Origin of the sequence: Rhodococcus sp. C-2 (assembly GCF_027854095.1) — a bacterium.
GTDB classification, from domain to species: Bacteria; Actinomycetota; Actinomycetes; order Mycobacteriales; family Mycobacteriaceae; genus Rhodococcus_F; species Rhodococcus_F qingshengii.
The window spans coordinates 230,687-461,372 of record NZ_JAQGFI010000003.1; the positions used below are offsets into that span (position 1 = coordinate 230,687).

The 230,686-nt window shown below is 62.0% G+C and carries 201 protein-coding genes (2 of these 201 cut by a window edge); 97 read left to right on the plus strand and 104 right to left on the minus strand.

What is annotated here, in order from left to right; all coding sequences use genetic code 11:
- The 4 genes in view from PCS43_RS07650 to PCS43_RS07665 are tightly spaced (at most 24 nt apart) and all read left to right on the plus strand, a layout consistent with a single transcriptional unit that may run on beyond the window.
- A protein-coding gene (locus tag PCS43_RS07650; protein ID WP_242430651.1) for a FecCD family ABC transporter permease crosses the window boundary here: on the plus strand, nucleotides 1–292 show its 3' portion. Its footprint begins 755 nt before the window's first position; only the last 292 of its 1,047 coding nucleotides appear in the window; the start codon falls outside the window, past its left edge; the stop codon is at nucleotides 290–292.
- Nucleotides 289–1,344, plus strand: coding sequence for a FecCD family ABC transporter permease (locus PCS43_RS07655; RefSeq protein ID WP_080726583.1), 1,056 nt, complete (start codon nucleotides 289–291; stop codon nucleotides 1,342–1,344). The genes PCS43_RS07650 and PCS43_RS07655 overlap by 4 nt, the downstream gene beginning before the upstream one ends.
- 24 nt (nucleotides 1,345–1,368) lie before the next feature.
- Entirely contained in the window at nucleotides 1,369–2,193 is an 825-nt protein-coding gene (locus PCS43_RS07660; protein WP_007735712.1) for an ABC transporter ATP-binding protein, read from the plus strand.
- A gap of 21 nt (nucleotides 2,194–2,214) precedes the next feature.
- Nucleotides 2,215–3,057 (plus strand): siderophore-interacting protein, encoded by an 843-nt coding sequence (locus PCS43_RS07665; protein ID WP_042448187.1) that lies wholly within the window; start codon nucleotides 2,215–2,217, stop codon nucleotides 3,055–3,057.
- A gap of 5 nt (nucleotides 3,058–3,062) precedes the next feature.
- On the opposite strand, the gene PCS43_RS07670 is transcribed toward PCS43_RS07665, so the two are convergent.
- From PCS43_RS07670 to PCS43_RS07680, 3 genes are all read right to left on the minus strand, one after another.
- On the minus strand, nucleotides 3,063–4,193 hold the full coding sequence (locus PCS43_RS07670; protein WP_245361509.1) for a winged helix DNA-binding domain-containing protein: 1,131 nt from the start codon (nucleotides 4,191–4,193) through the stop codon (nucleotides 3,063–3,065).
- 62 nt (nucleotides 4,194–4,255) lie between these two features.
- A complete protein-coding gene (locus tag PCS43_RS07675) occupies nucleotides 4,256–4,897 on the minus strand; it encodes a histidine phosphatase family protein (RefSeq protein ID WP_209910445.1) in 642 nt (213 codons plus the stop codon).
- Nucleotides 4,898–4,911: 14 nt separating this feature from the next.
- Nucleotides 4,912–6,318, minus strand: a complete 1,407-nt coding sequence (locus PCS43_RS07680; protein WP_042448192.1) for an FAD-binding oxidoreductase — start codon at nucleotides 6,316–6,318, stop codon at nucleotides 4,912–4,914.
- 140 nt (nucleotides 6,319–6,458) lie between these two features.
- Here PCS43_RS07680 and PCS43_RS07685 point away from each other — a divergent pair, with 140 nt between their 5' ends.
- Nucleotides 6,459–7,358: a LysR family transcriptional regulator gene (locus PCS43_RS07685; RefSeq protein WP_058226801.1), complete on the plus strand. Its 900-nt coding sequence runs from the start codon at nucleotides 6,459–6,461 to the stop codon at nucleotides 7,356–7,358.
- A gap of 22 nt (nucleotides 7,359–7,380) precedes the next feature.
- Here the strand turns inward: PCS43_RS07685 and PCS43_RS07690 are convergent, their stop codons facing one another.
- On the minus strand, nucleotides 7,381–8,460 hold the full coding sequence (locus PCS43_RS07690; RefSeq protein ID WP_270923012.1) for a helix-turn-helix domain-containing protein: 1,080 nt from the start codon (nucleotides 8,458–8,460) through the stop codon (nucleotides 7,381–7,383).
- Between the two features lie 9 nt (nucleotides 8,461–8,469).
- Nucleotides 8,470–9,441 carry an alpha/beta hydrolase gene (locus tag PCS43_RS07695; RefSeq protein ID WP_030537407.1) on the minus strand — a complete coding sequence of 324 codons (972 nt, stop codon included), beginning with the start codon at nucleotides 9,439–9,441 and terminating at the stop codon, nucleotides 8,470–8,472.
- 93 nt (nucleotides 9,442–9,534) lie between these two features.
- On the opposite strand from PCS43_RS07695, the gene PCS43_RS07700 reads away from it, so the two are divergent.
- The 3 genes from PCS43_RS07700 (at nucleotide 9,535) to PCS43_RS07710 (ending at nucleotide 11,995) form a co-directional block, all read left to right on the plus strand.
- Nucleotides 9,535–10,128: a hypothetical protein gene (locus PCS43_RS07700; RefSeq protein WP_054188299.1), complete on the plus strand. Its 594-nt coding sequence runs from the start codon at nucleotides 9,535–9,537 to the stop codon at nucleotides 10,126–10,128.
- A 161-nt stretch (nucleotides 10,129–10,289) separates the two neighbouring features.
- Nucleotides 10,290–10,718: a YciI family protein gene (locus PCS43_RS07705; RefSeq protein WP_007735729.1), complete on the plus strand. Its 429-nt coding sequence runs from the start codon at nucleotides 10,290–10,292 to the stop codon at nucleotides 10,716–10,718.
- Nucleotides 10,719–10,720: 2 nt separating this feature from the next.
- Nucleotides 10,721–11,995 carry an RNA polymerase sigma factor gene (locus tag PCS43_RS07710; RefSeq protein WP_058226803.1) on the plus strand — a complete coding sequence of 425 codons (1,275 nt, stop codon included), beginning with the start codon at nucleotides 10,721–10,723 and terminating at the stop codon, nucleotides 11,993–11,995.
- A gap of 30 nt (nucleotides 11,996–12,025) precedes the next feature.
- Here the strand turns inward: PCS43_RS07710 and PCS43_RS07715 are convergent, their stop codons facing one another.
- The gene (locus tag PCS43_RS07715) at nucleotides 12,026–12,439 is read right to left on the minus strand and encodes a hypothetical protein (RefSeq protein WP_003942828.1); all 414 of its coding nucleotides are present in this window, start codon (nucleotides 12,437–12,439) and stop codon (nucleotides 12,026–12,028) included.
- 154 nt (nucleotides 12,440–12,593) lie between these two features.
- Between PCS43_RS07715 and PCS43_RS07720 the strand changes: the two genes are divergently transcribed.
- The 4 genes from PCS43_RS07720 (at nucleotide 12,594) to PCS43_RS07735 (ending at nucleotide 15,931) form a co-directional block, all read left to right on the plus strand.
- The gene (locus PCS43_RS07720) at nucleotides 12,594–12,764 is read left to right on the plus strand and encodes a hypothetical protein (protein WP_007735738.1); all 171 of its coding nucleotides are present in this window, start codon (nucleotides 12,594–12,596) and stop codon (nucleotides 12,762–12,764) included.
- A gap of 58 nt (nucleotides 12,765–12,822) precedes the next feature.
- Nucleotides 12,823–13,515, plus strand: coding sequence for a TetR/AcrR family transcriptional regulator (locus tag PCS43_RS07725; RefSeq protein WP_209910440.1), 693 nt, complete (start codon nucleotides 12,823–12,825; stop codon nucleotides 13,513–13,515).
- A 145-nt stretch (nucleotides 13,516–13,660) separates the two neighbouring features.
- Nucleotides 13,661–15,094: a lipase family protein gene (locus PCS43_RS07730; RefSeq protein ID WP_209910437.1), complete on the plus strand. Its 1,434-nt coding sequence runs from the start codon at nucleotides 13,661–13,663 to the stop codon at nucleotides 15,092–15,094.
- A 138-nt stretch (nucleotides 15,095–15,232) separates the two neighbouring features.
- Complete coding sequence (locus tag PCS43_RS07735; RefSeq protein ID WP_030537402.1) at nucleotides 15,233–15,931, plus strand: type 1 glutamine amidotransferase domain-containing protein; 699 nt, start codon at nucleotides 15,233–15,235, stop codon at nucleotides 15,929–15,931.
- Between the two features lie 81 nt (nucleotides 15,932–16,012).
- Here the strand turns inward: PCS43_RS07735 and PCS43_RS07740 are convergent, their stop codons facing one another.
- From PCS43_RS07740 to PCS43_RS07750, 3 genes are read right to left on the minus strand one after another with little or no spacing between them, the layout of a single operon-like run.
- Nucleotides 16,013–17,329: an HNH endonuclease signature motif containing protein gene (locus PCS43_RS07740; protein ID WP_209910435.1), complete on the minus strand. Its 1,317-nt coding sequence runs from the start codon at nucleotides 17,327–17,329 to the stop codon at nucleotides 16,013–16,015.
- Between the two features lie 59 nt (nucleotides 17,330–17,388).
- Nucleotides 17,389–18,243: an alpha/beta fold hydrolase gene (locus PCS43_RS07745; protein WP_209910432.1), complete on the minus strand. Its 855-nt coding sequence runs from the start codon at nucleotides 18,241–18,243 to the stop codon at nucleotides 17,389–17,391.
- Entirely contained in the window at nucleotides 18,240–18,824 is a 585-nt protein-coding gene (locus tag PCS43_RS07750; protein WP_230359246.1) for a TetR/AcrR family transcriptional regulator, read from the minus strand. The genes PCS43_RS07745 and PCS43_RS07750 overlap by 4 nt, the downstream gene beginning before the upstream one ends.
- A gap of 116 nt (nucleotides 18,825–18,940) precedes the next feature.
- On the opposite strand from PCS43_RS07750, the gene PCS43_RS07755 reads away from it, so the two are divergent.
- Entirely contained in the window at nucleotides 18,941–20,374 is a 1,434-nt protein-coding gene (locus tag PCS43_RS07755; RefSeq protein WP_209910429.1) for an amidase, read from the plus strand.
- Here PCS43_RS07755 and PCS43_RS07760 read toward each other — a convergent pair.
- The 4 genes from PCS43_RS07760 to PCS43_RS07775 are packed head-to-tail and all read right to left on the minus strand — an operon-like array spanning nucleotide 20,371 to nucleotide 22,343.
- Nucleotides 20,371–21,006: a DUF5701 family protein gene (locus PCS43_RS07760; protein WP_007730217.1), complete on the minus strand. Its 636-nt coding sequence runs from the start codon at nucleotides 21,004–21,006 to the stop codon at nucleotides 20,371–20,373. The genes PCS43_RS07755 and PCS43_RS07760 overlap by 4 nt on opposite strands.
- Nucleotides 21,007–21,016: 10 nt before the next feature.
- Nucleotides 21,017–21,661, minus strand: coding sequence for a TetR/AcrR family transcriptional regulator (locus PCS43_RS07765; RefSeq protein WP_007730219.1), 645 nt, complete (start codon nucleotides 21,659–21,661; stop codon nucleotides 21,017–21,019).
- Nucleotides 21,649–21,912: a hypothetical protein gene (locus PCS43_RS07770; protein ID WP_007730221.1), complete on the minus strand. Its 264-nt coding sequence runs from the start codon at nucleotides 21,910–21,912 to the stop codon at nucleotides 21,649–21,651. The genes PCS43_RS07765 and PCS43_RS07770 overlap by 13 nt, the downstream gene beginning before the upstream one ends.
- A complete protein-coding gene (locus PCS43_RS07775) occupies nucleotides 21,909–22,343 on the minus strand; it encodes a hypothetical protein (protein ID WP_007730223.1) in 435 nt (144 codons plus the stop codon). Before PCS43_RS07775 ends, PCS43_RS07770 begins: the two co-directional genes overlap by 4 nt.
- A 140-nt stretch (nucleotides 22,344–22,483) precedes the next feature.
- On the opposite strand from PCS43_RS07775, the gene PCS43_RS07780 reads away from it, so the two are divergent.
- Nucleotides 22,484–23,812 carry a diacylglycerol/lipid kinase family protein gene (locus tag PCS43_RS07780; protein ID WP_136471008.1) on the plus strand — a complete coding sequence of 443 codons (1,329 nt, stop codon included), beginning with the start codon at nucleotides 22,484–22,486 and terminating at the stop codon, nucleotides 23,810–23,812.
- On the opposite strand, the gene PCS43_RS07785 is transcribed toward PCS43_RS07780, so the two are convergent.
- From PCS43_RS07785 to PCS43_RS07795, 3 genes are all read right to left on the minus strand, one after another.
- Complete coding sequence (locus PCS43_RS07785) at nucleotides 23,793–25,178, minus strand: FAD-binding oxidoreductase (RefSeq protein ID WP_209910424.1); 1,386 nt, start codon at nucleotides 25,176–25,178, stop codon at nucleotides 23,793–23,795. The two genes, PCS43_RS07780 and PCS43_RS07785, sit on opposite strands and share 20 nt — an antisense overlap.
- A gap of 118 nt (nucleotides 25,179–25,296) precedes the next feature.
- Nucleotides 25,297–28,692, minus strand: a complete 3,396-nt coding sequence (locus PCS43_RS07790; RefSeq protein WP_209910421.1) for a BTAD domain-containing putative transcriptional regulator — start codon at nucleotides 28,690–28,692, stop codon at nucleotides 25,297–25,299.
- Between the two features lie 76 nt (nucleotides 28,693–28,768).
- Entirely contained in the window at nucleotides 28,769–30,214 is a 1,446-nt protein-coding gene (locus tag PCS43_RS07795; RefSeq protein ID WP_209910419.1) for an MFS transporter, read from the minus strand.
- 173 nt (nucleotides 30,215–30,387) lie between these two features.
- Between PCS43_RS07795 and PCS43_RS07800 the strand changes: the two genes are divergently transcribed.
- The 4 genes from PCS43_RS07800 (at nucleotide 30,388) to PCS43_RS07815 (ending at nucleotide 35,090) form a co-directional block, all read left to right on the plus strand.
- The gene (locus PCS43_RS07800; protein WP_058038412.1) at nucleotides 30,388–31,047 is read left to right on the plus strand and encodes a response regulator; all 660 of its coding nucleotides are present in this window, start codon (nucleotides 30,388–30,390) and stop codon (nucleotides 31,045–31,047) included.
- Nucleotides 31,044–32,738 (plus strand): two-component system, sensor protein, encoded by a 1,695-nt coding sequence (locus PCS43_RS07805; RefSeq protein ID WP_209910416.1) that lies wholly within the window; start codon nucleotides 31,044–31,046, stop codon nucleotides 32,736–32,738. Before PCS43_RS07800 ends, PCS43_RS07805 begins: the two co-directional genes overlap by 4 nt.
- Before the next feature lie 74 nt (nucleotides 32,739–32,812).
- Nucleotides 32,813–33,490 carry a GAP family protein gene (locus tag PCS43_RS07810; protein WP_209910412.1) on the plus strand — a complete coding sequence of 226 codons (678 nt, stop codon included), beginning with the start codon at nucleotides 32,813–32,815 and terminating at the stop codon, nucleotides 33,488–33,490.
- A 25-nt stretch (nucleotides 33,491–33,515) separates the two neighbouring features.
- Nucleotides 33,516–35,090 (plus strand): carboxylesterase/lipase family protein, encoded by a 1,575-nt coding sequence (locus PCS43_RS07815; protein ID WP_047272324.1) that lies wholly within the window; start codon nucleotides 33,516–33,518, stop codon nucleotides 35,088–35,090.
- A 4-nt stretch (nucleotides 35,091–35,094) separates the two neighbouring features.
- Here the strand turns inward: PCS43_RS07815 and PCS43_RS07820 are convergent, their stop codons facing one another.
- The gene (locus PCS43_RS07820; protein WP_209910408.1) at nucleotides 35,095–37,053 is read right to left on the minus strand and encodes an AfsR/SARP family transcriptional regulator; all 1,959 of its coding nucleotides are present in this window, start codon (nucleotides 37,051–37,053) and stop codon (nucleotides 35,095–35,097) included.
- Nucleotides 37,054–37,151: 98 nt separating this feature from the next.
- On the opposite strand from PCS43_RS07820, the gene PCS43_RS07825 reads away from it, so the two are divergent.
- Together PCS43_RS07825 and PCS43_RS07830 are read left to right on the plus strand one after the other, a co-directional pair.
- Nucleotides 37,152–38,030: an alpha/beta fold hydrolase gene (locus PCS43_RS07825; RefSeq protein ID WP_161120507.1), complete on the plus strand. Its 879-nt coding sequence runs from the start codon at nucleotides 37,152–37,154 to the stop codon at nucleotides 38,028–38,030.
- A gap of 71 nt (nucleotides 38,031–38,101) precedes the next feature.
- Nucleotides 38,102–38,587: a hypothetical protein gene (locus tag PCS43_RS07830; RefSeq protein WP_042922885.1), complete on the plus strand. Its 486-nt coding sequence runs from the start codon at nucleotides 38,102–38,104 to the stop codon at nucleotides 38,585–38,587.
- A 32-nt stretch (nucleotides 38,588–38,619) separates the two neighbouring features.
- On the opposite strand, the gene PCS43_RS07835 is transcribed toward PCS43_RS07830, so the two are convergent.
- The gene (locus tag PCS43_RS07835) at nucleotides 38,620–39,597 is read right to left on the minus strand and encodes an ABC transporter substrate-binding protein (protein ID WP_209910405.1); all 978 of its coding nucleotides are present in this window, start codon (nucleotides 39,595–39,597) and stop codon (nucleotides 38,620–38,622) included.
- A gap of 244 nt (nucleotides 39,598–39,841) precedes the next feature.
- On the opposite strand from PCS43_RS07835, the gene PCS43_RS07840 reads away from it, so the two are divergent.
- Genes PCS43_RS07840 through PCS43_RS07850 form a run of 3 tightly spaced genes read left to right on the plus strand, consistent with a single transcriptional unit; the run spans nucleotide 39,842 to nucleotide 43,740 of the window.
- Nucleotides 39,842–41,395 (plus strand): MBL fold metallo-hydrolase, encoded by a 1,554-nt coding sequence (locus PCS43_RS07840; protein WP_003942885.1) that lies wholly within the window; start codon nucleotides 39,842–39,844, stop codon nucleotides 41,393–41,395.
- A gap of 14 nt (nucleotides 41,396–41,409) precedes the next feature.
- Complete coding sequence (locus tag PCS43_RS07845) at nucleotides 41,410–42,075, plus strand: YoaK family protein (RefSeq protein ID WP_003943143.1); 666 nt, start codon at nucleotides 41,410–41,412, stop codon at nucleotides 42,073–42,075.
- A 39-nt stretch (nucleotides 42,076–42,114) separates the two neighbouring features.
- Nucleotides 42,115–43,740 carry a cation:proton antiporter gene (locus PCS43_RS07850; protein WP_003943093.1) on the plus strand — a complete coding sequence of 542 codons (1,626 nt, stop codon included), beginning with the start codon at nucleotides 42,115–42,117 and terminating at the stop codon, nucleotides 43,738–43,740.
- Here the strand turns inward: PCS43_RS07850 and PCS43_RS07855 are convergent, their stop codons facing one another.
- On the minus strand, nucleotides 43,741–44,178 hold the full coding sequence (locus PCS43_RS07855) for a DUF2867 domain-containing protein (protein ID WP_007730272.1): 438 nt from the start codon (nucleotides 44,176–44,178) through the stop codon (nucleotides 43,741–43,743). It lies immediately after the preceding gene.
- 53 nt (nucleotides 44,179–44,231) lie between these two features.
- Between PCS43_RS07855 and PCS43_RS07860 the strand changes: the two genes are divergently transcribed.
- The gene (locus PCS43_RS07860) at nucleotides 44,232–44,804 is read left to right on the plus strand and encodes a TetR/AcrR family transcriptional regulator (protein WP_039973149.1); all 573 of its coding nucleotides are present in this window, start codon (nucleotides 44,232–44,234) and stop codon (nucleotides 44,802–44,804) included.
- A gap of 179 nt (nucleotides 44,805–44,983) precedes the next feature.
- A complete protein-coding gene (locus tag PCS43_RS07865) occupies nucleotides 44,984–45,112 on the plus strand; it encodes a hypothetical protein (RefSeq protein WP_003943237.1) in 129 nt (42 codons plus the stop codon).
- A 61-nt stretch (nucleotides 45,113–45,173) separates the two neighbouring features.
- Here the strand turns inward: PCS43_RS07865 and PCS43_RS07870 are convergent, their stop codons facing one another.
- Entirely contained in the window at nucleotides 45,174–46,058 is an 885-nt protein-coding gene (locus PCS43_RS07870; protein WP_030536195.1) for an SDR family oxidoreductase, read from the minus strand.
- A 56-nt stretch (nucleotides 46,059–46,114) separates the two neighbouring features.
- Here PCS43_RS07870 and PCS43_RS07875 point away from each other — a divergent pair, with 56 nt between their 5' ends.
- Nucleotides 46,115–46,441, plus strand: coding sequence for a winged helix-turn-helix transcriptional regulator (locus PCS43_RS07875; RefSeq protein WP_019745900.1), 327 nt, complete (start codon nucleotides 46,115–46,117; stop codon nucleotides 46,439–46,441).
- An 8-nt stretch (nucleotides 46,442–46,449) separates the two neighbouring features.
- On the opposite strand, the gene PCS43_RS07880 is transcribed toward PCS43_RS07875, so the two are convergent.
- From PCS43_RS07880 to PCS43_RS07915, 8 genes are all read right to left on the minus strand, one after another.
- Nucleotides 46,450–47,511, minus strand: coding sequence for an alpha/beta hydrolase (locus PCS43_RS07880; protein ID WP_209910402.1), 1,062 nt, complete (start codon nucleotides 47,509–47,511; stop codon nucleotides 46,450–46,452).
- Nucleotides 47,512–47,594: 83 nt separating this feature from the next.
- Nucleotides 47,595–49,064: a cellulase family glycosylhydrolase gene (locus PCS43_RS07885; RefSeq protein ID WP_209910399.1), complete on the minus strand. Its 1,470-nt coding sequence runs from the start codon at nucleotides 49,062–49,064 to the stop codon at nucleotides 47,595–47,597.
- 82 nt (nucleotides 49,065–49,146) lie between these two features.
- The gene (locus PCS43_RS07890) at nucleotides 49,147–51,270 is read right to left on the minus strand and encodes a phosphocholine-specific phospholipase C (RefSeq protein ID WP_209910395.1); all 2,124 of its coding nucleotides are present in this window, start codon (nucleotides 51,268–51,270) and stop codon (nucleotides 49,147–49,149) included.
- A gap of 104 nt (nucleotides 51,271–51,374) precedes the next feature.
- Nucleotides 51,375–53,120, minus strand: a complete 1,746-nt coding sequence (locus PCS43_RS07895; protein ID WP_245361508.1) for an Ig-like domain-containing protein — start codon at nucleotides 53,118–53,120, stop codon at nucleotides 51,375–51,377.
- A gap of 29 nt (nucleotides 53,121–53,149) precedes the next feature.
- Nucleotides 53,150–54,292: an Ig-like domain-containing protein gene (locus tag PCS43_RS07900; protein WP_124567159.1), complete on the minus strand. Its 1,143-nt coding sequence runs from the start codon at nucleotides 54,290–54,292 to the stop codon at nucleotides 53,150–53,152.
- A gap of 238 nt (nucleotides 54,293–54,530) precedes the next feature.
- A complete protein-coding gene (locus PCS43_RS07905; RefSeq protein WP_209910377.1) occupies nucleotides 54,531–55,664 on the minus strand; it encodes a nitrilase-related carbon-nitrogen hydrolase in 1,134 nt (377 codons plus the stop codon).
- Nucleotides 55,654–57,090, minus strand: coding sequence for an amidase (locus PCS43_RS07910; protein WP_209910374.1), 1,437 nt, complete (start codon nucleotides 57,088–57,090; stop codon nucleotides 55,654–55,656). Before PCS43_RS07910 ends, PCS43_RS07905 begins: the two co-directional genes overlap by 11 nt.
- Nucleotides 57,087–58,820, minus strand: coding sequence for an amidohydrolase (locus tag PCS43_RS07915; RefSeq protein ID WP_209910370.1), 1,734 nt, complete (start codon nucleotides 58,818–58,820; stop codon nucleotides 57,087–57,089). The genes PCS43_RS07910 and PCS43_RS07915 overlap by 4 nt, the downstream gene beginning before the upstream one ends.
- A gap of 176 nt (nucleotides 58,821–58,996) precedes the next feature.
- Between PCS43_RS07915 and PCS43_RS07920 the strand changes: the two genes are divergently transcribed.
- The gene (locus tag PCS43_RS07920) at nucleotides 58,997–59,734 is read left to right on the plus strand and encodes a helix-turn-helix transcriptional regulator (RefSeq protein ID WP_209910367.1); all 738 of its coding nucleotides are present in this window, start codon (nucleotides 58,997–58,999) and stop codon (nucleotides 59,732–59,734) included.
- 15 nt (nucleotides 59,735–59,749) lie between these two features.
- Here PCS43_RS07920 and PCS43_RS07925 read toward each other — a convergent pair whose 3' ends face one another.
- Nucleotides 59,750–61,687 carry an O-acetyl-ADP-ribose deacetylase gene (locus PCS43_RS07925; RefSeq protein WP_209910364.1) on the minus strand — a complete coding sequence of 646 codons (1,938 nt, stop codon included), beginning with the start codon at nucleotides 61,685–61,687 and terminating at the stop codon, nucleotides 59,750–59,752.
- A 78-nt stretch (nucleotides 61,688–61,765) separates the two neighbouring features.
- On the opposite strand from PCS43_RS07925, the gene PCS43_RS07930 reads away from it, so the two are divergent.
- The 3 genes from PCS43_RS07930 (at nucleotide 61,766) to PCS43_RS07940 (ending at nucleotide 64,108) form a co-directional block, all read left to right on the plus strand.
- On the plus strand, nucleotides 61,766–62,446 hold the full coding sequence (locus PCS43_RS07930; protein WP_003943269.1) for an NUDIX hydrolase: 681 nt from the start codon (nucleotides 61,766–61,768) through the stop codon (nucleotides 62,444–62,446).
- 61 nt (nucleotides 62,447–62,507) lie between these two features.
- Complete coding sequence (locus PCS43_RS07935; RefSeq protein WP_047272311.1) at nucleotides 62,508–63,632, plus strand: NAD(P)H-dependent amine dehydrogenase family protein; 1,125 nt, start codon at nucleotides 62,508–62,510, stop codon at nucleotides 63,630–63,632.
- The gene (locus PCS43_RS07940) at nucleotides 63,629–64,108 is read left to right on the plus strand and encodes a carboxymuconolactone decarboxylase family protein (protein ID WP_042451631.1); all 480 of its coding nucleotides are present in this window, start codon (nucleotides 63,629–63,631) and stop codon (nucleotides 64,106–64,108) included. Before PCS43_RS07935 ends, PCS43_RS07940 begins: the two co-directional genes overlap by 4 nt.
- A 372-nt stretch (nucleotides 64,109–64,480) precedes the next feature.
- On the opposite strand, the gene PCS43_RS33430 is transcribed toward PCS43_RS07940, so the two are convergent.
- The gene (locus tag PCS43_RS33430; RefSeq protein ID WP_052417015.1) at nucleotides 64,481–65,056 is read right to left on the minus strand and encodes a DUF4190 domain-containing protein; all 576 of its coding nucleotides are present in this window, start codon (nucleotides 65,054–65,056) and stop codon (nucleotides 64,481–64,483) included.
- 446 nt (nucleotides 65,057–65,502) lie between these two features.
- On the opposite strand from PCS43_RS33430, the gene PCS43_RS07950 reads away from it, so the two are divergent.
- A complete protein-coding gene (locus PCS43_RS07950; RefSeq protein WP_144245892.1) occupies nucleotides 65,503–67,191 on the plus strand; it encodes a hypothetical protein in 1,689 nt (562 codons plus the stop codon).
- A 45-nt stretch (nucleotides 67,192–67,236) separates the two neighbouring features.
- Here PCS43_RS07950 and PCS43_RS07955 read toward each other — a convergent pair whose 3' ends face one another.
- Genes PCS43_RS07955 through PCS43_RS07980 form a run of 6 tightly spaced genes read right to left on the minus strand, consistent with a single transcriptional unit; the run spans nucleotide 67,237 to nucleotide 75,014 of the window.
- Nucleotides 67,237–68,025: an SDR family NAD(P)-dependent oxidoreductase gene (locus PCS43_RS07955; protein WP_030536188.1), complete on the minus strand. Its 789-nt coding sequence runs from the start codon at nucleotides 68,023–68,025 to the stop codon at nucleotides 67,237–67,239.
- A complete protein-coding gene (locus PCS43_RS07960) occupies nucleotides 68,015–69,760 on the minus strand; it encodes an N-acyl-D-amino-acid deacylase family protein (protein ID WP_054826743.1) in 1,746 nt (581 codons plus the stop codon). The genes PCS43_RS07955 and PCS43_RS07960 overlap by 11 nt, the downstream gene beginning before the upstream one ends.
- A complete protein-coding gene (locus tag PCS43_RS07965) occupies nucleotides 69,757–71,418 on the minus strand; it encodes a class I adenylate-forming enzyme family protein (RefSeq protein ID WP_209910361.1) in 1,662 nt (553 codons plus the stop codon). Before PCS43_RS07965 ends, PCS43_RS07960 begins: the two co-directional genes overlap by 4 nt.
- Before the next feature lie 19 nt (nucleotides 71,419–71,437).
- Complete coding sequence (locus PCS43_RS07970; protein WP_209910357.1) at nucleotides 71,438–72,478, minus strand: NAD(P)-dependent alcohol dehydrogenase; 1,041 nt, start codon at nucleotides 72,476–72,478, stop codon at nucleotides 71,438–71,440.
- Nucleotides 72,475–73,629: a serine hydrolase domain-containing protein gene (locus PCS43_RS07975; protein WP_125052310.1), complete on the minus strand. Its 1,155-nt coding sequence runs from the start codon at nucleotides 73,627–73,629 to the stop codon at nucleotides 72,475–72,477. The genes PCS43_RS07970 and PCS43_RS07975 overlap by 4 nt, the downstream gene beginning before the upstream one ends.
- Nucleotides 73,626–75,014 carry a flavin-containing monooxygenase gene (locus PCS43_RS07980; protein WP_209910353.1) on the minus strand — a complete coding sequence of 463 codons (1,389 nt, stop codon included), beginning with the start codon at nucleotides 75,012–75,014 and terminating at the stop codon, nucleotides 73,626–73,628. Before PCS43_RS07980 ends, PCS43_RS07975 begins: the two co-directional genes overlap by 4 nt.
- Before the next feature lie 167 nt (nucleotides 75,015–75,181).
- Here PCS43_RS07980 and PCS43_RS07985 point away from each other — a divergent pair, with 167 nt between their 5' ends.
- Nucleotides 75,182–75,838: a TetR/AcrR family transcriptional regulator gene (locus tag PCS43_RS07985; protein WP_058038401.1), complete on the plus strand. Its 657-nt coding sequence runs from the start codon at nucleotides 75,182–75,184 to the stop codon at nucleotides 75,836–75,838.
- 3 nt (nucleotides 75,839–75,841) lie between these two features.
- Here PCS43_RS07985 and PCS43_RS07990 read toward each other — a convergent pair whose 3' ends face one another.
- The 3 genes from PCS43_RS07990 to PCS43_RS08000 form a co-directional block, all read right to left on the minus strand.
- Nucleotides 75,842–76,414: a TetR/AcrR family transcriptional regulator gene (locus PCS43_RS07990; protein WP_063315487.1), complete on the minus strand. Its 573-nt coding sequence runs from the start codon at nucleotides 76,412–76,414 to the stop codon at nucleotides 75,842–75,844.
- Nucleotides 76,415–76,450: 36 nt separating this feature from the next.
- Nucleotides 76,451–77,566 carry an agmatine deiminase family protein gene (locus tag PCS43_RS07995; protein ID WP_042451624.1) on the minus strand — a complete coding sequence of 372 codons (1,116 nt, stop codon included), beginning with the start codon at nucleotides 77,564–77,566 and terminating at the stop codon, nucleotides 76,451–76,453.
- Between the two features lie 157 nt (nucleotides 77,567–77,723).
- Nucleotides 77,724–79,307, minus strand: a complete 1,584-nt coding sequence (locus tag PCS43_RS08000; RefSeq protein ID WP_042451622.1) for a helix-turn-helix transcriptional regulator — start codon at nucleotides 79,305–79,307, stop codon at nucleotides 77,724–77,726.
- A 172-nt stretch (nucleotides 79,308–79,479) separates the two neighbouring features.
- On the opposite strand from PCS43_RS08000, the gene PCS43_RS08005 reads away from it, so the two are divergent.
- Together PCS43_RS08005 and PCS43_RS08010 are read left to right on the plus strand one after the other, a co-directional pair.
- Nucleotides 79,480–80,310 carry a siderophore-interacting protein gene (locus PCS43_RS08005; RefSeq protein WP_030536180.1) on the plus strand — a complete coding sequence of 277 codons (831 nt, stop codon included), beginning with the start codon at nucleotides 79,480–79,482 and terminating at the stop codon, nucleotides 80,308–80,310.
- Nucleotides 80,311–80,364: 54 nt separating this feature from the next.
- Nucleotides 80,365–81,450 (plus strand): ABC transporter substrate-binding protein, encoded by a 1,086-nt coding sequence (locus tag PCS43_RS08010; protein ID WP_030536179.1) that lies wholly within the window; start codon nucleotides 80,365–80,367, stop codon nucleotides 81,448–81,450.
- A gap of 96 nt (nucleotides 81,451–81,546) precedes the next feature.
- On the opposite strand, the gene PCS43_RS08015 is transcribed toward PCS43_RS08010, so the two are convergent.
- Entirely contained in the window at nucleotides 81,547–81,927 is a 381-nt protein-coding gene (locus PCS43_RS08015) for a hypothetical protein (protein ID WP_003943006.1), read from the minus strand.
- Nucleotides 81,928–82,581: 654 nt separating this feature from the next.
- Here PCS43_RS08015 and PCS43_RS08020 point away from each other — a divergent pair.
- Entirely contained in the window at nucleotides 82,582–83,739 is a 1,158-nt protein-coding gene (locus PCS43_RS08020) for an acetyl-CoA C-acetyltransferase (protein ID WP_030536178.1), read from the plus strand.
- Between the two features lie 102 nt (nucleotides 83,740–83,841).
- The gene (locus PCS43_RS08025; RefSeq protein WP_037126297.1) at nucleotides 83,842–84,429 is read left to right on the plus strand and encodes a sugar O-acetyltransferase; all 588 of its coding nucleotides are present in this window, start codon (nucleotides 83,842–83,844) and stop codon (nucleotides 84,427–84,429) included.
- Nucleotides 84,430–84,440: 11 nt separating this feature from the next.
- Here the strand turns inward: PCS43_RS08025 and PCS43_RS08030 are convergent, their stop codons facing one another.
- The 10 genes from PCS43_RS08030 to PCS43_RS08075 all read right to left on the minus strand — a co-directional run bounded on the left by PCS43_RS08030 (nucleotide 84,441) and on the right by PCS43_RS08075 (nucleotide 100,022).
- On the minus strand, nucleotides 84,441–85,988 hold the full coding sequence (locus PCS43_RS08030) for an ATP-binding cassette domain-containing protein (protein ID WP_050655002.1): 1,548 nt from the start codon (nucleotides 85,986–85,988) through the stop codon (nucleotides 84,441–84,443).
- Nucleotides 85,988–87,619 (minus strand): ATP-binding cassette domain-containing protein, encoded by a 1,632-nt coding sequence (locus tag PCS43_RS08035; RefSeq protein ID WP_064075063.1) that lies wholly within the window; start codon nucleotides 87,617–87,619, stop codon nucleotides 85,988–85,990. The genes PCS43_RS08030 and PCS43_RS08035 overlap by 1 nt, the downstream gene beginning before the upstream one ends.
- Before the next feature lie 129 nt (nucleotides 87,620–87,748).
- On the minus strand, nucleotides 87,749–88,642 hold the full coding sequence (locus PCS43_RS08040; RefSeq protein WP_209910350.1) for a hypothetical protein: 894 nt from the start codon (nucleotides 88,640–88,642) through the stop codon (nucleotides 87,749–87,751).
- Nucleotides 88,643–88,688: 46 nt separating this feature from the next.
- A complete protein-coding gene (locus tag PCS43_RS08045) occupies nucleotides 88,689–90,461 on the minus strand; it encodes a sulfite reductase subunit alpha (protein ID WP_209910347.1) in 1,773 nt (590 codons plus the stop codon).
- 31 nt (nucleotides 90,462–90,492) lie between these two features.
- Nucleotides 90,493–95,961 (minus strand): glutamate synthase-related protein, encoded by a 5,469-nt coding sequence (locus tag PCS43_RS08050; RefSeq protein ID WP_209910343.1) that lies wholly within the window; start codon nucleotides 95,959–95,961, stop codon nucleotides 90,493–90,495.
- Between the two features lie 182 nt (nucleotides 95,962–96,143).
- A complete protein-coding gene (locus PCS43_RS08055; RefSeq protein ID WP_209910340.1) occupies nucleotides 96,144–97,187 on the minus strand; it encodes a ParB/Srx family N-terminal domain-containing protein in 1,044 nt (347 codons plus the stop codon).
- Nucleotides 97,188–97,387: 200 nt separating this feature from the next.
- On the minus strand, nucleotides 97,388–98,248 hold the full coding sequence (locus tag PCS43_RS08060) for a 3-hydroxyacyl-CoA dehydrogenase (RefSeq protein ID WP_007730327.1): 861 nt from the start codon (nucleotides 98,246–98,248) through the stop codon (nucleotides 97,388–97,390).
- A 15-nt stretch (nucleotides 98,249–98,263) separates the two neighbouring features.
- Entirely contained in the window at nucleotides 98,264–98,878 is a 615-nt protein-coding gene (locus PCS43_RS08065) for a TetR/AcrR family transcriptional regulator (protein ID WP_007730330.1), read from the minus strand.
- Between the two features lie 84 nt (nucleotides 98,879–98,962).
- Entirely contained in the window at nucleotides 98,963–99,559 is a 597-nt protein-coding gene (locus PCS43_RS08070; RefSeq protein WP_007730333.1) for a hypothetical protein, read from the minus strand.
- 4 nt (nucleotides 99,560–99,563) lie between these two features.
- A complete protein-coding gene (locus PCS43_RS08075) occupies nucleotides 99,564–100,022 on the minus strand; it encodes a hypothetical protein (protein ID WP_003942982.1) in 459 nt (152 codons plus the stop codon).
- Nucleotides 100,023–100,123: 101 nt separating this feature from the next.
- Between PCS43_RS08075 and pip the strand changes: the two genes are divergently transcribed.
- On the plus strand, nucleotides 100,124–101,083 hold the full coding sequence (pip, locus tag PCS43_RS08080; RefSeq protein ID WP_007730337.1) for a prolyl aminopeptidase: 960 nt from the start codon (nucleotides 100,124–100,126) through the stop codon (nucleotides 101,081–101,083).
- Here the strand turns inward: pip and PCS43_RS08085 are convergent.
- The gene (locus PCS43_RS08085; RefSeq protein WP_050655008.1) at nucleotides 101,071–101,673 is read right to left on the minus strand and encodes a TetR/AcrR family transcriptional regulator; all 603 of its coding nucleotides are present in this window, start codon (nucleotides 101,671–101,673) and stop codon (nucleotides 101,071–101,073) included. The genes pip and PCS43_RS08085 overlap by 13 nt on opposite strands.
- Before the next feature lie 106 nt (nucleotides 101,674–101,779).
- Between PCS43_RS08085 and PCS43_RS08090 the strand changes: the two genes are divergently transcribed.
- Complete coding sequence (locus PCS43_RS08090) at nucleotides 101,780–102,859, plus strand: alpha/beta fold hydrolase (protein ID WP_209910337.1); 1,080 nt, start codon at nucleotides 101,780–101,782, stop codon at nucleotides 102,857–102,859.
- Here the strand turns inward: PCS43_RS08090 and PCS43_RS08095 are convergent.
- On the minus strand, nucleotides 102,830–103,951 hold the full coding sequence (locus PCS43_RS08095; RefSeq protein ID WP_209910334.1) for an endonuclease/exonuclease/phosphatase family protein: 1,122 nt from the start codon (nucleotides 103,949–103,951) through the stop codon (nucleotides 102,830–102,832). The two genes, PCS43_RS08090 and PCS43_RS08095, sit on opposite strands and share 30 nt — an antisense overlap.
- 132 nt (nucleotides 103,952–104,083) lie before the next feature.
- Between PCS43_RS08095 and PCS43_RS08100 the strand changes: the two genes are divergently transcribed.
- Nucleotides 104,084–105,376, plus strand: a complete 1,293-nt coding sequence (locus PCS43_RS08100; RefSeq protein WP_209910316.1) for an MFS transporter — start codon at nucleotides 104,084–104,086, stop codon at nucleotides 105,374–105,376.
- On the opposite strand, the gene PCS43_RS08105 is transcribed toward PCS43_RS08100, so the two are convergent.
- Nucleotides 105,351–106,364 carry an ABC transporter substrate-binding protein gene (locus PCS43_RS08105; RefSeq protein ID WP_245361507.1) on the minus strand — a complete coding sequence of 338 codons (1,014 nt, stop codon included), beginning with the start codon at nucleotides 106,362–106,364 and terminating at the stop codon, nucleotides 105,351–105,353. The genes PCS43_RS08100 and PCS43_RS08105 overlap by 26 nt on opposite strands.
- 88 nt (nucleotides 106,365–106,452) lie before the next feature.
- Between PCS43_RS08105 and PCS43_RS08110 the strand changes: the two genes are divergently transcribed.
- Both PCS43_RS08110 and PCS43_RS08115 read left to right on the plus strand, forming a co-directional pair.
- Entirely contained in the window at nucleotides 106,453–107,280 is an 828-nt protein-coding gene (locus tag PCS43_RS08110; protein ID WP_030536164.1) for a transglutaminase domain-containing protein, read from the plus strand.
- 12 nt (nucleotides 107,281–107,292) lie between these two features.
- Nucleotides 107,293–108,087 (plus strand): 2-phosphosulfolactate phosphatase, encoded by a 795-nt coding sequence (locus PCS43_RS08115; protein ID WP_209910309.1) that lies wholly within the window; start codon nucleotides 107,293–107,295, stop codon nucleotides 108,085–108,087.
- On the opposite strand, the gene PCS43_RS08120 is transcribed toward PCS43_RS08115, so the two are convergent.
- The 4 genes from PCS43_RS08120 to PCS43_RS08135 form a co-directional block, all read right to left on the minus strand.
- Complete coding sequence (locus tag PCS43_RS08120; RefSeq protein ID WP_054780764.1) at nucleotides 108,042–108,833, minus strand: ABC transporter permease; 792 nt, start codon at nucleotides 108,831–108,833, stop codon at nucleotides 108,042–108,044. The two genes, PCS43_RS08115 and PCS43_RS08120, sit on opposite strands and share 46 nt — an antisense overlap.
- Entirely contained in the window at nucleotides 108,830–109,771 is a 942-nt protein-coding gene (locus PCS43_RS08125) for an ATP-binding cassette domain-containing protein (protein ID WP_064443578.1), read from the minus strand. Before PCS43_RS08125 ends, PCS43_RS08120 begins: the two co-directional genes overlap by 4 nt.
- Nucleotides 109,772–109,785: 14 nt before the next feature.
- Entirely contained in the window at nucleotides 109,786–110,661 is an 876-nt protein-coding gene (locus PCS43_RS08130) for a DUF4097 family beta strand repeat-containing protein (RefSeq protein WP_209910306.1), read from the minus strand.
- Between the two features lie 65 nt (nucleotides 110,662–110,726).
- The gene (locus PCS43_RS08135; RefSeq protein ID WP_007730367.1) at nucleotides 110,727–111,242 is read right to left on the minus strand and encodes a toxin-antitoxin system HicB family antitoxin; all 516 of its coding nucleotides are present in this window, start codon (nucleotides 111,240–111,242) and stop codon (nucleotides 110,727–110,729) included.
- Nucleotides 111,243–111,373: 131 nt separating this feature from the next.
- Here PCS43_RS08135 and PCS43_RS08140 point away from each other — a divergent pair, with 131 nt between their 5' ends.
- Complete coding sequence (locus tag PCS43_RS08140) at nucleotides 111,374–111,970, plus strand: CHAP domain-containing protein (protein ID WP_030536161.1); 597 nt, start codon at nucleotides 111,374–111,376, stop codon at nucleotides 111,968–111,970.
- On the opposite strand, the gene PCS43_RS08145 is transcribed toward PCS43_RS08140, so the two are convergent.
- Nucleotides 111,961–112,731 carry an acyl-[acyl-carrier-protein] thioesterase gene (locus tag PCS43_RS08145; protein WP_075834740.1) on the minus strand — a complete coding sequence of 257 codons (771 nt, stop codon included), beginning with the start codon at nucleotides 112,729–112,731 and terminating at the stop codon, nucleotides 111,961–111,963. The two genes, PCS43_RS08140 and PCS43_RS08145, sit on opposite strands and share 10 nt — an antisense overlap.
- A 124-nt stretch (nucleotides 112,732–112,855) precedes the next feature.
- Between PCS43_RS08145 and PCS43_RS08150 the strand changes: the two genes are divergently transcribed.
- Both PCS43_RS08150 and PCS43_RS08155 read left to right on the plus strand, forming a co-directional pair.
- Nucleotides 112,856–113,200 (plus strand): ArsR/SmtB family transcription factor, encoded by a 345-nt coding sequence (locus PCS43_RS08150; protein ID WP_063315505.1) that lies wholly within the window; start codon nucleotides 112,856–112,858, stop codon nucleotides 113,198–113,200.
- Nucleotides 113,200–113,871 (plus strand): cation transporter, encoded by a 672-nt coding sequence (locus PCS43_RS08155; protein ID WP_245361505.1) that lies wholly within the window; start codon nucleotides 113,200–113,202, stop codon nucleotides 113,869–113,871. The genes PCS43_RS08150 and PCS43_RS08155 overlap by 1 nt, the downstream gene beginning before the upstream one ends.
- A gap of 54 nt (nucleotides 113,872–113,925) precedes the next feature.
- Here PCS43_RS08155 and PCS43_RS08160 read toward each other — a convergent pair whose 3' ends face one another.
- Nucleotides 113,926–114,399 (minus strand): SRPBCC family protein, encoded by a 474-nt coding sequence (locus tag PCS43_RS08160; RefSeq protein WP_058226920.1) that lies wholly within the window; start codon nucleotides 114,397–114,399, stop codon nucleotides 113,926–113,928.
- Between the two features lie 145 nt (nucleotides 114,400–114,544).
- Here PCS43_RS08160 and PCS43_RS08165 point away from each other — a divergent pair, with 145 nt between their 5' ends.
- Complete coding sequence (locus PCS43_RS08165; RefSeq protein ID WP_003943077.1) at nucleotides 114,545–114,961, plus strand: DUF7144 family membrane protein; 417 nt, start codon at nucleotides 114,545–114,547, stop codon at nucleotides 114,959–114,961.
- Between the two features lie 95 nt (nucleotides 114,962–115,056).
- On the opposite strand, the gene PCS43_RS08170 is transcribed toward PCS43_RS08165, so the two are convergent.
- Nucleotides 115,057–115,269, minus strand: coding sequence for a hypothetical protein (locus PCS43_RS08170; protein ID WP_003943015.1), 213 nt, complete (start codon nucleotides 115,267–115,269; stop codon nucleotides 115,057–115,059).
- A 258-nt stretch (nucleotides 115,270–115,527) separates the two neighbouring features.
- Between PCS43_RS08170 and PCS43_RS08175 the strand changes: the two genes are divergently transcribed.
- The 3 genes from PCS43_RS08175 to PCS43_RS08185 are packed head-to-tail and all read left to right on the plus strand — an operon-like array spanning nucleotide 115,528 to nucleotide 118,613.
- Nucleotides 115,528–116,187, plus strand: a complete 660-nt coding sequence (locus tag PCS43_RS08175) for a GAP family protein (protein WP_007730384.1) — start codon at nucleotides 115,528–115,530, stop codon at nucleotides 116,185–116,187.
- A gap of 15 nt (nucleotides 116,188–116,202) precedes the next feature.
- Complete coding sequence (locus PCS43_RS08180; RefSeq protein WP_058226844.1) at nucleotides 116,203–116,916, plus strand: GAP family protein; 714 nt, start codon at nucleotides 116,203–116,205, stop codon at nucleotides 116,914–116,916.
- Nucleotides 116,913–118,613 carry a SulP family inorganic anion transporter gene (locus PCS43_RS08185; protein ID WP_209910300.1) on the plus strand — a complete coding sequence of 567 codons (1,701 nt, stop codon included), beginning with the start codon at nucleotides 116,913–116,915 and terminating at the stop codon, nucleotides 118,611–118,613. Before PCS43_RS08180 ends, PCS43_RS08185 begins: the two co-directional genes overlap by 4 nt.
- On the opposite strand, the gene PCS43_RS08190 is transcribed toward PCS43_RS08185, so the two are convergent.
- The 5 genes from PCS43_RS08190 to PCS43_RS08210 form a co-directional block, all read right to left on the minus strand.
- Complete coding sequence (locus PCS43_RS08190; protein ID WP_003942972.1) at nucleotides 118,605–119,426, minus strand: hypothetical protein; 822 nt, start codon at nucleotides 119,424–119,426, stop codon at nucleotides 118,605–118,607. The genes PCS43_RS08185 and PCS43_RS08190 overlap by 9 nt on opposite strands.
- A 14-nt stretch (nucleotides 119,427–119,440) precedes the next feature.
- Nucleotides 119,441–122,140, minus strand: a complete 2,700-nt coding sequence (locus PCS43_RS08195) for a helix-turn-helix transcriptional regulator (protein WP_058226846.1) — start codon at nucleotides 122,138–122,140, stop codon at nucleotides 119,441–119,443.
- A 175-nt stretch (nucleotides 122,141–122,315) separates the two neighbouring features.
- Entirely contained in the window at nucleotides 122,316–123,278 is a 963-nt protein-coding gene (locus tag PCS43_RS08200) for an asparaginase (RefSeq protein WP_030536153.1), read from the minus strand.
- Between the two features lie 15 nt (nucleotides 123,279–123,293).
- Nucleotides 123,294–124,739: an amino acid permease gene (locus PCS43_RS08205; RefSeq protein WP_270923013.1), complete on the minus strand. Its 1,446-nt coding sequence runs from the start codon at nucleotides 124,737–124,739 to the stop codon at nucleotides 123,294–123,296.
- Nucleotides 124,739–126,178 (minus strand): aspartate ammonia-lyase, encoded by a 1,440-nt coding sequence (locus PCS43_RS08210; protein ID WP_058038379.1) that lies wholly within the window; start codon nucleotides 126,176–126,178, stop codon nucleotides 124,739–124,741. The genes PCS43_RS08205 and PCS43_RS08210 overlap by 1 nt, the downstream gene beginning before the upstream one ends.
- A gap of 216 nt (nucleotides 126,179–126,394) precedes the next feature.
- Between PCS43_RS08210 and PCS43_RS08215 the strand changes: the two genes are divergently transcribed.
- Both PCS43_RS08215 and PCS43_RS08220 read left to right on the plus strand, forming a co-directional pair.
- Nucleotides 126,395–127,105 carry a FadR/GntR family transcriptional regulator gene (locus PCS43_RS08215; protein ID WP_050655023.1) on the plus strand — a complete coding sequence of 237 codons (711 nt, stop codon included), beginning with the start codon at nucleotides 126,395–126,397 and terminating at the stop codon, nucleotides 127,103–127,105.
- A gap of 50 nt (nucleotides 127,106–127,155) precedes the next feature.
- Nucleotides 127,156–127,863 carry an ankyrin repeat domain-containing protein gene (locus PCS43_RS08220; protein ID WP_270923014.1) on the plus strand — a complete coding sequence of 236 codons (708 nt, stop codon included), beginning with the start codon at nucleotides 127,156–127,158 and terminating at the stop codon, nucleotides 127,861–127,863.
- On the opposite strand, the gene PCS43_RS08225 is transcribed toward PCS43_RS08220, so the two are convergent.
- Entirely contained in the window at nucleotides 127,848–128,864 is a 1,017-nt protein-coding gene (locus PCS43_RS08225; protein ID WP_270923015.1) for a helix-turn-helix domain-containing protein, read from the minus strand. The genes PCS43_RS08220 and PCS43_RS08225 overlap by 16 nt on opposite strands.
- Nucleotides 128,865–128,963: 99 nt before the next feature.
- Here PCS43_RS08225 and PCS43_RS08230 point away from each other — a divergent pair, with 99 nt between their 5' ends.
- Nucleotides 128,964–129,770: an alpha/beta fold hydrolase gene (locus PCS43_RS08230; protein ID WP_209910293.1), complete on the plus strand. Its 807-nt coding sequence runs from the start codon at nucleotides 128,964–128,966 to the stop codon at nucleotides 129,768–129,770.
- 30 nt (nucleotides 129,771–129,800) lie between these two features.
- Here PCS43_RS08230 and PCS43_RS08235 read toward each other — a convergent pair whose 3' ends face one another.
- The 4 genes from PCS43_RS08235 to PCS43_RS08250 all read right to left on the minus strand — a co-directional run bounded on the left by PCS43_RS08235 (nucleotide 129,801) and on the right by PCS43_RS08250 (nucleotide 134,443).
- Entirely contained in the window at nucleotides 129,801–130,991 is a 1,191-nt protein-coding gene (locus PCS43_RS08235; RefSeq protein WP_030536146.1) for a lipid-transfer protein, read from the minus strand.
- Nucleotides 130,988–131,464 (minus strand): Zn-ribbon domain-containing OB-fold protein, encoded by a 477-nt coding sequence (locus tag PCS43_RS08240; protein ID WP_019745839.1) that lies wholly within the window; start codon nucleotides 131,462–131,464, stop codon nucleotides 130,988–130,990. The genes PCS43_RS08235 and PCS43_RS08240 overlap by 4 nt, the downstream gene beginning before the upstream one ends.
- Before the next feature lie 210 nt (nucleotides 131,465–131,674).
- Nucleotides 131,675–133,402, minus strand: coding sequence for an FAD-dependent oxidoreductase (locus PCS43_RS08245; protein ID WP_209910290.1), 1,728 nt, complete (start codon nucleotides 133,400–133,402; stop codon nucleotides 131,675–131,677).
- A gap of 33 nt (nucleotides 133,403–133,435) precedes the next feature.
- Nucleotides 133,436–134,443, minus strand: a complete 1,008-nt coding sequence (locus tag PCS43_RS08250; RefSeq protein ID WP_003943163.1) for an AurF N-oxygenase family protein — start codon at nucleotides 134,441–134,443, stop codon at nucleotides 133,436–133,438.
- 277 nt (nucleotides 134,444–134,720) lie between these two features.
- Between PCS43_RS08250 and PCS43_RS08255 the strand changes: the two genes are divergently transcribed.
- Nucleotides 134,721–135,563, plus strand: a complete 843-nt coding sequence (locus PCS43_RS08255; protein WP_074447109.1) for an SDR family oxidoreductase — start codon at nucleotides 134,721–134,723, stop codon at nucleotides 135,561–135,563.
- 111 nt (nucleotides 135,564–135,674) lie between these two features.
- Here PCS43_RS08255 and PCS43_RS08260 read toward each other — a convergent pair whose 3' ends face one another.
- The gene (locus PCS43_RS08260) at nucleotides 135,675–136,913 is read right to left on the minus strand and encodes an HNH endonuclease signature motif containing protein (RefSeq protein WP_209910285.1); all 1,239 of its coding nucleotides are present in this window, start codon (nucleotides 136,911–136,913) and stop codon (nucleotides 135,675–135,677) included.
- A 1,103-nt stretch (nucleotides 136,914–138,016) separates the two neighbouring features.
- Here PCS43_RS08260 and PCS43_RS08265 point away from each other — a divergent pair.
- Complete coding sequence (locus PCS43_RS08265; RefSeq protein ID WP_064443584.1) at nucleotides 138,017–138,640, plus strand: hypothetical protein; 624 nt, start codon at nucleotides 138,017–138,019, stop codon at nucleotides 138,638–138,640.
- Between the two features lie 670 nt (nucleotides 138,641–139,310).
- Here the strand turns inward: PCS43_RS08265 and lanKC are convergent.
- Nucleotides 139,311–141,893 (minus strand): class III lanthionine synthetase LanKC, encoded by a 2,583-nt coding sequence (gene lanKC, locus PCS43_RS08270; RefSeq protein ID WP_209910282.1) that lies wholly within the window; start codon nucleotides 141,891–141,893, stop codon nucleotides 139,311–139,313.
- Between the two features lie 368 nt (nucleotides 141,894–142,261).
- Here lanKC and PCS43_RS08275 point away from each other — a divergent pair, with 368 nt between their 5' ends.
- The 3 genes from PCS43_RS08275 to PCS43_RS08285 are packed head-to-tail and all read left to right on the plus strand — an operon-like array spanning nucleotide 142,262 to nucleotide 144,885.
- A complete protein-coding gene (locus tag PCS43_RS08275; protein ID WP_030536138.1) occupies nucleotides 142,262–143,455 on the plus strand; it encodes a thiolase family protein in 1,194 nt (397 codons plus the stop codon).
- A 28-nt stretch (nucleotides 143,456–143,483) separates the two neighbouring features.
- The gene (locus tag PCS43_RS08280) at nucleotides 143,484–144,245 is read left to right on the plus strand and encodes a 3-hydroxyacyl-CoA dehydrogenase (RefSeq protein ID WP_003942978.1); all 762 of its coding nucleotides are present in this window, start codon (nucleotides 143,484–143,486) and stop codon (nucleotides 144,243–144,245) included.
- Nucleotides 144,246–144,258: 13 nt separating this feature from the next.
- Nucleotides 144,259–144,885 carry a TetR/AcrR family transcriptional regulator gene (locus PCS43_RS08285; RefSeq protein ID WP_051720833.1) on the plus strand — a complete coding sequence of 209 codons (627 nt, stop codon included), beginning with the start codon at nucleotides 144,259–144,261 and terminating at the stop codon, nucleotides 144,883–144,885.
- Between the two features lie 86 nt (nucleotides 144,886–144,971).
- Here the strand turns inward: PCS43_RS08285 and PCS43_RS08290 are convergent, their stop codons facing one another.
- Nucleotides 144,972–146,594, minus strand: a complete 1,623-nt coding sequence (locus PCS43_RS08290; protein WP_003943212.1) for a long-chain fatty acid--CoA ligase — start codon at nucleotides 146,592–146,594, stop codon at nucleotides 144,972–144,974.
- Nucleotides 146,595–146,695: 101 nt separating this feature from the next.
- Nucleotides 146,696–148,381, minus strand: a complete 1,686-nt coding sequence (locus PCS43_RS08295) for a dihydroxyacetone kinase family protein (RefSeq protein ID WP_209910279.1) — start codon at nucleotides 148,379–148,381, stop codon at nucleotides 146,696–146,698.
- A gap of 54 nt (nucleotides 148,382–148,435) precedes the next feature.
- On the opposite strand from PCS43_RS08295, the gene PCS43_RS08300 reads away from it, so the two are divergent.
- A complete protein-coding gene (locus tag PCS43_RS08300; RefSeq protein WP_047269365.1) occupies nucleotides 148,436–149,299 on the plus strand; it encodes a patatin-like phospholipase family protein in 864 nt (287 codons plus the stop codon).
- On the plus strand, nucleotides 149,296–150,150 hold the full coding sequence (locus PCS43_RS08305) for an LLM class flavin-dependent oxidoreductase (RefSeq protein WP_058226851.1): 855 nt from the start codon (nucleotides 149,296–149,298) through the stop codon (nucleotides 150,148–150,150). The genes PCS43_RS08300 and PCS43_RS08305 overlap by 4 nt, the downstream gene beginning before the upstream one ends.
- Nucleotide 150,151: 1 nt before the next feature.
- Here PCS43_RS08305 and PCS43_RS08310 read toward each other — a convergent pair whose 3' ends face one another.
- On the minus strand, nucleotides 150,152–151,162 hold the full coding sequence (locus PCS43_RS08310; protein WP_003942934.1) for a threonine aldolase family protein: 1,011 nt from the start codon (nucleotides 151,160–151,162) through the stop codon (nucleotides 150,152–150,154).
- Between the two features lie 335 nt (nucleotides 151,163–151,497).
- On the opposite strand from PCS43_RS08310, the gene PCS43_RS08315 reads away from it, so the two are divergent.
- Nucleotides 151,498–152,028 carry an HNH endonuclease gene (locus PCS43_RS08315; protein ID WP_141695755.1) on the plus strand — a complete coding sequence of 177 codons (531 nt, stop codon included), beginning with the start codon at nucleotides 151,498–151,500 and terminating at the stop codon, nucleotides 152,026–152,028.
- Nucleotides 152,029–152,047: 19 nt separating this feature from the next.
- Nucleotides 152,048–152,305 carry a WhiB family transcriptional regulator gene (locus tag PCS43_RS08320; protein ID WP_003943196.1) on the plus strand — a complete coding sequence of 86 codons (258 nt, stop codon included), beginning with the start codon at nucleotides 152,048–152,050 and terminating at the stop codon, nucleotides 152,303–152,305.
- Between the two features lie 4 nt (nucleotides 152,306–152,309).
- On the opposite strand, the gene PCS43_RS08325 is transcribed toward PCS43_RS08320, so the two are convergent.
- From PCS43_RS08325 to PCS43_RS08355, 7 genes are all read right to left on the minus strand, one after another.
- The gene (locus PCS43_RS08325; RefSeq protein WP_030536132.1) at nucleotides 152,310–153,731 is read right to left on the minus strand and encodes a DUF2252 domain-containing protein; all 1,422 of its coding nucleotides are present in this window, start codon (nucleotides 153,729–153,731) and stop codon (nucleotides 152,310–152,312) included.
- A gap of 80 nt (nucleotides 153,732–153,811) precedes the next feature.
- Nucleotides 153,812–154,135, minus strand: a complete 324-nt coding sequence (locus PCS43_RS08330; RefSeq protein WP_003942947.1) for a DUF6292 family protein — start codon at nucleotides 154,133–154,135, stop codon at nucleotides 153,812–153,814.
- 69 nt (nucleotides 154,136–154,204) lie between these two features.
- On the minus strand, nucleotides 154,205–155,485 hold the full coding sequence (locus PCS43_RS08335; RefSeq protein WP_030536131.1) for an NAD(P)/FAD-dependent oxidoreductase: 1,281 nt from the start codon (nucleotides 155,483–155,485) through the stop codon (nucleotides 154,205–154,207).
- A gap of 45 nt (nucleotides 155,486–155,530) precedes the next feature.
- A complete protein-coding gene (locus tag PCS43_RS08340) occupies nucleotides 155,531–156,082 on the minus strand; it encodes an acyl-CoA thioesterase (RefSeq protein ID WP_042451572.1) in 552 nt (183 codons plus the stop codon).
- 56 nt (nucleotides 156,083–156,138) lie between these two features.
- The gene (locus tag PCS43_RS08345; RefSeq protein WP_058226852.1) at nucleotides 156,139–156,942 is read right to left on the minus strand and encodes a class I SAM-dependent methyltransferase; all 804 of its coding nucleotides are present in this window, start codon (nucleotides 156,940–156,942) and stop codon (nucleotides 156,139–156,141) included.
- A complete protein-coding gene (locus PCS43_RS08350; RefSeq protein WP_030536128.1) occupies nucleotides 156,939–157,595 on the minus strand; it encodes a FadR/GntR family transcriptional regulator in 657 nt (218 codons plus the stop codon). The genes PCS43_RS08345 and PCS43_RS08350 overlap by 4 nt, the downstream gene beginning before the upstream one ends.
- A 78-nt stretch (nucleotides 157,596–157,673) precedes the next feature.
- The gene (locus PCS43_RS08355) at nucleotides 157,674–158,576 is read right to left on the minus strand and encodes an Lrp/AsnC family transcriptional regulator (RefSeq protein ID WP_007730473.1); all 903 of its coding nucleotides are present in this window, start codon (nucleotides 158,574–158,576) and stop codon (nucleotides 157,674–157,676) included.
- A gap of 224 nt (nucleotides 158,577–158,800) precedes the next feature.
- Between PCS43_RS08355 and PCS43_RS08360 the strand changes: the two genes are divergently transcribed.
- On the plus strand, nucleotides 158,801–160,516 hold the full coding sequence (locus PCS43_RS08360) for an amidohydrolase (protein ID WP_030536127.1): 1,716 nt from the start codon (nucleotides 158,801–158,803) through the stop codon (nucleotides 160,514–160,516).
- Nucleotides 160,516–161,850: an MFS transporter gene (locus tag PCS43_RS08365; protein ID WP_003942898.1), complete on the plus strand. Its 1,335-nt coding sequence runs from the start codon at nucleotides 160,516–160,518 to the stop codon at nucleotides 161,848–161,850. Before PCS43_RS08360 ends, PCS43_RS08365 begins: the two co-directional genes overlap by 1 nt.
- 137 nt (nucleotides 161,851–161,987) lie before the next feature.
- Here PCS43_RS08365 and PCS43_RS08370 read toward each other — a convergent pair whose 3' ends face one another.
- From PCS43_RS08370 to PCS43_RS08380, 3 genes are all read right to left on the minus strand, one after another.
- Entirely contained in the window at nucleotides 161,988–162,353 is a 366-nt protein-coding gene (locus tag PCS43_RS08370) for a hypothetical protein (RefSeq protein ID WP_007730475.1), read from the minus strand.
- A 336-nt stretch (nucleotides 162,354–162,689) separates the two neighbouring features.
- On the minus strand, nucleotides 162,690–163,556 hold the full coding sequence (locus PCS43_RS08375) for an alpha/beta hydrolase family protein (RefSeq protein WP_245361503.1): 867 nt from the start codon (nucleotides 163,554–163,556) through the stop codon (nucleotides 162,690–162,692).
- 90 nt (nucleotides 163,557–163,646) lie between these two features.
- Nucleotides 163,647–164,693, minus strand: a complete 1,047-nt coding sequence (locus tag PCS43_RS08380) for a LacI family DNA-binding transcriptional regulator (protein WP_209910275.1) — start codon at nucleotides 164,691–164,693, stop codon at nucleotides 163,647–163,649.
- Between the two features lie 248 nt (nucleotides 164,694–164,941).
- Here PCS43_RS08380 and PCS43_RS08385 point away from each other — a divergent pair, with 248 nt between their 5' ends.
- The 5 genes from PCS43_RS08385 (at nucleotide 164,942) to PCS43_RS08405 (ending at nucleotide 170,165) form a co-directional block, all read left to right on the plus strand.
- Complete coding sequence (locus tag PCS43_RS08385; protein WP_209910272.1) at nucleotides 164,942–166,396, plus strand: APC family permease; 1,455 nt, start codon at nucleotides 164,942–164,944, stop codon at nucleotides 166,394–166,396.
- Nucleotides 166,393–167,997 carry a N,N-dimethylformamidase beta subunit family domain-containing protein gene (locus PCS43_RS08390; RefSeq protein ID WP_042921484.1) on the plus strand — a complete coding sequence of 535 codons (1,605 nt, stop codon included), beginning with the start codon at nucleotides 166,393–166,395 and terminating at the stop codon, nucleotides 167,995–167,997. The genes PCS43_RS08385 and PCS43_RS08390 overlap by 4 nt, the downstream gene beginning before the upstream one ends.
- Before the next feature lies 1 nt (nucleotide 167,998).
- Nucleotides 167,999–168,361: a cupin domain-containing protein gene (locus tag PCS43_RS08395; protein WP_209910268.1), complete on the plus strand. Its 363-nt coding sequence runs from the start codon at nucleotides 167,999–168,001 to the stop codon at nucleotides 168,359–168,361.
- Entirely contained in the window at nucleotides 168,358–169,803 is a 1,446-nt protein-coding gene (locus PCS43_RS08400; RefSeq protein WP_064075032.1) for an aminobutyraldehyde dehydrogenase, read from the plus strand. The genes PCS43_RS08395 and PCS43_RS08400 overlap by 4 nt, the downstream gene beginning before the upstream one ends.
- A 227-nt stretch (nucleotides 169,804–170,030) precedes the next feature.
- On the plus strand, nucleotides 170,031–170,165 hold the full coding sequence (locus tag PCS43_RS08405) for a hypothetical protein (RefSeq protein ID WP_003942853.1): 135 nt from the start codon (nucleotides 170,031–170,033) through the stop codon (nucleotides 170,163–170,165).
- Between the two features lie 14 nt (nucleotides 170,166–170,179).
- Here the strand turns inward: PCS43_RS08405 and PCS43_RS08410 are convergent, their stop codons facing one another.
- Entirely contained in the window at nucleotides 170,180–170,833 is a 654-nt protein-coding gene (locus PCS43_RS08410; protein ID WP_125052232.1) for a nucleoside/nucleotide kinase family protein, read from the minus strand.
- 124 nt (nucleotides 170,834–170,957) lie between these two features.
- On the opposite strand from PCS43_RS08410, the gene PCS43_RS08415 reads away from it, so the two are divergent.
- The 5 genes from PCS43_RS08415 (at nucleotide 170,958) to PCS43_RS08435 (ending at nucleotide 177,018) form a co-directional block, all read left to right on the plus strand.
- Nucleotides 170,958–171,551: a TetR/AcrR family transcriptional regulator gene (locus PCS43_RS08415; protein WP_007730510.1), complete on the plus strand. Its 594-nt coding sequence runs from the start codon at nucleotides 170,958–170,960 to the stop codon at nucleotides 171,549–171,551.
- A gap of 45 nt (nucleotides 171,552–171,596) precedes the next feature.
- Nucleotides 171,597–172,475: a crotonase/enoyl-CoA hydratase family protein gene (locus PCS43_RS08420; protein WP_223304467.1), complete on the plus strand. Its 879-nt coding sequence runs from the start codon at nucleotides 171,597–171,599 to the stop codon at nucleotides 172,473–172,475.
- Between the two features lie 14 nt (nucleotides 172,476–172,489).
- Nucleotides 172,490–174,133, plus strand: a complete 1,644-nt coding sequence (locus PCS43_RS08425; protein ID WP_050656917.1) for an AMP-binding protein — start codon at nucleotides 172,490–172,492, stop codon at nucleotides 174,131–174,133.
- Nucleotides 174,134–174,215: 82 nt separating this feature from the next.
- On the plus strand, nucleotides 174,216–175,769 hold the full coding sequence (locus PCS43_RS08430; RefSeq protein WP_054187006.1) for an acetyl-CoA hydrolase/transferase family protein: 1,554 nt from the start codon (nucleotides 174,216–174,218) through the stop codon (nucleotides 175,767–175,769).
- 37 nt (nucleotides 175,770–175,806) lie between these two features.
- Nucleotides 175,807–177,018 (plus strand): PucR family transcriptional regulator, encoded by a 1,212-nt coding sequence (locus PCS43_RS08435; RefSeq protein WP_007730515.1) that lies wholly within the window; start codon nucleotides 175,807–175,809, stop codon nucleotides 177,016–177,018.
- Here the strand turns inward: PCS43_RS08435 and PCS43_RS08440 are convergent, their stop codons facing one another.
- Complete coding sequence (locus tag PCS43_RS08440; RefSeq protein WP_003942902.1) at nucleotides 177,019–177,846, minus strand: SDR family oxidoreductase; 828 nt, start codon at nucleotides 177,844–177,846, stop codon at nucleotides 177,019–177,021.
- Nucleotides 177,847–178,010: 164 nt separating this feature from the next.
- Here PCS43_RS08440 and PCS43_RS08445 point away from each other — a divergent pair, with 164 nt between their 5' ends.
- Nucleotides 178,011–179,243, plus strand: coding sequence for a PucR family transcriptional regulator (locus tag PCS43_RS08445; RefSeq protein WP_073513464.1), 1,233 nt, complete (start codon nucleotides 178,011–178,013; stop codon nucleotides 179,241–179,243).
- A 4-nt stretch (nucleotides 179,244–179,247) separates the two neighbouring features.
- On the opposite strand, the gene PCS43_RS08450 is transcribed toward PCS43_RS08445, so the two are convergent.
- Entirely contained in the window at nucleotides 179,248–179,595 is a 348-nt protein-coding gene (locus tag PCS43_RS08450) for a hypothetical protein (RefSeq protein ID WP_003943172.1), read from the minus strand.
- Between the two features lie 225 nt (nucleotides 179,596–179,820).
- Here PCS43_RS08450 and PCS43_RS08455 point away from each other — a divergent pair, with 225 nt between their 5' ends.
- Complete coding sequence (locus tag PCS43_RS08455) at nucleotides 179,821–180,906, plus strand: TerC family protein (RefSeq protein WP_003942925.1); 1,086 nt, start codon at nucleotides 179,821–179,823, stop codon at nucleotides 180,904–180,906.
- 61 nt (nucleotides 180,907–180,967) lie between these two features.
- Here PCS43_RS08455 and PCS43_RS08460 read toward each other — a convergent pair whose 3' ends face one another.
- The gene (locus tag PCS43_RS08460) at nucleotides 180,968–182,014 is read right to left on the minus strand and encodes an NADP-dependent oxidoreductase (protein ID WP_042451682.1); all 1,047 of its coding nucleotides are present in this window, start codon (nucleotides 182,012–182,014) and stop codon (nucleotides 180,968–180,970) included.
- 368 nt (nucleotides 182,015–182,382) lie between these two features.
- Here PCS43_RS08460 and PCS43_RS08465 point away from each other — a divergent pair, with 368 nt between their 5' ends.
- Nucleotides 182,383–183,648 (plus strand): cytochrome P450, encoded by a 1,266-nt coding sequence (locus PCS43_RS08465; protein WP_073513465.1) that lies wholly within the window; start codon nucleotides 182,383–182,385, stop codon nucleotides 183,646–183,648.
- A gap of 138 nt (nucleotides 183,649–183,786) precedes the next feature.
- The gene (locus PCS43_RS08470; protein WP_050656919.1) at nucleotides 183,787–184,368 is read left to right on the plus strand and encodes a PadR family transcriptional regulator; all 582 of its coding nucleotides are present in this window, start codon (nucleotides 183,787–183,789) and stop codon (nucleotides 184,366–184,368) included.
- 108 nt (nucleotides 184,369–184,476) lie between these two features.
- Here PCS43_RS08470 and PCS43_RS08475 read toward each other — a convergent pair whose 3' ends face one another.
- Nucleotides 184,477–185,199, minus strand: a complete 723-nt coding sequence (locus PCS43_RS08475; RefSeq protein ID WP_007730520.1) for an IclR family transcriptional regulator — start codon at nucleotides 185,197–185,199, stop codon at nucleotides 184,477–184,479.
- A 280-nt stretch (nucleotides 185,200–185,479) separates the two neighbouring features.
- On the opposite strand from PCS43_RS08475, the gene PCS43_RS08480 reads away from it, so the two are divergent.
- A complete protein-coding gene (locus tag PCS43_RS08480) occupies nucleotides 185,480–186,406 on the plus strand; it encodes an alpha/beta hydrolase (protein ID WP_209910265.1) in 927 nt (308 codons plus the stop codon).
- 5 nt (nucleotides 186,407–186,411) lie between these two features.
- On the opposite strand, the gene PCS43_RS08485 is transcribed toward PCS43_RS08480, so the two are convergent.
- Together PCS43_RS08485 and PCS43_RS08490 are read right to left on the minus strand one after the other, a co-directional pair.
- Nucleotides 186,412–187,062, minus strand: coding sequence for a Dabb family protein (locus tag PCS43_RS08485; RefSeq protein ID WP_209910262.1), 651 nt, complete (start codon nucleotides 187,060–187,062; stop codon nucleotides 186,412–186,414).
- The gene (locus tag PCS43_RS08490; RefSeq protein ID WP_007730530.1) at nucleotides 187,055–187,402 is read right to left on the minus strand and encodes a hypothetical protein; all 348 of its coding nucleotides are present in this window, start codon (nucleotides 187,400–187,402) and stop codon (nucleotides 187,055–187,057) included. Before PCS43_RS08490 ends, PCS43_RS08485 begins: the two co-directional genes overlap by 8 nt.
- A gap of 241 nt (nucleotides 187,403–187,643) precedes the next feature.
- On the opposite strand from PCS43_RS08490, the gene PCS43_RS08495 reads away from it, so the two are divergent.
- Both PCS43_RS08495 and PCS43_RS08500 read left to right on the plus strand, forming a co-directional pair.
- Nucleotides 187,644–188,531 carry an SDR family NAD(P)-dependent oxidoreductase gene (locus PCS43_RS08495; protein ID WP_042921616.1) on the plus strand — a complete coding sequence of 296 codons (888 nt, stop codon included), beginning with the start codon at nucleotides 187,644–187,646 and terminating at the stop codon, nucleotides 188,529–188,531.
- A 47-nt stretch (nucleotides 188,532–188,578) separates the two neighbouring features.
- Nucleotides 188,579–189,442, plus strand: a complete 864-nt coding sequence (locus PCS43_RS08500; protein ID WP_007730535.1) for an SDR family NAD(P)-dependent oxidoreductase — start codon at nucleotides 188,579–188,581, stop codon at nucleotides 189,440–189,442.
- Between the two features lie 27 nt (nucleotides 189,443–189,469).
- Here the strand turns inward: PCS43_RS08500 and PCS43_RS08505 are convergent, their stop codons facing one another.
- From PCS43_RS08505 to PCS43_RS08515, 3 genes are all read right to left on the minus strand, one after another.
- Nucleotides 189,470–190,966, minus strand: coding sequence for an MFS transporter (locus PCS43_RS08505; RefSeq protein WP_202426560.1), 1,497 nt, complete (start codon nucleotides 190,964–190,966; stop codon nucleotides 189,470–189,472).
- 154 nt (nucleotides 190,967–191,120) lie between these two features.
- Complete coding sequence (locus tag PCS43_RS08510) at nucleotides 191,121–192,584, minus strand: benzaldehyde dehydrogenase (RefSeq protein WP_209910259.1); 1,464 nt, start codon at nucleotides 192,582–192,584, stop codon at nucleotides 191,121–191,123.
- Between the two features lie 93 nt (nucleotides 192,585–192,677).
- The gene (locus PCS43_RS08515) at nucleotides 192,678–193,568 is read right to left on the minus strand and encodes a LysR family transcriptional regulator (RefSeq protein ID WP_003943104.1); all 891 of its coding nucleotides are present in this window, start codon (nucleotides 193,566–193,568) and stop codon (nucleotides 192,678–192,680) included.
- Nucleotides 193,569–193,692: 124 nt separating this feature from the next.
- On the opposite strand from PCS43_RS08515, the gene PCS43_RS08520 reads away from it, so the two are divergent.
- The 4 genes from PCS43_RS08520 (at nucleotide 193,693) to PCS43_RS08535 (ending at nucleotide 198,343) form a co-directional block, all read left to right on the plus strand.
- Nucleotides 193,693–195,060 (plus strand): NAD(P)/FAD-dependent oxidoreductase, encoded by a 1,368-nt coding sequence (locus tag PCS43_RS08520; protein ID WP_003942969.1) that lies wholly within the window; start codon nucleotides 193,693–193,695, stop codon nucleotides 195,058–195,060.
- Between the two features lie 49 nt (nucleotides 195,061–195,109).
- On the plus strand, nucleotides 195,110–195,862 hold the full coding sequence (locus PCS43_RS08525; protein WP_003943227.1) for an IclR family transcriptional regulator: 753 nt from the start codon (nucleotides 195,110–195,112) through the stop codon (nucleotides 195,860–195,862).
- A 98-nt stretch (nucleotides 195,863–195,960) separates the two neighbouring features.
- On the plus strand, nucleotides 195,961–197,151 hold the full coding sequence (locus tag PCS43_RS08530) for a 4-hydroxybenzoate 3-monooxygenase (RefSeq protein ID WP_007730544.1): 1,191 nt from the start codon (nucleotides 195,961–195,963) through the stop codon (nucleotides 197,149–197,151).
- 322 nt (nucleotides 197,152–197,473) lie between these two features.
- Entirely contained in the window at nucleotides 197,474–198,343 is an 870-nt protein-coding gene (locus PCS43_RS08535) for a TIGR03619 family F420-dependent LLM class oxidoreductase (protein WP_209910256.1), read from the plus strand.
- A 44-nt stretch (nucleotides 198,344–198,387) separates the two neighbouring features.
- On the opposite strand, the gene PCS43_RS08540 is transcribed toward PCS43_RS08535, so the two are convergent.
- Entirely contained in the window at nucleotides 198,388–199,710 is a 1,323-nt protein-coding gene (locus PCS43_RS08540) for a ClC family H(+)/Cl(-) exchange transporter (protein ID WP_042451676.1), read from the minus strand.
- A gap of 114 nt (nucleotides 199,711–199,824) precedes the next feature.
- The gene (locus PCS43_RS08545) at nucleotides 199,825–200,445 is read right to left on the minus strand and encodes a LysE/ArgO family amino acid transporter (RefSeq protein WP_042451547.1); all 621 of its coding nucleotides are present in this window, start codon (nucleotides 200,443–200,445) and stop codon (nucleotides 199,825–199,827) included.
- A gap of 75 nt (nucleotides 200,446–200,520) precedes the next feature.
- Between PCS43_RS08545 and PCS43_RS08550 the strand changes: the two genes are divergently transcribed.
- From PCS43_RS08550 to PCS43_RS08570, 5 genes are all read left to right on the plus strand, one after another.
- The gene (locus tag PCS43_RS08550; RefSeq protein ID WP_030536105.1) at nucleotides 200,521–201,414 is read left to right on the plus strand and encodes a LysR family transcriptional regulator ArgP; all 894 of its coding nucleotides are present in this window, start codon (nucleotides 200,521–200,523) and stop codon (nucleotides 201,412–201,414) included.
- A 132-nt stretch (nucleotides 201,415–201,546) separates the two neighbouring features.
- Entirely contained in the window at nucleotides 201,547–203,019 is a 1,473-nt protein-coding gene (locus PCS43_RS08555) for a class I adenylate-forming enzyme family protein (protein ID WP_054826947.1), read from the plus strand.
- Nucleotides 203,020–203,104: 85 nt separating this feature from the next.
- Nucleotides 203,105–204,952, plus strand: coding sequence for a DUF3556 domain-containing protein (locus PCS43_RS08560; RefSeq protein ID WP_042451545.1), 1,848 nt, complete (start codon nucleotides 203,105–203,107; stop codon nucleotides 204,950–204,952).
- Nucleotides 204,949–206,382, plus strand: coding sequence for a phytoene desaturase family protein (locus PCS43_RS08565; protein WP_209910250.1), 1,434 nt, complete (start codon nucleotides 204,949–204,951; stop codon nucleotides 206,380–206,382). Before PCS43_RS08560 ends, PCS43_RS08565 begins: the two co-directional genes overlap by 4 nt.
- Before the next feature lie 35 nt (nucleotides 206,383–206,417).
- On the plus strand, nucleotides 206,418–207,707 hold the full coding sequence (locus tag PCS43_RS08570) for a PucR family transcriptional regulator (protein ID WP_030536101.1): 1,290 nt from the start codon (nucleotides 206,418–206,420) through the stop codon (nucleotides 207,705–207,707).
- A gap of 107 nt (nucleotides 207,708–207,814) precedes the next feature.
- Here PCS43_RS08570 and PCS43_RS08575 read toward each other — a convergent pair whose 3' ends face one another.
- Nucleotides 207,815–209,125 carry an HNH endonuclease signature motif containing protein gene (locus tag PCS43_RS08575; RefSeq protein ID WP_209910247.1) on the minus strand — a complete coding sequence of 437 codons (1,311 nt, stop codon included), beginning with the start codon at nucleotides 209,123–209,125 and terminating at the stop codon, nucleotides 207,815–207,817.
- A 116-nt stretch (nucleotides 209,126–209,241) separates the two neighbouring features.
- Here PCS43_RS08575 and PCS43_RS08580 point away from each other — a divergent pair, with 116 nt between their 5' ends.
- The 7 genes from PCS43_RS08580 (at nucleotide 209,242) to PCS43_RS08610 (ending at nucleotide 220,733) form a co-directional block, all read left to right on the plus strand.
- Nucleotides 209,242–210,549: an SWIM zinc finger family protein gene (locus tag PCS43_RS08580; RefSeq protein WP_064075021.1), complete on the plus strand. Its 1,308-nt coding sequence runs from the start codon at nucleotides 209,242–209,244 to the stop codon at nucleotides 210,547–210,549.
- Nucleotides 210,546–212,030: a DUF5691 domain-containing protein gene (locus tag PCS43_RS08585; RefSeq protein ID WP_064687866.1), complete on the plus strand. Its 1,485-nt coding sequence runs from the start codon at nucleotides 210,546–210,548 to the stop codon at nucleotides 212,028–212,030. The genes PCS43_RS08580 and PCS43_RS08585 overlap by 4 nt, the downstream gene beginning before the upstream one ends.
- Nucleotides 212,027–213,160, plus strand: coding sequence for an ATP-binding protein (locus PCS43_RS08590; protein WP_054826908.1), 1,134 nt, complete (start codon nucleotides 212,027–212,029; stop codon nucleotides 213,158–213,160). Before PCS43_RS08585 ends, PCS43_RS08590 begins: the two co-directional genes overlap by 4 nt.
- Complete coding sequence (locus PCS43_RS08595) at nucleotides 213,157–215,343, plus strand: DUF5682 family protein (RefSeq protein WP_083197594.1); 2,187 nt, start codon at nucleotides 213,157–213,159, stop codon at nucleotides 215,341–215,343. Before PCS43_RS08590 ends, PCS43_RS08595 begins: the two co-directional genes overlap by 4 nt.
- The gene (locus tag PCS43_RS08600; protein ID WP_047269390.1) at nucleotides 215,340–216,503 is read left to right on the plus strand and encodes a VWA domain-containing protein; all 1,164 of its coding nucleotides are present in this window, start codon (nucleotides 215,340–215,342) and stop codon (nucleotides 216,501–216,503) included. The genes PCS43_RS08595 and PCS43_RS08600 overlap by 4 nt, the downstream gene beginning before the upstream one ends.
- A gap of 42 nt (nucleotides 216,504–216,545) precedes the next feature.
- On the plus strand, nucleotides 216,546–218,168 hold the full coding sequence (locus tag PCS43_RS08605; protein ID WP_042446444.1) for an MFS transporter: 1,623 nt from the start codon (nucleotides 216,546–216,548) through the stop codon (nucleotides 218,166–218,168).
- Nucleotides 218,169–218,405: 237 nt separating this feature from the next.
- A complete protein-coding gene (locus tag PCS43_RS08610) occupies nucleotides 218,406–220,733 on the plus strand; it encodes a putative bifunctional diguanylate cyclase/phosphodiesterase (protein ID WP_204855284.1) in 2,328 nt (775 codons plus the stop codon).
- Between the two features lies 1 nt (nucleotide 220,734).
- Here PCS43_RS08610 and PCS43_RS08615 read toward each other — a convergent pair whose 3' ends face one another.
- A complete protein-coding gene (locus PCS43_RS08615; RefSeq protein WP_076948643.1) occupies nucleotides 220,735–221,859 on the minus strand; it encodes a GGDEF domain-containing protein in 1,125 nt (374 codons plus the stop codon).
- A 121-nt stretch (nucleotides 221,860–221,980) separates the two neighbouring features.
- Nucleotides 221,981–223,420 (minus strand): amino acid permease, encoded by a 1,440-nt coding sequence (locus PCS43_RS08620; RefSeq protein WP_054826907.1) that lies wholly within the window; start codon nucleotides 223,418–223,420, stop codon nucleotides 221,981–221,983.
- A 163-nt stretch (nucleotides 223,421–223,583) separates the two neighbouring features.
- Between PCS43_RS08620 and PCS43_RS08625 the strand changes: the two genes are divergently transcribed.
- Nucleotides 223,584–225,116, plus strand: coding sequence for a PucR family transcriptional regulator (locus PCS43_RS08625; RefSeq protein ID WP_270923016.1), 1,533 nt, complete (start codon nucleotides 223,584–223,586; stop codon nucleotides 225,114–225,116).
- Here the strand turns inward: PCS43_RS08625 and PCS43_RS08630 are convergent.
- The 3 genes from PCS43_RS08630 to PCS43_RS08640 form a co-directional block, all read right to left on the minus strand.
- Nucleotides 225,092–226,528 (minus strand): aldehyde dehydrogenase family protein, encoded by a 1,437-nt coding sequence (locus PCS43_RS08630; protein ID WP_003943062.1) that lies wholly within the window; start codon nucleotides 226,526–226,528, stop codon nucleotides 225,092–225,094. The two genes, PCS43_RS08625 and PCS43_RS08630, sit on opposite strands and share 25 nt — an antisense overlap.
- The gene (gabT, locus tag PCS43_RS08635; RefSeq protein WP_030536079.1) at nucleotides 226,525–227,898 is read right to left on the minus strand and encodes a 4-aminobutyrate--2-oxoglutarate transaminase; all 1,374 of its coding nucleotides are present in this window, start codon (nucleotides 227,896–227,898) and stop codon (nucleotides 226,525–226,527) included. Before gabT ends, PCS43_RS08630 begins: the two co-directional genes overlap by 4 nt.
- Before the next feature lie 118 nt (nucleotides 227,899–228,016).
- Nucleotides 228,017–228,823: an alpha/beta fold hydrolase gene (locus PCS43_RS08640; protein ID WP_003942939.1), complete on the minus strand. Its 807-nt coding sequence runs from the start codon at nucleotides 228,821–228,823 to the stop codon at nucleotides 228,017–228,019.
- Between the two features lie 75 nt (nucleotides 228,824–228,898).
- Here PCS43_RS08640 and PCS43_RS08645 point away from each other — a divergent pair, with 75 nt between their 5' ends.
- The gene (locus tag PCS43_RS08645; RefSeq protein WP_058226870.1) at nucleotides 228,899–229,660 is read left to right on the plus strand and encodes a DUF2127 domain-containing protein; all 762 of its coding nucleotides are present in this window, start codon (nucleotides 228,899–228,901) and stop codon (nucleotides 229,658–229,660) included.
- Here PCS43_RS08645 and PCS43_RS08650 read toward each other — a convergent pair.
- A protein-coding gene (locus tag PCS43_RS08650; protein WP_030536077.1) for a cation:proton antiporter crosses the window boundary here: on the minus strand, nucleotides 229,644–230,686 show its 3' portion. Its footprint extends 97 nt past the window's final position; only the last 1,043 of its 1,140 coding nucleotides appear in the window; its start codon lies off the right edge, out of view; its stop codon occupies nucleotides 229,644–229,646. The two genes, PCS43_RS08645 and PCS43_RS08650, sit on opposite strands and share 17 nt — an antisense overlap.

Consider the following 230,686-nt stretch of genomic DNA (forward strand, 5'->3'; position numbering starts at 1 on the left):
CGGATCCGCTGTCGCAGTCATCCTGCTGGCAGGGGCCGCAACTGCGGCGGCTGGACCGCTCGGATTCGTGGGCCTGGCTGCGCCGCACATCGTGCGCGGCGTCGTCGGGCCGGATCTGCGATTTCTTCTGCCGTGCGTGCTCGTTGTCGCCCCGGCATTTCTGCTCTTGGCCGACGTTCTCGGTCGCGTTGCCACAGCGCCGGGAGATCTGCAGACGGGGATCGCCGTGGCGGTGCTCGGTGGCCCCTTGTTTGTTGCGCTTGTTCGCTCGCGGCGGGTGGCGTCGCTGTGAATGCGATTGCAGCGCAGCCGGTTCCACCGCTGTTCCGCGGTTGGGTGGTTCGAATCGGGTCGTACTCGTGGCGGATAGTTCCGCGAGTGCTGTTCGTAGCCGTGGCAATCAGTGCGGCATTGGCGGCGCTCTCGTTTGCCACGCTGATGTATGGAACCCTGGATCTGTCCTTGGGTGAAGTATGGCGTGCCCTGCACGGCGAAGGCGCCCCAGCGGCGGTTCGGTCCGTCCAGAATCGCAGGCTGCCGCGGCTGATCACGGCGATCGGCGTGGGCGGAAGCCTCGGTGTGGCCGGCGCGGTTTTCCAGACGCTTTCGCGCAATGTTCTCGGCTCGCCGGACATCATCGGTTTCACCACCGGCGCTGCGACTGCAGCCGTGGTTCAGATCGTCTTCTTCGGAGGCGGGGTACTGCAGACCGCGGGCGCCGCTGTTCTCGGCGGCATGCTGACGGCGCTTCTGGTGTACGCGCTGGCACGCAAAGACGGCGTCAGCGGCGGTCTTCGACTTGTCTTGGTCGGTATCGGCGTGGGCGCGATGCTGAGCGCCGTGATGTCGTTCCTGGTGGTGCGTGCGGATATCGACGACGCCACCGTTGTGCAGCAGTGGACGGCCGGCTCGCTGACCGGGCGCGGTTGGCCACACGCGGTCAGTGTTGCGATCGCCGTCGGTGTTCTCGTTCCTGCTCTCGTCGTGGTGTCCCGGCGCGTCACCATGATGGAGATGGGCGACGACGCTGCGTCCTCGCTCGGGATCTCCGTGGAGCGATACCGATTTGCCGGCATTCTGCTTGCGGTCGCGCTCACCGGCGCGGCGACCGCGGCCACCGGCCCCATCGCATTTGTGGCGCTCGCCGCTCCCCAGATCGCACGACGGTTGGCACGGCGCAGCGGTGTTCTTGTCGCGACTTCCTTCCTGCTCGGCGCAGTTCTGCTGGCGGGCGCCGACTTGATCGCGCAAGCGGTCGAGGTCGGTCTCCGCACTCCGGTCGGTCTCGTCACCAGTCTGCTCGGTGGTGCCTATCTGATCTGGCTGCTCGCTCGTCAGGCCTGAAAAAACTCGCTACGAAAGAGATTCATGACTACTGCCACCCCAACATCGCGGCTGCGTGCCGAGAAGATCGAACTACGGTACGCCGATCGAACCATCGTGGACGAGTTGAGTCTCGAGATCCCCGATGGAGGGTTCACCGTCGTCGTCGGACCGAACGGGTGTGGCAAGTCGACATTGTTGCGTGCGCTCGGCAGAATGCTCGCACCTCGATCGGGTCGTGTTGTGCTCGACGGTAACGATATTCGGTCCTATCGAACCAAAGAAGTCGCCCGGCGAATCGCCCTGTTGCCACAGTCCCCGCTCTCTCCTGGAGCGATCAGTGTCGCAGACCTCGTATCCCGCGGCCGATATCCGTATCAGAGCATGCTGCGCCAGTGGTCACCCGAAGACGAGCATGTTGTCTCCGAGGCCCTGAATGAAGTCGGAATGCGATATGCAGCAGACCAATTGGTGGACGAGCTGAGTGGGGGACAACGTCAGCGGGTATGGATCGCCATGACGCTTGCGCAGCGCACCCCGGTGTTGTTGCTCGACGAACCGACCACCTTTCTCGACATCGCACACCAGATCGAGGTTCTCGACCTCTGTTCCCAACTCCACCAGTCCGGTCGAACATTGGTCGCGGTCCTGCACGACCTGAACCTCGCGGCCAGATATGCCACGCACGTAGTTGCCATGCGGTCCGGAAAAATTGTCATGCAGGGCAGTGCCTCGGACGTCTTCACCCCTGAGTTACTGCGCGAAGTCTTCGACCTCGAGGCGCTGGTTCTCGAAGACCCGGAAACCGGACGGCCACTTGTTGTTCCGCGTGATCGAAGACCTGTCAGTCAGCTACCCGTCCACAACTGAACCACCGATCAGGAGATATCAATGACTACCGCATCTCGACCTGAAGAAACTGAAACGTCTGCGTCGGCAAAGGCGCCACGCGGAGAAGACCACGACCGCGGTCTCAACGACGTGGTTGCCGTCGTCGAACGCGTCGAACGGCCGACCGAGAGCATCTTGCGCATCGCCGTCCAGTTGACTTCGTCGGCGGACGACCCGAATTGGTTGCGGCCCAACGTCGCATTTCGCATCCAGCTCGGTCCACAGTACGGCGACGTCTCTCGCGTCTACACGGTGCGCACCTGCAACGCGCCGAGCAGTTCGATGACCTTCGACGTAGTGCTGCACGGCCACACCAGCCCGATGATGAGGTGGGCCGCCGACCTGCGTGTGGGTGACACGTTCTCACTCACCGGTCCTCGCCCGCACTTCCTCGTTCCCGAGATCGCCGGGCGCCGCGTCGCACTGTTCGCCGACGACACCGCGATACCTGCCCTCTATTCGATTCTGCTTCAGTGGCCCGAGGGACTGACCGGCGTCGGCTGGGTCGCCACCGGTGACGCCGAGGCTTTCGCGGAACTACCCGTGATCCCCGGCCTCGAGCTGCACCATGTCGAAGATGGCCTCGCCGAGTACGCCGTCGAACTCGAAAACCCAGGAGACTACGCGGTGTGGGGTGCCGGGGAACGGGACGAGATGCGAGCCATTCGAGCGCATTTCCGCAAGACAGTCGGCCTGGCGAAGGACGATGTAGTTGTCTTCGGGTACTGGAAGCGAGGGGTCAGCACTACCGAGATAGATCAGAACCGACTTCGGAACTACACGAGCATCCTCGAAAACGGCGGCACGCTCGCAGACATCGACGATCTGGCAATCGGTATCTGACGCTATCACCGGGAACTAGTGCCGGCGGGAGGTTCGGGAACGTCGTGCCTCATCGCCTGTGAGACGTACCCCGTGCCGATTCTGACGCCGCCCAGCCACTCGGTGAGGCGCGCCGCCTCGGCATCGAGAGAACGTCGCGCAGACGCTGACACGGTCTCGAGCAATCGGACGTGCACCACACCGGTTTCGTCTTGGATCCAGCACCCCACGACGCGACCGTCGACCCAAGCGGTGGCGCCGGCATTACCGCGGGTGTCGAAGAGTTGGTTGCGGTGCGGGCCGAGGTAGAAGTCACGGTTCTTCCACCCCATGACCGTCGGGTCGAGCACCGGTAGGAGTGCCACCCAAGGACCTGGATCAGGCACCGTGGCGACGTCATCGGGTAGCAACCAGCCGGTGTCGCCTCCGTCGAGTGAGACTGCAACGGCGTCGAGTTCGGCGAGGGCGGCCCGGACGACCGTCTTCGTCGAGCCCAGCCACCAGACGATGTCGTCTTCCGTGCCCGGTCCGAAGGTGTAGAGCCAACGGCGGACCATTTCTCGATAGCCGTCTGCAGATTCGAGATCGAAGGGGGCGTCGTCGAGCCAGTGTCGAGTGAGAGTCCACAGTGGGCGTGAGACGGGGAAGCGGGCGGTGTTGGTGCCGCGCATGATGTCTGCGGTCGCCCCGAGATGCGTGAGAACCCTGGGTGCCGACCAGATTTCACCTGCCGAACCCTCGACCTTGACGTCGATCATCGGCACGGCCTGACGAATCTCTACCGCTGAAAGCCCTTCAGGCCTATCGGTGAGCAACTTCAGCACTTCCGTCCGTGCGCGATCGAGCCAGTCGTTGCCGTCGACGGCGAGTCCGGCCTTGACGACATCCTTGGCCATTCGTGCCCGCTCGGTGTTCGCGACGCGGGCGGACGCACTCGACCACGCGGCCGGCAGCAAGTCGCGGGGAAAGGTGAAGAGTGTGCGGCGCATTGCCAATTGCTTCACGAGACTGCGTTGGTCGTACAGGGCGCGGTCGACGTCGGCGGCGTCCACGGACCGAACCCTCGCCCAGCAAGACAGATAGACCGTCGCTGACTCGGTGGCGTGCAGTACCGTCATCGCCCGCGTGGCAGCTTCCGGCGAATCGACGTGAAACATTGGCTCCAGCGCATGACGTACTCCTATGCGAGCACGGCGTTCGTCGTCGGAGACATGGCGCATCAGGCCATCGTGCCACAGTCCAGGTGCGTCGTATCAGCTAGTTGCACGAGGGTTCGGTTGCGCCAGTAGTCGTCGTGTCGGAGATGTGTGATTGCACCCGGGGTGGTCGCGAAGGTCGCAAATCCTGCGGCTTCGACGGGAATCTGTAGCCAGGCGGAGACGACGAATGTGTGTGCAAAGCCGTGGGTTACGACGATGTGATCGTGATCGAGATCGTCCATCAGTTCGTGAACGCATTCGTGAACCCTTGATGCGATGTCGCGGCGGGTCTCGGCACCGGCAACGAGGCCACGGTGATCGAGGCGGTTGTTGTCAGGGGCCGGGACCTGCCGCTGGGCCAGCCACGAGTTCGGGCGTCCTTCGGCTTCGCCGAAGCTGATTTCGCGCAATCGTGAATCCGTTGTCGCCGGAGCATCGAGTGTCCGGGCGATGATCGTGGATGTCTCGGTGCAACGATTGAGGTCGGACGAGGTGATGCGGACCGGGCGCGAAGTTCCTGTGCGTCGTCGTTTCAGTGCTTCGGCGATCAAACCTGCATCGCGCCGACCAGCGGGGGTGAGAACCGAATTGTGCCAACCGCCGACTACGTCCTGCGCTGTGTGTTCGGCATGAGGATGAGTGACGACGTAAAGATCCTGCATGAGACCCCTTTTGCTTACCCGACTTTTTCCGGCAACAGTATTCCAGGATTGAGGATTCCACGGGGATCCCAGGACGATTTGATCAACTGCATTGCGGCGATGTCGGTTTCAGTGCGCCCCAGCGATATCCACGGCGACTTCGCGCGGCCTATCCCGTGCTCGGCGCTGATGCTTCCATGGTGGACGGCGACGAGTCGGAACACCGTATCGGTCAGTTCGTGTGCGACCCTCGGCTCGGCATCCAGAAGGTTCACATGAATGTTTCCGTCGGCGAAGTGCCCGAACAGGATTGGCCGCACGAGGGGGAATCGTTGTGCCAGGCTTTCTCGGAGGTTGTCGATGAACATTCCCATCACGGACAAGGGGACGGAGATGTCGAGCTTGACTACCGGCGTCGTCGACGACGCGCTGATGCTTTCGGTATGGCTTTCCCGCAGAGTCCACAGTTTTCGAGCCGGCCCAGGCTCGACCGTCGCGTCCTCGATGAGGTCGGCAGAGTCGGAGAGTACTTCGAGGAGCGACTCTTCCGTTTCGCGCGGTGATGACACCTCGATGAGTGTGTACATCGGTGAAGGGGTGCCGAACGGGCGACGGGCATCGGTGTGTGCGCAGACGAGGGAGATGCCGTCGTCGGTCATGATCTCGGCGGCTTCGACGGTCAATCCGCTCTGACGCACGCGATTACACAAATGAAGCGCTTGATCGACTTCGCGTACACCCGCGAGCACGACCTGGGTGTCGGTCGCCGGGGTGACCAGCTTCATCAGGACCTTGGTGATGACTGCGAGCGTTCCCTCGCTGCCGGCGAGAAGTCCTGGAATATCGTATCCGACATTGTCTTTGACGAGTGGAGTCCATCTACTCAGCACCGAACCGTCCGCGAGCACGGCTTCGATACCGAGTATCTGTGCGCGTGTATTTCCGTATCGGACCATGCGCGTCCCACCGGCGTTGGTTGCGACGATGCCGCCGAGTGTTGCGGATTCCTTTGATGCCAAATCGATTCCGAAGCGGAGACCGTGTGCCGATGCGGCCAGGTCTGCGCGAGCAACGGTCACGCCGGCGCCGGCTGCGATTGTCCGACCGATGGGGTCGACGGCTTCGATCGTCTCCAGACGTCTGGTACTCAGCACCACGGACCCAGTCGAGGCGATTCCACCACCGACCAGTCCGGTGTTGCCGCCTTGCGGTGTGACGGGAACCCCCGCGTCGAAGCATGCTCGAAGAACCGCAGACACTTCGGAAGTGTTGCCGGGGCGGATGACCGCGATCGCGTCGCCGATCCAACGTCCCGTCCAGTCACGTGTGTAGCCCTCGATCAGTTCGGGATCGGTAAGGACATGCGTGTGGCCGACGATCTCAGCTAGGGCGTCGAGAAGCCTCGCGTCTGTTGCAGGTTCAGTGAGTGTTCGGGGGTTCATGTGCAACCTTGTGATCGTTCGGGTGACAATTTTCGGGAGACAGACGGTGGATCAACGTGAACTCGATCCTCCGACCTCAGGTGATGCCGTGTCCAAGACCAAGTAGTGACACCACCATCTGTTTTTCTTATAATCGCCGTATGAACCTGCAGCGTGCCCGTTATCTGATCGCTCTGTCGGATCATGGGAGCTTCACTCGAGCCGCTGCGAACGTCCACGTCGCGCAATCGGCCCTCAGTCAGCAGATCAAGGTTCTCGAGCGCGAACTCGGAGTTCCGCTGGTGGATCGTCGGGGTCCGCAGTTCACCTTCACGGAAGCCGGCAAGGTGGCGGTACGAGAGGCGCGCTTTTTGATCGGGTGTGCGGACCGGGCGGTCGAACGAATTCGGTTGGCCGCGCGCGGTGTGGACGGAGAACTGCGCATCGCGTACACCCGTTCGTGGGCGGGCGGCGCAGTCGCGGATCTGGTCAGCACCTATCGAAGGCTCTACCCGGGCGTCGAAGTTGTCGTTCATCGTGGCACTTCGGCGCAGACTGTCGACCTCGTCCGAACCGGAGCCGTCGACATCGCGGTTGTTCGCCCGCCGCTCGATGAAGACGATCGAGAACTTCCCCTGATCGTCCTCGATACCGAACCTATCCTGGTCGCTGTTCCCGTGGATCATCCGTTCGGTGGTCGAGCGACGCTCGAACTCGGAGATCTGGTGGATGTCCCCGTTGTGTTCTGGCCGGAGGCCAACGCCCCGGGGATGTATTTGCGTACGCTCGAACAACTTTGGCCAAACGGGGCGCCCAGCATCGTTCGATTCGAGGCCGACGACGAGCAGGTGCTGCATGCCGTCTCGGACGGGGTGGGTATTGCGCCGATCCCCCAGGGCAGAGCGCGGATGCTCCGCATCCCGGGTGTCCATCTATGTGAGATCGCCGGTGAGCAACCAACTCTCGACGTGGCAGTGACCTACCGGCCGGATAATCCGAATCCGGCGCTTGCGCCGTTTGTTGCGCTCGCTGAACGCGAAAGATCGTCAACCACTGTGTAGTACCTGTGATGCGCGGTGGGTCCTATCCGCCATCGAGGACCAGCATCATGGCCGTTGCGCGTGCTCGGTTCTCGATGGAATCGACGTGGAATCCGACGTGCTGGGACAGTTTCGCCAATCGGTGCGCGACGCTGCTGTGGTGAAGATGCATGGAATCTGCTGCGGCCCTCAAGGTTCCGGACTGCAGGTATGACCTCAAGATTTCGAGTAGTTCTAACCCCTGTTTGGTATCGCCGATCTCTTCGGCACGAACCAGATCCGGTATTCGCGAGTGATCGATGTGTGGTCCCGGCGCCAAGAGGTTGAGGGCGCCGAGATCGTCGGCGTTCACGATCGGTGTTGTTGCCGACGCCTGTGTACGAGCGAATCGTGCAGTGCTCAGTATTGTGCTCACTTCGGAAGCGGGAGCAGTCAAAGATATTCCGGCGCGAATGAATGACGACAGCGCGGCCTCGGACAGCTCGGGTGTCGCCGCGAACGAACCCGTCACGAGATTCAGATACTCGCCGTCAGCGTCTATCCCAGTGGCTTTGCCAGGTTTGTAATCTGGCGAAATGACAAGGTGTGCAGCACCTTCGGCCGTGTCTGAGACTGCCTTGGTTGCCATTACACGGACTGGGGTTTGGGGTTCGATACCGAGACCGGCGCAGGAGGTGAGCACCGCGAGTTCATCCATCGGGAACAACAGATTTCGAGTGTGCTCGGCTTCGGTAGGCAGGCGTCGCGGTTGCAGAATTATCGCTGCGGTCAGGGCCATCCGGTCGACGAGCATTTCGTCGAGTGGCAAGCTGGCCCCGGGTCGTTCGATCCATACCGTTCCGAGAACCTCGTCGTCTACGGCAATGTTTCTGGTCATGCTCGGTGGGAGCTGAGGATCGGGTGACCATCGGCCGCGCGGATCGCAACGGCGCAAATTCTTCTTGCTTCTGCCGCGCTCGACGATCTCGATACCCACGACGCAGTCCGCCAACTGCGCGCTCGCACGAAGCAAAGACGCGGTGTCGGAGCCGTGCCGCACGAGGGCGTCGAAGTAATCGATGACACGTACCAGGCCTGCCGAGTCTGCATCGAGCTCGGCAAGCCGGTACATCAGTCCTTGCATCTCGCAACGCTACGAGACCGGCGAGAGCGAACGCAACCCTCTCCTGAGCGCAGTGAGGGCTTCGGCGGCACCTCTTTCGCTGACCGCGGCGGTCGCGACCAGTGCCGACCCGTGAAAGGTTCCGGGGAAGGAATGCAATTCGACGCTGACTCCCGCTTGCAGCAGCCGAAGGGCGTATTCGATTCCTTCGTCGCGGAGCGGGTCGAGTTCCATGGTGGACAGGTAGGTCGGCGGCAGACCGGTGAGGTCGGTAGCCCGGGACGGCGCAGCGTAAATGGACACGTCAGGATCTTCGGGACCGGAATACGACCCGCCGAGATAGTACTTCCACGACAGGATGGCGTTAGGGCGGTGCCACAAGGGGGTGTCGACGAAGTTCGTCATCGAGACCGTCGCCAGGCGGTCGTCGAGTTCAGGGATTTCGAGGAATTGGAAGGCCACGGGCACAACGCCCTCGTCACGGGCTTTGAGGACAGTGCCTGCGGCCAGTCCACCGCCTGCGCTCTGCCCTCCCACTGCGATGCGGCGTGGATCGACCCCCAGCTCCTCGGCATGGGCGTGGATGTAGAGGAGTGCGGCGTAGCAGTCGTCGACGGGGCCGGGGAAGGGGGTTTCGGGGGCGAGGCGGTACTCCACGTTCGCAACGGCGAATCCGAGTTCCCGCGCCACCTCGACGCAAAATGGATCGCTGGATTCTGCGGTGCCGATTGCGAATCCGCCGCCATGGATCCAGAGCAGAACGGGGACAGGGCCGGCAGTGTTGTCCGGGGTGAAGAAACGAATCGTGACCTCCGGATCGCCGTCCAGGCCGGGTGCCGACAGTTCACGAAGCGTGACTCCGTCGAATGACAGGTCGGCCAACATGGTGCCGACCAGAGCGTCGTAGGTGGCCCGTGCGTTGGGGAGGTCAGCGAAGTCCACCTTCGGGAGCATGGTGAGTGCCGCGGCGAGTTCGGGGTCGAGAGTCGGGAATGTTGTCATGCACCCATCATCGAGCCTGATTGTGGCCTACGTCACCAGCGGATTGTAGGAAATCGGAGAGTCTCCCTCCGACACCCGTCGGATCTCCCTAGGATGACGCCGGTGGACAGGGTACATCTCGGGGTGGGTTCGAGCGATTCGAAAAGTGGGGCACGGATTGGTGGACGACCTCCGCAGGTTTTCGCTGGTCAGGCGATTCTGCGGTCGCACGAGTACCTTCTGACGCTCGAGGCACACACGGCGCCGTGGCTCGGCGTGCGAGAGCTTTCGATCTTCATCCGTCGAGGTTTCTCCATCGGCGACGACGACCTCGAATACCCGGACATCGGGGTTAGGGCAGTCCTGCACTTGCCGTCGTCACGAAGTGCGGAATCGGCGGGCAGCCATGCGGGCCTTGGCAGCGCGGCGTTGATCAGGATTCCCTCGGACGACGAGGTGATGCCGTTGGTGTTGATAGCTCCGCAACCGGTGCTCATTCAGAACGAACCGTCCTACGCCGATGCCGTCGAGGCAGATGGACACAGCTTCCTGTTCCAGATCAACGAAGAGGGGTGGCCGGTGGTTGCTGAGTCCCACCCCGATTTCGTAGAGGAGTACCTATTCGGTTACGGGTCGGTGTATTTCTACGGGAGCTCTGACGCGACCGGGCTCGTTCGCGAAGTTGTGCCGGGATTTCTCGACTTCTGACCGGCCCGACGGCCCGTCCGCCGATACCGTGGGCAGCGTATCGCGACCGGCGGTTATGTCCTCGGAAAAATTGTTTCGGAAGTTTGTCGATCGGTGAGTGCGCCGTTCGACGTGTAAGCAGAGGGACCGAACAGAGCGGTCCACGAACGAAGGAGATTCTCATGAAGTACATGCTGATCATGCGTTCCACCGATGAGGCTATCGAAGCATCCAAGGACATGGACTTCGACGAGATCATCGCGGCGATGGGGCAGTACAACGAGTCCCTGATCAAGGCAGGTGTCTTGCTGGCCGGTGAGGGACTGGCGATGGAGGAGGGATTCATCGTCGATTTCGAGTCCGATCCTCCGCTGGTCTCCGACGGCCCGTACGGGGAGACGAAGGAGTTGTTCTCGGGATTCTGGATCATTCAGACGTCGACCAAAGACGAAGCCTTGGAATGGGCGAAGCGCTGCCCGCTCGGGCCGGGAAGCAAGCTCGAGGTACGCCGCGTGAGCGAGATGTCGGACTTCGATCAGGACAACGAGTACATCCAGAAAGAGGCAGGCTGGCGTGAAGAGCTCGGTACCGATCGTCCGGTCGCAGGCTGACCATGACCGACGAGGCGGTGCGAGAAGAAACGAGAAAGGCTGTCGACGCGGTCTGGCGTATCGAATCCGCGAAGATTGTCGCCACGTTGACTCGCACCGTCGGAGATCTTGATCTCGCCGAGGATCTGGCCGCGCAGGCTCTGCTCGAAGCCGTCGAGCAGTGGCCCGCGACGGGGGTTCCGAGAAACCCCGCTGCCTGGCTGACATCTGTGGCGACACGACGAGCGATCGACGGGTGGCGACGACGTGAGAGGTTGGACGAGCGCTACGCCCACTTTGCGCGTGAACTCGAGAACGACGCTTCACATTTCGACGACGTCAGCTGGGATCCGGACCGCATCGACGACGATGTCCTTCGCCTGATGTTCATCGCCTGCCATCCCGTGTTGAATCGAAAAGCGCAGGTGGCGTTGACGCTTCGAGTGGTGGGCGGTTTGACCACGGAAGAGATTGCGAAAGCGTTCCTCACGCCGACGGCGACGGTGCAGCAGCGGATAGTCCGCGCGAAGAAGGCGCTGACCGCCTCGAAAGCGGTTTTCGAAGTTCCAGGGCGAGAAGAGTTTTCGAGCAGATTGAGCGCCGTCCTCGGAGTGCTGTACCTGGTGTTCAACGAAGGCTATGCAGCCAGTTCCGGGGACGAGTGGATGCGGGCGGAGCTCAGTGCTGAGGCTCTGCGGCTCGCGCGAATACTCGCCGAATTGGTCCCCAGGGAGTCCGAGGTACACGGCCTTGTCGCTTTGATGGAGCTGACAGCCTCGAGATTCGGCGCTCGGACAACCTCGACCGGTGAGCCCATCCTGCTGGCTGACCAGGATCGGGCGAGGTGGGATCGCCTACAGATCTCGCGTGGGCTTGCCGCGCTGGAACGAGCTGACGCCGTCGGGCGTGGACGAGGCCCGTACGGCCTGCAGGCGGCGATTGCCGAATGTCATGCGCGAGCAGCAACTTTCGAAGACACCGATTGGAAGAAGATAGTGATCCTCTACGAGGCTCTGGCGCAACTGGCGCCATCGCCCGTGGTCGACCTCAATCATGCGGCGGCGGTATCCATGGCATACGGTCCTGGCCCTGCGCTCGAATTCGTCGACAAGCTTGTCGCTTCAGGTGAACTGGCCGACTACCACCTGCTTCCCAGCGTTCGGGGGGAGTTGCTCAGTCAGCTCGGCCGATCCGAGGAGGCTAGAACCGAACTCCTCGAAGCGGCTCGGCTGGCCGGGAACGAGCGTGAGCGCGCTGTGCTGGTCGCGAAAGCCGATGCGCTGCTGCCGGATCGGTAGTCACGCGATTGTTAGTCACGCGATTGTTAGTCAGGGCTGAGTCGGATCATCATTCGGCACCATGGGCGGCATCCCGACTCCGTAGGGATCGAGCATGTCCGATACACGTCGACCCCACCGTTCATGCGCGGACTGACGGGTCATTCCCGCTGCGCGGCCGATGGTTGACCATGTTGCGCCGAATCTACGCAGGCTCATGACGCTTGCCGTCGAATCGATACCTGCGGCGAGCTGAATCCGGAAACAGGCCAACTGCCACGCCATCTGACGCTGCGCCGGGATGTCGGTGTCCTGTTCTGCCTCCCACTCAGGGCTGCCAGGTAAAGGATCTGTTCCGACAATCTTGTCTGCCTGAGTGCCGGCCTCGGTGATCGCGGCGTTGACCGTGGTGATCGCGGCGGTCTCGATCTTCGCAGTCAGGGCGCGTTCGATCAGGTCTTCCATGAGAAGTTCTCCTTTCGTCAGGACTAGCCTGACAGGCGCTGTTGAATTCTGTCAAGAATCCCCTGACAGACTTTGAGTTTAATTAATGCACGATTTATTTGTGTACTATCTAAATAGTCTCCGGTTCTGTTGACCGTCGTCGAAGGGGTTGCTGGTGAAAATCGTGGTTTTGTCGTTCCTGGTGGCATTGACTTTGATGACGGTCGGGATCATCGCCGCGCGCAACCGCAGCACTCGACCTGCCGTGACCGGGGCAGTTACTGCGGCGTCAACGGTTCTCGCTGCCGCCTGGACACTTTTTGCCGTGGCCTTCGTATTGGCCTGATCGTGCTGCAGTGCCGATGCGCCGGTAGTGGTGGTGAAGGAACTTCGCAGCAGGTCAGATGCGTTTTGTGTGCGGCGCGAGGCCGCATAGTCTGGCAGACGTGGCAATCGCTGAAACAGACAGAAACTACGGCGGAAGGTCGGTCGCGGCTCGCAAGGCCGAACGCCGTTCCCTCTTTTTGAATGCTGCTCTCAGCGTGTTTGCAGACCAGGGGTATGCCGGAAGTTCGGTGGCGGATATCTGCGCGTCCGCGAGTCTGGCCAGAAGGCAGTTCTACGACGAGTTCGGTAGTCGCGAGGATCTACTCCTCGCGCTGTATGACCAGATTCAACTCGACGCCAGAATTGCAATGGTCGACGCACTCGATGCAGAGCCTTCGGTCAATCTCCGTGACAAGGCAGCGACGGCCATGGCCGCCTTCGTCGAGTCGGTCGGAAGTGACCCACGACGCGCACACGTTGCCTTCATCGACGTCGTAGGTGTCAGTCCCCGGGTGGAAAAGCATCGTGTGGACCAACGTTCGGTCTGGGCAACATTTTTCGAGTCGATCATCAAAGGGATCGTGGGCGACGATTACGAACCGCCGGGTGGTTACCGGTGGGCGTCCACCGCCTTCATCGGCGCGCTTACCGCGCTGGTGCACCAGTGGAGCACTGCGGAGCCTCGTCCTCCCGTGTCGGTACTGGTCGATCTGATGACGGTGCTCTTGAATGCGTTGATCGACGACGCGCCCCTTCTTGCCGGCGAATAGGTCACGAACACCAGGGGATTGTAATCCAGCCCACAACGCTCTACTCTCGTCCTCAATATGTTAGACATTCACATCTAACTTGTGTGCTCGTGATGAGAACTGCGGCAACACAAGGCAATCTGTGCGTTTCCGGGGAGGAATTGGTATGGGACGACGCTGGACAACTGACCGACAACGCGGGGGCCTCGCAATTGCCGTGATTGCAGTAATCGGGCAGATCGGACTTTCGGCACCTGCCTCAGCGGCACCGGATGAAGGTGTTCCCGCCCAAATTCAGGTCCAGCCTGCCCTGCCGCCTGCGGTCGCACCGCCTTTGCCTGAACTGGACCAGGCCTTCTATGAACCGCCTGTCGAGGTCGTCGAATCCAGGGAACCGGGTGAGATCATCGCCGCTCGTGCGGTGAATCTCGGTACTCTCAACCTGATTCCGACCAACGTGGATGCGTGGCAGATCTCGTATCGATCCAATAATGCTGCGGGCGAGGCGATTCCTGCTGTCACCTCAGTGATCAAGCCGCGTGGCGACACTCGCGATGGAGGCCCGCGCCCGCTGCTGTCCTTTCAGATGGCAGAGGATTCACTCGGAAACTACTGCGCACCTTCGTATGTCATGCAGCAAGGCGCGTTGCCGTGGCTGGTGACGGGCGCTGCGACCGGTGGGGCTCAATTCCTCGAAGTGCAGGCGGCACTGGCGCAGGGTTGGGCATTGTCGGTGCCCGATCATCAGGGACCCAATTCTTCCTTCGCCTCCGGCCCCGTCGCGGCCCGGATCACGCTCGACGGTATCCGTGCTGCTGAGAACTTCGAACCCATGGAGCTACAAGGGCGGTCAACTCGCGTAGGGCTGCTCGGCTACTCGGGTGGATCGATTCCTACCGGTCACGCAGCTGAAATACGGCAGGCGTACGCGCCGGAACTGAATATCGTCGGAGTCGCCGAAGGTGGTGTTGCCGCGGATCTCGGCGCTTTGCTCGACAATGCCAACAACGCTCTAGGGGCCGGGATCGTCGCTGCCGGTGTAATCGGAGTGAGCCGAGAAGATCCTGAACTTGCAGGCTTCATCGATCAGCACATAAACCCTGCCGGCCGAGCGCTTTTCGCTGCCAAGGACAACCTGTGCATGCTCTGGACGTCGGCTGCAGTGCCCTTCCTCAATATCAAGGGCTTCCTCGATGTCCCGGGAGATCCCGTCCAACACCCCACGGTGAGAGCTGCGCTCTCCCGAGCTGCCATGGGTAAGTCTGTTCCTGACGTGCCGATGTACATTTATCAGTCGAATCCCGACTGGTTGGTGCCTGTTGGCCCGGTGAACAAACTTGTCGATACCTATTGCCAAGATCCTTCTGCGAGTGTCGTTTACACCAGAGACCACTTCAGTGAGCACGTCAGCATGGAAGTCGTCGCATTGCCGAGTGCTCTACTGTGGCTTCGTGATCGGTTCGCTGGTGTGCCTGCTCAGCAGGGATGCAGCACCTTCGACGCTGGATCCATGGCGCTTGATCAGAGGACCTGGCCAGTCTGGGTGGATGCGGTTGGTGAACTCGTCGCAGGACTGTTCGGCAAGCCGATCGGGACCTGACGGGTGACGTGATTCTGCGGTGGTGAGGAATTCTCACAAGGGCAGCGTGTTGCACTGACTGGACGTTATTTCATTGATCGGGCCTTGAAGATGGTGTCTTGTCACCAATGGGTTCCTTTACCGACGAAAGGTTGCGCGATGACAAAGCTGTTGTTTGCGGTCACTTCTGCAGATCACTGGACGCTGAAGGACGGAACACCCCACCCGACCGGGTACTGGGCGGAAGAACTGGTCGAGGCGCATCGCGTTTTCGTCGACGCCGGCTACGAGATCGTGATCGCGACGCCTGGCGGTAAAGCTCCCGTTGTGGACGAGGGAAGCCTGGCGCCCGAGGTGAACGGCGGGCAAGAAGGCGCCGACCGTATGCGCAAGTACATCGCCGATCTGCAGCCGGTGCTCGATTCGCCGGAGATTCTGGAGAACGCCGATGCTGCCGATTACGACGTGGTCTTTGTACCGGGTGGGCACGGACCGATGGAGGATCTTGCGGTGTCGGCATCCTTCGGTGAGCTTCTCGTGAACTTCTTGGACGCGGACAAGGTGGTCTCGGCGGTGTGTCACGCGCCGGCGGCACTCCTGCCGGCCCAGAGACCCGATGGAAGCTGGCTGTTCGACGGCTATCAGCTGACCGCGTTCACCAACGAGGAGGAGACGCAGGCTGGTCTGGCGGACAAGGCTCCGTGGCTGCTCGAAACTCGCCTACGCGAATTGGGCGGCAAATTCTCGAAGGCTGAGGCGTGGTCGCCTTATGTCGTGGTGGACCGCAAGCTCTACACCGGTCAGAATCCGGCGTCGTCACGGCCTCTCGCCGAGCGGATTGTCGCCGACTTGGGCTGAGCATGTCTTTTGGCGCCGCATCGAGGTCTCCTCGATGCGGCGCTGGTCCGTGTTCTGTTGTCGCCGAGGAGGTTTGACCTCTCAGGTTTTGAAGGTGGTGTTCGCCGGCCTGGGTTGCTGTCCGGGGTCGATCGAGGGTGGCGGGATGAACCACGGTTTGTTGTCGACACCGATCCGAATCGCCCACTTCCCGACGAACCCTGATTTCCGGTGCATCAACCGGTGGTGCGAACGGCACAGCAGGACCAGGTTGTTCATCACCGTCGGGCCGCCGTTGGCCCAGTGCCGGATATGGTGCGCATCCGTCCAGGCCGGTACACATGTGCAGCCGGGGAAGGCGCAGCCCTTGTCTCGGGCGATCAACGCCACTCGCTGTTCGGCGGTGACCAACCTCTTTCCTGGTTTCGCATCCAAGGGCGCGCCGTGACTGTCGAGCAGGACGGTGGACAGGAAGCAGTCACACCCGAGGAGCCTGGTCTGCGATACGGACAGCGGTCCGAGCCAGGGCATGTGCCCGACATCAAGATCCGACAAGTCCAGATCGGGTGAGCCTTCGTCGTCCACATCAGAAGGCGACGCGGCGCAATCCCGATGCTCCGCCAAATCACGAGCATTGATGTGCACGTTCACATGCGGACGCTGACCACCATCGGTGCCAGTCTTGGCGCAGTCCAGATACCGGCGGATCAGTTCCGTGAACCCGTCCGCGGTCCGTTTCGCCGCCGACCGAGAATCCGGGGTTCCGTCCGGTGCCGGGGTCGGCATCGTCAAATTCGACAACGCCGACAACAACATTTCACCGGTGAGGGCATCGAAATCACCACGCACCACCACCCGACCGTTCAACGTCGACGCGATCCGCAACTCATTGAGATCGACATCCTCGGCGGGCGGGATCTCATCGGATTCGAACAACCGCTCCAAGGTCGCGATCACGTTCCGCACCTTCGTCGTCGTCGCCTCCACACCCGACGCAGCAGCCAACAACAGGTCGATGCACTTCGGGAGTGCTTCCTCCGGCATGCCTTTCGGTGGTGATTCACAGAACGCCACGATCAACACCGCGTGCTCGAACGAGCAATCCCCGCCATCGAAGCCTGCCGCCACCGCCGGAAACGGCCGCAAAGCTGCACCCAGGGCGGCGATCTTCTTCCCGTCCCGAACCTGCAGCATCGTGTTCGCCGCCAACCAGGACCCCACACCGCGGCTCGCGATCACCTGATCATCCGGGCGCAACGACAACTCGTCCACCACCGCCACTCGAACGGCTTCGAGGCGCAGAATCTCCGCACTCGCCTCGACAGCAGCAGCACGCAACTCAGCAGCAGACAACTGCCACAACCGTCCGCGTAACCCCACCGCAGAACCCGACACCACGTCCGACAACAAGACACTCATTGAATCCCCCGATCCCCTCCCCAAAGGGTACTCGAACATGCGTTCGAGTCAAGAGGGAATTAGGCGAGGGCGCGAAGGAGTGGAGTGGGGTCGGCGACGACGAACAGATGGCCGCCTCCGTTGATCTCTTCGAAGCGAGAGTCGGGAATCAACGAGTGTGCCCAGCGGGCTACTTCGATGGGTACGTTTCCGTCGTCGGTTCCGTGTAGGAAAACCGTTGGTACCGAGATCGATTGGAAGAGTCCAGGCACCTCGAGGCGATACCGAGCCAAGTCGACAACCCCTGCGGATCCACCCTGTGCGATCCCTTCGGATGAATCCAACTGGAGGGCGGGGCGATGTACCTCGTCGGTCATGACTGCCTGATCGGCGGCCGGCCAGATCGAGACTGAGTCGCTGCGTAGCTTGGAGAACACTCCGGTTCCTGCGAGCATTGCGCCGGCCACACGGGGAGCCCAGGTGGCGGCAAAGTACAACGCAGATACCAGTTTTATTCTGCGTCGCAAAGTATCTCGCGGTGCCCCGGGGATCATGGCGCACGCCAGCACCAGTTTCGAGACTCGTTCGGGAACGGCTGCAGCGACTGCGAGCGCGTAACCGCCGCCTCCGGAGAAACCCATCAGTGTGGCCGAGCCCAACTCGAGGTGATCGACCAGGGTGACGAAGTCGTCGTCCCAGGAATGAAATCCCTTGTCCGTGTACGGATCCGTGCGTCCGAAGCCGGGTCGATCGGGGACTATCAGCCGTATGCCTGCCGTCGAAGACGCGTTGTGGAGTGAGAGCCCTTCGTATCGGCTGCCAGGTGATCCGTGGGCCACGACTACCGGGTTGCCAGTCGGATCGCCGTACTCGCAGAATGCGATACGACGCCCCGACGCGTCGCGAATTTCGGTTGTGGTCACGCTGCTCGTCATGATGTGGTTCCTTGCTGCGCGATCGACGCCACACCGTCCAGGATGAGGGCGACTCCGAACTCGAACCTTCGGGTGGGATCGTGATGAAGTGCGAACACCGATGCCTCGCGTCGATCGGCAGGTGCGCTGTCGAAAGCGCCGCGTCCCAATTGAATTGCGACGTGTCCGGTGACGAAATCATGCAGCGCGCCGTATGCGTACGTGGCCTGCTCGTCCTCGAGGCCGGCCAAGGAAAGGGCGCTCACGACTCGGTGGGCGGTATCGTCGGCCCCGGGTGCTTCCAGTGATGCCTGCCGATGGGCTTCCAGGACCAGGGGATGGCGCATCAGGAGGTCGTGGAGGCCGTAGGCGAACGTGCGGGCAACCCCGCGCCAGTCGGTCGGCCAGTCGATCGACGAGACGGCTTCGCCTACGAGAGTCGAGATCAGATCTCGCCTCAAGGCGTCGATGCCGCCGGTTGTGCGGTGGACGGACATCGGCGATATGCCGAGTCGTTCGGCGAGCACTCGAAATGACACCGCATCCAGGCCGTCCGTATCGGCGATCTCTGCCGCGGCATCAAGAATCTGTCTGTGACTCAATGCTTTTGGTCGACCAGCCCTTGCAGAGCTGGTGGATTCGGATACCATGCTGACAACAATAGCGATACGCGTATCGAAATTACAAGTGTCCATCGACCTCCAAGGAGCGCTGCCCGATGACCGATCTCCATCAACTGTCTGCCGTCGAACTTGCCGGTGTGATCGCCGCCAAGCAGGTCTCGATTCCCGAAGTCACCAGGTACTTCGTCGACCGTGCGACCACTGCCGATGACGTCGGCGCCTTCACGACGATCGCCGGGGAGCACGCTGTCGCCCTCGCCGAACAAGCGCAGCGCAGGTTGAACGAGCGGGACGCCGGGCCCCTTCCGCGTCTGTTCGGCGTTCCGACGGCAATCAAAGACCTCGACGCAACGCGCGGCATTCGCACGACCTTCGGCTCGGCGCTCTTTCGCGACTTCGTGCCGGACGCTGACGACGAGATCGTCGAGGCGATCCGAGAAGGTGGGTTGATCGACATCGGTAAGACGACGGTGCCCGAGTTCGGGGCAGCCTGTTACACCGAGCCGGAAGTCGCTCCGCCTGCTCGCAGCCCGTTCGATCGCACGCGGAGTGCCGCCGGCAGCAGTGGCGGCGCTGCTGCCGCCGTCGGCGCTGGTCTGGTGCCGTTTGCACAGGGAAGTGACACCGCCGGTTCGTTGCGTTCGCCGGCAAGTACGTGCGGAGTCGTTGGCCTCAAGCCGAGCCGCGGTTTGATCACGATGGGCGTGGCGGGGCATGACAACTTCGGATTTGCGAGCAAGGGGCCGATCGCCCGGACAGTTCGCGATACCGCTGCGCTGCTGGACGTTCTGGCGACGCGACCCGGCGCCGGAACTATCCACCCGCCTCGGCCGAAGTCGTTCGAAGAGTTCGTCGTACAGGCTGGGGGAGTTCGGGCTCGCCCCTTGACCGTCGCTCTTGCTCACGGATCGGTCTCCGGCGGAGCCGTGGATGCGCAGCTCTCGGCTGCTGTATCGAAGGTTGGGTCTGTGCTGGAGGGTTTGGGCCACAACGTGTTCGAGCGACCGCAGGCTCGCGATGACATTTTCATCGATGCTTTCGTCAAGATGTTCTCGTCTTTGGCGGGAACCAAGCCGATCCCGGAGGAGTACGAACACCTTCTGCGTCCGATAGTGCAACACTTGCGAGTTCAAGCAAACGAGGTGCCTTCGGGTGAGCTGGCCGCGGCAATCGGAATTGTTCAGGCCTGGGCGCGACGATGGAGTCTCGACTACGCCGACGCCGACCTTGTTGTCACTCCGACTGTGACGAAGCCGCCGCTTGCGATCGGGGAGTTGCGCAACGACGAAGACCCCGCGACCGAACTGATCGACATGGTCGCTTTCACCGGAAACACCGTCGTCGCCAATGCAACCGGTTTCCCGTCGATCAGTCTGCCACTCGGTTGGACGGAAGACGGCGTTCCACTCGGCATCATGATCTCGGCGAAATGGGGTTGCGACGCGGAATTACTTTCTGCCGCTGCAATGCTCGAGGCCGAGATGCCGTGGAAGGATCGGTACCGATTCGACCGCGCAACCGTGCTCTAGTTCGGGAGCGGTACCCGGTCGCTCGCCGATGCGAACCCCAACCACGTGTGGCGGTTACCCCACCAGCACCACCCGACTTTCGGGGCGTTGCGGTTGTCTTTGCCGTCGCGACCGGTTCCGTTGCTGATCCACACGGCGGGAGTTCTGGTGTCGAAGGATCCGTCAGGTTTGCGCAGTCGGGAGCCGATGGTCATGAAACACTTTCCGCGTTCGAGAATGTCGGGGCGCTGCAACAGCCAGTGGATGCCTTCGGTAAGCGTCAGCGGCGTACGGTCTGCGTCGACGATTGCGGGCAATGCTTCGTCCGGGCTCCAGTTGGCCAGGTGATCCCCGCGGTCGACTCCACTGAGCAGATGTAATGGGCTTTCGGGCAGCGTTGCCTGCTCGGTGGGGGCGAACAGATCGACGTCCGCCATGTCGACAACTATGAATCCGCGCTTGTTCTCGAGCTCGAGCAGCGGAGTCAGAACTGAAGCCGGAGCCAGTTTTTCGTGCACGGTGAGTAGTCCGACATCACCGTGCCCGGTTGCGGCCTCCCTGACATCGCCGGCAGAAAGTCCGGCCATCTCGTGAACACCGAGTTCGATCAATCGCTCGGCCTGCTGATCGATGGGCGGGAGGTCGAAATGCATACCTGCGATCCTACCGATCGTGAGCAGAGCGATCGGAGGGTTCGGCCGCGAGGGAAGTCGGCCACGCAACGCCCAACGCGCGCATGATGAACGGGACGGTGGTCGCTACGACGGCGTCAACTCGGTCGCCGGCCATGAGCATCGGGCGTCGGCTTTCCACGCAGGCGAGGATGAGTTGCGCGGATGCGGCAGCATCGGAATCGACAAAGACACCGGCGTCGACACCTTCCTGAACGAGCTGTTCGACCAGAACCGACAGCGGGACAATATGTTCGAGGAAAATTTCGCGATCATGCGCTGACAACAATTCGACCAACGCGATTCCTGTGAATCGTTGCAGTGAGAACTCGACGAGTGTCAGTTTGACGAGGATTTCGAGTCGGTCCACAGGATTCTCGCGGTCCGCGAGTTCACGCTCGGCCAGGAGTAGGAATCTATCCATCTCGCGTGTGGACCAGGCGAGCAGTAACGCGGATTTGTCGGGGAAGTAGTTGTACACCGCTGTCCGCGAGACGCCGGCCGCCTGGGCCACGGTCTGCAGCTTCACGTTTTGCCAACCCTGCTCGTGAAGTTCGCGAATGAATGCGTCCAACATGGCTTCTCGGGTGGCGATTTTGTGCTCAGCGGTTGTCGCACCACCGGTCAACTTCGGCATGGTCGATCCTCCTGGGTCTGATTCACGGTCACGGGGAGGTCGAACAGGTCCGCAACAAGGCGCGGATCACCTTGCCACATCGAGACGGGTGCGAGCATCATCTGCTGCGCGATCGAGCGTACGGATCGGCAGACCTCTTGCTCTTCGGCGAGTGTGAGCGTCGTGCGTTTGCGCAATCGCTCCATCTCCGCGGTAGTGAGATCAGTGATCCATTCCTCAGCTGCAAGCGAGAGGGGTGAATCCGGTGTCACGACCGATCCAACTCGGCACTGGAGAACCGCGAAGTCATCACGGACAGCGTGATGACGGCGACGACCGAGACGGCGTGTGCCGCCGCCAGCCAGAGCGACTCGGGTGCGTGTTTGTGAAGGGTGGGCGCCATCAGCATGGCCATGAGGAGGGCGAGACTCGACAACATCGCGGGACCGTTGGGGCGGCCGACAAGCAGGCTGACCAGAAGAACGAGCGCGACGACGCTGCACGCCACATCTACAGGCGGGTACGTGGCCGGAACGATTCCGCTGACAGTGTCGGTGAAGTTCAGCCCGATCGACACCAACTGCGCGAGACCTGTCGCGCCGGCCAACCAGGCCGTCCAACGCAGTCCGTGGAGTCCGGCTTTCCGAAGGCCGGTCAGGGTTCCTTCGGCGGATTCCCACGCTTCGGACGTCGGTGTTGTCACGGTTACTCCTTTTTATGACGAGGTGTCGTCATAAAGTAGCAGTGCGCGATCGCGAGATTCTTGCCGGTAGGTGACTGGCCTGCTTCGAAGGGATAGCGTCGAAGTACCGGCCGAAATGACAATCGCGGGGAGGTGGCTCGATGACGACCTCTGCCCACACGGATCGGCCCTCGTCGAAACAGAGTTGGTTGGCGCGCGCAGCCTTCGCGGCCCTGGTTCTTGCAGTCGCGGTGCTCCTGATCTTCGCCGGACTGAAAGCCTTGACCATGCTGATCCTGGGGATCGGTGGGGTGGTCGTGTGCGTCGTGGCCGTGTACTGGTTTCTGACCACCCGCGGATTCCTCCGCTGGATCTCGTTGGCGGTGGTGGTACTGACCCCGATCGTGGTGCTCACGTTCCTGGTCCGAGAACGACTCCTGTGGGTGGTATTGCTCGCGATCGGGTTGTTCGTGGTAGCCGGTATCTGCGCTCGCACCGCCTTGGCGGGGGAGGAGAAGGAATTGCCGGTTGTCGAGCGACCGGCACCGCCGCCCGTCAAGCCGTTCTTCGTGATGAACCCGAACTCCGGTGGTGGCAAGGTCGAGAAGTTCGACTTGAAACGCAAGGCCGAGGAACTGGGGGCCACGGTCGCACTGCTCGAGGGGCCCGAGAAGATCGACGTGACGGCCTTGGCCAGGCAGGCGGTCGCGGACGGCGCCGACCTACTCGGTGTGGCCGGTGGCGACGGAACACAGGCACTGGTTGCTGCTGTCGCGGCCGAACACGACCTGCCCTTCCTCGTCGTCAGCGCGGGAACGCGCAACCACTTCGCCGCGGATCTGGGGCTCGATCTCGAGGATCCATCTCGGTGCCTCGACGCGCTCGTCGACGGCGTCGAGGTCACGGTGGATCTGGGAAATGTCGGCGGTCGAACTTTCGTCAACAACGCATCGTTCGGGGCGTACGCCGAGGTAGTCCAGAGTCCGGAGTACCGCGACGCCAAGACCAGCACCTTCTTGCAGATGCTCCCGGATCTCCTCGCCGGACGTGCCGGAGCGGTGTTGACCGCGCGCTCCCCGAGCGTGTCCGCGGTGGGTCCGCAGGCTGTGCTGGTCAGCAACGGCCCGTACGAGATGAACGACCTGGCGGGGCTCGGTCATCGGCCGCGATTGGACCGGGGCACTCTCGGAATCGTCGCGATCTCCGTCAGCAGTGCCCGTCAGGCCATCGGGTTGCTCCATCGGGCGCATCAACACGGTCTGGCTCAGGGCACCGGATTCGAGGTGATCGTCGACGCCGACACCGACGAGATTCCGGTCGGCGTCGACGGCGAGGCGCTGGTGATGCCAACTCCGGTCAGATGCACGGTCAGTCCGCAGGCGCTGAGGGTCAGAGTCCCCCGAGATCGACCGGGTATCCGTCGCCCCCGGCACGCCTGGGATCTGGTCCGGTTGCGAGAGTTGGCGAAGTTCAGGAGATCCGGCGCATGACCTGACCGACGGCCAGGACTCCCTGCGGATCATGCGTGTCCGCCAAAGCGCTCAGCCAGTGAGCGGTGTCCTCGTCGTAGGTGCGGGCGATCTTCTCCGGGTCGACGCTCGGCGCGAAGTTGGGCAGTGCATGCCCGTTCGTCCATGGCGCCATCGTTCGTCCGAGAGTCTCGGCGTGCGGGACTACCGCGTCGACCATCGGTGGGGCAAGAACTCCGACGGTGAACAGCGAGAAGGCAGCGTCCCGATGGCAGAAGGCGCTGCGGTGCTCAGGTTCCCGTGCGAGGGCGCCCCCGAGGAGACGTAATTCGACGACGGTTTGGGGTGAACCGGATCCGGGGCCGGCAGCGGCCAGCAATGCGTCGACGGCCTCGTGTGACAGCTCGTTGGTCAATGCCGTGGATTCGTGCGTCGGCATCGGGTCGACGGGATCGGCGTGCACTGCCCCGAGGGCGGCATAAGGCAGCACACCGACTGCGTCGATCAAGGGCGTTGCGATTGAACGGATTCGGTCGATCAGTGACTTGGCATCGGATTCCTCGGCAAGACTTGCGAATCTGACCGCGACGGTGAGCCTGCCGGCCAGCGGTGGCGGAACCTGTGGAAGGGGTGGAAGTTGCAGAAAGGCAAGAGAGGTCGAGCTGTGCTCAGGCAGGTCGGCGCACCAGTCCAGCCAGGCGTGCGCGACCGCGCTTGCATCTGCGCCGTCGAAATAGAGTGCACCGCCGTAGAAGTGGGTGACCGGTAGTAGGTCGATCTCGATGGCTGTGACAATGCCCAGTGTGGCCTTGCCGCCGCGCAGTCCCCAGAACAATTCGGCATGTTCGTCGGGGGTGACATGAATGAGTTCGCCACTGCCGGTGACGATGTCGAACGAACGAACGTGATCCGACGAGAGCCCGTACGTGCGCACCATCGGGCCGATGCCGGCGCCGGTGAGGAAGCCGGCGACTCCGACAGTGGGTGAAGAACCTGCCAGTGGCGCCAAGCCGTGGGGTGCGGCAGCGTCGATGACGTCCTGCCAGATCAAGCCCGCGCCGATTCGGGCAGTGCGGTTTTCGGGGTCGACGACGCACTCCGTGAGCCTGCCGGTGTGGACGAGGAGAACGTCACTGCCGAGAGGGACCGCGCCGTGGCCGGTGCGCTGAACACCGACGCGCAGACCCAACTTCGCCGCGAATCGCACCGTTGCGGCAATGTCTTGCGCGCTCTCGACTGCCACCACAGCGCCAGGCGCGACGGGAACCGCTGCATTCCACGGAATCGCCAACTCGTATCCCGTTTCGCCAGGCAGGGAAACGGAGCCGGTCACCTCTGCGCGCAGTGATTCGACCGCGGCGTCGAGCGTGGGGGTCTGAAGGTTCATGGTCTTCCTTTCCTCATCCGTCTTTCGGTCAAGGGAAGGATGTCCGAACAGGCTTGGGTGGTTCTTGACGTATGTATCCCGAGCGGATCCAAGTTTTATCCAAGCGCATTCTCGCAGTTCAGGGCCATGTCGATCGCGCTCGTTCAGCTACGCCCCGCATGCCGAGTGTCTCCGATTCGGCCGCCACTTCCGTCAGCTCCCGTTCACGTTCGGCGGACGGCTCTCGGAGCTGCGCCCGAAGCAGTCGACAGCGCAGCAGTGTTGGTGCTCCGCCGGAGCCAGTTGCGATCTTCTCGGCCTGATCCAGGAGAGTCGATGCCTGCTCGACGTGACCGAGAAGCGCGTGCAGACGCGCGGAGGCTTCGGCGACCGAGCCCAGTTCACCGACATGGCCCACCGTTGCGATGCAGCCGGTGTGTGGCGAGAGTAGGTCGATGAACGTGTCGGCGTATTCGACCAGTTCCAGATCTGCCACGACGCGTGCAAGTAGTGTCTGGTGTCCCAATGTCGTCCACGTCTGTGGCCCGCGATTGATCAGCCACTTCTTGATGCCTTCGGAAGTGGCCTCGCGCTCGCCTCGGGCGGCGTCGATGGCGATGGTCCACGAATCAGGTTCCACGACACCGGGATCAGATTCTGCCAACGCACCTCGCTCCCATTCCAGAGTGTTGAACGCCAGATCTGCGCTGCCAGCCGTGTACAACTCCGTTTGCAGATGGATCTGCCTGGCCGTCTCGTACTGCCGTCGGGCTTGCGCGAAGTCTCCGTACCATTCGGCGAGAGTTGCTTCCATCCAGCGTAATTGGACCCGAACCACCGGGAGTCTCAGTAGCTCGCAGCCGATGATCCCCTGCCTGACGTGTTTGACGGCGGCATCGACATTGGCCAGATTCATCTCCGTCATGCTCGCGACGGCGTGTGCGACGACGCTGTCGACACGCGATTGTTGGTGCGGCAGTTCGAAAAGCTCGCGCAGTAGGCGCATGGACTCCGCGCTGTGCACCGCGACTCCGGAGAAAAGCAGAATCCGTCCGAGCAGCGCGTCCGCGATCACATCCGGATCGTCGAGTTCGCGGGCGATGTCGAGAGCACGGGCGCTCCATCGATTCGGGATCTCGGCTTCGGGGTGGTAGCAACTTCCCACCGCCAGCGCAGCAAGAACCCGTGCGTGAGCTGACCTGTCGTTCTCGACCAAGGGCTCGACCGCCGCGAGCCGTTCGAGCAGTGGTCCCGGATCGGTACCGTAGGAAACCCACGGCCACGCACCGGCGGCCCGAAGTAATGCGCCTGCCAGTCGTCCGACGGCGGAGGTTCGCCCCTCCCGAACAGCCTCGAGGAGACCGGCATTGACGACGTCGAGAACTGTCTGCCCTCGACCTGCGCGGGCGAGGGCCTCGACTCTGGCCACCAGCAGGTCGTCCCGATCGTCAGCGGATTGCTGGGACACGGGAAGTAAGTCGAACGCGCGGACAGCTGCCTCCCACCACTCGGCCGCGGTCTCCGAACTCCACCGATCGGTCGCATCCTGAGCTGCAGCCGTGCATGCCTCCAGAACGACGAGTGGATCGACCAGGGGAAGTGCTGACATCAGATGTTGCGCGCGGCGGCTCAGCCGGTCCGGATCGGAGGAATTTTCGAGCACTTCGGCAACTCGGGCATGTATCCGCTGGCGACGAAGCGTGGGTATCGCTTCGAGGACTTCGTCTCGGAGAAGGCCGTGAGCAAAGACGTAACCGCCGTTTGCCGAGTCCGCGACGATGATTCGTTCATCAGCAGCCGCGTCGAGATGGTCGGCGAGAGTGTCGACATCGAGACGGGTGGCTGCGGCCAGTGTGTACACCTCGATGGCGTCGCCGATAACTGCGGCAACCCGAAGAGCGTGCAACACTGCCGGTTCCACTGCGGCAAGCCGTCGACCGAGGACAGATCGAACGGCGACGGGGATGCCGTCGCCCAGTCGCTCGTTCCGGGGAAGCCTGGCGTACTCCGAGACGAACAGCGGGTTGCCGCCGGTTCGTTCCGCCAGGGTTCGCGCCTCCGCGTCGTCGAGCGTGTCCCCGGAGACGCACCTTGCGAGTGTTGCAACCTCGCCCTGCGCGAGCGCCGGCACAATCATGGTTCGGTTTCCTTCGCCGTGGAGTACGGCTTCCTCGAACTTGCGCACTGCCGGCCCGACTTCCGAGTCTCGGAGCGTCGACACGAACCAGACTCTGGCACTGGTCATTGCGCCGACCAGGTAGGTCAGGCAACGAAGGGACGTGGGATCGGCCCATTGAATGTCGTCGATGACGACGGTCAACAGTGCATCTTTCGCCGCAGCTTCGATGGTGGTGCGAACCCGTTCGTAGACGGCAAATCTCGCTTCGTCCGGATCGATGTCCGTCGGCGGCGTCAGTACGAAATCGGCGTCGGCTCCGAGTTCCCGAACCAGTCGGCGGATCGGCCACCACGGCGGCGTTCCGTCGTCCTCCGGGCAACGTGCCCAGACGGTGGCTCCTCGAATGGACGTTGTTCTCGACGAACACTCCTCGGCGAATCGTGTCTTGCCGATGCCGGCGGGGCCGGTCAAGATCAACCAGCGAGGTGAGCCACGGCGAACGTCGTCGAGCATCTTGTCGGCGACAATCGTCTGAGCGTCGCGCCCGACGAACAAGCGTGAGGAATCCGTCTCGGGCATCGCTGCTACGGCTGGGGGAGAAGCCGGGACCGACACTTGTTCGGCCCCCGTCCATCCCGGAGTGCGCGGCCAGGCGGCCAGGCCGGGTTCGTGGCGCAGGATCGCGCCTTGCAATGCTGTCAGCTCCCCGCCGGGCTCCAGTCCCAGCTCGGCGTCGAGCCGAGACGCGTGTAATCGAAACTGTTCCAAGGCTTCCGGTGACCTGCCCGCCCGATGCAGGGCAACCATTCGCAGCCAGCAGGTCCGGTCGCGGAACGGGTACTCGCCACAGAGTTGAGCAGCTTCGACCAGCGCGGGTGCCAGGCGCCCCAGAGCCAGAAGCGCCGTTATCCGGGTCTCCCGGCACTCGGTCCGCACTTCCTCGAAGGCTGCGGCTTCCACCTCCACCCAGCGCGCGTCGTTCAGGTCGTCCAGAAGCTGCCCCCGGACCGAGGCGAGGGCACGGTCAGCGGTCGTCAAAGCCTCCTGCCACCGTTCGTTCTCAGCGTGTTGTCGCGCCGTTTCGGCGTCGTCGAGAAACACCGACAGATCGACGTCTGCCGGAGCTACCTCGAGGACATAGCCCGGCGATTGACGCACTATCGGTGACGCCGTACCGGTTTCGACGCGTAGCGCTCGGCGCAGGTTGGAGATATACGCCTGGATGCTTGCCATCGCACTCGCCGGTGCGTCGTCGTGCCAGAGAGCATCGATCAGCCGGTCGGTGGAGACGACGCGACCACGGTTGAGCAGTAGAACGGCAAGGACCGTTCGTTGTTTTCGAGGGCCCAGATCGATCACGTCGCTCGTCGCCGGACCCCGTGCGACCTCCAACGGCCCGAGCAGTCGATAGATCATCCGTTTCCCCTCGTACCTGCGGACGCAGGACGGTTCGATTCTAAGGAGCGAAATTCATACATGCAGGACAAAACGGTCAACTAGTTCTCGTCAACATCTGCTCGGATTCCTCGGAAAGAGTCTGGTTGACGCCGGTAGTGCGCAGCGTCGCCGCACAGACCAACGCACCGAGAGCTGCGATGAAGGCTGCGACAAACAGTGCCAACCGAAGTCCACCGACAAAGTCGTCCGGTGATCCGCCGGGCAGCATCGACTGCGCCGGAAGGAAGGCGCCGAGCACGGCAACCCCGACTGCGATGCCGGTCTGCCGGAACGCGTCGTTGATCCCTGCGGCCAATCCGGAATGGTTCGAAGTGCTTTCGCCCAGAACCAACCCACTCATGACGGGGTTGAACACCCCGGCCCCCACGCACGCGACAACAAATCCGGGAAGTATCGCGTACGGCGAACTGGTCACGTCGACGACGGTCATCATGACCAGCCCCACCGAGACGAGTAGAAGCGAGCACGTCAACGAGACCGAGACGGGGATGCGCCCGTCCAATTTCGCGGTGGTTCCCGCGACGACGAACATCGCTATCGTCGCCGGTAGATACACCAGGCCGGCGTCCACGGGAGACAGATGCAGCACGTTCTGCAGGTAGATGGTCGTGTAGACGAACACCGCGAACAGGGAGGCGGAGATCGAGAACGCTGCGATCTGCGCTCCGGCGAAGGCCCGATTGGCGAGCAGATGCGGGGGCAGCATGGGCTCGGTGGTACGAAGCTCGTGCAGGGAGAAACCGATCATGGCGGCCGCGGCGATCACCGCGGCGATCATCGGCTGCGGCTCGAACCACCCATCCTCGTTACCGCGTAACAAACCGAACACCAGAGCTGCCAGGCCGGTGGACACCAGAATCTGCCCGGGCACGTCCGCGCCGCGAGGTCGAGGATCGCGTGACTCGGGAACCCACCGCACCGTCATCGCCAGTGTGATCAACCCGATCGGAACGTTGATCAAAAAGATTGCGCGCCAATCCAACAACTCGGTGAGCAACCCGCCCACCAGTGGGCCGACGGCAAACGCGCCCCCGATCGTGGCGCCGTAGGCAGCCAGAGCAGTCGCGCGCTGGGGACCCTTCTCGAACACGTCCGCCAGCAAGGCAAGTGAGCAGGCGAAGAGTACGGCACCGCCGATACCCTGAGCGGCCCGCGCGAGGTCGAGCACCCAGATGTTCGGCGCCAGAGCGCAGAACAGAGATGCCGTGGTGAACCACAGGATGCCGATGATGAAAACATGGCGTCGACCCCGTCGGTCTGCCCACGATCCGGCGCTGAGAACCACCGTCGCCAATGCCAGCGTGTACGCGTCGATCACCCATTGCAGGGCGCTGACTCCGGTATCGAGATCGGATGCGATCGACGGCAGGGCGGTGTTGACGACGGCGATGTCGAGCATGAGCATTGCGGTGCTCACGCATACTGCCAGCAAAGTGGCTCGTCGTACTGCGGTGTTCTTCGGGGTGATCGGTGCGGTCATGGCCCGTCCTGATGGTCGAAGGGGTGTGTACTCGGAACACCCTGCGCTCCGACGCTTGGGACATATCGGGCGAAATGCTTGGAACCCGCCTGGTTGATAACTGCCGTGTTACTCGGAATCCGTCACCACCTGCTCGGTCGAATACGCACTCTCCCAACGGTTAATCTCTGGTCATGGAGACCAGCCAGTGGGTGCGACGGGTGTTGGTGGTGGAAGACCAACCACTGATGCGTGCGCTCGTCGGTGACACGCTCACACACGCCGGGTTCGTGGTCCATACGGCCGGATCGGCGGTCGAAGCGCTCACGGAGTTCGACGGATTCGATCCTGACCTCTTGGTCACGGACATCGACCTTGGCGTGCGGCCGAACGGCGTCGATCTCGCAAACATCGTCACCGTGAAGGCTCCGCATTGCGCGATCGTGTTCCTGACGAACTACCCCAACGCATCGACAGCGCCAGGTTCTGCGGGTGTGCCGCCGAAATCGCTGTTCGTGGACAAGGCGGCTGTCCAGTCGGCGGATCAGTTGATCGGCGTAGTGGAGGCCGCGTTGACGGAAACCGAGCCACCGGCGCTCGGGAGTGATCCGGACTCCGCCTTGTCGAGCCTCACCAGATCACAGCTCGATCTTCTGCGTTACATCTCGCTCGGGTGGTCGAACAGCGCAATCGCAGCGCATCGTGGGTCCTCGATCCGAGGTGTGGAGAAGCTCATCGCGCGCACTCTCGAGAGCCTGGGATTGACGCACGACTCGTCCACCAATCCGCGAGTGCTTGCCGCGAGTATCTTCATCCGCCATTTCGGTGTGCCCGAAGTGACCGACTCGGTGTGAACCCGCGCGAGTGGTGGCTTCGACTCGGTGATCGGAACATCGTCACCAAGTGGTCCTGGATTCTGACGCTGCCGTTCGCGGTGACCGTGATGGCCAACTACTACCTGTGTACCGGGGTGCGCGAAGTAGGCGTGATGGCAGTCGGCGCCTTCGCGACCCACTGCGTCGTCGGGGTGATGCTGCTGATGGCGAGGGCTGTTCTTGCAGCACACCGATCGCAGCTCGCAGCCCTGGCCCTGTTCGCAATGATCGGCGCGATCCGCCCGTTCGTCCTCGACGCGATCACCCGCTCGCTCGAACTCCCCGTCGACCCCAGACCGATGCTCGTCCGGGTGGGACTCAACGTCGTGTGCAGCGTTGTCTTCTTGTCGTTGACCGCCGTACTGGTAAGCGCTCTCCGTGACCGCCTCGCGCTGCAACGGAGTTTGAAGGTTGCCGGGGCCGCCGTCCAACTCCAACAGACCCGGGATCGATTCCGCCTCGACCAAACCCGTGCGCAGTGTCGGCGAGAGCTCGAGCGCAGTATCGAGACGGTCATGCACGCGGTTGCTGAAACGGAACTCGAGGGAGTACGAGGAGCAGCGCTCTTGAAGCGAATCTCCGACGACGTGGTTCGCCCGATGAGTCATCGACTGTTCCGGGAGATTCCCCCGATCGAATCACCGACGCCGACTGTGCGGCTGACGGCGAGAGATCGACTGATCGGCGTCGTACGCAGCGTTGAACCGGCGCCACTGTACGTACCGGTGTTCGCGTACACGGCACTGGTGACCGTCTACCTGCTCACGACTTACGGCGTGACGTTCACGGCGGTCCAGCTCGGCGTCGGTTTCTGGCTCTTCGTCGGTGGCAATGCGTGCGCTCGCCGAGTTGTCAGCAGCGGAGACGGCCCTCTGAGACGGATCGCGACTCTTTCTGCGGTGTACTGCTCGAGTGCGCTGATCAGCAGTACCGCGACGTGGCTGCTCCTGACGGTGTTCGGCCGTACCCCGACTTTCTATCTCTCGTCGATGGCCGTCTACCCGTTGGTTGCGCTGTCCGTCTGTCTGATCAGGGCTGCGGATACGCAGCGTCAGGACGAGGAGCGTCAACTCCGCAGCGCCCTGCGCCGGCAAGCGCTCGATGCAGCTCGTATCCATGCCGAGCTCATGCACACCCGACGCGGACTGGCCAGGTTGTTGCACTCGTCGGTGCAGGGCGAACTCGTAGCGGCCGCATGGTCTTCGGGCGCCGTTGCCGGTCGCCCAGTCGATGTTGCGGCAACCATTGCCCACATTCTCGACGGCTTGGAAAGCGACCTGTCTGCGTCATCCGATCAGCCGGCTGACTCCGATGCCCGAAAGCGTATCGATGATCTTGTCACGGTGTGGCGCTACGCAATTCCGGTCGTCAGTCACGTCGACGACGAAGTCTGGGCGGTGATCGGTTCCGGCTCCGCTCGGCTCGACAGCGTGGTGGAGATCCTGTCGGAGGGACTGACCAACGCCGTGAAACACGGTGCAGGAGGGCCCGTCTTCCTCGAGGTGACACTCGCCGATGCTCGGGCGGTAGTAGTGCGGATCAGTTCGCCGGGTCGGATGCCGGTGGCACGGGACTCAGGGATCGGGCTTGAATCGCTCGCCGGTACGGTAACGTCCCTCGAACTTGTCGAAGAGGAAGACCGGGTGGTCCTCACAGCCGTGCTTCTGTGACACCGTGAGTGGCGATGTCGTGGAGGCCGAACGTTTCGCCAATGGCCGGATTGGCCGCTTGTACGGTCGCAGAAATGGAATCGATTACTGCGCAGCTCATCCCACTCGCCACCGGCGTCGTCATCAGCCCGATTCCTCTGGTTGCGATCATCGCGATCCTGCTGTCCACTCGGGCGAAGGCAAATGCATTCGCGTACACCGCGAGCATCGTGCTGGCCGCGGCAGCGATCACAGCAGCGACGGCACTCTCGACCACCGGAGTGGAATCGAAGTCCAGCGGCAGCGCGCATACCGTCCAGACGGTGTTCGCCGTCGTGTTCACTGTCGGTTTTCTGGCGCTCGCGTACTCGAGTTGGCGTGGCCGTCCGAAAGACGATGCCGAGCCGGCGATGCCGTCGTGGCTGGCGCAGATCGACTCGATGCAACCGGGCAAAGCTGCGGTCCTGGGACTGTTGTTGACCGTACCCAACGCGAAGAACCTGCCGCTCGAACTCAAGGCAGGTTCGATCATCGGTGGCGGGCACCTCGGCTGGGTATCAGTGATCGCGTATTCCGTCCTGTTCGCGGTAGGGGCGTCCATCGCTTTGATCGTGCTGTCAGCATTGGCTGCCGTGCCCCCGGCGAAGGTGACCGATGCACTGAGCGCCACCAAAAGCACTCTGATCCGCCACAATGCAGCAATCATGACCGTTTTGTTCCTGATGCTGGCAGCATTGGAACTCTCGCACGTTGTCGAAGCCCTGTCGAAGTAGCAACTTGTTTTCGAGGAGAAATCGAATGACGATCACACCCAGCGAAGCGCCGGTAGTCGAGACAACGTACGGGCCGGTTCGAGGATCGACGGAAGGCTCGGTGTCGAGTTGGAAGGGGATTCGTTACGCGGCACCTCCGGTCGGTCCGCTGCGATTTCGCGCGCCGGTTCCGCCGAAGCCCTGGACCGAGGTCCAGGACGCAACAGAATTCGGGCCGTGTGAGCCGCAAAGTCGACTCGCGATGATCCCGCTCGGTGAGAACGTTCCGATGGACGAAGACTGCCTGTTCCTCAACGTGTGGGCACCGGGCGCCGTCGGTTCTGATGCGCCGGGTAAACCGGTGATGGTCTGGATTCACGGCGGAGCGTATTTCCGCGGAGCGTCCAGCCAACCACTTTTCGACGCAACCACATTGGCTGAGAACGGCGACGTTGTCGTCGTCTCGATCAACTACCGCATCGGTGTGTTCGGCTTCGTCGATTTCTCGTCCTTCAATTCGAGTGAACATACCTTCGAGCCCAATGTCGCTCTCCGCGACATGATTGCAGCGCTGCAATGGGTTCAAGGCAACATCGCGGCTTTCGGTGGCGATCCCGACAAAGTGACGTTGTTCGGCGAGTCGGCAGGTGGCGGCGCGGTGACGACGCTGATGACCGTCCCGTCCGCTCGCGGCCTGTTTCATCGCGCTATTGCCGAAAGTTCGCCCGCCACTTCGGTGTACGGTAGTGAACGTGGTGAGATCGTCGCGAAGCTGTTCCTCGAGATCTTCAGCGGCGGAGGCGATCTGGGTCTGTTGCGGTCCACGTCTGCCGAAGACTTGATCGGGCCGTCAGACGAACTGTTTGCTCGCGTCCCCCAGGAGACGCCTGGCACTTTGGCGTTCGCGCCGATCGTCGACGGTGATCTGCTCCCTGACTACCCGGTGCGCGCGTTCCGTCACGGCAATGCACACCCGATTCCGCTGATCATCGGAACCAACAAGGACGAATCTTCGCTCTTCCGGATGATGAAGTCGCCGTTGATGCCGATCGATCCCGTCGTGATCACGTCGATGTTCGCGGAGATCGCCGACGAGCATCCAGGACTCGAGCTACCGGATCATTCTCAAATCGAAGGCGCGTATTCGGGACTGTCCAAGCTGGGCGCCGGTCTCGGTTTGACCCGTGATTTCGGATTCCGGCTGCCTACGTTGTGGATCGCCGAGGCTCACAGCAAGGTTGCGCCGACGTGGTTGTATCGCTTCGACTACGCGCCGCCGATGCTCAAGGCGCTGAAGATCGGTGCGACCCACGGCACCGAACTTGCCTACGTCTTCGGCAACATCAACCACGGGGCACGAGACATCACCTACAAGTTGGGTGGCTTGAGCGCGGCGCGTCATGTCTCTGAGCGCATGCAGGCGAGGTGGTTGGACTTTGCCAGAGCTGCAGGCGATTACGACGCCGGGGACGATCGCGAACTGGGTGCGGACCCGGGGTGGCCCACTTACGACACCGACACACGCTCGACACTGTTGATCGACAAACGCGATGCCGTCGTCGCTGATCTCGACCGCGAGATCCGGGAGGCGTGGGGTGAGACGGTGATTGCATTCACCTGACGGTTCAGCCCTGCTCCAATTCGGCCAGGTAGTGCGAGACGGGTCCCACGGTGAGCATTCCGCTTCCGGCGCCGGCTATTTCGGCGGCGGCAGGTAGGAGCGCCGCTCGCGCACGCTCCTTGACTCGACGGTCGCCGACTGCAGTCGCCGCTGCGGCAGTCAAGCACCACAGTGCCTCGGAGAGTAGGTCTTCGGGCGGGTCCGGCAATGCCTCGACGGCCTTCGCTGCTTCGTTCGTCTGCCCCTGTGCGATGAGCAGGTGTGGCCGGGCCCAGGGTTCGTAGGGGCCCCACTGCGTGGTCGGGTCGAAAATCGCCGGCAGTCCCCGCCATACGCGGAGGGCGAGAATTGCGAGAGGGAGTATGCCGTCCGCGAGACCCGGCATGCCGGCATCGGAAAGATTGACCGCCGCAGCTTCGTACAGCTTCTCGCAGTGCGCGGCCGCCGCGCCGGCAGCGGCAGTACGCATAGCGCGAAACCAGGTGGTGAACACCGCTGCCAACGGGCGTTCGTGACGTCCGGCCAATCGATCAACCGTCTCGGAATGTAGCTCGGCTGCATCGAATTGCCCAAGGGCGCTGAGGGCTTGCATGCGGATCAGATGGCCGAGGATCTCGAAGGTAGCCAGGCCGTGTCGAATGGCGAGGTCGACCAGTTCACGGCCGATGTCGTCGCGCTCGGAGGCCAGACCGTTAGTCCAGAACGTCTGCATGAACAATCCGTTCAGAGCGAAGGCCAGGAGCCCTGGATCGTCGAGAGCGCGACCGATCTGTACTGCGGCACGGGCACATTCGAGACCGTGATGACCGGGCAGTCCGCGCGATTCGAGTGCGATTGTCGCTAACAGTCTCGCCCGAGCGGGTTCGTTGCCGGCCGGAAGTCGATCGAGAGTGCGCTGAGCGGCCTCGACGATCTGCGTAGCCTGCCGAGGATCGTCGGATCGCGTCCAGATCCCGGGCACGTCGTAATTGCCGATGATCCGCGCGGTGAGTTCGACGTCGTCCAATTGTTCAGCGGCGCCGATGATTGTCAGTCGTTGGTTTCGGGCAGTCTCGAGTCCGCTTCCGCCCGCAACTGCCAAACTTCGGAGGAGGCCGACGGTTGACTCCAATCTCGATTTCGATCCTGCCGCTACGGTCCGGTCGTACGCTGCCGAAACCTGACTGAAGATCTGTTCTGCCCCTGCAGGATCCAGGCGGGTTTCCCGGCGGAGAATGTCGGACTCGAGGTCGTTCAGTCGTGGACCAGGGTCGATGCCCAACTCTTCGGCGAGTAACTTCCGTGCGCGACGTAGGACTGCCAGAGCATCGCCTTGACGATCGGACCGGTACAGCGCCAGAGCGAGTAGTCGCCAACCCTCCTCGCGCCAAGGGTGTTCCGTCACGTGGGCATCCAGATCGGGAATCGCTTCGGCAGCTCGCCCGAGATCGAGCTGCGCGGATGCCAAGCGTTCGACGGCAGTCAGACGCAGTTCCTCCAAGCGTGATCGCTCCGTTCGGGCCCAAGGCTCGTCGGCGAACTCCGCGTAGGCCGGCCCTCTCCACAGTTGCAGCGCGGTTCGGAGCAGTTCGAGTGATTGCGCCGGCGTCGAATCTGCGGCTTCTCGCACCAGTCTTTCGAATTCCCAAGCGTCGACCGCGTCGGGTGCTGCATGAAAGGCGTAACCGGGCCCTTCGGTGACAATGACTTTCGGCTTCTTTCGCGGCGCGCGATCCGGTTCGAGCGCACGCCTCAAAGCGGAAACGAACGTACGTATTGCGCTGGTAGCGCCGGACGGAGGATCGACCCAGAGGTCGTCGACAATCACGTCCACGGGAACAACACGTCCGCGGGCGACGACGAGACGAGCGAGGACCGCTCGGTGTCGTGGACCCTTCAGATCGATCTGGTGTGAAGACTCGTTCCACGCGACCACGGGTCCGAGCACTCCGAAAGCCGGGGCTTCAAATGTGTGGTCTCGCATTTCCCCACGCTATCGCGCTCATCGAATGCTCATCGACTGCGGCGAAGCTGATTGCCATCACCCCGACCTGCCATCACCCCAACTAACGAGAGCGATCGATGACTATCACCATTCCAGGCTTCGACTACCAGCAGATTTCCACAGCAGGCGGAGTGCGGCTCAACGTCGCGGTCGGCGGAAGCGGAACACCACTCGTCCTTCTGCACGGCTTCCCTCAGACTCACCTCATGTGGCGTCACGTAGCCACTGCCTTGGCGTCGGATCACACCGTCATCTGCCCGGATCTCCGCGGATACGGAGCCAGCGACAAACCGGTCGAGGAAAACCCGGACACCTACTCCAAACGAACAATGGCTGCCGACATCGTCGAGGTGGCGAGGAAATTGGGACACGAGAAGTTCGCCCTCGTCGGCCACGATCGTGGCGCACTGGTTGCCGTCAGAGCGGGGCTGGATCATCCGGATGTGATCACGCAACTCGGCTCGCTGGACGTGCTCCCCACCCTGGATATGTGGGACATCCTGCATGGATCGAATGCTGCTGTGGCGTTCCATCTCTATCTCATGGCTCAGCCACCTGGTCTTCCCGAGCAGATGATCAGCGCCAGCGCCGATGCGTTCTTCGAGTACTTTCTCGACGTGTGGACGCAGAACCGCGAAGCGATTCCGGTAGACGTGCGGGCGGAATACCTGCGCGCCTCACGGGAGGCGGTGCCGTCGATCGTTGCCGATTACCGGGCGTCGGCAGGCATCGACATCGAACACGATCAGTCCGATCGGGAGGCGGGCAACCAACTGCACATGCCGGTCACGGTCATTCAGCAGGACTGGGGCTCGATGCTCGGCTACGACGCCGAGGCCCTGTGGAAAGCGTGGGCGCCCGATCTCGAGCACCGCACGCTGTCCGCAGGTCACTTCATGGCAGAAGAGGCGCCTGCCGAAGTGGTCGAGGCGATCCGGACCCTACTCGAGAGGTAGTTTTGACGCTTCTCGGCTGTCGAGGTACTGGCGAGCGCATCACGTGCGTCGCGAATGGACGAGGGGGATCGATGGGTTTCTCGCTGCACTTCATGCGGGTGACGAAGGACGTGCAACTCGATGTTGATCGGGCGGCGGTCGCCGCTTTCCTCGATCAGCACGGGCTGCGCGTGGTCGAGAGCCCGTACGGAGGCGAGATCGTCGACCGTGACGACAGGGCATTGACGATCGACGGGGCCTTCTCCGACCTTCATCTCGACTCGCTCGAGCAGAGCGATCCACTCAGTGGTGGAATCTTCCACGCGACGCTGTCGCCTGCCGAGTGCGCGTTCGTCTACGACCTCTGCGCGGCGGCTGGGTTCCTGATCGTCAACCCTCAGGGTGACCCGACGTTTCTCGTTCCCCAGCGCAATCACGAGCCCGACGACGTTTCCGAGTTGGAGGACGTCGTCTGGGTCGACAGCGCCGAGGAACTGGCGCGGGCGCTCACCGGTGGTTTCCAAGCGTTCCGCGAGTTTCGGGACCGCGTGACAGGACGAGCCGCCGGTGCCGAATGATCGGGGCCCATCGGGTTGACGAAGGTCGGGTTCTACCGCTTGACCCCGGCCGCCAAGTCGTCGACGAGAACCTTGGCGGTCAAGGCGTATCCCGCGGCCTTGTAGTAGTCGAAGGGAATCACTCGACCAGCCTGCGCGGCGGGCAGACGCTGCCACGTCGGCGAGGTGTACACGCTGCCGGAGGCGCTGCGATCCAAGGCGAAGATGACGTCGGCTTCTTCGAGACGGTTGAACTGCTCCGATCCGAGCATCACGCGAAGGTCGGGGCCTTCACGGAGCACCTCGAATCCCAGGTCCTCGGCGACGGCGGTGCGGAAATCGTTCTGGAACCACGCGATCTGATCCTCCGCGGCGGCGACGAAGGCAACCTTCTTGCCGGCCATCAGCGGTTCGACGGTCGGGCGGACCTGAGCTACATGGGCGTCGTACTCGGCGAGTACTTCTTCGGCGCGATCGCTGCGTCCGATGCCGGTGAGGAAGTCCGACATGACCTTCCGCCACTCCGGGGTGAAGTCCTTGCCGACGGGCAGGACCGGTGCGATCTGCTGCATCCGGTTGTTGCCGTACGACCCGGTGTCCCACCAGCCGGCGCTGAGGACGAGAAGGTCTGCGCCGAGAGTCGAGATGTATTCGAAGTTGGGATCCGAAGCACCTTCGGCGAAGATCTCGACACCCGTGGCATCCGGGACCTCACGGCGTAGGTGTTCTGCGGCGCCGGTCGGGTAGGCGGTCACCGGGTATCCGGCGAGGATCGACAATTCGAGGCCGTCCCGGGGGTCGAGGGCAACGACGTTCTGCGGGTCCGTCGGAATGATCAGCTTCTCGTCGCCGCGCGTGAACTCGAAGGTCTCCGCGTTCTCGGGCGTCGAACTTTCCGTGCTGCCGCAGGCGGCGAGAAACGCGGCCGCAGCGACGCCCGCGCCGACGCCGAAGAAACCGCGTCGCGTCAGGTTGTCCACGATCGCCCAGTAGTCGCGATCGGTCGTGGAGGGAGAAAGGAGTCGAGTCATGCTTGTTAGGTTAGCCTTAGGGGCTGTCTTCGGGAATGCTGAAACAGCTCCCGCGAACGCCAAGAAATACGGCGAACACGCCAGCACAGAGAGTGTTGTCCGCGTCACCGGCAGGTCTGATTCACAACCCACTTTCGACCTCTGACGTGCATGACGTCACAACCGGCCGCCTCCTCGATCGCGATTTGGCCCTGATCGCGCCGACTATGCTGAGTTGACCAGCAGTACGATTTCGGAGGTTGCAATGCAGATCACCAGCGTCGGCCACGCAGGATTTCACATCCAGACCGAGGCCGGATCCATCCTGTGTGATCCATGGGTGACCCCGACGTATTTTGCGTCCTGGGTGCCGTTCCCCGACAACACAGAGTTGGACTGGGACGCGCTGGGCAACTGCGACTACCTCTACGTCTCGCACCTGCACAAGGACCACTTCGATCCGAAGAATCTGATCGCGCACGTCAACAAGGACGCCACAGTCCTGCTCCCCGATTACCCGGTGCCGGACCTCAAGCGTGAACTCGAGAAGCTCGGCTTCCACAAGTTCTTCGAGACGGAAGACTCCGTCAAGCACACCGTCAGCGGTCCCAAGGGCGATCTCGACATCATGATCATCGCTCTGCGCGCTCCCGCGGACGGTCCGATCGGTGACTCGGGCCTCGTCGTCTCGGACGGGGAAACCACCTGTTTCAACATGAACGACGCCAGGCCCGTCGACCTGGACCCGCTGACCGACGCCTTCGGGAAGGTCGACATCCATCTGCTGCAGTACTCGGGCGCGATCTGGTACCCGATGGTCTACGACATCCCGAAGGGCACCAAGCGCAACTTCGGCAAGCAGAAGCGTCAGCGCGGCATGGACCGCTGCCGCAACTACATCTCCCAGGTCGACGCTGCCTGGGTTGTCCCGTCGGCCGGCCCGCCGGTCTTCCTCGACGACGACCTGCGTTACCTCAACGACGATCACGGCGACGAGGGAAACATCTTCCCCGACCAGATCACGTTCCTCGAGCAGATGCGCATCAACGGCAACGATCGTGGTCTGCTGATGATCCCCGGCTCGGCCGTCGAACTTCGCGGAAGCGAGAAGGTCGCGCTGACGCATCCCATCCCGGACGCAGACGTCGACAAGATCTTCTCCAACAAGGCCGAGTACATCGAGAAGATGGCGCAGAAGATGGCACCGGTCATCGCCGCGCAGAAGGCCACGTGGGCTCCGGCCGAAGGCGAGCCGCTGCTCGACGGTCTCAAGGCCAAGTTCGAGCCGATCATGGCTCAGTCCGATCTGATCTGCGACGGAATCGGCTACCCCGTCGGACTCGTGATGGGAGAGGAGACGGTCGTCCTCGACTTCCCGAAGCGGATCGTTCGTGAGCCCATCGACGGAGAAGGCAAGTACCGCTACGGCTTCCGCATCGCTCCCGAACTGGTTCGCACCGTTCTGCGCGACGACGAGCCCGACTGGGTCAACACCATCTTCCTGTCGACACGCTTCACGGCGTGGCGCATCGGTGGGTACAACGAATTCCTCTACACGTTCTTCAAGTGCCTCACCGACGAGCGCATCGCGTACGCCGACGGCTGGTTCGCCGAGGCCCACGACGACAGCGCGTCTATCGAGTTGGGCGGGTACGAGATTCAGCGTCGTTGCCCCCACCTCAAGGCTGACCTGTCGAAGTTCGGTGTTGTCGACGGCACCAACCTCACCTGCGATCTGCACGGCTGGCAGTGGGATCTCGAGACCGGCCGCTGCAAGACGTCCAAGGGCCACGAGCTGCGCACCAGCAAGCTGAGCTGAACCGAGCTCGTCGGGTGACGGGATACAGCAGGTCGCTGATCGGCCTGGCGACAGCGCTCGCCGGGTTGGCCGGTTACGTCGACGCGCTCGGATTCATCACGCTCGGTGGGCCTTTCGTTTCGTTCATGAGCGGCAACATGACGCAGGCGAGCGTCGCATTTGCCGACGGGGTGTGGTCGACCGCGAGAGTTGCCGGCGGAATCATCGTGCTCTTCCTCCTGGGAATCGCGCTGGGAACCGTCGTCACCCACTTCACGGAGCGCTATTCGGTCCGGGCTCGCAAGGTCACGGTGCTCGCGGTTGTAGCCGGGCTGCTGTCCATCGGTTCGGTGATGAGCAGCCTCGACGTCACCCCCGGCGCGATCTCGGCGATGGCCTTGGCGATGGGAGCCGTCAACTCGGTGTTCCAGCGCGACGGCGAGGTGACGATCGGTGTCACGTACATGACCGGTGCGCTGGTCAAGATGGGCCAGCGTCTGACCGGAGCCTTTCTGGGTGGCCCGAAGTGGGCGTGGCTGCAGCACTTCGGGATGTGCGCGGGGTTGATCGCGGGCGCGGTGGTCGGTGCGCTCGTTCATCGGTGGATCGGTCTTCACGCTCTGTGGCCCGCATCGGCGTTCACGGTTGTTCTGATCGCCGTTGCCTGGCAGGTCTCGCCCCCGTCTCCGGCAAAGGTGTAGAAAGAGCCAGACACAAATCCGGGGGTACAGGGGGAAGCAGTGGATGCTCTGATCATCGTGGTGCTCGGACTGCTCGGAATCGTCGCGGCCTCGACGCTCGGAGCGCGGATCGGAGTCGCAGCACCGTTGATTCTGGTGATGGCCGGGATCGTTGTCAGCCTCCTACCATTTGTCCCAGCAGTGGACATCGACCCGGAATGGATTCTGGCAGGCGTGCTTCCGCCACTGCTGTACTCCGCCTCGGTCTCGATGCCGTCGATGGAGTTTCGGCGTGAGTTCGGTGCCATCGGTGGGCTTTCCGTTCTGCTCGTGGTCGTGAGTGCGCTTGTTCTCGGTGTGTTCTTCTCCTGGGTGATACCAGGACTCGGTATCTGGTGGGGCATTGCACTCGGTGCGATCGTGAGCCCGACGGATGCCGTCGCGACGTCCATCGTCAAGAAACTCCCGGTCTCGCCGCGGGTGGTGTCGATCCTCGAAGGCGAAAGCCTGCTCAACGACGCCACCGCTCTGGTCCTGTTGCGTACTGCCATCGCCGGGGCCGCCGCATCGGTGTCGCTGTGGAGTGTGTTGGGCAAGTTCGCTTTTGCCGTCGTCGTGGCCGCGGTCATCGGAGTTGTCGTCGGCAAGGTCAACCTGATGGTTCGCGCCCGTGTCACCGATTCGACGGTCAACACGGTCATCTCGTTCACGGTGCCGTTTCTGGCGGCGATCCCCGCCGAAGAGTTGGGTGCGTCAGGGTTGGTTGCTGCCGTCGTGGCCGGGCTCGTCACCGGCTACGACGCTCCTCGGAAGCTGTCACCGCGACACCGGTTGTCCGACTCCCAGAACTGGCGCACAGTCGAATTGGTCCTCGAAGGTGCGATCTTCCTGGTGATGGGCCTCGAACTCTCGTCGATAGTCGACGATGTCCGGGTCGACCACGAGGGCATATCCACGGCGGTCTTCGTGGCGGCGGGTGCACTGTTCCTCACGATCTTGGTGCGGGCTCTGTACGTGGCCCCGCTCCTGCGAGCGCTCCAAGCGCGGGCGAATTTTCGTGAACGCATGAAACCCAGACTCTCCGACATCGCGAATCGCCTCGACAATCCCGAGGATTACCCGCCAGACGAACGACGCAGCAGGCGCCGGGCACCTTCGGCGAATCAGATGGAAAGGTTCAAGGTTCGGGTTCGGCGGACGGTTGCCGATATCGACTACTACCTTGCTGCGCCGTTGGGATGGCGTGAAGGCACGATCGTCATCTGGGCCGGCATGCGCGGGGCGGTCACTCTGGCTGCAGCGCAGACTCTGCCGGAAGACACCCCGAGTCGATCGCTCCTGATCTTGGTTGCGTTCCTGGTGGCAGCAGGCTCGTTGATCCTTCAGGGAGGAACGTTGAAGCGCGTCGTAGTGGCGACCGGTCCGGCAGCGCAGGACCTCACCGAATCCGAACTAGACGAGCATCGCAGGTTGCTCGACCTCCTCGAAGATGCTGCTGCGAGTGTCGTTCCGCCAGAGGGTCGGTCGAAGAAGAGGATCCGCCTCGACGTGATCGACGCGCAGCGTCAGGCACTGCTCGACGCACGTGACGATGGCGTGTTCGACGCACGGATGCTCGGATCGGCACTTGCCGCGCTGGATGCCGATCAGATCAGCCTCGAACTCAAGGGCGGTCCGGACGGTTGATCACGTGCACAGTCTCTTTCGAGCGGACGTCATCATTGCCCGCGTGATCACGCCGTGCAGTACCTGAACGGGTGCGAAGTAGATTCGGCCCGCGCGGTTCTTCAGCTCCACGGCGGTGACGACGTGCAGGAGGCCGGCGTCGTTGTCGGCCTGAACCGAGGCGACGAATCGTAGGTGTTTCTCGTCCGCTTCGATGAGGGCCTCGCCGTCGGCGATCTTGTCGACGGCAAAGGTGTCGGGGCGTCCCTTGGCGATGCCGAGCAGTCCGACTATCCGCTCCCTGAGCCAGAACATCGCGAGGACGGGTGCGGGGACATTCCTGACGTCGAAGACTGCCTGCGCCCACTCCTCGGATGTATGGGTCGGAACAGACGGGATGGTGATCGTGGTGGCTTCTGCCCAGTCCGGTGCAGGCATTGCCTTGAAAGCGAGTGTCATTTCGTCCTCCGTACGGTGCCGTATGGAACTTACCCATACGGTACCGTACGGAGGTGCCGAATGCCCGCGCCCGACTCTCTCGCGACCAGTGGATCGATGCAGCTTTCCAGGCTCTGACAAGCCATGGGCCTGATGCAGTTGCAGTGGAAAAGGTGGCGCGAACGCTCGGATCGACCAAGGGTTCCTTTTATTGGCACTTCGCCAACCGCGACGAATTGCTGCAAGCTGCGCTCGGCCGGTGGGAAGTTTTGGCAACCGAGAGACTGATCTCCTCCGTCGAGTCCTCTGGTGAACCGGCGGAGGTGAGGTTGCGTCGTCTGGTGGATTCGGTCACGACCGGATTGGCCGGTCGCCGTGCGGAGTTGGAACTGCTTGCCGGGATCGGCCATCCTTTGGTTTCGGCGGCGGTTCGACGTGTCACCGAGCGTCGAGTTACCTACATCGTGACGTTGTTGGTCGATCTGGGGATGGACAGGCAGAAAGCGGAACATCGTGGCGTACTTGCCTATTCGATGTACCTGGGGCAGATGCAATTGGTACACAGTGCGCCCGATGTGGTTCCTGGCAGCGGTGCGGACGCTCAGGCGCTCGCCGACGAGTTCGTGAATATGGTTCTGGCCAGGTAAGTCCGCCGTCGAACGCAGCGTGATCTGCGCATCACCCTGCGCTTTCAGGTGAGGGACCACACATTGCGCGTAACCCATAGTTACAGATACTTTGAGGTCAGCTGAAGTGGGGTGCCGGATATGTCGACATTTCCCGGAGGCGCAAAACCGTTTCACGACAGGAAGAAAGGTGACTCACCATGAGCGTTGTGCTTATTTCGTTGCTGGTCGCCGCTGGACTCACCGTGCTGGCCACCAGTGACGGTGCCGGTCTGGACTTCGGGAGTCGGCAGCTGAACCGCCAGTTGAAGACCCGCACGCACCGGTAACCCCGGAAATCGGCCGGCTCCACGCGATACTTCGCGGAGCCGGCCGATTGCGTTGCTCCGGTCAGTTCACTCCGAGATCTACCAGCCAGGCCCGGGTGCTGCGGGCGACGATGCCCAAGGCAACGGCAGAACCCGTCGCGGAGTCGAACGCGACGCTGTCGGCAGATTCGAGTCCCGTGTAGAGCTGGGAAACCCCGGCTGCTGCGCCCCCTCCGATGATCGGCGCAATCGACGCACCGAAGGCATCGGGCGTCACGGCTTCGAAAGTTACCGTGCGCGAGAAGTGTTCGGCGAATGCCTCGGCGAGTTCGATGCCGGTGATCGCCGGAATCTGTCCGATGTCGACCGCGTCCGGTGCTACGTCGAGAGTCAGGGCCGCAACGGCTGCATCAGCGACGTCGAGATGTGAACTCCATGCGACCGCGAGATCGGCACGTAGTGGGTAACGCAGGACCCCTTCGTCTTTCACCCCCGACAGCACGGTGGGCAGAAGAAGATTCTCGAGGAACAAACGCGGGGTCAGGACGGTCACCGCGATACCTTCGGCGCGGAGTCCGTCGACGAGCTCGGAGAGAACGGGTGTGTTGGGACCGGCAAGCGGCGAAGTAGCGTCGCCGGTCACCGTGCCGCTGGTAGAGATCACGAACCGCGAAGGACGTGTCACTCTTGCTGCTGCCAGAACGTTGTGGGCGTAACCGGCTAGCGTCTCGGTGTCACCGGCGAGTGGCAGGTGGAAGAACACCCCGTCTACCCCGCGATAAGCGTCGGCGAGAGAGTCGACTGACGCATTATCCGCGACGACGGTGTTCGCACCCTCGAACGTCTGGTCGGGGTTGCGGGTGATTGCTCGGACTTCGGCACCTGTCGATCCGGCGAGAGCCGCGACCAATCCCGCGAGAACGGGAGAACCCTGTGCGCCGGTGGCGCCATGCACTGTGTAAGTCATGACGCCTATAGTTCAGATTGGGAACCAGTTACTTCAAGTGAACTAATGGGGAATCGATGAGTGAATCAGGTCACGTGCTTCCGGAGTGCGGCGTCGCGCGCTTTCTGCTGGTTCTGGACGGACCGTGGGCAACGCTGATCGTTCGTGAGCTCACGCACGGCCCGATGCGCTTCACGGAACTACGACGCGCATTGCCCGGCATCAGTCCCAGGACACTTTCCGCCAGGCTCAAGCGATTCGAGGAGTTCGATCTGGTGACCCGGACTGCCTACGCCGAGGTGCCGCCGCGAGTGGAGTACGAACTCACCGCGACGGGGATGGAACTGCGCTCCGTGCTCGAAGCGATGGTCGAGTGGGCGGATCTGGCACTCCCCGTTTCGTGACCCTGCCCTCAGTGCGGGCCCGAAAGTCCAACCCGCAGAGCGCCGCAGGCCTCGAACATCGCATCTTGACCGGTATGGCCGACACCGGTGGTGTTGACGAAGGCATGGATCAATCCACTGTGACGCCTGAGTGCAACCGGGACTCTGGCCTCTCGCAGCCGGTCCGCGTATTCCTCACCCTCGTCGCGTAGTGGGTCGAAACCGGCGACGGCAACGTACGCGGGCGGTAGGCCGGCCAGGTCCGGAGTGAGCAGCGGTGAGACTCGCGGGTCGAGAGCCGAAGCGCCGCCCGACAGGTAATGGGCTGCATACCAGTCGAGTTGGGCGTCGGTGAGAAAGAAGTCGGTGCCGAACATCTTGTGCGAAGGGCGCTTCGACGAAAGGTCCACCCAGGGGAAGAAGAGCAGTTGGAATACTGGTTTGACGTCGTCTTCGGTCGTGGACTGCGCGACGACGGCAGCCAAGTTCCCACCCGCGCTGTCTCCGCCTACCGCAATGGATTTCGGATCTGCGCCCAGATCTGTGGCATGCTCGACGCAGTACCGGAATGCGGCGACGGCGTCATCGACCCCGGCGGGGAACGGGAACTCCGGTGCTAACCGGTAGTCCACCGACAACACACTGACCTCGCCGTGTCGGGCCAGGAAGCGGCACACACTGTCGCCGCTTTCGAGGCTGCCGAGGACGAACCCGCCGCCGTGGAAGTACACCAAAAGTGGAGCGGGCGTGGAGACTCCGGCCGGGCGATACAGCCGTGCGGGAATTGCGTGATCCCCGCACGGGATCTCGAGGTCACGAACCGTCTCGATGTCGATCGCTGTACCGCCGAACAGCCGTGATTCGGCGTCGATCTGAGCGCGTCCCTCTTCGACCGGAAGATTCTCGAAGCTCGTACCTTCCACTGCCGAGAGCAATCGCAGCGCAAGCTGGATCTCCGGGTGCAGAGTCTGCCCGTCGATCTCCTTCGGCTTGCCACCGAGAATGCGCTGCGCGCCGGTCGGTAAGGCGCCGACGACATCGAGAACCACCCGCGCAACACGATCTTGGACAGACATCTTCTCCGTGGACATACTCGCCTTCCGTCGGCTGATCACCCGTCGTGTGTACGTTGCGAAAGAACGGGACGGATATCCAGGAACTTCGACTCTCGAGATCAGGCCGCCGGAGTGACCGTGACTGTGACGGGACCCGTGTCGTCCGCGGTTTCCACTGTGAGGAGGCGGCTTTGGGGATCCCAGTTCACTATGTCGGCACCCGCGACGTCGACGCCGCCGGGAAAGCCGCTCTCAGGTAGATAGATCTCGGTCGGTGCCGTCACCGCGGGGTCCGGGGCGAACGTCAGCTGGAGACGGTCAACGGTCGAGGACCATTCGGTGGGGATCCCCGCGACAGCGCGGGGATACGGCTTGTTCAGGGTGTCGGCGAGGATCGTCTGTGTTCCGTCGGGGAGATACGGACCCCAGGGCCCGGGATCGCTCGACCAGTAGGACACGCCCGCGCCGAGTTCTCGGGCGGTCGTGTAGACGCGGTCGATGTAGTCGCCTGCGCCGGGCAGTGTTGTGTCGAGCCCGAATTCGCCGAGAATGATCGGAGCGCCGCCGAGTACGTTGCCCGCAATGTGTTCGACGCTGTCGCGCCAGGTGTCGATGGTCGCGTCGGTGAGAGTGCGTGAGAGGCCCGAGTATCCGTCACCGAGGTCGAGGGGCAGCGGATACAGGTGCGGGCAGTAGGCGATGCGCTGCTCGCCGGCTCGTGGATCGTTGATCTTGGTGAGCCCGCTGGGAACACCTTGGTTGACGCCGACCGCCTGCGGAGCCACACATACCCAGCTGTCCTGATCAACTTCCCTGATGGCGTTGGTGGTTCGCTGATACAGGGCGGCGAGTGGTCCACCTTCGAATGCGGGGCCCTGCAGGGAACCGCCCCACGGCTCGTTCATCAGGTCGTAGGCCACGACGGTGTCATTGCCTGCGAAGCGCTCGGCCACCGCCCGCCAGGCATTCGCGTAGTGCTCGACCAGTTCGGGGTGTTGGCCCGTGGTGTTCCAGAAGTTGTCGAATGCACGCATCACACCGGGTTGGATGTAGTACAGCTCCCACCGGTCTTGAGGGCTGACCGGAAGGCCGTCCATGTAGGTCGCCCAGGCCGGTGCGCCGTTGCCGATGTTGCCGGCGCCGTTTCCACTGTTGCCCTCGGGAGTGATCGCGCCGGAGTAGACGTCCTGATGCATGTCGAGCATGACCTTGTAGCCGCGGTCGGCGTACCAGCTGATCCGGTCTTCGACGCGGTCGAGATATTCCTGGTCGTACTGTCCCGGTTCGGGTTCCACCGATCGCCAGGAGATCAGGAACCGCACGAAATTTGTTCCCATGTCCGCGTGTTCGCGCTCGAGGTCGGCTTCGGTGAACTTCGGCATGCCGTCCGGAGCGCTTTTTGCGCTCGACGCCGTGTTGAACCCTCGCAGGATCAGAGAGCGGCCGGCGTCGTCGGTCAGATATGACGGCGGCACGTCCGTGCCACCGGCACTGCCGGGCATGGGCAGGCTACCTTCGGCAGCGGCGATGCCGCTGCCCAGAACCAGCGAGCCTGCGATGATCAGTGCCGAGAGCGGGATGCGACGCACGGATAGCCTCCTACAAAAAGTGTGGATGGATTGACTTGTTCCACTGGAAATTCGGGTCTGGACTCGATCGCTGGGTGTTGATTCACGTCGGTTGGCTGACACTGGTCCGCCCGTTTTCGATGTGTCCGACGAGTACGCGCTTGAATTCAGGATCTTCGTCGACTGTCACGGTGGCCCGATACCAACCGTCCACCGACGTCACCGTCCACTGACCGCGTGCCCCGGCAGCGAGTTTTCGTCGGTCCCCGTCCACATTGACAGACAGTGCACGACTTTCGGAATTTGTCGCGGACAGCATGAGAGTGCGCGACCCTGCGTCGACGGTGGTGGAGACGTCGAGCGCGGCCGCCGCGCTGTCGGTCGCTCCGCCGAACTCTCGTCTGAACCCGTTGGGACCCAACAGGGTCAGGTTGTAGACGCGTTCGTTGAGCGGAACGGTGTCGTCGATCTCGCCCTCGACGTCGTAATGTCGCGGCTCGTCGAACTCTCGCGCATACGGGTACAAGGCCAGGTGTGCGGATGCGGCACCGGTATTGGCCAGATGGAGCGTCAACGAGCCGGCGCCAGGGTTTACGCTCATGTGAGCGTCGGGCTGATAGGGAAGTGCCCGCGCTGGTCGAGTACCGCTCTCCTGCAGGGGCATTCTCTGTTCGGCGGGTGGGGTTGGCGTCCAGCGCGGTTCCAGTGGTGGGGTGGGTTGCGGACGGGACACGGTCGGTCGGCTACGCGGGTTGGCGAAGTCGAACGCCGACGTCAGGTCACCACTCACCGTGCGTCGCCACGGGTCGATTTCCGGTTGCGTGATTCCGAACCGCTTCTCCAGAAATTGTGTGACGGACGTGTGGTCGAAAACCTGGGAACAAACGAAACCGCCGACAGTCCACGGCGAGATGATCGTCATCGGCACCCGCGGGCCGAGACCGAGCGGCTGATTGCCGACCCATTCGGTTTCGATCGAGTGCGGCGGTCGGGGCGGCGGTACATGGTCGAAGTAACCGTCGTTCTCGTCGAAGTTGACGATCACGGCCGTCTTGGCCCACAGATCCGGATCGGAGGCGACGGCGTCGAGAACTTGGTAGAGCAGTGTTGCGCTCGCCGCGGGTGACGATCCCGACGGATGCTCCGAATCCATTTCGGACGGAACGAGATAGCTGACTTGCGGCAGTCGACCCGACTCGACGTCTTTCCTGAACTCGGCGGCCAGTGTGCCGGGCCGGGATCGGTACAGCGCGCGATCGTAGAGTTGGCGATCAGCAGGCGACAGTTGGTCTGCGGCATCCTCGAGGGCCAGTACCGCTGCATCCTGGACCGGTGCCGGCATCGAGGGCAGGGCGAGATAGAACCCGGCCAAGGTCTGCAGTTCGAAAGGGAGCAGGCTCGGTCGGCCAAGCAGTCCTGCCGCCACTTTCTTGAAGGCAGTGAAGTATTCGAGGTTGTTGTCTCCGAAATTGTCCCACTCCTGGTAGGTCTTCCAGGAAATGCCGGCGGACTGCAACCGCTCGGGGACCGTCTTCCATCCGTAGCCGGCGTGCCAGGGGTTGTAGGCCGCGTTGGTGACAGCTCTTCCCTCGGGGCCGGGTGGATCCGAGGGCAGGATCGACTCGGTTGGATTGGGCGAAAGTGGCTCGTATCCGGTGTATCCCGAGACCCAGTAGTTCCGGTTCGGGCTCGTCGAGGTCGGCACGGAGCAGTGGTAGGCATCGCAGATCGTGAACGCGTCCGCCAGTTCGTAATGGAATGGGATGTCTTGCCGGTCGTAGTAGGCCATCGTCGTGCCGGTCTTTGCTGCTACCCAGCCGTCGTGCCAGCCGTCGGCGAGTGCGGCATGTCCGCCCGCCCAGCTGTGATCCAGCCCGGTGACGTTCTGGGTGTCCATGCGTTGTGCCGCAGCGGAGTCGCGGATGGGGAAGGGGAGCACAGGACCGGTAGGCCCGGGTTGTTCGAAGACGCTGTGGCCGCTGCGTAGACGCAACGCATTCGGATCCCCGAACCCGCGAACACCCCTCAGTGCGCCGTAGTAGTGGTCGAAAGATCGGTTCTCCTGCATGACAAGGACAACATGCTCGATCGAATCGAGCCCACCGGAGTTTGCGGGCGTTGCCAGTGCGCGCTGAAGGGACGGTGGCAGAAGGGAAGCGGCGGCGACTGCAGTCGCACCGACCCCGGCGGCGAGAAAGGACCGTCGAGAAAGAGAATTCCTGGTCACCTGTGCTCCATCGATAAATCAATCAGTGCTATGACTACAGCCGTGACATGCTGTTGCCGCTGCTCCGAATCGGTGCAGCGGCAACAGTGTCGAGCGAAATACGATCAGGAACCGAAGAGACCGCTCAGTGAACCGAGGCTGCCCGAGCCGCCGTTTCCGCCATCGTCAGGCGCAGCAGAGACCTTGACGACGGATTCGTCGGACGCGGACTGTGTGAATCCACTTCGCCCCGCGAAAGACGCCGTGATCCGATGATCACCAGTCGATGCGAAAGCGTGGGTCAGTCGCGCCACACCATCAACTCCGACGACAACGGGCTGTCCGATGGGTTGGTCACCGTCGAAGAACTGAACCGAGCCTCCGCCCGGATTGGGAGCGACCGTCGCGGAAAGTTCTGCCGCGACATTCTGCTTGGCCGTCGCGGGAGCTGCCAGTGAGGTCGAGGTGGTGACATCGGACGGCGCGGGATCGGACACGGTGACCGTTTGGGCCGATGCCATCGACGGCATGAAACCTGTTGCGCCGGAGTAGTAGGCCGACACTGCGTGAGATCCTGCCGAGGTGAAAGCATGTTCGAGAGTGGCCTTGCCGTCAGCGCCCACTGGGATCGGAGCACCGATATCAGCAGCGCCGTCCTTGAACTGGAGAGTGCCGCCGGTGGGTGTCGGCGTGACCTGCGCCCTCAGCGACACCGATACGCCCGTCTTTGCATCGGTAGGAACGTTCACGGCAGTGTCGGTCTGCTTGACGACAGGGGCGGCAGTCACCGTGACCATCGCCTCTGTCGAGTTGGAACTCTGGAATCCGTTGACTCCCTGGAATGTTGCGGAGACCCGCGCGGTTCCGGCGGTGAAGAAGGTATGCGGTAGCCGGGCAGTGCCGTCGGCACCGGGCGTGACAGGTGTACCGACGTCAGCGCCGTCCACCCTGAACTGAACGTTTCCAGTGACCGGAGCCGGATCCACCTTCGCGACAAGCTCTGTCGGAGTGCTGGCTTGGATCGAGCCGGGCATCTGGATCGTGGTCGTTGTCGGTTGGCTGACGTAGATCGTCGTCAGAGCCTGCCCGCCGGCGTTGAGGCCGGAGTTCCGGTTGTCCCTCGGGGAGCAGTTGTAGCGCTCCCAGTAGTTGGCTCCGAAGACGTCCTTTTCGCGCTGGACGAAGGTGAGCGCATTGCGGTCGTCGTCGTAGTTGGCGGAGCCGGGATCGGAAACCCTCAGCGAAGGCTTGATCTCGCTACCGGCCGCGCCGGCTTTGACCGTGACGTCGACTGCGGGGAGTCGGAACTTGGTGTTGGCGCCGACGATGATGCCGTCACTCGATCGAACCGCGGAGGACGGACCGTTTCCGGTGGTCCGATTCGATCCGGAGATACGCAGGTGCGTTCCGGATGCCGATGGATTACCGCCGTCGTCGATCCGTGTGACTGTTGGAGTGGCACTGTCGGATCCGAGGCCGTACGCACTGTCCGCCACAAGCTGGGAACTCACGAATTCGACGCCCGACGGGATGTCGAAGTCGTACTTGATTCGGGCCCAATGTACGACTCCACGGCTGGCATGGCCGCCGCTGTTTGCTTTCATCTCGTTCGGCTGCACGCGGTAGGTGACGGTCTCACCCGGTGCCGCGGTGGTCGGCGCGGTGATGGTGACCCCCGAGCCGAGCGTCTCGTTGAACGTGATCGGGCTTGCCACACCGTCCATCTCGCGCACATGGCATGCAGTTGTGAAGGCCACGCTCTTGGTCTCGGGGGCAGCAGAGGCGATTCCGCCGCCGACGATGGAGAACAAGCTGCCGGCCAGTACCGAGACGGTTGCAATCGCAGAGCTGCGTAACAGTTTCGAGTTCATCGACGAATCCTGGTTTCTGCTCACAGTTTTCACGACCCGAATCCGGGGGTACCAAGGCTGCCGAGGCTACCGGTGCCAGGCTCGGGCTCGGACGGTTCGACGACGTTGATCGTCACGGCACCCGACATCGATTCCATGAAGCCTGCAGATCCCGTGTAGTACGCCGTGATGTTGTGGTCGCCTGCTGTTGTCATCGTGCGGTTGGCCTTCGCGACGCCGTTGACGACGGCCACCGGAGCGCCGAGATCGACCCCTCCGTCACGGAACTGCACCGTTCCTCCCGACGGCCAAGGAGTGACCGTTGCCGTCAACTCGACGGAGTCGCCGACGACAGCCTTACCGGGTGCGTCGATTCGCGTCTGTGTCTGGGCGAGGCTGGAGTCGACATTGATCACGGCGAGTGGCTGGCCGCCAGCGTTCAATCCGGCCGAACGGTTGTCGCGTGGTGAGCAATTGGTGGTCAGCCAGTACTTCACGCCGCCGAGCAGGGTCTCTTGTTGCAGGAAGGTCAGGTAGTTGGCGGCACTGTCATAGGAACCCGAGTTGGTATCGGAAACGCGGAGCATGGGCTTGATCTGGGTGCCGACGGCCCCGGACGTGACGGTGACGTCGACTGCCGGGAGCTGGAACGTCTTTCCTCCACCGACTTCGATTCCGCCGCCGCCGTTGTCGTCGGTATTCGGTCCGTTGCCCGCGGTGATGTTGTTGCCCGAGATACGAAGATGCGTCCCATTCGGATCGGGTGAACCGGCATCGTTCACACGAGTGACCGAGGGAGCGACCCCACCCAGATTCGAGCTGGTCCCGGCCACGATCTGCGCTCCCACGAAGGTGGTGCCCGCAGGAATGTCGAAATCGAACTTGAGACGCGTCCAGTTCACGACCGACCTGAGGTCGTAGCCGTCTTTGGGGACCGTCATCGGCTTGGGGGCAAGGCGGTAGGTGAAGGTGGAGTTCGGCGGAACCACGGTCGGGGCACTGATCGTGACGCCGGAATCGCGTGTCTCGTTGTGTGTGATCGGGCCGGGGAACTGCCACCCGTGACACGACGCCGTGAACGGAAGGTTCACATCAGCGGCGGATGACACTCCCGCTCCGCCGACGACCAGGGCAACGCATCCGGTCAAGGACGCAGCCACCCCCACTCCTCGGCGCATCAACGTCGACACCATTCACATTCTCCTTGAGTAGCGCTCGAAAAAATCGAGCTCTCGGCTTGAAGCCGGGTCCGGGAACCGGCCTCGAGCTGACAGAGAAGCGAATACATCTTTGTCGTTTGCTCACCACCAGCTCAAACCCTGGAGAGGAGTAGAACACAGAGCGCGCCGCGAAATATGCGAATCGGACAAATTGTTGGACAAACGTCCAACCGGTGAAATTTCTCCACCCTCCAGCCCGGTCTGCAGCGCTTCAACGTGGTGTGATGTGGGCGCTGCGGCAGTCGTATGCGGGCTTCCGGTATGCCCCGCGGGTGAGCAGTCGGGCGATGTTGGCCCGGTAAATCTCGTCGGCTTCGGCATGGAGAACGGGATCACTCTCGAGCCATAGGTTTGCAGGATGAATGGGTTCGTCGTACATACGGCTGAAGAGTTCGGTACGGAGGTCTTTGAGCCAATTTGAGTTCAGGTTCAAGACGCGGAACTGGCGCAATGCTTCGATGTCGATCACACCCGACACGAACGAATTGTGCCCGGAGACGGTGTGGCCGAGTACCGCTCCGTTGTAATCCACGACATGTGAATTTCCTCCGGCAATGTCGAATGACTGTGTCGCCGACTGAGTCGAATATACCGGTCCGGTGTTCGGGCAGATCATGTACAGGCTGTTGAAATGCGCGTGCGCACGGTTCTGGAGTAGCCACGTTCCCCCTGGGTCAGGTCCTGATTGCGTCATCGGAACCGCCTCGCTCGGACGATACACGACCTCGGCACCTTGAAAAGCCAAGGCGCGTACTGCTTCCGGATACTCTCCGTCGCTGCAGCAGATCGTACCGATCGAACCGATGTCCGAGGTATGCAGGACGGGATAAAATGCGTCGATGCCGTCGCCGAACAGTTCTGTCCAGCGGTCGTAGACATCATGCGGCGTGCAGGAACGTTCACGGCACCACACGTGATTCTTCGTGGCGCGATGTACCACCTCGCCCGTCGGGGAGATCACCACCATGGAGTTGAAGAAGCGATCGGCCATGACTTCGGGCCACCGCGCCTTGCATTGAGCGATGATGTAAACCCCGTATTGCTTGGCAAGTCCGCCGAGTCGGTCTGTCTCGGGGCCGGGGATGTCGATGAACATCTCGCGCGCGGCCTTCACATGAGGTATGTCGAAGACTTCGTCCCCGAATCCGGTCAAGGCGCCTTCTGCCAATGCAATCAGTTTGACAGGAATGTTGATCGAAACCGTTGACACCGCAGCGTGAATCGCTTCCTCCACTACGTCGAGGTTCGCGATTATGTGTGATCGGCGTTCGATGTTGCGCACCACTGTCGAGAGACCAATCGCTGTATAGGGTGCGATCGGAGTTGCGGCCGTGTCAGCATTCACCGGCGTTCACTTCCGGTATGCGGTGCGCCCACGGCAACAACTTCTCCAATTGAGATGCAACCGCTATCAGGGAGCCCTCCTCACACATGGGTGCGGCCAGTTGAACACCGATAGGCAACCCCGAGCGCGTGGAACCGAGCGGCAGGCTGATTGCGGGTCCGCCCGTCGCATTGAAAAGTGGAGTGAACGAACAGATGCCGAACAACTTGCGAGTCCATTCGATCGGGGAGAGTGATGCGTCATTGGAATCGAGTTTGCCCAATAATTGGGGTGGCTCACCGAGTGTCGGGGTGAGCAGCAGATCGTAATTCGTGAAGAAGGTTCCGACCGTACGGGATACCTGGTTGAAGACATTGAGCGCTCCGGCGAGCTGAATGGCCGTGACTCGGCGCCCGTACTCCGCGCAGGCCAAGGTTGTCGCCTCGAGATTTTCGGGTCCGGGGGTCACGCCGAAGGCTCCGGCAAGCGCGTCGACGCCTTCGGCAAGAGAGACACTCCAGACCGGCAGGTTGGCTTCGACGAACTGATCCCAGTCGAAGGCCGGCGTGTCGGGTGTGACGTGATGGCCGAGTCCCTCGAGGACCGTGCCGACAGCGGACACGGCACTCGCGACCTCGATGTCCACCGGGTCTCCGGACCACGACTGAGTGTGGATCGCAATGCGTAAACGCCCCGGTGAGCGGTTGAGTTCGTCGGTGTATGGCCGCGCGGGATCACGGATCACGTACTTGTCTCCGGGGGCCGGCCCGCTCACGGCATCGAGTAACGCCGCGCAGTCACGCACCGATCGGGTGAGCCCCAACTCAGCCCCCAGCCCTGAGAGTGGCTCGCTCGAGTCAGGGCCTACTGGTACACGGCCTCGGCTCGGTTTCAGGCCCACCAACCCGTTGGTGGACGCAGGAATTCGGATCGACCCTCCACCGTCGGTAGCGTGAGCGATGGGAAGGGCTCGCGCTGCGACCAATGCTGCTGATCCGCCACTCGATCCACCGGCGCTGCGTTTGGTGTCCCACGGATTGCGCGTCGAGCCTTGAGCAACGGGTTCGGTGTTTCCGTTGAATGCGAATTCCGGTGTGGCGGTCACTGCCACAGCAGCCAATCCTGCGGCCCGGAATCGTGTCATGAGTTCGGTGTCGTGGGGAAAGATTGCCCCTTCGCCCGCAAGCCGACTTCCGAACCGGGTCGGGACTCCAGCCGCGTGTACGGCAAAATCCTTGAGTGCAAAGGGAACCCCCGCAAACAGTCCCTGTTCGTTGTAATCGAGAGCGCGATCCCACGGGCCGTCGACCACGGCGTTCAGCGTCGGATTGACGGCTTCGACCGCGGTGCGTGCTGCCTCGTGAACTTCGTCGACGGATACCCGCTTGTCGCGAATCAGTTCGGCGAGGCCCGTAGCGTCATGTTCGATGTACTCGTTCGGCTTCATCGAAGAACCCTCTCGGCAGCAGGGAGGACGGCGTCGTCGTGAACTATGTTTCCGCCCAGCATGGTTCGATGTACTCGGGTGTTCTTCAAGTCATCGAGATCGCAGGTCGACGGGTCGCGGTCGACGAAGATGAGGTCCGCGTGATTGCCGGGGCTGATGGATCCGATTCCGTCCCATCCGAGGATCTTCGCAGCGCTTGTTGTCCACATGGCGAGAGATTCCTGGCGACTGATGACCTGGTCTGGACCGTCGTTTCTCAGATCGGTGCCGGCAATCTCGTGCGTCTGCGCAAGTGCAATCTGTTCCCAGGGATTCTTCGGTCCCCAGTCAGACCCGCCGGAGACGTCGAGGCCTGCGTCGAGTAGGCGTCTCAAGGGGACCATGTCACGCCAGACGTGTCGGCCGATTCGCTCTTCGTACACAGCACCCTTGCCCCATGCGAACCCGACAGAAGTGGTGATCTGGAACCCGAGTGCTTTGTAACGGCGAACGTGGTCCGGGCTGATAGTGATCGCATGCTGCAGAATCCACGCCTTGTCTCGAAAATCGTGTTCGGTGACGACACGCTCGGCGATTTCGAGAAAGTCGTCATGCTCACGGTAGGAACCGATACAGATGTTTGCCCGGATGCCGTTCTCCGCGCAGAATCGGACGTACGATTCTTCTTTCTCCAGTGAGACGAAGCGATTCCCCTTGGTGGGTCTGCCGAAAGGGTCGGTATAGCTTTCGTGCATGGCGAAATGCCCTGCAAAACAGGGCCCCCCAGGGCTGATGGTCATACCGTCGATTCGAAACATGTCGTCGGCAGTATCGGATGACTGTGGCGCAAGCGATTTCAATCGATCGTCGAACTCGTGCGACGACAACGGTTCGAAGGGGTAGAAGATGACCGACTCCACATCGTGAGTCGCCTGGACCCGGATGGTGAGCAAGTCAGCCGCACGGAGATGTTGATACATCTGTATGTGGATTGGTTCCATAGCGTGTCCCTCGTACAAAGTGGTGACGCCGCGAGCGGAGAAGCGAGCCATTTCGTCGAGTACTCCGGGGACTGCGTGATCGGGATCGAGTGGTGGGAGCTTGAGAAGGATCTGCCCCCAGAACGGGTCGTAGGTGTAGTAGTTGTTCACCGGCCCGCGAAGTATTCCCGTCAAACGTCCTGCTTCGTCCTTGTCGATCTCCACATCACACACGCGATCGGGAATGAAGTCCGACAGACCGACAGTACGTAGGCCGGCGCTGTTGAACGCCACGATATTCGGGGTACGTGGTGCCCACGCCTGGATGAGCACCGGGTGGTCGGTTGTTGCCTGGTCGAGGGCGTGACGGTCGGGCAACCGTCGCTCGGCAAGGTCGCGCCACGATCTGCGGATGAAGTAGTGAGCTTCACCGACGGGCGTGCAGATGATCCACTCACCGGGCGCTGTGACCACTGCGCGAGCACGGATTCGTTCGACGATATCGGCATGATCGACGGCATCGCTCAGATCGACAAGGCCGCCTCGTAGTGCGCCGAAGTGCATGACGTGTGGGTGCGTGTCGATGAGTCCTGGCATGACGACCGCTTCGCCGGCTTCCATGATCTGGGTGTTCGGGCCGGCGGACTCGACCAGGTCGGAGAATCTGCCCAAGTCGAGGATCACGCCATTGTCCACGAGTACCGCTTCCACGACAGGGTTCGCATCGTCGAATGTCAGGACCTTCGACGATCGGATGAGTGTTTTGCTCACGTGGACCTACCTCCGTACATCTCGACGAGTCCACCGCGTGTGGCTCGCCAGGTAGTAGCACTCTATGAGTGGCCCACCTGGGCGAGAATCATCCGAAAGGATGAACTCCGATTGGTCTTGACCAGTGATTATGGCCAGAGGTAGCGTCGTACCGGTTCGTTGTGGAGGAGTGCGATATGTCGGTGGTTCAGTCGGAATTCGTTGAACCGAATCCCCAACCGATCAGGTGCAACAACGATTTCGCACGCAACACCGAATTCAAACGCAACGCGATGGAGTTTCTTGCCAGGTTTGTCCGCGTGTCCGGGATGGTCTTCTACTCCGTTGATCGCGGCATGAATGCCGACACCCACGTGTTCGATCGGGTTTGCCCTGAAGAGAATGGCCGATACACCGGTCACTTCCACGAGTTGGACCCTTTTCATCCGCGTAGGTTCGCCGAGTCGGGTGCCGACCTCGCAACGTCGAACGACATCGGCCAGCGGTTCGACAAGACCGACTACTACGCAGGCTTCTTTCGCCCGATGGGGTATCGATACGAGGCTGAGCTGTATCTACGGCATGCCGGACGTATCGTGGCCGGGGTGTCCTTGCTCCGAAGTTCTCGTGACGGTGACTTCTCGAGGGAAGAGGTCCAATTTCTGCAGAAGTCCCATGGATTCGTTGAACAGTCCTACTGCATGCTGCGCCAATTCCCCAGTGCACCGGATTCTTCTGCAGTACCCGAACATTGGAAGCTTTCTGTTCGGGAGCGTGATGTCGTCGAACTCCTGGCACAGGGTGCGAGCAATCTCGACATCTCCCGTGCGCTGTTCATCAGCGTCCCGACCGTGAAGAGCCATCTCCAGCACGTATATCGAAAGTCGAGCGTGCATTCACGTACCGAGTTGGTATCACGTCTGGTGCACGGCTGACTGCGCCGCTGGTGTTCAAGCGATCGCGCGGCGCATCAGGTCTGCCGTCTCCTTGTTGAATGCGACCAGTGTGACCGTCTCGACTTCGGTCTTCGCCGCGCGAATCGCTGAAACGGCCTGTCGGACCGCATCTTCCTTCGGCCAGCCGTAGACCCCTGCCGAGATCAACGGAAAGGCGACGGTTCGTGCGCCGATCGAGTCTGCAACGGCGAGACTGCGCGTGTACGCCGCCCGAAGCAATCCGGATCGGTCCTCGGATCGTGAATACCTCGGGCCGACGGTGTGAATCACGGCCTTGGCGTGGAGCTTTCCCGCGGTGGTGGCTACGGCCGCACCCACCGGCAGGCCGTCGGGGAGGCTGGTGTTGCGCAATACCTCGCAAGCCTTCAGAATCTCCGGTCCGCCGGCGCGGTGGATCGCGCCGTCGACACCGCCGCCGCCGAGGAGCCTGGAGTTGGCCGCGTTGACGATGGCGTCGACGGTCAGCGTCGTGATGTCGCCTTCGACGACGGTAATAGCGGGCATGGATCCTCCTGTGTTTCCAACGGCTGTGTTTCCAACGGCCGTGTTTCCGAGGGCCGTGTTCCAGAGTTCACGCTTGGGGCGAGCCCACGGCATAGCCGAGCGTACGTCGTAGGGGTCACGTCCGATCAACATCGAGTATCGCGCCGCAACCGACGGTGTGCGACTGTGTGCCTGAACGCAATGAAGGAGTACGCGCTTGCCTTCAGCCCGCAACGCCTGGACGGTGCGCGCTGCGTCGTCGAGGACGAACTCGAGGTTGGCGTTGGAATCGGGACCGTCGTCGACCAACCAGAACTCGACGTGATCGGAGCAGACCTGCCGTGTTCCCATGCGGCACAGGCTGACCACAGCGTCGTAGTCCGCAGTGGACACCGCATCGACGCCGCCGAGCAGGACGCCGTCGTCGTGCGGGTGCGTGGTCAGGTGGTGGGTTCCGCGGAACCGCGAGTAATCGAGTTCTGCCGTCGACGGCCAACCGTTCTTGTCGTCGGTGCCGCCGCGAGCAGTCTTGATCGCCAGGCGAACCAGATCGGAGGAACGGTATCCCGGCCAGCCGTGCATGATCCGGCGCCACCGGGCGGGAACCGCCGACGCTCCCCAACGGGCGCCGAGGAGGCCACCCGCGATGGCCGCCGTCGTGTCGGTGTCCCCGCCGGCTCTTACTGCTGCTTCCAATGCGTACTGGAGGTGGCGAGCATCGCCATTGTCCGTGGAAGTGATTGCCCACCAAGCAGTCTGAAGTGCATGCACCACCCAACCGTTCTTGGAGAAGTCCTGCGGGTTCCCGGTTTCGGCCTGATCGAGCAGCGGGCCCCAGTATTCGGCGACGTCCTGATCGGCAACGGAGAGGAAGCCGCGAACACCGTCGAAGTTGCCGGAGACAACGGCATGGCGGATGGCATGGGTCCACAACTCGCACGCCTGTCCGGCACGCGGGTCGTCGTGCGTGAGTGAACTGATCCGGTGCGCTGCCGACCTGGCACCTTCTGCATCGTCCAAGTAGGAGAGGGCGACGGGAGCAGTCCGCATGAGCGAGCCGTTGCCGGCTTTGCGGCCGCTGATCGCCCGCGCACGATCCGCCATCGGCGCTGCGCTTTCGGAGCGGACGGACAACACTGCTCGCGTCTGGTTGCCGATGTCCGCGGGCTTCGAGTCGTACCACCGGATGAACTGTGCTGCAATGGCATCGAGACCGTCAGCGCTTCCGATGTCGATTCCGGTAGCGGCCACCTCGGCGATCGCAACTGCCATCGAGGCGTCGTCGGTCCATTCTCCCGGCGCCCAGTCGAACGGGCCGCCACCGATCATGTCGATCGTGACCTCGGCCTTCGGGTAGGTGAATTCGTAGCCGGCGCCGAGCGCGTCTCCTGCTGCGGTGCCGAGCAGAACGCCGGCCGCTCGATCGGACTGCTGTGCGGTGAGTTTCATAGCCACCTCTTCGGTTCGCGATGATCGTTTGATCAACTTTGCGCTAACCATAGATCATGTTTGAGATAACATGCAAGGGTGAATAAATGGACAGACACGAGCGGCAAGGGATTGACGGACTATCCGCGTCCGTCTGTGGCAGTGGACGTCGCGGTGCTGACGTACAGCGGTGGATCTCTGAAAGTTCTGGTGGTTCGGCACCGTCTCGGTGCGCTGGCGCTACCGGGAACATTTCTGCACGAACGCGAATTGCTCACGGCCGCAGCCGATCGTGCCCTGTCGGTCAAGGCAGAGTTGGCCCAGACGAGCTTCCACCAGTTGGCGATCTTCGACCGACCGGACCGCGACGACCGTGGATGGGTTTTGTCGGTCGCACACACGGCTTGCCTACCGGAATCGGCACTGCCCGATTCGGCGCTTCTCGTCGATGTGTACGACGACGAGGCAGTGAGCGGACTCGCATTCGATCACGCCGACATGGTGCGACTCGCGGTCACGGACCTACGCACGAGGTATGCGTCGTACGTGGATCCGGACGGATTGTCGGGCGGGACGTTCACCGTCGCCGAACTTCGGGGACTCTACGAGGTGATCTTCGATCGTCCGTTCCAGAAGGACAGCTTCCGCCGGCAGGTGTTCGACGCGCTCGAAAGTACCGGCGAGATGAGCAGACCAGGTAACGGCCGACCCGCCGAGACGTACCGGAGGCGGGGTGACGGCGCACTGACTGCGCAGGCAATGGCATTTTTGACCGGATGAAGTGAAACGAATTCTTGCAGTTCTGCTGACCTGACGCGCTGAGCTGGGTAATGTCCGATTGATGGGTGCAGTTTCGAATGAAGCCGAGTCCAAGATTCCGACTGTCGTGTGGGGTACCGGCAACGTCGGGCGTGCATCGATTCGCGCTGTGACAGCCAATCCGGCCCTCGAACTTGTCGGCGTCATCGTTGCGAACCCCGAGAAGGTCGGGCGAGACGCCGGTGACCTCGCCGATCTGGGAGTGCACCTGGGCGTCGCGGCTACCGACGACGCCGATGCCGTGCTCGCAGCGTCTCCCGGCGCGGTGGTCTACGCGGCGTCCGGCGACATTCGGCCCGACGACGCGGTTGCCGACATCACGCGGGCACTGGCCGCCGGAGCTGTGGTGGTCACGCCGTCCGTATATGCGCTGTACGACCCGAAATCTGCGCCTCCCGAACTTCGTGATCCCGTCGAAGCTGCTGCCAAGGCGGGCGGCGGCGCTCTGTTCGTCTCCGGTATCGACCCAGGCTGGGGCAACGACATCCTGCCGATTCTCGTCAGCGGGCTCGCGGGGACAATCGACCAGATCCGGTGTCAGGAAATCTTCGACTACACGACCTACGAACAGCCGGATTCTGTCCGCTACCTGATCGGGATGGGTCAGCCGATGGACTACGAACCTCCCATGGTCGCACCGACCGTACCCACCATGGTCTGGGGCGGGCAGATTCGGCTCATCGCGCGGGCACTCGGGGTGGAACTCGACGAGATCCGCGAGACCTTGCTGCGCCGCCCGCTCGAGGAAACCGTGTCGACCGAACATATGGGGGAGTTCGCGGTCGGCACCCAAGGCGCACTGCGATTCGAGGTTCAGGGAATCGTCGGCGGGGAACCCCTGATCGTGATCGAACACGTCACGCGTATTCATCCGTCCTGTGCCCGCGACTGGCCGCTCCCGCCCGACGGCGGCGACGGCGCGCACAAGGTGATCGTCGAAGGACGACCACGAATCGAGATCAACGTCGAAGCCACCGATGAAGGTGGAAACCGCGCGGCCGGTGGAAATGCCACGGCCGTAGGACGTCTCGTCAACGCAATTCCCTGGCTACGGAAGGCTGAACCCGGTCTCTACGACGCGCTGGACGTTCCGCTCACACCCGGCGTCGGCAAGCTCGGTGCCCGAAACTCGGAGGTACTCACATGAATATCGACATACCCGAAGGCAAGAATCCGATCGGCTACGTGTGGGGAGAGATGGTCCCCGGCATCGGACCCGCGGCCGCCGGGTTCTCCCAAAAGGTCTACACAGACGGAACTCTCGGCCTCCGTGAGTTCGAGGCGGCCAGGCTCCGGATCGCTCAGATCAACGGGTGCATCTTCTGTCAGGACTGGCGCACCGAGCGTGACGGCGAGACTGTGGAGTCGACGTTCGATCAGGCTGTCACCGACTGGCGCACCACCGATGCCTTCGACGACAGGACACGCCTCGCTGCCGAATACGCCGAGAGATACGCCCTCGACCACCACGGGCTCGACGACGAGTTCTGGAAACGTATGACCGCTCACTACTCCCAGCGAGAAATCGTCGAGTTGAGCATGTGCCTCGGATCGTGGTTGGCCTTCGGCCGGCTCAACCACGTCCTCGGCCTCGATACTCAATGTGTGTTGCCCGGCAACTGAATTCGACCTCCCGGGATCCGAACGGCGCGGGGGTTCGATCGAGAGAACCTGATCCTGGCATTGCCACACAAGACGAATTCGGAACTCCTATGTCCAAGACGCCCGCGCGATCTGCGGTCACCGATTGCGGTCTACTGTGGAATCGACAGCAGAGTAGAGCGTTGCCGTCGAGAAGACGCATCAGTCACGGGATACAAAGTTCCAGACGACGCCGCCTTGAATTCGATGTATGTCGTCGCAGCGTTGGCGAATGCACAAACCGAGGTGACCCCAGTCCGCACCCTGGTGAATTCTCTGAAGGATCGGACATCGACGGCTCGCGCGGCAGGTGTGTGAGCATGCGCATTCATCTCCACAGGATGATTACGGGCGCTACGTCATGCTCATCAGCACGGCAGCAACGACAATGACCCAGAAGTAGCCCAGCACCAGGCCCAGCACTGCAAGTCCATGCCCTCGCTCGCCTGTCCGCCGAATTTGGCCCAGAGAAATGTGGCCGAACACAATGGCAAGCGGCGCAAAAACAAACCCACATACAAGGGCCGCAATCGCCAGCGAGTTCGTACGAGTGCTGGAATTGTAATAGGGACTTGCAACAAACTCGTTCGAAGTCACGGCTCGTCCATCCGAGGTGAAGCCGGTTACCGGATAGACAGGCTCGCCATCGTGGGTAAACCCGATGTGAGACCGTGTCGGGCGGATCTTCGGCGGGGCCATCGCACGCTTGTACGCGGCGACAAGTACGCACAAGATCAGCCCACAGATCATAATGATGCCCGCAGCATCCGGCCCGAGGAATGCTGCACTCAGCATGGAACCAACTATTACACCGCCCAGCAGTTTCCACACGAATGGAACCAGCGCAAGATTCATCAGAACCCACTCTTGCCACGACTGTTCAGCTCCGATGGCATCGATCTCGATGGGTTCGCCTCCGGAATTTGTCATTGATTCCCGCCTTCAAGTTAGTGGAGAGTTCGGATCGCATTCCGTGGGCGGACACAATTTTCGCCTAACAAAGATTCTTCGAACTTCCATTTCTAACAGAGGCCCACGGACCTATGTAGTCATCCAATCGAATGAATCTATTGTCGAAATACGTTCATCCGACGGGTCGTGTGCTATCCATATCGGATACATATGGCCGAGGGTTCAGCCGTGAAAAGTTCGTAAGTTCAGCTACTGTGGTTCACCATCATCCTCGCTCCGGACGGCATGAATCGCTCAATACCGCCCGGTTCCGCTGCGCCGCAGTGAGAAGCGGAGTCCCGGCATCACCGGCTCGTCTCCGAACTTTCGGATTAGATGTTTGATGTGTCGTGGCTTGAGGCGAGACTGTGCGTTTGCTGGTCACTCTGTTGGCGGCGGGCGACACTACGACTGGAGGAGATCGAGTGGGTCGCACTGGAATATCGGCTGTTGTGTTGGCGGCGGTAATTTCTTTGGCGTCGTGCTCGGTATTGGACCGTGACGGGCGACAAGCCACGGAAGCGCCGGCGGCACAGCGTTCGGCGATTTCGAACTCTTCGAGCGCGGATGCAGGAGGAAGTCAGGCTGTTGTGTCGGTCGACGGGGTGGAAATTCGAGCCAGCGCCGGTGCCGGCGACAGTCGTAGGCACCTGACGATCTCCGAAGGTCACGCGACCATCCCCGAGGCTGCGGCCCGCGTGGCGTCGACCAAGGTGGTCAGTTTGCAAATGGATGAGGGAAAGACCCAACCATCAGCACCGGTCAGAGTGGAGTTCGATCTCTCGGATCGTCCTGATCTGGTCGCCAAATTCACCAATGGCGTTGTAGCTGTGGTCGAAACGGTGTCCGAATCGGATCCGAATGAGTTCGACATGTTCGTCGCACAGTGGAATCCGGAGACCAAGTCGATCACAGCGGACCTGACCCATCTGACGGGCGTCTGGGCCAGCTTCGTCGACCCGAAAGTGCTCGAGGCCGGTGTTCAGCGGATCTTCGAGGAGGTGCGCGGCAACTCGAACTCCCAATGTCGGGAGCGGAGCGAACTGACACTCGGCGGGATCGAGTACACCTTGACTGCCGTGAGTCCTGGGGCCGTGGCCGGATGCCTTGTCAACAGCGGCGGCGCGCTGGCGATCGACTTCGAGAATGCGACGGGCTCGTTCTACACGATCGTGGTGGCACCGGGGACGGCCGGCGGGGTCTGGACCAACTCGGGGGCCTTGAGCATCGCCGACTCGGCGGGTGCGCTGGCGTCTTCGGTTACGTTGGGCAGCAAGGGAGTGCTGGTGGGGCGGTCGGGCGGTCGCTTGGTCGTCAACGAGGGGATAGACCAGTTCGACGTCCGCCTATGGCCGCAGCAGCAAGGCATTCTGACCAAGAGCTTGCTATCGGGGATCAGCATGCTGGGGCTCGACCTGAAACAGCTCGAGTCGATAACAGGGGCATGGGATTGCATCTCTACCGCAACCAACGCGACACAGATCGACGGGAGCTTTTCGCCGGGCGATCTCTACGGGATGATCACCGACGTCAGCCAATGTGTTGTCACCCAGGCCACTATCCAATCTGGCGACAAGGCACGTTCGGCCGCCCTTCATCGACTGAGCAGCGCGGTCGAGGTGTTCTCGCTATTCCAGCAGCTCATGGACTTCACTGCCGGTAGCGTGCAGGCGATGGCTCGCGACTCGGTCAAGGATTTCCGGATACGTAGTACGGCGTCCTCATCGGCATCGTCGACGTCGACAGCAGCAGCTCCGCAAGCTCCAGCACCAGTCGTTGTCGACCGTATCGAGTTGAAGACCTGGGCTTACGACCGCGTCGAGGGCAACACTTACGTGGCGGACAACACGGGGAAGAAGAACTTGACCGTGCACGTGAACTCGTTCGCAGGCGACGAGGACGTCCGGGCAGGCTGTCGGACCACCGTCACTGTGACCGGCCCCGGGCTCTCCCAGACCGAAACAACCGACAGCTGCTTCGTCGGCAATCCGGGAATCGGGTTCGTGGCACCCTCGCCAGGTGAATATCTGGTCGCAGCGACGGTGGCGCAACAAGGACGCGCCGACATCACGTCACAAGTAGTCGTGAAGGTCATTTCCCGGGCTCCACGGTAACGACGGACTGACTGAGTCCGAGCACGGTGTTGCCCGGTAACTGAACTAGTTGCCCAGCGTCGTCAGATCCGGGTAGTTCGAGACCTCCCAGCCGCCGTCGACGACCAGACTGGTTCCGGTGATGTACGAGGCGTCGTCGCTGGCGAGATAGAGGCAGGGGCCCGCGATCTCGTCGGGAGTTGCCGCTCGGGACATGGGGATTCGGCTGAGAAACATGTCGCGGGCGGGTTCGTAGTTCATGACCGGCGCGACCAGTGGCGTGTCGACCAGGCCGGGTAGAACGGCATTGACCCGAATCCCCGACGCAGCCAGTTCGATCGCGGCATTCTTGCTGAACATCTCGACTCCGGCTTTGCCTGTCGCGTATGCGCTCCCGTAGGGGCTCGGCACGTGCGCGTTCAATGAGGACACGTTGACTATCGCACCACCGCGACCGTGCTCTCGGATATGCCGCGCTTCATGTTTGGTGCAGAGGAAGACGCCCTTCTGCACCAGGTCGATGGTGAAGTCCCAGTCGGCCTCGTCGAGGTCGACGATCTGCCCCACCCTCGACGCACCGGCAACGTTGAAAGCCAGATCGATACCGCCGAATTCCGCCGCCGCCGCGGCAAGGGCCTCGGCAACATCGGATTCCTTGGTGACGTCAGTGGGAACGGCGAGGAAGGCCCCGCCGTGCTGGGAGGCTATCTCTTTCAAACCCTCTGCAGCGATGTCGATTCCAGCTACCTGTGCGCCTTCGTCGATAAGCCTTAGTGCGATGGCTGCACCGATACCTGATGCTGCTCCAGTGACGACTGCTGTTTTCCCGGCAAATCTGGACGTGTTAATGGGCACCTGCTTTCAAGAACTTTCCGGTTCGGCGGTTGCCGAGAACGGGTGCTGCTTCTCCGTCGCCGAAGACGTACTCGCCGCCGACGAACACTGCGGTGACGGTCTGGTCGTTGCGATTGACCATGCGGGAGAGGTTGTCGTACTCCACAACCGGGCTTTCCGCATAAGTGTCGAGCGAATCGTCGAGATGAGCGGGATCGATCACAACCAGGTCGGCGCGATCACCTAATCGAAGGTGCCCGGCATCGACGTCGTACCACTCGGCGAGTTCACCGGTGAGACGATGCACCGCTGCCTCGACGGTCATGAACGGACGGCCGACCTTTTGGGCATCGTAGACACGTCGTAGTAGGCGTAAGCCGAAGTTGTAGAACGCCATGTTGCGCAAATGCGCTCCGGCGTCGGAGAACCCGAGTTGGACGCCATTGTCCTGGGCGAACTTGTCCAGAACCTCCGGCCGGTGGTTCGAGATGGTTGTGCGCCAACGCACTTTCGTGCCGTGTTCGAGGACCAGATCCAGGAATGCATCGACAGGGTGGAGGCCGCCACGTTCGACGCCGACCTGCCCGAAGCTCTTGCCGACCAGGGATTCGTCGGGGCAGGACACGATCTCGGCGTCGAAGAAATCGCGATGCCAAACTTTGACACCGAACTTCTGGTCGTAGTCCTTGCGGAATTGTCGACGGTAATCCTCGCTCTGCATGAGGACGTTGCGTTCCATCTCGTCGGTCAGATGCAGTGCTGCAGCGCCAGATCCGAACTCCTCGAAGACAACCAGGTCGATGCCGTCGGCATATACCTCGAAGGGAACTGGCAGGTGCTGCCAGCGCAGGTCGCCGCCGAGTCGATTGACCAAGTGTGCCAGTGGGCCGAGTATCACCACGGCCAACTTGTTGGACTTGATGTCGGCCGCCGAAAGCATGCTCGTCTTGAGTCGCTTACGCCAGATACCCGCGCTGGAGAACGCCATCGCTCCGGTACTCATCGGGTTGGAGAGGTCAGGTCCGGCCTGAAATACCCGTCCCCGACGGCGCAGGATCGCATTGAGTCGGCGTCGTTCTTTCGTGGTTGCATACGTCGACGGCAGCGTGCGTGAGCGGCAGGTCTCGCCGTCGAGTTTGTCGAACAACAATTGCTGACTGGACATCCCGACGAATCCTGCGTCGAGAGCTTCGGTCAACTGTGCTTCCATCGACGCGAGTTCGGCGTCTGTGGGATGGACGTCCTTCCTGGTAGCACGATCCAGTCCCATCTCGGCGGCCCGCATATCGGAGTGTCCGATGAAGGCTGCAACGTTGGGACCTAGCGGAAGCGCCTCTAGTGCAGCAACATACTCGCTCGCAGAGTTCCAGGTCTTGGCACGGTTGAGTGCGTCGACGACGTGCTTACGCGGAATTGCCTCTACTCTGCCGAAGAGATCACCCGCGTCGGAGGGGCTGGCGTGAATGGTGGACAGGGAACACGATCCGACAAAGATCGACGTGACCCCGTGTCTGAGAGATTCGCTCAGCGCCGGGCCTTCGAGGATCTCGACGTCGTAGTGAGTGTGGATGTCCACGATGCCCGGGATCACCCACTTGCGCCTCGCGTCGATGACACGGGGACAGTCGGTTTCGTCGAGTGGATCGAGGGAGATGGCAGTAACCAACCCATCGCGGATACCCAGATTGCGGACAGCTGGTTTGGCCCCGGTGCCGTCGAACCACAGACCGTTGTTGATCACGGCGTCGTAGGTCATGAGAGAACCACCTTTGCACGTATCGTTTTTCCGGTTGCATTGCGGGGCAGAGGAGTTGTGCTCAGTTTCCACTTCACCGGCACCTTGAAGTAAGCCAGTCGTTCGGCGACATAGTCGCGTAGTTCTTCTTCGCCGGCGGCTCCCTCACTCCGCAAAACGACGACGGCTGCAACTTCTTGGCCGAGGTCTGCCGAATCAATGCCGATCACAGCGCATTCGAGTACGGCGGGATGCTCGTCGATGGTCTGCTCGATTTCGAGAGGGTAGACGTTCTCGCCGCCGCGCAGGATCAGGTCGGATCGGCGACCCGTCAGGCGGAGTCGGCCGTCCTCGAACACTCCGAAGTCGCCGGTTCGGAGCCATCGATCAGGACCGATAGCGGCTGCAGTCGCGGTCTCGTCGTTCCAGTACCCCAACATCACATAGGCGCTGCGCGCACAGATCTCACCTTCCTCGCCGTCGGGGACTGCAACACCGAAGGGGTCGCGCACCTCCACGCTCACCCCGATGATCGGCCGGCCGAGAGTTCCGGGGAACGCGGCAAGTTCCGGTGGTGTGGCAACTGAAATGCCGGTGGAGGATTCGGTGAGCCCGTAGCTGTCGACCAAGGTGTGCTGCGCAAAAGGCAGGCGTGCGCGCAGGCGGTCCTGCAAGGCCGGAGATGACGGTGCAGACGCGAGTGCAAAAGCCCTCAGTGAGGTCAGGTCGTACTTCTCGAGACTGCCGTACTCGAGGAGACGGGTTGCCATGGTGGGTACGACCGCCCAGTTGGTGACCTTCTCGCGTTCGACGAGGGAAAGGACTTCGTCGACGTCGAAGGCGCCCTGATGGATGACCACCGCTCCGCCCGTCGCGAGTCGTGGGATCGCCAGGTTATGCAGGCTTGCAATGTGAAACAGCGGCGCGGTCAGCAGATACCGCAAGTCACTCGGTCGGCCGTCGCTGGGTTTGCCGGCGAACGCCGCAGCGAGGCGATCGCTGTAGCGGTGGTAGTCGATGACGGCCAACACGTTTCGGTGACTGTGAACAGCCCCCTTGGGGCGGCCGCTGGTTCCGCTCGTGTACAGGATGACGGCCGGATCGTCCTCGTTGACGGAAGTACGGGGCAGTGTCGATCCCGAATACTTCTCCATCAAGGTAGGTAGATCTTCTTCCATCGTGAGTACGGGAACATCGGTGTTCAGTTCGGAAAGAATCTGCGCGCGTTTGGCGTCGGCGATCACCACTGTGGGGGTGGTGTGATCGATGCCGTACGCCACCTCGCGGGCCACCCACCACGAGTTGAATCCGACGGCGATGGCACCGAGGGACTGAGCCGCCCAGAAGGTCATCACCCATTCCGGCGTATTGGCAGCAAGTATGCCGACCCGATCACCCTTGCGGACGCCGTACCGCTCGCGCAGCGCCGTCGCCAATGCTGCTACGGCCTCGCCGTGCTCGAGGTAGCTGAAGCGTCGGTCCTTGGTCACCAGATAGTCGCGTGATCCGTAGTCGAAGGATGCAGCGAGCACGTCGCCGAGTGCCTTGTCGCGGTTCTTCATGACGGGCATCGAACTGCCGAGTACATCCTCGACTTGCATCTCGAAAGGACCACCGGGGCCGGTCAGCCCGGCCATGACGGACGCGATGAATGCTTGTGTATCAGCGGAAGTAGTCACGTGAAGTGCCTTTCGAAGATTAGGGTACGAGCACTGCGCGTCCGGTGACCTTGCCGTGTTCGAGACGGTCGAGTGCGTCGCGGGCATCAGCGAGGTCGAAGCGGGCTACTTCTACCGTTACCAGACCGGCCTGTGCCAGGGCGATGGAATCGACGAGGTCGTTTCTGGTGCCGCCGTAGGACTTCCGGATCGATGCGCCCCATGGCCAGCCTGGTCCGCCGGCAGCTTCGGCAGTGATTCCGGGGTTTCCGCCTTCGAGACCTACCATGCGATACGCGCCGTTCGGCGCAACCGCTTGAACAGACATCTGTGCAGTTGCGTCGATACCGACGAAGTCGAAGATGACTTCTGCGCCTCTGGCCGATGTGAGGTCGAGGATGTGCTGCGCGGTGTCCGGTCCCGATTCGAGCGTGATGTCGGCGCCGCAACGTTTGGCGAGATCGAGTTGATCCTGTCCGACATCGACGGCGATGATGCGCACGGCACTGATCGCGCGAAGTATCTGTACTGCAACGTGACCGAGTCCGCCGACGCCGATCACGACGGCGGTGGCACCGGGCTGGAGATGTTCGCGGGCACCGCGAATGGCGTGGTAGCTCGTCAGTGCCGCATCGGCGAGAGGTGCGGCCTGCAGGAAGTCGAGGTCTCCGATGGGTACGAATGAGCGAGCCGGGATCTTGACGTACTCGGCCATCCCGCCCTCAGGGCCGAGTCCGGGGCAGGGCGGCATCGCGGTGCGTCCAGCGGCGAGGCACATATTCTCGTTGCCGCTCATGCATTCTCGGCACTGTCCACATGACCAACAGAGGTAGACGACGCCACGCTCTCCGACGGAACGGCCGTCGACGCCACTCCCGACGGCTTCGATCGTTCCGGCAATTTCGTGGCCGATTGTCAGCGGTTCTTCGCGCATCTTGTACGGAAAGTGCAGGAGATGGAGATCGGAGTGGCAGATTCCCGCTGCGCCCACCCGAATCAGTAGTTCCGACGGGCCGATCTCCGGGACCGGCACGTCGTTGATTTCCAGGAGCCCGGGCCCCATGAGCTGGGCTGCCTTCATGAGCTGACCTCGCTGACCTCGGAGTTGTATGCGGCGCTGAGATACGCGTTGCTGCGGTCGGATCCGATCAGACCCGGTGCCATCTTGTTCATGACGTAGGCGAAGGTCATCCGTCGGTCCAGATCGTTGACCAGCATCGAGCCGCCGATACCTGCCCACCAGCAGGTGCGTCCGTCGGGAATCAGTGGCGCGGTAACCGGATGTGGCAGTCCGTAGCCGATGCCGAACTTGAGTGGTGTCATGATCCCGAGATCGATACCGTCGGCTTGGATCTCGAAGATCAGGTCGATGGTGCTCTGCGAGAGCAGCTTCCGGCCGTCGAGCACACCACCGTTCGAGATCAGGGATTGGACCCGAGCGATAGAACGTGCGTTGCCGTGGCCGTTGACTGCGCCGATCTCGGCTTCCCGCCAGGGTGCGGTGTTGACCTCGGGGTAGTCGAGCAGTGGGCAGGTCAGGGTCTTGATGAAGATGCTGTCCTGGTCGAGCGTGGACAGGTCGAACTCCAACGCGGGCGGCGGAACCATGGTGGCGATTCGACCGAAATGCTCTGCGGACGTGCCGATATGGAAGTCGGCTCCCAGTGGACCGGAAAGCTCTTCGGCAAAGAACCTGCCGAGAGTTCGCCCGTCGATGCGACGAATGACCTCACCGACGAGATGGCCGTAGTTGATCGCGTGATAGCCCGACGCCGTACCCGGGGTCCACCAAGGCTTCTGGGTAGCGAGGCGAGCGGTGGACGCCTCGAGGTCGTAGATGTCCGTCAGTTCGATCGGGCGCTCCCAACCGGACACCCCGGACGTGTGTGACAGCAGGTGGCGAACTTCGATGTCTTCCTTGCCGTTTGCCGCAAATTCGGGCCAGTAATGAGCAACTTTCTGGTACACGTCCAATTGGCCGCGTTCGACCAGCAGGAGCGCACACAGGGCCGTCATGGTCTTGGTGATGGAGAACGTGTTGACGATGGTGTCGCTGCCCCATGGAGTGGTACGGGATTCGTCGGCGTACCCGCCCCAGAGATCGACCACGGATTCTCCGTCGACGGTGATGGCAACGGAGCCGCCGAGTTCTTCACCGGATTCGAGTTGAGCCTCGAAGGCGGTGCGGACGGCGTCGAACTCGTTGTCGCAGTGACCGTTCACCAGACTCATGCGCGATCCGCCTTCTCGAGTTCGTGTGCTGCTGCACGCGCGGCAACAGGTAGCTTGTTCCCGGAGGCCGCAGCACGCTTGGTGCCCTTGGCGATTTCCTTGTTCATGTTGCGGACGTAGGGATCGAACTCGAGCTGAATCGTGTGGCGTGGTGACTTGTAATAGGGGGCGAGGAAGTACGCCTCGTCGGCTTTGGTGATCTCCTGCATCTCGTTCGCAGACGGCAGTTGGTATTTACCGGTGAGGTAGGCCGCGACGAGCTTGCTCTGCTGCTCGGCGAAGTTGACGAGCGTCGGCATGGGCTGCGCGAGTCCCATGAAGAAGAGATTGTCGATTCCGGGCTTCATCATTCGTTTGAACAGTGGGAATCGGTTGTCCTTGTCCGGCAGCAGATTCGGATCACTGAAGAAGGGGAAGCTGATGTTGTAGCCGGTGGCGCAGATGACCACGTCGACGTCCTCGGCGGTGCCGTCCGCGAAGTGAACCTGCTTTCCGTCGAGTTTGGTGATGGCAGGCTTGAAGGTTATGTCGCCTGACCCGGCGCGTCCGAGGAACTCGCCGCTGGCCGACGGGTGGGCCTCGAAGGGGCGGTGGTCCGGCTTCGGCAGACCGTAGCCTTCCATCGTTCCCAGATTCTTGCCGAGGAATCGACGACTCAGGAACAGTCGTAGACCACGCGGCATCCAGGGCGGGGTGATCAGTTTGTCGCCGGGTACACCGCCGAGATATTTCGGCAGTACCCAGACTCCACGGCGAGCCGACACGATGAGCTTGTCGGCGAGGTATCTCTGGCCCAGTTCGGAGGCAATATCCAAGCCGGAGTTGCCCATTCCGACCACGACTACCTTTTGGCCGCGCATGTCGACCGGGTCGAACGGATCGTTGTAGCTGTGGCTGTGCATGAGGACCCCGTCGAACTCACCTGGGTAGTCCGGGATGTTGGGATCCCAATGATGTCCGTTGCAGACCATCAGGACGTCGTAGGTGCGAACTTCGCCGTCCGAGCGCGTGATGGTCCACAGCCCGTCTGTATCACGTTCTGCTGCAACAACACTGGTGTTGAAGATGATCGACTCACGCAGTCCGAAGTGCTCGACGTAGTCCTTGAAGTACTGGAAGAGTTCGGAGTGGTGCGGGAAGTCGGGAAGGTCAGCGGAGACCGGGAAGTCCTCGAATGCCAAGCGCCACTTCGACGTGTCGATATGCAGGCTCTGGTAGCAGGCCGACATCCCGTTGGGATTCTTGTAGTACCAGTTTCCGCCGACCTCGTCGGACGCTTCGTAGCAGTCGAAGGGTATTCCGAATTCCTTCATTCGCTTGGCCGTCGTGATTCCGGTAGGCCCGGCGCCGATGATGCACACGCTCGGCAAGGGGGAGGGGCTCATTCGCCATCGCTTTCTGTTCTGTCTCGGGCGTGCGAGAAGAAGAATCGAAGCCCGAGAAGTGACTTGAGTCATAGTGCGCCATTCGCTGACGTTGTGTCAATGAATGACGCAATGTTTTTTGGTGACGGCGAGTCGGTGATTTGCCAGGAGGTTGAAATGCGAGCAAGGTGGGCGACGTGAGCACGACTACGGACGGCCCGAAGAACAGGCGGGGAACACTTCGCGACGAGCAGAAACGCGCGACGCGGGCCAAACTCGTGGACGCCGCACGCACTCTGTTCGAGGAACGGGGATACGCGGCTGTCACGGTCGACGACATCGCCTCGGTCGTCGGATGCAGTCGAGCCACGTTCTACGTGCATTTCGCCAGCAAGGTGGAGATGCTCAAAACGATCGGCGCGGCCGGGATGGCGGCGAGTGCGTTCGCTTTCTACATCGATCTCGATCGGGTTCTCGACACGAACTCTCGCGTGGAATTCACGGCTTGGCTGGAGCGTGCCTTCGACTGGTTCGACGAGAACAAACGCCTGCTGCCGGCCTGGGACGAGGCCGTGGCACTCGAACCGGAGTTCCGCGAGACAGCGCGAGACGGTATGACCCAACTACCGAATGCCATGCCCAAGTACCTGGGCCGTTGGCCGGAGGAACAGCACGACGAGGCACGGTTGCGCGTCGAACTGCTCGTGAGTCAGTTGGAGCGATTCTTCACACGCTGGGCCGTGCAGGGGACAATCGATGTGACGCGGATTCAGGCCGCCGAAGTTCTGACCGACATCTGGTTCCCGGCTCTGTCTCCGGAATCGAAGGGCGTCGGCGAGCGGTAGAGGCTAGCTCGGATCGATCTCCACACTGATCGCGCCGGTGAGCAGTTCTCTGGCTCGTTCGATGGGGATCGAGCCGCTCAGCCAGCGCTCACTCAAACCCTCGACCAGGGCGGTGAGTCGCTCGGCGGCGTCGGCCGGGCTTGCCTTCGGGTCAGCGAGTCCGGCGTCCTGCGCTTGGCGGATCAAAGATTCGACGTCGTCTGCCCACTCTTGCGTCGTGGTGCGTAGCGGTTCGCGCAGTTCGTCGGCGAAGACTGCGCTTGCTCGGAGTTCACCCCAGGCGATGCTGTTCTCTCGAATCTTCGGGGCATTCTGAAACTCCAGCTGGAGCATCTGCTCGAGCTGCGCACGAGGGTCTGTCTCCGTGAAGGCGCTTTCGGTGTACAGCGCGGCGCGATCGTTGATGTGATCGAGGGCCCGGCGCAGCACACCTGCACGGTTCTGGAAGTGGTAGTAGATGAGTGCCGTCGACACTCCGGCCTCGGCAGCGAGCGTCTCCACCCTCAGCCCGCGTACGCCGTGTTGGGCAATGACGCGGACTGCTGCTTCCAAGATTTGCGTTTGGCGGTTCGACACGAGTCCGAATTCTACGAGGGTGGTCGGGACAGGTTTCTAGTCCGCGGGTTCCTGCTGGGTGGTGCAGTGAATGCCGCCACCACCCGCGGCGATGGCGTCGATGTTGATCTGCACGACACGGCGGTCGGGGAAGAGGCGCTCCAATTCACTTCTGGCGGCCTGGTCGGCCTCGGGGTCACCGAACTCGGGTGCGATGACCGCCCCATTGCATACGTAGAAGTTGATATATCCGGCTGCGAAATCGTCCGATTCGAAGTCGGGCCTGATTGCGACCGGCGCCTCGAGGACCACCACTTCCAGCTTCCGTCCCTGTGCGTCGGTCGCGTTCTGGAGAATCTCGAGGTGACGTGCGGTCACGTCGTGGTCGAACGACTCCGGGTCTGTGTCGAGGCCTGCGACCACGACACCTGGGCGTGCGAAACGGGCGTAGAAGTCCGTGTGGCCGTCCGTGATGTCCTTGCCGGCGATTCCCGGTAGCCAGATGATCTTGTCGAGACCGAGCAGGGGGCCGAGTTCGGCTTCGACGTCCGACTTCGACCATCCCGGGTTGCGGTTGTTGTTGAGTACACAGCTTTCGGTGATGATGGCTGTGCCTTCGCCGTCGACCTCGATGCCGCCGCCTTCGAGGATCAGGTCGGTAGGCAATGATTCGACTCCCGCGCGGGCGGCAACGAAAGCTGCGACCTGGCCGTCCTGATCAAAATCCTGCTTCTCGCCCCAACCGTTGAAGTTGAAATCGATACCCGCTTTGGTCCCGTTGCCTTTCACGAATACGGGGCCGGTATCGCGCATCCAGAGGTCGTCGAGAGGCGCGGCGATCAGTTCGACCGATGGGCCGACGAGGGAGCGAGCCAAGTCCAGTTCCTCGGAACGAACAAGCATCGAGACGGGCTCGAACTGCGCGATGGTCTGCGCGATCGTCGCGAGGTTGCGCTGGACCTCGGGCAGGAGGGCTGCTCCCCAGATCGCTTCGCTGGCACCGAACGCCATCCAGGTGCGCTTGTGCGGATCCCCCTCTTCCGGCATCACCCACTCGCGAAGATCGTTGCTGCCATCGCTCCCGCGCGAGGCTGAGTCGGAATCGCCGCAACCTGCCAAAAAGAGGCCACTGAGCGCAGCGGCGCCTGCCTGAATGAACCGACGTCTTTGCATTGCGGTGACTCCTTGTGCTGTGTGCGTGCGCGCCCGGTCCGCGTCCTGCTTGCATGGAGCGTAAACCTTGACTGAAAATTTAGTCAAGGAAGTAGTGCCAGTTCGAGACCGTTTCGGCGGGCGACACGACGGATCGAAGGACTCATCCGTCGGAAGGTCACGAGTCGATGAGTCCTTCGACCGTTCCCCGCCATCCGCGGCGCTGGTAGTCCCGGGGCGACATGCCGTGGGCACCGATGAAGACCTTGGTGAATCCGGACGCGTGCGCGTAGCCGAGTCGACGGGCGGTCTCTCCGGCCGAGAAGCCCTCCTCGAGATAAGCGCGGGCGAGGGTCATCCGCAACTGACCGCGCCAGCGCGGGAAGCTCTGGCCGGTGGCCGCTACGAAGCGTTTGTGGAGCAGGCCCTCGTCGACGCCGAGTCGAGCGCTCCACTCCGGCAGCGTGCGCGAATCGGTGGGGTCCGCGCGGAGTGCGGTAAGGATCGTTTCGACAGGATCGGTTCGGCCGCCGGGTGTCCGCGTCGCCGCGCTGTTTCGGATCAGCCTCGAGATCCTCGCTGGGTCATGGATCTCGGGGCGCAGAAGGGTGTAATTCGCAACGACCGTGTGCAACAGATACGCCTCCGCTTCGCGCGCGAAGTGCAGCACTCGTGGCGGCGGTGCAGTGACGGGAGAGTCGCCAGGCTGGGATCCGAGCGGAAGTAGAAGCGAACCCTCCGCGATCTCGACGCTGTTGCGTACTCCCGCGGGAAGCCACATCGCGTCGCCCCGCCTCAGATTCCAGGTTCGGTCGCCGAAAGTGACCCGGGCGGAGCCTCGGTAGATCCAGACGACGACGTGAAAGTTGTTGACCCTGGCCCACGTTCCGCTTGCGGGAATCGTCGGCGGTATCGGCGCCGAGCCTGAGTGGGCGCCTTCCTTGGACAAGAGTGCGACGCTCTGTGCCAAGGTCTCGTTCTCATGGATCGGCGCTGAGCCTTGGTTTGCACGTGTGTAGTCACTGGGTGTCACACCGGTGTGTTCACGGAAGGCACGGGTGAATCCCGCGGGCGTCGCGAATCCGACCTGCCCACCCGTCCATCCGATTTCGCGGCCGGAGTTCAGGTATGCGATTGCTGCCGCGATCCGGGCCGAGGTGCGCCAACGCGCGAAAGGCAACCCCGTCTCCTCCGTGAATCGGCGCTGCAGGGTGCGGACGCCGATCTTGAGTTGCCGGGCGAACTGGGGAAGCTCCGTGTCGTCGGCTGGCGTCCGTAGAAGCGTGCGAGCGATCTCGAGGGTCTCGGCCGAGCGTGGCAAATTCGGTGGGGCGTACGACACCGAAGCGTCGGCGTCGTTGGAATGGGCCCCCGCGACAAGCTCGAGTAGTCCGGCCCCCACAGTCGCCCCACCGCGCAGAAATCCCAAGTTGTGCGCGAACTGGTGGACGAGCCAGTCCTGCCAGGCTGCCGGGATCTCGAAATCGATGATCCGGTTCAACGTGGGCGGCAGGTCGGCAGCGGGCATCGGAATGGGAAACGCGACCGCTCCCGGGTCGACTCGGATGCTGTAGGCGATTCCCGCGGGCACCCAGGTTGCCGCCCCAGCGGTCACGCTGCGGGTGCGGTCGCCAATCTGTAGTTCCGCGTGTCCGGTGTGTACCCAGAAGAGCAGTGGCTCACGTGCATTCGCGATCAAGGAGAGTCGGGACGCGGGGATCTCGGGGACTTCGCCCGCGGAGAACACCAACCGTGGTCCCACGTATGCCCTCCCGATTCAGATGCTTTCTCACGCAGCCACCGATGAGTGTAAGAAGTCGGCACGCACGGATAACCGTAACCGATTAGGGCAGGCTAGCTTTATTCAATGGCCCTCCCGCCGTGATCGAGCGTGGGTCGAACCCCCCGTCTGTGCGCTTCCGAGGAGTCTTTCCGTGCCCCGAAACACCCGTCCGACAACGGCGTACTCAGTCACCTTGCGTGAACTCGAGGTACGTCGGGTGACAGACGTGACGCCGGGCATGCGGAGAGTGACGCTCACCGGAGCGCAGCTCGACACCTTCACAAACCCCGACGGCTTTGCCGAGCCCGCCTTCGTCAGCACCGGCTTCGACGACGACCTCCGATTGTTGTTCGCCTATCCTGGCGAAACCGATCCGGTCTTGCCGGTGATAGTCGACGGCACTGTGACTTTCGCAGCGGGACGCCGTCCACTTGCCCGCGCGTACACCGTGCGCCGTTACGATCCGCGAACAAGGGAACTCGACGTTGATTTCGTCGTTCACGGCGGTGGAGTTGCTACCACCTGGGCGCGCGACGCCGGCCCGGGCGACCGAATGCACATCGCGGGTCCCTCTGTATCGCAGGGACTCCCGGAAGATTGCGAGTATCTGCTCGTCGTCGGTGACGAGACGGCGCTACCTGCGATCGCACGTCTGCTCGAGGAATTGCCTGCCGATGCCAGGGGGCATGTGTTCGTCGAAATTGCGGACTCGGCTCACATTCAATCGGTGCGCGAGTTGCCCGGGGTGAGTGTCACGTGGTTGCCACGCGAGGGGGCGGAGCCCGGCACTACTTCTTTGTTGCTCGACGCGGTCAGTGCAGTCGAATGGCCTGACGGACGCGTATTTGCTTGGCTTGCAGGCGAACAGGCGACGATTCGCTCGCTTCGGCGTCATTTGATTCGTGATCGAGGAACTGCGAAGACCGACATCGATTTCACCGGCTACTGGAAACGCAGCGACACAGTGCGCACAGATTCCTGACCCGGCTCCATCGCTCGGTAAGACCGAAGCGCTCGATAACACCGAAAGGCAGAAATGACAGTCCTGCGCACCAGACGATCACGGATCATCGGACTGATCGGGGCCGCGCTCGCCGCAGCGCTCCTTGTGTCCGGGTGCTCGGCCTCGGCCGAAAACTCGAAAACGGCGTCCACTCCCGGTTCGGAGGGGAACGCCCTTCCCGCTGCGGAAGGAACGACTACTTACCCGCTGACCCTGGAATCGCCATATGGTACAAGTATTCTCGAGAAGCGCCCGGAGCGGGTTGCCGCAATCGTCCCCAATGCCGTCGACACGGAAATGCTCCTCGCGCTCGGCGTCAAACCCGTTCTCTCCTCGTCGATGGTCAAGGAGTCGGCTTCCCAGTCGTACTTGCTGCCTTACGGCGCAGAGGATCTCGACACCTTCGAGTTCGCGATGGGCGGCACACTTCCCGTCGAAGCGATCGCCGCGAGCGAACCTGACCTCATCGTCGCCGTCGGCTGGGCCGACGGCCTGGGTGGTTTGTCGATGGGCGATTACTACGAACGTTTGTCCTCCATCGCACCGGTGGTGACGAGCCCCGACACGAAGTCGCGGATGCTCGTGCCGTGGAAGGAATCGATCCGCGTACTCGGCGAGACACTCGACCTCTCGAAGGCAGCCGAAAAGATCGTGGCGGACCATGATCGGTATTTTGCGAAGGTGCGTCAGGAGAACCCTGAACTCACTGGCCTGACCGCAACCTGGGCGATCTTCTACGGAACCGGCAATGGGCTGCAGTACCTTTCAGCGCCCGATTCGGCTCCGGCAACTTTCTTGGGCGAGCTCGGTTTTGCCGAGAACCCGCGTGCACAGGAGTTCGTCACCCAAAGCACTGTCGGCGAGGAACTTCTCGAGAACATCGACGCGGACTTCCTGCTGATCGGCCGCAGTGCCGCCGGCAGCGAGGAGGATTTCGACAAGCTGACCGGCGGGAAGCTCTTCCAAGCGCTGGGAGCGGTGTCCTCCGGTCGTTGGGTCGCTCTGCCTCCTCGCACCGCCGACGGTGGCGACGTTCTGTGGGCAATCACGAGCGGTGGCCCGATCGGAACGATGTGGGCGGCTGAACATATCGTGCCGCTCATCAGCGCGAAGCTGTAGGCGTACAACTGGAGAACGGAAAGTCCTCACCCGTCGCCACACGATTGTGTGGCGACGGGTCGTTCGTACAGCAGGTGTCCCGGGTTTGAGGGTTGCCTATGGGACGAAGAAGGTTGCGAAACCCGGGGTGACAGGTCCGGCGGCAGGCAATATGGCGACGGCAACTTGCCCGGCTCCAGTCTGCAGGGTTGCCTCTCCCGGGGTTCCTTGGTTGTCGCCAGAAAGCCGACCGGTGCCGGAGGCTCCTGTCGAGAGGTTCATCCAGCGCACTTCCGTCGAAAGCATGCAACCCCACCGCTCGTCTTTGGCGCCGGTGATCGTCACCGTGCCAGGTTGTTCGCCGACTACCGCCACACAGTGGACAGGGGGTGCGTCGAAGCTGCCGTTTGGGTTCCCGAACGGCGCCGGGTTGATTTGGAACGGAACGGTGACCGCAGCGGAGGCAACGGCTGCGGGCGCGAGAACCGATACGGCCACTATGGATACGCAGGCAGATAGACGGCGTACGAGATTCGTCACGGTAACCTCCGGTAATCGAAGACGGTGTGGTGCCCATGCTCTACCCGGAGCGCAATTACCGCAAGGGGATCCAGTTTTCGAGCCAGCGGCGGTTCATGAATCGCTGAGTGCGTGACCGTTTGTAGAATCGTTGTCCTGCAACGCGTATCGGTATACGAAGCCTGTATTGGGCGGTGAATAGCCCAATCGTGCTGGGCTCCACCGAAAGTACTAACTTTCCAGCCATCGGCCAGCCGGCTTGCGGTGTAGCTCGACAAAGCTGGTGTTGTTCGCAAGGCGGGCTGAACGATTTCTCAGGGAAGGCAATGGATATGGATGATGCGCTCGTTCCGCTCGAAGATGCACTCCCGCAGCTGTTCTCGCATCTTTCGCGGTTTCACGCTGGCGTGAGGGGTCTGCGGCGTGGGCAGCCAAGCCGCGTTTGGGGGTCGAGCCTCTAACTGTCGAATGATTGCGACAGCAGTGGATTTCGTTGGATAGAAGTGCGGAGACCAATCCTGTGGTGGTGGCTGCGGGTCTCGAAATCACGTTTCATCTACCAAACAAATGCTTGATCGCTAGAGTGTGTGCGACATCGAAAGCCCGACAAAGTTCGATTTCGAAGGAGTTCGTATGGTTGCACCTCAGGCTTATGTCGTCGATGCGCTCCGCACTCCGGTGGGTAAACGGCACGGCTCGCTCGCAGGAGAGCACCCAGCGGACATGGGGGCCCACGTGATCACATCGATTCTCGACCGCACTCGACTGGACCCGATGGCCGTCGACGATGTGATCTTCGGTTGTGTCGACGCTATCGGGCCGCAATCGGGCAACATTGCCCGCACTGCCTGGCTTTCAGCAGGCCTACCGTTGGACATCCCAGGAACGACAGTCGACAGACAATGCGGATCTTCACAGCAAGCCGTCCACTTCGCAGCGCAAGCGGTCATGAGCGGGACCCAAGATGTGGTGCTTGTCGGCGGTGTGCAGAACATGTCCTCGATTCCTATCTCGGCGGCGATGCGTGCCGGCAACGAGTACGGATTCGACACGCCCTTCAGCAAGTCCCGGGGGTGGGCAGCACGATTCGGCGAGGCCGAAATCTCACAGTTCGTCGGCGCCGACCTGATTGCCAAGAAATGGGGTATCAGCCGTGAAGACATGGAGGAGTGGGCACTGCAATCGCATCAGCGTGCCCGTGCTGCCATCACAGACGGCCGATTCGAGCGTGAGACAGTGTCATTGGGCCAATGCGTCGTTGACGAATGCCCACGAGAGACATCCATGGAGCAGATGGCTGCACTGCCCGCATTGAGGGATGGCTCGTTGCTGACGGCTGCTGTGGCTTCGCAGATCTGTGACGGCGCATCAGCGGCCCTGATTGTCTCCGAGAAGGCGCTCGAGGTTCATGGATTGAAGCCACGTGCGCGCATTCATCATATGAGCGTGCGCGGCGACGATCCGATGCTGCAGCTCTCGGCGCCGATACCCGCGACGAAGTATGCACTGGCGAAATCCGGCATGGCGATCGGCCAGATGGATACCGTAGAAATGAACGAGGCATTCGCTTCGGTAGTTCTGAGCTGGTTGATCGAGACGGGTGCAGATCCCTCCCGGGTCAATCCCAACGGTGGTGGAATCGCATTGGGCCACCCTCTTGGGGCCACTGGCACCAAGTTGTTCGCCACGATGTTGCACGAGTTGGACCGCATTGATGGACGGTACGGACTCCAAACCATGTGTGAGGGTGGCGGGACCGCGAACGTCACCATCATCGAGCGGCTGAGCTGAGCTCGAGAAATTGGGCGGCATGGAAGACCTTCTGTTGTAGCGCTTTGTCGGGTGCAACGCGCCCAACAGGGGTGCCGTGGCGCGGTGTGCGACGATCCGAGTGTGGGAGAACAGGCGGATCGTCTTGCTCGTGGTGAGTGGTATCTCGATGATGACGAGCTGAGGCAGCGGCGGCTGGAGTGTTGGCGTCGACTCGACTCGTTCAATGGGGCTGCGGCGGACGACGACGCTGTCCGCTCACGGGCTCTCGCCAGCCTTTTTGGTGAGGTAGGTGACGGAGCTTTGGTGGTGCCGCGGTTCCAATGCAGCTACGGACACAACATTCGGCTCGGAGCCAACGCATTCGTCAACGCGAACGGGTTCTTCATGGATGATGCGCTGATCACGATCGGCGCGGACGTGAGGATCGGGCCTGGAGCCCAGCTGATGACAGCGTTGCACCCTGTCGATGATCATCGACGGCGCCGCGAGGGATGGGAGCGGGCTGCTCCGATCGTCATCGGTGAGAACACGTGGCTCGGCGCCTCAGTCACTGTCGGTGCAGGAGTTTCGATCGGTCACAACGCCGTGATCGGCGCGGGAAGTGTGGTCTTGCATGACATTCCTGATCACGTCGTTGCTGCTGGATCGCCGGCAAGGGTTATCCGTCGGACACCTGCCGAAGTTGAGGGACTGCAACGCGAGCACTAGGGCATGCGATGTCAGAGGGTGATCGTGCGGGTGGGCTCCCAGATGGCGGGGTCGCGGTGGGTGACGACGAAGACGGTGGCCGCCAATTCCCGCACGGCGCCGGCGATACGGCGCTCGGTGGCCTCGTCGAGGGCCGAGGTGGCTTCGTCGAGAACCAGGACGGGAGCGTCTTTGAGGAAGGCGCGAGCGATCGCCACCCGCTGACGTTCGCCACCGGAGAGAGCGGCACCCTGGTGTCCGATGTCCTGATGAATGCCGAGCGTCGAGCGGTCGAGAACGGCACCGAGGGCAGCGCGCCTGGCGGCGTCCTCGATCTCGGTTTCGGTAGCGCCCGGTCTTCCAAGTCCGATGTTCTCCCCGAGGGTGCCCGAGAACACGAGTGGGTCCTGCGGCACGTAGCCGATATGTGCCGCCAGAGCGTCGTAGGGCAAGTCGCGCAATGAAACTCCGCCCAGAGTGACGCTGCCTTGGTCAGGATCGTCGAAGCGCATGAGCAGCCCGAGAAGTGTGCTTTTCCCCGTACCCGAGCGTCCTGCGACGAGAACTCGCTCACCCGCGGGGATCTTCGCGGTGATGCCGCGCAGAACCGGAGCGTGGTCTACCCCGGCGACCTCGATGTCAGTTCCAACAGGGCGCGCGGCGTCCCGGGGTGCGGGCTCGGCCAGTGCGGGAGCCGAAGTCGCTGTGCGGTAGTCGCGAACCGTTGCGCGCAGCTCGTTGACTCCGATTCCGGCCAGGGCGAGTTCGTCGAGCGGCGCAGCGGCGCGGGCGGTGAGGATGACGAGGGCGAGAGCGGCTGCGGGATCGTCGAATCCGGTGGCAGCGAGGAAAATCACTGCACCTGCCAACGGCACAATGGTGGCGATCGCCGAGATGAATGTCGCTGGTGCCGCGGCGAGATTTGTCCGTGCAAGCGCGGCTTCCTGATTCCGCCAGCTTCGCTCGATTCGTTCGATGGAACGTGTGGGACCGGCTGCCGTACGCAGTAATTCGAGATGATCGGTGAGTTCGAGTGTCGACTGAGTTGCTGCGAGCTCGGCTTCGTGTCGGCGCTCGTCCGCTCGGCTGAGCGCACGCTGGGCCAGCGTCTGAGCGGCGAGCGACACGGCGAGCAGTCCACCGACGAGCAGCATGACACCTGGCCCCGCGACGACCGCGATCCCAGGAAGCAGGAGCAGCGGGATCAGCGGTGCAACCAGGAAGGTCTGAAGTTGGTGCGCGGGAACACTCATCAGCGACGGGATCCCGCGCCCGGCGACGGTGGCGAGCAGTGCCCGGTTGTCGTCGGTGAACCAGGACAGTTTCGCACGGGCGAAGGCATCGCCGAGAGCGTCGTAGAGATCGCCGACGAGTCGAGCCCCGGTGAAGTAACCGCCCCGCGAGACCAGGACGGTCACGAATAGAGCGATGGTGGCCGTGGCCAGGACGAGAACCGGCGACCGGTGATCAGCGATCGAGAGCGCGAGGGTGGTGTACGCGATCGCCTCGAGGACAGCGACGGACACCCAACCGAGTCCGATGGTGATCAAGCGTCGTCGGGCTACATTGGCGCTGTTCATTATTCGGCTCCAGTCAGGGCTGCACTGTGCGAGGCAGCGTCGTTCACGTTTCGACCGCCGAGGTCGAGTCGATCGTCGGCATCGTCTGCAAGAGCGGGGTCGTGGGTGACGATCACAATCGTCTTTCCTTCGTCATGTGCGAGGTGTCGCAATTCCTTCAGCAGTTCGGCGGCCGTGCGATCGTCGAGTGCACTGGTCGGCTCGTCGAGCAGCAGTACTGCTGCGGGCGAGAGGAACACCCGAGCAAGCCCGACGCGCTGACGTTCTCCTCCGGAGAGTGAAGTGGCGTCGGCATCGAGGCTGACGTCGATCTGTGCCCGGCGTAGTGCGGCGGTGTATTCCGCGTCCGTTGCATCGGGGGCGGCCAGCGCGATGTTCTCGCGCACCGTGGCAGGTAACACGTCTGCGCCCTGGGGTGTGAGCAGAACGGACGGTGGCCGCAGGTTCTCGTCGATCGCGGTGATGCTACGACCTGCGTAGCGGACGGTACCCAGTTCCGGGATCTCGAAGCCGGCCAATGCTTTCAGGAGCGTCGACTTGCCCGCTCCACTCGGTCCCGTGATCGCAGTGATCGCGGCTGGGCGGAATGCATGCGTGACGCCGTCGACGACTCTGCGGTCCGTGATCGTGACAGTCAGGTCGACGATCTCCAGGTGGTCGGAGGGACTCGCCGCCGGAACGGTGAGTGCTTCACCGGCAGGGAGAGTGGGTTCGTTCAGGGCAGTGGCGAGCCGGACCGCAGCAGAGCGTCCAGCCGCGACGTAGTCGAGGCCGTGCCCGAGTCGCAGGGCCGGTGTCACGATTGCGAGGCTGAAGAGAATGGTGGCGGCCAACGTCGTTGCATCCCAGTGAAATCCGACGGCATAGGCGATCGCGAACGTCGCTGTCGCCTGCATGAGGGCAACGGCGACGGCCGCAGGGGTAGCCACGAGTCGAACGCGCTCCTGCATTCCCCGGGTGAACCGTGCTGTCGATTCTGCATAGTCGGCGGCAGCGCCGGTCTGCGCGCCGTAGATCCGGCAGACGCGGATGCCGCGGGCATAGTCGTCCACGGCAGTCACGATGTCGCCCATGACATCTGCACTTTCGGCGCTGTGCCGAGCGGCCATTCGGGGGATCACGACCAGGTAGAACAGAGCTGCCACGATGCCGGGAGCCAGAGCGAGAAGCGCCACGGGGCCGGCTGAGGCAACCAACGCCGCGATCGTGACCGCGGGGACCACGATGAGTGTGGCGAACTCGGCCGGTAGGTGCGCAGTCATATGGTGCAGCGCCGAGATGTCGTCCGAAACGAGCCTCCTCAGCGCGTCTCCGCTGTAGCGGGACAGCGTGCTTGCCGGTAGGCGAACGAGGTGGGCTGCGAGTTGGCGGCGAAGCCTGGCCTCGAAAAGCGATTCCGCGTGGTGCGAGAGCCACGACGATGTGGCAGCGAGCGCGACGCCCACGAGCCATAGCGCACATGCCCACCCGGCCCAAGTCATCGACGGTTCACCGATGAGTTGCACGACGCACCAGAGCGCCCCGAGCATCGCGACCCCCGACGCTGCGGCCGCGACGACCCCGGCAGCCAATGCAGGCAGCGCCGGGCGCAAGGCCGGGACCAGCGACGGTTCGACGAGAGGGCGGGGCATGGATAACTCCTTGAATCAGCTTCAGGGTGCAGGCACGACAAATGACCGAGACCTAAGGTTAGGGGTCGATGGCTCCATGTGGTTATCGCCGTACGCCGATTTCTTACACTTGCCCAGCATCCGTCGGTGTCAGGATGCGGCCGAGATGGAACTCATGACGTCTTCCCACACGCCCATGACTGCGGGTTCGGTTGGACCCGTTTGGGTGAAGACTGCCACGCATTTGCGGCGGAAGTCGTACATCTCGATCGAGCTGGTCAGGCCGTGAACGCCGTGGGTGCGGGTCAGCCAGCACTCCGAGACACCATTCAGGTCGATCATCGTCCGGCAGGTGTCCGAGGCTAGAGTCAATGTCCCGCCGAACATGGCTGCGGCGTCGAGGTCACCACGGTGGATCTGCAGGCATCCGTTCCCGGCGACGACGGTCGTGACGGGCAGTTGGTGGTAGGACAGGTGCTCCATCCCGGCAGCCATGAGGTGAGGATCGACTCGCCGGTAACCGAGGGCGCCCAGAGCGACCAGGCCGCTACGACGTTCGCTGCCGCCGTCCGCGAGGATGAAGTCGAGCTGTGTCAGCTGATCGGCTTCGGCCCAGAATGCGGGCGTATTCGATGTCTGGATGGGAGGGCTTGTTTCCCTCGCAGTGCTCGGCGCAGTTCGCATCGCTTCGAAGGCGAGACGATCCGAGGCCGGGGTCAAATACGTGGTGTGTGAACTTGATCCGTGGATGTCGAACATGCGGAGCGTCGGCGGTAGGTGCTGCTCTGCGTCAGTGGTCACCACCGAGCCGAGGGAGGCAACGTTCAAACGTAGAGCGACGAGCCCGGGCGCGCAGACCAACGGATCGCCGGGAACTGTCGGAACGGAGTACTTGCCCGAGTCGTTGACAGCCACCGGGCCTGCGACGGTGATTGCTACCGTGTCGTCCAAGAGCGGCAACATTTTGCCGACTACGTCAGGTGCGGTGTCGATCAGTCCACCACTGAACCCCGGACGCGCAAGCAGTGCGTCCAGGTCCGACATGCGTGCCAAAGCTGCGCAACGACATTCGCCACGGTGCGGGCACATCTCAGTAGACATCCCTTAGGTACCGCTTCGATCGTTTGAGGTTGTTGACGTAATCCTCGGCGGCGTCCGCATCCAACCCACCGTGCTCGGCGACCACCTCGTGCAATGCGTCGTCGACGTCCTTTGTCATCCGAGTGGCGTCGCCGCAGACGTACACGTGCGCACCGTTTTCGAGCCAGTCGAACAAGTCTCGGCCCTGCTCGCGCATACGAGTCTGGACGTAGATCTTCTCGGACTGATCGCGCGAGAAGGCCAGATCGAGGCGAGTCAGGACACCGTCACGGGTCAGCCCGTTCAACTCGTCCTCGTAGATGAAGTCGCTCGACTGATGCTGATCGCCGAAGAAGAGCCAATTCTGCCCCGACGCGTTGCGCGCGCGACGCTCGTGCAGGAAAGCGCGGAAGGGTGCGATGCCGGTGCCGGGTCCGATCATCACGACGGGAGTAGTGTCATCGGCAGGTAGGCGGAACGAATTGTTCTTGGAGACAAAAACTCCGACCCGATCGCCTTCGCCGACGCGGTCCGCCAGGTACGTCGAGCAGACGCCGCCGCGGTCCCGCTCGCCCGAGCGGTAGCGCACACTCGCTACCGTCAGATGCACGGTGCCGTCGTGGGCCAGCGGGCTGGAGGAGATCGAATAGACCCGATGTTGCAGCGGGCGCAGAAGTGCAAGCAGATCTTCGGGATTCAATCGAATGCTGTTGTCCAACTGCAGGAGATCGAGAACGTCCTTGCCCCACAGCCACGCATCGAGCGCTTCCCGATCTTCCGTGTCGAGAATGTGCTGCAGTTCGGCGTCGCCGCTGCGTCGGGCGATGTCTTCGATCAAATCGCGCGAGGGAATGGAGATCTCGTAGTCGCTGGTCAACACCTGGTCCAACGGTGCGGACGAGCCGTCTTTCGCGGTAACCACGTAATCGCCGCTGGCACCGAGCTGATGGATGATCGCGTCGACGAGGGCGGGGTCGTTGATCGGGCGGATGCCCAATCCATCTCCGGCCTCGTAGTCCAGACCGTCCTCGCCGAGCGCAAAGGTGAAGTGGCGGACTTCCTTGGCTGAGTCCTCGCCGGACAACAGCCGGTTGGCGAGGACGGTTGCAGGATAGGGGTTCTTGCGAGTCCACTGGGACTTGGTCTTCGTCTGAGCGGGCGCAACCGGCGAGGCAGCGGCCCCCGCATCACCGTCGACACCGGCCACCGCAGCGACGGCCCGAACGATCCACTCGGCCGCCGGATCCTCGTAGTCGACGTCGCAATCGGTGCGGTCGACAACCCGGGTCCCGCCGAGCGCTTCGAAGCGGGCGTCGATGTTCTTTCCCGACTGGCAGTACCCGTCGTAGCTGGTGTCACCGAGTGCGAGTACTCCGAAGTAGAGACCCTCCAGCCGGGGCGCACTCTCGGATTCGACTGCATCCCAGAACAGCTGCGCGTTGTCAGGCATCTCGCCCTCGCCGTAGGTGGAGGTGATGACGAGCGCCCGGCGCATGGCGGAAAGTGCATTGATGTCCACGGTGTCCAGACCCGCGACAAGTGGTTCGAGACCGTGGGCACGAGCAGCTGCGGCCGCGTCTTCGGCCACGGACTCCGCGTTGCCGGTCTGGCTTCCGTAGAGGATGTGCACTGCTGCGCCGGCAGTTCTCTCCACTGTCGCTGTTGCAGCACCGGTTTGACCGGGCATGACAGTTCGTGAGTGTAGACCGGCCAGGAATCCGGAAAGCCACGCGCGTTGGTCGCCGTTGAACGGTGCGTATTCGGGGATGTACGGGATTTCCATTTTGAAGCTCACCTACGTTCGGGGGAGGAGGTCAGGACACCAGGTCGGGGATCGTGCGCGAAGCGAACAGTTCGTCGAAGTTCGGCAGTGATCCGAGCTTGTCCCGATTCTTGTTGTCTTGAAACAGAATCCACCCGTACGTCGCCGGGCTGTCCATGGCCAACACGTTGCGTAGGCTCAGCGCCTGTTTGTAGTCGTCGACGCGCTTGGCTGCAATCAACGCAGCCAACTGTTCGTCGTCGTAGCCGGCGAGAATCTCTTTCGAGTACTTGACCAAGTGCTGGACGAGGGCGAAGTCCTCGGTCAGCACCAGGTTTCGGGCCGCCTTCTGCACTGCTGGATCGTCGGGTCCGGACGCACCCGGCGTGCGGGCGGTGGCGAGTTGTTGCGCGAAGTGAAGCACGGTGTACTCACTGAGCAGCGCATACATCGTCGCCGTATCGGTCTCGCCGTAGGCAGGGACTGCTCCGTTCAGTGCAGGGCGCCCGTCGCGCACTGCGAGTTTGAAGGTGCGGACCTGACGTGCTGCGATGGCGGACGCCAATTCTTCGAGGAGCTCTTTGTGCGACTTCGCAGCCAGGATTGCATCACTGTCCTGGTAGAGCATCAGTGCCTTGGGCATCGCGTAGGCGAACGAGTGCTGTTCGACTTCCCAGTTCTCGAGCAGTCGGGTTCCGAGCGCGGATCCCGTTGCCTCCACATGCAGTTCGAGCAGGAGTTGTACTGCGTGGTTGTGGACGGCGGCAAGAGGGTCGGTCGCAGCGGTGATCGAACCCAGCAGTACGGAATCGGTACTTGCTCGCAGTGCCAATTCGCCACGAGGGTCGTACTGGTAGAAGAAGCCACCACTCATGCCGTTGCCGACACCCTTGCCGAACTCGCCGAGATTCACGACAGCACCGTTGGTCATGTACTCGCCGGCGAAGTCTCCGACACCTTCGACGACAGCACTGGCGCCGGAGTTGCGAACTGCGAAGCGATCGCCTGCTTCACCTTCGACGAACACTCGTCCACCGGTGGCGCCGAAGAGCGCGAAGTTGCCGATCAACACGTTGCCACCGGCGTCACTGGAGCCGCCGCCTGGGCTGCGCACGGCAATCACGCCGCCGCTCATGCTCTTTCCTACGCCGTCGTTACATGTCCCGGTGTGTTCCAGGTGCATGCCGTCGTTGCAGAATGCGCCGAACGACAGGCCCGCAGATCCGGTCGTCAGGACGCGCACGCTGCCCGGCGCCAGATACCGTCGCCCGCGCTCGTCGGTCAGTACTCCCGGAGCGAGAAGGCCGGGCGCTCCGTAGTTGAGTTCGCGTTCGAGGTCGATCGCCAACTGACCACCGACGCTCTTGTTCCGGTTACCCAGGTGCAGTGCACCTTCGGCGAATTCAGGTCCGGACACGGCGACCGAGGCCTCGCCACGGTTGAAGAACACCGTACGAACCTCGTCCATGATCTTCTCGTCGAGCGCGTACTCACGTTCGAGGTACACAGGATTGTCGATGGTGATGTCCGGGGCGGACTCGAACATCGCGTCCAGCTTCAGATTGCCGACAATAGACGGGTGATCGAGCAGATGCAGGAGATCCGTTCGACCCCGCGCTTCCTGAAGGGACCGCATTCCCAGATTCGCGAGCAGTTCCCGAGTTTCGTGAGCGATGTTGAGAAGGTACTGCGCCATCGCGCGGGGATCGCCGTCGAACAGTTCCGGGTTGGTGGTCAGACCGGCGGGGCACTTGATGTTGCAGTTCTTGGCCATGACGCAGCCCATCATCATCAGCGCCGACGTACCGAACTCGAAGCTGTCTGCGCCGAGTAGGGCGGAAGTGATGATGTCGCTGCCGGTCTGATGCGCGCCCGAGCATCGCAGAACGACTTTCTGGCGAAGGCCGTTGGCACACAGAGCTTGATGGACCTCCGCGATACCGACCTCGGCCGCACGACCCGCGTATTTGAGGCTGGTCACCGAAGCTGCGCCGGTGCCACCGGTATTTCCGGCGACGTTGATGACGTCGGCGCCGGCCTTGGCGACACCGACGGCGATGGTGCCGATTCCTTCCGAGGACACCAACTTCACGATCACCCGAATGCGAGCTGCCTTGCAGTCGTGGATGAGCTGAGCGAGGTCCTCGATGGAGTACGTGTCGTGGTGAGGCGGCGGCGAAACCAGTTCGACCCCGGGCGTTCCGCCGCGGGCGGCAGCGATGTCGACGGTGACCTTGGCGGCCGGAAGCTGCCCGCCCTCACCGGGTTTTGCGCCTTGGCCGAGTTTGATCTCGATCTCTTCGAGCATCGGATCGGCGAGGTAGCCCGCCCAGATTCCGAAGCGTCCGGATGCAAGCTGCTTGATGCGCGATGCACGAATCGTGTCGTAGCGCGAAAGGTGTTCGCCGCCTTCGCCGCTGTTGGACATCGCACCGACCATGTTCGTGCCGTGCGCGACGGCTTCGTGCGCCGGAGCGTTCAGTGCGCCATGGCTCATGGCACCCGACGCCAACTTCGGGGTGATGTCGCTTGCACTCTGTACCTCGGAGAGAGGTACACCTGCCGGTGCGACCCTCAGCTTGGAAAGGAACTCTGCCGCAATACCGGTTGCATTCAGCACCAGATCCGGGTCGGTGGCCTCGATGGTGACGTCGTCGGCAAAGGCGACGGAAAGAGCATCGCCGAGTGCTACCACCCGAGCGGTGTCGTCGGCCAGTGGACCGTCCAGGCTAAGTGTGTACCGGCCGTCCGCGGCAGATTCACACCGGATTCCACGCATCACGATCGTCTTATTGCCGCGCACCGAGAATCGGCTGATCTGGTCGGTGAACTCGGCTGTCGTCACCGCAAATGTGACATCACCGGGCACGGAGATGACATCGCGCAACGCGGCGGGACGACGCGATCGTTCCGCAGCCATGACAGTGGAAAAGTCCCGGTACCCGGCGGTGATGTCGAAGTCGTCGATCTGCTCGGTGGTCAACCGGTCGAAGCTCGTCGCCCGGTATGCCCCGGCGTCGAGGCGGAAGGCGTCGTCGAGCCGTCCGAGCGGCAGTAGACGTAGAGCCTCGAATTGTTCTGTTCCGGAGGGACTGTCGAATGCGATCTTCTCTTCGGTGAGTTCGACGTACTTACGGACCGCGGTGGTACCGAACGAATGCCCTGCGCCGTCTGCACGCTCCTTGAACAGGCCGAGCAGTGGCAGATCCTTCTCGCCCCCGACTGCGCTCGCACGCTCGTGCCACTGCTTCGAGGTCACCGCGACGGTGTCGAAACCGACGCCACCCACCGGTGACTTCATGTTGGGGAACCACTGGCGCAGAACAGGGTCGGAAGTGTCGAGGAAGTTGGGTTCGAAAAATTCTCCGCCGATGTAGCTTTCGACGGTGCACAGACCGACGCGTCCCATCGTCTTCATCAGGGACTTCTCGGCGGCCTTCGCGAAGCGTCGGAACGCGGCGTCCGGGTCAGCGGCGAACTTCTCCTCGGCTCTCAACTGAACGGACAGCGGGTAGACGGCGGAAGCGCCGAAACCGAGTGCGGCCGCAACGTGGTGTGAGGACTCGATCTGGCCGCTCTCGACGATGAGAGAGACGCGCAATCGCAGGCCCGCGTCGATGAGGCGTTGGTTCAATGCTCCGACGACCATGATCGCGGGAAGTGTTGCGCGCTCGTGAGATACGTGGCGGTCGGTCAGGACTGCGATTCCGCCCTGTTCGGCCGCGAAGGCTACAACAGCGTTGCCGAGCGCGGTCATCGCGTCGACCATTGCCTGCGCGTCACCCTCGGCGGGGTAGAGCATTTCGAAGCGGCGGTGCGGAGTGTGGTTCTGTTCGCGGATCTTGAGCATGTCCAGGTGCCCGAGGATCGGCGAGGCGATGACGATCTGCTTGCCCTGTCCGGGGGACATCTTCGCACCCAATGCAACCCTGAGAGTCATACCGTCCGCTTCCCGGATGCTGTCGAGGGGAGGGTTGGTGACCTGGGCGAATCGCTGCGAAAAGTAACGAGCCACGCCGCCTTCGCGGTCGCTGAATGCGTTGATGGCGTTGCCGTAACCCATGGCGGAGACCTTTTCGGCTCCGTGCGTGAGCATCGGATCCATCAGGAATTTGAAACTTTCCTGATCCAGGGAGTACGCCATGTAGCGCTGATGAACCTCGAAGGTGCCGTTGTAGCGGGTCGGGGAGCTGACTTTCTCCGCTGGCACGGTGGGAATGTCTTCGATCAGGATTCGCGATTGCTCCAGCAACGACTGGTAGTCGCGCTGAGCGGCAATCTTTTCCAGAGCTTCGCGGGCAGTGTAGGTATGGCGGTCTCGATGATCGAAGTACAACATTCCGCCGGCCTCGACGCGGCCACGGTGAATCACCGTCTCGGGTGCGAACGCGATCTGTCCGGCTTCGGAGAATGCGCACACGTAGTCGTGCGTCTCGATCGTGCGTAGTGGACGCAGACCGAGGCGATCCAGGCGCGCACCGATGATGGTGCCGTCGCCGAACACCAGCGCTGCCGGTCCGTCGTTCTTCTCCTCGTACAGCGAGAAGTACTCGAACATCGCACGCACTGCGGGGGAGAGAGTGGTGTCGTTTTCCCAGGCCGGCGGCATCATCGAGACCACAGCCGTCACCAGGTCGACACTGTCCTCGATGACGCGTGCTTCCAGGGTCTGATCGAGTCGGCAACTGTCGGACTGGCCGGGCGGACGGACGATCGCACGTCGTTTTGCACTGGCGACAGCAGCTTCGGAGAGCCGATTCTTCTTGTCCGTGTTCAGTTCTCCGTTGTGAGCCATGAACCGGAACGGCTGCGCCATCGTGGGATGCGGGTCCGTGTTGGTCGAGAACCGCGTATGGAAGTACATCGTGTGCACGGCGTGATCGGGGTCGACCAGGTCGCGGAAGTACGGGATCACTTCGTCGGAGTTCAAGCGACCCTTGAGAACCTGAGTTCGCGCGCTGAGCGAGAGTGGGTACAACCCGCGTAGTGCAGGGGTGTTGTACGCGATGGCTTCGATGGCGAGCAGAGCTTCGTGCACGAGGCGATCGACTGCCGCAGGCTCGGGACGCGGAGTGGGGACCTCGAAAATCCACTGCCTGATCGGAAGCTGATGCGCGATGGCTGCCGGCCGAATCGCCGAGTCGTCGACCGGCACGTTGCGCACAGCGAGGGTGGTGAAGCCTCGGTCCAGAAGTTCGCGTTCCACCAGAGCGGCTGCACGAGCATGCTGAGCATCGTCGTCCGGAAGGAAGAAGTTGCCGACGCAGAAGCGGCCGGCGCGGAGATCTGAGCGCCCGGTGACCTTGCGGAAGAACTGGAGGGAGAGGTCAACCGAGACACCGCCGCCGTCGCCGACGCCCTCGGAAGACATACCGCCGCGGTGCGGTACCGAGCAGAGTGCTTCTCGCCCCTTGATCAGGACATCGTGGGTCTGCACGCCGTCCTTGCGCGTGATGAACCCGACCCCGCAACTGCTCTTGTCATCTGAGGGGTCGTACAAACCGACGATGGACGTGCTCACTGCAGCAACCTTCTCCCTGTCCTGGTTGCCCGGAGATTGTTCGACCGGGCAGATACGACGGCATGTATTCCGTCAGGGCAGGGCGTCGCTGCTTCGATGAAGCGGCACCCGAATGGGATCAGACTACTGAGTAGAGGCTTACCTTAGTCAAGTCTACTTGGTGTGACTTGGATCTGAGCAGGTCAGAGGGTTGCTTTGTAGGCAAGTGCGTAGGCGATCTTGCCCGGCTTGTCGTCTGTGTACGGCTTGGACAGCTTTGCGAACTCGCCCTTGGACTCGGCTTTGCCGTCGTTCCAGGCCGACAGGACGCCAAGATCGGTGGCAGTGAATCCGCTGTCGACGACGGCATCGCCCGTCAACGCTGTCTGTGCTTTGGTCACCGACTTCACGGTGCCCAGGTAGCTGGAGAGATCATCGCGATTCCAGTTGGTGAGGTCGACGGGCGCGGTGTCGCGGACCCAGGCGCCCCAGTAGAACTCCTGGAACGGAATCGTGCCTGCGGCGAATCCGATGTCGCGGGAGAAGTACATCAAGCTGCGGTACTTGTCGTCGGCGAAGTTGGCCAGGCCGACGCTCTTCGGCAGAGCCTGGACCGGTACCTGGTTTCCGTCGACGTCACGCGACCAGACCCACTTGTTCTTCTCCATCTCGGTCCAGAAGGCACCTTCACTCAAGCCGCTGAGGTTGCCGAGAACCCGCAGTCGCACGTGAAGGTCGGGACCGCCGTCGGCCGTCTCGATGAAGGACGTGAGGGTGTGGTGACCGTCGGTCAGATAGAGATCGCCGCGGGGACCGACGACCACGGTCTTCATGGGCGCGATGCTCTCCGCGGTTTCCTGACCCACCGGGAGCTGGCAGGTGAAGGACGACGGGTCCTTCAGTGTCGACGCCGCAGTAGCGGTCGCGGCCTGGATCTGGCCGTTCGCCTCACACCAGTCGTCGAACTTCTTGTTGATCGTGTCTTTTCCGAGCGTGTATCGCCCGAGCTTGTAGTACACCTCGTCGTAGCCGAGGGACGGTTGTGTCGCGTGAACGTCGCCGATGCGCACGTCCAGGAGATCACCTTCCTGGGCGCACAGGTACTCCGATCCGCCGGCGGAGCCTGAGAACGAACCGGTGGAGATTCCGCCACACGCGAGGGGAGCGGCGACAGCGGGAGTGCTGACCAATGTTCCGGCGCCGAGCAGTGCCAGTGTTGTGAGTGCCGAGATGGCGGAACGACGCATGTGGGGATCTCTCCTGATGATGGGTTCGCACGTGAAGAAGCTTGCGTCACAATCGCTCAGGGTGGTTTCGGACTTACTGACAACAGACGTCCGCGCGGTGGCTACCACGTGAATTCACGTCGTAACCACCGCGCGGTGAGCCTGTTGGTTGATCAGCCCTGCAGTTGATCAGCCCTGCAGTTGATCAGCCTCGCAGTTGATCAGCCCTTGTAGTTGTAGAAGCCCTCGCCGACAGCAACGCCGAGCTTGCCCTCGTCGATGTAGTTCTTCTTGATGTAGTCGGCGAATTCGCGCTGCTTCTCGCCGCCCTGGGAGGAGATGTTGTAGACGGTGGTCAACCCGACGACGTCCATGATCTGGAAGGGGCCGAACGGGGCTCCGGTACCGATACGCCACGTCTTGTCGACCATGTCGGGATCGGCGATGCCGTCGATCAGCAGGTCGGATGCTGCGTTGAGGAGCGGGACCAGGAGCGAGTTGAGTACATAGCCCGCCTTCTCCTTCTTGAGTTCGATCGGCACCATGCCGATGTTCTTCGCGAACTCGACGACCTCGCGGTACACGGCGGGGTCGGTGGACTCGGTGCCCATGACCTCGGCAGTGTTGTTGACCCACACGTGATTTGCGAAGTGCAGTGCGAGGAACTTCTCGGGGCGGCCGGTGAACTCCTTGAGATCGCTCGGCAGCAGCGTCGAGGAGTTGGTAGCGAACACCGTGTGCTCAGGAGCAACCGTGGCAAGCTTCTCGTAGGTGTCGCGCTTGATGGCGATGTCCTCGGGAATTGCCTCGATGACCAGGTCGGCCTTGGCGACGGCTTCGCCTAGATCGTACGAGTACGTAATACGTTGCAGCGCTTCGTCAGCCTTGCCTTCCTTGGCACCCTCGACGTTCTCGGCCTTGTAGGCCGCGGCCAACGAGTCGAACCGAGCCTTGGCCTTTTCGATGACCTCGGCGTTGATGTCGTACGCGACGACGTCGAAGCCGTGATAGGCGGCCTGATAGGCGATCTGTGAGCCGAGAACTCCGGTACCCAGAACGGTGATCTGCTTCAGTTCAGTCATTTTCGATCCTCAATCCTATTCGGTGGGTAGTCCGGCAAGCGTCAATCGGACCTGTGCGGCAACGATGTTCGTGAGTTCGTCAGCCGTGATCCGGTCCAATGCCGCGCGGGCTATTTCGAAGTGCAGCACGTTGGAAATCGTTCGCGCTGCAGTGGTGGTTCGGGTGGTGTGGTGGGGGTGTGCCTCGTGCAAGATTTGCGCAATCCGCGTTTGCAGGCGCTGCGAGAGTTCCAGGCCTTCGGCCCGGAAACACTCGCTGGGCTCACCGAACAACACCTCGCGTTGGTAGATGCCGGTGTTCTCGTCGCTTCGGCGACTTGCGATCAGCAGGGGTGAAACCAGCTCGAGCACACGATCTTCTGTGCCGGTCGACTTGGCTTCACACTCTTCTCCCAATTCGATCTGCTTGCGGTATTCCGCGTTGTACACCATGAGCAGCAACTCGGCTTTGCTTGCGGCGTAACGAAAGAGAGTGCCGCCGGCTACATCGGCGCGGTCGGCAATTTCTTGAGTTGTGACTGCGCTGTAGCCCTTTTCCGCGAACAGTTCGGCAGCGGCGTCGAAGATGCGTGTCTGCTTCTCGAGTTTGTTGCGTTCGCGACGGCCCAGCTCTTGGTCCGGCTTCGTCATCCCGCTCACCTCGTTCCATTTCGGATCACGCTCATAAATGAGTCTACTCCGAAATATCGGGAGGGTGGAGTCTCCTCCGTCACATCACCGCAGTCCGCTGACCCAACCGGCGAACACGTCTGAGAACACGTCCGCTTCGCACGCATGCGCCGATTCGGGATAGGCGCACTCTGGGTATCCGGCGACGACGGCGGCAAGTTCGACGTTGCAACACTGCGCCAAGAGGCCACGCAGGAGATCCGCAACCGACCAACCCGCGACGGATACCGCAGGGATTCCCTCTTCCTCGTACACCTTCACCAGATCGGCGTGCCTCCAGGACAATTCCTCGGCCACCAGTGCATCAGGGTTGAAAGACATGGCGCGGTCGAGTGATCCGCGCAGAAGTGAGTGCGGATCGTCCTCGCCGCGAAGCCTGGTCGCGAGGTCCGCCGGCGCCTTCTGCATGACGAACATCCAAGGTTTGCCGTCGGGAAAGACTCCACCGAAGCCTGCCACGTTGAACGGTAGGTGGCTACTGAGAAAATCGGTCTCCACGTCGACGTGTTGATCGTCGCCCAGATGAATGAAGTGGCCGGAGGCAATTTCCTCGCCCATTGCCGGCTCAGCCCATGTGTTGTTCCACAGATCGGTCATCCGACTGCCTTCGGGAAAATCGAGAACCTCGAAGAGAAAACCCATGTCTCTACAACTCCCCGTCGAAGTGGGTGGTTACTCCACCGGTCAGTCGAGAAACCGTCTGCGCCGAGGTCGCGAGGACGACTCGGCTTGTCTCGAAGGTCATCTCGTCGCGTTCGGTGTCCTCCGATTCGGGATCTTCGGCGAGTGAGAAGTCGAGTTCCACCTCTCGATCGGTGCTGGAACAGACCGAGATCATCAGCCCGAGTCGTTCGTCGGTGAACGCCGGAAGCGATTTCTCGGGATGGAAGTCTGCGGCCGCGTGAAAGAAGAACGCCGCCAGCCGTTCGACGAATCCGTCGTCCGTATGTCGGCTGAGATACTGATTGAAGCGGTCGGGGCTGAGCAGCCCGACGTCGAAAACGAGTGTGGGTACGTCGGATTCGAAGACAGTGGCGGGAACCGCATGACTGCGAAGGAAGACTGCGGCGCCGCCGTATCCCGGCAACCTGAACCCATCACGCATCTGGTGTACTCCCGTCGCAGTGGTGTCCTGTCCACGCTAGGCCATTGCTCGGCCGCGTGCTGCCTACTCGAGTAGGCAGCTTGATGGAAGAATCACCGCCTATGACTGCTGTCCTGTACCCGCCCGTCGAGCCGTACGAGTCGGGGCTGTTGGAAGTGGCGGACGGTCAGAGTCTCTACTGGGAGACAGTCGGCAATCCGGCGGGCATTCCGGTTCTCTACCTACACGGCGGTCCTGGTTCGGGATGCACTGTCGGCGCCAGGCGTTTCTTCGATCCCGAAGTCTTTCGCGCAGTTCTGTTCGATCAGCGAGGCTGTGGGCGCAGTCTTCCGCTAGCGAGCAGTCCGGACGTCGATCTGACCGTGAACACCACGGCGCACATTGTGGAAGACATCGAGCGTCTTCGTGAGCATCTCGGTATCGAGCGATGGATCGTCACGGGACTTTCCTGGGGCGTGAGTTTGGGTCTGGTGTACGCGCAGGCGTTTCCCGCGCGGGTGCAAGCGATGGCCCTGGGCGCGATCACCGGCGGGACGAGGGTCGAAATCGAGTGGATCACCCGTGCCATGGGCCGGGTATTTCCGCGTGAATGGGAGGAGTTCGTGGCGCCGTTGCCGGTGGACGAGCGTGACGGAAACCTCCCCGCGGCGTACGCGCGACTGCTTGCCGATCCGGATCCTGTTGTGCGCGAGAATGCCGCGTTGCAGTGGTGCCGTTGGGAAGACGTGCACGTGTCGCTGATGCCGGGGTGGACTCCGAGTGTTCGATACCAGAATCCGGACTTCCGCCGGGTGATGACCAGGCTGGTTACGCATTACTGGGGTAACGACTGCTTCCTGGCGCCGAATCAGATATTGGACGGAATGGACCGTCTCGCTGAGATTCCCGCGATTCTCGTGCACGGACGGTATGACATTTCCGGGCCACTCGACACTGCCTGGGCGATCCACCGGCGTTGGCCGGGTAGTGAGTTGGTGGTACTCGACGGCGCCGGGCATGGCGGCAGCGGATTCAACGAGGCAATCGTGGAAGCGCTGAATTCACTGGCTCATTCGGCCTGATCGAGTGCCCCGGCGCGGGCCGCAGCGAGCGCGCCGGCAGCAGCACGATCGGCAACCGACTGGTCGACCGGTAGATCGGCGACCAGCAGGCGATAGTAGATGGGTGCGGCGACGGCCGCCAGAAGATCAGCGGCCGAGACCTTCTCGGAGATCTCCCCGCGCTCGACTGCTCGGCGAACGACGATGTCTGCCAGTTCGTAACGTGCGGAATAGAACTCGCGCTTGAGTCTCGCGACCTCGGGCGTGCGGACCGCATCGGAGAACAGTGCAGCCACCAACGCGCCGCCTGACTCGCTGGTCACCAGTGCGACTATCGATCTGGCCATCTCGCGCAGATCGGATTCGATGGAACCGGTATCCGGGATGGGAACGGTGGTTGCCGATACCTCGACGGCCGCGTCGGCCACCAGTTGGGACAGCGTGCTCCATCGCCGGTAGATCGTGGTCTTGTGGACTCCGGAGCGGGTGGCTATGTCCTCGATGGTCATCGCGGCGAATCCGCGTTCGGACAATTCGGCCGCCGTGGCTGCCAGGACGGCCTCGCGCACCCTGGCACTACGCCCTCCGGGCCGTTGTGGTGTCGAAGTCATGAGTCAACCTTATCGCAACAAGGTGTTGTGTTAGCTGGAGGCACGTGGTTCACTGAGCTAATGCAACTGATCGTTGCATTAGAGATGAATTGAGGGGTGTTTTCCCATGTCATACGAATTTCCTGTCGATCACCGAGGCCTCTTCGAAGAGCGCACAGGACAGTTTCTGAGCTTCGGGCTCCCCGTCTCGGATCTCGAGGAACTGCGCGCGTCCATCCACTCGACCTGGGCCGACGCGCCGGGTGGTTGGTCGTACGAGTGGTCGGCGTTGGCAGCAAAGTACTCCGCGGCCGGCAATCATTCACTCGCGGCGATGATCTACGGAATCGCCAAGTTCCCCGTCCTGGCCAACGATTCGCGGCGCCGGGCCCTGCAGAATCAGGTGGACGAATACGTCAAGGCAGCACCGGGATTCGGGCTCGAGTTCGAGCGTCGAATCCTGTCCCTGCCCTACCGATCCGGCGAGATCGAGCTACCGGTGCACATTCTCTCCGTGGACGGAAGGTACGAAGACGCACCCGCCCTGTTGCTCAGCGGCGGCGTCGACGGCTGGAAGATGGACATGCATCCGTTGGTCAGTGCGTTCGCGAAGAACGCCGGAGTGACTGTTGTCGCTTTCGACCAGCCGGGAACTGGTGAATCACCGGTTCCTCTCGACGCTTTCGGTGACGAGGTGATCGACGGACTGGTGGCGACGGCTCGCGCCCTCGGCAATGGCCAGGTGGCACACCTGGGAGTCTCCTTCGGTGGCAACTTCGCCGTGCGGTCGGGGTTGACCGGCGCCGTCGATGCGGTGATCAACATCGGCGCCCCGGTCAAGGGCGCGTTCGAGACCGCGAACGCGGAGCGCCTGGTCTACGGCATGGGTGACATCGTCGGAAACGCACTGGGTTTCGATGCCCCGGCAACCAAAGAGGCGCTGGTACAGGGTCTCCGTGCTTTCGATCGCAGTGTCTTGATGACCGCAGACGACGGCCGGACCCCGATGCTTGTGGTCAACGGGGCCGACGACGTTCACATTCCGCTCTCGGACACCACTCTCTTCGAGGAGCGCCCGAACACGCAGGTACACGTCATCCCGGATGCGGGGCACTGCGCAGTGACCAAGCTGCCCGAGTTGACGCCGATGATGATCGAGTGGCTACGAGATGCCCTGTCAGGAACCGCTCCACGAATCGGTCGATGATCCGCCGCCGAAGCTGGCAAAACGATACGTCGCAAGAACGGCCTTGTGATCGGTCGGCCACGGCGTCGGTGAAGCGATGAAGTTGTCCTGGGAGTTCTCCTCCACTCTTTTGTTGTGCACGATCGTCTTTCGCGGGCCGATGATCCCGACGGATCCCAGCTTCAGGTCGGAAGCGCGGTCGGCGAAGATGTAGTCGATCCGATCGCGTTCGTCTGCCTCGGGTGCCCAGGTGAGCTGTGAGGTGTCGACGTCGGGATTGTCGGACGGCCAGGTGAAGCCCGGGTGTGTGGCCGGGTTCGGGTACTTACTGCGGTAAGCGTCGACGAATCCGGCTTGGTCGAGCAGGCGGGTGGATTCCCAAGGAACGACTACACCGTTGTGGTCGAACAGATTTCGCGTGCTGTCGGTCCAATCCAGGGCCGACGGTTCGTTGAAATCGCCACCGAGGATGACGGATCTGCCCTTGGCCCGTTCTTTTGCCGCATCGTCGACGAACGTCGAAATTGCCTTGGGTCGTCCCGAATTGATGTTCACACGCTGAACCGTCTCGGGGTCCGTGACCGGACCGGACGGCATCTTGTTCCAACCGAACTCGGAGAACTCTCCGGGCTTGGGAACACCCGCGCCGTATCCGCGCGGTAGATACGTCGCGTAGGACGTGTAGGCCAGATGTGCCGAGTAAGCAGCGATTTGTTTGCCGTCGACCGTCACGACTGCCTTGATCATCGAGTTCAGGTCGGCTGTTTCCTCGATCGGAAACTTGGAGAGAATCCCCACGTCGGAGGACGCTGCTCCGTAGAAGGTGGTTCCTGATTTGGTCAGCATGTCGGCCAATGCAGTTGTCGCAGTGCCGGCTTCCGACAGGAGAACTATCGACGCCTGTGTCGAGATGATCATGTCGGCGATCAGCTGCAGGCCACCGTTGATCTTGGTTCCGCCGTGCCAGGTGTTGAGGGAGAGCACTTTGATCTCCTGCGCGGGGCTCGCCCCCGCGACGGAGGTATTGGCACCCAATGTAAATGCGCTCGCGGTGACTGTGCCCGCGGCTACCGCCATCGCCTTGACCATCTGGCGGCGCGTCAATCCATTCATCAAATCCCGGCTCTCGTTGTCGTGTGCTCGAACCCCCGGAAGATGATTACCATCGCTACCTAAACGGACAGTTAACCAATTGTAAAATGGCAGATTTCCACAGAACGCCGTGCGGGCAATAGTCTTCTGATCGTGGTACTCAGTGAGCGTTTCCCCGGTAACAAGACCTTCGCGAAGGTTCGTGTCCTGCCGCCGGTGGTGAAGCTGCTCCTCCTCTCGATGGTGCTGTTCAACATCGGGTTCTATCTGGTTGTCCCCTTTCTGGCGGTGCACCTTTCGGAGGACCTCGGATTTGCGGCCTGGATTGTCGGCCTCGTCCTCGGATTGCGGATGTTCAGTCAGCAGGGCATGTTCTTCATCGGTGGAAGCCTCGCCGACAGGTTCGGCAAGCGTCCGATCATCCTGCTGGGCATAGCCGTTCGTGTAGTCGGTTTTCTGATGCTCGGTCTGGCAGAAAGCATGAGCGCCGTGATCGTCGGCGTGCTCCTGGTCGGCTTTGCTGCCGCGCTCTTCGCGCCCGCAGTGGAGTCGGCCAACGCGGAGTACGGACGCGAACTCGAGTCCGCCGGAGTTATGCGTCGTACCGATTTGTTTGCAGTGGAACAGATGTGCAGCCGCCTGGGAACAGTGATCGGTCCGGCGCTGGGAGCTGCTCTGTTGATGTTTCCGTTCTCGTGGACGGCGTCGAGCGCCGCGTTGCTCTTTGCGATCGTGTGGGTCGGGTTCTTCATCTGGTTCCCCCGACCGGGCGATGCCCACGACGGCCCGGTGTCGACCTATACGCTGCGCGATGTCTGGCGAAGCGTCCTGACCAACAACAACTTTCTGCTCTTCGCGACACTCTGCAGTTTTCAGCTGGTTGCGTACAGCCAGCTGTACCTGATGCTTCCGGAACAGCTCGAGCGCGGAATCGGTTCGCAGTCGGCGCTGGGATGGTTCTACGTGGGCGCGGCGGTGTTGGTGATCGTCGGGCAGGGACCGACGGTCGCGGTTGCCCACCGCATCGGGCATCGGCGCGCGATCACCTTCGGGCTTGTGCTCATTTCGGTGTCGTTCCTGGTTCCGCTGGTCACCGGCGTCGACTCCGCAGCTTCGGCGTCGACGCAGATAGTCGGTCTGGCGGTGTGGATCGGGCTGCTGCACCTGGGACAGATGTTGATGGTGCCGCCGATGCGAGACACCATCGCGATCCTCGGTCGTGAAAGCAACCTCGGAGCGCACTTCGGCATGCTCAACACGATCGGCGGTCTGCTCGCGCTCCTGGGAACCGTGGGAGTCGGATTCGTGTACGACCTCGTCGACAACGGCCACGCAGCGCCGGCGTCACCATGGGTGATCGTTGCGCTCTGCGTGGCCGTGTCGGCTGTGGTGTTGTGGGTGTGGTCAGGCCGAACGAAAGTTATCGACCAGCGATCGTCTGATTGATCTTTGCGACGAAATCTTCCAGCACAAACGGAATGGTGAGTGGGTTCGGCATGGACACCGCGTCACTGACGATGGGGTCCAAGCTGATCAGGCCTCCGGTCTCGACCACGTTCAGATTGGTGAACGCCGGCTGCGACTCCATCTCGGCGCGAGCCTTCTCGTAGTTGTCGAAGAGCAGGTAGTCGCACTCGAGGAGGTCGTAGTTCTCGGCGGAGATCTCGTAGTTCAGCTTGCCCGCGAACCGATCCTTCAGTGCGGCAGGCGCCGTGAATCCCAATTGCGTGAGCAGCTGAGCCCGCGCTGCCTCGGGGCTGAACGCTCGCAGATTTCCGTCGCTCCAGCGAATGACGAGAGCTGCTGTCTTGCCTTCGAACTGGGGGTTCTCCGCGCGGGTGCGAACGATGAGGTCTTCGACTTCCTGGACCTCCTTCTGTGCCTGCGCGGGAACGCCCACAGCCGTACCGATGCGGGTCGTGACTTCCTGCCAGGGCAGAACCCAATCCGTCTGATCGGCGGCGTGCAGCACCGTCGGCGCGATGGCGCTGAGCTGCTTGTACAGATCCTCGTCGATCGCGTTGTTGACGGCGATGATCAAGTCAGGCGCTGCAGCCACGATCGTTTCGATGTCGAAATCGGTGGTGGCGTTGGCCAATGGCGTCGGCTCGGCGCCCTGGACTGCAGAGTCGGCCCAGACGCCGATTCCGTCGTCGGTCGATCCCTTCCACACCGGGACCAGGACGGGCGTCAGCCCGAGGGAAAGCAAAACGTCCGCGTCGCCGATACCGACCGCTGCGATGCGGCTGGGTGCCTGCTCGATGGTGGTGGAGCCGAACTTGTGGTCGATCGTCACCGGGAAGGCGTTGACCTCGGCGTGAGCACCTTCGGTGCCGGGAGTGGATTCGTCTTTCGCACTGTCGCCGCAGGCAGCAAGGGCGAAACCGGCTGCTGTTGCGAAGGTGACGGACAGCATGGCACGGCGGCTCAACATAGGGTTCACGGCAACCTCGGGTTTCATGGTTATGGGACCCTAACCATAGTGGAGTTGCTGTGTCGGCAGTGTTTGTTAACCTCCGCCCATGACGGCGGTTCTCGACTACACATCAGCAGGACCGTTCACCCGCATCGACGGGGTGGACATGCTCGCCCTCGAGTCGCTCCCCACCGACCCCATGCAAATATGCCGGGTAGTGCCGTACCTGGTGGTCCAACCCACCGATGCACGGTCGCTGAATCTGCCCACCGACCGATTCGACGAAAACCAGATCCGGCCGGCAAGCGTTCTGCTTCAACGCCTGCTTGCGCTCGATCCGGCACCGGTGACCTCCGCCCGAGAACCCGACAAGCGGCTCGTCGGAACCTGTCGGCACTTTGCTGTTTTGAGTTGTGCGTTTCTGCGCTATCGCGGAATTGCCGCTCGCGTCCGCTGTGGTTTTGCCACCTACTTTCAACCGGGACAGGGCGTGGACCACTGGATCACCGAGTACTGGGACGACGCCGGCAAGCGGTGGATCCGCATCGATTCGGAGATCCTCGGACAAAACGTCCTTCCTCACGCCCATAACCTGCAGCCGGGAGAATTCCTCAGTGGTGGTGAGGCGTGGCTGGCGTATCGACGCGGCGTGATCGACGGGTCCCAGTTCGGGGTGTACGGCACCGAGAACTGGGGGCCGGCCGAGATCCGCGGCAACGCAGTGAAGGATCTTGCCGCGATGAACAAGGTCGAAACTCTGCCGTGGGACGAGTGGGGTCGTATGACGGACGCCTACGACGGAAAGACAGGCGCCGACTACGACCTACTGTTGGACGATGTCGCCGCGGTGTGCGCCGCCGACGATCCCGTTGCCGTGCGAGCACTGTACGAGCACGATGACTTGCGCGTGCCGGACAAGCTGATTCGTTTCTGAGATGCTGGTGCGATGAATCCGGAGCATCGCCAACTCGATTACGGACTTCGATTCGACTGGGGGTTGCGCGGCGCCGAAGCGATTGCTGCCGGCGTCGATGTGGCAGTGGTGGTAGACGTTCTCTCGTTCACGACGACGCTGAGCGTTGCCGCCGACGCGGGAATCGACGTACTTCCCTTTTCCTGGAATGACGAGAGTGCGGTCGACTACGCGCGTGATGCCGATGCGGTTCTGGCTGTACGGCGAAGTGTGGCCAGAGAGAGTCAGATCAGTCTGTCTCCCAAGACGATTCGCGAGACCGAGGCGCCAAGTCGGCTGGTGCTGCCGTCGCCGAACGGGTCGACTATCGCGTTTGCGTTGGCGTCCGAGGTTGCGGTGTGTGTCGGCGCTTCCTTGAGGAACGCTTATGCCGTCGCGGATTGGATTGTGCACGAACATGGTCCGGGATCGCGGGTTGCGATAGTCGCATCCGGGGAGAAGTGGCCCGGTGGAGAGTTGCGCCCGGCGGTGGAGGATCTGTGGGGTGCCGGTGCGGTTGTCACGGCGCTGACCGCTGCTGGTTGGGACGGCCACGTATCGCCCGAGGCTCGGATGGCGGCGGATGCGTGGGCGGCGGTGGCGGATTCGTACGAGGACCGCCTGCGGGACTGTGCCTCAGGACGTGAGTTGATCGCCATGGGGTTTCCACACGACGTCGCCATCGCCTCGGAACTCGACGACAGCGACACCGTACCTGTTCTCGAAGATCGTGTGTTTCGAGGTCAGCGCACCGGGCGTCGGTTGAACAAACTCCGTGCCCAGAGGTAGGAGAGGAAGGTGATTGCGACGCACCATCCGATCGCGAGTATCGCGTTGTTTCCGATGGCTTCGCCGAGAAGAAGTCCTCGAAGAGTCTCGATGATCGGAGTGAACGGCTGATACTCGGCGAACCATCGCAACACGGTCGGCATCGAGTCGGTGGGGACAAAGCCGCTTCCCAGGAACGGCAAGAGGATCAACACCATTGGAAGGTTGCTGGCCGTCTCGACACTCTTGCTGACGAGGCCGAAGGCGACCGACAACCAGATCATGGCGATGGAGACCAGGACGAGGAGTGCAAACGTCGCGGCCCACTCCACGAAGCCTGCAGTGGGCCGGAAGCCGACGGCTATCGCTACGGCGATGACGACAACGAGGCTCACGATCGTCTGAAGGAGGCTGCCGAGAACGTGACCGGTCAGGACGGACGTGCGCGTGATCGCCATCGTTCGGAATCGTGCAATGATCCCGGCGGTCATATCGGTTGCGACGGAGATGGCAGTACCTTGTGCCGCTGATGCCACGGTCATCAGAATAATCGCCGGTGCAACGTAATTGACATACTCGGCTCGGCCGCCACCGCCGGGGCCGAGGCCGTTCCCGAGCGTTCCGCCGAGCACGTAGACGAACAGCAGTAGGAAAACGACTGGCATTCCGACGAGCATCACCGTCATCGACGGATATCGAAGGATGTGTCGAATGCTGCGACGCAGCATGGTTTTCGAGTCCTGATAGGCAAGCGTCATGGTGGTCATCGCGCGTCGGTCCTTTCGGTGGCGGTCAGAGTCAGGAACACGTCGTCCAGGTCGGGTGTGTGCACGGAGAGTTCCTTGACGTCGATCGAGTGAGCGTCGAGTTGGTCGAGAAGAGAGCGCAGCGAGCGGACACCCCCGTCGCTGGGGACCTGGAGGACGTAGGCGGCATCATCACGTGATGATTCGTCGAAAACAGCTGCAGCAGAATCGAGCTGATCTCGGTCGAAGAAGTGAAGACGAATGTGGCCGCCGGGGATGTGCCGTTTGAGTTCCGCTGCCGTACCTTGGGCGACGATCCGTCCCTGATCGAGGACGGCGATGTGGTCGGCCAGTTGATCAGCTTCCTCGAGGTACTGGGTCGTGAGGAAGATGGTGACACCGCCCTCGACCAACTCCCGGATGATCTGCCACATGGTGCGTCGGCTTCGGGGGTCGAGGCCGGTGGTGGGCTCGTCCAGGAAGATGATCTCCGGTCGTCCGATCAACGTCATTGCCAGGTCGAGCCGTCGACGCATGCCGCCCGAGTAGGTCGACGCCAGCTTGTCCGCGGAGTCGATCAGATCGAACTTCTTCAGGAGTTCTTCAGTGCGCGTTCGACGTTCGTCCTTGCCGAGATGGTGCAGGTCGGCCATGAGGAGAAGGTTTTCCTCACCGGACAGATAGTCGTCGACCGCTGAGAACTGCCCGGTGACGCCGATGCGCGAACGCACCGCGTCAGGATCGTCGGAAGGGTTGTACCCGGCGATGCGGATGTCGCCGCCGTCTGCGGGAACGAGGGTCGAGAGGATTTCCACGATGGTGGTCTTGCCGGCGCCGTTGGGGCCGAGGAGTGCAAAGACGGTTCCGCGGTCGACGGAGATGTCGATTCCGTCCAGTACCGTCTTGTCGTCGTAGGCCTTCTTCAGGCCCGTCGCGGTGATGGCTGGTTTACGGGACATCAGCGTTCCTTTCGCTAGATCTTCTTGTTGGATTCTTCTCGGGGCTCCGAACGTCGAATGACGATGTCGCCGTAACTGGTTTGTGCCCGGACGTCTACCCGGCGTTCAGTGGAAGCCGGACCGTGCGTGGCATTCATCTGGTTGTCGACGCGGCCGAAGGACGTATGAGCGTCGAATCGTGCGGCGGTTCCGGATCGAACGCCGATATGGATTCGCCCGGCGGCCGTCTTGGCGGATACGACTCCACTCTCGATGGTCTCGAAACGGATGTCGCCGTTGGCGGTTGCGGCGCTCGCGTCGGATTCGGCGTGCTCGACGGCGACACTGCCGTTGGCGGTCTTCGCCTTCAGTGCGCCGGTGATCGTGCCGATGTTGATGTCGCCGTTGGAGTTCTTGACCTCCGCGTTGCCGTCGACGCGGCCGATGCGGATGCTTCCGGACCCGGTGCTCATGTCGATGTCACCGGCCACGTGCTCGACGATGATCGCGCCGGCCCCGGTGCTGACGTTGAGCGGCCCGGTGGTTTCCAGTGTGCAATCGCCCGCGGAAACCTTCACCCGTGTTCGTCCGAGAGTGCCTTCGCTACGGAGGCTGGCAACTGCAGCAGTGCCTTCGAGTTCCGAGCCGGAGGGAAGCTGAACGGAGATGTCCACAGATCCTGTCTTCCCGAAGATGCCGAGGCCGCGCTGTTTCGGAGTCTTGATCTGCAGCCGGCCACCTGCGAATTCGACGCGCGTTTGTTCGGCGACTCGAACGTCGACCTCGCGAGACGAGTTGCTGGGCAACACTTCCACGACAGTGTCGTTGCGGCTGCTCGCCGTGATCCGGATGTGTGCGACTGCCACGTCGAAGTTCAAGGTGATGGGGTCAGGTGTGCTGAATGTAGGCATGGTGATACTCCCGATGAGGTTGTCTCGGTTGATGAAAGAGGGTGGTGCGAAAGATGAAGCCGGTGTCAGTGCACCCAGCCGCTGAAGCTTTCGGAACCTTGGGACGTGCGCTGTCTCGGAGTGCTTCTGTTCGCGCCGCCTTCCAGAGCCGTTGCAGCCGAGCGAACCAGCCACGCGTTGACGGAGATACCGGCTTCCCGGGCCGCCGCCTCGATCCGGTCTTTGAGGTCTTGCCCCAGCCGCAAGTTGATTCGAGTCATCGAGGCGTCGTCGGACTCCGTGACGGGGCGCGGTGCCGGAGTCGGGTCCTCTTCGACGGGGGCTGGAACCGGTTCACTGATGGCTGGTGCCACCACGAATTCGGGTTCGCGTCCCCGCAGGCGCAGGTCCACCGAACCCGGGGCGAGGTCACGCGTGATCTCGGCGGCTGCCGCAGACAATGCGTCGAGAAGGGTGAGTCGCACTGCTGATTCCAGCGGTGCGGTCAAACGATCGGCGAGTGCCTTTGCGTCTTCTCCGCCTGCTTCGGCCGCCACCGCGAGTTCGTGGCGAAGGTTGTCTACGTACGGTGTCAAGTCCATGGCATCACTATGGCACCACTTTGGTGCCATCGCAATAGTTTGGTGGCACATTCGTGTGAATTTGGTGAGAATTGCCAGGTCATCGGGGTGGTTGGCGATTCGGTCCGCGGCAGGCTGGCACACTCGTAAGGGTGAGTCCTGCCGAATCGAACCGCCGACGCCGCATCGTGCTCTGGATTGCCGGGGTGCTCGGCGTCGTGATCGTGGTTGGGGTGGTGGTCGTCGCGATCGCACCATCGCGGTACCTGCCCTGGGACACGGCTGAGTTCCCGGCGGTGGACGCGAGTGCGCTCACGTCTGATCAAGGTCGGGTGCTCGAGCTACTGCAATCCGAGCATGAGCAGGACCGTCCGGGCACCTTCTATTCCGACGGCATCGACGAAGAGTGGTGCGCCGACTTTGTCAGCTGGATCATGAGGGAAGCGGGTCGACCGTTGTCCAACCCGAACTCCGGAAGTTGGCGCATCCCGGGGGTGTACACCTTGCAGGAGTATTACCAAGGGATCGGCGCGTACGCCGAGAACGGCAGCGGGTACACCCCGAATGTGGGTGATGTGGTGATCTACGACAGTTCGAGATGGGTCGGTCAGCACACCAACATCGTTGTGGCAGTGGACGGCAACTCTGCGATCACGGTTGGCGGCAACGAGTTCGGCAAGGTGCGGGTTCATGATCTGGACTGGCAATCCGACTCTGCCGTCGTGGGATTCGGAAAACTTCACCCCTGATCGCTGTTCTTCGGAGTCAAGGCGAACCACCGCGCCGACGCACGTGCCTCGTCGCCTGCGTCGATGTGCAGCGTGTTCGTGCCGGTTCGCACGCTCACCTGCTCACCTCTCTTGATGGGCTGGGTGTACTCGAGGATCGCGCGAAAGGGCCCGCTTCGTAATCTGTCGGGCAGCGCATCTTCCACGGGCTGCCAGTAGATTGCGTTGTTCACGTGATCGAAGGGGTCGAAATCGCTCGAGCGCAACGGGAACGGCGTATCCGCTGACGGCGTCGTGTCCGGGGTCGGGTCGATCCACCGACGCCAGTGAAGATGCTGGTCCACGGCCGTTGATGCCAGGGCAGCGGTGAACTTCTCACTGATGGATGCCGGCATTCCCGTCTTCGGGTCGATGTTGATCCAGAACGCCTCGGTTTCGATCAACCCGCCGCCATCGGATCTGATGCGAACTCGCATCGAACACCACTTGTTCGACAGGCCTGAACACCAGCGCTGTAGGTGAACTCGATCCGGCCAGACGACCGGTTCGAGTACATCGATCACCGTTCTTCGTACCATCCACAGCGGGTGTGTATCCATGGCGCCGCGGTCGACGAGATTGTCGAAGCCCGCGTCTTGGAGGTAGCGCGCGATCGCGTCGAGGCGCAGTTGTTTGTCGGTGTGGATGTCACCCGTACGCACCGGCCACGAGGCCTGGAAGATGCTTCCGGTTGTCGGTAGTTCGGCCATCGCTACGTGGTCGTCGACTTTTGTACGGTTCATCGGATGTGGGCTCCCGGTGTTCGCCTGGTTGGGTGGCTTCACGCTTGCGTTACCCGATGGTGGGATCTTGAACCATCGGAGTTCATCGTTTTCTGAATCCAGTTTTCGATGTACTGTCGCACGTATGGATATCGCGGGCGTAGATGTGGTGACCAACGTGGCGGTGCTTGCGAGGTTCGGGCATGCACTGTCCGACGAGACTCGGACACGGATACTGCTCGAACTGAAGACCGCACCGCGGTATCCGTCCGACCTCGCTGAAACGCTGGCTGTGACCAGGCAGAAGCTGTCCAACCATCTGGCGTGCCTGCGCGGTTGTGGCTTGGTGGTGGCCGTCCCGGAAGGGCGCCGGACCAGATACGAACTCGCCGATGTACATATCGGTCGGGCCCTCGACGACCTGCTCGGGGTCGTACTCGCGGTGGATCCGTCGTACTGCCCGGACAGCGAATCAGAGGGGTGCTGCTGATGGTTGCGCCCGTTGACGGTGTCGGGCTCTCGACTGACCGGCGTGCGCTCTTGTCGAGAAGAATTCGCATCTTCGTGGCGATCACGATCAGCTACAACGTCGTCGAAGCGATCATCGCGCTGGCGGAGGGCACACGGGTGTCGTCCGCAGCACTGTTCGGTTTCGGCCTCGATTCGGCGATCGAAGTGTCCTCGGCGGCAGCTGTTGCCTGGCAGTTCTCGGCGCCGGATCCGACGAGCCGTGAGAAGGCGGCACTGCGAGTGATCGCATTCTCGTTCTTCGGGCTCGCTGCGTATGTCTCGTTCGACGCGATTCGGTCGCTGTTCGGTCTGGGGGAAGCTCAGCACACGAGCGTCGGAATACTCTTGGCTGCGGTGAGTTTGGCGATCATGCCGGCCCTGTCCTATGCGCAACGCCGAGCCGGTCGGGAGTTGGGTTCGCTGTCGGCGGTCGCGGATTCGAAGCAGACGCTGCTCTGCACTTACCTCTCTGCTGTCTTGTTGGTCGGTTTGCTGCTCAACTCGCTGCTCGGCTGGTCGTGGGTGGATCCGATTGCGGCACTGGTCATCGCCGTCATCGCGGTGAAAGAAGGCATCAACGCGTGGAAGGGTGATCCGTGCTGCCCGGTTGTGGCTGTGCCCGCGAGCGGTGACGAGTGCGACTGCTGCTGAGTGAACACAGGTTTTGTCGAGTGAGCACTCCCTGCGGTGCGTCAGAGCGGGTGTTCACTCGATGAAAGGCGTGCCGACTTCTGCGCGGCCCTTGATGTGCGCGGCGCGTTGCGCGAGAAGGCGTCGCAGATACGGGCCGACAGCCAACCTCAGTGCCAGGTGTCCGAGCACCCCGAAGGGGGCCGTAACCGTGAAGCGGTCATGCATCCGCGTCCACCCACCCGGCTGAACGTCGAAGACGTGCTCGTGCCGCATTGCGGCAAACGGGCCGCGGACCTGCTCGTCTGTGAACGAGTACGGACGGTTGTACTGCGTGATCCGGCTTGTCATCGAGAATCTCCACCCGAGATGCCGAGCAGTGAACGACACCTCGTCGCCCTCTCCCAGCGTCGATCTACCCGTACTCGTGACTGCCACCTCATCTGTTGCGCGGAGCGAGGCCGAGTGTTCGTCCATGTCGAGTTCGAGATCGAAGATCACCGCCGGTGGAGCATAGATATCGGTGATCACGACTACGGTGTGTTGCACAGTGCCAGTCTGCCAACATTGGTTTGCGATCCCGGCAAACGGGTACGGGTCGGTGACCTGCGGTTCATCCGCGACGGGTGATGTTTTCGCCTTCCAGCCCCTCGAGACTGAGTAAGGGAAGTGCATTCTGTCGAAAGGAACGCTGATGACTGCTCCACCGCGGGAACCCGCGAATCACCCTGTCCGGCAGGGTTTCGCGGTAGGTACGACGTTTGCAGCAGCAATTCTGCTGCTCACCGCAGGCATTGTCGCTCTGCTTCAGGGCATCGCGGCCGTTGCCGACAACAATCTGTTTGTCGTGGGTATCAACTACACGTACAAGTTCGACATCACGACGTGGGGTTGGATCCACATCATCTTGGGCATCATCGGGATCGTGGTGGCCCTCGGCCTCTTCACCGGTGCAGTGTGGGCCAGGGCGGCGGCAATCGTCATTGCGTCGCTCTCGATCATCGCCAACTTCTTGTGGATGCCGTATTACCCACTGTGGTCGATCCTGGTCATCGCGCTCGATGTCGTTGTGATCTGGGCGGTCGCGACCTGGGACAGGGACAGAGTCTAGGCACCGAACAACCCGAGAGCAGTTGGTCCCGACCGAGTCGACTCGGTCGGGACCATCGCTCGTGCGTGGGACATTTCGACAGGGTGTGGCTCGGATCAGTCTGGGAGTCGACGCATTTCGGCGACGGTCAGGCCGAGGGAATCGAGACGGGCCATGATGCTCCGCATAGCCGTGTGGTCCGCGACGGGTCCGTACAAACTGGTGAACCCGCCGGCGGCACTGGCGACACTGAGTTCAGGAAATGCGGCCTTGACGCGGTCCGACACTTCGCCGTCGATGAGGAATTGATACCGAGTGGGAGCATTCATCAGTATCCGCTCCATTTCGTAGGGCCATGAGGTTCGAGAAGGCAGCGCTCCGAGCCTCGAAATCGCATGTCGTCAAGTGCAATCGGCGTCGCTGCCCGATCCAGGACTCCGCATCCGTGGGATCCAGTCTTACTCCCGTACGCGCTCGGGGCGTCATCCCCTACGGGTGAATGTCGTCGCGGGTCCGTTCATCCCTTTTGTGTGAGGCTCCGTAGAGTCGCCACCCCTAGTGTCGACCGGGAGAGAGAAGAGGTCGGCATGGGATCTGTCATCGGGGATCTGTTACCCCTCGCGGTCGGCGTTGCGGTATCGCCGATCCCGATCATCGCGGCAATCTTGATGTTGTTGTCCAAGCGTGCCGGCAGCACGAGCGTCGGGTTCGCGCTGGGCTGGATACTCGGAATCGTCGTCGCCACCGTGATCTTCGTGCTTCTGTCCAGCAAGCTCGGTGACTCCGAAGGTGATCCGTCAGCGACAGTGTCGTGGATCAAGCTGGCGTTGGGTGTATTGCTTCTTGCGTTCGGAGTCAAGCAATGGCGCGGACGCGGAGGCGAGCACGAAACCCCGAAGTGGATGCACGCCATCGATGACATGACCGCTGTCAAAGGCCTCGGCTTGGGCTTCGCTCTGGCTGCGATCAATCCGAAGAATCTGATGATGTGTATCGCGGCCGGAATCTCGATCGGATCCGCGTCATTGGGCTCCGGAGAAGTTGTTGTCGCCATTCTGGTTTTCACGATCATCGCGGCCTGCACAGTGTGCGTGCCCGTGATCGGCTACCTCGTTGCCGCGGAGCGACTGCGTGGTCCGCTGGCCAAGCTGAAGGTGTGGTTGCAGGAAAACAACGCCACGGTGATGAGTGTGTTGATCCTGGTTATCGGTGTTGTTCTCATCGGCAAGGGCATCGGCGGTCTCTGACAACTGGAGGTAGTTATGGGATCGCTGCTACTGCAACAGATCCCGCTGGCGCTCGGGATCATCATGAGCCCGCTGGCGGTTGTCGCCGTTGTGGCCGTACTGTTTTCCGAACGAGCGCGTATCAACAGCATTGCGTACCTGATCGGGTGGTATCTCGGAATAGTTGTCGCGCTGGCCGGTTCGTACGTCATCTTGACCGCACTCCAGGTTCATCAGCGCACACACCCTCCGCTGTGGGTGCCCATCATCCATCTCGTTCTCGGGGCAACTCTGCTGGCGGGTGCCTGGTTCGTCTACTCACGCAGTCGTCGCGGGGTTCAGGCGATGGCGGCTGCAGTTGTCCCTGGCGACGTTGTGGCTGCGGCCCCTCAGCTGCCGAAGATGCTGCAATCGGTTGAGCACTTCCAACCAATGCGATCCGGTGTGCTCGGTTTCGCGCTGTTCGTTCTCAACCCCATCGACATGTCGTGTGCCATCGCAGCAGCGATGAACCTTCGTCTCAGCACTGTGGCACCGACGTCGCAGATCGTCTCGGCCGTGATCTTCTCGCTGGTGTCCGTGACCTCGGTCGCGGTACCTGTTGCCCTCCTGCTGATCAAGAAGGACGAGGCAACCGAACCGCTGCTGAAGATCCGCACCTGGATAGCCACCAACACGCACTTGCTGAACGTCGGGCTCCTCGTCCTGATCGCGGCGATGCAGATCAGTAAAGGGGTGCAAGGACTATGAGTGCTCCGCACACGCGGACCTGGTGGGTCTTCGGATCGTTGTCCGACTATCAACGCGCTTGGCTTCGCCCCGACATCATTGCGGGCCTTACGGTGTGGGCTGTCCTTGTTCCGGAAGCGCTCGCGTACGCCACCATCGCCGGAGTTCCGCCGGTGGTCGGGCTTTATGCTGCGGTTCCGTCATTGATTCTGTACGCAGCAGCCGGCAGTTCGCGCCATCTGATCGTCGGGCCGATGTCGGCGACCGCAGCGTTGTCCGCGGCGATGATTGCGCCATTGGCTTCAGGAAACGACGGCCGATTCATCGCGCTGTCGGCGGCATTGGCGATCGTGACCGGGCTCGTCGGATTGCTCGCAGGATTCATGCGCCTCGGATTCATCGCGTCCTTCATCTCCGAGCCGGTTCTCAAGGGATTCATCGTCGGTCTGGCGCTCACGATCATCATCGGTCAAGTACCCAAACTCCTGGGCGTGGACAAGGGTGAGGGAAACTTCTTCGTCCAGACGTGGACAGTGGTGAAGGAACTGGGTGAGGTCGACCTACCGACCGTGATCATCGGATTGCTCAGCCTGGCAATGGTCCTGGGCGTCAAGCGATGGCTTCCGCTCGTACCGGGTTCGCTCCTCGTCGTGCTGCTGGGCATTACCGCAGTAGCGTTGTTCGGCCTCGACGATCGTGGCATCGACATTGTCGGACACATCGACTCGGGCCTGCCGTCGATGGGCCTGCCGAACGGTGTGGGAGCTGAGGACTACCTCGACCTGGTCGGACCGGCGGTCGGCGTTCTGCTCATCGGTTTCGCCGAAGGTCTTGGCGCTGCAAAGACATACGCGGCCAAGGCCGGCTACACCATCGACGCCAATCGTGAACTGGCAGGACTGGGTGCGGCCAATCTCGGATCGGGTCTCTGCTCGGGAATGGTGGTCAACGGCAGCCTGTCGAAGACCGCTGTCAACGGAGGAGCGGGCGCCAAATCTCAGGTCAGCGGACTGGTGGTCGCGGCACTGACGCTGGTGACACTGCTGTTTCTCACTGGCCTGTTCGAGAAGTTGCCAGAGGCGACGCTCTCGGCTGTGGTCATCGCAGCAGTGATCGAACTGGTCGATTTCTCCTCCCTCGCAGCGCTGTACCGGGTGTGGACGAAGAGGTTGGGCAGTATCTACGGGCACGCTGCCCGGGCCGATTTCGCCGCGGCGATCGCGGCGATGTTCGGGGTTCTCCTCTTCGACACGTTGCCCGGTCTGATCATCGGAATCGCCGTCTCGATGTTGCTGCTCCTGTATCGAGTCTCCAAACCGCACGTGGCTGCTCTGGTCAAGGACGGCACGCGCTGGGTCGACATCAGTGGGCATCCTGATCTGAAGACACTCGACGGCGTCGTAGTGGTCAGGGTCGAAGCGGGGATGTTCTTCGCCAATGCCGATCACGTGCGTGATCAGATCACCGGTCTGGTGACCGCCGGCACCACCATGGTCGTTCTCGACGCCGAGACGTCACCGTTCATCGACGTCAGCGCTGCGCAGATGTTGGCTCAGCTTCGAGATTCGTTGGCACGCAGGAATGTGAGCTTCCGAGTGGCACGCGACATCGGGCAGTTCCGCGACGTTCTGTCCGGTGCCGACCAGGGCGCGCTGAAGGTCGACGTCTATCCGACCGTCTCGCAAGCGCTTGCAGGTCGAGACAACACCTCAGCGTGATGTCCGTAGCCAGATTCCCAGGGGACCGGAATCTTTGGCCACTGATCCGACGATCGACGACGCGACAACCACGATGGCCGAGAAGATGAACAGCCAGCCGATGACGGTGAACATCACGCCCAGAAGACCGAACTCGTCCTGCGACGTCTTTGTCATTCGGGGGAGGAAAAGAGTGCCGGCCACGTGCAGTCCGGTCAGGCCCGTCGCGGTGAGCAATCCTGACCCGACGCACATTCGAGTGGTCATGCGATTGGCCGTCAGCAGCATGGGCACGGCTGTCCACACGAGTGCCCACACGACGTAGACCGCTGTGAATTCCAGGACTCTGCCCACTCCCGGAACACCATTCAGTTCACGGCACAGGGCCGCACCGACCACCGACGCGGCCACGACGCACACTACCGCGAACCACCGCCACGCCTGACGGAGTGTCGCCGTCGGCACGCTCCAGATCCGTCCGTACATCCGGCCGAGAGCGCGAGCGTAGGACGTGGAACTGATCAGCAGCATGAGCAAGCCGACAATCCCGAACGCTGCCGCGGTAGAGGTACTGGTCAATACGGTGTCGGGGAGTTGGACGCCGAGGTCGTCTTTGGCGGCATCAGCCAACGGCTTCAGCTTCTCCAAGGTCGACGCTGCAATCATGACCGGGAGCAATGACGTAAAGGCCTGGGCCGCCAAAGTCATGGCGCTGTCCACGAGCCCGACTTCGAAGACCCCGATGGTTGCATCAGTCGCCAACCGTCGACTGGGTGTACGTCTCGCCCACACGGTCAATCGATCGCGCGTATCGGAATACAGCTTCGGGGGCATGGAAGCAGTCTTGCTCAGATGAGTCCGCCGCGTCGCGCAGCCTTGAGCGCGTCGCGTCGGTTGCTCACTTCCAACTTGCGATAGATCCCGCGAAGATGCGTCTTGATGGTGTTGACGGAAAGGAACAGTGTGTCGGCAATGGACTCGGTGGTGTCTCCGGAAGCCAGTTCACGGAGCACGGTGTATTCGCCTGGCGTGAGGATCGGTGCACTCACCAATTCTTGTGGGCGAATGCGGCTACGTACCTGTTCGGCAAATGCTTCCTGATCGCCGAAATGTCCACTGAACTCGTCGAACACCGGTCGCAGGGATGCGCCGTAGTCGAGGAAGGGGCGTAGCAGGCTACCGGCTTCCGCGGCGCGCAGCGCTTTGTGGAGGGAGCGAAACGACTTGCGCTCGTGACCTGTTGCAGCGTGGATCCCGGCTTCGAGTGTCCAGGCGTAGACGTGATGTGCGAGCAACGGGATTTCGGAGGACCCGAGAGCTTCGGAAACTTCGACGAGTGCTTCCGCGAACTTGTTGGACGAGAAGGCGACGGCACCCCGTGCGAGATGTATCTCCGACGTTTCTCCGAATTGATCGGCTGCGTCACGCACGAGTCTCGCTGCCCATTCCACTTCGCCGACGGAAAGGCATGCGTGGACGACGGGTGGTAGAAGAGCCAAGGTCGCGAACGCAAAGGTACGTAATTCGATCGCGCTGAGCATCGCGTCGCGAACATCGGCGGCGGTCGAGCGTCGGTCGGTCGAGCCGTCGAGACTGTGAAGGCCGAAGGTTACGACGGAGTGCCACCCGAACACCGGCGCGCTGGCGCCGAGAACGTCTGTGCTCCGGTAGTTTCCGATTGTCGGGATGCGGTACGGGAGTTCGCTCGAAGCGCAGAGATATGTGGCAAAGGCGGCCACCGACGCGGACAACTCGTACTCCGCAGTCGTCGTGATGCGATGTTCGACCGCGTAGTCGAGAGCGTAGACGGAGTGAGCCCTCATCGCCCCGATGTCTCCGCTGAGAGAAGCTACGTAGCCCAGTCCGGTCAGCGACTTCAAGACGAATCGCGCCCTGCCCCGTATTGTCCCGAGTGCGACGGCTTGAGTGTATTCGACAGTCGCCCTGTCGAACTCACGTCGCAGTAAGTGTGCCGACGCCAATTCCATGTGTGCGTAGGCTTCGATGTCGGAGTGGGTGCTTTTCTGACGCCGCTCCAGACGTGCCGCCAGCGGCTCGTTGTCGGAAGTCGCCGTAACGCAGGAGATTTCCAGGCTCATCGCCAGGAACAATGGATCTTCTGCAATCGGTGGATGAGTTGCCTCGAGAAGATCGAGGCACGTGGTCGCCGAGGTCACGTCACCGGAGTGGAGGGCGGCCGCCGCCAGCACCAGTCGGGTGATCGGGGATTCCGAAACCTGCGTCGACACCGATTCCAGGACTCGCACGACGTCCCCGCAGTGCCCGTCGAGTACGAGGCCCAGCCCGCAGCGTTCGAGAAACGCGAGAATGCGGTGTGGGTCTCCGATCGACACCTCGAGTTCGAGCGCCTCGAGTTCGAAGTGATTGCTTTCGAACCAGCTTGCTGCTCGCAGGTGTACGCGGTTTCTCTCGACGTGATCGACGCGACGGAACTCTGCCCGAAGGTGCTCGCGCAAGAGAGGGTGATAGCTGAACCACGTTGTGTGGTCGGCGGAATCGGTACGGGTCACGGGGAAGTTGAACTGAATCAGCGAGTCGATCTCGGATAGAGCGTTCGAGTCCGTCAGAGTTTCCGCCAGTTGGGCGGAGAAAGAATCGACCACCGATGTTCGCAACATGAACGAGGTGACATGTTCGGGCAAGGACGTCAGTACCTCGTCGACGAGAAAGTCGGCGATCGGGCGGGGTGTGTGCGTGAACTCGTTCAGTGCATCGCCGATGTCACTGCGGCCGGCCAGAAACGCGGCGGTCAGGCGAACGACGGCGCCCCACCCCTTGGTGAAGTTCTCGACGATTGCGAGTTCGTCGTCGCGCAGCGTGATGTCGTACTCGCCGAATATCGCGGTGATCTCGGAGCGATCGAAAGCGAGATCGGTGGATGCAAAGCGGGTGAGTCGGCCGTCGAGAGCCAGACGATGCCACGTGAGCGGTGGTTCGTAGCGGGCGGCAACGATAATCGACAGGTTGCCCGGGGTCTGTGTGAGTATCCGATCGAGGAGACCGATCGACATCGGATCGTGGAGGGTGTGAACGTCGTCGAGGATCAACGTTGTTCGGCGCTCGTGCGTTTCGAGGGTTTCCGCAAAGTGCGCGAGCCACTGCTCGACGGGCGGCCTGGATCCGGTCTGCACGGGGAGCCTCTGGCCGGCCGCATCGACGGAGGTCGCGATCGCCTCGGCGAGGGATTCACACAGTATCGACACGTTGTTGTCGCGCTCGGCCAACGTCAGCCAGGCCAGCGCAACATCAGGGGAGGCTCGGGAATATTCGCGAGCCCAATCGGCCAGAAGTAGGGTCTTCCCCGCACCGGCCGGAGCCGAGAGCAACCCGACAGGCCCGGGGCCTGAGCCTTTGGTGGCAGTGGATGCGGTGAGTTTGCGGTGCAGGCGCGGACGCGCGACCAGTCCTTTCACGGCAGTTGGCGGGTGAAAACGACCGTTGAGTGCGGCGCCTGGCACGTGCGCTTGCCCGACGCGGTGAGACGCGTCGAGCGTTACTGCAGCGGCATCACGAAATGGGCTGCTCATCCGACTCCTGTTCGACTGGCTGCACTGGACGTGACCGCTGGATCGAAATTTTGAACGAGTTAGATGATGTGAAACTACCCAATTCGGACACCAAATAAGCGTCCAAGTCGAATATTCGGACCAAAGTCCCTGATTTAGCGGAGTGAATTTCGAACAATGAATGGTGTCGCTAGTTCTACCGCCCGAACGGCGGGGTGCGAGCAAACCTCGAATAGCGGTCGAATACCTTTTCCAGGCCCACAAGATCCGGATCTGACAACAAGGCTGCCAGAAGTACACGTGCCTGCCCGGCTCGAAGATCGGTGGAAAATACAGCGCCTGCGGCGATCAAGTCGTGCCCGCCACCACCGCCACCGTAAACCGGGGAGATTGGCCCCGAGGGCACCCGAGTTGTCACGGCTACCGGAATGTGAGCGCCTACGCAGTCTCGTACGGCCTCGACTATCGTCGGATTGGCATTTCCCGAACCGAGTCCGTCGAGAACAAGTCCCTGCGCCCCGGCGTGCACGCAGGCGTCGATCTGTACGCGGTCTGCCCCGGGATACACGGCGATGATGTCGACGCGGGTGTCCGAAATCGGATGCCACGGCAATGGTTCGGGAGTACGCAGCAGGAGCGGATCGATGTGCACGCGGCGGAAGGCATCGAGTGCCGTCGTATCGGACTTTCGCGTACCTGCGGCTGGATGGACCGAACCGCCGAAGGCGATGAGGACACCACGCCCGTGTGACGAGATGTCCAGTCCGGCTGAGATCGCCGCGGCGAGATTCGAACGAGCGTCGGATTCGGGATGGTCGAAAGTGCGCTGCGCGCCGGTGAAGACCACCGGGCGTTGGTCGTCGTGGTGCAGGTCCAACAAGAACGCAGTTTCCTCCATCGTGTCGGTGCCGTGAAGCACGACCACCGAGTCGAGTTCGGGATCTTTCAATTGATCGGCTACGGCGTCGCGAACACGATCCATGTCCGCGAAGGTCATGCTCGAGCTGTCCTTCGACATCACGTCGACGACTCGAAGCTCGATGTCGGTCTGCTCGTTGCCGACCAGATCTGCACCGGTGATTGCGGGCCGGCTGATTCCATGCGCATCCCGGGTGCTGGCGATGGTGCCACCGGTAGTGACAACTGCGACTTTCGACACTGTGGTCCTTTCACGTCAAGCTGCGGGGTGGTGGATGGCCAACTCGCGAATACGATTCCTGGCGGCGTACCAACCAATCATCAAGAGCGGTGCGATGATCGCGATGGATCCGACGGTCCACGTTCCAACAGGGTTGTCGAATGCCATCAACACGATAACGACCGCAAGAAAGACCAGTGTCGCGATCCCGGTGTACGGTGCGCCGAATATGCGGAAGGCAGGGCGAGTGACTTTGCCTTGTTTCGCAAGTTGCCAGAGCCTCAACTGGCACAGCACAATTACCGCCCATGCACTGATGATGCCCAGTGCCGCAAGATTGAGGACTATTTCGAAGGCTTGCGCTGGGACAACAGCATTGAGCCCGACGCCGAACAGGATGACCACGCCGGTGAGTGCGATTCCCCCGTACGGCACTCCGGCTTTGTTCATTCTGGCAGCGAAGGCAGGCGCCGAACCGGCCGTCGCCATCGAATGGAGTATTCGTCCGGTCGAATACAACCCGGCATTGAGGGAAGACAACGCCGCCGTGAGAACGACCAGATTCATGATCGCATCTGCGCCTTGGATGTTGATCGAACCGAAGAATGTGACGAATGGACTTTCACCGGCGTGGTATTCGGTGTACGGGAGCAACAGCGAGAGCAGCAGGACCGACCCCACGTAGAAGACGAGGATCCGAATGATCACTGTGTTGATCGCCTTGGGTATCACCTTCCGGGGATTTTCGGTCTCTCCAGCCGTGGTCCCCACGAGTTCAATTGAAGCGTAGGCGAACACGACGCCCTGAATCACCACGACTGCCGGCAGTATTCCGTTGGGGAACAGCCCACCGTTGTCGGCGATCAGGCTCAATCCGGAGGAATGCCCTTCGATGGGTGTGCCGAAGAGTACGAAATAGACACCGAACCCGAGGAATGCGGTCAAGGCCACGACCTTGATCAACGCGAACCAGAACTCCAACTCTCCGAAGACTTTTACGGACACGAGATTCAGTCCGAGAACCAGCAACACCGCGATCAGAGCGAACATCCACTGATCGATGTGTCCCAGTGGCGCCCAGTACTTTTTGAAGAAGTTCATGTACAACGCCACAGCCGTGACGTCGACCACGGCAGTCATTGCCCAGTTCATCCAGTACAACCAGCCCGCAGCGAAAGCCATCTTTTCGCCGAAGAATTCGCGTGCGTAGGAAACGAAGGATCCGGAAGTCGGTCGGTGCATCACCAGTTCGCCGAGCGCCCTCAGGATCAGGAACGCGAAGAATCCGCACAGCGCGTACACGAGAACCAAGGCCGGGCCCGCCTGTTGTAGTCGCCCTCCCGCCCCCATGAAAAGGCCGGTTCCGATCGCGCCACCGATCGCGATCATCTGAATTTGTCTGGGGCCGAGCGCCTTCTGATATCCGAGATCCTCCTCAGTGGCAACTTCGGCGCGGCCTGTCTCTTCCCGTTCGACGGTCATCAAACCTCCTCCGCAACAGCGGTGGCATGAGGCTTCTCCCCCGAAACGCGGAGATTGGCGAGATGTTCGGGGCTGAGCAACCGATCGAGTTCCTCGCGGTCGAGCAGGCCGGCTTCGATTACGAGATCGGCGACGCGACGCCCGGAAATCAACGCCTCCTGGGCGATCCGAGTGGACGCGGTATATCCGATGTAGGGGTTGAGCGCGGTGACGAGGCCGATGGAGTCTTCGACTCGGGCGCGCAGCAGTTCAGTGTTAGCCGTGATGCCGAGTACGCACCGGTCCGCCAAAATGCGGCAAGCCGCACCGAGGTGTCGCATTCCTTCGGACAGTGAGTGCACGATGATCGGCTCGAAAGCGTTGAGTTGGAGCTGACCGGATTCCGCAGCCATCGTGATCGTCACGTCGTTGCCGATGACTTCGTACGCGACCTGATTGAGGACTTCGGGAATGACAGGATTGACCTTGCCCGGCATGATCGACGAACCTGCCTGCACCGGTGGAAGATTGATCTCGTTCAATCCGGCTCGCGGGCCCGAAGAGAGCAGCCGGAGATCGTTGCACACCTTGGACAACTTCACAGCGACCCGCTTGAGGACGCCGGAGAGGTGGACGAACTGGCCCACGTCTTGGGTCGCTTCGACAAGATCCGTTGCCAACACCAGCGGCAGTCCGGTCAGTGCGCCCAGGTCGGAACAGGCCACCTCGGCGTAGCCGGCGGGTGCGTTGAGGCCAGTGCCGATAGCAGTCGCACCGAGGTTGATCTCGTGAACGAGAAGAGCGGCCTCAGCCAGACGCGCCCGATCCTCCTCGATCATGACCGCGTAGGTCCCGAACTCCTGACCCAGGGTCATCGGCACGGCGTCCTGCAGTTGGGTGCGTCCCATCTTCACTGTGTCGGCGAACTGAAGAGATTTGGTCGTGAATGCGTTCTGGAGTGTAAGAAGTGCATCCAGCAGGTCATCGATCGCGAAGATCGTCGAGATATTCACGGCCGTGGGGTAGACGTCGTTGGTCGATTGGCTCAGGTTCACGTGTTCATTGGGGTGAAGCCGTTCGTAGTCGCCGCGCTGGTGGCCGAGGATTTCCAACGCGCGATTGGCGATGACCTCGTTCGCATTCATGTTCGTCGACGTGCCGGCGCCACCCTGGATGACGTCCACCACGAACTGTTCGTGCCACCGCCCGTCCACGATCTCCTTGCATGCCTGTGAGATGGCCTCCGCGCGCGGGCGGTCGAGGATGCCCAGCTTTTCGTTTGCGCTGGCTGCGGCCCACTTGACGTAAGCGATGCCGCGGATCAGATGCGGGTTCGTGGAGATTGTTCGACCAGTGATCGGGAAGTTCTCCATTGCGCGCAAGGTGTGGATACCCCAGTACGAATCGGCTGGAACCTCGCGATCGCCGAGCAGATCGTGTTCTGTTCGCGTTTCGAGCACTTGATCAATTCCTCGTGTCTCTTCGCGCAAGCATCACTCTGCGCGGTGGGTGTATTTCGGGATCGCAGCGCTGACGGTCGAGTTATAGTCCCGCCCTGCTATCGGGCTATCAGGCTGTCTGACAGGTGTAATTGTTACCTCGCTCACTCCGGCACGTCAACCCTTCATCAAGTGCGATGTTTGACGCGGGACTTCGGCAGTCGCAACAATGACGGCATGAACCTGTCAGACAGCTGGGCCACCAGGCGACCCGTCGCCTCGCGGGTGAGTGCTGCCGAGGCGGTTCTCGCCGACCTCCGTGCCGCAATAACCTCCGGCGAACTGGCAGTCGGAGAGCGTCTCCCGTCCGAGGCGTCCCTGGCCGAAAGACACGGGGTCAGTCGATCGGTCATCCGTGAAGCCCTGCGCTCGTGCCATGCCCTCGGGCTCACCGAGACGAAATCCGGGCTCGGCACCTTCGTCGTCAGCGATTCGATAGCGCGAGACCTCGACTTCGGCAGCTACGCGGCCAACGAGTTGGTCGAAGCGCGGCCGCATGTCGAAATTCCGGCCGCAGGATGGGCTGCCCAACGGCACACAGCGGAGGAGTTGACGGCTCTCCGCGGACTGGTCCAGCAGATGCGTGACGAGGATGATCCGCTCGTATGGGTCGCACTCGATGCGCAGTTCCACGGACTGATCGCGAAAGCCAGTAGGAATCGGGTCTTCGAGTCGGTAATCGTCGATATTCGTGAAGCGTTGACAAGGCAGTCCGAGACACTCAATCTTGTTGCCGGTCGCCAGGAAAGGTCGAACGAGGAACACGAACGAATAGTCGAAGGAATCGCATCCGGCAGTTACGACCACGCCTCCAGGGCGATGGCCGAACATCTGGACGCCGTCAGGATGACGCTTGAAACTCTTGTCCAAGAAAGTAATCCGCTGTGACGGCGCTTCCGGGTAGGTCTGTCCTCGTCTGCGTTATCCTCGCGGTATCAGTGACCGGGGCGTTGGCCGGCTGCAGTTCGTCCGACACCCCGGTGACGTCGACGATCGCCGCGTCAGCGACGACAACGGCAGCTGTATCGATTACGGGCGTAAAGCCGCCATCGACGCCGGAATCCGAACGGGCACTCTTCGATGCGGTAGACCGCAATGATCCGGCAGCGATCACCGCGGCCCTGGCTTCGGGCGCGAACATCGAAGCTCGCGGCGAGGGCGAACGGACTCCACTCGTCGAGGCCACCAAGAACGACGCCGTCGCCGCGGCTTCTACGTTGATTCTTGCCGGAGCAGACGTGAACGCGAAGGATTCCATGCAGGATTCGGCCTTCCTGTATTCCGGAGCCGAGGGTTTGAACGAGATTCTGGCGCTCACGCTCGCCCACGGCGCGGACGTCGACAGCGTGAACCGTTACGGCGGTACGGCGCTGATTCCCGCGAGTGAACACGCGCATGTCGAGAGCGTCCGGATGCTGATCGCTGCCGGGGTTCCGGTCAATCACGTCAACGATCCCGGGTGGGCGGCGCTACTCGAAGCCGTTGTGTACGGCGATGGTTCGGCGCGCTATATCGACGTGATCACTCAGCTTCTCGACGCGGGGGCAGATCCCTCGATCCGGGATGCATCGGGGAAGACCGCGTTGGACAATGCCGAAAGTCGTGGTCAGTCAGACGTTGTGGCGCTGCTTCAATCGCGGAGCTGACGCCAACGAGTCGGGCTCAGCCCGTAGGCCTGTCGAAAGCGTCGGCTGAAGTGTCCGGCGTCGACAAACCCCGCCCGGTGCGCAACGGTCGCGATCGGCAGATCGACGGTAGCGGGTCGAGCCAGTTCGTCCCGAGCCTTCTGCAGGCGCTGGGTGATGATCCACTGTTCGATCCGAAAGCCGTTGTCCGAGCAGATCTTGTACAGCTGTCGCAGTGAGATGTTGTGGGCGTGAGCAATTCGTGCGGGATTCAGTGTCGGATCGTGAAGGTGTTCACGGATGTATCGACGGATCGAAGTCATGGCAAGGGCCGATCTCGGAGCGGATGCGTCAGGATTCGCATGTGCGATCGAAGCGACCAAAGCACGTGCGAGTTCGATCGAGGCCTCGCCCAATTGTTCGGCGGCAGGATCGGTCTCCAACAGAGCGGCGCTGCGGAACAATTCACGAACGTGCGCGATCATCACGGGGTACAGATTGCTGTGATGAGGCCGGGTAGCTGCGTCCCGCACGGTGTCGATCGGCAGTCCCAGCCGATCCATCGGAACGTAGAGGCACTGGGAAGCGCCCGTTCCCGGCCAAGAGAAATTGTAGGTCGACGTCAGGTCCGTCATCAACAGTTCACCGGCGGGCACTCTGCGTTGTTCGTCGTGCTGATCTAGATGGCCGATCCCGCTCTCCTGCAGGGCAATCGCAAGGACGGGCATCGACGCGGACCGGACGTGACGTGGTGTTCGGGTCAACCGCATACCGGTCGACTCGGAGCGGAACAGTGATGCTGCACCGAGGTTCCACACGTTCATTCTCGCGCTCACCCGTTCCGGGTTCTCCAAGTGGATTGCACACGGGACCGAGGCACGACCGATCGCGTCGACAAAGGCGTCCGCGCGTTGGTCAGGCTCCAACACGGAAGTATCCAGGAGCAAAGCCATGCAGCCCTGATACCCCGCGATGCGGACGCTCAACCAGAAGTTGTGCAGTGTGAGCTCAAAAGTCTGCACGGACAGTCACGTCCGTCGCAGCAGGTATTTCTAGGATCGAAACGGGCGTGTCCCGGCTTACCGCAGTTTCTCGCTTTTCGACGAGAGTGAAGGAAACGCATGAAGATCTCACGTGTATTCACCGCAGTTCTGGCGTTGCTCATGACAGTCGCGGCCGGAGTGATCTTCGGCTCCGGCGCTGCGGTGGCGAGCCCCAAGCCAACCGTCGTTCTCGTCCACGGCGCTTTTGCCGACGCGACCAGTTGGGACGGCGTTGCCGCCGACCTACGTTCGCGTGGCTATCGCGTCGTGGCGCCGGACAATCCTCTACGCGGGCCCGCTTACGACGCGTCCGTGATCGAGAAGACGGTTGCGGACATCGACGGACCTGACGTGCTCGCCGGTCACTCGTACGGCGGCGCGGTGATCACCAATGTTCACGACCCGAAGGTGCAGTCGTTGGTGTATATCGCGGCGTTTGCTCCGGTTCAGGGTGAGCCGGTGCAGATCACGATCGATCCCATCAGGTTTCCTGGCAGCCAATTGCTTCCTCCGGCTCTGGGATTGAAGATCGTCGACGATCCTCACGCGATCGGCGGGAAGAACGTCGACGGCTACGTCACGGACGAGTATTTCCATTCCGTCTTCGCTCAGGATGTTTCCGACGAGACAGCGGCAACGATGTTGGCGCATCAGAAGTCTGCGGCTTTGTGGGCGAACCTCGAGCTCGGCGGGCCACCGTCGTGGGCGAACACACCGAGCTGGTATCTGGTTGCCGGTGAGGATCGCGTGATCCCAGCATCGGCGCAGCGGTTCATGGCAAACCGGATGGGCGCGAACACCAGCGAACTCCCGACCTCGCACGCATCGCTGGTTTCCCGGCCAGGGGCAGTGGCAGACGTGATCGTGGCGGCCGCTCACGGGTGAGTGTGCGACCGCCACGAAAGTAGAACAGGGTCAGGCGGAAACGATTACCGAGGAGCCGTGTCCGAACAGACCTTGGTTGGCGGTGATACCGATGCGGGCGCCTTCGACCTGACGGCCTTCGGCCTGTCCACGAAGCTGCCAAGTGAGCTCGCACACCTGCGCAAGTGCCTGTGCGGGAACGGCTTCGCCGAAGCACGCGAGACCGCCGGACGGATTGACCGGGATGCGGCCTCCGATACTGGTGTCACCCGCACGCAGGAGGTGCTCGGCCTCGCCCCGCTTGCAGAGGGCAAGGTCTTCGATCCAGTCCAGTTCCACGGAGGTAGCGAGGTCGTAGACTTCGGCGACGTCGACGTCCTCGGGAGAGATCCCGGCTTCTTCGTATGCGGCGTAGCCGATGGATTCCTTGAACGTGCGCTCCGGAGCGGGAACGGCGGAGCTGGAATCGGTGGAGAAGTTCGGCATGTCCATGATCGTCTGGGGGAACGTCGGCGTGACCGTCGAAATAGCCTTGATGCGAACAGGTTCCGCGATGCCCATCTTGCGGGCGTATTCCATCGACGTCAGCAAGATTGCGGCGCCGCCGTCGGACGTCGCGCAGATGTCGAGCAGGTGAAGGGGATTGGACACCACGGGGGAGGCCAACACGTTCTCGACGGTGACTTCCTTGCGGTAGCGCGCATTCGGATTGCTCAGCCCGTGCCTGGCGTTCTTGACCTTCACGTTGGCGAAATCCTCCGCGGTGGCGCCGTAGAGGTCGATGCGACGACGCGCGTTGAGCGCGAAGTACGCCGGGTTGGTCATACCCATGAGGCGGAAGCGCAGCCAGTCCGGGTCGTCCCAACGCTCACCGGCGACGGGAGCGAGGAAGCCCTTCGGCGTGGTGTCGGCGCCGACGACCAGGGCAACTTCGCTGAGGCCGGCCAGGATTCGTGCGCGAGCGGTGTCGAGTGCCTGGGCTCCCGTCGCACACGCGGCGTACGACGTGGCGACGCGAGCGCCGTTCCAGCCGAGTGCCTGCGCGAAGGTGGCTCCGGCGACGTATCCGCCGTACCCGTTGCGGACGGTCTCGCCGCCGACGATGAAGTCGACATCCTGCCAATTCACACCCGAATCGGCGAGCGCGGCGCGAGCGGCCGCAACGCCGTATTTCACGAACGACTGCCCCCACTTGCCCCAGGGGTGCATACCGACACCGAGTACTGCGACGTCCTTGCTCATGACTGCGACTCCTGATCAGCTGCGGCGACAGGCTTCCATCGCCACGTCGTACGTACTCCGGTTTCGTCGGTGTACAGCGGCTCGACAACCAATTCGACGGTATTGCCGACCTTGAGATCGTCGACGCCGAATCCGTCGGCCACCTGGCCGAGGATGACGATCCCCTCGGGCAGCTCGACTGCTGCGAGAGCAAAAGGCTCGTACGGATCCGAGCGCGGGATGTACGGCGGCGGGGGCTGGTACTGCGCGTCGGTGTACGACCAGACAGTGCCGCGGCGGGAGAGTTCCACGTCGTCGAACTCCTCGCTGAAGCAGCTCGGGTTCTTGCAGAACGTCGCCTCACGAGGGAAGGAAATGGTGCCGCAGGATTGGCACTTCGTGCCGATCAGAGCAGGTTCGTCGCCGGTGGTGAACCAACCCTCTACTGCAGGTGTCACACTCCCGTTCGGCGCCGGCGTTGCAGTCTCGCTCATGCAATCCTCATCTGGTTGGCGAGCGTGATCCGGGGATCGTGGCTCGCTGTGCCGCTTACTGGAACAGGTTGCAGTATTACACGATTTCGGCCGCTGACGGGCATAAATTTTCGCTGAGTGGGACGTTGCCGGAACGCAGACGGCCCCGCCGGGCAGACGAGTCTGCAGGCGGGGCCGTGTGCGTGAAAGTAGCTGTTTACCTGTAGCGGATCAGCGAGCGCGAACGGGTCGACCGAATCGACGCGCCGGTTTCACCCGTGCCGCAGCGTCGAGGATGGAGGTGATCTCGACCTGATCCAGAACCTTTTCGCGGACACGGTCGTGCGCAGCGCCGCGTTCCAGTTCCGCCTTGTCGATGGCGTGCCAGCCCTCGCGGTCGACGACGTCGGACTGTCGCGCCCGGACCAGACGATCGACTGCGGAGTCGTCGACGACCGGGTTGGTCAGGCGTCCGTCGTTGAAGTCGTCGACGAGCATCCTGATCGTTTCCTGCGCGCAGGACTTGTTGGTGCCGATGAACCCACTCGGTCCGCGCTTGATCCAACCGGTCGCGTAGACCCCGGTGGCGGGATCACCGTTCGGAGCTTCGAGGACTCGGCCGTTCTCGTTCGGAATGACCGACGCACGCTCGTCGAACGGGACGCCGGGGATGGGCACTCCGCGGTAGCCGATCGAGGTGAGGACCAAGCCGGTATCGATGGTCTCGGTATCGCCGGTTGCTTCGATCTGCACGGTTCCGTTGGCGTCGACAAGAGCGTTGCGAGCGAACTCGATTCCGCTGACCTGATCGTCGCCGGTGATCGAGGTCGGCGTGAGCAGGTAGCGCAACGTGATGCGCTTGTTGCCGACGTCGACGTGATCGCGGTTCTTCAGGGCTTCGAGGAGACGCAACTTCTGCTCGACGGCATGCGGGAGTTCGCCGCGTTTTGCCAGTTCTTCGGTGGCCGAGTCGAGAACCATGTCGTCGGGTCCGACAGAGAGTTCGATGTCCGGCAGTGCCATCAGGCCGGTGAACTCGGGGACCGTGAACGCGGACTGCGCGATTCCGCGTCGACCCACGATGACAACTTCTTCGACGCGACTCTTCCGCAGAGCGGCGAGTGCGTGAGCGGAGATGTCGGTACCGGCCAACTTCTCGGGATCGGCCGTCAGAATGCGAGCGACGTCGAGCGCGACATTTCCGTTTCCGATGATGACCGCGCGGCGATGTGAGAGGTCGAAGACGTCGTCGGCGTGATCGGGGTGGCCGTTGTACCAGGCCACGAAGTCGGTGGCCGAGGCCGTGCCAGGCAGATCAGCGCCCGGAATGCCGAGACCACGGTCGGACGAAGCGCCGACTGCGTAGAGCACCGCATGGTGATTTTCGAGCAGTTCGCTGTGCGAGATGTGCTTGCCGATCTCGACGTTGAGGTAGAACTCGAAACCCTTTTGTGCGGCGATCTTGTCGAACAAGCGAGTGACCTGCTTGGTCTTCTGATGGTCCGGAGCAACGCCGGCGCGAACCAAGCCGTAAGGCACAGGAAGGCGATCGAAGACGTTGACCTGCACGTCAGGCTGAGTCAGCAACTCGTCCGCGGCGTACATCGCCGACGGTCCGGAACCGACGATCGCAACGCGCAACGGCGGTCGGCCCTTGTCGACGTGGGCTGCCGGGATGACCTTGGCGAGAAGCGGCCTGGGTCGCTCTTCCTTGTAGAAGTCCGCATTGATGGACAGAAAGACTCGCTGCGGGTCGGTCAGCTTCGACTCGGGGACGATGGCGTCGACCGGGCAGGCCGAGACGCATGCGCCACAGTCGACGCAGGCCTGCGGATCGATGTGCAGCATCTCGGCGGTGAGGAAGTCCGGCTCGTCCGGCGTCGGATGGATGCAGTTGACCGGGCAGGCGTAGACGCACGAGGCGTCGCTGCAACAGGACTGCGTGACTACGTGTGGCATGGCGCTATGAGTCCGATCTCGACTGTCCGGGAGCTACGCGGCGGCGTTGTGCGAGCTGCGGTGAGGTTCGCTACGGAAGCGTGATGCGCGGCCGTCCATCTTGCAGGCCTTCCACACCAGGCGCGAGGCACGGTTCATCAGGCCGGTGTCGGTGGCCAGCATGCGGACGTCACCGAAGTAGTTGCGCAGGGTCTGGCGCGACTCGGGCAGATCCCAGAACAGGTCCTTCTTCACGGACTTCGGGATGTCGAACTGCTTCCAGAAGGACTTCGGCGGGATGACGATGGCGTCACAGAGAATGCGCATGACGATCGGGAACAGCAGCGAGAGGACAAACCGGTTCGGGCGTGACATCAGCGGGATGCGGCGGCTCAGAAGCTTGTGCGCGAACGAGATGTGACGCGCTTCCTCGGCTACGTGGATGGCCATGACCGACTGCATGATCGGGTGGATCTGGCCGCCGGCGCGCAGGATGCTCTTCTGAATGTGGTCGATCGGCTCTTCACCGGCGAGGACACCGACGAAGAACAGTTCGGGGAACGGACCCGCAGCGAGGGGAATGAAGGGTGCAAGCATCTTCATCGGACGGCTCATCCCGGGAGCGTCGGCACCGATGCGGTTGACCATCTCCTGGAACATCATCGTGTGGTTGCACTCTTCGACCGACTCGTGCGTGCAGTAGCGCGCCTCGGCCGAATCGTTGGGCAGTGAGAAGACGTACTGCATCATGCCGCGGATCAGAATGTTCTCGAACTGGAGACCGACCTTCGCGACATTGGCCTGGCGCCACATGCCGATTTCGATCTGCCTGGCCTCGGACTGCGACTGGTACCACGGGTGTGCACCCAGCGGGTCAGTCTCGGCCGGGAGGATCCAGCGGCGATCGTTCGGGACGACGGCAAACTCGGGGGAGTCCCAGTCGATGTCGAGGTACGGGTCGAAGTGCTTGTGCACCGAGCCCTCGGACAGGAGTCGAAGCGTCTCGTTGTACGAGTCGTCGGATGCTTCTCCGCGCTTGTCGAGCGGCGATGTGAGCGTCATGGCGTCTCCTCTTCGTTTCGGTCACCGCTGGTATTTCTCGCGGTGTTCGGTGGAATCGAGGGCCGGTTGTGTGATCGCTGGCACTCGGTCTGGATTTAATGTAACCCGAGGTATCAGGAAAAGCTAGTGGCAGATACTCCTGAATCCCGACGAATTCTTGACACGGCCGAAACGGCGCCATAACTTACTTTTGAGTAATTTCCGCGGTGCGTCCGAAGTGGGCTGTTCAGGGACGGGTTCGCACCGAATCGCACGCGAAGATCGAACCGAGGCCGACGTGATCAGATCGATTCTCAGCAATCTTGCATTGAGACCGCCGACGCGTCTGCGCTCCCTTGTTCCGTCTCGCGGCGTCACGCTTTCCGACAAGACCATCGTCCTGACGGGAGCCTCGTCGGGGATCGGTGAGGCGACAGCTCATCTATTGGCTCGTCGGGGAGCCGAGATGATCCTGGTCGCGCGCGGTGAGGAAAACCTCGAACACGTACGGGACGAGATTCACCGCAGGGGAGGATGGGCACACATCGTGCCTGCGGACCTCTCCCGCGGTGAAGCCGTTGACGAACTCGCGGAGACGATCGCGGATCGATTCGGGTCGGTCGACATCCTCGTCAACAATGCGGGTCGCTCGATCCGGCGCACCGCGTTGGATTCGGTCGACCGATTCCACGACTACGAGCGCACCATGGCGCTGAACTACTTCGGGCCGACAAGACTGACGTTGCGGCTACTGCCCGCAATGCTCGAGGCGAAGTCCGGACACATCATCAACGTCGGAACCTGGGGAGTTACTGCCGGGGTGATGCCCAGGTTCAGCGCCTATCACGCGTCGAAGTCTGCTCTCAGTGCATTCGGCCGAAGCCTCGGCGCGGAATGTCACGGCACCGGTGTCGATGTCACCACAGTGCAATTCCCACTCATACGAACACCGATGATCGCGCCGACGGCGGATTACGTGAGCCAGCCGGCGCTGACGGCCGATCAAGCTGCATCGTGGATCTTGAGGGCGATCAATACGCGTCCCGTCGAGCTGTATCCGCGGTACGCGGGGCTGTTACGAGCGATTGACGTTGTATCCCCTTCTGCCACTGACGCTCTCGTGCGAAGGGCCGGGATCTGAGGGGCTGGGATTTGAGGGGTTGGGATCTGAGGGGTTGGGATCTGACCAGAAACGTGCACCAGCACCGGGGCATGGTTCGTCCCCGGTGCTGATGTATTCGATTGTCGCGGTTCAGGCTGCTGTAGGTGGGCTGTTCCCGCCGATCGGCTGTTGATACGGATCGATCGACATCGGTGGATAGAACACCGATTTCCGATCCGGGCCGATCTCGACACGCCACTCGGTGTGATGCAGCGTCCGATGATGATGGCCACACAACAGAATCAGATTATCGAGATCTGTTGGGCCACCATCGTTCCAGTGAACAATATGATGAGCATCGCACCACCCCGACGGTGTCCCGCACCCCGGAAACGCACACCCACCATCACGAACCGCCAACGCCCGCCGCTGCGGAACCGTCGCCGTTCTCGCTTCCTTGCCGCAGTCGAGCGGAACACCATTCTCGTCCAACAAGATCCGCGTGATCGTGCAGTCGCACGCCAGCATCCGTGCGGTGTCGATACTGATCGGGCCCACCCAATCCGTCCACGCAAATCCCAACTCCTCAGTGGACGGCAACAGGTCTTTCAGAACTTTAAGGTCGGTCATGTCTTTCGCGGACGCGGTGACCGTGATGTGCGGTTTCACCCCGCCTTCGATCGGGCCCAACCCCGCCCGCTCGTACCGGCGCAACAACTCGCAAAACCCGTCCGCACGCCGTAATGCCGGAGTACGCGTGTCCTTCACGCCGTCCTTCTCCGGTGTCGGCGCAGACAGGCTCGACAACAACGTGATCAACCGGGCCCCGTTGATCGCATCCAGATCACCCTTCACAGTGACCCGCCCGTACAAGCCTTTCGAGGCGTAGAACTCGTTACGTTCGGAATCCTCGCCGACCGGGACGCCGTCCTCGCGCTTGCCGTACTGCTTCTCGATCCGCCGAATCGCCGCCCGCACCGCATCGCAATCCGCGATGTTCTTCGACGCCAACCCCAACAGGATCCCGCGGGCCTTGTCCACATCCGCCGGGGTCATGTTCTTCGGTGGATGCTGACAAAACGACGCCACCTGACGGGCTTTCAACGCATCCACGTCACCACGATGAAACGCATCGCCCACAACGGGTTCGAGCATCAACAACCGCGCCAACCCGACCAGCAGACTGCACTCACCGATCTCCAGATTCGTCGACCCGTGCAACCACTGCGCGATCGCCCGAAAACCCTTCCCGCCGAGAACGTCCCGGGAAAACATCTCCACGATCAGCAACACCATCCGCGACTGCAACTCGTGCCGGACACGCACCAGATCCAGAACCTCACTCTTGAGGCCCTCGCCATCCAGCTGCCACGCTTCCCGACTGTCCATACTCAAAGTCTAATCGAACAAAGTTTCGACCACAAGATGATGTGGATCGAAAATTGCTGCTATCGAATCGATTTCGGCATTTCCGACATTCGGTTGTAGGTGGGTCGCCGACGTCGTCCACGTGCGCCGACGAGTGCGAGCGCCACCATCAACCCGGAGCACAACAGCATCACGTCGGAATTGTCTGAGCCCCAGCACATTGTGTAATCGGCGTCGATCATGTTGCCGCCTGTCCCCGGCAAGCGCATGGGTCCAGCCGAGCACCAGGCCCAGGAGTGTCATCGCCAGCGTGATGGGAACGAAGACCACCAGGACCCGCAAGAAATGCCCTCGAACAAGGCTGGTGGATTCGCGAAGATCGACGAGTGGTGGAAGCGCCGGACACGACGGACACCGATTTATTACTCATCGGTCTGGTGTCGAGTGCGCATCTGCAGTCCCGAGCCAAAACCAATCTTCAGCGCTTCCGGCGGCCGAACAATACGCCGACAGCCGAGATCATGATCAGCGCCACAAGAACGACGACGATGTACGACCTGTCCGCGGCCGGTGCCACCGTTTCGCTTTCTTTGGTCACTGCATCAGTGAATGTACAGCTTATGCCTGGAGGGAACCATCCCCAGAAGTCTGTAATTCCTGCCGCTACCCTCTCCGCCCGGCCGGGAAGGAGATAATTGAATCGTGATGGGATTCCATAGTGATCAATGCACCAGCTGGGCTGATGTTGGAGGCGCAAAGAAAATGCGTCCAACAAATAGACCAAGGTTAGTGCGATCAGCGATATTGCTAAAGACGCTTGGCTTGCTCGTAATAATCGAATCTTCACGACTCGCCCGCAACAGTCACGTCATCATGGGGTGACGATGGTATTGGTTGCTGCGATCCACCGAATCCAGCCGTGCTCAAAATTGACCTGTCGACTTTGGGAGTCGCCGAGCTCTCCTGACATCGGTAGTTCAAATCGACCATCCTCGCAGCCCTGCCTCCCATAGTCAGCAAAGATAGCACCGTGGACACTTTCTCCGTGCCGAGAAACAATCGATCGTGAGATCGGGGAAGTGGTTACTGCTAGTCCGCGACAAACAGCTCGCTATTCTCATCGAATGGATCAGGCAGTGTCGAACTCGCAGGCAACGAGAAGGTCCGGTGCTCTTCGTTGGGTTGTTTTGGTAAACGCACTTATCGCAGCGTCGGCGTCGGCGATGTATGTCGCAGCGAAATGCCATCTCGCCTGGCCCGAACCTGCGGATAGTGCACTCTCGATCGCCGGTGCGGTCGTTCTCTGGGTCCTCACGGCGAGTGTTGCAATCGTGCTGCTCGGAGTGTGCTGGTGGCAGCGACGCCGATGGTTGTGGTCCGATGTCGCTGTTCCGGTTCTCGTGGTGATCGCACTCGGGATCGCGGCCGCGGGGCAGCCACATTTCGATCAGTATCGGGCAGACTTCGAAACCGTTGCACAGCAACTACTTCAAGAACCTGACGATCCCTATTCCGATGGGTATCATCGTGATCTACGAATCGGCAGATTCGATATCTCCTATGCCAACGTCAGCAGTGAAGGCCACGTCTATTTCTATGACGCACGAGATGGATTGGACATCTTGGACAATCCCGGCTGGGTGTACGCACCCGATGGTGTGTCCGACAAGACCTTCAATCAGCTCCGGCTGGAAGACATCGGGGGCGGATGGTACCGATTCCCTCATCTTGTCGTTGACAGCTATTGAAACTCAAACCACCAGACCCTCCGCTCGAAGTCTCGGGCGAATGTGGTGACGCCGACCAGCATTCCTGAGGCGAAGGGAAGTAGGAGTACGAAAAGCGTCGTGAAGGTCAAGGCGGTGGCGGCGCGGCAACCGCCACCCCCCGTCGTACCAGCGCGAGCAGATGTCCCCGAAGTCCCAACTCTCGCCCCAACGCTGAACGAACCAGCCCGAAAGTGCGGCTGTCAGGATCAGTAGGAATATCGTCGCCAGTGACCATGCGATCTACCCTCGGCATTGCCGCCAGGTCGCACACATCATCGGCGAATACAGCTCGGTGAAGTGCGGATGCGTCTCATGATGAAACAATATTGTTCGTCTGATGATCCGCACGGATTCCGAAAGCCGATACCCCGGACCTGCTCCGAGGTATCGGCCTGAGGTCAGAGGCAGAAGAAACTGAGCGAACTGATTGCCGCGTTCTGCTCGAGTTGGCCTGCGTCTCCGACGTTGCCGGCGGCGACTGACAGATCTTGAAGGGAGAGAATAGCGTCCATTGTCATTTCCTTTGTTGATCGGCATGTTTACCGATGGATTTGATCGATCGAATTGTCTTGCGGTGCTGATTCCATTTCAGGTTTTTGGCCTGATGCTTCTGTGCTCCAATCTTCCGGGGTGATAACTTTCCGAACAACTAGGAGATGTGGCAGTTCGACACGCACATCAGTGGAAACGACTGTCGGACAGTTGGCAATCCGGCATGACGGAGCAATGCCAGTATTCCCGCGGATCCGGTTGCCCAGTCTGTCGAGAGTCTCAGGTTCTGTTCACCTGGAAAGTGCAGGCCTCCTGCGTGATTGAGGCTGTGCAAGCCCAGAAGCTGAAACTGCTGTGCAAGCGTCTGTTCACAATCGGCGCCGGCGTATGGAGTCTTGGAGAGTTCGCTGAGAAACAGAATCAGCCCGGCTCGCCCGTTGAGTAGTCCGGCTTGGGCAGTGAATTCGACTGTGGCGGCGCGGGATATCGCACGCACCGCAGCTGCGTAACGCGGTTCGTCGACATGGCGCAGAAGTTGTAGAAGTACCAGGCCCACACCGACAGACCCGGATCCGAGATACGGCATCGTCCGGCGCTCCTCTCTCAGCTGCATCGACCCGTCAGGGCACATCGACATCACAGACAGATCGATGTCGACGAGCTGGCGTGCGTGTTCCAGCGATCGAGGATCACCACTCAGTTCGTAGTGGCGAGTCCAGAACAGTGCTTGTCCGCTCGGTCCCCGCATCAGCCCACCTCGGCCGGCCACTGCCCAAGGTGTTCCGCCGGCGTCGCGGACATGCAAGCGAGCAGCTGAAATTCGTTCGCGCAGAGTCTCGGTCACGACAGCGAGAGTGGGTGACACAGTCGGTCGTGAAACCGATTCCTCGAGTAGGAGGCAACCGATTCCGGAAAGGCCGCTGAAAAGGCTGGAGTCGATGTCGTCGAGTGGGGCTCGACGCAAAGTCTCGACCCACCTGTCGGCTGTCGAATGTCGCCCGTGATGCCGAAAGGTGTGCACCGCACCCGCGAGCCCGTCGAAGAAACCGAACTGTGGTTGCGTATCCGAATCAACTTGATGTTCAGTCCATTCCAGAACTGTCTCCAAGGTGTCGGTGGGAAGATCATCGGCGAGTAGGTTTCCGCACGAGCCGTGAGCAATGCCGTAACCGTTCACTTCGAACTGGGCGATGTCACCGGGAAAGAGTCGATCAGGGCGGGAGAGATCAAGCGAGGCGAGGATGCCGCAGCGCAATAGAGCGGCCGCCCGTTGCAGGTTTTCCCCGGGCGACGTGTCCCAACGATGCGGGCGATTCTCCGGCTCCGGCGCCTGTACGTCGAGCATCGAATAGAGCGAGGCACCGAAGGCACGAGGAAGATCGAATCGAGACACCGCATAGTCGATGAGTTCGGGAATCTTGTTGCAATCGAGAGGGAGCAATGTAGTAAGTGGGACAAAGAGTCCCAGCTCGATGCATCCCAACGAGTATCGATCCGCCGCGATTCCTGTCAACTGTCGAGGTGCTGTGTATCCGGGGGCTCCGGTGGACCGGGGCGGATGCTCGTCGATGTTGTGGGCCATCTCGAAGTCGATGATCCGAATACCGGACGGTGAGCACATGACGTTGCCAGGGTGAAGATCGGCATGAACGATTCCGGCGTTGTGGAAGCTCTCGACTGCGGTAGTCAACTGTTGTGCAATGTCGAGTGCCCAGGTTCTGTATTCCGTTCGGGAACTGAGTGTCTGGTCCGCACGTATCAGTGGGTGACGGAGCGCAACTTCCTGATTCAGGGGAGTGCCGGCAGCGCGCTCGGTGACAAGGAAGTGGTGTCCCTCGCGCTCGAACAAGCTGATCGCAGAAGGTGTGTACGGGTTGTCGGCAAGGTGAGTCAACTTGTCGTACTCGTTACGGATGCGGTCGATTGCGTACCGGCCGTTTGCGTCCGGGGCGGTAAAGGGACGGCCTTCTTTGATGACCAGATCGATGCCGGCGTCGTCGAATGCGGAGTAGATCCCCCCGCTGTTGCTGAAGTGCAGGGCTTCATTGATCGAATAGGGGAATTCGTCATGTGATTTCAGCTTGTCTTGCTGCGCGCGAACGAAGTCCGGGATTTGTACCCAGTCCGGAGTTCTGAAGGAAGTGCCGCGCACATCGGGTTCGAGCGATCCGTCAGGACGCCGAATTGCCGGGACGCGATCGCCGAATGAATCGTAGGTCTGCATGGGCAGATACGCGCCGTACCGTAAGTAGAGCGGTCCCCGGTTCCATCGCACATCGCTGAGGATGTACGGCCCGTCGGCACCGGCGACAAGCTTGTCCAGTTCGGTGATGACACGTTGTGTGGCAACACCATCCGCCGGATAGATCGTGATGAATTTTCCGCTGGAAGTTCGATTGGCCTGCTTGCTGTTGGACAACATGAGGTCTGCTGCCGTCCGAAGAAATTTGAACGGCACATGATTGTGACCGCAATACACGGAAACGGTATCGAGCAGCTCCTGCGCGTTGGCTCGGGTAGCGGAGCAGTGAATCTTCCATCCTTGTTCTGGCAGCAGACCGTCGGGCGGTTGGAAGTAGTTCCACGGTCCACTTTGGGGACCGCGCCGCCAGAGCGACCAATCCACCGACTTCGCGGGGATAAAGTGCTGGTCAGTTGATGTATCTGGTCGGGTGACCGTTCTGATTCGGTCGTAGAAATGCGGGTCGGCACGCGTGAAGGCAACGTATCGCAGGTCCACGCCAAACCTCCCGGTCAGTCCCCCTGCGGTTGTCATCGATTGGTGCCACGCCCCGAATCCCCTGTGGCTTGGATTGCTTGTGGCGGAAGGTTATCCGATTCCGGACATTTCGGGCGAAGATTGAAAACCTATCATTCGAAAGTACTAATGAATGGCGTGGGCCAGGCGAGGTCACTGATCGCCCAGCTTTTAGTCGGCCGCATTTGTTTCGAGTTCGGAGGCCCCCTCTTGACGAGAGGATCAAGTCGGTGGTAATTCTTTAGCGAGCGCTAAGTCAGGGTGCTCCCTCGATCTCGGTCCGGTACCCGGCGCCACGAAACACGGGTGCCGGACCGCCCCAGCAATGCACGTCCTCGAAGGGAACGAAGATGACCAAGGCAGTGATCGTCGATGTAGTCCGGATCGCGTCCGGCAAGGGAAAGCCGGGCGGAGCACTGTCCGGGACGCACCCTGTCGAACTGATGGCCCACGTTCTGCGTTCCATCACCTCGCGAAACGGCCTCGACCCCGCCCTGGTGGACGACGTGATCGGCGGTTGCGTCGGCCAGGCCGGTGAGCAGGCGCTCAACATCACCCGCAGCGCGGTCCTCTCGGCCGGATTCCCCGAGTCGGTACCCGCCACCACGATTGATCGCCAGTGCGGATCAAGTCAGCAAGCTGCGCACTTTGCGGCGCAGGGCGTGATCGCCGGGGCCTACGACATCGTGATCGCGGCAGGCGTCGAATCCATGAGTCGTGTCCCGATGGGTACCACGACGATGGGGAAGGACGCTTCCGGTCCGGGCGTCGCGGCTCGCTACCCCGAAGGCCTGGTCAACCAGGGAATCTCTGCAGAATTGATCGCCGCCAAGTGGAAGCTTGACCGCGACGCTCTCGACGCATTCTCCGCGCAGTCCCACCAGCGGGCAGCAGAGGCAGCGGCGAAGGGGCTCTTCGACAAGGAGATTCTGCCGATCTCGGTGACCAACGCCGCCGGTGAGACCGTCTCGCATATCGTCGACGAGACGGTTCGCGCGTCTACTACCGCCGAGGGACTCGCCGGTTTGAAGCCGTCGTTCTACTCGGAGAAGTACGCGCAGCGCTTCCCCGAGGCGCAGTGGTCGATCACTCCCGGTAACTCGTCGCCGCTCACCGACGGCGCGTCCGCAGCACTGATCATGAGCGAAGAAATGGCGTCGAAGCTAGGGCTGACGCCGCGAGCTCGTTTCCATTCCTTCTCCGTTGCGGGCGATGACCCGATCTTCATGCTCACCGCACCCATCCCAGCCACCCACAAGGTGCTCGCTCGCGCGGGTCTGAGCATCGACGACATCGACACCTACGAGGTCAACGAAGCCTTCGCTCCCGTTCCACTCGCCTGGGCTCACGAGTTCGGCGCCGACCCGGCAAAGCTCAACCCGTGGGGCGGCGCGATTGCACTCGGCCATGCCCTGGGGTCCTCGGGTACTCGTCTGCTGACCACGATGGTCAACCACCTCGAGGCCACCGGCGGACGCTACGGATTGCAGACCATGTGCGAGGGCGCCGGCATGGCCAACGCCACAATCATCGAACGCATCTGAAACACATAACCTTTCGAAAGGAACTCTCATGATCGTCAACGACAGCGTCGCCGTCGTCACCGGTGGAGCATCCGGCCTCGGCCTGGCTACGACCAAGGCCCTTCTTGCCGACGGTGCCAGCGTCGTCATTATCGACCTTCCGTCGTCCAACGGTGAAGCCATCGCCAAGGAACTTGGCGACCGGGTCCGCTTCGCGGCTGCAGACGTCACCGACGAGGCTGCGGTCACCGCGGCACTCGACGTGGCCGAGTCCCTCGGACCCCTGCGCGTGGCAGTCAACTGCGCCGGAATCGGCAACGCAGTCAAGACGGTCAGCAAGAAGGGCGCTTTCCCGCTCGACGCGTTCAAGAAGGTCATCGACGTCAATCTGATCGGCACCTTCAACGTCCTTCGTCTTGCTGCGGAACGTATTTCGAAGACCGAGCCGATCGACGGTGAACGCGGCGTCATCATCAACACCGCTTCGGTCGCAGCGTATGACGGCCAGATCGGGCAGGCTGCGTACTCCGCGTCGAAGGGCGGCGTCGTCGGTATGACGCTTCCCATCGCCCGTGACCTCGCGTCGCTGCTGATCCGCGTCAACACCATTGCACCCGGCTTGTTCAAGACCCCGTTGCTGGCTGGACTGCCCGAAGCAGCCCAGGCGTCGTTGGGTCAGCAGGTGCCTCACCCCTCTCGCCTGGGTGATCCCAGCGAGTACGGCGCGCTTGCTGCGCACATCGTTTCCAACCCCATGCTCAATGGTGAGACGATCCGCCTCGACGGTGCAATCCGTATGGCACCGCGGTAATTTCGGCTATCACATGACTGGCGAGGTGGAGTCGGTGAGCTCGGTGGCAGTGGACTGGAGGTCCTTCCCGCCGCTGGTGATGACCGACATCCTGACGGCTTCGCTCGAGCTGTTCGACGAGAACGGTTACCACGGCACGACGGTGCGCCAGATTGCCAATCGTGTCGGGGTAACCGTTCCCGCGCTCTACTATCACCACGCGAACAAAGAGGCAGTCCTCGTCGCTCTGTTCGAGATCTCGATGAGTGAGCTGAATACCAGAACCGAAGCGGCAGAGGTGGAGGCCGGCGAAAATCCGGTACGACGCTTCGCCTTGGTGGTGGAGGCGATTGTTCTCTATATGACCCACCGGTCGCGGCATGCTGCGTTGGACACCGAGATCCGGCATGTCTCACCGGAAAGTCGAAGTCGGTACGCCGCCAGTCGTAAGCGGCTCGAGTTGCTGATGCGCAGGATCGTCGACGACGGTGTGGCATCGGGAGATTTCGCGGTCACCGATACCGAAGAGACCGTCCGGGCAATACTCGGTATGGCGCAGTCACTGCCGCGTTGGTTCCAGACCGGCGGTCCGATGTCACCGTCGCAATTGGCGGAGAAGTACGTCGACATCGCTTTTCACACGGTCGGCTATCGGCCGTAAAGTGCATCGCTCGTGAACGAAGGTGGGCAACAGGTCGAAAACCTGTTGCCCACCTTCAGTATTCATACTTCGGCATTCACTCGGTGTCAGAGTCGCGTAACTTCGAGTCCGCCCTCGTGGTAGTCGGCGCGAAGGCGTTTCTTGTCGAACTTGCCGACGCTCGTCTTCGGGACTTCCTGGACCACGGCCCAGTTCTCGGGCAGCTGCCACTTGGCAACCTTGTCCGAAAGGTACTGTTGCAGTTCGGACATGGTGGTTTCGGAACCAGCGCGAAGAACAACCGCAACCAACGGGCGCTCGTCCCACTTCTCGTCCGGCACGCCGATGACGGCAGCTTCGGTGACGTCAGGGTGACCCATGACGGCGTTCTCGAGGTCGACCGAGGAGATCCATTCGCCGCCGGACTTGATGATGTCCTTGGAGCGGTCGGACAGGCTCAGGAAGCCGTCGGCCGTGATGGATCCGACGTCACCGGTCTTGAGCCAGCCGTCGTTGAACTTGTCTTCCGCATCGACGCCGTAGTACGACCCGGTGATCCAGGGGCCGCGCACTTCGAGCTCGCCGACGGAAACGCCGTCGTGTGCAACAACTTTGCCGTCGTCGTCGATGAGACGTGCCTCGACGGATGCCGGGAAGCGGCCCTGAGAGTAGCGGTACTTCCACATCGCGTCGCCGGTGACACCGGCCGGCGGGCGGGCGACGGATCCGAGTGGGGAGGTTTCGGTCATGCCCCAGGCGTGCAGGACGGAGACGTTGTGGTCGGCTTCGAATGCGTGCATGAGGGCCGGCGGTACCGCGGACCCACCGATCAGAACCTCGCGCATCGAGGAGATGTCCTGCGGGTTCTGCTCGAGGTAGAGGTGCAGGCCCTGCCAGATGGTGGGGACGGCTGCGGCGAACGTCGGCTTCTCGCTGGCGATGATCGCAGCCAACGGGGCAGGCTGGAGGAAGCGGTCGGGCATGATCAGCGAAGCACCGATCATGAATGCGGCGTAGGGAAGTCCCCACGACATGGCGTGGAACTGAGGCACCACGGCGAGTGCACGATCGCCCTGCGCGAGGTTGGGGCCGTCGCTCATGCAGACCTGCATGGAGTGCAGGTAGATCGAACGGTGGGAGTAGACGACGCCCTTGGGGTCACCCGTGGTGCCGGACGTGTAACACATTGCGGCAGCGCTCAGTTCGTCGACCTCGGGCCAGTCGAACTCGGTGGGCTGATCGGCGATCAAGCCCTCGTAGGTGTGAACCTGCACTCCCTCGGGAGCTTCGAGTCCTGCAGTGGAGGAGCCGGTGACGACGATGTGTTTGACGGTGGTCAGCGACGGAAGCTGCGGAGAGAGAAGCGGAATCAGGGACGGGTCGACGATGATCACGCGGTCCTCGGCGTGATTGGCGACATGGATCAACTGCTCGGGGAACAGACGAATGTTCAGGGTGTGGAGCACAGCGCCCATCGAGGGGATCGCCAGGTACGCCTCGAGGTGCTCGGAGTTGTTCCACATGAACGTGGCGACTCGCTCGTCGCCCTCGACGCCGAGCCCGCGCAGGGCGTGCGCGAGCTGAGCACAGCGCTTGCCGACGTCAGCGTAGGACACACGGCGCGGGCCGGACTCGGTCCACGTGACAACCTCGGAGGCGCCGTGAACGGAGGCACCGTGGCGGAGAAGTTGAGCAATGGAGAGGGGGGCGTCTTGCATGGTGCTCAGCATGGGCTGCTCCTGTGTGGTGTGTGAGACCGGTGCTTTTGCCCACGGGTCGTCACAAACGATGTGCTGTGGCTGCCAGATTAGTCACAGCCCCGAAGTGCTCGCTAGTGACCCACTGCACTGGCGAAGAACCACGCTATGAGTAGCGCTCCCGGATCGACTACTCCGCGAGCGGCTTCGCCCACATAACTTGCACGTCCGCGGTTCGCGAGCATGGTTTCGGTCGACTCCGCCCCGGCCGCTGCGGCTTCCGCTGCGCTCGCCAGCGCAGCATCTCGATCGGCTTCCGAGCTCACGGATTGCTCCAACGACTCGACCGCCGGAACTATCGCGTCGACCATCGTCTTGTCGCCGACGCGTGCGCCGCCGAGCGAGGTGATGTTGTCGAGTCCCGCTCGCGCTGCAGCCGCGATCGCGCCGAGGTCGAGTTCGGAGTCCGCCGAGTCTGCGGCAACGCGGAAGAAATGCCGGAACCAGATGCCGAACAATGCGCCGGAGGTGCCACCGGCGTGGCCGAGGTACGCCTGTGAGACTGCATCGAATATCGTTGCGGTGGAGTACGTGTCACGGATCGCCGAGATGTCGAGTTGATCCAGTGCGGCCACCATGTTGGTCCCGAAATCGCCGTCGCCCGCTCGTCGGTCGAGATCGGTCAGTGCCGGTTCCTGATCCAGTACCTTCTCGGCCCAGTCCGCAATCCAGCTTCCGACGAAGCTGCTTTCGGCGGTGCGTGAGGTGTCGGGTGTGAATGTGGGACCGAAAGATTCGCGCGTGCCCATGCCGGTGTACTCACGCGCTATAGCATTCGGCCAGGCGGGCGCTTTTGTTGGTGCGTCCCATAATTCGAGGATTTCTTTGTCTGTGCGAACAAGGGTGATGGACGCGCCTGCCATGTTCAATGCAGTGACGAAGGTTCCGATCAGTGTCCGCTCGATGTGAATTCCCTGTTCGTCCAGATAATCTCCGAGTTCGGCGAACAGAAGTTGCAACTCCAGCGGGTGGGTGGCGCCGAGACCGTTGACGACGGCGATGACGCGGTCGCCTTCGGCGAGACTCAGGGACTTGATGATCGGGCCCGTCAGCCGCCGCACCAATTCCGGTGCGGGCAGGGCGTCCACGCGTTCTGTGCCGCGTTCGCCGTGGATGCCGATACCGAGTTCCATCTGACCCGCCGGCAAGTCGAACGACGGCTCGTCAGCCCCCGGCAAAGTGCATGGGCGAAGGGCGACGGCCATGCTCCGAGCGGAGTGCGCGACGTGTTGTCCGATCCGGGTCACCTCGGCCAGGTCGTCGCCGCGGGCGGCGGATGCGCCGCAGACCTTCTCCACCACGATGGTTGCCGCAGTACCGCGTCGTCCCGGACCGCTGCCGTCTGCGCGTTCGGTCGCGACGTCGTCGTCGACCAGGACGACGTCCGTATCGATCTTGTCCTCGCGTAGCAACTCTCGGGCGATACCGAAGTTCATCACATCGCCGGTGTAGTTCTTCACGATGTGAAGGACGCCGCCGCCGGCGTCGGCAGCCTTGGATCCCTCGTGGATCTGAAGTGCATTGGGTGAGCTGAAGACCAATCCGGGGCAGACGGCTGTGAGCATTCCTTCGCCGATGAATCCGGCGTGCATGGGTTCGTGGCCTGAACCGCCGCCGGAGACGAGCGCGACCCGTCCGCGGGGAAGTGGCCTTGCGCGTGTGAGGTACCCAGGGTCGGGATTCCACGCGATGTCGTCGGTGGATGCGATCAACCCACGGAGTGCGTCGGGAACAAATGTCTTTGCGCTGCGCATGAACATCACTTCAGAGTAGGTCTAACGTCGACTTCGGGCACGGATCACGATCGACGAGAGGTGGACGGCGTGAAATTGGGGTTGGTACTTGCCGGTGGCGGCGTTGCGGGAATCGCCTGGGAAACAGGTTTTCTGTTGGGCCTTCAGGACAAATCACCGGACACTGCCGCTGCGCTGCTGACGGCGGACGTGTTGATCGGCACTTCCGCAGGTTCCACGGTGAGCGCTCAGATAGCGAGCGGCGTGACACTGCAAGAGCTTTTCGACGCACAAACAGCGGAGGCGACCGGCGAAATCGACCCGAAGGTCGATGTCGAGGTACTCGGTCAGATGTTCGTCGACGCGATCGCAGGATCGCAGGACCGGGCCGAGCAGCTCCGTTTGCTCGGCGAAGCAGCGATGAGAGCCGATACCGTCGAACCTGCCGTGCGTCGCGCGGTCATCGAGGCGAGGCTGCCCAATCGGTTGTGGCCCGACCGGGAGTTGCGCATCCCGGCGATCAACGCACAGACCGGTGAGTTGAGGGTGTTCGGCAACGCTGACGGCGTAGAACTGATCGACGCAGTCGGAGCAAGTTGCGCCGTACCAGGGGTGTGGCCGGTAGTCGTGATCGAGGGCGAGCGGTACATGGACGGCGGAATGGCGAGTGGCTCGAATGTTCATCTGGCTGCCGACTGCGATGTGGTCGTGGTTCTTTCACCCGCAGCCGACCCCGCCCCGAATCTTCTGGGCGGCAGTCTACGAGAGGAAATCGACGTGATGACGCCCTTGCCCGTGCTGCCTGTCTTCGCCGACGACGCCGTCGTCGAAGCGATCGGAACGAACTCGCTTTCACCGACAACCAGGCGCCCCGCAGCCGAACTCGGCCGCGAACAGGGCCGTCGAACCGCCGACGAGATCGCCGCGTTTCTGGTGACGGCATGAGCGCCGCACGGATTGCCGTCGTCGTGCGCCCGGAGCAATCTCCGGAAGATCTGGTTCGACATGCCAGGTATGCCGACGAAGTCGGTATCGACGAGGTCTGGTTGTGGGAAGACTGCTTCTTCGGCGGAGGAATAGCCACTGCTGCAACTGTATTGGCTGAGGCCGATCGCGTGGGTGTGGCGATCGGTGTGCTGCCGACCCCGATGCGCAACACCGCGATCACGGCGATGGAGATTTCAGCGCTGGCCAGAGTTCATCCGGATCGACTACGGGTTGGCTTCGGTCACGGCGTTCAGAGTTGGATGCGGCAGATCGGGGCCAAAGCCGAATCGCCGTTGACCCTCCTGCGGGAGCAGTTCGGAGCGGTGGAGAGGCTACTGCGCGGTGAGTCGGTGACGGTGTCCGGTCGATACGTGAATCTCACGGACGTGACGCTGGCGTGGCCACCGGAGACGGTGCCGCAGTTGCTCGTCGGCGCCACGGGGCCAAAGACTTTGGCACTCAGTGGCGAGTTGGCGCAGGGCACCGTGCTCTCGGGTGGGACGACCCCGGACGGCGTGCGTCGGGCGATCGCTCACATCGGGGCGTCGGATCACGAGGTTGTCGTCTACGTCATCTGTGCTTTCGGTTCCGGCGGTCGTGAGCGCGCCCTTGCCGAGGCCGCAGCGTCCGGTAGCGAGTCGCCGGAGGATGCGATTGCCGTGGGCAACGCGGCCGAAGTCGCGGCAGCAGCACGGCGATGGGTTGCAGCAGGTGCAACCACCGTGGTACTCCAACCGACTGTTGACGAGCCGGATGTCCGCGAGTTCATTCGCTTTGTCGCGCAGGAGGTTCAACCCCTGGTGGCGTAGTTCAGAAGGTTACTCTGGACAGAACCGCGTCGATGTCGGCAGTGCTCACGTCGCGATGTGTCACGAACCGAACCTTCCCGGCAACGGTGACCGCGCCGACGTCGACAGCGGCGAGCTGAGCAACGGTGACCGACGGATCAGCTGTCGCGGCCAGAACGATGTTGGTGGCAGGTTCGTCGACGGCCCAACCGCGTTCACGAAGCCCCGACGCGAGGCGCTGCGCGTTGTCGTGATCGTCGGAGAGGCGAGCTTGTGAGCGCAACGCGACGATGCCGGCTGCGGCCAGCACTCCGCCCTGACGAACGCCGCCGCCGAGCATCTTGCGGATCCTTCGGGCTTCGGTGATCAATTCGGGTGATGCGGCGAGTATCGAGCCGACCGGCGCACCGAGTCCCTTACTCAGGCACACCTGAACGGTATCGGCGCCGGAAGTCAATTCGGTGGGCGAAACATCGAGTGCAGCAGCGGCATTCCAGAGACGGGCGCCGTCGAGGTGAATCTTCAAGCCGCGTGATCGGGCTGCGTCGACCAGCTTCGTCCATTCGGTCGGATTCATGACGGCACCGCCGGCGAAGTTATGAGTGTTCTCGAGACAGAGCAGCGTGGTGTTCAACGCGAAGTACGGGCCGGGGGAGCCCGCCGCCTTCACAACAGTCTCGGGGGTGGGACGTCCGGGTCCGCCGTCGTGCGGCAACGCCATCGGCATTCCCTGGGCGAGCCAGGCAGCGGTGCCCAATTCGGAGCCCAAGACGTGAGAGTGTTCCGGTGCCAGGAACTGATCGCCGCGGTGAAGGTGCAGCATCAGCGCAATCAGGTTGCCCATCGATCCGCTCGGCACCCACAGTGCCGCCGGTAAACCCAGAGTGTGCGCCACCTCTTCCTCGAGCGCCGCCATGGTCGGGTCGTGATCGAGGACGTCGTCACCGACCTCGGCGTCGGCCATCGCCTTCCGCATCTCCGCATCAGGCTTGGTGACGGTGTCCGAGCGTAGGTCGATGTACGACGAAGTCATGGCTCATTCGATCAAGCCGCGTGTTCCGGCGTCAAACCGCGGTATTTCCAGGACGGCTCTTCCGGCCTGATAAATCGATATCGCTGAGGATGCCTTCCGTGTGATGATGAGCGTCGGCAATAGCCGGTGACGAGAACAAGAAGTGGAAGGGGACAGGCATGCGCGACTGGAAGCAAGCGTTGCACCTGCGCGGGCACTCACCCCGCGGTATTTCCCATCCCGCATTCGGGGAACAGAGCGGCGCTGGATATATGCCGTTCCCCATTTCTTGCATTTGCTCCTGACCCGTCTTCGTGTCCAGGAGTTTCACTCCTCTACACGAACTGAGAACTCTCATGCGGAACCCGAACCGCGCACTTGCTCACAGTTGGATGAACCGCCCCGTCCGGGTACTCAACGCCACGTACGAGTACCTCGGTGAAGTGAGCGCCGATCGTGCGGTCGTCCTGATCGCCACCGGCTCCGCGCAGTCCGCCGAAGACGTGATCCCGATATTTCCGGTGCGCTCCAAGCACGTCGAAATCCCACTGCCGAGGACGATCCTGCTCGCCGAGTACGTGTACGTTGCTCACCGGGTGACGGTCACCGATTCCAGTCGGGCCACTTTTGCCGGTGTCTTCGACCGGGACGGTCGTCAATGTGCGTACTGCGCCGCCCGGGCAACGACCATCGACCATGTCCAGCCGCGGAGCCGTAACGGGCCCAACACGTGGGGAAATCTGGTGGCGTGCTGCAGTTCCTGCAATCAGCGCAAAGCGGATCGCACACCGGCCGAGGCCGGTATGCGGCTGCTGTGGGAGCCGAAGGCACCTCGGCGCATCGAGAAAGTGCAGCAGGAGATCTGGCGTCAATTGAGTCGGACGTGACGGTCGGAAGGAGTAAGTGATGTGCGCTGACGAAATCTCGAATCTAGCTGAGCTTCTGCCGATCTCGGACGACCGAACCTGGTGGCAGGCGGAATGTCGAGGAGACCCCGAGCCGGACCGCTGGTTTCCCTTTCCGTCCGAGGGATACGACTACGCGACCGACGTGTGCAACAGGTGCCCGATTGCGGAATCGTGTCGCGAATTCGCCTCTGCCACTGGCCAGACCGGAATCTGGGGAGGAGTGAAGTTCGAGCAGGGCAGGATCGTCGCGGCGTGAGGGATCAGATTCCCGGCTCCGCGGCGATCGTACCGGCCGATACCGCCCGGCACAGAGCGTCGTGGTCACGTTCGGTTTGATCGGCGTAGAGCCGAGCAAACCGGGTGAGGGCGGTGTCGACCGTGTCCGAGGTTCCCAGGTAACCGGAAATCAGTGACGCGCCACTGGTTCGTGCGTGTCCCTTGGCCAGTAGGCGACCGCAGATCGCGACATAGTCGGTCAAGGCTGCTGCATCGATGTTGTTCAGGTCCACAGAACCTTTCATGTTCCGGAACTGACGGACGTAGTACTGGCGGTCGTCCACGGTGCACCACCCGAGCAGTGGATCACTGACCGTCTGGAGAGCTTGCTGGTATTCCGCGACGCGTCGTCCTTGGTGGTCGTGCCAGGCCGAGTCGCCGTGCACGAAGGGCGCAACTACGGATCGGCGAGCCTGTTTGAGCTGCAAGAAGATGACGTCGTCCGGGATGCTCCCTTCGCACAGGGCGACATAGGCGCGCAGAGCGACACTCCCGACTCCGACAACCCGGTGCGCGACGTCGATGACGTTGTATCCCGAGACGACTCGGCGCCAGTGTGGTGCAAGGGTTTCGAGATACTCGTCCAGACCCTCCAGGAGGAAGTCGGTGTCCTGTGGCGTGAGTCGTGTTGTGAGCGGCGGGTTCTCGACCAACTGGCGCCGTCCGTGATCCTCGACGGTGAACCGCGGCACCGCATGGTCACTCGTACGCCGCCGGGCGCGCTCCGCGGCGCGCCTGATCTCGGCCAGCAACCCAGGATCGGTGACGTGGTCGGTGAGTCCGTCGAGATCGACCCGGTCGAAGGAGCGATCGAACAGCGGACGCTCGGACAGCTTCGCCAAGTGGAGGCGATACGCGGACACACACGAGGTTGTTGCTGTTTCGCATTGAGCTTCGGTGAGACCGTTCTGCCGACCGGCCACCCAGATGCTCGCAGCCAGCCTTCGTAGATCCCATTCCCAGGGGCCGGGATGTGCTTCGTCGAAATCGTTGAGGTCTATGACAAGTTCGCGTTCCGGAGATCCGTAGAACCCGAAGTTTCCGACGTGCGCATCTCCACAGATGACGGGAGTGATGCCGGTGGACGGCAGCTGCGCCATGTCCTCTGCCATCAATCCGGCGGTACCGCGCAGGAATCCGTATGGCGAAGCGACCATTCGCCCCACACGGATCGGAACCAACCAGTCGAGTCTTCCCTCGTGTGCCGTGTTGACCTGATCGACCGGGTCACGTCGATCGGATGGGGGCGTCCAGTCGCCGAGCGACGATCGCGCCACTCGCTTGCGCAGGCCTTTCCCGATCTTGCGACGCTCACTGCGGGGCGTCTGACGCGCCCGCAAAGTCGCCCTGCCGTCCGGTTCGTTCTCGAGAGCCAGCTGACCGGCAGGCCTGTTCAGCGGGTCCATGTCGGGCTCTCTTTCGTCGGGCGTGCGAAACTCGCGCTCGATCTTATGCCCGCCGGATTGTGCGCCGCGCGACGAGTTCCTTAACTACCCGCCTGGGCAATCAACTCGACAGCGCGGTCGGCGCACAGTTCAGGATCCGGCATTCTCCCGATACCGAGGCATTCGACAACGGCGAACGACGCATCCGGTGTGGTTTCCACGCCGAGCGCCCACCCGAAGTAGTGATTCCAGGCGAGTACGGCTCGGTGGCCACTGTGCTGCGGAATCTCGCTGCCCAGAACGAGTACTGCGTCGAACGCGGGGCCGTCGCACCAGATGACCGATTCGGCGAAGGTGGAGCTGGCGACGGCGACTACGTACCTGTGACAAGTCGATTCACTCGGAATGGCGATGTGTGCACGCATGGTCGCTCCTCCGGCTCGGTTGCGATCGGAGGGTTCCCCGTTGCCGGCGCCGAAAAAACGCTTGTCAGATTACGTCCCGGCCACAGATCTACGACGCAGACGGTGCCTGAGATGTTTTTGTGCTGCCCGCGCGACCGAGCGAGTCGAGAGATACTGTTCGGCCGGTATCAACCGGGAACCGAACAAGTAGAACCTTCGGGCTTCGTCGTGGTCGTGGGTGGCCGCGGAGATGAGCAGACGTTCGATCGCGGTGAACTTTCGCCCACCGGCGTAACCACTCATGTAGTCGATGTGATTCGTCATACTCGCTCTGGCGCTACGGTATTCGGTCAATGCAGCGTTCACGTTCCGATGTGAGTCGAGTGTGTCTGCCGGCGTCTCCGTCAGCATGTGCGCGGTCGCATCGACCAGCATCTGAGCGGTCTCGAGTGCCCACGAGCATCCGATACCCCACAACGGGTCGTTGGTTGCCGCAGCGTCGCCGATGAGTGCGAACCCGTTACCTACGGGTTCGGTGAGGGTTGTGGAGAAGTGTTTGGTACCAACGATCTTTCCGACGATGTGCTCTCGCCGAACAAGCGGAGCGCCGGGTAATGCGTTGGCGTACTCGAGGAAAGCAGTAGACAGGTCGTCAGCGAACGAGCCGAGCTTGTCGAGGGCAGGGAAGACCACCAGCACGCTGATTCCGCCGTCGTTGGGGAGCAGATAGGCGACGTCGGGATCCATGAACCACGACAATGACGTTTCTCCGCCGGGTCGTTCAAGTCCGGAGAGTTGGGCGAAATAGCTGAAACGCCCGTTGGATGCAGTCACGGAGTCACAACGAGCGGATCGTGCGACGGTCGAATCCTTGCCGTCCGCTCCGACGGTCAATCGTGCTTCGACAGTGAAGACCGAACCCTGTTCGGTGCCGTAGACGCCCGCAGTAGTGCCGTTCTCGGTCAGTAGTCCGGAAACGCGATGCCCGAGAAGAAGGTCGACGTTCGGGTAGTCGTTCGCGAGTTGGCGCAGTAGGGGGTCGAGAGTTTCCCTTCGGACGTTGAACCCAGGTGGCGGTGAGTTCTCTGCGGCATCAGGGGTGATCATTCCCCACGGGGTCCAGAATGTCGGAACGGTTTCCACCATTCCCAGGGCGAGCAGTTTTTCCGTGGCGCCGAGTCGTTGCAAGATCGGGGCACCGCACGGTTGCAGGTGGTGAGTGCACAGGACTTTGTGCGCCCGGATGTCGGAGCGAGCGTCGAGAAGCGCTATCCGCAGACCTTGCTGGGCGTACATGATTGCGGCCGCGCATCCCGCGATGCTCGCGCCGACAATCACAACGTCATACTTTTCCCGTGCCTTCGAAGTCACTCGATCAGCTTAATGCATAAGGTTATAACTTAAATATGACTGGATTCAGTCATCGTGTTCGGGCGTTAAGTCCCGAACTGCGGCCCGGATGGACTGTTCACGAAGCTCGTTCTCTCTGCGCAGTTCACGACGCCGACGCCCGGCCTCGAATCGCTGCCTCGCGATTGTTCCGGTCGGCCGGAGTTGGGGTACCTCAGCCGGTTTCCCGTCGCTTCCCATCGCCACCATCGTGAAATAGCAACTATTGGTGTGTCGAGATTTTCCGAGAAGAATGTCTTCGGTTTCGACTCGAATTCCGATTTCCATCGAGGTGCGCCCGGTGTAATTGACGGAAGCGCTGAACGTGACGAGTTCGCCGACATGCACCGGTTCGCGGAACACCACACGATCCACCGACAGAGTCACGACGTAGGTCTGGGCATATCGACTCGCGCACGCATAGGCAACCTGGTCGAGAAACTTCAGAATCGTTCCGCCGTGCACGTTGCCCGAGAAGTTTGACATGTCCGGCGTCATGAGGACGGACATGGACAAGGTTTGTTTCGATGCTTGCTGCGATGCTTGCTTCAATTCAGGTAGGGAGTTCGATTCAGACATCAAGCGGGCCTCTTCGGTTCGGTGGACGGTGAAGAGACCGTATCCGGCAAAGAGGGTTACCCGCGCGTTCGGAAGAGCGCGGTGTCAGAGTTCGGGACAGTGCCCGTGTGGAGGACGTATTCGCTGGTGGCGACGGGGCCGGCCGCGCTCGACCTGAGATAGGGTGCGAGCGTCGAGCGGAGGTGCGCTGACATCGAAGCCCAATTCCCTGCGCCTCGAACCGCCTCGCGAAAGTTCTTCAACGCCGGCGCCTGGTCGCACAGTTCCTCGGCGGGATCCGAACCGGCTGGTAGTTGCCACTCGAGCAGGTGCGAGGCCGAGCTCACCGACTCCAATCCAGCTGCTGCCTTCTCGAATTCGCTCGGGCTCGACCATGTCGTCGGTAGTGGTGTGATGCCATTCCACGCAGAGGCGGCCTCCCTTCGGAGTGCTGCTGCCCACCCGTTCTCCGACCATGTTGCGACACAAATGCTTCCACCCGGGCGGGTCACCCGCATCATCTCTGCGAGGGCGATCGCAGGGTTGGGACAGAAGATGATCCCGAAGATGCTGACACAGGCGTCGGCGCTCGAATCCGACCACGGCAGAGACTGTGCATCGCCGATCGTGAAAGTGGGTTCGGTAGTTCCGGGGCGAGGAATCCAGCGTTCGCGCGCGACCACCAGCTGGCTGGCGGAGAGGTCGAGTGCGTGGACCGCGATCCCGGACTGGGCCGCCGGGAGCGTAAAGTTCCCCGTTCCGGCGCAGACGTCGTACGCCGTGCTCACGTGCCCGATCGAGCGCAGTGCCTCTGTCGATGCAGGTGAGAGTTGTTCGGCAAGAGGGGAATATGCCGCACCGTTCCAGTTTCCCCGATTCACGACAAGCTCCTTTCGACTGCGTCGATGACCGTATCGAGCGCTGCGCCTGCCGCACGCGCTGCTTCGCCGGGGTTGCGTTCCTCGATGGCAGCGATCAAGGGTCGGTGCTCGTCGACGTGGAAACCTGGACCGACACTGACGGCGGACAGCGAATCCGTCACGGCGGCAAGGACTCCCCGGTAGACGTCGATCAGTGCGGAATTGTGGGACGCCTCGACGATCGAAAGGTGCAAGGCCATGCCGGCTTCGACAGTGAAGCCGCCGACGTGACCGGGGTGGGCATTCCAGGCTGCATGTATCCGCGCGAGATCTTCGGGGGTGTGGCGCTGCGCTGCAAGTCGCGCGGCTTCGACCTCGAGTCCGCGTCGCAGGCTCAGTACGTCGAGAACGTCACCTATGGCGAGCCTGCGCCCGAGTAGTCCTTCGACCGGCGACGCCGCCATGACGTACACGCCGCCACCGTGACGAACGGACAGAACTCCGGCGTGGGCAAGCGCCCGTACCGCTTCGCGCATGGTGTTTCGGGCGACTCCCAATTCTTCGACCAATGCGGTCTCCGGCGGGAGTTTTGATCCGACGGGCCATCGACCGGTCGAGATCGCCTCCTCGATCGCCGCGGCGACGATGTCTACCTTGCGTCCGGAATCGGCCATGTATGTCACCTCGGATAAGTGGGTCAATGACTTGATCGAGGTTAGCGTGCCCGACCAAGTGGGTCAATGACTCGGAAATTACCCGCGTACGTCCAGGCTGCGGGCGTAGTGCTCCTTGAATACCTCGAGATGTGCCCAAGATTCCAAGCCGCTGACACCGTCGATCCCGCGGATTCGTTCGGACAGCGCATGCAGGTCGCTCGAGGAGTTGGCGGCAACCGTCGCGATCACGTCGTATCGTCCGAGGGTCCGGGCGAGGAATTCGATTCCGGGCAGCGACTCGATCTCCGATACCGCGTTGTCGTCCCGTGAGCCCAGATTGACGCCGATGCCCATTGCCAGCGTTCGGCCACCACCTCGCCGCTTGACGACAGCGCCGACGCGCAGTGCCGTGCTCGCGATCAGATGATTGACCCGGTTGCGCACGGCGCTCGGCGACAGTCCGGTGTGTTCGGCCAGCTCGAGAAAGGGCATTCGCCCGTTGCGCTCGAGCAGTTCGATCAACGCGACATCTGTCGAGTCGAGTCGGATATCGGCTTGTAAAGCGGTCTCGGGCATGAAGATTCCCTTGATGACGTCGACGTAGACCAGCGTGCTCACGGATCGAACGCCACGTTGTGAGCGGAGTTCGGCGATGGCACGGTACAGATCGTCGTGACTGGGCACCCGAAGTTCCGCAATCACGTTGTACTGCCCGCTGACTGCCGAGATGTAGACGGCGGCCTCGGATGCGATCAACGCGTCCAGCACCGGGGTCATCGGTCCGGACACTGCGATCGAGACGTGTGCAAGCGCCTTCAGCCCGAGAAGTTCGGGGTGCGCGACGGCCACTACGGACACCGTTCCCGAGTCGAGTAGCGCCTGCACTCTGGTGGACACCGCCGCTCGTGGGGCGTCGACCGCCACGGACAGTTCGCGGTACGTCGCTCGCCCGTTGCGCTGAAGTGCGGCAATGAGCTTGGAATCGAGATCGACCGTCATGGTTGCCCCAACTTTTCCAGAGATTTTTCTGTATGAGCTTCCTATTAGAACAGTCGCATGTGGCCATGGATGATGTGGATAAGTGCAGAAATGCTCGAAAACTCATACAAAAAAGTTGTATACCGCCTGGTCTGAAACTTTGATGCATTGCATAGCTCCAGGTCAGGGCGTAGTTTTCGCTCAACACGCAGTGACCTGCACCACCATCTCGACGAAGGACCACCATGCGCAAGTTGCACACGCACGAAGCCTCGCCTCTCGACGCCACCGGCACGATCTTCACCGGCGCCAAGATCCACACCGTTGACGACAGCACGGTGGGAGCCGAAGCGTTCCTGGTGTTCGGAAACCGCTTTGCAGCGGTGGGAACGCTCGAGGAATGCCGCACGGAGGCGCGTCGGCTGAGCACTCGCACAACCGCGGTGGTCGAACTCGACGGCGCCACCGTCGTCCCCGGCTTCGTCGATCCACATGCACACCCGTTGATGTACGGGCAGATGCTCAGCTGGGTGGACTGTGGGCCGGAGAAGGCACATTCCATCCCCGGAATCATTGCGCTACTTCAGGAAGCGGCGCTCACAGCACCTGCGGGTGTCCCGATTCGCGGATACGGCTACGAGCACCGCAACCTGATCGAAGGGCGTCACCCGCTCAAGGAAGAGCTCGATCAGGTGGCCACCGATCGCGAGGTCTACCTCATGAACGCGAGCGGTCACGGCGGCGTCGTCAACTCCTTCACTTTCGACAAGCACGGTATCGACGCGAGCACCGAGAATCCGGCCGGTGGCGAGTTCTTCCGAGATGAAGACGGCGAACTCACCGGTGAGCTCTCCGACGCCGCGTGCAACATTCTCACCGGCGTCAACGGAGTGAAGGTCGGCCATCACGGCCCCAACTTCCATCTCGAGGACGAGCCGGAAGAGCACCTTCGCCAGCTGTCGGTCGCTCAGGACAAGTTCCTGGCCGGTGGCGTCACCACCATCGGTGACTGCCAGGTGACCCGGCGTGAATTCGACATGTACCTGCGTCTGGCCGAGCAGGATCAGCTCAAGACCCGCGTCAGCATGTACATGCTCAGCCACCTCCTCGATCACGTCATCGACACGGGAATGCACGGAGCCTTCGGCAATTCGCGGCTCGCGTTCGGCGGCATCAAGTTCTACGCCGACGGCACACTCGGAGGCTGGACCGCATACTTCCCCGACGGCTACGTGGGCGACCCGTGCCGCACCGGGCAGCTCTACCACGAGCCGGCGGACTACTCGGAGCTGATTGCCAAGGCACATTCGGTGGGTCTGCAGACCGCCACGCACGCTCAGTCACCGACCGCCATCGACATGGTGCTCGATGCCATCGAAGCTGCGCAGAAGGCTCACCCCGACGCCGACGCTCGTCACCGCATCGAGCATTGCGGACTCCCGACGGCCGAGCAGATCGCAAGGATGAACCTGGCCGGCGTCTACCCGGTGAACCAGCCACAGCACTACTACAACTGGGGCGAGGGCGTCACCGCTGCGATCGGCACTCCGGGCGAGCGGTTCAACCCGCTCGGCGAGTTCATCGCTGCCGAAGTTCCCGTGACCATCAGCTCCGACGCCCCCGTCGCAGAGCCGAAGCCGCTCGAAGCAATTCAGGCAGCCGTTACTCGTGTGACGCGTCAGGGCCATCAGCTCGGCTCCGATGCACTCCGCATCACCGCCGACCAGGCATTGCAGGCTCATACCCTCAACGGTGCGCGTGCGCTGGGCCGCGAAGCAGAGCTGGGCAGCATCTCGGTCGGCAAGCGGGCCGACTTCGTCATTCTGGGCGCGGATCCCCTCGAGGTTCCGGCCGACGCGATTGCGCAGATCGAGGTCCGAGAGACCTGGATCGACGGCGAACTCGCACATTCAGGTCATAACCACCTATTGTCGAGCACTTCGACCACCGAGGAAAAGTAATGAACCGAGAGCAACAGATCGTGAAGGCCCGCAAGGCGGGATTTGCAGCCTTCGTCGGTACAACTATCGAGTGGTACGACTTCTACGTGTATGCCACGGCAGCCGCCCTGGTGTTCGGTGACATCTTCTTCCCACCCGGAACCGACCGCCTGACCGGCGTTGCGGCGGCGTTCGCGACATACGCCGTCGGTTTCTTCGCTCGCCCGCTCGGCGGAATCGTGTTCGGCCATGTCGGTGACAAGATGGGCCGACGCACCGCATTGGTTGTGACTTTGACGCTGATGGGTGCAGGCACGTTCCTCATCGGCATGTTGCCCACTTACGCGTCGATCGGGTTCTGGGCGCCGTTACTGCTGGTACTGCTCCGCTTCGTCCAGGGCTTTGCCGTCGGCGGCGAATGGGGCGGCGCGGTCCTGATGGCCGTCGAGCATGCACCCGAGGACAAGAAGACCTTCTACGGCGGTTTCGCTCAGCTGGGCAACCCGGCCGGCGCGCTCCTGGCCACAGGTTTCTTCAGCATTCTCTCCACCTTCGGCGACGACGCTCTGCGCGAGTGGGCTTGGCGACTGCCGTTCCTCTGCTCGGCGCTGCTGATTCTCGTCGGCTTGGTCGTTCGCCTGAAGGTCGAAGAGTCCCCGGTTTTCGAATCCGAGGTGAAGTCCGCGGACGTACCGGAAATGCTCCCGCTCAAGTACGCGCTGGTGACCAACTGGCGCCCGATCATCCTGGGCATCGGCATTCTGCCCGTCGCAGTCGGCGGCTACTACCTCGTGACGACCTTCATCACGGCATACGCAACCGACCCCGATGTCGGATTGTCGGAGACGTTGATTCTCAACGCGCTGAGTGTCGCTGCAGTGGTCGAATTGATCGCGACTCTCGGCGTGGCGTGGCTCGGCGACAAGGTGGGACGCGTCCGCGTCGTCATCTGGGGCCTTGCGGCAGTCGCGATTCTCGCAGCGCCGCAGTTCCTGGTGCTGAAGTCCGGATCCGTGTTCCTGATCTTCCTGACCTTCGCTGTCATGCGACTGGTGCTGGCGGCCACGTACGGCCCGATCGCCGCCGTCCTGTCGCAGATGTTCAAGCCGCAGGCCCGCTACACAAGCATTTCGTTGGCGTACCAGGGTGCAGGCGCGATCTTCGGTGGGTTGTCTCCGCTGGTGTCGACGCTGATGTACAAGGCAACCGGCAGCATCTGGCCGGTCATCGCACTGCTGATCGGCATGTGCGTCCTGAGCATCGTCTGCCTGCTCTTCGCTCCGCAGCATGTGGACGAGGCGACAGATACCGACGGTGCTCCGCAGGGCCTGAACAAGGAATCGGCTTCCGCCTGATTGCCGAGAGTCGGCTTCCGCCTGACTGCCGAGAGTCGGCTTCCGCCTGACAACTGAAAACACGACAGCCGGGGCAGTACACGATTTCCGTGTACTGCCCCAGCTGTCGTTTCAGGTCAGTTGTCGTTCAGCGCCGGTTACGCGCCGACGAGATGGCGATGAAAATGATCGCTGCGTCGGTGGGCCTGGCTGAGATTTCTGATCTCACGCAGCCAGAAGTGAGACGCCAGCGTGTTACTGCTTCCGTAACCAGTGCCGGACGTGTCTTCGTCGATCAGGGCGACAAGCGCTTTGATCAGGCTGGTGACCTTGAGGTTGTTGGTCTGAGAATGTCGGAGCAACAGCTCGGCGGCTTCGTCGGTGCTGCAACGGTAGAGGGTGCAGACGATTTCGATACCGCGCTCGCGGATCCGGCCCGAAGTAGTCGGGATCCGTAGACCGTTCGTCGAGTTGCTGTTCGTCTGGTTGTTCGTGTCGTCGGGGTGAATCATGGTGTTGATCAAGGTATTCCTTTGAACCGCAGGGTCTTTGGGCCCGTGCGGTGTGTAGCGCATGTTGATACTGGTGCAGTCGGTACGCGATTGGCGGCGGACTCCGTCGGAGCCTTCGGCCTGGTCAACAATCTGCGGGACTGATGAAAGTGCGTAGTGATCAAAGGCGCGGATTTGCACCGAACTGGAAGTCTGCCCCTGGAACGAATACTGGAACTGTTGTTCCGGGCGAAGCGACCGGCTGCCTGACTGACGGCTGCCCTCTGATAACCCCACCGTACGTCATCGATTGAGTTTCAGCTAATTCTATTTCGAGCGGCTGAGAGCACTGTGGCCCGTATTACCTGCTCAAGAGGCATTTATGTGGCCGATTATTGCTTGCTTGGTGGTAGCCCAGGCGTCGGTCGTCGGGTTGCCGAACTCGCCGTGGCCGACGCCGGGAAGTTCGATCAGATCGACCACGTCGCCTGCTGCTCGGGCGGCACGGGCATAGCGCCGACTCTGTTCGACCGACACGACCTTGTCTCCGAGTCCGTGGATCAGCGTGACGGGGAGGCCGGTGGGGAGGTGCTCGATCGGTGATGCGATGCGGTAGCGATCGGGATGATCGGTAGGCATGCCGCCCAGAAGATTTCGAACAAATCGATCTTTGCCCGCGGTTGCGGCGAGCGTCATGTCGAAGACGCCGGCCATGATCGTCGTCGAGCGAACCGGCACCGAGAGGTTTGGTTCCGGGGCGTCTGCACCCTGTTGGGATCGCGATGCGACCCAGGCGGCAAGTTGTCCACCCGCGGAGTAGCCGGCGATGTGTATACGGCTCAAATCCAGTCGCCCGGAGGCCTTTTCCTGAACGATGCCGGCCAGGGCGTTGGTGGCCGTAACGGTATCGGAGAGCGTGGTCGGCCAACCACCCTGACCGCCGACGCGTCTGTATTCGATGTTCCAGACCGCAATTCCGTACGGGGTCAGGGTTTTTGCCCACGCGCCCGCGTATTCGAGATTGCTCTTCTGGGCCCATCCACCGCCGTGAATGAGTACGACGACCGGCAGGTCACCGTCCGATCCTTCTGGAAGATACAGATCGCCGAAAGTGTCTGCGGCCGCGGCGTAGGCGATGCGGACCGGAGCGACGTCGCGGTCGAGGCCGGTCGCACTGCTGACAGATGCGAGGAGGGCGAGTGCACAGACGAGCACTACGGCGAGATACCCGGCCAAGCGGTCGCGGGAGCGGTGCGCGATGACCTGATTCCTCTCGGCAGGCGACGGACGATAATTCGGAAATCAGTCTATCGGTGCCAGGTGAATTTATGGTGTGAGCGAATGGGCCGTGCTCGCTCGCACGCGGAGTTCGCTAGGCGTATAGCTCTGAACTGCGGGTTCGTCACCGTTGACCAGAGCCAACAGCGCCCGCACGGCCGCTGCCGCCTGTTCTTGGGGGAAGAAGTCGAATGCCGTGATCGGGGGCTGGGAAACCAGCAGGGCGGGTTCGTCACTGTCCTGTGCAATCAAGACGTCACCGGGAATCGACAGCCCGAGATCGAGGGCCGCTCGCGCCGCTGCCGGGGCGCAACCGAGAATCAACGACAGGATCGCGTCCGGCGGAGTCGAGGAGTCGAGGGCCTCGCGGGTGGCCGCATACGCGGCGCCGATGAGGCCTTCGACGGTGCTGGCGCCCGGAAACGACGTCAATTCCTCGCTGGTGCGTGGTGCCACGCCTCGGGCGCGGCACCACTCGAAGTAAGCGAAAGTCGTTGCGCGGGTCCACTCCGAATGCATTCCGGGAGTGAGGACGAAAATGTCCCTTGCCCCACGTTCGGCGAGGTGGTTCAGAAGAGTCTCCGTGGTGGAGACGAGGTCCGGTGAGGTGGAGTATCCGAACTGCCCGGATTGTCCAGGACCCACTGCGACAGAGGGGATTCCGATCTTCTGCAGAACTTCGACGCGCGGGTCGTCGACCATCGGGTCGACGACCAGTACGCCGTCCATCTCGATGCGCCGCAGTCCGTTCGGATCTTTCATCGACGGCAGTAGGAGGAGTGAGTGATCGGCGTGGAATGCAGCCTGGGTCGCGGCGGTCGCCACGCGCCCGTACCAGTCGAAATTGAGGTACTCGGCCGATGACAGTTGGTCGGGAGCGGGGAGCATCAACCCGAGGGTGGCAGTCCGGCCTGACCTGAGATTCTGGGCCGACCGATTGGCACGGTATCCAAGGCGGTCGGCAACCTCTTGAACCCGAGCGCGAGTGGCCGCGTCGACCCGGCCCTTGCCGTTGAGTGCATAGGAGACCGTGGACACCGCGACGCCGGCGGCGTTGGCGACATCACGAAGCGTCGGCGAAACAGGCGTAGCCACTGCGGATCGTTTCTACTCGTTGGTCGGTTTGTCTCCAGCCTATCGATCAATCGTTTCGGCATGTTGCGTGCACCGGTGAGGGGCACCTCAAAACAAAACGTCGAATCGTTTCAGCGCAGGTATTGACACTGATGAAACGATTCGGCACTCTCTTAGGAACACCGGGCGAACGTCGAGAGAAATTCGGGCGAACCTCGGGAAACCTGACCAGGCAGGCGCATACTTGCCTTAACTCGCGGAGCCTCCCCATGACCGAAAAAACCGACCCTCCCGGTGCAGGAACGCATTCTGAATCCGGTTCTCCCACGTCATCCTCGGGCCTGCGCGCCGGAACTATCAACAGCCGTCATCTGGTCTTCTTCGTCATCGCCGCAGCGGCGCCACTGACGATCCTGGTGGGATTCGCGCCACTGGGCCTGATGGTTTCCGGCGCTGCGCTTCCGGTGGGGTACGTCGTTCCCGGGATCGTCTATCTACTGTTCGCCGTCGGCTTCACGGCGATGAGCAGGCATATCCGCGGCGCGGGCGCGTTCTACGCCTACATCACCGAAGGGCTCGGAAAAACAGTCGGCGCAGGCGCCTCTGTGCTGGCTTACATCGGCTATCTCGGTGGCCAGATCGGATTCGTCGTCGCTTGCGGCATCTTTCTCTCGTCGACGATCGAGTTGTTCCTGGGAGTAACCGTATCCGTCTACACCTGCGCATTGACGGTCGCCGTTCTGGTCGTGGTGGTGGGATATCGCAGGGTCGATATCGGCGCGAAGGTGCTGGCCGTTTTGATGGCGCTCGAGCTCGGCGTCCTCGCAGTCTTCTGTGTGGCGGTTCTGTTGAAAGGCGGCCACGAAGGACTGTCGCTCGACAGTTTTTCGCCGTCGACCTTCATGACAGCCGGACTGGCGAGCGTCTTCGTGTTGACCTTCACCTCCTTCGTCGGTTTCGAGCAAACGGCGATCTACAGCGAGGAAGTTGTCGATTCCAAACGCACAGTGTCGCGTGCGACCTACACAGCAGTCACTGTTCTGGCTGTGGTCTACGCATTCTGTGCTTGGGTGATCGTGCAGGCCGTCGGCCCGAGTCGGATGGGCGACCTACTCGGCGGTGACCCGTCCGAGCTGATCTTCGATCTCAACAATGAATTTGCCGGCTCCATGATGACCGACATGATGCATCTGTTGATCGTCACGAGCTTCTTCGCGGGTTGCCTTGCCCTCCACAATGCTTGCAGTCGCTATCTGCTCACCATGGGGCGCGCGAGAGTCTTTCCTGCCGCGCTGGCACGGGTTTCGCCGACCACTGGAACGCCGAGCGTCGCCGGAATCACACAAGGCGCACTGGTATTCGCGGCAATCGCCGGCTTTGCGCTGACGCCCGCAGACCCGTACACCCAAGTAGTCGTGTGGACGAATACACCAACGATCATCGGTGTGCTGGTGTTGCAGGTTCTCACTTCCGTCGCCGTGCTCAGGTTCTTCTCGCAGGATTCTCGCGGTGAAGGTCTGTGGCAGAGGTTGATTGCACCCTCGCTCGCTGCAGTGGCGTTGATCGTCGCGCTCGGATACCTCTTGATGAACATGAGTGACCTGACCGGGTTGACCACCGCGCAAAACTTCTTGTTGGCAGCGCCATTGCTGTTGGCTTTCGCATTCGGCGTGGTCCGCGGGATGCGCGTACGTGAACACTCGGTCGAGGAGTTGTCGGCATGAGCGAATACGCATGGTCGGTCCCCGGAGGGTTGGTCGAACGTCCCGGAATTGTTCCGGGCGCTCCAGAGATATGGGTCTATGCGGACAGGTTCTCGTACTTCGGTGGTGACACCGTCTCGATCCGAGTGCATACCACCGCAGAAGAATACGACCTCGAAATTGTTCGAGACGGCGCCCGGCCGCAACAGGTCGCGCAATACGTCGGTCTGCCGGGCAAGCAGCAGCAGACGCCTGCCGACGCGTACGCAGTGGGCTGCGACTGGGCGGAATCCCTTGCCGTCGAGATAGATCCGAAATGGACGTCCGGCATGTACTTGGTTCTGGTCCGGATGCTCCACGAAGGGGTGACTATTGAGCGGGAGGGCTTCTTCGTCGTCAAGGCGCGCGAACCCGAGCATGCCGACTTCGTACTCATTCACACCACCAGCACGATGTTGGCCTACAACGACTGGGGTGGGGCAAACCACTACCGAGGTGTTCCGGACGGCTCCGGCGATGTGCCGACACCGATTTCCTCGACGCAGCGTCCCGTCGCGCGGGGGATGTTGCGCAAACCCGAGGGTGCAGCACGCAACATCCACACCGACACACCGGGAATCGGATGGATTCCCCGTCACCCGCCGTACGAATGGGCGTGGGTGAACGGCTACTCGCGTCACCATGCGGACGCCTTCTGGGCCACTTACGAGAGGCCGTTCACGGTCTGGGCGGAAGAGCAGGGGTTCCGCGTCCACCACGTGACACAACACGATCTGCATAACGATCCGTCGGCGCTGCAGGGATATTCATGCGCAGTTGTCGTCGGTCACGACGAGTACTGGTCCTGGGAGATGCGTGACCGCATAGATGATTTCGTCGAAGAGGGTGGTGGTCTGGCGCGATTCGGCGGGAACTTCCTGTGGCAGGTACGCCTCGAAAACGACGCACAAGTCTGTTACAAGAATCCGTTCGACGATCCGATGCGAGAAGTCGACCCGACCCGGGTGACGACGGCGTGGGATTCGCCCGAGGTTGCCCGACCGGGAGCGTGGACGATGGGATTGACCGGCATGGCCGGTGTCTACAATCGTTACGGTGCAACAACTCCCAGGTCTTCGGGCGGTTTCACGGTATACCGGCCGGATCATTGGGCGTTGAACGGAACCGACCTGTACTACGGAGACAACTTCGGGATCGCCCCGATCTGTGTTGCCGGATTCGAGATGGACGGCGTGGATTTCACGTTCCGGAAGGGCCAGCCGTATGCGACCGGCGTCGACGGCGCTCCCGAGGATCTGGAGATCATCGCGATGGCGCCGGCAGTTTCGGGTTCGCGGGACAAATGGAACGGGAAAGTTCCGATCGGTGCGCCTTTCGCCGAAGTGCAGGGAATCATCGAATGCTTCTATGGCAGTGAGCCTCCAGATCACCTTCGTGATCTCGAATACGGATCGGGAATGGTCGCCTGTCACAAGCGAGGTCTCGGCTCCGTGTTCAACGCAGGTTCCACCGAATGGGTGAACGGGCTGATCCATCACGATCCGTTCACCGAGCGAATAACTGCAAACGTACTGAATCTGTTTGCTGCACGAATTTCCAGCTCCAACACGAAGGAAAAATGACATGAGTGTCAACGACATTCGAATGTTCGGGCCAGGGCAGGGGACGCGGTTCATCCCGGAGTGGGGTGACGGCGCGAGCCCGAACTGGTCGGAATCCGAATGGAGGTCATTCGGAGATCCGAACGGGGAATACTTCGGCGGTGGTTGGGAAGGCGAGCCCGGCACGCTCTTGTGCGACCCGTATCCGTACGACGAGGTCTGCATCATGATCAGCGGCCGGGTGGCGCTGATCGACCTCGATGGAAACCGTCGCGAATTCTCCGCTGGGGAAGCATTTTTCGTGCCGCAGTCGTTTCGCGGTACCTGGGAGACGGTTGAGCCGTCGAAGAAGTTCTTCGTCGCGCTCCCCGGATCGCGCTCATGACGGTGGAAACTTCGATGACTGTCGCAGCGTTTGGTCACGTGATCAACGGAACGTGCGAGAGCCCGGCAGGTAGACTTTCCGTGCTGGTCGATCCGGTGACCGACAATGTATACGCCCGTGCTGCCGTCGGTTCCGCCGATGACGTCGACCGAGCCTGCCGTTCGTCCGAGAAGGCTGCGCGGTCCTGGCGCCGGTCCACCCCTGCGCGCCGTCAGGAGTTGCTGCTGGCCCTCGCGGACGCGCTGGAAGCAAACGCGAAATATTTCCTCGAGGTCGAATGCCGCAGTACCGGCAAGCCTCTCAGGCAGGTGCGAGACGACGAGATCCCGCAGTGTGTTGACTTTCTGCGGTACTTCGCGGGTATTGCCCGCTCTCTGCCGGGCGTTGCCGCAATGGAGTACACGGAGGGTGCTACGTCTTATGTCAGACGTGAACCCATTGGCGTGATCGGTGCGATCGCTCCTTGGAACTACCCGTTGATGATGGCGGTCTGGAAGATCGCGCCGGCACTCGCGACGGGAAACACCCTCGTGCTCAAGCCGGCCGAGGAGACGCCGGAAACCGCGGTGATGCTGGGAGTGCTTGCAGCGCAGATCTATCCGCCCGGGGTGTTGAACGTAGTGTGCGGCGATCGCGATACCGGAGCCGCGCTCGTCGCTCATCCGGTTCCTCGGATGATTGCGCTGACGGGATCGACGAGAGCGGGTATTTCGGTCGCAAAGGCCGCGTCGGAAGACGTCAAGCTGTTGCATCTCGAACTCGGAGGCAAGGCACCCGCCGTTGTTTTCGCCGACGCGGACCTCGACGGCGCAGTCGCGGGGATTGTTGCCGGAGCCTTTTACAACAGCGGTCAAGATTGCACCGCTGCGACGAGGATTCTCGTTCAAGAGGAGGTTGCGGAGGAGTTCACCGAGAAGTTGACGGCTGCGGCCGCGGACTTGAGGTTGGGCGGACCGGAATCGGGCGATTGTCTCGGCCCCCTGGTCAGCCGCGCTCACCGTGACCGAGTGGCGGAGTTGGTAGAGAGACGCTCAGCAAATACGAACGTATGTATTGGCGGGGGAAAGCCAGCTGGACCAGGGTTTTTCTATCTGCCGACTGTTATTTCCGGGGTGCAGCAGGAAGATGAGCTGGTCCAGGAAGAGATATTCGGGCCGGTTGTCACCGTACAGTCGTTCTCCACCGAGGCTGAAGCGATCGAACTTGCGAACGGGACCAAGTACGCTCTCGCGTCGAGCGTGTGGACGTCCGACCACGGCACCGCGATGAGGATGACGGCCGAACTGGACTTCGGCTGCGTCTGGGTGGGAGCCCACGGAATGCTCGCCGCTGAGATGCCTCACGGTGGCTTCGCCGGGTCGGGTTACGGCAAGGATCTGTCGGAGCTCGCACTGGCGGAGTACACGAGGGCCAAGCACGTCATGCATGTGACGAGCGTCTGACTCCTCGGCAATATCCAACGACGGCCACCTGCCCGCGCTGCGGGACGGTGGCCGTCGTCGTGCCTCGGCGGACCTGCAAGCTGCTGTTTGAATATGTTGCAGTGCAACATATTTAGAGAGAATTTTCGTTGATTCGGGTCGCGAATGCCGGTAAGGTGACGTGTGCAACATTGCGCACTTCGGCGCACATTCAACCCCACTTTCAATTCTGACTCCAGGAGACTGCCATGGGTTCATCCGACACCGATCTCAAAGCGCTCGACAGCGTTATCACCGTCGCCGGTGCATTGGCGGCGATATTCGGCGGAATCGCCGGAGTTGCCGGGCTGGCCACTTTTCTCGGAACCGGCGGCGGTTCTTAGGTTTTCAGCTGACATCACTGAGGCTCGGACCGTTCGATTCTGACGATCAGATCCGCGCGTGGCCTGACTGCGCTGATCAACTCGGCGTTCGGCTGATCTACCCGTTTCACCCACTCTGCAGCCGCTTCGGAACTCTTTCCGAAGCGGCTGTGGCGTTTCACCAAGCGCTTCGTCCGAGTTTCCTCCGGAACGTCGAGATACCAGACCTCGTCGAGTGCTGCTCGCACTTCCTGCCATCCACCACTGGGTAGGAGGAGATAGTTCCCCTCGGTGACTATCAGCGGTGTACATGGATCGACAGCCGTTGTGCTGCCTATTGATTCGTCGAACTCGCGATCGAAGACCGGAGCATAGACCGTCGAGTTCGAGGCTCGGAGTCGGCGTAGTAGAGCCGCGTAGCCGTCGACGTCGAAGGTGTCCGGTGCGCCTTTGCGTTCATGCCTGCCGAGTCGGTCGAGTTCCCGATTGGCAAGATGAAAACCGTCCATCTCGACGATGGAGCAACGAGAACCTAATTTCCGCACAATTGCCTGTGACACCGTCGACTTTCCGGCTCCCGGTGCGCCCGTGATGCCGAGGATTCTCCGACCGTCGTCGGTGATCAGGGAAGCAGCGCGTGAAGCAAGTTGGTCGAGCGTCAGCGAGACGGTCGGCGGTGAGGTCGTCACGTGTTGCTCCGATCAGTCCGAAGGGCCGGTGCATCGAGAGTACGCCGGAGGCTTTCGGCCATTGACAGTCTGAATGGACTGTGAAACTGTGATCCATGCCACTCGAGAAGTTGGAGGTGAGACCGTGACCCTGCGCGATGCGCAGCGCGAAGCGACGCGCCACCGGATTCTCGATGCGGCAACGGATTTACTGATAGCGGACGGTTATTCATCTCTGACGGCGCAGTCGGTGCAAACCGCTGCCGGAGTCAGTCGGGGCGCTCTGCTGCACCACTTTCCGAACATGCAGGAGCTCACTGCGGCGTTGGTGTCGAACATCGTCGTACGGAACGAGGTGGCGGTAAGAGCTGCCATGTCTCGGCAGGATTCGTCGGTTGACACGATCGAGAACTCGATCTCCGCTCTGTATTCGGCGTTGACTCAGCCGCCATTTCAAGCGGAACTCGAACTGTGGTCCGCAGCGCGGACGGATCCGGTGTTGGCCGAGGTGCTCCGGGAATCGGAGCGAATCGCCGGGCGGGATCTGCGGCGAGTTGTCCACGACGCTTTCGGTCCCGAAATTGTTGCTTCCGAGAACTATTCGCAGATTGCAGATCTGACGGTGCTGATGCTCCGTGGTTTGGCGCTGTCCCGGGCAGTGCAGAAGAGCGACGCGTCTGCGCGTCGTTCGATCAGTCAATGGGCAGGCGTCGTTCGCCTGCTCCTCACCCAGAACTAGCGCAACTCGTTCCGAGCGAGGCGCGCTCTGTCGACAGGACCGATGATGACGGATTTTGCGACCCTGAAGTACGAGACGTCCGGTGGTAAAGCGTATATCACGCTCAACCGTCCCGATCGGCTCAACGCGATCGACGACCGGATGCCGTCGGACATTCGAAACGCGGTGGCAGCAGCCAATGACGACGACGAGGTCCGTGTGATCGTCTTGCAAGGTGCGGGCAAGGCGTTTTGTGCCGGGTACGACCTCAAGAAGTTTGCCGAAGGCGACCTTGACGGAAAGTGGAACCAGGGCCCGGTCTGGGACCCCATCAAGGACTTTCGCGGGATGAAGCAGAACACCGACGACTTCTTCACGCTCTGGCGATCGCTCAAGCCGACGATCTGCAAGGTTCAGGGATATGCGATTGCCGGTGGGAGTGACATCGCGCTGTCCTGCGACATGCTGATCATGGCCGACGACGCTCGCATCGGATACCCGCCTGCGCGTGTGTGGGGTTGCCCGACGACGGCGATGTGGGTGTACCGGCTCGGCGCCCAGCGTGCCAAGCGAATGCTGTTGACGGGAGACACCATTGACGGTGTCACTGCGGCTGACTGGGGATTGGCGCTCGAAGCGGTGCCAGCCGACGAATTGGACTCGGCGGTGGAAGCGTTGGCGGATCGCATCGCCGGTGTTCCGCTCAATCAGTTGGCCATGCAGAAGATGATGATCAACCAGGCGTACGACAACATGGGGCTGCAGGGCACCCAGGTGCTGGCAACCCTGTTCGACGGAATTACGCGTCACTCGCCGGAAGGGCGCTGGTTCAAGGATTTTGCCGAGCGCGACGGATTCCATGCCGCGGTTCAGTACCGCGATTCCGGACGCAAGATTCCAGACGGAGGCGGGCCGCTCCCCGCGTCCGACACCCCTCCTCGATAGAAAGTGGATGTGAGATGAGCAGTGTTCTCGAAACGTCGTACTTCCCCGCTGACGTGTCTGACCCGATAGAGGAGCAAACGGTGGGTGGGCTGCTGCGAGAGTGCGCCGCGGACTCGCCGAATCTGATTGCAATCAGAGAAGTGGTTCCGACGCAATCGCATTCGCTTTCCGGGGCGGCTGAAACCGATCGCACGTGGACCTTCGCGCAACTGCTGGACGAAGCGGAGGGGTGTGCGCACTACCTCTTGTCCCAGTTCGATCGCGGAGACAGGATCACCGTCTGGGCTCCGAACGTTCCGGAATGGATGATTCTGCAATACGGCGCCGCGCTCGCCGGGATGGTTCTGGTGACCGCCAATCCGGCGTTGGGTGCGGAGGAGCTGGCGTACGTCTTGTCGCAGTCCCAGTCTCGGGGGCTCTTCCACACCGGAAAGTTTCGCGGTGGCGATATGGCAGCGGTTGCATCCGAGGCGATTTCGATTTCGGGAGAAGAAGTTCTCGCAGTCAACTTCGAGGAGTGGGATCGCCAGGTTCGAGGTTGGGCGGGCGAACGGGGCGCTCTGCCCGAAGTCTCGCCTGACGACAATGCGCAGATCCAGTACACGTCGGGAACCACCGGAGTTCCCAAAGGTGCTCTGTTGCATCACCGCGGATTGGTCAACAATGCCGATTTTGTGAGTCGGAGAGGCCGATTCCCTGAGCGGGGTTCGGTTGTGTCGGCCATGCCGCTGTTCCACACCGCCGGGTGCGGCATCCTGGTTCTCGGCGCCGCGCAGCGAAGAATGTCCATCGGCCTGATCCAGTACTTCGATCCGACTGCGGTTCTCGATGCGGCGGAACGCTTTCACGCTGACGTGGTCAGTGGAGTGCCGACGATGCTGATCGCGATGATCAACGACGCCAGCTTCGCGAGCCGCGACTTCTCGGCCTGTTCGGTGGTCGTATCCGGCGGGTCGTCGGTCCCGCCCGAACTCGTCAGCACGGTGGAGTCGGCCTTCGGGGCGGGGTTCAGCATCGTCTACGGACAAACCGAGGCCAGCCCCGTCATCACACAGACCAGCCCGGCCGACACCCACGAAGACAAGTCGGAGACGGTCGGACTCGCGTTGCCGCAGGTCGAGGTGAAGATCTCCGACGTCGTGACCGGGGACAGCGTGCCGCTCGGCGAACAAGGCGAGATCTGCGCGCGCGGGTACCTCGTCATGACCGAGTACTTCCGTAATCCGGAGGCTTCGGCCGACACCGTGGACAAGGACGGTTGGTTGCATACCGGCGATTTGGGGACGATGGACGAACGTGGATACGTCCGGGTTACCGGCCGCCTCAAGGACATGATCATCCGCGGCGGTGAGAACATCTATCCGCGTGAGGTCGAGTCCGTGATCTTCACACATCCGAAGATTCTCGACGTGGCGGTCGTGGGTGTGCCCGACGAGGTGTGGGGTGAGCGAGTTGTCGCCGTCATCCGCTGGAAGGACGAGTCCGACCAACCGACCGCCGCTGAACTGGTCGAGTTCTGCACCGAGCGACTGGCGCGCCACAAGGCGCCCAAGGAGTGGTTCAGCGCGGAGGCGTTCCCACTGACAGGGTCGGGCAAGATCCAGAAATATCGAATTGCGAGCCTGGTCGGCGAAGGCGTGTACGGCGTCGTCAACTGATCGGTGCTCATAGCACGTCGGAGCAATTCTGTCTGGGTTATCCCCGTAAATCGCTTCGACGTGCCCTGTTTATCCTGGTGCCGTGAGTTCAACCTTCGGTGAGACCGGACACAACGCCACCTCCAACCGCATTCGCGCCACAGCGTTTGCGTCGAAGGTGATGTCCGCGTCCGACGCCGTGAAGTTCATCAACCCGGGCGACACCGTCGCGATCAGCGGTTTCGCGAGCGCCGGTACACCCAAGGTTGTCATTCCGGCCCTGGCCGAGCGTATTCACCGGACCCGCGGCAACGGATCGAACTTCACGATCAATCTCCTGACCGGCGCTTCTGTGTCCACCGAGACCGAAAGGCTGCTCGCGGAGGTCGACGGAATCGCGCTGCGCATGCCGTATCAGTCCGAGGCCACCGCACGTCGCCGGATCAACGACGGTCGTATGGACTACGTGGACATCCATCTCTCCCACGTGGCTCAGCAGGTGTGGGAGGGCTACTACGGCAACGTAGACGTCGCGGTGGTCGAGGTCGCCGGTATCACCGAATCAGGGGAATTGATTCCCTCCGCGTCGATTGGCAACAACAAGACCTGGCTGGACGTCGCCGACAGGGTCATCCTCGAAGTCAACTCGTGGGTGCCCGAGGCGATGGAAGGTATTCACGACGTCTATTACGGCACCGCGCTGCCGCCGCATCGCAAGCCGCTCGAGATCATTCGTGTCGAGGACCGGATCGGCCAGACCACGTTCCGAGTGGATCCCACGAAGGTTGTGGCCGTTGTCGAGACCAACTGCCGTGACAGCGCGAGCCCTCTCACTGCACCCGACGCCGTCAGTGAGGCGATCGCCGGCCACGTCCTGGAATTCTTCGACTTCGAGGTGCGCGCCGGACGGATGCCGGCCGATACGTTGCTTCCGCTGCAGGCGGGCATCGGCAATGTCGCCAACGCGGTGCTCGGAGGGCTCGATCGGGGGTCGTATCGCGGCCTGACCTGCTACTCCGAGGTCATCCAGGACGGGATGCTGAAGCTGATCAAGGACGGAACCGTCGCGCATGCGTCGTCGACGGCTTTGGCGCTCACCGAAGAGGGCATCGAAGAACTGACCGCGAACATCGACTTCTACCGCCACCACATCACGCTCCGTCCGCAGGAGATCAGCAACCACCCGGAGGTGGTGCGCAGACTCGGAATCATCGCCATGAACGGCATGCTCGAGGCCGACATCTACGGCAACGTGAACTCGACGCACGTCATGGGGACGAAGATCATGAACGGAATCGGCGGCTCGGGGGACTTCGCCCGCAACGGCTACGTGTCCATGTTCCTGAGCCCGTCGACGGCCCGCGGCGGTGAGATCTCGGCGATCGTGCCGATGGTTCCGCACGTCGACCACACCGAGCACGACACTCAGGTGTTGGTGACCGAGCAGGGGTTGGCGGATCTGCGAGGTCTGTCGCCGCGGCGACGCGCGCGCCTGATCGTCGACAAGTGTGCTCACCCGGAATTCCGGCCACTGCTCCACGATTACATCGCTCGCGCCGACGCTCAACCGGGTGCGGGGCAGACGCCGCACATCCTGGGCGAGGCATTCTCGTTCCATCAGCGGTACATCGACACGGGTTCGATGCGCCTTTCGTGACGCCAGGCAATGCTGCCGGCAGTGAGAGAATGCGAGGGTGAGCCGAACCGGGGTACCTGACGACGCCATACGCCGGGTTGCCGCGGCGGGGGCCGATGACGCCGGTGGCCTGCCCGTCGAACTGCTGGGTGATTTCCTCGACGTGCTCAGCGACGCTGTCTGTGAAGGGAAACCGCTGCAGCGTCGCCAGCTGCACCGCTTCCGCGCTCGCGGGGAAGAAGCAGCGCAGCAGGGTGTCGCCTTGCGAGCCCTGCTCGATCTGTATCTCTCCTCGGCCTGGCGTCTGTGGCGTGAACTGCCTGCTGTTATTGCGGCACAATCGGATCCGAATGCCGTCGTCGCGGCCGGCGAAGTGATGCTGCGTGCCGTCGACGATGCCGTCGCCGAACTGGCCGAAGGGTTTCAGTTGGCCAGACGTTCTCTGGTCCGCTCGCAGGTATCGGCACGCCGCGAGTTCGTCGACGACTTGTTGACCGGCGGCGCTGACGTCGTCGGATTGTTGGATCGCGCTTCAGGATTCGGTCTCCACCTCAGTGGTCCGCATGCCGTGGCGGTAGTGACCGCCGCCCGTGAGTTCACCGACGACAACCCTTTGGTGCGCGCCGTCGAACGTGCCGTTCTGGGTAGCAAGGGTGACGCCGATGCGTTGGTCGCCAGTAAGAGCGGCAAACTGGTGGTCGTTTTCGCGGCGCCGGATCGCGATGCCGTCGACCACGTGCTGGCAGGGATTCGGTCGGCTCTCGGGCCGGGGACCGATGACGACGGGCGAGTGCAGTTGCAGCGGCGTCCTTTGGACGGCACGTGGCAGATCGCTGTCGGGCGCCCTCGAACCACCGCTTCGGGCGTGGTGGCGTCGTACCGGGAGGCGCTGGACGCACTGGACCTGGCGCAGCGCCTGTCGTTGACCGCACCGATCATCGATGCTCGTGACCTGCTGGTCTACCGGGTTCTGGTCAACGACAGACCGGCGGTCACCGACCTGATCCACACCCTTCTCACACCGCTGCTCGAGGCGCGTGGTGGCGCTGGACCGATGATCGACACACTGCTCGCGTACTTTTCCGCCGGCGGCAATACGGCTAAGACCGCCCGAGACCTGCATTTGTCCGTCCGCGCCGTGACGTACCGGTTGGACCGCATCCGTGAACTCACCGGTCAGAACGTCAACGATCCCAACGACAGCTTCGCACTCCACGCTGCCGTACTGGGTGCGAAGCTGCTCGACTGGCCGGCCACCGAGCTGACCTGATCAGCTTGCGCGGGCGCGTTCTTCGTAGGCAGCACGTGCCGCGGTGTCGACGTCGCCGAGAAACTGCGTCTCGACGCCGAACAGTCGGCTCAATGCCTCGTACGGCCGCCGGGGGAAGAAGCCCTGTGCCTGCACGAGCAGCCCGGACACCCGCGTAATGCGTACGCGTGGGCGCGGTTTGGTGATCAAGCCGACGACGGCTTCGGCGATTTCCTCCGGCTGAACCTCTCGGAATCCCTTCATTCCCGAAGTGCCCGAGGTGAGTTGGGTGTTGGTGAGCGTCGGCAGCACGGACGAGATGTGAACTCCGGTGCCACGAACTTCCTTGCGGACAGAATCGGTGAAGCCCAACACCGCATGCTTGGCGCCGCAGTACGTCGACAAACCGGGGCACGGGAGTTCGCCTGCAAGCGAAGCGATGTTGATGACGTGTCCACGTCCGCGCGGAAGCATCCGTCGCAATGCGAGCTTGGTTCCCGTGATCACGCCGAGGACGTCGATCTCGATGATGCGTCTGGTCACGGAGTCGTCCTCGTCGACGATCCGTCCGACCGGCATGATGCCCGCATTGTTGACCAGCACGTCGATCGGGCCGAGTTCACCTTCGACGGTGTCGAGGAAGTCGAAGAACGAGGCGGGGTCGGTGACGTCGAGGCGCCCGAACGTGCGGATGCCCAAATCCTTGGCTGCTCGCGCGAGAGTGGCTTCGTCGATGTCGCCGATCGCGACGGTCGCACCCAGGCTGATCAGCCGCTTCGCGGTGGCGTATCCGATGCCCCGGGCGCCGCCGGTGATGACCACTACCTGACCGTCGAAAGGTTTGTTCATTTACTCCAGCGTCTCCAAAGATAGGGGTTGGTTGCAGTGAGATGAATCTGCAGTGAGATGTGATTGTGGACCAGTCGAAACCGGGTTGCTAGGGCTTCTTGGCCGAAGTGAGACGATAGATTTGTGACTAAGTCACAATCAGGGTGACAAGTCGGGGAGGCGCCATGGACACATCGGAGTTGGATGGCTGGATTGCAAATCTCGCGCCCATCTATCTCCAGCCGGATGTGATCGACGGTTTCGTTCAACGCATCGACGACGCCATTGCGGTGGCCAATCCTGAAGTGGCGGGTGATCGGGAGCTACGACGCGATGTGGATGCGAGCACTGCGGCGCAGCTTCGCGTCATCGTGGCCGCGATCGCGGGCGGTTCCCAGGAGGTCACGCCGCCGCCGGAGTCGGTTGCGCTTGCACTCACCGTTGCCAGGCGCGGTATGGATCTTCGAGTCCTGCTCAAGATCTACGGTGCCGGACGCCTCGCGATGCTGGGCTTCGTCGACGAGTCGATAGAAGCACTTCCGATCGGTCCGGAACTCAAGCGCGCACTTCTGGTCCGAGTGTGGGGTTCGGCGATGAGATGGCTGGAAGTGACCACCGAATTGTTGGTGGCAACGTATGCGAAGGAGCGTGAGAGCTTGGCGCGCGGCGCTTTTGCGCGTCGGTCCGAGACGGTGCACGCGATTGTCGCAGGCGAAGCACTTCACTCCGATGAGGTGTCGCAGATTCTCGACTACCCGATGCGGCGGCGCCACACTGCGTTTGTTCTCTGGACGGACGACACCGATCCGGCCGCCGACGTATTGGCCCGATTGGACTCGTATGCGCGTTCCTTTGTGGACGAGTCGAACGCCGAGCGCGTGCTGACGCTGCCTTCGGGGGCGCGCGAGGTGTGGTCGTGGGTCGCGCATTTCGACGACCATGAGTGGGCGGCGCTCGATCGTGCTCGGAATTCGGATCTCCGTGTCGCGGTGGGGGCCAGCGGTTACGGAATGGAAGGATTCGCGCGCAGTCACCGCGAGGCTCTCGCCGCGCAGCGCATCGCGGTCCGTTCGACGGGTTCGCCGGGGGTCACCGTCTACGAAGATGTTCAGGTTCCCTGTCTGCTCACCGAAGATCTGGACGAACTGCGTGCGTTGGTGGCTCGGGAATTGAAAGGCCTCGCCGGCGCGGACGGTGTCACGACGCGTATCCGTGACACCGTTCGGGTCTATTACGAGAACAATTGCACTGCAGCCGCTACTGCCGTGGCGCTCGGTCTGCACAAGAACACCGTGCGGTATCGACTCGATCAGGCCGAAAAGCTGTTAGACCGCAGCGTGGACCAGCGTCGGCTGCCAACAGAGTTGGCGCTCATCGCGCTGGAGAGCTACGGAGCCGCCCTCCTGGCGAACCCGTGACTCGCTACTGCATGTCGTCGAGCCCGGGGAGCGAATAGCCGGAGCTGTCATCCCAATCGGCGGGGGTGTCGTCGAGTGAAACGTCCCAGTCTGCGTCGGGCACCGCTCGCCGGAGTTCGGTCAGAGCGTTGAACCAGTAGACGAGCGAAGGGATTACCTCGGTCGGGTCGCTCGAGATCTTTGTCGAACCGTTGAGCAGAGTGTTGGGGATATCCGACGGATAGAGGTCCAGGACCTCGTAGTCGAACGGAAATTCGTCGTTGTGGACGGCGATGAGTCGGTCGACTTCGGCCTTCTCGTCGTCGGTCAGCGGTGTGGTGCGGACGGCGGAGTAGTACAACGAGGTGCTCATGCTTGCCAGGCTAGAACAAGATGCCGTCCAGCGGCGGTTTCGGACGCAACACCCTCAGATTGCATGGTTTCGGCAACTTCAGCTGTGAAAGTCGTCGATATTTCGACCGGGATGGATAGAAGTCGGCAAGGAACACTGGAGAAGACGGCGAGACGGCCGTCCGAACCCAGTGAAGGAGCTCCCCGTGACCGCAGTCATCAGTGCCATTCGGGTAGGTGGTCAGCGATGAACGTTCCCATGTGGGCGTGGGCCGCGTTCGCCGCAGTCATCGTCGTCATGTTGCTCATCGACCTGCTCGCCCACCGCGGCGCGCACGTCATCGGCTTCAAGGAAGCGGCCTGGTGGAGTGCACTCTGGGTCGGTTTGTCTCTCGTATTCGCGGTGGTCGTCACCCTGACCTTGGGGGTGAACTCGGGCGTCGAATTCACCACGGCCTGGCTGTTGGAGAAGAGCCTCTCCGTCGACAACCTCTTCGTGTTCGCCCTGATCTTCGGTTACTTCAAGGTGCCCCGTGAATACCAGCACCGCGTGTTGTTCTTCGGTGTCATCGGCGCCCTGATCTTCCGCGGTATCTTCCTCGCCGCCGGCGTTGCCGTGGTCAGCAAGTTCACGGCCGTTCTGTTCGTCTTCGCCGCCATCCTGCTCTACAGCGCCTACAAGCTGCTCAAGGACGACGACGAGAACTTCGATCCGGGAACCTCGCTGGCGGTTCGCTTGCTGCGCAAGATCATGCCGGTCCGTGAGGAATACGCAGGAACCAAGTTCTTCGTCAAGGAAGCCGGAAAGCGCGTCGCAACACCACTGTTCGCCGTCGTCGTCGCCATCGAAGCTGCCGACCTCGTGTTCGCAGTCGACAGTGTCCCGGCAGTGCTGGCAGTGAGTGACGATCCATTCATCGTGTACTCCAGCAACGCGTTTGCGATCTTGGGTCTGCGTGCCCTGTACTTCCTGCTCTCGGGCCTGCTCGAGAAGTTCCACTACCTGTCCAAGGGTCTGTCGATCATCCTCGCCTTCATCGGCGTGAAGCTGATCATGCAGGCCAGCCACAAGGTGATCAGCACGTCGATCCCCGAGATTCCCTCACTGGTCAGCCTCGCGGTGATCATCGTGGTGTTGGCAGGCTCGATCATCCTGAGTCTCAAGAAGCCGCTACCGGAAGAGCCTGAGGCCGAAGAGGTTGCGACCGGTGATGCACCGATCGACCTCGAGAAGTCAGGTGCTGACGGCAGCATCGAGAAATCCGGCGTCCAGCTCGCAACCGGCGAGCGCGACGACGATGACGACAAGGTAGATGCTCGGCCCAGAGGCTGACGCCTGATCGGCTGAACGAATCGAAAAGGGAGACCACACAACGACGTGTGGTCTCCCTTTGTCAAATCATCACCAACTGCTTCCCCCGGTTGTGCCCCGAAAGCTGCCCGATCAAGGCCGCTGGGGCATTTTCGATGCCCTCGGTGACATCGTTGCGGTAGCGCAGTCCACCTTCGGCGATTCGAGCGGACGCCCACGCCCGGTACTCCGGGTACCGGTCGTAGTGGTCGTAGCAGATGAACCCTTCGATGCGTAGACGTTTGCGTAGTACAGGGCGTAGGGGAGGCCCGACTTCGCTTTCATCCTGGTTGTATTCGCTGATCATTCCGCACACGACGACCCTTCCGAAATCGGCCATGCGATCGAAAACCGCTCGCGTGATCGAGCCTCCGACGTTGTCGAAATAGACGTCGACGCCCTTCGGACACAATTCGTCCAACTGCTCGCCGATGTTCGCCGTCTTCCTATCTATGCAGGCGTCGAACCCCAATTCCTCCACAACGTATTCGGTCTTCTCACCCCCGGCGATTCCGATCACCCGGGCGCCCGCCAGCTTCGCGATTTGGCCTGCAACCATGCCGACTGCTCCGCCGGCCGCCGAAACCACGACTGTGTCTCGCTCTCGGACGTCGGCGACCAACCGCATTCCGCAGTGTGCGACAAATCCTGGCTGTCCTAGAATTCCGAGTTCATCTCCTAAGGAAGCTCGATTCTCCCTCGGTATGCGGTCCAGGGCAGCGCCTTTGATTGTGTGATAAACCTGCCAGTGCGTTCCGCCTCGAACCAAATCACCTGCCGCAAAGTCAGGATGCCGCGAAGAAATCACTTCGCCGACTGCGATGCCGTCCAAACCGGAGTGCGCAGGCACTACTCCAGCCAAGACGACGTCGCCGATACCGGCAACAGCTCCCAACGGCCCGGGGGCAGAGCTGGTGGACGGTAGGCGTCTTCGTATCGCCGGATCGATCGAAAGATAGTGGGCGCGGAACAGAACTTCGCCGTCCGCGGGCGGCCGGATCGGAACCTCGTCGATCCGAAAATCTTCTACGACAGGCAAGCCGCGGGGAGCTCGAACGACTCGCACAGCGCGGTTCACATATTCGGTCATGCGCAATTTCCAATCTGCTTCGACACCGGTTCGCATCACTTCTCGGGACGATTGCCCGGAATTGATCTCGCCGCCTTACTGATTCACGGCGAAGACGTCTGGGAATTCTGTCCTCGAGCAGCAAGGAGCGCACCTTCCCGCCCGCTCAGTGAGAATGTGGCAACCCGACGTCCGGAGCGCGACTTCATTTCCCATACAGCGGGCGGTTTGTTGGTTGCCTCGTAGTCCGACTGTGAAGCTCTGCGCAGTTCAGTTCAGCGCAGCGCTGACGCTCGTCACCAGTGGTATTCGGCTGTGGATTTTTACGAGGGCGTCAATGATCTGCCAGATCTTGTGTGAGTGATTTTGTCGAGGACGAGAGGTTGACTATGACTTCGCCGGTGGGTTCGGAGCGTGCGGTTCATGACACAACGGATTGGCTCAGAACGGGATTGGTCGATCCAACGGAGCCAGGCTTCCTGTCCGATCCGTACGCGCGGTACGCGATTGCGCGAGAAGTTGCTCCGGTACAACAGCATTCGAATGGCGTATACATGCTTTTCGCCTACGACGACGTGAAACGCGCACTGGCGGACAAGTCGCTGAGTTCGTCGGAACAGTATGCACTCGAGGCACCGCGCAATATGCGGATCAAGGCGGCCGGTGGCAGCGACGCCTACTTGTTGCGCCCATCGTTGTCGAAGCTGGATCCACCGGACCATCTGGCATTGCGCAAGCTACTGGCGCGCCCGTTCACGCCCAGGGCAATCAAGCGTTACGACGCGCGGGCGAAGGAAATCGTCGACGAGTTGCTTGCCGATCATGGACGGGGCTCCGAGATCGAGCTGGTGACGGAAGTTGCTCATCCGCTACCGATTCGCCTTGTCTGCGAAATTTTCGGTATCCCCGTACCTGCCGACACCGATACGATGTTCGAGTGGACCCGTAAGGGACTCAACCTACTCGATCCGTTTCTGACTGCCGAGCAGACCAGCGACTACATTTCCGCTCAGCGTGATTTCTCGGCACACCTTCAGGACGTTATCGCTTGGAAGCGCAACAATCTTGGCGACGACATCCTGTCGGACTTCATCTCCGCCGGCGACGAAGGCGAGATAATCGGGCCGGATCAAGTTGCCGCTACCGTGCAGACTTTGGTCATCGCCGGACTGGACACCACAGTCAATCAGGTCGGTCTCACCATGAATGCACTTATGGGCCATCGTGATCAGTGGGAACGACTCGTCGACGACAGGGCACTGCTCGATCACGCGGCAGAAGAAGTCCTGCGCTATGAGCCGACGGCGCAGTTGATGATTCGCATTGCTCCCGAGGATTACGCGGTGGGAGATGCGGTGATTCCGGCCGGAAATCACATTGTGACGTGGCTGGCGTCGGCAAACCGCGATGAAACTCGATTCGGTCCGAACGCGGACAGATTGGACTGGTCGAGGTCAAATGTCCGGGACCACATCACGTTCGGTCACGGTGCGCACGCTTGCCTCGGTGCGTGGTTGGCCCGGCTGGAGATCAAGACCATCCTGAATGCGTTGATCGACAAAGCGCCGAAGACCGAGCTCGTCGACGGTGGAGTGACGTGGGGTGGCACGGCCTTTATCCGCGGTGTCTCCGAACTGCGATTGAACCTCTTCTGATTGCACGAATTCGTGATCAGCCCACTCGGTGGGCAGGTCGGTGTCAGATGGTCGACGTCTTGTTAGTCTGGGCCGGTGCCTGATCCCGCAACTGCGTGTTACCCGGCATTGCCCGCGACAAGTTGGGCAGTGCTGGGAATGCTCACATTCGGAGAAGAACTCAGTGGCAGCGATCTGAAAAGCTGGGCCGACTGGAGCATCGGGTTCTATTACTGGAGCCCGTCGGTGAGCCAGGTCTATACCGAGCTCAAAAAGCTGGAAACGCTGGGATTCGTCAGTTCGCGGGAGGTTTCGGAATCGGGTGGGCGTCGTCGACGAGTGTTCACGATAACCGAATCCGGTATCGAGGCTCTCAGATCATGGTCACGCCGATCGGAGATCGAAACCCCCGTTCTCAAACATGGAGTGATGTTGAGACTGTGGGTCGGCCACCTCAACGACCCCGATCAGCTCAAGTCGATAGTGCTCGATCACATCGACAACCTCGAGGCAAAGAAGCTCAAGGCAATCGAACACGCCGATAACTCGGAGAATGAACCCGCCTGGGCATTTACCGAGATGAGTCTGCGATGGATAGGCCGCCATTTTCAGATGGAGATCGACCTCGCCGCTCAGTTGCTCGATGACATCGATGAGGCCGCCGCTCGATTCGCGCAAGGCGACGCCAACGCTCTCGGCTTGCCGCAGCCCGTCAATGCCGGTAGTTGGAAGTTGATCTGAGCGTGCGGAGGTACAACTCTCCAGATTCTGCCCCACGCCAATAGAATTGTGCTGTCGAGGTTTTCGTGCCCAGTCTTCGTGCTTAGTCTTCGTGCCTAGTCTTCGTGCCTACTGAGCTCGCATGCTTTCGGTGGTCCGGACGCCCGCATTTCGCCACAGGGAAGCGGCTGTTTCCCGAAGAAGCCCGGTGAGAGGCGAGTTCCGCTCGTCGAGCGGCATTTGTCGGAGCGGTCCGCAGATCGACAGCGCGGAGGTCGCGACGCCGATCGGGCCGATCGGAGTGGCGATCGTGCCGAATCCGTCGATCGGCGTGTCACGGCCGTATCCCACGCCGGTTTTTCGGACCTCGTCGGCCGCCTCTCCTCGCTCGTTGTTGAAGGTGTGGAGGACCCTGCCGACGAGTGTTCCGTCTGCGCGCGTGCTGAAACCGATCCGATTCGGAATCATGCTGGCGAAACGACCTGCCATGTGGGCGCGGCACACCACATTTGAGCCGTCGAGAATCGTCATCTCGACGATCAGTCCGGTACGCCGGTGCAATTCGTACAGGTGCGGATGCGCAGCTGAGTGAAGTCTGTCCTGGTACACGGCCAACGAGCCGAGTTCCACGAGCCGCAACCCGAGCGTGTAATCGCGGCCGCTGCGGTGCAGCCACCGAAGTTGGACCAGATGGTCGAGTATGCGGTGGGCTGAAGACCTTGGAAGCCCGGTTCGTCGGACAATCTCGGCGAGGGTGAGACGATCTCGACCGCCGAACGCATCCAGTAGCAGAGAGACTCGGTCGAGGAAGGCGTTCGGCGTTGCGGGATCGACCTCGAGCTGGAGCGACATGTGTTCCCTCTGCTATCCCGTAGTCAAGTTGGACAACTGCCCTGGACAAGGCTATTTCGATTAGGAATGATGACATGTTTTTTCTGCTTTGTGAAGAAGGCCACCCTGTGGATCGGACGCCTCCGGTGCTCGTCGGCGGAAACGGACCACTGATCGGGAGAGCGGGTTCCTTGCTTGGTGGTGGGCGATCTACGTTGACGTGATCACACGCCAAGTGGACAAAGGCGGATGCCGGCGCAGACGTAGCGCCACCCGCCGGGCTGAGAGACCAGGAGACGATATGACGATTCAAGCGGAAGTCACCACGATGCTTGCAACCCTCAACGCTGGATTCCCGGATGTCACCAGTGTCCCGCCGTCGGAGCTACGAACTCTGATTCGGAACCGACGTGCGCCGCTGACGGGTCTTCCCGACATGCTTTCAGTCGAGAATCACGTAATCGACGGTCCCGGTGGAGATCTGGCAATTCGCGTCTTTCGTCCGCATGGAACCTCGAACGACGTTCCTCTCGTGGTCTTCGCTCACGGGGGCGGTTTCGTGTTCTGCGATCTGGACAGTCACGACGAATTCTGTCGATCGATGGCGCAGGGAGTCGGCGCAGTAGTGGTTGCCGTCGACTATCGGTTGGCGCCGGAGCATCCGGCACCGGCAGCCCACGACGACGTCTACGCCGCGGTGGCGTGGGCCAGCGAGCATGCTGCCGAATACGGTTCCGACGCAGGTAAAATCGCACTTGTGGGCGACAGTGCGGGAGGGAACCTCGCGGCGACCGTGGCTATTGCCGCTCGGGATCGGGGTGGTCCGGAAATTGCCCTTCAGGTTCTCATCTACCCCGTGATCGACGACGACTTCGAAACCGAGTCGTATCGGCTCTACGGCACGGGTCACTACAACACCACCGCAGCGATGGAATGGTACTGGCAGCAGTACGCGCCTGAAGGTCGCGACGACGCCCGTGTGATTCCTACGCGTGCGGAGACGCTCGCCGGTCTTCCGTCGGCTGTCGTCGTGACAGCCGAACTCGATCCGCCGTGTTCGTCAGGTGACGCGTATGCGCAGATGCTCGCGACGGCTGGCGTTTCGGTGCGCCATCATCGCTTCGAAGGATTGTTCCACGGCTTCCTCACTATCCCGTCTTTGTCACTGACCGAGCCTGCGCGACAGAAGCTTTGGGCGATGACGCGCGAGGCGCTCAGTAGCGAGTAGGCAGATCACTTCACTGTCAGGAGTCTCTCGGTGAGATTGCCGAACGTGTGACAGATTCTGTCGTGGACCACTGCCTCGGGACATTCGGGGTCGAACCACCGGTCCACCACTGCCCAGTGAATCGGATGATCGAGGTACTGGGTCTGCAGTGAGCCGAGGTCGGTGAACTCCTGCTCCCAGACATGAGTCCATGGTGTGTGCCCGGTCGCTGCGTCGACTCGGCTGAGACGCCAGGCGCAGATCGACGAGATATGGGTAGGCATCCTGAGCAGATCCCGTTCGAATTCCTCGAGTACGTCCTGGGGTGTGCCGGGGGATACCCGGATGAACAGCGCTCGGTACACCTGACCGGCGGCTTCGGCGCCGGAACGTCCCGTGGTCCCGGATGAGTACTCGGCGCCGTGGAAGTGGTCGACGGTGGCGCAGCGCAGGCTGTCGTCGACCGCATCTCGGGCTGTCTGCCAAGCCATCTCGTCTTCGAACTGAAGATGGACGATCAGATCTCCGCCGTTGATGACGCCGGGAAGTGTCGTACAGACGAGACGACGTAGCGCGTTCGACGATTCGGCAACTGCGGCAATGTTCTTCACTGCAGCGGCCCACTCGTCGGCGCCCGCCCCGTTGGCGGCGTGCACGACTCTTGTCACGTTATACATTGCTCAGTCCTTCGATGTCCTTTGCTGCGGCGGCCATGGAGCGACTCCGTTCGATTATGAGCGGAGCCATTGCATCCCACCACTGTCTGAGGGTGGAGTCTCTGCGGCCCTGGCGCGTCATCGACCACCAGCCGGCCGTGCCGTCGACCGTCCAGGTGACGGTCAAGGTGTTCGGGTCTTGATCGCACCACAACGGAGGGCTGACGAGTACGTCGGCGAGTGTCATGCCGCGACGCTGTGCACTCGGCAAATACTGGTCGAGTAGCGCGTCGACGAACTGTCGACCGCATCCCGGTTTCGTGACTATCCGATCGATCACGTAGAGCGTTTCATCTGCCATTGGTGAAGATTACTTTCCCCTAACCCGTTGTGATGCTTTCGATCTCACACAGCGGGAGATAGCGGATTTGGTCATGTGCCCGGCATTTCGACACCTCCCGTCAGGCGGGAATCGTTGCTGTGCAACAGAATCGGATGATGCAACATGGCGGACAACGATTGCGTGAAATGCAGTCGAACTCAGGTCGAACACATACGTCATGTGTTCGATGTCGTGAAGTGGAAGAGGCTTGGAGGAGCAGTTGAATCACTCGCTGGTAGGGAAGACCGCGCTGGTGACCGGGAGCAGTCGAGGCATAGGCAGGGCGATCGCCAGGCGACTGGCGGCAGAGGGGGCAACCGTGGTCGTCACCGCACGGTCGACTCGGCCTACCGCGGCAGTCCGTGCCGACAGTAATGTCGTCATCGGCGGTACGTTGTCCGAGACCGTCGAGATGATCGAGTCGCAACACGGTCGTGCACTTGCCATTCCGGCCGATCTCGAGGATTCCGAGGCTCGCGACGGATTGATCGAGAAGGTCGTCTCGCGGACCGGAGGTATCGACATCCTCGTGAACAATGCCGGGTTTGCCGACTACGCGCCGATCGAGAAGATGTCGCTGGCGACGTTCGATCGGACCCTCGACCACTACATTCGCGCGCCGTTCGCCCTGTCGAAGGCAGCCATCCCCTACATGCGAGAGCGCGGCGCAGGCTGGATCGTGAACATCGGTTCCTCGACGGGACTGAATCCGATCAGGCCCTTCCGCGACTACAACAAGACGTCGGGTGACGTGATTTACGCGTCGATGAAGGCAGCACTGCACAGGTTCACACAGGGCCTCGCCGCGGAGGTGCTGGACGACAATATCGCGGTCAACTCGGTGGGGCCTTCCACTGCGATCTCGACTCCCGGCGCCGACGCACTCATTCCGGATGGATACGAAACCGAGCCCGTCGAGTATCTTGCCGAGACGGTACTGGCCATGTGTTCTCTTCCCGCGGCCGAGCGGACCGGCCTTGTAGCGTTCAGTCTTCATTTTCCCTGGTATCAGGATCTGGTCGTGAAGGCGCTCGACGGGCAAGGGCTGATGCCCAGACGTGAGCCACCGACGTGGTGCAATCCCAACATTCTGCCCGAAGGAATCTGAAGTCTTTGTCGAGCAATAGTTTCGGCGACACAACCCGAGGAGTGGAGATGTCTCACGCTGAACGCCGGTTCGGTACCGGCACGGCCGTCGTGACCGGTGCGGGGGCCGGTATCGGTGCAGGGTTCGCCCGTCACCTTGCGCGGCTGGGAATGACGGTGGTAGTTGCCGACATCGACGAGGAGCGTGCGTCGCTCGTCGCCGAGGACATTCGCGCGGCCGGTGGGAGAGCTGACGTCCATGGAGTGGACGTAGCGGATGCCGATGCCGTGAAGAGGATGGCGGACAATGTGTTCGATCGTCACGGCAGCGTCGAGTTGCTGGTCAACAATGCCGGAGTGGAGACGGCCGGGTTGCTGTGGGAAGTCAGTGGTGCGCGGTGGAGACGGTTGATGGAGATCAACGTCGACGGCGTCTTCTATTGCCTTCGTGCTTTCGTGCCATTGATGTTGAAGGTGGGTAAGCCGGCGTGTGTGGCCAATCTGTCTTCTGTCGGCGGGATCAACAGCGCCGCGGTGCAAGGACCGTACATCGTCAGTAAGTTCGCGGTGCTGGCGATGACCGAGAGCTTGCACCAAGATTTGTCGTTGGTCGACTCTCCGATTCAGGTCAGTGCTGTTGTTCCACACTCGATCCGGAGTGAGATCTTTCGTGCGGCCCAGCGTGACGCGCCGACTACGAACGTCACGGCAAACGCTGTCTTCGATGCAATGCAACAGGCGAACGTCGAATCCGGACTCGACCCGCTCGATGCCGCCGAGCACATGACCGAAGCAATAGCGCGTGGGGACTTCTGGGTGTTCTCCGACGACGACGCGTGTCGGCAGTTCACCGACCGCCGAGCCGCTCAGCTTCGAGACCTGTTACCTCCCGCCGATCCTCGCACAATGCTCACACGCATGGGCATCTCGTGAATGCGGAGCTGTTCGGAGCAGGCCTGTTCACGCGCTGCCGTTGACAGACGTCGACGCACTCTTGGGGAGGCCTGACCAACCCACCAGGCCGACCAGAGCGAAAGCTACGGCGGCAGTGACGAAGGTGACGGTGAAGGCGGATTCGCTGGGCAGAGCGGATACGCCCTCTGGCAGGTTCGCGATGGTCATCGAGGCGAGAATCGTAGTCACCACTGCACTGCCCATGGCGCTGCCGGTGGAACGGGAGATCGAGTTGATGCCGTTGGCTATTCCACTCTGGTGTCGCGGAACGCTCGACATGATGATCGCGGGCATGGCCGCGTAGCCCAGGCTCACGGCGGCGCCGATCACGATGCCGGCACCGATGACCGACGCGGTGTGCGTGTGGTCGTACGCGAGCCAGGCGAACGGCACCGCACCACAGATGGCGGTGAGTCCCAGGACGAAGCGTGGCCCACGCACTCTGATGAGCCGCCCACCGATCGGTGCTGCGATCAGCGAGGCAATCGCACCCGGCAGCAGGAATTCCACCGACGCACGCAGAATGCTGGCGTCGAATCCGTATCCCGTGAGGGCGTGGGGAAGCTGCACGAGATAGGAGATGCCCAGGAAGTTGGCGAACATTCCGAAGCCCAGCATGACCCCCGCCAGATTCGCCATCATCACGGGCCGGTGGACGAACATTCGCATGTCGACCAGTGGTTCGTCGACGATCTTCTCGATCCAGACCCAGACTGCGAACATCACGATCGAGCCCAGGAAAACACCGATGGTCACGGGTGAGAACCAACCCCATTGGTGGCCTTGCGAAATCGACAACAGGAGCAGAAGGAGTGCAGCGCCCAGGCTCAGCGCGCCGATGACGTCGACGCGCCCGCCGCTCTTGTGCTTGGTTGCCGGAACCAGCGTGATGACGGCGACGAGGGCAAGCAACGCGAACCCGGTGGCCATCCAGAAGGCGTTGCGGTAGTCGGCATCCGGAGCCGATGTGAGAAGTCCGGTGGCTACGAGGGCGAGCCCGCTGCCGAATGCGAGAGTTCCGCTGACCAATGCCATCGCGCCGGGAAGCTTGTGTGGGCGGACCTCTTCGCGCAGGACCGACAGAGCCAGCGGGAAGATGGCGGTGGCGGTCCCCTGGAGGACGCGTCCGAGGATGAGAAGTGGCAGATTGTGTGCCAGTGCGGCGACGATCGAACCGATGACCATGACGACCAGAACGCCGACCAGCGTGCGCTTCTTGCCGTGCTGATCGCCGTAGCGGCCCAACAGGGGAGTGAAAACGGCGGCCGACAGCAACGTCGCCGTCGTCACCCAACTGATGCCGGCCGCGGATGCGCCCAGATCGGACTGAATACGCCCCAAAATCGGGACGGGCAGTGTCTGCATCATCGAGACGATCATCGCGGCCAGGCTGAGCGCTCCGATGATGACGGCCTCGCGGCGCGGCGATGTTACGACGGATACATCCGGGGTGTCGTGGACCGTTGGCTGCGCAGCGCTGTCGGTCGTCACTGAATTCGTCAAGTGGGTCCTTCTCGGGAATTACAAGAGAAATTGCTTAATGTGCCGAAGTAATTTTCTCTGGATGGTAAGTCCGCGAGATCGATCCCGTCAATGCTGGTCAGTGAGCCCCTGGGGTCAGTTCGGTGTATTCAGGACCAACTCGGCGTGTTCCGGACTAGAAGGGGTAGACCGGGAGTGCGCTCTGCGCAGTCACCCACTGCGTTTCGGTGAAGGCGTCGAGGTTTGCGCCGATACCGCCGACGCGGCCACCGTTACCCGAAGACGCCATACCGCCGAACGGGATGACTGCTTCGTCGCCGACGGTCTGATCGTTGATGTGTACGAGGCCGGTGGGGATTTGTTGGGCGAGCTCGAGCCCTCGCATGGCGTCGGAGGTCAGAATGCCCAGTGACAGTCCGTACTCGGAATCGTTGGCCATGGCGACGGCCTGTTCGACGGTGGCGAAGGAGGTGACCGGTGCGACTGGCCCGAAGACTTCGTCGGCGAATGCCGGCGCGGTGAGTGGGGTGTCGGCCAGCACGGTGGGCCGGTAGAAGAGATCCTCGTAGGTGCCGCCGGCCGCCAGTTTTGCTCCGGCCGCGATGCTTCCGGTGACCAGGGAGTGGATGTGGTCGCGTTGTCCGGCGTCGATGATGGGTCCGAGTGCGACCTGACCGGTGAACGGGTCGCCTACCGGAAGCTTGTCGGCGTGTTCGGCAAGGAGTGCGGTGTAGTCGGCGGCGATACTTTCGTGGACGAGTTGGCGGCCGGTGGTCATGCAGATCTGCCCCTGGTGCATGAAGGATCCGAAAGCGCCTACAGATGCGGCCTTTTCGAGGTTGACGTCGTCCATGACGATCAGTGCGTTGTTTCCCCCGAGCTCGAGGTGTGCTCGTTTGAGATGGCGGCCCGCCAGTTCACCGACAGCGCGTCCTGCCCGGGTCGACCCGGTGAATGCGATGACGCGAACGCTCGGATGAACCACGATTGCCTCACCGGCGTCAGCGCCACCCGGCAGCATGCCGAACACTCCGGCAGGCAGACCGGCTTCTTCGAAGATGCGGGCAAGAACCACACCGCCACAGATCGCCGTGCGCGGATCAGGCTTGAGGATCACCGAATTGCCCAGTGCCAGTGCGGGAGCGACTGCACGGATCGACAGAATGATCGGGAAGTTGAACGGTGCGATGACACCGACGGTGCCGACGGGGACGCGACGAGAGAAGCTCAGCCGCGGTTGCTCCGAGCGCAGCACCTCGCCGACGGGGTGTGCGGCCAAAGCTGCTGCGTTGTAGCACTCTTCGGCAGCGGTGTGGGTTTCCAGTCCGGCTTTGGCGGGAATGCTGCCGGCCTCGCGGATTACCCATTCGCCGATTTCGTCGGCGTACTGCTCGAACAGTTGACCGGCGCGGCGTAGAACGGCGGCTCGTTCGGTGTACGGCCTTGCTGCCCAATCCTTCTGAGCGGCAGTAGCTTTTGTTGCAGCGGCTGCCACGTCGTCTGGTGTTGCCATGCCGACCGTCGTCAACTGCTTGCCGGTGGCCGGCTCGACGACAATACGATCGTCGGCGCTACCGAGAACCCATTCGCCGTCGAAGATCTTCGATTCCCACACAGGTTCGCTCAGTAGACGCGTCATGGCCGCTCCTCGGTAAAGGGATGCAACCGCGCGCCGCATCACATGGTTGTGGACCACGTTGCTCCGTGAGGGGAGTCGATCGCCATCGCACTTTCACTCAGTGAAAGACGGATTCATGGCGTCCTTGAGCGCTTGGATCAGATCGGCGAACTCGGTCGAGTGGGTGGCGCCGCTGCGGGTCACTCCCGAGACGGGAATTCGCAAGCGGCCGTGCGATTCTCGCATGAAGCTGATGCCGGCGCGTGGAGATTCGCCTGCGGTGATCGAATACAGCAGGGTCCAGGCGCGCGGGTTGGTGATCACGTCCAGCGTGGCTGTGTGATCGCTCGGAATTGCAGGGCCCAGTTGGACGCGTCGATCTATCTCGCGGAACGCGTCCTCGACCACCTTGTGAATGAGCACCTGGCTTTGGCGCGGCGGCAGGAGCAGGGGGTATGCGGCCAGATCATTGAGGTCGACGCTTTGCTGGCCGGCCAGGGGGTGCCGGCTCGACATTACGACCAGGAGATCTTCGACGCCGAGGTCCAAGGGTTCGAGTCCGGGGCGGTCGACGCCGCCGCGAATCAGCGCGATGTCGGCGTCACCGGAGGCCACGGCGTCCATGCGGTGGGCAAAACTCTTGATGACGAACTCGACGTCCAGGTCCGGATGAAGTTCGCGCACGTGTGCGATGGCGTCCAGCGTCTGAGCGGCGAAGCTCATGTTTCCGGTGATCCGGATCCGGGCTCGTGGGTCGCGTGCGACGGAGTAGGCCATCGTTTCGAGGCTGAGGACTTGCTGCGCGATGGGCACGAGTCGCGATCCTGCCGGGGCAAGGCGAACGGCTCGGGTCGAGCGTTCGAAGAGTGTCGCGCCAAGCTCCTTCTCCAGTCGGGCGACCTGATGGCTGATCGCCGACTGCGAGATGAAGCAGCGCTCGGCAGCGCGACTGAAGCTCAGTTCCTCGCTCACGACGAGGAAGTACTTGAGTTGGCGGAAGTCCATGAGGACAGCTTACTTATGAGCAATCGAGATAACAGTCTTGCGAATACTCCAGCTAGCTGGACCCGACCCATGATCAGTCCATACCGTAATAGTCATACTTTCAATTTGGTTGAGGAGATTTGTTGTGGATAGAACAGCTGCGGGTCGCGCTGACATCGACGCGACTGGACACGAGCAGACTCAGGTAGTCATCGTCGGTTCGGGATTCGGAGCCCTCGCCGCGGCCAAGACTCTCGCGAAGTCCAAGACGCCGTTCGTCCTCATCTCCGCCACCACCGAGCACCTCTTCCAGCCGCTGCTCTACCAGGTGGCGACGGGCGTTCTGTCGGCAGGCGAAGTTGCTCCGCCCATCCGCACGATCCTGCAGAAGTACCCCAACGCCGACGTGCGTCTCGGTCGCGTCGTCGAGGTCAACGCCGAAGAGAACACCGTCGTCTACGAGGCTTCGGGCACCCGCCACACTCTCGGATACCGCTCGCTCATCGCAGCAACCGGTGCCACCCAGGCGTACTTCGGTCATGACGAGTTCGAAAAGGTCACCTACAAGCTCAAGACCGTCGAGGATGCCGAGGTCCTGCGTAAGCAGATCCTGCGTTGCTTCGAAGAGGCTCACACCACCAACGACGCGCTGGTTCGCCGCAACCTGCTCAGCTTCGTTGTCGTCGGTGCAGGCGCGACCGGCGTCGAGCTCGCCGGACAGATCAAGGAACTGGCGCGTCGCTACTTCGCCAAGTCCATCAACAACATCAGCGCCGACGAGGTCACGGTCACCATGGTCGAGGGCGCGGGCGTTGCGCTTCCGGCCTTCGGCGGCAAGCTCAGTGAGTACACACAGGCCTCGCTCGAGAAGTCGGGTGTCGAGGTTGTTCTCAACACTATGGTCACCGCCATCGACGAGCACGGTGTCACCGTCTCTTCGGCAAAGACCAAGGAAGAGAAGCGCATCGACGCCGAGACCGTCATCTGGTCGGCCGGTGTTCGCGCCAACGACTTCGCAGCAGTGCTCGGCGAGGCGACCGGTTGTGAGAGTGACCGTGCAGGTCGTCTGCTCATCAATCCGGACTTGACCGTCGGCGGGTTCGCCAACGTCTTTGCCATCGGCGACATGACTTCGCTGAACGGTCTGCCGGGTCAGTCGCCCGTTGCAATGCAGGGTGGCCGTCATGCAGCGAAGACTGTGAACGGAAAGGTCAAGGCCGGAACGCCTTTCAAATACTTCGACAAGGGCAGCATGTCGATCATCAGCCGATTCAGCGCTGTGTGTCGCGTCCGCAAGGTCGAGTTCAAGGGCACGATCGCCTGGTTCATGTGGCTGGCCGTGCACGTGATGTATCTGGTGGGCTTCCGCAACCGGTATGTCGCTGTGATGTCGTGGTTCGGTTCGTTCATCGGTCACCGTCGTCCGCACTTCCACTACGCGCAGGAGCCGATGAAGATCGAGGCCACGCCGCCGGTGACCGAACGCGAACCGGAATTGGCGCACTCCGCGTAGCTTCGCACCGCCTGAACACGTTTCGCCTGATGTCAGTCACACTGTGTGAATGGCATCAGGCGAGCGTTCGTTGATCGGCCGGGCATTTATCGTGCTCGGTGCCTTCGACGCGAAATCGCCGCGGTTGACGCAGTCGGAGATCAGTCGTCGCAGCGGTTTGCCTCTGCCCACCGTCCACCGACTGTGTGGGCAGTTGGTGGCTGAGGGCGCACTCGAGCGTCGGAGTGACGGCAAGTACCAGGTCGGAGTCCGGTTGTGGGAGATCGGCGCTCTTGCTCCCGGCGCTCACGGCCTACGGCAGGTGGCGTTGCCGTTCCTCGAGGACCTGTACGAGGTCACCCGAGAGAACGTGCAGTTGGTCGTTCGTGAGGGCACCGAGGCTCTGTACCTCGAGCGCTTGTCCTCGCGTAGCGCCGTCACCGTGGTCGGCCGTGCCGGCGGAAGATTGCCGTTGCACGCGTCCAGCGGTGGATTGATTCTCCTCGCGCACGGCGGAACCGAGCTTCTCGACGACGTCCTTCGCGCCGGCCTCGAGTCGTTCACTCCCAAAACCATTACTTCCGAGCGGATTTTGCGAGCAACTCTCGACGAGATCAGGCGCGCCGGATTCGTGGTCTGTCGTGAGTATCTGAACGTCGGAACCCTTGCCGTCGCCGCTCCTGTCCGCGAAGCCGGGGGCAGTGTCGTGGCAGCGGTCTCGACAGTTGTTCCGGTGGAGCAGGATCCAGCTCCTTTACTGCCCGCGTTGGTCGCGGCCGCCCGTGGAATATCACGCGGGCTTGGTAGCGGTGGGTTTCGATAGCTCGTTTCGGTCTTTCACTGAGTGAAATTGCAGCTGTTCAGAGGAGTGATCGTGGTCGAGGGTGGTCTCAATCGTCACTCACCTCAGGAGCTCTCTGTATGTCTTCTTCACGCACCCAGGTCGGAATCGTCGGTGGTGGTCCCGCCGGGTTGATGCTCTCGCATCTGTTGCATCTGAAGGGAATCGATTCGGTTGTCCTGGAATGCCGCACCCGCGAAGAGGTAGAAGGCACCATTCGTGCCGGCGTGCTCGAACAGAACACGGTTGATCTCATGGTCGAGACCGGACTCGGTGATCGACTGAAGCGGGAGGGCCTCGAACATCACGGAATCGAGTTGCGATTCGGTGGACGAGGGCACCGAATCGCGTTCGACGAACTGACCGACGGGCGAGCAGTCACGGTGTATCCGCAACACGAGGTGCTCAAGGATCTGATCGCGCGGCGTCTCGCTGACGGCGGGGACATTCGATTCGGAGTGTCCGACGCGCAAGTACACGATCACGAATCGGATCGCCCGAGTATCACTTTTGTCGACTCGGACGGAAATGATCAGAAGCTCGAGTGCGCCCTGGTGGCCGGTTGCGACGGTTCACGCACCGGAACGCGAAAGCTGATTCCCGAACCGTCGATCCGAACGGATCATTTCCGCCAGTATCCCTTCGCGTGGTTCGGCATCCTGGCCGAGGCGCCGCCGTCGTCCGAAGAACTGATCTATGCCAACCATGAGCGCGGGTTTGCACTGATCAGCACACGGACGCCCGAGGTACAGCGTCATTACCTTCAGGTCGATCCGGACGACTCCGTGGACAACTGGTCCGACGATCGAATCTGGGACGAGCTGCACATGCGCGTCGACGGTGAGGGGGCGGAGATCAAGGACGGCAGGATCTTTCAGAAGTCGATCCTCCAGTTCCGCAGCTTCGTGTGTGAGCCGATGCAGCACGGCAACCTGTTTCTTGCAGGGGATGCGGCGCACACCGTGCCGCCGACCGGCGCGAAGGGAATGAATCTCGCGATCGCCGACGTCTACGCACTGGCGAAGGCAATGGACGGTTTCTTCACCTCGTCCGACCGAAAGATGCTGGACGGGTACACCGAAACGGTGTTGCCGCGTGTGTGGCGGACGCAGCACTTCTCGTGGTGGATGTCGTCGATGCTCCATCGCTTGCCAGACGACAGCGGTTTCGGGCATCGCCGACAGTTGGCCGAGTTGGACATGGTCACGCGTTCGGTGGCCGGACGAACGCTGATCGCCGAGAACTACGTCGGAACTCCCTTGCATCAGTAGGCCGATTCGCAGGTTGCACGGTGCGAAATCAGGGGGAGTGGGGTGCCAGGTGTCACCAGGACCCCGAAGTTCTTGGTATGTGTCCGCCTGGCGGGAAGCCGCCGAGCCGAAGTAGCGGGAGCTTTGTAACCTCGAACACGTCCTTGTCCAACCGAGGGTGGCTGATGCTTCGACCGCACTGCGGGGGAGTTGTCGTATGACTGAGCGTTGCAAGAAGTGACTGTTCAGGATCCACTGTCTCCCAAGCCGATCGGTGCGAACCGACTTCGAGCTCATCGAGGCACTTCAGTCGCTCCGGTCAACTGAACAGAGGGATCTTCCGATGAAGTTCAGCCTCGCCGTGGCGATGATTCCCCTCTCTCAACTCGTTGCACTTGCGAAAGTGGCCGAAGAATGCGGCTTTTCTTCGATCACGATGCCCGACTCACTGTTCTTTCCCGAGCGGGGCGCTACCGGGTATCCGTATACCGCTGACGGTGTGCGGATGTGGGACGCGAAGACACCATTTGTAGACCCCATGATTGCCGCGGCCTTCATGGGACCCGGAACGTCGAAGATTCGCTTTTATCCGCAGGTGCTCGAGCTCAGCTCACGCAATCCTCTGCTGCTGGCAAGCCAGGTGGGGTCGGTCGCGAATCTGACAGGAGGCCGCTTCGGTCTCGGGGTCGGTGTGGGCTGGGCGCCAGAGGAATTCGAGTGGTGCGGCGCTTCCCCCAAGGATCGAGGCCCGCGAGTCGACGAGATGCTCGAGGTACTGCGACTGGTTCTAGGCGGCGGTATGGTCGAACATCACGGCAAGTTCTTCGACTTCGACAGGCTGCAGATGAGCCCGGCGCCGGTCGATCCCGTCCCCATCTACATCGGAGGACATTCCGCGGCCGCATTGCGCCGTGCAGCGCGAGTGGGTGACGGTTGGACCTCGGCTACAGTCTCTTTCGCTGATCTGCAAGCTCTCATCGAGAGGATCGGCGTCCTGCGGGTCGAGTACGGGCGCGCCGAGTCCCCGTTCGAAATTCAGGCCGTCTGCGCCGATCGCTTCGGTCTCGACGGCTCCCTGGAACTGGCCGATAGCGGAGTGACGGAATCGATCGTCATTCCTTGGGCCATGTACGGCCTCGGGTTCGACTGCGACCTGGAAGCGAAGAAAGATGCGGTACGCAGGTTCTCCGAGGAAGTCATCTGCAAATTCTGAAATTCACGTAGCGCACCCGTGCTGCAATGACCCGTGTGCGGGGATCAATCCGTATGCGGGCGTTGCGGCTCCAACATCCGTTCGCGCAGACTGTCGTAGATAGGTGCCGACCCTGCCGACGTGGTGACGAATACCGCTGCCGCAGTGGCAGCGAGCATCGGGACCAGCGTCGACGTCACCGCGGTCATTTCGACCACGATCACGATGCCGGTGAACGGTGCGCGTACTACGGCGCCGAAGAAGGCCGCCATACCGACGGTGGCCATGGTGACCGTGAGCCCGGCGTCCACTCCGGGCACGAAGCTCGACAGTCCGGTGAAGATCGACCCCCAGAGCGCGCCGAGAGCGAGTAAGGGAGCGAACAGTCCGCCGGGAGTTCCAGCGGCATACGAGAGCGGGCCGGTGAAGAACCGAACCACCAAGTACAGCAGCAGGATCGGCAGTACGAAGGTCCTTCCGCCGACGATCATCTGTGCAAGAACGTCGCCGCCCCCACTGGCCAACGGGTCGAGGAACAGCGTCAGGCCGATGACGGCGCCGATCGTTGCGCCGATGACAGTCGGTGGGATCTTGTCGAGCCGTGCCACGATGTCGAGTAGTCCTAGAATCAGGCGGTTGTACGCAATACCCAGTAGCCCCGTGAGGATTCCGAAGACGACGAACAGTGGCAAGAATGCGAGTTGAGGTGTCGGGACGGTGCCGACTTCGAAATCGGGTTGATCACCGATGACGATCCGTGCACAGCCCACCGCCACTGAAACACCGAAAAGGGTTGGCAGCACGGTGCGCAGCCGGAACGAGTGCGTCACCTCCTCGCAGACGAACAGTGCTCCCGCGATCGGCGCGTTGAATGCGACAGCGAGACCTGCTCCGGCCGTGGATGTTTGCAGCATGGCGACGTCGGGTTCGGTGAGGCGGGCTCGCCGTCCCGCTTCTGCTCCGATCGCCGCACCCATGTGTACGGTGGGGCCTTCACGACCGAGAACCAGACCGGAGCCGATCGCCAAGAGGCCGCCGATGAATCTGGCGGGCACGAGATTGATTCCCGGCGGTTTCGCTTCACCGCGGGACACCGCCTCGACGTGCTGGATGCCGCTTCCCTTTGCGAGGGGCACTCGTCTGACGATCAGTACGGCAAGTACGGTACACAGGGCCACCAGGAGGACCGGCACGAGCCACCCGACGTACGGAACGTGATGCGCCCAGTTCACGATCGCCTGACGAAGTTCGTCGGCCCTGATCAGACACCAACGGAACGCGCCGCCGACAAATCCGACCCCGACGCCGGCGACCGCAGCGAGTAGACACAGCAAACCCAGTCCGCGGTTGGAGTCACGCGGTTCGGTGCCGCCATCGTCCTCGGTCATCGTGATCAGCCCTACCTGATGGTCACAACTCGCGACAGGTGAATTGAGCTTCCTCACCTTGGACGGTAACCCATCGCGCTACCCGCAGGGTCGGATCGAGGTTGTGCAGCCTGGTCACAATTCGACAAGCAGGCTGATTCCGAGAACCGCCATCATCACGGCGATCAGAGCATCGAGAACCCGCCAGGCGTTGGGTTTCGCAAAAAGCGGCGTCAGCAGACGTGCGCCGTAACCGAGGGCGCCGAACCAGACCACACTTGCCGTGATGGCACCGGCGGCAAACCACCAACGTCCGATCTCGCCGCGACCGTTGGCGATGGAACCCATGAGCACGACGGTGTCGAGGTACACGTGTGGATTGAGCCAGGTGAGAGCCAATGCCATCGTGACGGCGGCAAGCCTCGACCCGTTGCCATGTCGATCCGGCGCCAACGTCTGGGGGTGAAGTGCCCGCTTGGCGGCGAAGAGCGCATAGCTGAGGAGGAAAACGGCGCCGGCGATACGAACGAACGTGATCATCGACGGTGCGTGTTCGAGGAGGGTCCCGATTCCGCTGACGCCCGCGAGGATGAGAATTGCGTCTGACAACGCGCACACTGCGACGATCGGGAGTACGTGTGATCGCGTCAGGCCTTGACGAAGAACAAACGCATTCTGGGCGCCGATTGCGACGATCAAAGACAGTCCGACCCCGAAACCGACGAGGGCCGACGCAGGGTCGTTGGTGCTGAGCATGTCGTCGAGCCTGCCGCTCGGATTTCAGTCAGTCCAGCTAATGATTCTTAGGATGCATCAGAGTAGCTTCAGATTATGTTGGATTTCGAGCAACTGAGGGCATTGCACGCCGCGGTCGACGAGGGAACCTTCGAGGCGGCGGCGCGGAAGTTACACATCACGCCTTCGGCGGTCAGCCAACGAATCAAAGGTCTCGAGACCTCGGTTGGCCGGATCCTGGTGCAGCGCACCAAACCCATCCGGGTCACCGATTCGGGGAGAGAAGTCCTGCGTCTTGCCCGTCAGATAGACGCACTGTCGCGTGACACCGTGCGAGAACTCGGCCTTGAAAATGGTTCAGGGATGTTTGCACGCGTCTCGATCGCGGTCAATGCCGATTCGCTGTCCACCTGGGTTCTCGGGGCCCTCGCGGAGTTCACGCAAGAAGTCAGTTTCGATTTTCATCTCGACGATCAAGACCACACCACTGAACTACTGCGCGACGGTTCGGTCATGGCTGCCGTCACCTCTGTTGCGTCACCGATTCAAGGGTGTACCTCCAGCCGTTTGGGCATCATGCGGTATCGGCCGATGGCGAGTGCGGAGTTCTGCCGTCGTTGGTTCGCAGACGGTGTCACGGCCGAATCCCTTTCGGAGGCGCCGCTGGTTGTGTTCAATCGCAAGGATCTACTGCAGGATCGCTACCTCGATCAAAAGGTCGGCCACCCCGCCGATCCGCCCCGTCATCTTGTTCCTTCATCGGCAGACTTCGCGGACGCCGTCAGGCGGGGATACGGCTGGGGATTGATACCGGACCTGCAGCGCGGCGACGACGATCGCTCCGGCGTGCTGATCGGATTCGATCCGGACTTCGTGGACGACGTTCCGCTGTACTGGCAGCAGTGGAAACTGTCGTCACCTGTCTTGCGCCGGATCTCCGAGGTGGTGACCAGACGCGCCCACGAGGTGTTGCATCAGCCGTCGAACTGATGCATACCGTACGTGTGGTGTTGTGCTCAGGGAACAAAGAACCTGGACAAGTTGATCCCCTGGGACCGTTTCTTCGGCCGCAGGACGCCGATAGTGTTTTGAGTCACACACGAATGAAAGGTGCTGACTCTCGTGGCGAACATCGGATATCTGGCTTGGGATCTTGCAGAGAAGTACGGGCAGAAGCCGTGCTTGCGGGACGACCACGTCGAACTCACGTATGAAGAGTTCGCAGATCGCACGGAAGCTGTTGCCGCGCAATTGGCTGGACTCGGAATCGGCCTCGGTGACGTGGTGGCGATCATGCTGCCCAATCGCGTCGAGTTGCTGATCGCGATCATGGCTGCCTGGCGCATCGGTGCTGCCGCTACACCCATCAATCCGATGTTCACCGCGAACGAAGCGGACTACCAGATCGCGGACTCCGGGGCCGAGTTGGTCATCACCGCCACTGCCGACGCACCCTCGGGCGGCCGCGCAGTGTTGGCCGTCGAGGATCTGGCGACAGTGCCGCCGACCGATCCCCGACCCGGAATCGATGTTGCAGCAGACGATCTGGCGTTGCTCATCTACACCAGCGGCTCCACCGGACGGCCCAAGGGAGTGATGCTGACTCATGCCAACCTGCAGTTCATGGCTTCGTCGATGGGCAAGAACATCGGTGTTACCGGCGCGGATCACTGCCTGCTGATTCTGCCGCTGTTCCATGTCAACGCGATCTGCGTCAGCGTCTTGACGCCCTTACTTGTCGGCGGACAGGTGAGTGTCACCGGGAAGTTCTCGGTTTCGAGATTCTTCGACGACGTCGCGCGGCTTCGCCCCACGTATTTCTCGGCGGTGCCGGCAATCTACGCGATGCTGACCTCACAGCCGGAAGACCCTTCGATCGACACGTCGTCCTTGAGGTTTGCCGTGTGCGGTGCGGCGCCGATCAGCAAGGAACTCCTCGAACGCGCTGAGCAGCGTTTCGGTTTCGTGATCGTGGAAGGTTACGGACTCACCGAGGGGACCTGTGCGTCGGCCTGCAATCCTGTGGACGGCGTGCGCAAACTCGGTACGGTCGGCCCGGCGTTGCCCGGCCAGCAGATTTCCATTCTTGCCGAGGACGGAACCTTTGCGCCCGCCGGGACTGCCGGAGAGGTGGTCATCAAGGGTGGCAACGTGATGCGTGGCTATCTGGGTAAGCCGGAGGAAACTGCGAAGACCGTCAAGGATGGTTGGTTGCATACCGGTGACGTCGGAGTCCTCGACGAGGACGGCTACCTGACCCTGGTCGATCGCATCAAGGACATGATCATCCGTGGGGGAGAGAACATCTACCCCAAGGAGATCGAAAACTCGCTCGCTACGCACCCTTCCGTGCTCGAGGCAGCCGTCATCGGCGCTCCGCACCAGGTCTACGGAGAGGTGCCAGTTGCCTATGTTGTCGCCTACCCCGATGCGCCCGTCACCGAAGACGAACTGCTCGAACATGTCACGGCCTTGCTCACCCGAGTAAAGGTGCCAGTGGCGATCTACGTCGTCGATGCGCTTCCCCGAAACCCGGTGGGCAAGATCGACAAACCTGGAATGAGACGAGCTCTGAGCGCAACTCCCGCTCACTAGTCACTTCCCCGTAGTACCAGCACAACTCGACGACGTCCGTCGAGTCGATCCGTCATGCCCACATTCCGTATTTCAGGAGCACATCATGGGATTCAAAGAAGGAAACTTCCCTCCCGTCGATCCGGCAACGTTCATGGACAAGCCGTTTCTCGAGCGTCTGCGTGACATGTCCACGCACTGGGTGGATTACGGCTTCGGTACGCCGAAGATGGTCCACACCGTCTACATCATGAAACTGTTGTTCCTTTACCTGGCAGCTGGAACAGCCGTTGCCACTTTGACTTCCGGCCTCTCGTGGTTCGACATCGGATCGTGGTGGAACCAGCCGATCGTCTACCAGAAACTCATCATCTGGACGATGATGCTCGAGATGCTGGGCTTGGCAGGATCCTGGGGGCCGCTCGCCGGCCACTTCAAGCCGATGACCGGTGGAGTTCTCTACTGGCTCCGCCCCGGCACCATTCGTCTGCCACCGTGGCCGGGCAAAGTGCCGCTCACCTCGGGTGACACCCGCACGGTGTTCGACGTCTTCATCTATGTCGCCGCAGTCGCCAATCTCCTTGTTGCCGCTGTTCTCCCCGGTGTTCACACCACAGGAATCGACTCGGCAATCGCTGACAATGCCGGACTGGTGCGCCCGACGGTCTTGTACTCCTTCCTGGTACTCATGGTGATTCTCGGGTTGCGGGACAAGGTGCCCTTCATCGCTGCCCGTAGTGAGCAGTACCTGCCGGCGATCTTCTTCTTCACATTCCTGCCGTTCGTCGACATGATCCTGGCGCTCAAACTGCTGATCGTCATGGTGTGGATCGGTGCCGGTGTCTCGAAGTTCGGTCGCCATTTCTCGCTGGTGGTTCCTCCGATGCTCAGCAATACCCCGTGGATCCCGTCGAAGAAGATCAAGCGCGCCCACTACCGGAATTTCCCGGAGGATCTGCGGCCTTCACATCTGGGCGGCGGCGTCGCACACGTGGCCGGAACGATGGTCGAAATCGTCACCCCGTTGATACTGCTGTTCTCGACGAACAAAACCCTCACGATCCTCGCCGTGATCCTCATGGTCGGATTCCATCTGTTCATCGCGTCGACCTTCCCGCTTGCCGTCCCACTCGAATGGAATCTTCTGTTCGCCTACGCCTCGGTCTTTCTGTTCCTGGGATTCCCGGCATGGGACGGCTACGGACTCGGCGCCATGTCCTCACCGTGGATTACCGCGGGAATTGTTGCAGCCCTTGCCTTCTTCCCCATCCTCGGAAACCTTCGACCCGATCTGGTGTCCTTCCTGCCGTCGATGCGCCAGTACGCCGGCAACTGGGCATCCGCGACGTGGGCATTCGCGCCGGGCGCTGAAGCCAAGATCGACCAGTTCATCAAGCGTCCGTCGCCGGATACGCGCAATCAGTTGATGACGATGTACCCCGAAGATGTGTCCGATGTCGTTCTGCATCAGCTGTTGGGCTGGCGTTCCATGCACAGCCAGGGGCGTGCGCTGTTCTCTCTGATGATCAGGCACCTCGGCGACGACATCAACACGTACTCACTGCGGGAAGCAGAGTTCATGTGCAACTCCATCGTCGCCTTCAACTTCGGTGACGGGCACCTGCACGACGCGAAGTTGATCGCAGCCATTCAGCGTCGCTGCAATTTCGCACCCGGTGAGTTCCTGGTGACCTGGATCGAATCGCAGCCCATCCACAAGGGAACGCAGGAGTACCAGGTGATCGATGCCGCTCTCGGTGTCATCGAACGAGGTACTTTCAAGGTCGCCGACGCAGTCGCCGAACAGCCGTGGTTGCCGAACGGGCCCATTCCGTTCGACGTTCAGTGGACACTGGACGTACGGGCCGACCGCGCGGCAACGGATCCGCAGGTTGTCTCCGAACCGAAGATGCGTACGAGGGTCAGCGGTAGCGAGCAAGAGGTGAGTAAGTGACAAAGGCCGTAGTCGTCGGCAGCGGGCCCAATGGGCTCGCTGCCGCGGTACACCTCGCACGTAGCGGTGTGGACGTGCAGGTGCTCGAGGCTGCCGACCAGATCGGCGGAGGCACCCGCTCCGGTCCGATCGACGTGCCGGGGTTGATCCATGATCACTGCTCGGCGTTTCACCCGATGGGTATCGGCTCGCCGTACCTGTCCAAGCTGGACCTCGAGCGATACGGGCTGATCTGGAGATGGGCAGAGGTGGACTGCGCGCATCCGCTCGACAACGGGGACACCGGGGTCCTGTACCGCTCGCTGGAGCAGACGGCTGCGGGGCTCGGCGCTGACGGGCCTCGATGGCAACGCATGTTCGGTGACTTGTCGACTGGGTTCGATGCGCTGGCGTCCGATCTGATGCGCCCGATCGTCAATGTTCCGCACCATCCGCTGCGGCTCGCAGCTTTCGGTCCGCGAGCGCTGCTTCCGGCAACGGTGACCGCCAAACTGTGGAAGACGGACAAGGGGAAGGCGCTGTTCGGCGGGGTTGCCGCACACGCCTTCTATCCACTCAACCGTCCGGCCACCTCGGCGGTGGGATTGATGATCACTGCTGCTGGTCACCGCTACGGTTGGCCGGTTGCCGAGGGAGGTTCGCGGTCGATCACCGACGCGATGGCTGCGATGCTCCTCGATCACGGCGGCAAGATCGACACCGGCGTTCGGGTTCGTACGGCCTCCGAGATTCCGGACGCCGATGTTGTTCTGCTGGATGTCAATCCGGGGGGTGCGCTCGAAATTCTGGGCGATCGACTCCCTGGTCGAGTGGCGAGGGCCTATCGAAAGTTCAAGCAGGCTCCCGGAGCATTCAAGGTCGATTTTGCGATCGAAGGTCATGTGCCGTGGACCAATCCGGACTGTGCTCGGGCCGGAACTGTCCATCTGGCAGGTGGTTTCGACGAAATCGTGGCCGCTGAGCGTGAGACGAATTCAGGCCGTATGCCGGACCGGCCGTTCGTGCTCCTAGGTCAGCAATACCTGGCTGATCCCACCCGATCCGCCGGGAACGTTCATCCTCTGTATGCCTATGCGCACGTGCCTCACGGTTACGCCGGCGACGCTACGGAGGCGATCATCCGTCAGATCGAGAGGTTTGCGCCAGGATTCCGGGAGCAGATCGTCGCGACGTCGAGCAGTGGTACAGCTGACCTGGCAGAGGACAATCCGAATCAGGTAGGCGGCGACATCATCGGAGGTGCCAACACCGAACTGCAGGTTGTCTTGCGTCCGCGCGTCGCAGTCGATCCGTACAGCACGGGGATCGCGGGCACTTACCTGTGCTCGGCCTCGACCCCGCCGGGTGCCGGAGCACATGGAATGTGCGGGTACAACGCAGCCGAATCGGCTCTGAAGTACCTGCGACGAAAGGGTGCGGAAGTTCTGTGAGTAGTCCATCGCACAAGGAGCGAGGCGCCGGTGCGATGCGGCGCCTCGCCCGAGTGCCTGCAGCCGCGGAGCCGGAAGTGCTTGCGGTGGTTGCCGAGTTGGCACGACGACTCGACGAGCGCAGCGCCGACATCGCGCGTGAGATGGCCTTCATGATGGCTCACGAAATCGACCAATTGGATGCAGACGCCAAATTGCTCGAAATGCTCGAGGCCAGCGTGCAGGGAAACATCACGACGATCATCCACGTATTGGCCAACGACATTCCGATCGATCATCTCCAACCCACCACTGCTGCAGTGGAATACGCGCTGCGTCTGGCGCAGCGGGATGTCCCGTCCAACTCCCTTGTCCGGGCCTATCACATGGGCCAAGGCGATCTGATGCGGATCTGTCACGACGAGATCAGCACACTGGATATTCCGGCGCGACTCACTTTGGCTGTCCTGAAACACACTTCGGACGTGGTCTACAGCTACATCGACTGGATCACGCTCTACGTCTTCGACGCGTACGAGCGGGAACGCAGTCGATGGATGGCAGCGCAGGGAAACCTCCATTCGGCCGCAATCCACGCCCTCCTGTCCGGCACCAACGCAGATACCGCTGCTTTCGAAGCGGAGACCGGGTACCGCCTCGGTCAGAACCACGTCGCCCTGGTGGTCTGGTCGACGTGGGATGCCGACGTCATGGGCATCAATACGCTGGACCGACTCGTACGTGATCTCGGCGCAGCGGCGGGAGCGGACAAGCCGCCGATCATCACCGCCATCGATCGACGCACGGTGTGGGCGTGGCTGCCGTTCGGTCGCCGGGTGCCTGCGCCGGATCCGGAGGTTCTCGCGGCGGCAGTGCCGTTGGACGGCGGGGCGCGGGTGGCAATCGGACTGCCGGGGTCAGGGGTCGACGGTTTCAAACGGTCCCACGAACAGGCAACCGCCGCCTATTCGGTTGCTGCCGTCCCGGATACACCGCAGCGACCTGTGGTGAGCTTCGGAGACCGCGGCGTCGCTGTGGTCTCACTTCTGTCCGAGAACATCGATTCGACGAAGTCATGGGTCTGGGAGGTGCTTGGCCCGTTGGCGGAAGATACGCCCTCTGCTGCATCCTTGCGGACGACGTTGAGTGTGTACTTTGCACATGGTGAAAGTCATCTGCACACTGCCAATCACATGAATCTGCACCGGAATACGGTGAAGTATCGCATCAACAAGGCGCTCGGCGATCCAGTTGCTGCCGGCCGAGACAAGTTGGATCTTGCTCTGGCCCTGCAGGTTTGTGAGTTGTTGGGTAGATCGGTCTTGCGCCCCGCGCGAACGTCGTGAGTTGTGGAAAGTTGTGGACGCGACACGGCCTGTGGGCTCCGTATCGGGGTTTGATGTCCGATGCGGAGCCTGGCCGTGTTCTGTTGTCGCCAAAGAGGTTTGACCCCTCAGGTTTTGAAGGTGGTGTTCGCGGGCCGTGGGTGCTGGCCGGGGTCGATCGAGGGCGGCGGGACGAACCAGGGTTTGTTGTCGGCGCCGATTCGGATTTCCCATTTGCCGACGAACCCGGATTTCCGGTGCATCAGTCGGTGATGTGAACGGCACAGCAGGACCAGGTTGTTCATCACCGTCGGGCCGCCGTTCGCCCAGTGCCGGATATGGTGCGCATCCGTCCAGGCAGGCACACATGAACACCCCGGGAACGCGCAGCCTCTGTCTCGGGCGATCAACGCCACTCGCTGTTCGGGGGTGACCAATCGTTTTCCGGGTTTCGCATCGAGCGGTGCGCCGTGATCGTCGAGCAGGACGGTGGAGAGGAAGCAGTCGCAGCCGAGGAGTCTGGTCTGTGACACGGACAGTGGTCCGAGCCAGGGCATGTGCCCGACATCAAGATCGGCCAGGTCCAGAGAGTCGTCATCACTCGAATCCGAAGACTGTGCGGCACAATCCCGATGCTCCGCCAGATCCCGAGCATTGATGTGCACGTTCACATGCGGACGCTGACCACCATCGGTACCGGTTTTCGCGCAGTCCAGGTAACGGCGGATCAGTTCGGTGAACCCGTCCGCGGTGCGTTTCGCCGCCGACCGGGCATCCGGGGTTCCATCCGGTGCTGGGGTGGGCATCGTCAGATTCGACAACGCCGACAGCAGCATCTCACCGGTGAGGGCGTCGAAATCACCACGCACCACCACTCGACCGTTCAAGGTCGACGCGATCCGCAACTCGTTGAGATCGACATCTTCGGCGGGCGGGATCTCATCCGATTCGAACAACCGCTCCAAGGTCGCGATCACGTTCCGCACTTTCGTCGTCGTCGCTTCCACCCCCGACGCAGCAGCGAGCAACAAATCGATGCACTTCGGTAATGCCTCCTCCGGCATGCCTTTCGGTGGTGACTCGCAGAACGCCACGATCAACACGGCATGATCGAACGAGCAGTCCCCGCCATCGAACCGAGCCGCCACCGCCGGAAACGGCCGCAAAGCAGCACCCAACGCGGCGATCTTCTTCCCGTCCCGAACCTGCAGCATCGTGTTGGCCGCCAACCAGGACCCCACTCCGCGGCTGGCAATCACCTGATCATCCGGCCGCAACGACAACTCGTCCACCACGGCCACCCGCACGGCTTCCAGGCGCAGAATCTCCGCACTCGCCTCGACAGCAGCAGCGCGCAACTCGGCAGCAGTCAACCGCCACAACCGTCCGCGTAACCCCACCGCAGAACCCGACACCACGTCCGACAACAAGACACTCATTGAATCCCCCGATCCCCTCCCGAAATCATATTCGAATATGTGTTCGAGTCAAGGGGTTATTCACCAACGAATCGGCCTGACTCTGTGATGTCAGCGGGTTGTCATACTGTGGTCGAGTGACTTCGCCGTGGACAGCTGGGCAGGTGGCGTCGGTAGCTCCGGACGCCGCATCGCTGGCCGCTGCGCGCAAGTTGGCTGGTTCGTGGAGCCATGCCGGCAACAGGGGTCTCGCGCTCTGGGGGCTGTGTCAGGGCAGCGGCTCGAAGCCGTATCAAGCAGTGGTCGACCTGAGGGGCCCTGCATACAAGTGCTCGTGCCCCAGTCGAAAGTTTCCGTGCAAACATGCTCTGGGGCTGTTGGTGGAATGGTCGGAAGGGCGTGTGCCGTCGGCGGACGAGCCCGCCGACTTCGCGGCAGAGTGGTTGTTGCGCCGCGAGGAGAAGGCCGAGACCCGCGGCGAAAGGGCTGAGACCGGCGACGAGGCTCCCAAGAGGGCTCCCGACCCGGCGACAGCGCAGAAGCGCGCCGACCGCGTTGCGAGCGGTCTCGTCGAATTGGACCTGTGGATCACCGATCAGATCCGCAGTGGTCTGGCAGCGATGGACACATCCTGGGCGGGCTTCGACGCAGTAGCTGCTCGAATGGTGGATGCTCAGGCGCCTGGTGTCGCAGGCACACTTCGAGCCTTGGCGGGCACCGTTGCGTCTACCGAGAACTGGCCTGAGAAAGTCCTCGACGAGTTGGCTCGGTTGCACCTGCTGGTTGCTGCGCATCAGAAGCTGTCCGAGTTGCCGGAAGATCTTGCCGATTCGGTGAAAGCACACGTCGGCTATCCGGTCTCAACCGAGAGTGTGATGGAATCGATTCCGGTGAAAGAGAACTGGATGATTCTCGGTTCCGGGATCACCGAGGAGAAGCGACTGTTCACCCGAACGGTGTGGATGCTCGGCAGGAATTCGAAGCGGTGGGCCATGCTGCTCGACTTCTCCCACGGGTCACCCAATTTTGCCACCGAAACGCCGCCAGTCGGGTTTCTGCTCAACGCCGATGTTCATTTCTATCCCGGTGCCGCGGCATTGCGGGCGCGGATAGGGGTCACGCACGGAGAACCGGAGCCCTTCACAACCATGCCGTTCGGAAGCATCGACACTGCGTTGCAGCAGTTTACCGATGCCCTCGCCGCGGATCCATGGTTGCGCTCGTGGCCGGCAGTGATCAGTTCGGTGGTCCCGTCGTTCGTCGACGGATCATGGTTTGTCGTCGACGAATCGGGCACAGCGCTTCGGGCAGAGGGTGATTCGGATCTTCTGTGGAAGTTGCTCGGCATTTCCGGCGGTTACCCGGTCACAGTCTGCGGAACGTGGAACGCGCTGGCTCTTACTCCGATCTCGGTTTTCACGGGAGGGCAGGTGATCGTGCTGTGAGTACATTGATCTCAGCGGCGCTCCTTGGGACAGCCAGAACAGCAACAACATTCGAGGAGCTGCCGGCTGAAGTGCGTGGCTACGCTCGCGAACTCGACGGCGATCCTGCCGAGATGCTTCTCGCAGGAGCAGCGTTGGAGAGGGCGTACCGCCGTGGCGGTGCGGGCTCCACCACGGCGGCGGTGCCGACATCTGCGCCAGACGATGTTCGATTCACGCTGCCGGAATCCTCATCGGCGCATCTGCTGTCGATGCTCGCGGCCAAGGCGACCTTGCTCGACGAATGGTTCGCAGTCGCGTTGGAGCACAATTACCGTGCGCCTGATCATCTGGTCGCCGAGTTGCTTTCCTTTGCACGTGCAAGTGAAGCTCACCGGGAGAGCATCCTGCAGATGGTCGGCGAGCGTGGTCGATGGCTTGCCGCGCAAAACCCCGAGTGGAGCAAACTCGTCCGAACCAGGGATGCCAACCCGGACGTGTGGCGTCACGGAAGTTCGTCGCAGCGCACACAGTGGCTGATGGACACTCGTCGAACAGATCCCGCGCTGGCGTTGGCCGAACTCCGAAAGTCCTGGGCCACCGAGCGGGGCGAACAGAAGGCTGCCTTCGTCGCGGCGCTGGCAAACGGACTGAGCGCGGATGATCAACCATTGTTGGAGGAAGCCCTCGACGACCGTCGCAAGGACGTGCGACGCGCGGCAGTGGAAGTACTCGGACAACTCCCCGAATCGGAGTTCGGGGAGAGAATGGCTGCTCGGGTTCGGAAATGGGTGCGGGTGGAAAGGAAACTCGTTCGGTCCACGCTCGTCATCGTCCCGCCTGAGGAAGTCGATTCAGCGGCGAGGCGAGACGGCATCGAAGACCGGCCGAATCCACACACCGACTATCGTGCCGAGTATGTGCGTCAGGCGATCAGTTCTGCGCCGTTGTCTCTGTGGAACAACATGATCGGTGGACCAGGCAAGGTCTTGGGGATGAGCGTTGACGAAAGCTGGGAGCCGATCCTTCACGACGCGTGGTCCACCGCCGCAGTCGCGCAGAACAATACGGAATGGGCGCTGGAACTCTTTCGTATGCGCGGCACCGCCACCGATCGACGCGTGCTCCCGTTGGTGCCGGCCAAGGCGCTGGCTGATCTGTTGAGGTCCGGAAACGGCGACGCCAATGTTCTGCACCCGGGCCGGGCAGCGATCTACGACGCTCTGCGAGGTCCATGGCCCGAGGACATCACCCGGGCAGTGGTGGCCCAGTGGGAACGAGTTGCGGCCAGACGTGCCGACGGAGGCGCCAAGGCCGGCGAATTCTCACGCTACAAGTACGTCGCATCGCTGCGCCTGGCCGAGACTCGATTTCCTTACAGCGCAGTAACTTTGCTGGAGCGTGCGGCGGAACGTGCACGTGACACGGACTGGCGGCAGACCTTCGCCAGAACTGCCAGCGCCATCACCCACCGCAAGACCCTGCTCGAGGAGCTCACATGACTGACAGCGTAACCGTGCACACCACGGAACCGGAAAAGCTCGCGCAACCGGCAAGGCTGATGCGGCCCCACGCAGAGCAGGAGTACGCGCTCGAACTCGAAGCACTGGCCGCGCAGGATGCTCGTCCGCGTCCACCGTCGTGGAACTTGTCGCCCTGGGCCGTCGTGACGTATCTGTTGGGTGGCACTCTCGACGACGGAACCGTCATTTCGCCGAAGTACGTCGGTCCACGGCGGTTGATGGAAGTGGCCGTCGCAACTCTTGCCACCGACCGGGCGCTACTGCTGTTGGGGGTTCCCGGTACGGCCAAGACCTGGGTCTCCGAACACCTTTCGGCCGCAATCTCGGGTGCGTCGACGCTCCTGGTTCAAGGCACGTCGGGTACGCCCGAGGAAGCTATCCGCTACGGCTGGAACTACGCACGTCTTCTCTCCGAGGGGCCGACCGCCGGTGCGCTGGTGCCTTCTCCCGTGATGACGGCGATGGAAAGCGGGAAGATCGCCCGCGTCGAAGAGTTGACGCGTATCCCGGCCGACGTGCAGGACGCTCTCATCACCATTCTCTCCGAGAAGACGTTGCCGGTGCCGGAACTGGGCATCGAGGTGCAGGCAGCCAAGGGCTTCAATCTGATCGCTACCGCCAACGATCGCGATCGCGGTGTCAACGATCTGTCGTCCGCACTGCGTCGACGGTTCAATACCGTAGTCCTCCCGTTGCCGGCCAGCGAGGAAGACGAGGTGGCCATCGTGGCACGTCGAGTCGAACAGTTGGGCGCAGCACTGGAATTGCCGACAACCCCCGCAGCAGCCGAGGAAATTCGCCGGGTCGTCACCGTGTTCCGGGAACTGCGATCAGGCGCGACCACCGACGGCCGCACCAAGTTGAAGTCCCCGTCCGGAACTCTGTCGACGGCGGAGGCGATCTCGGTGGTCACCAACGGTTTGGCGTTGTCTGCGCATTTCGGGGACGGCGTACTGCGGGCATCCGACGTCGCTGCCGGAATCCTGGGTTCGGTGATCAAGGATCCGGTCGCAGACAAGGTGGTGTGGAACGAGTACCTCGAGGCAGTAGTGCGTGAACGCGGCGAGTGGTCCGACTTCTACCGGGCGTGCCGCGAGGTCACCGGGTGACCATCGTGATTCCGGACCTGCGTGTCCGGGTCTTCGGTATCCGTCACCACGGCCCGGGATCTGCTCGTTCGGTTCGGCAGGGTCTGGAAGAGTTCTCGCCTGACGTCGTCCTGATCGAAGGGCCTTCGGACGCAGACCCGTTGGTGATGCTGGCGGCGTCGGAATCGATGAAACCGCCGATTGCGTTGCTCGCGTACGCCACTGGCGAGCCGTCGAAGGCGGCCTTCTGGCCGTTTGCTGTGTTCTCACCCGAATGGCAAGCGCTGCAGTGGGCTGCGAAGAACGGTGTGCAGGCACGGTTCTGCGATCTGCCCGCCTTCAACGTGTTGGCGGATCAGGGGATTCGTACTGTCCGCGAGGGCGATCCTCTGTCGGAACTGGCCGCGGCCGCGGGTTTCGACGACACCGAACGCTGGTGGGATTCGGTGATCGAATCGAGCTCGGGCGCAGATTCTTTCGATGCGATCACCGAGGCGATGGAGGCGCTGCGTGAGACAGTGCCGATCGACGAGGAGACAGCGCATCGCGAAGCGTATATGCGTCAGGTGCTGCGAAAGACGTTGAAAGATGGCGCTGAGCGGGTAGCGGTCGTCTGCGGAGCCTGGCACGCGCCGGCGTTGGTCGGAGCCTTGGGGCCGGCGGCACCCGATGCTCGCATCCTCAAAGGAATGTCCAAAGTCAAGACCTCGCTGACGTGGGTTCCCTGGACTCACTCACGCCTGGCGTCGGCATCGGGTTACGGCGCCGGAATCACCTCGCCGGGCTGGTATCACCACCTGTTCACCGCGAACGACAAGACGATCACGCGGTGGCTCACCAAAGTTGCGCGGGTGCTCAGGGACGAGGACCTTCCGATCTCGAGTGCTCACGTCATCGAAGCTGTCCGGTTGGCAGATACGTTGGCGGCACTGCGTTCTCGACCCTTGGCGGGATTGTCGGAGGTCACCGAGGCAACGAGGTCGGTGATGTGCGACGGGAACGACGTTCTTCTGGATCTGATCACGCGAAGATTGGTTGTGGGCGAAGCGCTGGGCGCGGTGCCCGAGGAAACGCCGACAGTCCCACTCGAAGCAGACCTGCGCGCACGCTCGAAGACCTTGCGGCTCAGACAACAAGCGGGAGCAAAGACTCTCGATCTGGACCTGCGACGCGACATCGACGTCGAGCGTTCCCAGTTCCTGCACCGACTGGGGATCCTCGAGATCGATTGGGGAACCCCGGCCGACAGTGAGGTCCGTTCCACCGGAACGTTCCGGGAGACTTGGGCGCTGCAATGGAAGCCCGAATTCTCGGTCTCGGTGATCGAGGCGTCGCTGTGGGGCACGACGGTGGTTGCAGCGGCAACATCATGTGTCGTCTCGAAGATCAACGAGCCGGACATCTCTCTCGCGTCACTGATCGGACTACTGGAGAACTCGCTCCTGGCGAACCTGCCGGCAGCGTTGTCCGCTGTGCTGGAAAGTGTGAAAACGGTTGCGGCACTGGATCATGACGTGTCGCACCTGATGGCGGCGCTGCCCACGCTGACGCGAACGCTGCGGTACGGCGATGTGCGCGGAACCGACGTGTCGGCATTGGTCGACGTCGCCGACAGCCTGTTGATCCGCATTTGCACTGGCCTCGCAGTCGCCGTCACGGGCCTGGACGATCCCAGTGCCGAGGAGTTTCGCGAACACCTCGACAAGGTTCACTCGGCAGTCATGGTTCGTGACGATCGCGATGCGAGCGCACGGTGGCTGCAGGCCATGGCCGGCGTGATCGACCGTGACGACGTCAACGGATTACTCGTCGGCCGGATGGTGCGGCTACTGCGCGACAGCGGTTCGATCACGGAAACCGCTGCAGCCCAGCGCTTGTCTCGGGCCCTGTCCGTGGGAAGCACGCCGACCGCCAAAGCCGGGTGGGTCGACGGGTTTCTCGGTGGAGGAGGGCTTGTGCTCGTTCACGATCGAGCGTTGCTCACGCTGATCGACACGTGGGTTCGCCAACTTCGTGAGCAGGACTTCATCGACACGCTTCCACTGCTTCGACGTACGTTCGGAGCGTTCGAGGCGGGGGAGCGTCGAGCGATCGGTCAGGCGGTCAGAGGCGGCCGACGCGTCGAAACGACAGTGGAGACCGATGCTCGACGCGGCAGAGCGGCAATGGCGGTCGTTGCGGACATCTTGGGGGTGGGCGCATGAGCGACGACGATCAGCGCCTTCGACGCTGGAGACTGATGCTCGGGGAATCCGCCGAAGAATCGACGGGTGGGCTGGGCCAACCGGGCGAGCGTCGAATGGATGCAGCTCTTGCCGCACTCTACGATTCGTCCGGCCCGACCAAGGGGCGACGCCGCTCAGCCGGATTGGGGGCGTCGGCTCCGTCCGTCGCCAGATGGCTCGGCGATATCCGGACGTACTTTCCCAGCACGGTGGTGCAGGTGATGCAGAAGGACGCGATCGACCGACTGGGTTTGGCGCAGTTGCTGCTCGAACCGGAACTGCTCGATGCCGTCGAGCCCGATGTGCATCTGGTCGGGACGCTGCTGAGCCTCAACCAGGTCATGCCGGAGGCCAGCAAGGCAACTGCTCGAATGGTCGTCGGCAAGGTGGTTCGGGAAGTCGAAGAGCGAATCGCGCAAAAAACGAAGGCCGCGGTGACCGGGGCTCTCAATCGTTCGGCCAGAACGTCGAATCCGAAGTTGCGTGACATCGACTGGGACCGAACCATCCGAGCAAATCTGTCGCACTACCTTCCGGAGTATCGAACCGTCGTCCCCGAGCGGCTCGTCGGATACGGCCGCAAGTCGAAATCCGTGCAGCGCGACGTAGTCCTGGCGATCGACCAATCGGGTTCGATGGCGTCCAGCGTCGTCTACGCATCCGTGTTCGGCGCGGTGTTGGCGTCGATGCAGGCGCTGAAGACTTCGCTCGTGGTTTTCGACACTGCCGTCGTCGACCTGACGGACAAACTGTCCGACCCAGTCGACGTCCTTTTCGGGACCCAACTTGGTGGGGGCACGGACATCAACCGCGCAATCGCGTACAGCCAGTCACTGATCTCGCGTCCTGCCGAGTCGATGTTCGTTCTGATCTCGGACCTCTACGAGGGCGGTATTCGCAACGAGATGTTGCGCCGCATGGCCGCCATGAAGAACTCCGGCGTTCAAGTCGTGGTTCTACTGGCACTCTCGGACGACGGGGCACCGTCGTTCGATCACGACAATGCAGCGTCGCTGAGTGCCCTCGGGATTCCCGCGTTTGCGTGCACGCCGGACAAGTTTCCGGAACTGCTGGCGGTGGCTCTGGAACGCGGGGACGTGTCGGCTTGGGCGGATCAGCTCAGCCTCGAACAGCACTGACCGGTCTGCTTCGAGGACCTGAACACCGGGTACACCCGCACGATGGGTGACGGACAGGTTGCTGGTTCGACGACGCAAGCGGGTTCAGGACTGGTTCTCACGGTGTTGGCATCCAGCCAATTCCTGATGACCTTGGACAGTTCGGTCATGAACGTTTCGATGGCAACCGTCGCCGAGGACGTCGGCACGAGCATCACCGGTATTCAAACCGCGATCACGCTGTACACCCTGGTCATGGCGACGCTGATGATCACGGGCAGCAAGCTGGGGTCGATGATGGGTCGTCGCCGGGCCTTCGCGCTCGGCTTGATCATCTACGGCGCAGGTTCTCTGACAACGGCGCTCGCTCCCAATCTTGCGGTCCTGCTGATCGGATGGTCGTTCCTCGAAGGCGTCGGTGCGGCACTCATCATGCCCGCGATCGTCGCGCTCGTCGCCACCAACTTTCCGGCTCAGAAGCGCCCGGCTGCCTACGGTCTGGTCGCTGCCGCCGGCGCGATGGCCGTGGCGGTCGGGCCGCTGATCGGCGGCGCCGCGACGACATTTGCGTCATGGCGTTACGTGTTCGTCGGCGAAGTCGTGATCGTTGTCCTGATCTTGCTGGTGCTCAGCAAGGTGGTCGACGTCCCACCGTCGAAGTCGCGCCTCGACTACGTCGGATCGATCTTGTCCGTGGTGGGACTGGGCATGATCGTCTTCGGTGTACTGCGCTCGAGCGAGTGGGGTTGGGTGCAGGCCAAACCCGACGGACCGCAGTTGGTCGGGCTTTCCCCGGTGGTGTGGCTGCTGATCGCCGGGCTCCTGGTCGTGTACGGATTCCTGCGCTGGGAGGGACGCCTGGCCGCTGCGGGGAAGGAGCCGTTGCTTGATCCGGCGATGCTGCGAAACCGCGAGCTCAGTGGCGGACTTTCCATGTTCTTCGCGCAGTTTCTGGTCCAGGCGGGCGTGTTCTTCGCGGTCCCGTTGTTCTTGTCCGTAGTTCTGGAGCTCAGTGCCCTGGAGACGGGAGTTCGCATCCTGCCGTTGTCGGCGGCGCTCGTCGTGGCGGCGATCGGTATTCCGAAGCTACGGCCTACCGCGAACCCGCGACGCGTGGTCCGAGTCGGATTGTTGGTCATGGTCGTCGGCATTCTGATGCTCGTTGCAGGCATGGATCCCGGCGCCAATGCGGCGATCGTGATGATTCCCATGCTGTTCATGGGTTTCGGCTTGGGGTGCCTGTCTTCGCAGCTCGGAGCCGTCACGGTGTCCTCGGTCCCGGACGAGCGCAGCACCGAGGTCGGCGGGTTGCAGAACACCGCCACCAACCTCGGCGCTTCCTTGGGAACTGCCCTGATCGGATCGGTTCTCATTGCCACTCTCACGACGTCGGCGATCGCCGGAATCGAAGACAATCCGGCGGTTCCGACATCGGTGCAGCAGCAAGCGAGCACCGACATGGCCTCGGGCGTGCCGTTCCTGTCGACGACGCAACTCCGATCCGCTCTCGATGACGCCGGCGTCGCCGAGTCCACGGCGGATGCGATCGTGGACGTGAACGAAGAAGCCAGGCTGGACGCGTTGCGTGTCGCTTTTGCCGTGGCAGCGCTGCTCGCGATCGCCGCGTTGTTCCCGACCGCTCGAATCCCCCGCGTCGCGGTCGGCGACAAACGTGGTTCGAGCTAAGAATCAGCAATCGCGGATCGACCTGGACGATCGACGGAACGACCTCTGGATATAGTGATCTGCGCACAATCGATTCGTCAGATGGCTACCGTTGTGAAGGAAACAAGCAGCGAGTCTGAAACACTGACGTTTCACCGGATAAGGGTTCGGTGGGGAGCCAGGGGAGGTTCGGATGGCCAGGCGAGCGGATTCGACGCCCGCTGATGGCGCCTGCGCAGATGTCGGGATGCCTCGCTGATGAGCCGTCCGAGTCGATTGGGCAGGCAAGATCCTGCTTCGGAGGCCGACTGCAACAGCCTGTTTCGCCGTCAGATAGACGAAGCCGCAGCCGTCGCGCCGTTCGCCAATCTTGCGTACATGGCGAGTTTGGTCGTGATTCTGACCTACACCGTCCCGCCCGGACGTCAGACGCTCAGGTGGTTGGGTGGCGCCCTCATCTTTCTCGTCCTCGCGAATTCGATCCGAGTATGGATTCCCCTTCGCTGGCGGCCGTCGAAGCACACCCCGCGCTACGACTACGTGGGTCTGCTCGTCGAAGTGATCGTGGTCGCGACCCTCGACGTCACACTTTTCGCTCTGCTCTTTCACGACATGGACGTCTTCCACGACTTGGTTCTGATCGCGACGATGGCCGGGATCATGGGCGCCGGGACCGTGACGTTCTCGAGTCTGAGATCGGTGAGCCTGACCTGGATCTACATTCACGGCCTCGGCGTCTTCACTGTTCTCGTCGTCCACGCCGAACCACACTTTCGCATACTTGCGATTCAGTTGTGCATCTACATGTTTGCGCTCACCGTAGGGGCGGTCTATCTGTCGGCCTCTTTCCAGAGACGTTGTCTCGCAGAGTTTCAGGCGGAATCCGAGCGTCAGACTGTGGCGTTGTTGCTCGACGGTTTCGAGGGCGGTTCCCGCGACTGGCTGTGGGAATGCGACACCAACGGCCGGTTCTCCCACACCTCGGCACGTCTCGCCGAGGTCGCAGGTATGACGGTGGACGAGTTGCAGCAACTCACCTTCGGACAACTCCTCACCAGACTCCAGATCGCATCGAGTCCAGAGGGGCGTGCGGCCGCGGCCCAGATGATCGACAAACTCGAATCGAGTGCTCCCTTCCGGGACACTGTCGTGCCGGTGCATGTCGACGGTAGGCGACGCTGGTGGTCTCTTTCCGGCAATCCACGGGTCCTCGAATCCGGCGTGATTCTGGGTTGGCGCGGTGTCGGTTCCGACATCACGGAGAGGTATGTCCACGAGCAGGAGATCCTTCGCCTTGCGGCCACCGACTCGTTGACCGGGTTACCGAACCGTCGTGCGTTCGGAGTGGCGCTCGAGGAAGCGATCGATTCCCGCGTGCCGGAGAAGCAGGTTCTCGTCGGGATTCTCGACCTCGACAACTTCAAATCGGTGAACGACACCCTTGGCCATCCGATCGGGGACCAATTACTTCTCGAAGTCACGAAACGCCTTCGCGACGTGATCGGTTCGGACATGTGCTCGCGGATGGGCGGTGACGAATTCGGGCTGATCGTCTGTACGTCTTCGCGCGACGATCCCGGTGTGATCTTCGATCGGTACCTGGAAGTGCTGCACGAACCATTCTTCGTCGAAGGCAATCGGATCGAAGTGCGGGCCACGATCGGTTACTCGAGCGCGCCCGAGGATTCGACGGACGCCGACGGATTGGTGATGCTGGCGGATCTGGCTCTGTACGAAGCGAAGTCGACGGGGCGCAATCGAGTGGGCAAGTTCTCACCGCTGCTGCGGGCGAGGGCATCGGCGCGGGCGACGGCGTTGCACGAGCTGGACAGAGGGATCGAGGAAGGGCAGTTCGATCTCCATTACCAGCCTCAGGTCGACACTCAGACCGGTGAAGTGGTGGCCTTCGAGGCTCTTCTTCGGTGGAACCATCCCAGCCGCGGCCTCATCGGGCCCAGCCAGTTCATCTCGGTGGCGGAGGAAACCGGAATGATCATTCCCCTCGGCGCGCAGGCAATGGCGATGGCGACCGCCGCTGCTGCGGGGTGGCCGACCGGAATCGGCGTCTCGGTCAATGTTTCACCAGTGCAGTTGGTGTCGCGAGAGTTCGGTGCGATGGTGAAGAAAGCGCTGACGGATTCGGGCTTGCCTCCGCAACTGCTGCAGCTCGAAATCACCGAGACAGGTGTTGTGGACGATCGCGCGATCCGGGATCTCTACAAGCTGCGTGAGCTCGGGGTCACCGTCGCACTCGACGATTTCGGCACCGGCTATTCGTCCTTCGCCACGCTCCAGAGACTTCCAATCGACGTTCTCAAGATCGATCGAATGCTGGTCACCGACTCGGACGATCCGAAGATGTCCGTGGTGAAGTCCATTGTCGAATTGGCCGCGGCCCTCGGTATGAAATCGTTGGCCGAGGGCGTGGAGACCATCGAGCAGTTCCGCCGCGTCCAGTGGGTCGGGTGTGACCTGGTCCAGGGTTACCACATCAGCAAGGCTCTGACCGCTGAGCGCGTCGATGTGTATCTTGCCGCGACGGACACGGAAACCGGGCGCAGCGTCCACCCACTTACGTGGCTGTGAATCAGATCTGAGCCGAGCGGATCGTATTACCGCCTGCCGCCTTCGCTTGATACATCATCGAATCCGCGACATTTGTCGCCGCCAGGATTGCGGAAGCACCGCCGCTCCACGCCTTCGATTCGGCGGTCATCATCACCGCTCCGACGCTCACCGTTGTGGGGATCGCGTCGGAACAATCCGACAGCGCCGCGTTTATCCCTTCGATCAACAGGGTTGTCGATTCTGGATCGCCGGCGATGACGGCCAGGTATTCTTCCCCGCCGGTTCGAGCGATGACTCCGCGTTCGCCGAGATGTGTGCTCAATCGGTTCGCGGTTCTCCTGATGACATGATCGCCTTCGGCATGACCGTGAAGATCATTCACCGTTTTGAATTTGTCGATATCGACGACGATGAAGGCGAGAGATGAAGAATCGTCTCGGGCGCTCTCGAAGAGATCGCCGACTGCCCCTTCCAGTCCCCGACGGTTGAACAGTCCAGTGAGGGGATCCCGGTCCGAATACTGGGCATCGCGGTAGAGAGTGCGCCAAGTCAGGTGCGCAAAAATGGGAACGAGTGTGACAGCTCCGAAAAGAACGGTGCCGCGGGCCAGAAGCGTCGTGATATCGACGTCGCCTTCCAGATATGCAAGAACGAAAACGGTGGTCGTGACGGTCGTCGACCAAACGACATGAGCGACAAGCCACTTTGCGCTGACAAAAAGCGTCGCAAAGGTTCCGGTGACCGCGAAGACGATGCAACCGAACGTCCCGGACGAGCGATCCGGCACCAGGAGGACGGCAGCCGCGATCCCGAGATCTGCGAATATTCCGAATGCAAGCAACCCCCGGCGTCCGGGAAACGGTTGTGTGAACCAGCATGCGGCGATTCCCACACACGTACAGATCATGAAAATCGAAAGAGCTTTGCCGGGTGTGGTCGGCGGCGTATCCGGACCGATCAATTTGTAGAAAGCGGACAGTCCGAAGATGATCGTCATCATTCCGAGCAAGGTTCGGAAGATCGGAATGATTGCCCGGCCGGATCTCTGGTGCTTTATCCACTCGTAGTCGTGTGGTTCGTTGAACCATTCGTGAAGTGTTCGCCAAGAACTGTGCCCCTCGGAGGCGATGACAGGGCTCGGCATGCTGTCCATTTTGCCTTGAATTTAGGTAAAGAGAAAATCTATGTTCGACCGCTTCCATTGGATCGGCTCTTTTCGGGGAAGAGGTTCAATTATCGAGTCGAGCGCTTACTCGATGCTTGTTTCAAGCCTTCTTCGAATTGCTGTGTGCGTTGTTCGAGGCGGTCGCGAACGATCCGACTTTTCGCGTACGAGACTTTCTCACGCCGTAAGCGGCGAGGATGACCCCCAGCGCGACCAGGCTTTGGACGAATTCCGCGCGCGTGGGTTCGTTGAGACCCATTCCCACCAGGATCACGAGAATCAGACCAGTGACCACTATCGGCAGGCCGGGATACAACCAGACACGGAATTTCAGAATCTCGGGGCTTTCGCGTTCCCATCGGCGTCGGAGGCGTAGTTCGGATACACAGATCAGGATGTAAACGAACAAGCAGATTGCGCCCGACGAATTCACGAGGAACAAGAAAATCGTATCCGGCCAGATGTAGCCGGCCGCGATACAGAAGTACCCGGCCACGGTGCAGGCGAGTACGCCCTTCACCGGCACGCCGCGGCTGTTGGTCCGTGTCATCCAGGCCGGCGCGTCGTTGTAGACGGAGAGTGCGAAGAGCATCCGCGACGCCGTGTACAGGCCGGAATTGAGGCAGGACAGCACCGCGACCAGAACCACGAGATTGAGAATGTCGGCGGCGCCGGGAATTCCGAGCAGGTCGAGTGCGGAGATGAACGGAGAATCGCCGACGACGAACGAATCCCACGGCAGCATCGTCACGAGGAGGAAGGTGGCGACAACGAAGAAGGCGAGAATGCGGAAGACGACCGTGTTCGTGGCCCGCCTGATCGCTCCGGCAGGTTCGGCGGATTCCGCTGCGGCGATCGTGACAAGCTCGGCTCCGGTCATGGAGAAGATCACGGCGACAACGCCCACCAGTACGGGGGTGAAGCCGTTCGGCAGAAATCCTCCGTGGCCGGTCAGATTGCTGAAATCGACTTCACTGCCGGGCCAGATGCCGAAGACGAACAGACTGCCGAGCACGATGAAGCCGATGATGACGGCGACCTTGATACCCGCAAACCAGTATTCAGCCTCGCCGAAGTTGCTGACGGAGAGAAGATTGACCCCGGTCATCACCAACAGGAGTACCGCTGACATGAGCCAGAGCGGGACACCATGGATCCACCGGGAGAGCAAGGTTGCTCCGACGACGGATTCGATGCCGACGACGATCACCCAGAAATACCAGTAGAGCCAGCCAGTGGTGAAACCCGCCCAGTCGCCCAACGCCATGCGGGCGTATTCGGTGAACGATCCCGTACACGGCTTGGCCACGGCCATTTCGCCGAGCATGCGCATCACCAGGAACACGATGATGCCGCAGATCGCGCACGTGATGACTGCGCCGGGGCCGGCCTGGTTGATGATTCCGCTCAGCCCGACGAAGAAACCGGCGCCGATGACGCCGCCCATGGAAAGCATGGTCAGGTGGCGCTTCTTCAAGCCTGTTTTGAGTGTCGAATGAACGCTGGCGGCTTCGGCTGTTTCGGTGCTGCTGTCGGGCATCTGGGCTCAGCTCCTATTGCATGACGCGATCAGTTCTTTCGGAGAGACGCTAAGCTCATCGTGTGATCCAGAACATGGACTTGATGTACAAATCTGAACTGGAAACTGTCAGTTCTGTCCACTGCCTTTCTATTCACTGCCCTCGGAGGTTCCGGTAATGCCGATGACTGTCCGGCGCCTGGCGGCCACCACCTCGCTCGGCCTCACGATCGTTGCCGGTCACGACGACGTGGATCTGTCGATCAGCTGGGCGCACGCAATCGAATTGCAGGATCCGACCCGTTGGCTCGCCGGTGGAGAGCTTGTCATGACGACGGGGCTGCATCTACCGCGTTCGGCGACAAAGCAATACGAGTACGTCGAGCGCATCGCGCAGACCGGTGCGGTGGCACTGGCGTTCGACACCGGCACCGTGCACGAGAGGGTGCCGGACGCGATCATCAGGGCCGGCGACGAACTGGGTTTTGCCGTGCTTTCCGTCGCCAAGGAGACGCCGTTCATCGACATTTCGCGGGCCGTGATCGACGAACTGACCGCCGACCAGATACGAACGGTGCAGGCGGTGGTCGACGCGCAGGAGAAGTTGGCGCGTGCCCTGCTCGACGGGGTGCCGGCTCTGATCACTGCCCTGGGTCGAGCCGTTCACGCAGCAGTCTGTGTTCTCGATCGGGACGGCGCGGTGCTGGCTCTGACGGAAGGTGCGAGTTCGTCTCTGCCCGAACGCATCAGGGAGCGATCAGGTAAGGAGCGCAGCCGGATCGTGGTGGACGACGACGGTCACCTGGCCATTCACCGCCTTGCTGTGAGCGGCACGCTGGCCGTGGCGTCCGAGGCCGCCTTGGATCAGTCCGAGCGACTGTTGGTGGGCCACACGGTGTCGCTGTTGACCATCGAGCTTGCCAAGCCGTTGCGGGTTGTCGATGCCGAACAGCGGCTGAGGTTGGCCGTTACGACGATGGTGCGCCAGGCCGGCGGTGACGTCGACGAAAGTCTGTTGCGGTACTTCGGATTCGAATCCGAAACCACGGTGGTGGCAACCGCCTTGACCGATGTCGGACCTTTGCTTGCGGCCACCGACATCACTTCAGCGGCCCTGGAAGAAGAGTCGGTGCCGTACCTGTTGGCCCCGCTGACTGACGGAACCGGTGTGTGGTTCGTCGTGAAAAGTGAAGTTGCGGAGAAGGTCACGCGCAGTGTGTATGCGAGAGTACGGGAGAATTCACGCCGGAGTATCAACGGTGGAATCGGTGGCGTCCGGCCGATTAGCGGTGTTGCGGCCAGTCTGCGCGAGGCCGTCTCTGCTGCCAAAGTGGGGCAGGTCGAAGGACACACACTCGTTCCGTTCTCGGAACTCGGGACTTTCAGTCTCTTGTTGAGTGTGCAGTCGAGCGATGTTCTGCAGTCGATCGCGGCCAGCGGTCTCGGTGTGCTGGAAGGCTACGACGCCGAGAACGGTTCCCGTCTGGTGGACTCGATCGAAGCGTTCCTGCACCACAATGGTCAATGGGAATCCGCTGCAGCGCAATTGGGTGTTCACCGGCACACGCTGCGTAACCGCATGGACAAGGCTGCCGAGTTGATCGGGAGAGATCTCGATTCCGCCCACACCCGGTCCGAGTTGTGGATCGCACTCAAAGCTCGTGAACTGCTGCAGGCGGAATCGAATTCAGATCACGCTCGGCCGCCCCTGAGATAGACGGTGGTGGTGTGAGTGAAGAACTCTCGCGCCGCGTCGCCTTGTTCCTTGGGTCCGTATCCACTCCTCTTCGCGCCGCCGAAAGGTACGTGGGGATCAGCGCCCGCCGATTCCGAATTCACGTGCAGGATCCCCACGTCCAGATCGTCGATACCGGCCAGTGCACTGGTCAGGTCTTGCGTGAACAATGCTGCGGACAAACCGAATTCGCCCTCGTTCGCCAAGCGGAATGCGTCTGCGGTTGTTGCTGCCCGCTGCACCGCCAGTACCGGGCCGAAGAGTTCCTCGAACCACAGTTCGGTGCTCGCCGGTAGTTCCAGCACTGTCGGCTGGACGTAGTAGCCCGACTGCGGCGCTTCGGCGGTGGCCACAACCCTGGCGCCGCCGTCGACGGCTCGATTGATCCCCTCGATGATCGACTGCTGCGCGTATGCGCTGACCACGGGACCTGTCGTGACGTCGGGATCGAGTGGATCTCCGACTCTCAGTTGCTTGACTTCAACGGTCAGCCTGGCCAGGAATTCCTCGGCGATGGATTCATGGAGCACCAGACGTGAAGTGGCCGTGCATTTCTGGCCGGTTGACCGAAATGCGCCCAGCATCACCTGCTCGACCGCAAGCTCGAGATCTGCGTCGGCAAGTACGACGGCTGCGTTCTTTCCACCCATTTCCGCCTGTACCGGAACTCCGCGCGCCGCAGCAGATCCCGCGATCTTTCGGCCGACTCCGGTGGAACCGGTGAAGGTGACGGCGTCGAGGTCCGGGTGATCGACCAGCGCTTCACCGGCCGCGCTGTCGGCGAGGATCATGTTCAGGACTCCGTCGGGTAGGCCCGCTTCGGTCAGTGCCTGCGCGAGACGGAAGGCCAGAAGGGGCACCGCGGCAGCCGGTTTCCAGACGACGGTGTTTCCGTACACCAAGGCAGGCGCAATCTTCCATGCCGGGATCGCGATCGGGAAGTTGAACGGCGTGACGACGCCTACCACGCCGAGAGGTTTGCGAGTGACGAGAATCTGCTCGCTGCTACGTGGGGAGGAATACACCGTTCCGGTCTCGCGGTCGGCGGCGTTGCCGTAGTAACGCAGAATCTGCGCTGCGCGGCGCACCTCTCCGATACCCTCGGCCAGCGTTTTCCCTTCTTCGCGGGTGAGTTCTTCGCCCCAGGCCTCAGCGTTGGATTCGATGATTTCCGCTGCGCGAGTGAGGTATGCGCCGCGTGCGGACATCGGCAGGCGGGCCCAGTCGTTCGCGGCGATGCGGGCGACGCGAACACCGGTCGCCATTTCGGAGGCACCGGCGCGGCCTCCGGTGGCGACAACCTCGTCGGGACGGGCCGGGTTGGTGTCCGTCAGTGTGCCGTCGCTGCCCGTGACCCAAGCTCCGCCGATCAAGCTGCGCACTGCGACGCTCATCGGACTGCGGCCACAGCGTCGCGAAGAATACCGAGTCCTTCGGTCAGCAACTCGTCGGAGATGCTCAGCGGCGGGAGGAAACGGACGACGTTTCCATAGGTGCCGGCGGTGAGCAGAAGGAGACCGTGCGTGTGGGCGTAGCTGACGATCTGGGCGACGGCCTCGCGATTCGGAGCCTTGTCCTCGTCGTGGACGAGTTCGATTGCAATCATGGCGCCGCGTCCACGAATGTCGCCGATTATGTCTGTGTCCGAAGCGATTTCGGACAAACCTGTGGTCAGAATGTCGCCGATGTCCTTGGCGCGGTCGAGGAGCCCTTCCATCTCGATCGTCTCGAAAACTGCCAGGGCGGCCTCGCAGGCAACGGGATTGCCGCTGTACGTACCGCCGATACCACCGGGATGCGCGGCGTCCATGACGTCGGCACGGCCGGTCACGGCGGCGAGTGGCATTCCGCCGGCGAGACCTTTTGCGGTTGTGATGATGTCGGGGACGAAGTCCTCACTCTCGCTGGCGAACCAGGATCCGGTTCGTGCGATACCGGTCTGGACCTCGTCCGCGACGACGAGAATGCCGCGCTCACGGCAGAATTCCGAGATTCGCTTCAGGAATCCCGGAGCGGGAACGATGAAACCGCCCTCACCCTGAATCGGTTCCACGACCACAGCGGCTACCGATTCGGCGCCGATCTGAGTGTCGATCGCAAGACGGAACTGGGCGAATGCTTCGTCGGCCGCGTTTTCGGGGCCGCTCGGCCAACGGTAGGGGTATGCCATCGGAACCCGGTAGACCTCTGGTGCGAACGGGCCGAATGTGGCCTTGTACGGCTGGTTCTTGGCTGTCATCGTCATGGTCATCAACGTGCGACCGTGGAATGCGTGGTCGAAGACGACAACTGCCGGGCGACCGGTGGCGGCACGTGCGTATTTCACGGCGTTCTCGAGCGCTTCGCTGCCGGTGTTGAACAGCGCTGTTCGCTTCTCGTGATCTCCCGGGGTCAGGCGGTTGAGCGCTTCGCAGACCTCGAGGTACCCCTCGTAGGGGTTTGCGAGGAAACACGTATGGGTGAACTGACCGAGCTGGCGCGTGGTGCGTTCGACCACGCGCGGCGCACTGTTTCCGACGGTGGTCACGGCGATGCCGCTGCCGAAGTCGATGAACGAGTTGTCGTCGACGTCGACGACAACTCCTCCGCCCGCTGCGGCAACGTAAATGCTGGATCCGCTGGTCAGCCCGGCCGGCAGTGCGGCGCTCCGGCGCTTTGCCAAAGCGCGCGAGTTGGGGCCGGGCACTTCGGTGACGAGGCGTCGTATCTGGGGAAGGGTCGGTCCACCGATGCACGTTTCCGTGCCGTGCTCGAGAATGGTCATCGCAGTGCCTCCAGTCGTTTTCCGAACTGTAGGACGGCGATGAATGATCCGGACATGGCCGGATTGTCGAGTGGCTTCTATCTCATAGGACGCCGCGTCCAGCAGGTTGTCCAGCAGGTTACTGTGCGAAACTGCCGAGGAATCGTTGCAACAGTGGGTTGTACACCTCAGGGGCTTCCCAGAACGCTGCATGCCCCACACCGGGAATCACGTGATACGTGCCCTCCCAGAGATTCGCGAAGGTCAACGACGCGACATACGACGTGTTCACGAACGGGTCCTCGGCGCCGTCGATCACCGCGAGAGGCACAGACGCCGTTGCAACCAGAGCCTTCTGATCCGATTCGCGGCCGGCGCCGAATGCGTCGAACATGATCTTGCGAGCGCGTCCGTCCGTGCGTATCGCGGCGTCGAGGGCAGCCTGCTCGAAGGGAACGGCGGTCATTCGTGCGTAGAGTTCGGCTTCTTGCGCGGTGATGACCTCGGTGCCGCCGATGGACAATCCGTCGCCGGCATTGAAGGCGTCGCCGAGCGTCTCGGGATTTGCCGGCGGCGTACCGGTGATGACGATTCCGGTGAGCCCGGGGAATTTCGCGATCAACTCGAGAGCGATGTGTCCGCCGAGCGACCAGCCGACGACAACGGCTCTTTCGACGCCGAGTTCGGTCAGAACATCGACGATGGCGTCGGCGTAACCGTTCTGCGTGTATGCGGCTTCGGGATCGCTCGCGTCCTCGGAGTCGCCGTGGCCGAGTAGGTCCAGAGTGATCATGCGGTAGTCGCCGGCCCAGTCGGCGTCGACCTGATGACGGAAGATGGAGCGGCTGGCCGAGTTCCCGTGGATGAAGACAACCGGAAAACCGTCGGTGGCACTGTCGTCGACTGCCATGACGCCATGCCGGGTTTCGATCTTGGTGGTTGTCATCGGAATCCTCATCGTTCGAAGTGCACGGTCAGCGGGTATCCACGCTACCGGGCATATGCGGCATAGAGTTCACCCGTGGACTTCGCATTGCGCTCGTGCAGTTGGTACGGTCACGAGACCTACGCTCCGGACGAACCTGAGCTGCGGGATCGACTACATGTGGATACTGCGGTGGGTCAGGCGTGGCGGTGCCTACGTTGCGGCAACTTCGTCCTGGGAGCGCCCCGAGCATCGGGACCGGCGGACGCCGCCCCCGAGGTTCCGCGGGGGAGGCTGCTTCGCGACCGGTTGATCATGCGACTTCTCGCCACCGAGAGAATGTTCCGCGCTCTGGGTTTGGTTCTTCTGGCGATCGGTGTGTTCGAACTGAGATCGTCGAAGGGTCGCGCCGAGGACGCCTTCGAGAACGAATTGCCGTTGATCAGGCCACTTGCCCGTCAATTGGGCTGGAACATCGACGATTCCAAACTGGTCCATCACATCGAGCAGGCGTTTTCGTTGTCCGCTACGACGCTCACCTGGATCGCAGTCGGGCTGTTGGTCTACGCCGGCCTTCAAGTGATCGAGGCAGTCGGCCTGTGGATGGTCGAACGCTGGGGCGAGTACTTCGCGGTGGTGGCGACCAGCTTGTTCCTGCCCCTCGAAATCTACGAATTGACCGAGAAGATCACGTGGTTGAGGGCCGGGTTGCTGCTGGTGAACATCGCTGCCGTCGTATGGCTGATCTGGAGCAAGCGACTCTTCGGTGTCCGCGGCGGCGGCGCGGCGTATCACGCCGAACATTCGGAGGAGAGCTTGCTGACGGTGGAGAGGGCCGCGGTCAAGCAGGCTTCGTGAGACCAGCTTTCGACGCGGCAGCACCCGCCAGCGTTGCTGCACCGATCGTGATCATGGCGGCGAGGAGGATGGCTGCGGGTTCACCGTCGCCCATCACCCCCAATTGAGTGCCCACCGTAACTGCGGCAACCGGTACTCCCAGTTGTGCGGCGGACAGCACGCCGAGAGGGAGCGGGAGACCGAGGGCGCGTATCGCGGCGTGAACCACGAGAGTTGCTCCGCCCAAGACCAATCCGAGCCAGATGGCGGACGGATGGGTGACGAGGTCGCGCAGATTGATCGCCGCTCCCAACCAGACGAAGAAGAGGGGAGCGAAGAAGCCGTCGGTGATGGCGAAGAGCTGTTTGGCGAGGCGGCGGGGTTCACCGATCGCGGCAAGAACGAGCCCGAAGGCGAAGCCCGCGAGCATGATCGACACGTGAGTGCTCGACGCCAGCGCTGCCAGAGAAAAGAGGATCACCAGATTGATCCGGAGTTCGAGTGCAAACTTTCGTTTCTCCGAGAATTTGTGGAGCCTTCGCCAATGGCCGGACCGGTGGAAGGCTCGCAGTACGAAGAACAAGGCAACCGCACACGCCGCCACAGCCAGTGCGCCGACACCGGCACGAGGGGCATTGTCCGGATCGATCACCAAAGGCAGCGCAACAATGCAGACGGTGTCCGCGATCGCGACCTGGGCAGTCATCTGCAGAACCGAGGTTCCACCGAGCCCCAGCGAATCGACGATGGGGAGAATCAACGCCGCGGACGACGACGCGATCAGGACCGCGTACAGCGCGGCGTGACCGGTGCCGAATGCCGTCGCCGCACCGTAGCCGGCAACAACCGACAGAAGTCCGACGACAACCGAGCGAACGGCACCCTTGCCGATTGCCGCACGGACTGCCGGATCGCGAACCGGGACGTGTGAGCCGGCCACCATCATCGTGAGCGCGAATCCGATATCGGCCAGGAACGTGAAAGTCTGGTCCGAAGAGTCGAGCAGCCCGAAACCGGTGACACCGAAGACGACGCCCGCGGCAAGTT

Excerpts from the sequence above, each read along its gene's own strand:
- PCS43_RS07660 (WP_007735712.1), top strand. The coding sequence starts at position 1,369 with ATGACTACTGCCACCCCAACATCGCGGCTGCGTGCCGAGAAGATCGAA.
- PCS43_RS07665 (WP_042448187.1), top strand. The coding sequence starts at position 2,215 with ATGACTACCGCATCTCGACCTGAAGAAACTGAAACGTCTGCGTCGGCA.
- PCS43_RS07670 (WP_245361509.1), bottom strand. The coding sequence starts at position 4,193 with ATGTTTCACGTCGATTCGCCGGAAGCTGCCACGCGGGCGATGACGGTA.
- PCS43_RS07675 (WP_209910445.1), bottom strand. The coding sequence starts at position 4,897 with ATGCAGGATCTTTACGTCGTCACTCATCCTCATGCCGAACACACAGCG.
- PCS43_RS07680 (WP_042448192.1), bottom strand. The coding sequence starts at position 6,318 with ATGAACCCCCGAACACTCACTGAACCTGCAACAGACGCGAGGCTTCTC.
- PCS43_RS07685 (WP_058226801.1), top strand. The coding sequence starts at position 6,459 with ATGAACCTGCAGCGTGCCCGTTATCTGATCGCTCTGTCGGATCATGGG.
- PCS43_RS07690 (WP_270923012.1), bottom strand. The coding sequence starts at position 8,460 with ATGCAAGGACTGATGTACCGGCTTGCCGAGCTCGATGCAGACTCGGCA.
- PCS43_RS07695 (WP_030537407.1), bottom strand. The coding sequence starts at position 9,441 with ATGACAACATTCCCGACTCTCGACCCCGAACTCGCCGCGGCACTCACC.
- PCS43_RS07700 (WP_054188299.1), top strand. The coding sequence starts at position 9,535 with ATGACGCCGGTGGACAGGGTACATCTCGGGGTGGGTTCGAGCGATTCG.
- PCS43_RS07705 (WP_007735729.1), top strand. The coding sequence starts at position 10,290 with ATGAAGTACATGCTGATCATGCGTTCCACCGATGAGGCTATCGAAGCA.
- PCS43_RS07710 (WP_058226803.1), top strand. The coding sequence starts at position 10,721 with ATGACCGACGAGGCGGTGCGAGAAGAAACGAGAAAGGCTGTCGACGCG.
- PCS43_RS07715 (WP_003942828.1), bottom strand. The coding sequence starts at position 12,439 with ATGGAAGACCTGATCGAACGCGCCCTGACTGCGAAGATCGAGACCGCC.
- PCS43_RS07725 (WP_209910440.1), top strand. The coding sequence starts at position 12,823 with ATGCGTTTTGTGTGCGGCGCGAGGCCGCATAGTCTGGCAGACGTGGCA.
- PCS43_RS07730 (WP_209910437.1), top strand. The coding sequence starts at position 13,661 with ATGGGACGACGCTGGACAACTGACCGACAACGCGGGGGCCTCGCAATT.
- PCS43_RS07735 (WP_030537402.1), top strand. The coding sequence starts at position 15,233 with ATGACAAAGCTGTTGTTTGCGGTCACTTCTGCAGATCACTGGACGCTG.
- PCS43_RS07740 (WP_209910435.1), bottom strand. The coding sequence starts at position 17,329 with ATGAGTGTCTTGTTGTCGGACGTGGTGTCGGGTTCTGCGGTGGGGTTA.
- PCS43_RS07745 (WP_209910432.1), bottom strand. The coding sequence starts at position 18,243 with ATGACGAGCAGCGTGACCACAACCGAAATTCGCGACGCGTCGGGGCGT.
- PCS43_RS07755 (WP_209910429.1), top strand. The coding sequence starts at position 18,941 with ATGACCGATCTCCATCAACTGTCTGCCGTCGAACTTGCCGGTGTGATC.
- PCS43_RS07760 (WP_007730217.1), bottom strand. The coding sequence starts at position 21,006 with ATGCATTTCGACCTCCCGCCCATCGATCAGCAGGCCGAGCGATTGATC.
- PCS43_RS07765 (WP_007730219.1), bottom strand. The coding sequence starts at position 21,661 with ATGCCGAAGTTGACCGGTGGTGCGACAACCGCTGAGCACAAAATCGCC.
- PCS43_RS07780 (WP_136471008.1), top strand. The coding sequence starts at position 22,484 with ATGACGACCTCTGCCCACACGGATCGGCCCTCGTCGAAACAGAGTTGG.
- PCS43_RS07785 (WP_209910424.1), bottom strand. The coding sequence starts at position 25,178 with ATGAACCTTCAGACCCCCACGCTCGACGCCGCGGTCGAATCACTGCGC.
- PCS43_RS07790 (WP_209910421.1), bottom strand. The coding sequence starts at position 28,692 with ATGATCTATCGACTGCTCGGGCCGTTGGAGGTCGCACGGGGTCCGGCG.
- PCS43_RS07795 (WP_209910419.1), bottom strand. The coding sequence starts at position 30,214 with ATGACCGCACCGATCACCCCGAAGAACACCGCAGTACGACGAGCCACT.
- PCS43_RS07800 (WP_058038412.1), top strand. The coding sequence starts at position 30,388 with ATGGAGACCAGCCAGTGGGTGCGACGGGTGTTGGTGGTGGAAGACCAA.
- PCS43_RS07810 (WP_209910412.1), top strand. The coding sequence starts at position 32,813 with ATGGAATCGATTACTGCGCAGCTCATCCCACTCGCCACCGGCGTCGTC.
- PCS43_RS07815 (WP_047272324.1), top strand. The coding sequence starts at position 33,516 with ATGACGATCACACCCAGCGAAGCGCCGGTAGTCGAGACAACGTACGGG.
- PCS43_RS07820 (WP_209910408.1), bottom strand. The coding sequence starts at position 37,053 with ATGCGAGACCACACATTTGAAGCCCCGGCTTTCGGAGTGCTCGGACCC.
- PCS43_RS07825 (WP_161120507.1), top strand. The coding sequence starts at position 37,152 with ATGACTATCACCATTCCAGGCTTCGACTACCAGCAGATTTCCACAGCA.
- PCS43_RS07830 (WP_042922885.1), top strand. The coding sequence starts at position 38,102 with ATGGGTTTCTCGCTGCACTTCATGCGGGTGACGAAGGACGTGCAACTC.
- PCS43_RS07835 (WP_209910405.1), bottom strand. The coding sequence starts at position 39,597 with ATGACTCGACTCCTTTCTCCCTCCACGACCGATCGCGACTACTGGGCG.
- PCS43_RS07840 (WP_003942885.1), top strand. The coding sequence starts at position 39,842 with ATGCAGATCACCAGCGTCGGCCACGCAGGATTTCACATCCAGACCGAG.
- PCS43_RS07855 (WP_007730272.1), bottom strand. The coding sequence starts at position 44,178 with ATGACACTCGCTTTCAAGGCAATGCCTGCACCGGACTGGGCAGAAGCC.
- PCS43_RS07865 (WP_003943237.1), top strand. The coding sequence starts at position 44,984 with ATGAGCGTTGTGCTTATTTCGTTGCTGGTCGCCGCTGGACTCACCGTG.
- PCS43_RS07870 (WP_030536195.1), bottom strand. The coding sequence starts at position 46,058 with ATGACTTACACAGTGCATGGCGCCACCGGCGCACAGGGTTCTCCCGTT.
- PCS43_RS07875 (WP_019745900.1), top strand. The coding sequence starts at position 46,115 with ATGAGTGAATCAGGTCACGTGCTTCCGGAGTGCGGCGTCGCGCGCTTT.
- PCS43_RS07880 (WP_209910402.1), bottom strand. The coding sequence starts at position 47,511 with ATGTCCACGGAGAAGATGTCTGTCCAAGATCGTGTTGCGCGGGTGGTT.
- PCS43_RS07895 (WP_245361508.1), bottom strand. The coding sequence starts at position 53,120 with ATGAACTCGAAACTGTTACGCAGCTCTGCGATTGCAACCGTCTCGGTA.
- PCS43_RS07900 (WP_124567159.1), bottom strand. The coding sequence starts at position 54,292 with ATGGTGTCGACGTTGATGCGCCGAGGAGTGGGGGTGGCTGCGTCCTTG.
- PCS43_RS07910 (WP_209910374.1), bottom strand. The coding sequence starts at position 57,090 with ATGAAGCCGAACGAGTACATCGAACATGACGCTACGGGCCTCGCCGAA.
- PCS43_RS07920 (WP_209910367.1), top strand. The coding sequence starts at position 58,997 with ATGTCGGTGGTTCAGTCGGAATTCGTTGAACCGAATCCCCAACCGATC.
- PCS43_RS07925 (WP_209910364.1), bottom strand. The coding sequence starts at position 61,687 with ATGAAACTCACCGCACAGCAGTCCGATCGAGCGGCCGGCGTTCTGCTC.
- PCS43_RS07935 (WP_047272311.1), top strand. The coding sequence starts at position 62,508 with ATGGGTGCAGTTTCGAATGAAGCCGAGTCCAAGATTCCGACTGTCGTG.
- PCS43_RS07940 (WP_042451631.1), top strand. The coding sequence starts at position 63,629 with ATGAATATCGACATACCCGAAGGCAAGAATCCGATCGGCTACGTGTGG.
- PCS43_RS33430 (WP_052417015.1), bottom strand. The coding sequence starts at position 65,056 with ATGACAAATTCCGGAGGCGAACCCATCGAGATCGATGCCATCGGAGCT.
- PCS43_RS07960 (WP_054826743.1), bottom strand. The coding sequence starts at position 69,760 with ATGACCTACGACGCCGTGATCAACAACGGTCTGTGGTTCGACGGCACC.
- PCS43_RS07970 (WP_209910357.1), bottom strand. The coding sequence starts at position 72,478 with ATGAAGGCAGCCCAGCTCATGGGGCCCGGGCTCCTGGAAATCAACGAC.
- PCS43_RS07975 (WP_125052310.1), bottom strand. The coding sequence starts at position 73,629 with ATGAGTCTGGTGAACGGTCACTGCGACAACGAGTTCGACGCCGTCCGC.
- PCS43_RS07980 (WP_209910353.1), bottom strand. The coding sequence starts at position 75,014 with ATGAGCCCCTCCCCCTTGCCGAGCGTGTGCATCATCGGCGCCGGGCCT.
- PCS43_RS07995 (WP_042451624.1), bottom strand. The coding sequence starts at position 77,566 with ATGCAAAGACGTCGGTTCATTCAGGCAGGCGCCGCTGCGCTCAGTGGC.
- PCS43_RS08010 (WP_030536179.1), top strand. The coding sequence starts at position 80,365 with ATGACAGTCCTGCGCACCAGACGATCACGGATCATCGGACTGATCGGG.
- PCS43_RS08020 (WP_030536178.1), top strand. The coding sequence starts at position 82,582 with ATGGTTGCACCTCAGGCTTATGTCGTCGATGCGCTCCGCACTCCGGTG.
- PCS43_RS08030 (WP_050655002.1), bottom strand. The coding sequence starts at position 85,988 with ATGAACAGCGCCAATGTAGCCCGACGACGCTTGATCACCATCGGACTC.
- PCS43_RS08035 (WP_064075063.1), bottom strand. The coding sequence starts at position 87,619 with ATGCCCCGCCCTCTCGTCGAACCGTCGCTGGTCCCGGCCTTGCGCCCG.
- PCS43_RS08040 (WP_209910350.1), bottom strand. The coding sequence starts at position 88,642 with ATGTCGGACCTGGACGCACTGCTTGCGCGTCCGGGGTTCAGTGGTGGA.
- PCS43_RS08045 (WP_209910347.1), bottom strand. The coding sequence starts at position 90,461 with ATGGAAATCCCGTACATCCCCGAATACGCACCGTTCAACGGCGACCAA.
- PCS43_RS08055 (WP_209910340.1), bottom strand. The coding sequence starts at position 97,187 with ATGCGTCGTTCCGCCATCTCGGCACTCACAACACTGGCACTGCTCGGC.
- PCS43_RS08060 (WP_007730327.1), bottom strand. The coding sequence starts at position 98,248 with ATGACTGAACTGAAGCAGATCACCGTTCTGGGTACCGGAGTTCTCGGC.
- PCS43_RS08065 (WP_007730330.1), bottom strand. The coding sequence starts at position 98,878 with ATGACGAAGCCGGACCAAGAGCTGGGCCGTCGCGAACGCAACAAACTC.
- PCS43_RS08070 (WP_007730333.1), bottom strand. The coding sequence starts at position 99,559 with ATGGGTTTTCTCTTCGAGGTTCTCGATTTTCCCGAAGGCAGTCGGATG.
- PCS43_RS08075 (WP_003942982.1), bottom strand. The coding sequence starts at position 100,022 with ATGCGTGATGGGTTCAGGTTGCCGGGATACGGCGGCGCCGCAGTCTTC.
- pip (WP_007730337.1), top strand. The coding sequence starts at position 100,124 with ATGACTGCTGTCCTGTACCCGCCCGTCGAGCCGTACGAGTCGGGGCTG.
- PCS43_RS08085 (WP_050655008.1), bottom strand. The coding sequence starts at position 101,673 with ATGACTTCGACACCACAACGGCCCGGAGGGCGTAGTGCCAGGGTGCGC.
- PCS43_RS08090 (WP_209910337.1), top strand. The coding sequence starts at position 101,780 with ATGTCATACGAATTTCCTGTCGATCACCGAGGCCTCTTCGAAGAGCGC.
- PCS43_RS08095 (WP_209910334.1), bottom strand. The coding sequence starts at position 103,951 with ATGAATGGATTGACGCGCCGCCAGATGGTCAAGGCGATGGCGGTAGCC.
- PCS43_RS08105 (WP_245361507.1), bottom strand. The coding sequence starts at position 106,364 with ATGTTGAGCCGCCGTGCCATGCTGTCCGTCACCTTCGCAACAGCAGCC.
- PCS43_RS08110 (WP_030536164.1), top strand. The coding sequence starts at position 106,453 with ATGACGGCGGTTCTCGACTACACATCAGCAGGACCGTTCACCCGCATC.
- PCS43_RS08115 (WP_209910309.1), top strand. The coding sequence starts at position 107,293 with ATGAATCCGGAGCATCGCCAACTCGATTACGGACTTCGATTCGACTGG.
- PCS43_RS08120 (WP_054780764.1), bottom strand. The coding sequence starts at position 108,833 with ATGACCACCATGACGCTTGCCTATCAGGACTCGAAAACCATGCTGCGT.
- PCS43_RS08125 (WP_064443578.1), bottom strand. The coding sequence starts at position 109,771 with ATGTCCCGTAAACCAGCCATCACCGCGACGGGCCTGAAGAAGGCCTAC.
- PCS43_RS08130 (WP_209910306.1), bottom strand. The coding sequence starts at position 110,661 with ATGCCTACATTCAGCACACCTGACCCCATCACCTTGAACTTCGACGTG.
- PCS43_RS08135 (WP_007730367.1), bottom strand. The coding sequence starts at position 111,242 with ATGGACTTGACACCGTACGTAGACAACCTTCGCCACGAACTCGCGGTG.
- PCS43_RS08145 (WP_075834740.1), bottom strand. The coding sequence starts at position 112,731 with ATGAACCGTACAAAAGTCGACGACCACGTAGCGATGGCCGAACTACCG.
- PCS43_RS08150 (WP_063315505.1), top strand. The coding sequence starts at position 112,856 with ATGGATATCGCGGGCGTAGATGTGGTGACCAACGTGGCGGTGCTTGCG.
- PCS43_RS08155 (WP_245361505.1), top strand. The coding sequence starts at position 113,200 with ATGGTTGCGCCCGTTGACGGTGTCGGGCTCTCGACTGACCGGCGTGCG.
- PCS43_RS08165 (WP_003943077.1), top strand. The coding sequence starts at position 114,545 with ATGACTGCTCCACCGCGGGAACCCGCGAATCACCCTGTCCGGCAGGGT.
- PCS43_RS08170 (WP_003943015.1), bottom strand. The coding sequence starts at position 115,269 with ATGAATGCTCCCACTCGGTATCAATTCCTCATCGACGGCGAAGTGTCG.
- PCS43_RS08175 (WP_007730384.1), top strand. The coding sequence starts at position 115,528 with ATGGGATCTGTCATCGGGGATCTGTTACCCCTCGCGGTCGGCGTTGCG.
- PCS43_RS08180 (WP_058226844.1), top strand. The coding sequence starts at position 116,203 with ATGGGATCGCTGCTACTGCAACAGATCCCGCTGGCGCTCGGGATCATC.
- PCS43_RS08185 (WP_209910300.1), top strand. The coding sequence starts at position 116,913 with ATGAGTGCTCCGCACACGCGGACCTGGTGGGTCTTCGGATCGTTGTCC.
- PCS43_RS08190 (WP_003942972.1), bottom strand. The coding sequence starts at position 119,426 with ATGCCCCCGAAGCTGTATTCCGATACGCGCGATCGATTGACCGTGTGG.
- PCS43_RS08195 (WP_058226846.1), bottom strand. The coding sequence starts at position 122,140 with ATGAGCAGCCCATTTCGTGATGCCGCTGCAGTAACGCTCGACGCGTCT.
- PCS43_RS08205 (WP_270923013.1), bottom strand. The coding sequence starts at position 124,739 with ATGACCGTCGAACGGGAAGAGACAGGCCGCGCCGAAGTTGCCACTGAG.
- PCS43_RS08215 (WP_050655023.1), top strand. The coding sequence starts at position 126,395 with ATGAACCTGTCAGACAGCTGGGCCACCAGGCGACCCGTCGCCTCGCGG.
- PCS43_RS08230 (WP_209910293.1), top strand. The coding sequence starts at position 128,964 with ATGAAGATCTCACGTGTATTCACCGCAGTTCTGGCGTTGCTCATGACA.
- PCS43_RS08235 (WP_030536146.1), bottom strand. The coding sequence starts at position 130,991 with ATGAGCAAGGACGTCGCAGTACTCGGTGTCGGTATGCACCCCTGGGGC.
- PCS43_RS08240 (WP_019745839.1), bottom strand. The coding sequence starts at position 131,464 with ATGAGCGAGACTGCAACGCCGGCGCCGAACGGGAGTGTGACACCTGCA.
- PCS43_RS08245 (WP_209910290.1), bottom strand. The coding sequence starts at position 133,402 with ATGCCACACGTAGTCACGCAGTCCTGTTGCAGCGACGCCTCGTGCGTC.
- PCS43_RS08250 (WP_003943163.1), bottom strand. The coding sequence starts at position 134,443 with ATGACGCTCACATCGCCGCTCGACAAGCGCGGAGAAGCATCCGACGAC.
- PCS43_RS08260 (WP_209910285.1), bottom strand. The coding sequence starts at position 136,913 with ATGGACAGTCGGGAAGCGTGGCAGCTGGATGGCGAGGGCCTCAAGAGT.
- PCS43_RS08265 (WP_064443584.1), top strand. The coding sequence starts at position 138,017 with ATGGATCAGGCAGTGTCGAACTCGCAGGCAACGAGAAGGTCCGGTGCT.
- PCS43_RS08275 (WP_030536138.1), top strand. The coding sequence starts at position 142,262 with ATGACCAAGGCAGTGATCGTCGATGTAGTCCGGATCGCGTCCGGCAAG.
- PCS43_RS08280 (WP_003942978.1), top strand. The coding sequence starts at position 143,484 with ATGATCGTCAACGACAGCGTCGCCGTCGTCACCGGTGGAGCATCCGGC.
- PCS43_RS08285 (WP_051720833.1), top strand. The coding sequence starts at position 144,259 with ATGACTGGCGAGGTGGAGTCGGTGAGCTCGGTGGCAGTGGACTGGAGG.
- PCS43_RS08290 (WP_003943212.1), bottom strand. The coding sequence starts at position 146,594 with ATGCTGAGCACCATGCAAGACGCCCCCCTCTCCATTGCTCAACTTCTC.
- PCS43_RS08295 (WP_209910279.1), bottom strand. The coding sequence starts at position 148,381 with ATGTTCATGCGCAGCGCAAAGACATTTGTTCCCGACGCACTCCGTGGG.
- PCS43_RS08305 (WP_058226851.1), top strand. The coding sequence starts at position 149,296 with ATGAGCGCCGCACGGATTGCCGTCGTCGTGCGCCCGGAGCAATCTCCG.
- PCS43_RS08310 (WP_003942934.1), bottom strand. The coding sequence starts at position 151,162 with ATGACTTCGTCGTACATCGACCTACGCTCGGACACCGTCACCAAGCCT.
- PCS43_RS08315 (WP_141695755.1), top strand. The coding sequence starts at position 151,498 with ATGCGGAACCCGAACCGCGCACTTGCTCACAGTTGGATGAACCGCCCC.
- PCS43_RS08320 (WP_003943196.1), top strand. The coding sequence starts at position 152,048 with ATGTGCGCTGACGAAATCTCGAATCTAGCTGAGCTTCTGCCGATCTCG.
- PCS43_RS08325 (WP_030536132.1), bottom strand. The coding sequence starts at position 153,731 with ATGGACCCGCTGAACAGGCCTGCCGGTCAGCTGGCTCTCGAGAACGAA.
- PCS43_RS08330 (WP_003942947.1), bottom strand. The coding sequence starts at position 154,135 with ATGCGTGCACACATCGCCATTCCGAGTGAATCGACTTGTCACAGGTAC.
- PCS43_RS08340 (WP_042451572.1), bottom strand. The coding sequence starts at position 156,082 with ATGTCTGAATCGAACTCCCTACCTGAATTGAAGCAAGCATCGCAGCAA.
- PCS43_RS08350 (WP_030536128.1), bottom strand. The coding sequence starts at position 157,595 with ATGGCCGATTCCGGACGCAAGGTAGACATCGTCGCCGCGGCGATCGAG.
- PCS43_RS08355 (WP_007730473.1), bottom strand. The coding sequence starts at position 158,576 with ATGACGGTCGATCTCGATTCCAAGCTCATTGCCGCACTTCAGCGCAAC.
- PCS43_RS08360 (WP_030536127.1), top strand. The coding sequence starts at position 158,801 with ATGCGCAAGTTGCACACGCACGAAGCCTCGCCTCTCGACGCCACCGGC.
- PCS43_RS08365 (WP_003942898.1), top strand. The coding sequence starts at position 160,516 with ATGAACCGAGAGCAACAGATCGTGAAGGCCCGCAAGGCGGGATTTGCA.
- PCS43_RS08385 (WP_209910272.1), top strand. The coding sequence starts at position 164,942 with ATGACCGAAAAAACCGACCCTCCCGGTGCAGGAACGCATTCTGAATCC.
- PCS43_RS08390 (WP_042921484.1), top strand. The coding sequence starts at position 166,393 with ATGAGCGAATACGCATGGTCGGTCCCCGGAGGGTTGGTCGAACGTCCC.
- PCS43_RS08395 (WP_209910268.1), top strand. The coding sequence starts at position 167,999 with ATGAGTGTCAACGACATTCGAATGTTCGGGCCAGGGCAGGGGACGCGG.
- PCS43_RS08400 (WP_064075032.1), top strand. The coding sequence starts at position 168,358 with ATGACGGTGGAAACTTCGATGACTGTCGCAGCGTTTGGTCACGTGATC.
- PCS43_RS08405 (WP_003942853.1), top strand. The coding sequence starts at position 170,031 with ATGGGTTCATCCGACACCGATCTCAAAGCGCTCGACAGCGTTATCACC.
- PCS43_RS08420 (WP_223304467.1), top strand. The coding sequence starts at position 171,597 with ATGACGGATTTTGCGACCCTGAAGTACGAGACGTCCGGTGGTAAAGCG.
- PCS43_RS08425 (WP_050656917.1), top strand. The coding sequence starts at position 172,490 with ATGAGCAGTGTTCTCGAAACGTCGTACTTCCCCGCTGACGTGTCTGAC.
- PCS43_RS08440 (WP_003942902.1), bottom strand. The coding sequence starts at position 177,846 with ATGAACAAACCTTTCGACGGTCAGGTAGTGGTCATCACCGGCGGCGCC.
- PCS43_RS08445 (WP_073513464.1), top strand. The coding sequence starts at position 178,011 with ATGGACACATCGGAGTTGGATGGCTGGATTGCAAATCTCGCGCCCATC.
- PCS43_RS08450 (WP_003943172.1), bottom strand. The coding sequence starts at position 179,595 with ATGAGCACCTCGTTGTACTACTCCGCCGTCCGCACCACACCGCTGACC.
- PCS43_RS08455 (WP_003942925.1), top strand. The coding sequence starts at position 179,821 with ATGAACGTTCCCATGTGGGCGTGGGCCGCGTTCGCCGCAGTCATCGTC.
- PCS43_RS08460 (WP_042451682.1), bottom strand. The coding sequence starts at position 182,014 with ATGACCGAATATGTGAACCGCGCTGTGCGAGTCGTTCGAGCTCCCCGC.
- PCS43_RS08465 (WP_073513465.1), top strand. The coding sequence starts at position 182,383 with ATGACTTCGCCGGTGGGTTCGGAGCGTGCGGTTCATGACACAACGGAT.
- PCS43_RS08470 (WP_050656919.1), top strand. The coding sequence starts at position 183,787 with ATGCTCACATTCGGAGAAGAACTCAGTGGCAGCGATCTGAAAAGCTGG.
- PCS43_RS08475 (WP_007730520.1), bottom strand. The coding sequence starts at position 185,199 with ATGTCGCTCCAGCTCGAGGTCGATCCCGCAACGCCGAACGCCTTCCTC.
- PCS43_RS08480 (WP_209910265.1), top strand. The coding sequence starts at position 185,480 with ATGACGATTCAAGCGGAAGTCACCACGATGCTTGCAACCCTCAACGCT.
- PCS43_RS08485 (WP_209910262.1), bottom strand. The coding sequence starts at position 187,062 with ATGTATAACGTGACAAGAGTCGTGCACGCCGCCAACGGGGCGGGCGCC.
- PCS43_RS08490 (WP_007730530.1), bottom strand. The coding sequence starts at position 187,402 with ATGGCAGATGAAACGCTCTACGTGATCGATCGGATAGTCACGAAACCG.
- PCS43_RS08500 (WP_007730535.1), top strand. The coding sequence starts at position 188,579 with ATGTCTCACGCTGAACGCCGGTTCGGTACCGGCACGGCCGTCGTGACC.
- PCS43_RS08510 (WP_209910259.1), bottom strand. The coding sequence starts at position 192,584 with ATGACGCGTCTACTGAGCGAACCTGTGTGGGAATCGAAGATCTTCGAC.
- PCS43_RS08515 (WP_003943104.1), bottom strand. The coding sequence starts at position 193,568 with ATGGACTTCCGCCAACTCAAGTACTTCCTCGTCGTGAGCGAGGAACTG.
- PCS43_RS08525 (WP_003943227.1), top strand. The coding sequence starts at position 195,110 with ATGGCATCAGGCGAGCGTTCGTTGATCGGCCGGGCATTTATCGTGCTC.
- PCS43_RS08530 (WP_007730544.1), top strand. The coding sequence starts at position 195,961 with ATGTCTTCTTCACGCACCCAGGTCGGAATCGTCGGTGGTGGTCCCGCC.
- PCS43_RS08535 (WP_209910256.1), top strand. The coding sequence starts at position 197,474 with ATGAAGTTCAGCCTCGCCGTGGCGATGATTCCCCTCTCTCAACTCGTT.
- PCS43_RS08540 (WP_042451676.1), bottom strand. The coding sequence starts at position 199,710 with ATGACCGAGGACGATGGCGGCACCGAACCGCGTGACTCCAACCGCGGA.
- PCS43_RS08545 (WP_042451547.1), bottom strand. The coding sequence starts at position 200,445 with ATGCTCAGCACCAACGACCCTGCGTCGGCCCTCGTCGGTTTCGGGGTC.
- PCS43_RS08550 (WP_030536105.1), top strand. The coding sequence starts at position 200,521 with ATGTTGGATTTCGAGCAACTGAGGGCATTGCACGCCGCGGTCGACGAG.
- PCS43_RS08560 (WP_042451545.1), top strand. The coding sequence starts at position 203,105 with ATGGGATTCAAAGAAGGAAACTTCCCTCCCGTCGATCCGGCAACGTTC.
- PCS43_RS08570 (WP_030536101.1), top strand. The coding sequence starts at position 206,418 with ATGCGGCGCCTCGCCCGAGTGCCTGCAGCCGCGGAGCCGGAAGTGCTT.
- PCS43_RS08575 (WP_209910247.1), bottom strand. The coding sequence starts at position 209,125 with ATGAGTGTCTTGTTGTCGGACGTGGTGTCGGGTTCTGCGGTGGGGTTA.
- PCS43_RS08590 (WP_054826908.1), top strand. The coding sequence starts at position 212,027 with ATGACTGACAGCGTAACCGTGCACACCACGGAACCGGAAAAGCTCGCG.
- PCS43_RS08600 (WP_047269390.1), top strand. The coding sequence starts at position 215,340 with ATGAGCGACGACGATCAGCGCCTTCGACGCTGGAGACTGATGCTCGGG.
- PCS43_RS08605 (WP_042446444.1), top strand. The coding sequence starts at position 216,546 with ATGGGTGACGGACAGGTTGCTGGTTCGACGACGCAAGCGGGTTCAGGA.
- PCS43_RS08610 (WP_204855284.1), top strand. The coding sequence starts at position 218,406 with ATGAGCCGTCCGAGTCGATTGGGCAGGCAAGATCCTGCTTCGGAGGCC.
- PCS43_RS08615 (WP_076948643.1), bottom strand. The coding sequence starts at position 221,859 with ATGCCGAGCCCTGTCATCGCCTCCGAGGGGCACAGTTCTTGGCGAACA.
- PCS43_RS08620 (WP_054826907.1), bottom strand. The coding sequence starts at position 223,420 with ATGCCCGACAGCAGCACCGAAACAGCCGAAGCCGCCAGCGTTCATTCG.
- PCS43_RS08625 (WP_270923016.1), top strand. The coding sequence starts at position 223,584 with ATGACTGTCCGGCGCCTGGCGGCCACCACCTCGCTCGGCCTCACGATC.
- PCS43_RS08630 (WP_003943062.1), bottom strand. The coding sequence starts at position 226,528 with ATGAGCGTCGCAGTGCGCAGCTTGATCGGCGGAGCTTGGGTCACGGGC.
- gabT (WP_030536079.1), bottom strand. The coding sequence starts at position 227,898 with ATGACCATTCTCGAGCACGGCACGGAAACGTGCATCGGTGGACCGACC.
- PCS43_RS08640 (WP_003942939.1), bottom strand. The coding sequence starts at position 228,823 with ATGACAACCACCAAGATCGAAACCCGGCATGGCGTCATGGCAGTCGAC.